Below are 215,655 nucleotides of genomic sequence, written 5' to 3'. Positions count from 1 at the left end.
ACGCACCCGGCCGTCGCGGACAGCAACACGGACCCGACCGAAGCCGACGCCTGATGCCGAAGCCCCGCAAGCCCACCGAACCCTCGCAGGTGTACCGCCACCTGCGCGCGGTGTTCGGCGACCCGTCCAAGCGCGGCACAGATGCCCGCCGCCGACGTGCCCGCGAGTTCGACGCCGACACCGTGCCGTACGGACGTGGCCGCGAGCCGAAGGGCCTCGCCGACATCGTCGGTTCGCTCGCCCAGGAGCTCGGCTGGACGGAACCCCTCGCCCGCTCCGAGCTGTTCGTGGACTGGCCGAGCGTCGTCGGCGAGGAGCTGGCGAAGCACTCCCGGCCGGTCACCATCGAGGACGGTGCACTGGTCATCCGGTGCGACTCGACGGCCTGGGCGACCCAGCTCAGACTCATGCGTGCGACGGTCACGACGACCATCGCGGAACGGCACCCCGAAGCCGGGGTCGAGTCGATCAGGGTTTCCGGCCCGGACGCCCCCACGTGGAAACGCGGCCCCAGGACGGTCCAGGGGCGCGGTCCTCGCGACACCTACGGTTGAGGCGACGAAATCATCCTGGAGTGCCAGAAAAGCCCGTCTGAGGGGCAGATGAGCCCTCGAAAGAGGGGGCTCTGCGGTAGACTGGGAGGTGCAGTGCGCGGGCGTTCCGCGCGCAGGCAGGAGCACGCTCGACATGGCAGCAGAATCTGAAGACGACCGGCAGAACCCGCTCGGCGCGGAGACCCCGCAGAGCGAACCGTCCTACGGCGCAGACCAGATTCAGGTGCTCGAGGGGCTCGAGGCCGTCCGCAAGCGCCCCGGTATGTACATCGGTTCGACCGGCCCGCGCGGTCTGCACCACCTGGTCCAGGAGATCGTCGACAACTCCGTCGACGAAGCCCTCGCCGGGTACTGCGACACCATCGACGTGAGCATCCGTGAAGACGGTGGCGTCCGCGTCGTCGACAACGGCCGTGGCATCCCGGTCGACGTCCACGCGGCCGAAGGGGTCTCGACCCTGCAGGTGGTCCTCACCGTCCTGCACGCCGGTGGCAAGTTCGGCGGTGGCGGCTACGCCGTCTCCGGTGGTCTGCACGGCGTCGGTTCGTCCGTGGTGAACGCGCTGAGCTCCGAGCTCGACGTCGAGGTCCGTAGGCAGGGCCACGTCTGGCGCCAGAGCTACACCGACGGTGTCCCCGTCGCGCCCGTCTCCAAGGACGAAGAGACGGACGAGACCGGCACGACGATCACGTTCTGGCCGAACGCCGAGATCTTCGAGTCCGTCGTCTTCGACTACGAGACCCTGCGGACGCGGTTCCAGCAGATGGCCTTCCTGAACAAGGGCCTGCGGATCAACCTGCGCGACGAGCGCACCCCGGAAGAAGGGGAAGAGGCGCGCAACGACACGTTCATGTACGAGCGTGGTCTCGCCGACTACGTCGAGTACATCAACGCGCAGAAGAAGGCCGACCTGGTCCACCCCGACGTCATCGGCTTCGAGGCCGAGGATCCGGAGCGCAAGATCGCGCTCGAGGTCGCGATGCAGTGGAACACCTCCTACCAGGAGAGCGTCCACACCTTCGCGAACACGATCAACACGCACGAGGGCGGAACCCACGAAGAGGGCTTCCGCGCCGCGCTCACGACCCTCGTCAACCGCTACGCGCGCGAGGCGAAGATCATCAAGGAGAAGGACGACAACCTCACAGGTGACGACATCCGCGAAGGGCTGACCGCCGTCATCTCCGTCAAGCTCGGCGAGCCGCAGTTCGAGGGGCAGACGAAGACCAAGCTCGGCAACACCGAGGCGAAGTCGTTCGTGCAGCGTGTCGTCGGCACCGAGCTGACCCACTGGTTCGAGAGCAACCCGACGCAGGCGCGCGACGTCGTCCGCAAGGCGATCCAGGCGTCGCAGGCACGTCTGGCCGCCCGCAAGGCGCGCGAGACCACTCGCCGCAAGGGGCTGCTCGAGTCGGGCGGCATGCCCGGCAAGCTCAAGGACTGCCAGTCGAAGGACCCGACGGTGTCGGAGATCTTCATGGTCGAGGGTGACTCCGCCGGCGGTTCCGCCGTGCAGGGCCGCAACCCGATGACGCAGGCGATCCTGCCCCTGCGCGGCAAGATCCTGAACGTCGAGAAGGCCCGGCTCGACCGCGCCCTCGCGAACCAGGAGATCCAGTCGATGATCACGGCGTTCGGTGCCGGCATCGGTGAGGACTTCGACCCGGACAAGGCCCGGTACCACAAGATCGTGCTGATGGCCGATGCCGACGTCGACGGTCAGCACATCACCACGCTGCTGCTCACGCTGCTGTTCCGCTACATGCGTCCGCTCATCGAGCACGGCTACGTGTACCTCGCGCAGCCGCCGCTCTACCGCCTGAAGTGGTCGAACTCGGCGCACGAGTACGTCTTCAGCGACCGGGAGCGCGACGCACTGATGCAGGCCGGCCTCGCAGCCGGCAAGCGCATCCCGAAGGACAACGGGATCCAGCGCTACAAGGGCCTCGGCGAGATGGACTACAAGGAGCTCTGGGACACCACGATGAACCCGGACACCCGCACGCTCCTGCAGGTCACGCTGGAGGACGCGGCTGCTGTGGACAGCGTCTTCTCGACGCTGATGGGTGAAGACGTCGACGCACGTCGCCAGTTCATCCAGCAGAACGCCAAGGACGTCCGCTTCCTCGACATCTAACGGCCAGGAGGCGCGGCGTGAGCCGCGTCGACCAGTCCTGACCACCTGTGGTCGCGCCCGGCGCGACCAACGGAACCACAGCCTCCAGGCTGTCCAGAAAGGGAACGAAGCCACATGGCTGACGACAACGAGAACGGCGCCGACGAGCAGCCCGAGATCGTCCACGGCGACAGCGGGGACATCGTCGTCTCCGGTGACCGCATCTCGCAGGTCGACCTGCAGCTCGAGATGCAGCGCTCGTACCTCGACTACGCGATGTCGGTCATCGTCGGTCGTGCCCTGCCGGAGGTCCGCGACGGCCTCAAGCCGGTGCACCGCCGTGTGATCTACGCGATGTTCGACGGCGGCTACCGCCCGGACCGTGCGTTCTCGAAGTGCTCCCGCGTCGTCGGTGACGTCATGGGCCAGTTCCACCCGCACGGTGACTCGGCGATCTACGACGCCCTCGTCCGCCTGGTGCAGCCGTGGTCGCTCCGGTACCCGCTCGCGCTGGGCCAGGGCAACTTCGGTTCGCCGGGCAACGACGGCGCCGCCGCCCCGCGGTACACCGAGACGAAGATGGCGCCGCTCGCGCTCGAGATGGTCCGCGACATCGACGAGGACACCGTCGACTTCCAGGACAACTACGACGGCCGCACCCAGGAGCCGGCGATCCTGCCGGCCCGCTTCCCGAACCTGCTCGTCAACGGCTCGGTCGGCATCGCGGTCGGCATGGCCACGAACATCCCGCCGCACAACCTGCGCGAGGTCGCCGAGGGTGCCAAGTGGGCGCTCGACAACCCCGACGCCACCCGCGAAGAGCTGCTCGCCGCGCTCATGCAGCGCATCAAGGGCCCGGACTTCCCGACCGGTGCGCAGGTGCTCGGCACCAAGGGCATCCAGGACGCCTACCGCACCGGCCGTGGCTCGATCACGATGCGTGCCGTGGTCTCGGTGGAGGAGATCCAGGGTCGCACCTGCCTCGTCGTCACCGAGCTGCCGTACCAGGTCAACCCGGACAACCTGGCGATCAAGATCGCCGAGCTCGTCAAGGACGGCAAGCTCGCCGGTGTCGCCGACATCCGTGACGAGACCTCCGGTCGCACCGGGCAGCGCCTGGTCATCGTGCTGAAGCGCGACGCCGTCGCCAAGGTCGTGCTGAACAACCTGTACAAGCACACCCAGCTGCAGGAGAACTTCGGCGCGAACATGCTCGCGATCGTCGACGGGGTGCCCCGCACCCTGCCGCTCGACGGCTTCATCTCGGCGTGGGTCGCGCACCAGGTCGACGTCATCGTCCGCCGCACGCAGTTCCGTCTGCGCGAGGCCGAGAAGCGCGCCCACATCCTGCGCGGCTACCTGGCTGCGCTCGACGCCCTCGACGAGGTCATCGCGCTCATCCGTCGCTCGCCCGACGTCGAAGAGGCCCGCACCGGCCTGATGGACCTGCTGTCCGTCGACGAGATCCAGGCGCGCGCGATCCTCGAACTGCAGCTCCGTCGTCTCGCCGCCCTCGAGCGTCAGAAGATCCACGATGAGGCCGAAGAGCTCGAGCGCAAGATCGCCGACTTCCAGGACATCCTCGGGTCGGAGAGCCGTCAGCGCTCGATCATCCGCGACGAGCTGAGCGAGATCGTCGACCGCTTCGGCGACGACCGGCGTACCGAGATCATGTTCGGCTACGACGGCGACATGTCGATGGAAGACCTGATCCCCGAAGAGGAGATGGTCGTCACCATCACCCGCGGTGGCTACGTCAAGCGCACGCGCAGCGACCAGTACCGCTCGCAGCACCGCGGCGGCCGAGGTGTCCGTGGGGCCCAGCTCCGAGCCGACGACATCGTCGAGCACTTCTTCGTCACGACGACGCACCACTGGCTCCTGTTCCTCACCGACCAGGGCCGGGTCTACCGCGCCAAGGCGTACGAGCTGCAGGAAGCCGGCCGTGACGCGAAGGGCCAGCACGTCGCGAACCTCCTCGCGATGCAGCCCGACGAGCAGATCCAGCAGGTACTCGACATCCGCGACTACGAGGTCGCGCAGTACCTCGTGCTCGCGACCGAGCACGGCCTGGTGAAGAAGACCGCGCTCACCGAGTACGACACGAACCGCACCGGCGGCATCATCGCGATCAACCTGCGCGACGGCGACAAGCTCCGCCAGGCGCTGCTCGTCGACGAGCACGACGATCTGCTCCTGGTGTCCCGCCAGGGCATGTCGCTCCGGTTCACGGCGACGAACGACACCCTGCGTCCGATGGGTCGCTCGACCTCGGGTGTGAAGGGCATGTCCTTCCGTGACGGCGACTCGCTGCTCGCAGCCCGGGTCGTCTCGGACGACGGCTTCGTCTGGGTGATGACCGAGGGCGGCTACGCCAAACGCACCGCGGTCGACCAGTACCGCGTGCAGGGCCGTGGTGGTCTGGGCATCAAGGTCGCGAAGTTGGCGGTCGACCGGGGCGATCTCGTGGGCGCTCTCATCGTCGGCGAGGACGACGAGGTGCTCGTCGTGCTGCAATCGGGCAAGGTGGTAAGGTCTGCCGTGGCCGAGGTCCCTGCCAAGGGCCGTGACACGATGGGCGTCGTCTTCGCGAGGTTCGCGGAGAACGACCGGATCATCGCGGTGGCCCGGAACACCGAGCGGAACCTGGACGACCAGGACGACGCCGAGATCGAGCCCGCGGGCCCGGTGGAGACGGTCAGCCCTGCCGAAGCGGCCCCGGATTCCACTGATCCCATCGACACCGAGCCCGTCGCAGACGAGGCCGGAGAGGACCAGTCAACCAATGAGTAGTGTCGCCGAGAAGCTCCAGAAGAAGGCGAAGCGTCCCGTCGGCACCCGCCAGGTGCGGTTGCGACTGGTCTACGTCGACTTCTGGTCGATGGTGAAGCTGAGCTTCCTCATCGCCCTGGCCGGCAGCATCGTGATCGTGGTCGCCACGGCACTGGTGTGGGTCATCCTGAACCAGACGGGTGTGTTCACCCAGGTCGACGCCCTGTTGAAGGACGTCACCGGCCAGAACAGTTACTCGATCATGGACCAGTTCTCGCTGGGCCAGGTCCTCGGGTTCTCCATCGTCGTGGGCATCCTCAACGTGGTCGTCGGCACCGTCCTCGGCGCCATCGTGAGCGTGCTCTACAACCTCAGTGTGCGGATCACGGGCGGTCTGCTCGTGGGCTTCACGAACAACTGACACACCCGGGCCGGTTGGGCCCACTGCTCGATTTCGTTCCGGCGGGATCGTACGGTAGGCTTTCATCCGGTCTGAGGGGCTATAGCTCAGGCGGTTAGAGCGCTTCGCTGATAACGAAGAGGTCCAAGGTTCAAGTCCTTGTAGCCCCACCAGTTCTCCGGAACACCACGACAACTCCATCCCGTCGCCGATCACCTCGGTGGCACTCGGGGCCTTAGCTCAGTTGGTAGAGCGCCTGCTTTGCAAGCAGGATGTCGGGAGTTCGATTCTCCCAGGCTCCACTCACGTCAGCCCCTGGTTGACGACTTCGTCGTCTCCCCAGGGGCTTCGTTCTGTGCTCGTGCGCGTCGCTCCGCGATGGCTGGATCCGCCATGCGATGTCGTCTTCTTCGAGTGGTCACGACATCCCGCATGCGCGCTGGCGAGGTTGCGTGCACTGTCGGCCGGCAAGCGCGTCGGCGACGGGTTGCGACCTCTCGGTGGCCACCGCGGCAGGTTGCGCGATCAGTGACGGACGGGAGGCGCGGGGCCAGGCCGGTGCGGGCCTCCAGGTCGGTGGGTGGGCGCCTTCAGGGAATGCGTGCGCGGGTGCACGAATGCCAGGCCCGGGAACGACGAAGGGCCCCGGCGACAGCCGGGGCCCTTCGTACGAACCGGGAGGTCAGGCGGCGGGCTTCTCCGCCGTGTCGGCGTCGTCGGCGACCCAGAGGTCGTCGTCGGCGCGGAGCGTCTGGTACGCGGCGTACGCAGCACCGGCGACGGCGACGACGCCGACGATGATGAGTGCGACTCCGCCGAAGCCGAGACCCTTCTTCTGCTGCGACGGGACGTACTTCGCCGCGGCCTTCTTCGCGCCCTTGCTCTTCTTCTGCGCGTTCTTCACGATCTTCTTGACCCGGGGGTCCTTCGCGAGATCGGTCACGCTCAGCACCGAACCAGCGGTCGAGACGAGTCCGGGGACCACCTCGGACTGGAACTTGTGCGAAGCGCTCTGCGCTGCCGAGGTGGCAGCGTGCACGCCGGTGGCGAACGCGGGACGGATCCCGTTGTCGATCGCGTTCTGCACGCGGGGTGCGATGTCCTTGCGAGCTGCGTCCGCGGCGTTCGACCGGGCCTCGGCCAGGATCGCGTTCGCGTGCTCGAGGACCTTGCGCTGCTCGCCGAGGAGCGAGGCGGTCTGGCCCTTGAGCTTCTTGATCTGCTTCCGACGCTTTCGCGGGATCTCGATCGTCGTCATCTGGTACCTCCATCGGATCGGCGTGCCCCCATCCTGCCACCACACTGCCTGACAGGTCACGGAACCGCAGCTGTGCAATCCGTCCGCGGTCAGGAGTACATGCGAGAATCGGAACATGTCTCTGCACACCGCTGTCGCAACGATCCACACCAACAAGGGCGACATCCGCGTCAACCTGTTCGGCAACCACGCACCGAAGACCGTCAAGAACTTCGTCGACCTCGCCACGGGCCAGCAGGAGTGGACCCACCCCGGCACGGGCAAGGTCTCGACCGACAAGCTCTACGACGGCGTGATCTTCCACCGCATCATCAAGGACTTCATGATCCAGGGCGGCGACCCGCTCGGCCAGGGCATCGGTGGCCCCGGTTACCGCTTCGACGACGAGATCTCCCCGGAGCTCACGTTCCAGAACCCCTACATCTTCGCCATGGCGAACGCCGGCATCCAGGGCGGCCGCGGCACCAACGGCTCGCAGTTCTTCATCACCACGGTGGCAACGCCGTGGCTGCAGGGCAAGCACACCATCTTCGGTGAGGTCGCCGACGACGAGTCCCGCGCGGTCGTCGACGCGATCGAGGGTGTTCCGACCGACGGTCGTGACAAGCCCGTCGAGGACGTCGTCATCCAGAGCATCGACGTCGAAGGCGTCTGACCTTCACGTGACCGACCAGGCGTACAACCCGAACAACACCTGCTACCGGCATCCGGACCGGCAGAGCTTCGTCCTCTGCCAGCGCTGCGGGCGGACGATCTGCCCGGAGTGCCAGACGCCGGCAGCGGTCGGGGTGCACTGCCCGGAGTGCGTGCGTGAACAGCGTGCACAGTTCGCAGCGAACCGCCGAGCGTCCGGAGCCCCCAGTGGGTTCACGGTCGCTCGGCGGCGCTTCGCCATGCTCGACCAGAAGGTCACGGTCGTCATCATCGCGACCTCGGTCGCCATCTGGCTGCTCGACCAGGTGAGCGGTGGGTTCTTCTCGAGCCTGTTCGCCTACAACTCGCTGTTGTTCCCGACCCAGCCCTGGCGCGTGGTGACGGTCCTGTTCGTGCACTCGGGCATCTTCCACATCCTGTTCAACATGTGGGCGCTGTGGATCTTCGGTCGGATGCTCGAGAACATGCTCGGTGCCTGGCGGTTCCTGGCGCTGTACTTCATCACCGGGATCTTCGGGTCGATGCTCGTGACCTTCCTCGCTCCGGGCACCTGGGTCGTCGGAGCGTCCGGTGCCATCTTCGGTCTCTTCGCCGCGTTCTTCGTGCTGCAGCGCAGCCTGGGGAACAACGCCGTGCAACTCCTCGTGATCATCGGGCTGAACCTGGTGATCGGGTTCCTGCCCGGGACCAACATCTCGTGGCAGGCGCACGTCGGCGGGATCATCGGTGGCTTCGTGATGGGCTTCGTCTTCGCGCAGACGCGGAACATCCGGAAGCGTCCGTTGCAGATCGCGTTGATCGTCGCTGCGGCGGTGCTCGGCCTCGCCCTCACTGCAGTCGGGTACGCCGTCACGGTCGGCTGACACGGCCGCAGCACCACCCTCGAACGCCCCGTCGCACTGCGGCGGGGCGTTCGTCGTTCCCGGGGCACCCGCTCCTGCTCATCCACGGCTCTCCACAGCGCCGCCGGGAGTTATCCACAGGTGTGGAGAACGCATCGAGTTACACCAGTGTGATTATCCCCACTGTGGACTCACCTGTGGATAACTCCGGGGTGCGGGTGTGGATGACCGTGTGGAGAGTGTGGAAAAGTGTGGAGAACGGCCCGATCGTCGAGGATCTGCGTTCCACTGGTGCTCGACGTTGTGGAGAACGACGACGCCCGCCGCACCTTACGGTGCGACGGGCGTCGAGAGAACGGGAGGCTCGGGGTCAGCGCCACCGGGTGGTCATGAGGAAGCCGACGAACATGATGCCGAAGCCGATCACGATGTTCCACGAGCCGAGGCTCGGAACCGGCAGCGTGGCGTTCGAGATGTAGAAGACGATCACCCACACCAGACCGATGAGCATGAAGCCGAACATGACCGGCTTGAACCACACCGGGTTCGGGGCGTCCCCCGCGGTGTCGACCGCGTCAGCTCGGGTCGTCCGGGCGGGCTTGGTGCGGTCCTTGTCCTTGGCCATGGCCGGTATCCTACCGTGACCACGTGTGTGGATCGGCCCGCGGACCGCCGCACACATCCCCCACGAATACGGTGAACCGCCATGACCAGGATCCTCGTCGTCGACAACTACGACAGCTTCGTCTACACGCTCAACGGGTACGTGCAGCAGCTCGGCGCCGAGACCGACGTCGTGCGCAACGATGCCTTCCCCGAGTCGGAGATCGCCGACCGCATCGCCGAGTACGACGGCGTGCTCCTGTCACCGGGCCCGGGAACGCCGGCGGCTGCGGGCGTCTCGATCCCCACGGTGCACGCGGCCATCGCAGCCGAGACCCCGCTGCTGGGAGTCTGCCTGGGGCACCAGGCCATCGCTGAGGCCCTCGGTGCCACGGTCACACACGCCGAGGAGCTCATGCACGGCAAGACCTCCGAGGTCGACCACGACGACAGCCCGCTCTTCGCCGGCGTCCCCCACCCCTTCACGGCGACGCGGTACCACTCGCTCGCCATCGTCGACGGCACCGTCCCCGACGAGCTCACCGTGACCGCGCGCACCGAGGGTGGGGTCATCATGGGCGTCCAGCACCGTGAGCACCCCGTGTTCGGCGTGCAGTTCCACCCGGAGTCGGTCCTGACCGAGGGCGGCTACCGCATGGTCGGCAACTGGCTCGAGACCACCGGCCTGATCGGAGCCGCTGAGCGCGCCGCTGACCTCGGGCCACTCATCGCCACGCACCGCGCCTGACGCACCCGTCTGCCGTGCGTGGACCCGGAGATCACGCTCGGGGCTGTGGCGTCCGACCGGTCGTGCGCACGACGGACGGATCAGCGTCCGTCGTCACCGTCAGCGTCCGTCGTCACCGTCACCGCCGCGGTCGCCGTTGTCGCCGCTCGGGGTCGGGTTCTTCGCCGGTTCGTTCGGCGCCGCGCAGTAGGCCAAGGTGACGGTGCTGCCCTGGGCGATGTCGCCCTGTGGGGTGCTCTGCTGGGTGACCAGGCCGCCGGTGCACGAGTTCGACGGTGCCGGAGCGACCGTCAGTCCGAGTTGCTCCAGGGACGCCTTGGATTCGGTGTACGGCTGGTTCGTCACGTTCGGCAGCTGCACCTTGCCGTTCGAGACCGTGAGGTTCACCGCGGAGCCCTTGGTCTGGATCGAGCCTGACGCTGGATCGGAGCTCATCACGGTGCCGGAGGGGACATCGGGCGAGTACCCGGACGTGATGGCGCCGAGTGTGAAGCCCGCGCTGTCCAACGCCTGCTGTGCTGCTGCCTGTGACTGGCCGCTCAGCTCGGGGACGGCAACGGGCTCCGGACCCGAGGACACGATGACGTTCACGCTCTGGCTGCGTCCGACGTTGATCCCTGAGCCGGGGTCGGTGCGGATGACCGTCCCCTTGTCGACGTCGTCGGAGTTCTCCTCGACCTGGACCGCCTTCAGGTCGCGCTTCTCCAACGCGGCGGCGGCGGCGTCGTAGGACAACCCGGCGACGTTCGGCACCGAGACCGAGGACGACACCGGTGGCTTGCCCGGCTGCAGGTTCGCCACGAAGAAGACGACCCCGACCACGACGGCGACCGTCAGCAGGACGCCGACCCAGATCCACGCGACGGGCGGGCGGTTCTGCGTGCGCTGCGGACGGTGTTCGGCGGTGTCGTCGTCGAGCTCACGGAAGGCCGACGCGGCGTTCGAGGTCATGCGCGGATCGACCCCGAACAACACCGTCGAGGCGTCGTTCGCGGCGTTCTGCTGCAGCTTCTTCGTCGATGCCGGGACGTGCCCGGCGGCGGCCTGTTGCAGATCGGAGCGGAACTCGGCGGCGTTCTGGAACCGGCGGGTGCGGTCCTTGACGAGGGCGTGGAGTGTGACCGCGTCGAGCGCCGGGGAGATCGCGGGGGTGATGGTGGACGGCGCGACGGGCTGCTCACTGACGTGCTGGTACGCGACCGCGACCGGGGTGTCACCGAGGAACGGCGCGCGACCGGTGAGGAGCTCGAAGAGCACGACGCCGGTCGAGTACAGGTCGGTACGGGCGTCCACGGTCTCGCCGCGGGCCTGCTCCGGTGAGAAGTACGACGCGGTACCGAGGATCGACGTGGTCTGCGCGACCGTGGCCGAGGTGTCGGTGATGGCTCGCGCGATGCCGAAGTCCATGACCTTGACCTGGCCGCTGTGCGTGACCATCACGTTGGCCGGTTTGATGTCGCGGTGCACGACGCCCGCCCGGTGCGAGTACTCGAGCGCCGTGAGGATGCCCTCGGTGATGCGGACGGCCTCGTCGGGGGCGACGGCACCCTCGGCGATGATGTCGGAGAGCGGCCGACCCTCGACGTACTCCATCACGATGAAGGGGACCTGCACCTCGGCACCCGACGGCTCGGACACCGTCTCTTCGCCGGCGTCGTACACGCGCACGACGGTCGGGTGTGCCATGCGCGCAGCGGCCTGGGCTTCCTGGCGGAACCGCGTGCGGAAGACCGGGTCGTTCGCGAGGCTCGGCTTGAGGAGCTTCACCGCGACCTTCCGGCCGAGGCGGGTGTCGTTGCCGAGGTGCACGGTCGCCATGCCGCCCCGACCGATGACGTCACCGATCTCGTAGCGATTCGCGAGGAGCGTGATCCCCGCGGTCACACCTTCTGGCACGTACTCCTCCGTCTGTCGGTCCGGGCTAGTGTACGGCAGCCCCACCTGGTGGGAGGCTGGTCACCGCGCGCTCGACCGAACCGTTACCGAACGGTGTCGACAGTCCCCGTCCGGGGGGCGTTCAGTTCGGGTCCTGCGGACCCTGGCTCGGGTTGTTGCCCTCGGTCGGGTCGGTGGTCGGCTCTTCGGTGGCCTCCCACGTGGCGCTCGTGGTGGACGAGCTCGGCGAGGTCAGGTCGCCGCACTTCGCCGTGTACGAGAGCGAGATCGTGCCGGGTTCGGCGCCGGTGACCTCGATCGAGGTCGTGGTCACGGTGCCGGTCGACTGGTTCTTCGCGTCGGTGCCGTTGTTGATCGTGTAGGTGTACCCGCTCAGCGAGTGACCCGCCGGGCACGCCGTGAAGGCGTTCCACGAGAACGTCACCTTGCCGTCCGCCGAGACGGTCCCGGCGGTCGGGGCATCGGGCGCGGTCGTGACCGTCGGCACCGCGGTGTACGCCTTGATGGTCACGAGCGTGCCGGGTTCGAGGTTCCCGGTGGGGTCGAGCGACTGCACCGTGCCGACCTGACCGGCGTCGGCAGCCGGGTCGCCGTCGACGATCGTCGCCTCGAGTCCGAGCTGCTGCAGGCGCGCTTGGGCGTCCGTCGCCTTCACGCCGGTGTAGTCCGCCAGGGACACCGTCACTCGGCTCGGTGAAGGGGTCGCGGTCGGCGTCGGGGTCTGGCTGCGGGTCGGCTTCGGCGAGCTCGAGCTCTTCGTCGGAGCCGGCTCGGGGTCACCTGCACCGTTCAGCGCGACGGCTCCGATGACGGCTGCGACGGCGAGCAGGACGACGACACCGACGACCCACCAGATCCAGGCGCGCTTCTTCTTCGGCTCCTCGGGCTCCTCACCGACGGGGGACCCCGGGGTCCCTGGTCCGCCGACCATCGCGCCGGCCTGGGTACCGAGGAGTGCGGTGGCTGCGTCGTTCCCCTGGCCCTGCGGCGGGTTGAACGCGACGGTGCCGTTCTGCGCGATCGCGGGGACGGCCACGGTGGCAGCGGCGACGTCACCTCGACGCAGCGCCTGTGCGGCACGGGCGAGGTTGGCGGCCGTCGCAGGACGGTCGGCGGGCTTCTTCGCGATGCACGAGATGACCAGGGCCGAGACGGGCTCCGGGATGTCCCCGGGCAGCGGCGGTGGCTGCTCGTTGATGTGTGCCATCGCGATCGCGACCTGCGACTCGCCCGTGAACGGACGACGACCCGCCAGGGCCTCGTACGCGACGATGCCGAGCGAGTAGATGTCGGTCGACGGCGAGGCGGGGTGGCCGCTCGCCTGCTCGGGCGACAGGTACTGCACCGTGCCCATCACCTGACCGGTCGCGGTGAGGGGGACCTGGTCGGCGATGCGGGCGATGCCGAAGTCGGTGATCTTGACGCGACCATCGGGCGTGATGAGCAGGTTGCCGGGCTTGATGTCGCGGTGCACCAGGCCGACCGCGTGTGCGGCCTGCAGGGCGTTCGCGGTCTGCGCGACGATGTCCAGCACCTTGTCGACCGGGAGCGTGTGCTCGCGCTCGATCATGGTCGACAGGGCCTCGCCGGGGACGAGCTCCATCACGAGGTAGGCGCTGCCGTCCTCTTCGCCGTAGTCGAAGACGTTGGCGATGCCCTCGTGGTTGACGAGGGCAGCGTGCCGGGCCTCGGCGCGGAAGCGCTCGAGGAAACCGGGGTCACCGAGGTACTCGTCCTTGAGGATCTTGAGTGCGACGGTTCGGCCGATGACGAGGTCGGTCGCCTGCCACACCTCGCCCATGCCGCCGATGGCGACCCGGGAGGAGAGCTGGTACCGCCCACCGAAGGTGAGTCCGCTGGTGGGTCTCATTTGTTCAGCACCGCCTCCATGACTTTCTTCGCGACCGGGGCCGCGACCGTGTTGCCGACTCCGGACTGCCCGAGCCCGCCGCCGTTGCCGACGACGACCGCCACGGCGACCTCCGGGTCCTTGGCGGGGGCGAACCCCGTGAACCAGAGCGTGTAGGGATCGCCGGTGCCACCTTCGGCCGTGCCGGTCTTGCCGGCGACGTCGACACCGTCGATCTTGGCATTGGTACCGGTCCCCGCGCTCACGACGCTCTGCATGGCCTCGGTGAGGTCAGCGGACTCGGAGGGCGACAGCGGATCACTGTACTGCCTCGGGGAGAAGGACTCGACCGTCTTCAGGTCGCTCGTGGTGATCGAGTCGATGAGTGAGGGCTGCATGACCTTGCCGTCGTTCGCGATGCCGGCCGACACCATCGCCATCTGCAGCGGGGAGACCCGGACGCTGGCCTGGCCGAAGGCGCTCAGCATGAGCTGGGCCGTCGAGTCGACGTCGGGGTACTGGCTCGCGGTGGCAGCCATCGGGATCTCGATCGCGTCGCCGAAGCCGTACTTGTCGGCCATGCTCTTGATCGCGTCGTACCCGAGCTTCTGGCCGAGTTCGGCGAAGGGGATGTTGCACGAGTACTGGATGGCCGTGCGGAGCTTGACCTTGTCGCCGCCGCCGCACGTGCCGCCCTCGGCGTTGTTGATGTACGAGCTCGTCCCGGGCAGCTGCAGTCGCGACGGGTTCGGGAACGTGGAGTCGAGGTTGTACTTGCCACCCTCGAGTGCCGCAGAGGCCACCACGAGCTTGAACACCGACCCGGGTGTGTACAGGTCACCGCCGATGGCGCGGTTCTGCAGCGGGGCTGTGTCGGCGCCGAGCAGGGCGTCGTACTGCCGCTTGACCTCGGCCGTGTCGTGCGAGGTGAGCGAGTTCGGGTCGTAGCTCGGCTTCGAGACCATCGCGAGGATCTTGCCGGTCTTCGGTTGGATCGCGACGACGGCACCGCTGTTGGTGCCGAGGGCGTCGTACGCGGCCTGCTGCACGTCGGGGTCGATGGTCAGGTTGACGTTGTCGCCCTGGACGTCCTGGCCGGTGAGGATCGAGTTGAGGTTCTGGAAGAACGAGGCGTCCGAGTTGCCCGAGAGCACGGTGTTCTCCGCGCTCTCGATGCCGGTGTTGCCCTGCCCGATCGTGAAGTACCCGGTCACCGCCGAGTACAGGTCGCCGTTCGTGTACTTCCGCTGGTACTGGTACTGATCGTCCACCGGCGTCGACTCGGCGATCGGGCTGCCGTCCACGAGGATCGCGCCACGCTTGGTCGAGTAACTGTCCAAGATGGTTCGGGAGTTCCGGGAGTCGGCACGCAACGAGTCCGCCGCGAAGAACTGGATCGACGTCGTCGACACGAAGAGGGCGACGAACATGAGCACGATGACGGTCGAGACACCGCGGAGCTGTCGGTTCATCGACGACGCTCCTTCCTGGTCCGCCCGCTCGCGGCGGGGAGCGCGCCCTGCTGGACACGCTGTTCGGCGGGGATCGAGTCGGTCAGGCGCAGCAGCATCGCGGCGATGATCCAGTTGGCGATGAGCGACGAACCACCGGCGGCCATGAACGGCGTCGTCAGGCCCGTCACGGGGATGATCCGGGTGATGCCGCCGACGACCACGAACACCTGCAGGGCGATGATGAAGCCGAAGCCGACACCGAGCAGCTTGCCGAAGTCGTCCTGCGCCATGAACCCGACGCGGATGCCACGCGATGCGAACACGATGAAGAGGGCGAGGATCGCGAAGACGCCGATCAGGCCGAGCTCTTCACCGAGCGACGCGACGATGTAGTCGGCGTTGGCGACCGGCGTGATGTACGGCCTGCCCTGCCCGAGCCCGGTTCCGGTGATCCCGCCGTTCGCGAAGCCGAACAGGCCCTGCACGAGCTGGTAGCTCGCCTGGGTGTCGCGGCTGAAGACCTCTTGGTTGAACGGGTCGAGCCACTGTTCGAAGCGGCCGCGCACGTACTCCAGGACACTCTGTGCGACGAGGGCACCACCGATGAACAGCGTGAGACCGATCGCGACCCAGCTGATCCGTGCCGTGGCGACGTAGATCATCACGAGGAACAGGCCGAAGTAGAGCAGGGCGGTGCCGAGGTCGCGCTGGAACACGAGGACGGCCATCGCGGCGCCCCACATCACCAGGATCGGGCCGAGGTCGCGGGCGCGCGGGAACGTCATGCCGAGGAACTTCTTGCCGACGATCGACAGCGAATCCCGGGCGGTGACGAGGTACCCGGCGAAGAACAGCGCCATGGTGATCTTCGCGAGTTCACCGGGCTGGAACGAGAACGGGCCGATCCTGATCCAGACCCGCGCGCCACCGATGTTCGTGCCGATGCCCGGCAGCATCGGCAGGAGCAGCAGGACGATCGTCAGCGCCATGAAGATGTACCGGTACCGCTGCAGGAACCGGTGGTTGCGGACGGCGACGAGCGTGATGATCGCCAGGACCATCGCGAGCATCGTCCAGACGATCTGCTTCACGCCGATGGCGTCCCAGCCCGACAGGCCGTTGTGGACGTCGATGCGGTAGATCTCGGCGATGCCGATGCCGTTCAGGACGAGCGCGATCGGCAGGATGAACGGGTCGGCGTTCTTCGCCACGACGCGCAGCACCACGTGCATGACGAGCGCGAGGCCGAGGATGCCACCGCCGACCCAGAGCACCGACTGGTCGAACAGTCGGCCCTTGGTGCCGAGCTGCACGAGCACCATCGCACCCGCGCAGATGCCGCAGGCGATGACGAGCAGGAAGAGCTCGAGGTTCCGCGCGCGGGCGGGCTCCCGGAGCTTGATCGTGATCGCCTGGGTGAAGGACTGGGCGGCCGTGGCGTTGCTCATCGCGGGCTCCGCGTCGGGCTCGGCGACGTTGATCGCGTCGGCGAGGGCGACGGTGACGAGCTGGCGTCGCCGTCCCCACCGGTGCCGGCCTGGTCCTCGCCGGTCGCGGCGGCCTTGCGCAGACGGTCGACGATGTCACGGGCGTCGGTGAGGGACTGTGCGTTGATCGTCGAGCGGACGTTCTCGCGGGTGTAGTCCGGCAGCGACGAGACTGCGATGTCGGTGTCCTCGTACACGTCCGACAAGGCCAACGGCCCGATCGACTGCTGCACGCCCTTGTAGATCGCGACGGTGCCGCGGTCGGTGCCGACGTAGTAGTGGTCCTGCGTGATCCGCCAGCCGACGAACACCGCGCCGACGAGCACGGCGACCGCGACCACGAGCGCGACGGTCCAGGACACCCGACGGCGGATGCGGCGTCGGCGGTCCTCGGCGATGAGCTCGGCGAAGAAGTGGTCGGACTCGGGCTCGAAGTGCGAGTCCTCGGGCGCGGTGGTGACCTTGAGCGGGTGCAGCAGGATCGTGGGGAGGCGGATCGGCTTGCGGCCGGTCGACGCCTCGAAGGTGAGCGGTGCCGCAGCGGAGCCGACCGTGGTGGCCGCGTCGTCGTCGTCCTCGGGTTCGGTGTCCGTGACGTCCATCACCACGACGGTGACGTTGTCGGGGGCGCCGTGGTCGAGCGTCTCCTTCACCAGGCGCTGCGTGACCTGGTTGGCGTCCATGTTCGAGGCCAGGGCGTGGCGGATGCGCTCTTCGGCCAGGTACGAGGACAGGCCGTCGGAGCAGAGCAACCAGCGGTCGCCCGGCTGGATGTCCATGATCGCCGTGTCGACCTCGGGTGCGGCGTCGACGTCACCCAGCACGCGCATCAGCACGGAGCGACGCGGGTGGACCGCGGCTTCCTCCGGCGTGATCCGGCCGCTGTCGACGAGCCGCTGGACGAAGGTGTGGTCGGACGTGATCTGCTGCAGCTCGCCGTCGCGGTGACGGTAGATGCGGGAGTCGCCGATGTGCGCGATCGCGATCTGCTCGCCGACGCGGATCATCGCGGACACCGTGGTGCCCATGCCGGTGAGCTCCTGGTGCTCGAACACGGTCTCGGTGATCAGCTGGTTCGCCGCGATGAGTGCCGACTGCAGCGCGAACTCGGCGTCGTGTGCCGACGGGAACTCGCGGTCGACCTCGCGGATGCGTCGGATCGCGATCGCCGAGGCGACGTCACCGCCGGCGTGGCCGCCCATGCCGTCCGCCACCGCGAACAGGTGCGCCCCGGCGTAGCCGGAGTCCTGGTTGTTCGCGCGGATGCGCCCCACGTGGGACACAGCGGCGCTCAGCGTGCGAGCGGTCATGCCGGGTTACCGCCGCAGCTCGAACGTCGTCGTCCCGATCGTGATGGGCGTGCCCTCTGCCACGAGGACGGGAGCGCTCACCTTCTGACCGTTGACGAAGGTGCCGTTCGTGGACTCGAGGTCGGTGAGGAGCCAGCCGTCGGCGCGGAGGTCGAGGCGGGCGTGGTTGGTCGAGGTGTAGTCGTCACGGATCACGACGTTCGACTCGCTCGAACGCCCGATCGTGATCGGGCCGCCGCCCAGGGGCATCTCCATGCCCTCGCGCGCACCCTCGGTGATGACCAGGCGGGACGCGGCCGGCGAGGCGGGACGCTGCGCACCACCGGGTTGGCCGATCACGTCGGTGAACGCACCGCTCGAGGCGGGGCCGGGGGCCGCCGCAGCAGGGACGGTGGGGGTGCTCGGTCCGGACGGCGCCGACTTGGGATCGGTCGGGATCGTGCGGACGCGCTGGCCGAAGAGATCGCTGCGCAGGGCGAACACGATCACGAAGACGAACAGCCAGAGCACCGCGAGGAAGGCGAAGCGCAGGACGAGCAGGGTCAGGCCTGTGGTCATCGAGCACCTCCGTCGTTCTCCGGGATCACCCGGAACACCATACGGGTACGACCGATCTCGATGGTGGAGTCCGGCTCGACGATCGCCTGCTGGAAGTGCTGACCGTTCAGCTTCGAGCCGTTCGTGGAGCCGAGATCGGTGGCCTGGGCGTGCTTGCCGTCCCACAGCAACTCGACGTGCTTCCGGCTCGTCCCGGTGTCCGCGATGGTGATGTCGGCGTCGCTGCCGCGCCCGATCACCGTGCGCCCGCGGTGCAGACGGTGTCGCTGCGAGCCGATGTCGAGCACCGGGATCCAGGCCACATCGCGCTGCACGGTGGTGGAGTCGACCTGCAGGATCCCCGTCGAGAGCGTGCCGTCCTGCTGGAGTCGGATGGTGACGGGGCCGGAGAACGAGTAGTTCTGCGCGACGGCGTGTTGGTGCACCATCTGGGTCAGTTCGTCGATGAGCGGGCGACCGACGTCGTTCATGCGCGTGAAGTCCGGCGGTGCCAGACGCACGGTGAACTCGTTCGGCACGAGGATGCGCTCGCGGGAGACCACTGCGGCCTTCGTGTCGAGCTCGCGCCGCAGGGCGCTCGAGATCTCGACGGGCTGCACCCCGGAGCGGAAGGTCTTCGCGAACGCGCCGTTGACGGCGCGTTCCAACCCTCGCTCGAAGTTGTCCAGCAGGCCCATGCGTCTCCCGTGTCGTCGGTCGTCAACCACTGCATGTTAGTGGTTGGCGTTGACACCCGTCTGTGCGTGGTAGTGTTTCGGGGCTGGCGCGAGTGGCGGAATTGGTAGACGCGCACGGTTCAGGTCCGTGTGCTGGAAACGGCGTGGGGGTTCAAGTCCCCCCTCGCGCACCAGGCGAAAACAGGAAAGGCCCCGGAGGAATCCGGGGCCTTTCCTGTTTCTTCGGAGTCGTCCGCGGTTCCCGGCTGTCAGGCCCCATCGGCGTCCGTCGTGTGGTCGGCATTCGGCCTGGAGGCACGGCTCGGCCCCGACACGCCGGTTCCGTCGAACCCGTGGTCGGCTCTCCGTGCCTGCTGCGAGGCGAAGAACGGGCGCGCGCTGGGCAGGAAGAGCAGGACCGCGGCGACGACCGACAGCGCGATCGTCAGGACCGCGAGTTCGCCACCGGTGAGGCTCAGGAGCGCGCGGAAGGCCGCGACGACGACGAGCACGATGCGCGCGACCCGGGACCCCGCGGCCATCCGGAACACCGCCCACGTCACCAGGGCCCAGAGCACCAGCGCGACGATCCCGGCGAGGACCGGTGCCTGGCCGACCGCCGCGTCCGTCGCGAAGAACCGGAGCACGGTGGCGGCGACGCAGGCTGCCACCCACACCAGCCACAGCACGAAGGACACGGTGACCACCTGCGGTCGGTCCGGTCGTCGGAGGATGAACGTCCTGGTCATGCTGCACCGTCCTCTGCCGCTCCCTGGTGCGGCACGTCGAGCGTACCGAGCGGACGGAGTCCTGCCGAGGTGGCCCGCTACCGTGACCGGGTGACCGACGAACGCGCGACCGCTCCCCGTCCCGGTGTCGACGTGCCCGACGACCGCGGCCGCATCGGACTCGACGCCGTGGGCCGTGCCCTCGACCGCAACCCCGACGTCGTCGTGCGGGACGTCGAGGTGGTGTCGAACGGCTGGCACGTGCTCCGCCGCACGACCCTCGACGTCCGGCGCCGTGACGGTCGGTGGGACCGGCAGCAGCGCGAGACCTACGACCGCGGCAACGGTGCGACGGTCCTGCCGTACGACGCCGAGCGCGGCACCGTCCTGCTCACGCGGCAGTTCCGGTGGCCGGCGTACGTGAACGGACATCCGGACGGCATGTTGGTCGAGGCCGCGGCGGGACTGCTCGACGAGGACGACCCCGAGACCGCGGTGCGGCGTGAAGCGGCCGAGGAGCTCGGCATCCGGCTCGGTGCGCTCGAGCACCTGGGCGACGTGTTCATGAGCCCCGGTTCGGTCACCGAGCGGGTCCACTTCTACCTCGGCGCGTACACCCCGGCTGACCGTGTCGAGGCCGGTGGCGGCGTGGAGGACGAGGGCGAGGACATCGAGGTGCTCGAGGTGCAGCTCGACGAGGCGCTCGCGATGGTGGCGGACGGTCGGATCGCCGACGGCAAGACGATCATGCTGCTGCAGTGGGTGGCGCTGCGGCGGGCGTCACCCCGACAGGGCTGACCCGTCCAGGCCCACCGCTCGCGCGATCGTCGTGCGGACCAGCCCCTCGCGGGTCGGGCGGTCGAGGTAGTCGACCAGGGCGTACCCGTTAGTGGCGTCGACGAGCGCGAAGAGCAGGCGTCCGACGCCGTCCGGGTCGTCGGTGTGCAGCACGCCCGCGCGCACACCCTCGACGACGACCGTGGTCGCGAGGAGCTGCCAGTCGTCCATGACGTCCCGCGCCGCGGTCGCCAGTGCCGCGTTCGTGCGGCCGATGCTCCACGCATCGGCCCACAGGGTGGCGACGTCGTCGCGGGCGGGATCGGCGATGCAGCCGAGCAGGGTGCGGAGGCGGGAGACGGGGTCGGGCGCAGCGGCGACGACCGCGCGGACCTCGGCGACCTCGGCGACCGCGACGGTGCGGAACGTCTCGCCGACCAGGTCCTCCATGCTCGGGCGGTAGTGGGCGACGAGCGAGGGCGCGACCCCGATCACGGCGGCGACCCCGCGGAGCGTCACCGCCGCGAGGCCCTCGGCGCGCGCCAGGTCGACGGAGGCCGCCGTGATCTGGTCTTCGCGTTCGGCCGGGCTCAGGCGCCGGCGGGCCGGTGTCGACGGCATCGTCCCACCGTATCCGCGCGTCACGCGCCCTCGACCACGAAGGCTGCCCAGAGGTCGGCCCGGGTCGAGAAGACGGAGAGGTCACGGTCGAGGAGCCTTCCCGCGTGCTCCACCCGGGCGCGGGCGGTGTGCCGGTGGATGCCGAGGACCCGTGCGGCCCGGTCGTACTCGCAGTTCTCCTGCAGCCAGGTCCGGACGGTGCCCGTGAGCTCGGTGCCGGCCGTGCGGTCGTGGTCGAGCAGCGGGGCGAGGAACGCGCGGGCGACGGCACCGGCGTCCACGTCGACGTGGGCGAGGTGGGCGAGGACGCCCTCGCGCGCGAGGTCGCCGAACTCGGTGGTGCCCGGGCGTCCTTCACGGCGTCGGTCGAGTGCCTGCACTGCCTCGGTGCGGGCGCGTCCGAACGACCGGTACGCAGTGCCGTCGGACAGGCCGGCGCGCAGGTCGAAGCGGTCGACGAGTTCAGCGACGATCCCGGTGTCGTCCGCGTTCACGCAGAGGAACAGGGCGTCGTCGACCGCGAAGAACAGGTGCCCCGGCCGGTCCTGCACCCACAGTTCGAGCAGGTCGACCACGGTGTCGAGGTCGTGGTCGAGGACGTCGACAGCGGCGATCCGGACGGGTTCGGCGGGCAGCGGCCCCCACACCTCGCGTGACGTCGCCTGCACCACCTCGGGTTCGCCGACGGACAGCATCGTGAGGAGTCCGGTGCGCAGGAGTCCCCGGGCGCGGGCGAGTTCACGGTTCTGCTGCAGGGCGAGGCCGGCCAGGGCGATGACGGCCGTGACGACCTCGCGTCCGGCCCGGTCGAGGGCTCCGCCGTTCGCGATCGCGAGCACGCCGCTCAGGTGCCCGCCGCTGCCGAGCGTCTGCAGGGTGTACCCGCCACCACCGTCCGTGGCGACCGGCAGGCTCGCCCGCTGGCCGGAGCGCAGCAGCCGTAGCGCCTCGGTCCGCAGGAGGTCGAGGTCGGCAGCGGGCAGCCCGTCAGCGGGGTGTCCGCGGTCGAGCCGACCGGAGACGTCGAACAGGCCGACCCACCCGTCGAGCTGCCGGGACAGCTCGGCGATGGTCGCGCCGAGTCCGTCGGGTCGCATCGCGGCGAGCGAGATGGCCCGCTGCGCGGCGAGGGCCCAGGCACCGCGTGCGTTGGCGTCCCGCGCGACCGCTTCGGCGTTGGCCTGCGCGACCGCGATGAAGGAGGTCTCGTAGGGCACCTCGAACAGCGGCAGTCCGTGCCGGGTGCAGGCGGCGACCAGGGCGTCGGGGGTGCCGGCGCGGACCACCTCGGTGCCGAAGCCGAGCGCCACGACACCACCGTCCACGAGCCGCCGGACGTAGGCCTCGGCGACGTCGTCGCGCACCTCGGCCTCGGCGCCGAACTGCGTGCCGGTCGTGAGCAGCCCCTGACCCTCGGAGAGGAACGGCGTCGGGTCCTCGAGGTCCGAGCTGTGCAGCCAGGACAGCGGGGCATCGAGGGCGTGCTCGTCCGCGTCGTTGAGTGGGCGCAGGTGGAGTTCACCCCGGTGCAGCAGGGAGCGCAGCGTTGCGGGCATGCCGTCACCCTATCCACCGGGTCGATCTGCCGGGGGGACGGTGTACGCCGTGGACAGTGGGAGTGCGCGCTGCTGGCTCCTACCATCGCCGCATGTCCTCCACCGCAGCGTCCGCGACCCGAGCGACCACCGGCGGCCCGTCGCTGCCCCAGGAACGACGGCTCGTCACCGCCGTCCCCGGCCCGCGATCGCAGGAGTTGCTCGCCCGGAAGGCCGTCGCCGTCGCGGCCGGGGTCGGCGTCGCCGTGCCCATCGCCGTCGTCGCGGCCGGTGGCGGCGTCGTGGTCGACGCCGACGGCAACTCGTTCGTCGACCTCGGGTCCGGGATCGCCGTGACGTCGGTCGGCAACGCCCACCCCGGCGTGGTCGCTGCGGTCACCGAGCAGGTGGCTGCCTTCACGCACACGTGCTTCACCATCGCTGCCTACGACGGGTACGTCGCCGTCGCCGAGGCACTCAACCGTCTGACCCCCGGCGACCACGAGAAGCGGACGGCGCTGTTCAACTCCGGGGCCGAGGCCGTCGAGAACGCCGTCAAGATCGCCCGGAAGCACACCGGTCGGCAGGCCGTCGTCGTCTTCGACCACGCCTACCACGGCCGCACGAACCTGACGATGGCGTTGACCGCGAAGAACCAGCCCTACAAGAACGGCTTCGGTCCGTTCGCACCCGAGGTCTACCGCGTCCCGATGTCGTACCCGTTCCACGACGGGCTGTCGGGACCCGAGGCGGCGAAGCGTGCGATCAGCCAGATCGAGAAGCAGGTCGGGGCTGCGAACACCGCCGCGGTCCTGATCGAACCGATCCAGGGCGAGGGCGGCTTCGTCGTCCCGGCGCCGGGGTTCCTCACCGCACTGTCCGAGTGGGCCACCGCCAACGGCGTCGTGTTCATCGCCGACGAGGTCCAGACCGGGTTCGCCCGCACCGGCGCGATGTTCGCCAGCGAGCACGAGGGGATCGTGCCCGACGTCGTCACGACCGCGAAGGGCATGGCCGGCGGACTCCCGTTGTCCGGTGTGACCGGGCGTGCGGCGATCATGGACTCCGCCCACGTCGGCGGCCTCGGCGGGACGTACGGCGGCAACCCGATCGCCTGCGCCGCAGCCCTCGCGGCCATCGACGCGTTCGAACACGACGGACTCGTCGAGCGCGCCGGGGCGATCGGCACGGTCCTGCTCGACGCCCTGCGCGGCGCCCAGGCCGACGACCCCCGCATCGGCGACGTCCGCGGCCGCGGTGCGATGGTCGCGATGGAGCTCGTCGACCCCGTGACCGGTGATCCTGACCCCGGGCTCACCGGACGGGTGGTGCAGTACGCGTTCGAGCACGGGGTCATCGCCCTCACGGCCGGCACGTACGGCAACGTCGTGCGCTTCCTGCCGCCGCTGTCGATCGACGACGACCTGCTCCGCGACGGCCTGGCCGTCGTCCTCGACGGGCTGGCCGCGTCGTGAGCGCGACGATCCCCGCAGCAGCCTGGCCCAGCGTCCCCGACGCCACCGGACCAGCCGCCGAACAGGCGGTGCTCGACCGCGTCCCCACGGGCCTCCTGGTCGACGGCGTCTGGCAGCCGGCGGCCGACGGCGGGACCTTCGCCGTCGTCGACCCTGCGACCGGCGAAACACTGCTGCACATCGCCGACGCCTCGCCCGAGGACGGCCGGAAGGCGCTCGACGCCGCCGTCGCCGCACGGCACGGCTGGGCGACCACGTCCCCGCGGCAGCGCGCCGAGGTGCTGCGCCGCGCGTTCGACCTGCTGCAGGGGCGACGCGAGGAGTTCGCGCTCCTGATGACGCTGGAGATGGGCAAGCCCCTGGCCGAGGCCCGCGGCGAGGTCGCCTACGGCGGCGAGTTCCTCCGCTGGTTCTCGGAGGAAGCGGTCCGGATCGGCGGTTCGTACGGCACCAACCCCGAGGGGACCGGCCGCGCCACCGTCTCGCACAAGCCCGTCGGACCCGCGTTCCTGATCACACCGTGGAACTTCCCGTTGGCGATGGCGACCCGCAAGATCGCACCGGCGCTCGCCGCCGGCTGCACCGTCGTCGTGAAGCCGGCCGAACTGACGCCGTTGACCACCCTGCTGTTCGCCGACCTGCTCGTCGAGGCCGGTGTGCCCGCCGGCGTGGTCAACGTCGTCCCGACCACCCGGGCCGCCGACGTCTCCGCGCCCGTGATCGCCGACCGCCGCCTGCGGAAGCTGTCCTTCACCGGTTCCACGCCGGTCGGACGCACGCTGCTCGGTCAGGCGGCTCAGAACGTGCTCCGGACGAGCATGGAGCTCGGGGGCAACGCCCCGTTCCTGGTGTTCGCCGACGCCGACCTCGACCTCGCGGTGGAGGGCGCGCTCGCCGCGAAGTTCCGGAACACCGGCCAGGCCTGCACGGCCGCGAACCGGTTCCTGGTGCACGCGGACGTCGTGGACGAATTCACCCGGCGGGTCACCGAGCGCGTCGAGGCCATGCGGGTCGGTCGAGGCACCGAGGACGGCGTCGCGATCGGACCGCTCATCGACGCCCGTGCCGTCGACAAGGCCCATCGACTGGTGACCGACGCGGTCCAGCGAGGGGCGACGCTCCGCACCGGCGGGCACGCTGTCGACGGACCCGGCACCTTCTACGAGCCGACCGTCCTGACCGACGTGCAGCCCGGCAGCGCGATCCTCGACGACGAGATCTTCGGACCGGTGCTCGCCATCCGCACGTTCCGCACCGAGGACGAGGCCGTGGCCGCCGCGAACGACACCGAGTACGGTCTGGTCGGCTACGCGTTCACCGAGGACCCGGCACGCGGGCAGCGCCTGATGGAGCGGCTCGAGACCGGCATGCTGGGGCTGAACACCGGGGTCGTGTCGAACGCCTCGGCACCGTTCGGCGGCGTCAAGCAGTCCGGCCTCGGTCGCGAGGGCGGCGGCGAGGGCATCGCCGAGTACCTCGAGACCATGTACACGCTGACCCCGGACCCGTTCCGGCACACCGACAGCACCACGACCGCACAAGGAGCAGCTCGATGATCGAGAAGGACGTCGTCGTCATCGGAGCCGGTGTCGCCGGTCTCACCGCCGCGAACCGCCTGCGGGCCGCCGGCCTGCGGGTCGCCGTGCTCGAGGCCCGCGACCGCGTGGGGGGCCGCACCTGGACGAACGACATCGACGGGGTGACCCTGGAGATCGGTGGGCAGTGGGTCTCGCCCGACCAGACCGCACTGCTCGAGACCCTCGACGAGCTCGGCCTGCAGACGTACGACCGGTACCGCGAGGGCTCCAGCGTCTACATCGACGCCGACGGCACCCGAACCGAGTACACCGGGGACATCTTCCCCCTGCCCGAGGCCACGGCGAACGAGATCGAACGCCTCGTCGCCGTCGTCGACGAGTACGTCGCGAAGGTCGACCCGGCCCGCCCCTGGGAGACCCCGGACGCGGCCGCCCTCGACGAGGTCTCCTTCCGCGCCTGGCTGCACGACCTGAGCCCGGACCGGGTCGCGACCGACAACGTCGAGCTGTTCATCGCCGGCGCGATGCTCACGAAGCCCGCGCACGCGTTCTCGGCGCTGCAGGCCCTGCTGATGGCGGCGTCCGCCGGGAGCTTCACCAACCTGGTCGACGCCGACTTCATCCTGGACAAGCGGGTCGTCGGCGGCATGCAGCAGGTGTCCGAGCGGCTCGCTGAGCGCCTCGGCGACGACGTGCACCTGAACGCTCCGGTCCGGACGCTGCGCTGGGGCGACGACGGGGTCGTCGCGCTCGCCGACGGCGGGATCGAGGTGCACGCCCGACAGGCACTCGTCGCGGTCCCGCCGCCCCTGTACTCGCGGATCTCGTACGAGCCGCCGCTGCCCCGACGTCAGCACCAGCTCCACCAGCACCTGTCGATGGGCTTCGTGATCAAGGTGCACGCCGTCTACGACCGCCCCTTCTGGCGTGCGGCGGGCCTGTCCGGCACCGCGTTCAGCCCGTACGAGGTCGTGCACGAGGCGTACGACAACACCTCGCACGGTTCCGAGCAGGGCACCCTGGTCGGGTTCGTCTCCGACCAGCACGCCGACGACCTGTTCGCGCTGTCGACCGGGGAACGGCGGGCCCGGGTGCTCGCCTCGCTGGCGCACTACTACGGCGACGAGGCCCTGCGACCGGTCGTCTACTACGAGAGCGACTGGGGCACCGAGGAGTGGACGCGCGGCGCCTACGCGGCGAGCTTCGACCTGGGCGGGCTCGTCCGCTACGGCGCCGACCAGCGTGCCGCGGTCGGTCCGATCCGGTTCGCCTCGAGCGACCTGGCCGGGCAGGGCTACCAGCACGTCGACGGCGCCGTGCGCATCGGTCGCGAGGTCGCCGAGGAGATCCTGGCGGTCGTTCCGCAGGCAGCTTCGACACCGTAACCGTCTCGACCGGTCACGGATTCGTGCCGCATCCAGCCGCTGACGTGTCCAGGCGCTGACGTGTCCAGGCGCTGACGCGTACCGTCCGGGCCATGAGTGACGCAGCGAACGGGTCCAACGACCCCACGAAGGACCAGGAGCAGTACACCGAGGACCTGCCGGACGGGTCGCCCACGGGCGACGCGACGGAGGACCCCGCGCAGGACAGCGACACGGACTCCGGCGGCGAGCCCGCCGACCCGCAGCAGTAGCGGCGGCGGTCGCGCGGCAGCGCTGTGGCGTGGCGGCGTGAGACGCCGGCGTGTTCGCTCGACGCCTCCATGCCATCGAGACGCCGCCGGATCCGGCGGCGTCTCGCGCGTTCCGCGGCGTCGAAGCGTGACGACGGCGTCTTCCGATGGCGAGGCGGGAGCGGCGACCGACGGACGGACGGGAGGCGCGGTGCCAGCTGGCACCGCGCCTCCCGTCCGTCGTGGCCCCGGCGGCAACACACCGGCGTCTTGGTCAGACGCCGTCACGTCATCGAGACGCCGCCTGATTCGGCGGCGTCTCGCGAAGACGCCGGCGTCTTCGCGTCGGTCAGCCGATGCGGATCAGCTTCTTGTTCACGAACTCGTCGGCCCCCAGGGGGCCGAGCTCACGGCCGAAGCCACTGCCCTTGACGCCACCGAACGGCAGCTCCGGGCTGTCCGCGCCGACGATGTTCACGTAGACCATGCCGGCCTCGATCCGGTCGGCGACCCGGAGTGCCTGGTCGGCGTCGGTGGTGAACAGGTACGAACCGAGGCCGTACGGGGTGTCGTTGGCCAGGGCGATCGCCTCGTCCTCGTCGGCGACGCGGTACACGGCGGCGACGGGACCGAAGAACTCCTCGCGGTAGGCGTCGTTGTCCGGCGTGACGTCGGTCAGGATCGTCGGCAGGAAGGCGTTGCCTTGGCGATCGCCGCCCGTCACGACGGTCGCACCCTGCTCGACCGCGGCGGCGAGCTGCTCCTGCAGCCGGTCGGCCGCGGCCGGGGACGACAACGGGCCGAGTTCGGCACCGGGCACGCTCGGATCCGTCGGTTCGACCGCCGACATCGCCGCGGTGAACTTCGACAGGAAGTCGTCGTACAGGCCGTCGACCACCAGGAACCGCTTCGGGGCGTTGCAGACCTGGCCGTTGCCCTCGAGCCGAGTGGTGACGGCGGACTCGACGACGGCGTCCAGGTCGTCGGTGGACAGCACGATGAAGGGGTCGGAGCCGCCGAGTTCGAGCACCACCTTCGTCAGGTTCCGGCCGGCGATCTCGGCGACCGCGGCACCGGCGCGCGCCGAACCCGTGAGCGAGACGCCCTGCACGCGCGGGTCGGCGATGACGTCGGCGACCTGGTCGTTCGTCGCGAACACGTTCGTGTAGGCACCGGCCGGGAAGCCGGCGTCGTGGAAGATCCGCTCGATGGCCAGGGCGGACTCCGGGCACTGCGGTGCGTGCTTCAGCAGGACGGTGTTGCCGATGACCAGGTTCGGTCCGGCGAACCGGGCGATCTGGTAGGCGGGGAAGTTCCACGGCATGATGCCGAGCACGACGCCGATGGAGGCCTTGCGGATGAACGCGGACCCCTCGGACCCGTCCGCCAGGGTGATCGGCTGGTCGGCCAGGAACGCCTCGGCGTGGTCCGCGTAGTAGTCGTAGATGTCGGCGCAGAAGTCGACCTCGCCCTCGGCCTGGTCGATCGGCTTCGCCATCTCGCGCACGATCGTGGCGGCGAGCTCGGCGTGCCGCTCCCGGTACAGGTCCGCGACCCGGTGGAGCAGGGCTGCACGGTCGGCGACCGTCGTCGTCCGCGACCACTCGGTGTGCGTGCGGTCGGCGGCTGCGACGGCGTCGTGCAGCTCGGCGTCCGTGATGGTCGGGTAGGTCTCGAGGGTCGTGCCCGTGGAGGGGTCGGTGACGGCGTACATGGCGTCCTCTCGTGGTGGCGGTCAGGCCTGGTCGGTCAGCTGCTTGTTCACACCGGTGACGGGCTGGTTCTCGTCGAAGCCTTTCGGTGCGACCCGGAAGCCCTTCGTGATGACGAGCAGGTAGACGAACCCGATCGCCGCCCACACTCCTCCTGCGATCAGGGCGTCGGCATGGAGCTGCGACCAGAGCACCCCGGTCAGGAGCATCGCGACCCCCGGCAGCACGATGTAGCGCCAGCGGTCGCCCGCCGTGTGACGACGTCCGTTCCGGACCGCGAAGTGCACGATCACGGTGGCGTTGACGAAGGTGAACGCGATGAGGGCGCCGAAGTTGATGTAGGCCGCGATCGTGTCGAGCGAGAAACTCATCGCGAGCAGGGTGACCGCGCCGACGAAGACGACGTTGAACACCGGGGTGTGCGTGCGGGGGTGCACGTAGCCGAAGACCCGCTTCGGCAGCACGTTGTTCCGCCCCATCACCATGAGCATGCGGGCGACGCTGGCGTGCGAGGCGAGACCCGAGGCGAGCGCGGCGACGAAGCCGGCCGACACGAGGACCGCCTGGAACACCGGGCCGCCGACGAGCAGGCCGATCTGGGGGAGCGGGTCGTCGGTGAACTCGCCGAAGGGTGCGTTGGTGGGGAAGCGGAGCTGGGCGAAGTAGGCGGAGACCAGGAAGATCGCGCCGCCGAGCAGGACGGTCAGCATGATCGCCTTCGGCATGATGCGGATCGACTTCGCCTCTTCCGTGTACATCGTCACGGCGTCGAAGCCGATGAACGAGAAGCACACCACCGTCGCCCCGGTGAGCAGCGCCGACATCGTCACGCCGTCGTGCACGAAGGGTTCGGCGCTGACGATCGTGCCCGCACCAGCGCCCTGGGAGAGCTCGATGACGGTGAAGACCACGAACGCGATCATCGCCAGGACCGCACCGACGAGCAGCACCATGTTGAGGTTCGACGTGCCGCGCATCGACAGGCAGATCACCGTCGTCACGAAGACCGAGTAGACGACGACGGTCACCCACGGCGGCAGCCCCGGGAACACCTGCTCCAGGTAGAGACGGATGATCAGGGCGTTCACCATCGGCAGCAGCAGGTAGTCGAGCAGCGAGGTCCAGCCGACCATGAAGCCGAGGTTCGGGTGCATCGACTCCCGGACGTACGTGTACGCCGAACCGGCGGCGGGGTAGACGCGCACCATCTTCCCGTAGCTGATCGCGGTGAGCGCCATGATGACCAGGGCGATGAGGTACGCGCTCGGCACCGCCCCGTCGGTCTGCTCGGAGACGATGCCGAAGGTGTCGAACACGACCGTCGGGGTCATGTAGCCGAGACCGAGTCCGACGATCGCCCAGAGCCCGAGGCTCCGCTTCAGCGACCCGCCGCGCACCGGTGCTGCCGGCGCGGTGACCGCGATCGGTGATGCCATGTGACTTCCCTGCTCTTCGGGGCCGGGCAGCGTCGCCCGATCAGTTCGGAGCACCATACCGACGGGTCGGCAGTGGGCGGACCGGCCGCGGTGTACAGGTCATCGGCACCCGCTGTACACCGCGGCAGTGGTTCGGGCCGCCGGTTGCTGCTGCGTGATGCAGTGCAGCCCACCACCCCGCGCGAAGACCTCGCGGGCGTCGATCGAGCGGATGCGTCGGCCCGGGTACGCCTCGGCGAGGATGCCCCTGGCGCGGTCGTCAGCGACCGGGTCGCCGAACGCGCAGGCGATCACGGCGTCGTTCACCACGACGTGGTTCACGTAGTTCCAGTCCACCGGTCCACCGTCGTCGGACAGCGTCGACGGAGCCGGCAGCTCGATGATCGTCGCGTCGGTCGCCCGCTCGAGCGCTCGCCGGATCTGGGGCATGACCAGGTGGTCCGGGTGGCCGGCATCCGGCTGGGCGTGCAGCAGGACCGTGCCCGGGTCGGCGAAGGTCGCCACCATGTCGACGTGGCCCCGGGTGCCGAGGCCGTCGTAGTCGCGCGTCAGACCGCGTGGCAGCCAGACGACCCGCGTGGCGCCGATCGTGCGCGCCAGCTCCAGCTCGACGCGCTCCCGGTCGGCGTACGGGTTCCGGCGCGGGTCGAGCTGCACCGTCTCCGTCACGAGCACGGTGCCGGCGCCGTCGACGTGGATCGCCCCGCCCTCGTTGACGAGCAACGACGGGATCCGCGTGGCTCCCGCAGCACGGGCGACGGTCGCGGCGACCTCGGCGTCACGCGTCCAGGTCGACCACGGGTTCGCACCCCAGCCGTTGAACACCCAGTCGACTGCGCCGAGTCGCCCGGAGTCGTCGTCGATGACGAACGTCGGACCGATGTCGCGCATCCAGAAGTCGTCGAGAGGCGTCTCGAGCACGTCCACGCCGGACGACAGCAGGCGACCGGCATCCGCGCGTGCGACCGGGTCCACGACGACCGTCACCGGCTGGTGCTCGCTGATCGTGTTGGCCGTGGTCGCCCAGGCCAGGCGCGCGGCCTCGGCGCTCGCCGCGTCGTCGCCGAGCGTCAGGCCGGGGCGTGGGAACGCCATCCAGGTGCGTTCCTGCGGAGCCGTCTCGGGAGGCATCAACCACGTCATGCGCGCGCCCCGCGCCGGGCGGTGGCCGGTTCCACGGCCAGGGCCGCGTCGATCGCGTCGCGTGCGCCGTACGCGTGGCGTTCCTCGTCGACGGGGTCGACGAGTCCGGCGTACAGGTCGGGGCGCCGGGTCAGGTAGAAGGGGAACAGCCGGAGCCACTCCGTCCGGGCGTCGAGGTCGAGGTCGGCGACGAGCACCACGCTCGTGTCACGGGGAGCCTCGACGAGCACGCGGCCGAACGGGTCCGAGATGAAGGACGAGCCGTAGAACGTGATGTCGCCCTCGTCGCCCCACCGGTTCGGCACGACCATGAACTGCCCGGCGGTGATGCCGTTCGCCACGATCACCCGCTGCCAGATCGGCGCGGTGTCGAAGTCGGGGAACGTCGGTTCGGAGCCGATCGCCGTCGGGTACACGAGCACCTCGGACCCGGCGAGCCCGTAGGCGCGGGCGACCTCGGGGAACCACTCGTCCCAGCACGTCGGCAGCCCGACCCGGGCGCCGAGGCCGGCCGGTTCGTGGACGGGGAACGGGTCGGCGTCGGCGCCGGGGCGGAACCAGGTGTCCTCGTGGTAGCCGGCGCTGATCGGGATGTGGGTCTTCCGGGTCCGGCCGACCAGGGCGCCGTCGGGGGCGACGAGGACCGCCGTGTTGTACCCGCGCGGGTCGTCGGGATGGTCGTCGTCGTCCGGCTGCTCGTACAGGGAGGCGTGCACGAACACCCCGTGGTCGATCGCCTGGGCACGGGCGAAGGTGACGGTCGGGCCGTCCTGCAGCGACTCGGCGAGGTCCTTCGGGGTCCCGCTCGCCGGGGTGTCGCCCGGGTAGCGGCGCAGCGTCAGTTCGGGCAGGAACACCGCGGTGGCGCCGTTCGCTGCGGCGGTCGCGATGCCGTCGGCGAGCTGGGCCAGGTGCTCGTCCGGGTCGGGGAGCCACCGCACCTGCACGAGGGCGACGCGGAGGGACCGGCGGGGTGCGCCGGTGTCGGCGTGCAGCGGCGACGGGAGCGAGGGTGCGGTGACGACGTCCATGCCGCCATTGTTGATCATGCGATCAACGAGCGCAAGGTCTTCACGCCGGTCGCCGTCCACGCCGCGGGTCCTCCTTGATGAGCCGCCGTGACGGACTGCGGGCGGCCGCGAGCGCGGGGTGGTCCAGATCGAGACCGGCAAGCAGGGCGAGCAGTCGTTGAGCCGGTGCCGGACGTCTGGCCGCAGCAGGTTGTCGTGGTGAGCGACACGGTTCCGGAGTCGACGGAGCGTCTCGAGTTGGAGCCCGGTCGTCTCCTGGCTGAGTCGTTCGATGACGCACCGGGATGGCGCTCAGGGCGTGGACAGCGGGTCGGCGAGCGAGAGCGGCGCGACCTCGGTGCCGAGCAACCGCCCGGCCGCCCGCAGCCCGGACAGCAGCGCACCGTGCACCGTCGCCGGGTCGTCGCTCCAGGTGGCCTCGCCGGCGAGCTGCACCCGGCCGGACGGGGTGCCGAGCAGGTCGTGGTCATCGGGTGATGCCCCGACGTGCAGGTACGAGTACGAGCCCCGCGAGAACGGGTCCTCGGCCCACCGGGTGATCCGGAACGCCTCGGGCCGGGGGACGGACGCGCCGAACATCTTCCGCAGCGCCGCCACCCCCTCGTCGACGACCACGGCGTCCGGCAGGGTCTCGAGCCGACGGGCTCCGGCACCACCGACCAGGGCGGCGAGCACCGGCGCACCGGTCACCCGGGACATGTCGTACCAGGAGTGCCAGTCGACCCCGGCGGACCCCTGCTGCCGGACCACCCACGAGTCGCCCCAGAACCGTGAGGGGAACCGCAGGAACACCTTGTCGTAGGCGCCCATCCCGAGTCGGCCGAGCGCTCCGGTCACCGGTGCGGACAGGGGCGGGGTGAAGACCACGTCGCCGGCCCGCAGCACCCCGAGCGGCACCGTGACGACGACCTGCCGGGCGGCCACGGTGGTGCCGTCGGCGAGCCCCACGGTCACCGAGTCGCCGACCTGGGTCACCGACCGAACGACCGACGACAGTCGCACGTCGAGACCCTCGGCCAGCGCGCGGGCGTACTGGGCGTAGCCGCCGGGGAACACCACCTCGTCACCGGGGACGTGCTCCTCGTCGAGGCCGTGCGCGTCGAGGACGGTCACGGGGGCACCGCAGAGGTCCTCGGAGCGGTGGGCCGTGTACTCGCGGACCCGTGCGGCCCGGTCGCCCTGCCACCGCAGCGACCGGAGCACGGTGTCGACGGCGGCCGCGTAGGTCGAGGGCGGTGGAGCATGTGCGACGACGGCGCCGAGGGCCGAGTCGACGGTGTGCAGGTCCGCGACGAACGCCGACGTGTCCTCGGCGGAGAGTGCAGCGCCGGACGGGTCGTGCCAGGCGATCGGCCGGCCGTCGAACTGGAAGCTGCCGACCGTGAACTCCACGGTGTCGAAGCCGAACGCCGACGCCAGGGCCCAGAGCGGGTTGCCGTCGACCCCGTGGATCCACGAGGCGCCGAGGTCGACCGGAACCCCGAGCGACGAGTCGGTCCAGGTGCGTCCACCGATCCGGTCGCGGGCCTCGAGCACGACGACCCGCTGCCCGCCGAGTGCGAGCGCCCGGGCGGCGGCGAGCCCGGCGACCCCCGCCCCGACGACCACGACGTCGGCGTCGAGACCAGCAGCCATCAGTGTCCTCCGGTCAGCGGTGCCATGAGCCGGGCGGCCAGACTCGGCCGCCCGGTCAGCGCTTCTTCGCGGTCGGCCAGGTCGGTCGCGACGAGTCCTGCGTTCGCCCCGAGGAACCGCAGCGGCTCGGGCTCCCAGTCGGGCGATCGGTGGTTCACCCACGGCAGTGCGGTCAGTGCCGTCGACTCCCCGCGCACGAGGTCGGCGAGGGTCCGTCCGGCCAGGTTCGCCGTCGACAGGCCGTCACCGACGTACCCGCCGGCGCTGCCGACGTGGCCGTCCCAGGTCACCGAGGCGCACCAGTCGCGCGGGACCCCGAGCGGTCCGCCCCACATGTGGGTGACCGGGGCGTCCGCGACGACGGGGAACAGGTCGACCAGCGCCCTCCGCAGGTGCTCGAACACGCGCGGCACCCGGTCGTACCCGGGCGTGATCGCGGAACCCCAGTGGTAGCGGGCTCCGCGGCCACCGAACGCCAGCCGGTCGTCGGCCGTGCGCTGCCCGTACACGAGCAGGTGCCGGTAGTCGGAGAACGTCTGCCCGTGCTCGAGCCCGATGCGCTCCCACGCGGACGCCGGCAGCGGGGCCGTCGCGATCATCAGCGAGTACAGCGGCAGGATCCGCCGCTTCGTCTGCTCCAGCTGGGCGCCGTACCCCTCGACCGCGATCACCACGGCGCCCGCCGTGACGGTCCCGCGCGACGTGATCACACGCCCGCGATCCCAGGACGAGACGGGCGTGTGCTCCGCGATCCGGACGCCACGGGCCTCCAGGGCGGCCGCGAGGCCACGCACCAACGCGGCGGGCTGCACGCGCGCGCAGTCCGGGGTCCACGCGACACCCGCCGATCCGGCGGCGTCGCCCGCTCGAGCCGGTCGCCACGTCATGTCGTCGCCCCATGCCGCGGAGGACGCGACCTCGTCGTGGGCGGCGCGTTCCTGCACGGCGGAGCGTGCGTACAGGACGGTCCCGCCCTTCACGTAGTCGCAGTCGACCTCGGCTTCGGACGCGGCGCGGCCGACCTCGTCGACGGTGTCGCGCATGGCGGCCCGCAGCGCGAGCGCGGCGTCGCGCCCGTGCTCCTCGGCGATCGTGGAGGCGGACCGCGGGAACAGCGCCGAGCACCAGCCGCCGTTCCGACCGGACGCGCCGAAGCCGGCGATCTCGCGTTCGAGGACGACGATCTGGAGGCGCGGGTCGGCCCGGTGCAGGTACCACGCGGTCCAGAGACCCGTCAGTCCACCGCCCACGATCACGACGTCGGCCGTGGTGTCGCCGTCGAGCGGCGGCCGGGGCGTCAGGTCGTCGCGTCCGGTGGACGCGAGCTGGTCGAGCCAGAACGAGACGCCCCGGTAGCCGCCCACGGTCAGATCTTCGTCCAGGCCTCGGACAGGACGCTCCGCAGGATCGACGTCATCTCGCGGAACTCCGGCTGCCCGATCGTCAGCGGCGGTGCGAGCTGCACGACGGGGTCACCGCGGTCGTCGGCCCGGCAGTACAGCCCCGCGTCGAACAGCGCCTTCGACAGGAACCCGCGCAGCAGCCGCTCGGACTCGTCGTCGTCGAAGGTCGTCTTGGTGGCCTTGTCCTTGACGAGCTCGATGCCGTAGAAGTAGCCGTCACCCCGGATGTCGCCGACGATCGGCAGGTCGAGCAGGGTGTCGAGCTCGGCGCGGAAGAGCGGGGCGTTCTGCTGCACGTTGGCGAGCAGCCCCTCTTCCTCGAAGATGTCGAGGTTCTCCATCGCGACGGCGGCCGACACCGGGTGCCCGCCGAACGTGTAGCCGTGGTAGAAGGTCGTGTCCCCCTTGGAGAACGGCTCGAACAGCCGGTCGCTGATGATCGTCGCGCCGATCGGGGAGTACCCGGAGGTCATCGCCTTGGCGCACGTGATCATGTCCGGCACGAAGCCGTAGGTGTCGCAGGCGAACATCGTGCCGATCCGGCCGAAGGCGCAGATGACCTCGTCGGAGACGAGCAGCACGTCGTACTCGTCGCAGATCTCGCGCACCCGCTGGAAGTACCCGGGCGGCGGGGTGAAGCAGCCGCCGGAGTTCTGCACCGGCTCGAGGAACACCGCGGCGACGGTGTCGGGGCCCTCGAACTCGATCATCTCGCGGATCCGTTCCGCCGCCCAGGAGCCGAACTGCTCCTCGGTACCCCCGGGGAAGCCCATCTCTTCGGCGCGGTACGAGTTCGTGTTCGGCACCCGGAAGCCACCGGGGGTGAGGGGCTCGAACATCTCCTTCATCGCCGGGATGCCGGTGATCGCCAGGGCGCCCTGCGGGGTGCCGTGGTACGCGACCGCGCGGGAGATCACCTTGTGCTTCATGGGCTTGCCCTGGAGCTTCCAGTAGTACTTCGCGAGCTTGAAGGCGGTCTCCACCGCCTCACCGCCACCCGTGGAGTAGAAGACCTTGTTGAGGTCACCGGGGGCGTGCTCGGCCAGCCGGTCGGCGAGCTCGATCGCCGCGGGGTGCGCGTACGACCAGATCGGGAAGAAGCTCAGCGTCTCCGCCTGCTTCGCGGCCATCTCGGCCAGGCGCTTCCGCCCGTGCCCGGCGGCGACGACGAACAGGCCGGACAGCCCGTCGATGTACTCCTTGCCGTGGCTGTCGTAGACGTGGTGGCCCTCGCCGCGCACCATGATCGGCACGTCGGCGCCGGCCTGGTTCGCGCCGTGCCGGGCGAAGTGCATCCACAGGTGGTCCCGGGACTTCCGCTGCAGGTCGGCGTCGTCGACCGGTGCGAACGGGTCGTAGGAGCCGAGGCGGGTGGGCTGTTCGATGGTCATCGCGTTCCCCAGTCGTAGAGCTGTTTGCGGAGTTGCAGGTAGACGAAGGTCTCGGTGCCGGCGACGCCCGGGATGGCCCGGATGGTGCCGTTGAGCAGTTCGATCAGGTCGTCGTCGTCCTCGCACACGACCTCGACCATCAGGTCGAAGCTGCCGGCGGTCATCACGAGGTAGTCGACCGCCGGCAGCTGTTCCAGGGCATCGGCGACGGTTCGGGTGTCGCCGCTGACCCGGATGCCGATCATCGCCTGCCGGTGGAAGCCGAGCTGCATCGGGTCGGTGACCGCGACGATCTGCATGACGCCGGTCTCGGTCAGCTTCTGCACGCGCTGCCGGACCGCCGCTTCACTGAGACCGACGGCCTTGCCGATCTCGCCGTACGGGCGGCGCCCGTCCGCCTGGAGTTGTTCGATGATCCGCTTCGAGGTGTCGTCGATGGGTCCCGGACGTCGTGGTGCTGCCGCCATGCCGGACAGCATGGCAGCGAGGTTCGGGGCGCGCAAGGGATTCCGTTGTGAACACCGTGTTTCGCGACGATTTCCGTTGTTACGGTTCTCCACAACCTCCGGATCCTTCTTCCGCGCCGCCGGAATCCGTGTCAGTATCACCGCCATGCTGGACGCACAGAGCACGGCGACGGCGGACACCGACACCCGGGTCCTGCGGAACTTCGTCGGGGGCGCCTCCGTCGAGTCGACCGCCGACACCACGTTCGACCTGGTCGACCCGACCGACGAGCACGTCTACGGCACGTCCCCGGTGTCCACCCCCGCCGACGTCGACGCCGCCTTCGGTGCGGCCGCGACCGCGTTCGAGACGTGGCGCCGCACCACCCCGGGGGAACGGCAGCTCGCCCTGTTCCGGATCGCCGACGCGATGGAGCAGCGGGCGTCGGAGTTCGCCGACCTCGAGTCGCTCGACACCGGGAAGCCCCGCGCCACCCTGGTCGAGGACGAGATCCTGCTGTCCGTCGACCAGATCCGCTTCTTCGCCGGGGCCGCCAGGAACCTCGAGGGTCGGAGCGCGGGCGAGTACCTGGCCGACCACACCTCGTTCGTCCGGCGCGAGCCCATCGGCGTCGTCGCCCAGGTCACCCCGTGGAACTACCCGCTCAACATGGCGGTGTGGAAGTTCGCGCCGGCGCTCGCCGCGGGCAACACCACCGTGCTCAAGCCGAGCGACACGACACCCCTGTCGACCCTGCTGCTCGCCGAGGTCGCCGCCGAGTTCCTGCCGCCGGGGGTCCTGAACGTCGTGGTGGGGGACCGCACCACCGGCGCCGCGATGGTCGACCACCCCACCCCGCAGCTCGTGTCCATCACCGGGTCCGTCCGCGCCGGCATCGAGGTCGCCCGCGCCGCCGCCGGTGACCTCAAGCGCACCCACCTGGAGCTCGGCGGCAAGGCACCCGTGATCGTGTTCGACGACGCCGACATCCCCTCGGCGGTGGCCGGGATCGTCGCCGCCGGGTTCTTCAACGCCGGACAGGACTGCACCGCCGCCACCCGGCTGCTCGTGCAACAGGGCATCCACGACGAGTTCGTCGCGGCGCTCGCCGAAGAAGCACGGCGCAACGCAAGAACCGGATCAGACGGTTATTTCGGGCCCGTCAACAACGCGAACCAGCTCGCGCACGTGCGGTCGTTCCTGGACACGCTGCCGGACCACGCGACGATCGAGCTCGGCGGCGCACGACAGGGCGACCGCGGGTACTTCCACGAGGCCACGATCGTCGCCGGCCTGCGCCAGGACGACCGGGCCGTGCAGCAGGAGATCTTCGGCCCGGTGCAGACCGTGCAGCGGTTCTCGACGGAACAGCAGGCGCTGACGTGGGCGAACGGCGTCGAGTACGGCCTGGCCAGCTCGGTGTGGACGACCGACCACGCGCGTGCGATGCGCTTCGCCCGTGACCTGGACTCCGGTTGCGTGTGGATCAACACGCACATCCCGATCGTCGCCGAGATGCCGCACGGTGGGTTCAAGCACAGCGGGTACGGCAAGGACCTGTCCCAGTACGGCTTCGACGACTACACCCGCATCAAGCACGTCATGTCCTACATCGGCTGAGGCCGACCACCCCCTGGAGGCACCATGGCAATGACCGGAACGTTCGCCGAATCGGGAGCCGATCTCCGGCTCGACCAGATCACGAAGTCCTTCCCCGGCCACACCGCCGTGGACAGTCTCGACCTGACGGTGCCCGCCGGCTCGTTCTTCGCGTTGCTCGGCCCGTCGGGCTGCGGCAAGACGACGACCCTGCGGCTCGTCGCCGGGCTCGAGGAACCCACGAGCGGCACCATCACCATCGGCGGCCAGGACGTCACCGACACGAAGCCGTACCAGCGGCCCGTCAACACGGTGTTCCAGAACTACGCGCTGTTCCCGCACATGAGCGTGCTCGACAACGTGGCGTTCGGGCTGAAGCGGCGCCGGATCCCGGACCCGATGGCGAAGGCGAAGGAGGCGCTGCGGCTCGTCGAACTCGAGGGGTCGGCGTCGAAGCGGCCCGCCCAGCTCTCCGGCGGCATGCAGCAGCGCGTCGCCCTGGCCCGCGCGATCGTGAACCGGCCGGCCCTGCTGCTGCTCGACGAGCCCCTCGGCGCCCTCGACCTGAAGCTCCGCCACCAGATGCAGCTCGAGCTGAAGACGATCCAGGCCGAGGTCGGACTCACGTTCCTGCACGTCACCCACGACCAGGAAGAGGCGATGACGATGGCCGACACGGTCGCCGTCATGAACGGCGGTCGGATCGAGCAGATGGGCAGCCCGCAGGACCTGTACGAGCTGCCGCGCACGGCGTTCGTCGCGAACTTCCTGGGCCAGTCGAACCTGCTCGAGGGCGAGGTCCGCGGCACCGACGCCGGCCTGCTCGTCGTCGCCACCGCGGCCGGGTCCATCGCCGTGCCGGCCGACCGGGCCGTCGCCACGACCGGTCGCGTCGTCGTGGGCGTCCGGCCCGAGAAGCTCAAGATCCGCACCGCCGAACCGACCCCCGAGGCCGGACGGAACATCCTCGGCCCCGGTCGGGTCGTGGACGTCTCGTTCTCCGGCGTCAGCACCCAGTACCTGGTCGACGTGCCGGGCGCCGGGCGCGTCTCGGTGTTCGCGCAGAACTCGAAGGGCGGGCCGCGGATCGCGACCGGCACCGAGGTCTGGCTCACGTGGGGCGTCGACCACGGTTTCGGCCTGGAGGCGCACCCCACGTCCGACGCGACCGTCACCACCCAGGACGACACGGGCCTCCAGGCCGTCCCCGCCACGGCAGGATCGCTCGCGTGACCGGCGCGGTACCCGGTCCGGACCTGCTGCGCGGGCTGACGTCGGCCCGCGTGAGCCGACGCGGCCTGCTGGCCGGCGGCGGGGCCGCCGCGCTGGCCGCCCTGCTCACCGGCTGCAGCATCAAGGGCTCCGCCGCCGCCGGCGCCGAGGACACCGTCGACTGGGCGGCGTTCTGGAAGGACGCGAAGGCGACCGGTACCCTGAACTTCGCGAACTGGCCGCTGTACATCGACTCCGACCACGGCAAGTCCGAGTCGCTGGCGCTGTTCGAGCAGGAGACCGGCATCGCGGTCGACTACCAGGCGGTGATCCAGGACAACGCGACCTTCTACGCGACCGTCTCCCCGATCCTGCGGGCACACGGCGCGACCGGCTACGACCTCGTCGTCATGACGAACGGGTTCGAGCTGACCCAGATGATCAAGAACGGGTTCGTGTGCGAGCTCGACCACTCGCGGCTGCCGAACTTCGCCGCGAACGCCTCGGACTCCGTCAAGGACCCCATCTACGACCCGGGCAACAAGCACTCCGTCGTCTGGCAGACCGGGTTCACCGGACTCGCCTACAACCCGAAGTACACCGGGCGGAAGATCACCTCGCTCAAGGACCTGCAGGACCCGGCGTTCAGGGGCCGCATCGGGCTGATGAGCGACAACACCGAACTCGGGTCACTCGGACTGCTCGCGCTCGGCATCGACCCGGAGACCTCGACGCCCGCCGACTGGCGGAAGGCCCAGGCCTGGCTGCGCGAACTGCGGCCGAGCGTCACCGGCTTCTACGACCAGAGCTACATCAACCGCTTGGAGAACGGCGACACCTGGATCACCCAGGCGTGGTCGGGCGACGTGTTCCAGGCGCAGCAGTCCGGGTTCCCCGACCTGGAGTTCGTCACGCCGGAAGAGGGGCAGATGACCTGGCACGACAACATGCTCATCCCACGGCAGGCCGCGAACCCGGTGTCGGCGCTCGAGTGGATGAACTTCTACTACACGCCGAAGGTCGCCGGGATCGTCGAGGACTGGGTCAACTACGTCTGCCCGGTGCCCGCGGCCGAGGACTACGTGCGGGACGAACTCGACGACGCCACCGTGGCGGACAGCCCGCTCGTGTTCCCCTCTGAGGACGTGCTGGAGCAGTCGCACGAGTTCCGGGTGTTCGAGAACTACGACGAGTACTCGGAGTGGAACGGCATCTTCAACGCGGTGGTGCAGTCATGAGCGCGGTCGGGGTGGCGCCGGGGCTCGCTCCCGGTGGTCCCGGTGGTTCCGCCGGCCCCGCGCCGGTGCGGCGGGGACGCCGTCGGAGCACGCCGTTCTTCCTGGCGCTCGTCGGCACCGCGTACCTCTGCGTGTTCTTCGTCATCCCGCTGGTGTCCGGGCTGATCGTCTCGCTCATGACCGGCAACCCGGACGACGGCTACACGTTCACCTGGAACTTCGGGATCTACGGTTCACTGTTCATCGATCCGCAGGTGCCCTACCTGACGTTCCTGCTCCGGTCGCTCTGGTACGGCGCCGCCGCCACGATCGCCTGCATCGTCGTCGGGTACCCGGTGGCGTACTTCATCGCGTTCCGGGTGTCGCCGCGGTGGAAGAACCCGCTGCTCATGCTCGTCTTCATCAGCTTCCTGGTGTCGTTCATCATCCGCACCGACATGTGGGCGTTCGTGCTCGCGTCGCAGGGGCCGGTCGTCACCTTCTTGCAGGGGATCGGGCTCGCCGGCAAGGACTTCCACATCCTCGGCACCGGGGGCGCGGTGATCTTCGGCGACGCCTACAACGACCTGGCCTTCATGGTGCTGCCGATCTACGCCGCGCTCGAGCGCATCGACCCCCGGCTCGGCGAGGCCGCGAACGACCTGTACGCCGGCAAGTTCCGGGCGTTCTGGCACACCACGCTGCCGCTGTCCCGCTCGGGCATCTTCGCCGGGGTGCTGCTCGTCTTCATCGACAGCGTCGGTGACCCGGTGAACTCCGCCCTGCTCGGCGGCACGAACACGTACACGATCGGTCAGGCGATCCAGGACGCCTACTCCGGCAACCAGCAGTACAACGTCGCCGCAGCCCTGTCGACCGTGCTCATGGTCGTGCTCGGCATCATCCTGTTCATCTACGCCCGCGTCTCCGGCACCGACGACCTCGAGGACCTCGTATGACCGCCGTCGCACCGTCCCGTTCCGCCGCCGCTCCGGCCTCGCCCGTGACCGGTTCCGTCGCCGGCCGTCCGCGTCGTCACGGGGTGAACCGTCGTGGGCCATGGCTCGCCATCGTGTACTGGGTGACGATCGCGATCACCCTGGTGCCGATCGTCTACATGATCGTGTACTCGTTCAACGACGCCCCCACCAACCGACTGTCGTTCGCCTGGAACGGTTTCACGACCTACTGGTACGCGAACCTGGTGAACGTGTCCGGGCTCGGGGCGGCGTTCGTCACCTCGGTGCTCGTCGCGTTCCTCGCCGCGATCATCTCCGTCGCGATCGGGCTGCCCCTCGCGCTGGCGCTGGAGCGGTACCGGTTCCCGGGTCGCGGTGCCGTGAACACTGTCGTGTTCGCCGACATCGCGGCCCCCTCGATCGTCGTCGGTTCCGCGTCGCTCTCCTTCTTCCTGTCGGTGGGGCTCGGCACCGGGTTCCTGACCGTGCTCATCACGCACGTGGCGTTCGACGTCGCCTACGTCGTCGTCGTGCTGCGGGCCCGGATCGCGGGCACCTCGCGCGCACTCGAGGAGGCCGCGGGTGACCTCGGGGCGACGCCGTTCCAGGCGTTCCGGCTCGTCACCCTGCCGCTGTTGGCGCCGGGCATGCTCGCCGCGGGGCTGCTCGCGCTCGCGATGTCGATCGACGACTACGTGATCACCTCGTTCGTCGCCGGGCCCGCGGTCACCTTCCCGCTGTTCGTCTACGGGGCTGCGAAGGCCGGGATGCCGCCGCAGGTGCTGTGCTTCGGGACGCTCGTGTTCGCGGTGGGGTTGCTCGTCGCGCTGCTGAACGGGGCGCTGAACCGGCGGTTGGCGCGGACGCGGGGGTAGGGCACCGCGCGCTGGCAGGGATTGTCGAGGTGCGCACGGTGCTCGGCCCCGTTGGTGTTCGACCGGCGGATGCGGGCTCAAACTCCGGTGTCGACGAGTTGTGGGCCCAACGGTCGGCGCCGAGCCTGCAGGACCGGTGCGGTCGTCGCCACCACCATGATGACGAGTCCGACGGCGACCACGAACGGCACGGGACGAAGCGGGTCCGTCCAACTCGTCAGGGCCGCTGGGATGGTCGCGATCGCGAGTGGTACTGCGATGAGCGCCGCGGTGACGACCACCGCGACGGCTTCCAGTACCGCAGCGACGAGCCCCGTCCGGAAGGTCCCGCCAGCGGCGACGAGCAGGGCAACGTCCCGTCGTCGGCCCATCGTCGTCATCACCACGGTGGCAGCACCGGTGAAGAGGACGATCAGGACCGGGCCGCCGAAGATGGCGAGGCCGCCCAGGTAGTACGCGGGCGAGTCCCAGACGCCCGCCAGGCCGGTGAGTGAGCCCAGCAGCATCGCCACCGCGAGCAGTGCGATCGCCGAGTGGCTCCGCGCGACGTGGTACCTCAGCGACTCGCGCGCGAGGAACCACGCCGCCGGAGCCCCGGGGAGCGCTGAGGCCCACGCCGACACCAGCGATCGGCAGGACCAGGGTGCGACCGTGATCACGAACCCCATCGCGGGCACGAGGAAGAGCATCGTGACGCCCCGTGCGCCGAGCAGCGTCAGCACGTACATCGTGACGGTGACGCCTCCGAGCACCCAGGCGGTGATCTTCCGGCCGCGGCTGGGACGGGCGGGCTCGGATTCGGACTCACGGACGGCGTCCAGGGCGGGGGTCGTCGACGCCGAACGTGCAGCCCCGAGTGCGCTGAGGAGCACCACGAGCTCGAACACCACGAAGGCGGTGACTGCCTCGAGCACGCCGAGGCGCGGATCGAGGGCTGGCGCGCCGGGGTTCCGGAGGGGCGCCGAGAGGAAGGCCATCAGGCTCCGGAGTGTGAGAGGCATCAGCGTCAGGGCGGTTCCGAACGCGACGAGGGACAACGTGACCGCCTGTGCGAGCACGACCCGGCGGATCAGCGCAGGCCCGAGACCGCCGAACTGCCACAGCGCGTACGTCCGGCGCTGGACGCGGATCGCGAACGTCACGAGCACGTTGAGTGCGCCGATGACCACGATGGCGTTCATCGCTCCGAAGACCATCGCGTGGTTGCGCAGGCCGGCTGCGTCGACGGTGTCGGTGATCGCAGCGGCGGTCGAGACGTCACCCGCGCAGACGAGCGCGACGACGGCGGTCAAGACCATGACGACGAACGTCGAGGTCCAGAGCCGCCAAGCCCGGACGACCTCGGCGAGGACGAGACGTGTGATCACCGGGACACCGCCTCGAGGATCTCCGGCACCGAGGGAGTGACGAGCTCCCGGTGCAGGCGCCCGTCGCGCAGGACGAGCACGCGGTCGCCGAGTGCCGCGGCCTCGAGGTCGTGCGTGACCATCACGACCGAACGCGACCCCGTGGCCGCCGCACGCAGGAGTTCGAGCACGCGTGCTCCGGACTCGGTGTCCAGGGCGCCGGTCGGTTCGTCGGCGAACACGACGTCCGGCTGGGTGACGATGGTGCGGGCGATCGCCACGCGCTGCTGCTGACCGCCGGAGAGCTGGCCGGGGCGGTTCTGGGTGACCGCGCCGAGACCGACCGCTTCGAGGGCGTTCCGGACGACCACGCGATCGACCGACCCGGTCACGAGCCGGAGCGGCAGCGCCACGTTCTCGAAAGCGGTCAGGGCGGGGATGAGGTTGTACGACTGGAACACGAACCCCAGGTGGTCGCGTCGGAAGGCAGCCAGCGAGTCGCCCCGGAGGGTCGCGAGGTCGGTGCCGTCGATCCGGACGGTGCCACTGGTCGGCGAGTCCAGCCCGGACAGACACTGCAGGAGCGTCGACTTGCCGGAGCCGCTCGGACCGACGACGGTGACGAACTCGCCGCGGCCGACGTTCACGGAGACGTCTTCGAGGACGGTCGCGTCATGGCCTGCTGCGCTGCGGAACCGCCGCGTCAGCGCTGATGTCTCAAGGAGGGGAGTCATCACACCAATATATGACATATGTTACGAGCGTGAGTCGGCCACGGCCGGCGGCGGACGCGCCACAGGGCAGACGCGTAGGTTCCAGCCATGAGTGCAGAGCTGACGCTCGGCGCCGAGGAAGAGCTGCACCTCATCGACCTCGAGTCCGGCCGACTTTCCGCGAAGGCCCCGCGCCTTCTGCCCAAACTGCCCACGGATCGCTTCGGCGCGGAACTGCAGCGCACGACGATCGAGACGAACACCCCGGTGGTGCGGACCCTCGACGACCTGCGGCGGGTGATCGTCGACCTGCGCACTGAGCTCAGCGCCGCGATCGCCCCGGCCGGGGTCACCATCGCCGCCGTCGGCACCGCGCCGAGGTCGGAGTACGCCGACTTCGAGCTGAGCGCCGGCGGTCGGTACGGCCGGATGCAGGAGCAGTACCGGATGCTCGTCGACGAACAGCTCATCTGCGGGCTGCAGGTGCACGTCGGGGTGAGCGACCGCGACCTGGCGGTGCTGATCGCCCAGCGGGTGGCCCCGGTGCTCCCGGCGCTGCTGGCCCTGAGTGCGTCGAGTCCGTTCTGGAACGGGCAGGACACCGGGTACGCCTCGTTCCGGAGCATCATCTGGCAGCGGTGGCCGTCGGCCGGCAGCTTCGGACCGGTCGCGGACGCCGCCGAGTACGACCGGGTGCTCGACGACCTGATCGCCTCGGGCGTGATCGCCGACAAGAAGATGGCCTACTTCGACGTGCGGCCGTCGTCGCACGCGCCGACGCTCGAACTCCGGGTCTGCGACGCGACCCCGGTGGTGGACGACGCCGTGCTCATCGCCGGACTCTTCCGCGCCGCCGTGCGCAAGGCCGAGAAGTCGGTCGTGTCCGGCGCCGAGTGGCACCCGCGCAGCGAACCCCTGCACCGTGCGGCGATGTGGCAGGCCGCCCGCTCCGGGTTGAGCGGCGAACTCGTCGGCCTCGGACAGCACCCCGAACGCCTGCCCGCCGAGGTCGCGGTGCGCCAGCTCGTGTCCCGCCTGCGGCCGGAGCTCGAGGAGCTCGGCGACTGGGGGACGGTGACGGAGCTGCTCGAGGCGACCCTGGCCCGCGGCAACTCCACCGACCGGCAGCGCACCGCGTACGCCGAGCGGGGGGAGATGGACGACGTCGTCGCCCTGGTGGTGGAGGACACCGCGGGGCTCCCGTCCGGACGCGACGAGGACCCGGTGGTCCCGATCCCCGGGTACCGCGTCCGCGCCGGCGACGAGGCGGTCGGCCCCGGGGCACGCCCCCGTCCGGCGTTCCGTGACCTGGCGGCCTTCTTCAGCGGCTGGGACGCCCAGACCGCGATCGAGCGGTGCACTGCGCGCGACGTCTGGACCCGCGAGCACCACGTCGGCTTCGTTGTCGACGGCGGTGCGCAGGAGTTCGGCTGCGACCTGGTTCCCCGGACGATCAGCGCGTACGAGTGGTCGCAGCTCGAGCGTGGCCTGGGGCAGCGGGCCCGTGCGATCGAGCTGTTCCTGCGTGACGCGTACGGCGACCGGCGGATCGTGGCCGACGGCGTGCTGGACGCGGACCACTTCGTCGGTGCCAAGGGCTGGGACCCGGACGCCACCCGGCTCCCGACGTCCGCGGTCCGTGCGCCGGTGCTCGGGTTCGACCTGGTGCGCAACGAGTTCGGCGGCTGGCGGGTGCTCGAGGACAACGTCCGCTCGCCCTCGGGCGTCGCGTACGGCATCGCCCTGCGCGAGCTGATGGACGACGTCGTGCCGGATGCCCCGCGGCCGGTGCACCTGCGCGACCCGCACGGCGTGACCGACCGGCTCCGCCGGACCCTCTGCGCGAACACCACCGCGGTGACGGGCGCGACCGACCCGGTGATCGCACTCGTCAGCGACGGCCCCGCCGCCGGCGCGTGGTTCGAACACCGCAGCCTGGCCCGCGGGGCCGGGTTGCGCCTCCTGTCCGGATCCGACCTGGACGTTCGTGACGGACGCGTGGTCGACGCGACGACGGGCGACGTGCTCGACGGGCTGTACCTGCGGATCGACCGCGACGTCACCGCACTGACCTCGGAGCAGGCTCCCGACCTCGGTGCCCGGATCCTCGACGCGGCGGAGGCAGGACGCGTCTACCTGGCGAACGCGCCGGGCAACGCGCTGGTCGACGACAAGGCGATGTACGTCACCGTGCCGGACCTGATCTGGTACTACCTGGACGAGAAACCCCTGCTGGCATCGGTGCCGACGTACCGCACGAGCATCGAGGTCGAACGGCTGTCGGTCCTGGACCGCGTCGGGGAACTCGTCACGAAGCCGGTCGACGGCGAGGGCGGGCGCGGGGTCCTGATCGGACCGAGCGCGAGCGCCCCCGAGGTGGCCGAGCGACGACGCGAGATCGCCGCGGACCCCGCCGGGTGGGTGGGGCAGGAGGTGGTGCAGCTGTCCTCGCACCCGACGATCGGACCCGCCGGTCTCGACCCGCGGCACGTGGACCTGCGGGCCTTCGTCTACGCGACGGGGACCGGACCGGACGACGTGCACCTGGCCGACGTCGCCCTGACGCGCGTCGCGCCCGAGGGCAGCATGGTCGTCAACTCGTCGCAGGGCGGTGGCGTGAAGGACACGTGGATCGTGGGGAACGCCCCGGCGGACACCGGACCCGCGCCGGCGGACACCGACCCCGCGCCGGCGGACACCGAGGGAGAGCGCTGATGTGTGGACTCTCGGGCGAGATCCGGTTCGACGGTCGCGGTGTGCGGGATGAGCGACTTCGCGACCTTCTACCGGGACACCGAACCCTGGATCGCGGCCGCTGCCGCCACGAAGTACGGCCAGAGGCTGGCGCGGGCGCTGACGCTCGGTCTGGTGCGAGGTTCCGTACTCCGTGCGGTGCACGTGCCCTCGCACCGAGTACGGAACCTCGCACGGGCCGTGGGACCCCTCGCACCGTGCGAGCCGCGGTGCGCCGTCACCGGGTGCAACGATGCGCCGGCGGCGCTCGCCGCGGGCGGAGAATGGTGGGATGACGACGACTGCGCCGACCTCGACCGCGCTGACCCGACCCGGAGAGGTCCTCGTGACCTCGGCAGCGGACGTCGAGCTGGTCATCCACCGTGCCACGAACCACTACGCCTCCGGTGTCGTCGCGGACACCGCCGGGTGGGCGGACGGCGATCGTCGGCGGATCGAGGACCTCGGGTTCCGTGGCGGTGACCCGCGCGGCGAGGCGCTCCGGACCCTCGACCTGACGATCGCCGACGACGGCACCCCGACACGGGTGCTCGACGCGCCCGCGATGGCCGCGCTGAACAGCCACCACGCCCGGTTCGCCGAGCGGCGCGGCGACGTCGTCCGGTACCAGACCGACGTGTCGGTGTGGACGGGGATCCCCGCGCAGCCCACTGCGCAGGACTGGGAGGACGTCCGGGCGCTGCTCGGGTCGGGCGGGATGCTCGGCGTGGGCGCGGCTGCCGTCCTGCCCGAGGGGTGGGAGCTCGTCGAGGGCGCCGGCGGCGTGCAGCTCACCGGTGAGGCGATCGAGGGTGCGCCGGATCGCGAAGCCGTCGTGCTCACGCCCGACGACGTGCCGGAGATGACCGCCCTGGTGGAGCGGACGAAGCCGGGGCCGTTCCTGCCGCGCACGATCGAGCTCGGCACGTACCTGGGCATCCGGCGGGACGGTCGGCTCGTCGCGATGGCGGGGGAGCGGTTGCACCCGCCGGGGTGGACCGAGATCAGCGCGGTGTGCACGGACGAGGCGTACCGGGGGCAGGGGTTCGGGCGTCGGTTGGTGCTCGCCGTCGCGCACGGGATCCGGGAGCGCGGCGAGACTCCTCTGATGCACGCGGCCGCCGGGAACACCGGGGCGATCGGGCTGTACCAGCACCTGGGGTTCCGACTGCGGGACCGTGGGGCGCCGCGGTTCGTGCGGGTGCCGGACGGGAGCGATCGACCGGCCGGGAGTGGCAGTTCGGGGGGTTGACTGCCCCGAGTGACGATCCGCACACTGTCCTGGTCGCCGGGGGACCTCGGCGCGTCATGACAGGAGAACCATCATCGTGAGGACGTCGTCGTGGACCGCAGGTGCGGTCACCCTCGGTATCGCGCTGGCCGCGGTCGTCGTCTCGACCGGCCCGGATTCGCCGGCGGTCGCAGCGCCGGCGTGCCAGGGGGACCGTGTCACCCTCGAGCAGCTCGCGAGCGGGTGCGCCGTGGCCACGCCGACGATCGTGCTGCCCGACGGCCGGCAGTTCGTCGTGCCGGAACCGGGCACGACGGTCACCGCGTTGCCGGTGGCCGCGTCGGGTGTGGACGACGGCGGGGACGTGTCGATCACGAACACCGGCCGTGCGGGTGTCGCGGTGCGCGTCGATGACGCGTGGTCCGGGTCGGCGGCCGCCGTCCGGCAGGAACGCCAGGCGCTGCGCGACAGGGTGGCCGCCGCTGTCGTGTCGCGCGGAGCGGCCACCACGTCGGCCACGAAGGCGGCCACGAGCTGCACCGACACCTCGTACACCCGGCTCGGGTTCCGCTGGGCGGGCCCGGTGAACTGGAGCTACAACCCGAACAACCAGAAGGTCACCGGTCCGTCGGCGATCGGGGCCGGAGCCGACGCCTGGACCGGGCCGGTCTCGTCGTGCGGACGGACGATCACGTCGACCGCCGACCAGAAGCACCTCGGGGTGCTCAAGCAGGCGATGGGCGTCACCGCGACCGGTGGCTGCGGAGCCGCGAACGCGTCGAGCGTGGTCGGGTGGGGGTCGCTGCCGAAGGGCACCCTCGGCGTGACCTGCGTGTGGTCGCGCTCCGGCACGGCCGTCGAGACGGACCAGCGGTACTCGACGTCGGTCAACTGGTCCGCCGCCGCGACCTGCTCCGGGGCACGGTTCGACCTGCGAGGCGTCGCCACGCACGAGTGGGGTCACGCCTACGGGCTGGGGCACACGGCCGCGAACAGCGGCCTGGTGATGAAGCCGTCGGTGTCGACGTGCGAGACGAGTCAGCGCGGCCTCGGCCTCGGTGACCTCCTGGGGATCGACGCGATCTACTGATCGGAGCGAGTTCGTGGATTCTCTAGGATCGATCCATGTCCACGACCATGCCCGGCTTCGGGACGGAGCGCATCACGCAGCTCGGTCTGCGTGACCGCGTCTACGACCGGGTGCTCGAGGTCCTGATGGGCCACGACGTCGAACCGGGCATGCGACTGTCGATCGACGGACTGGCACGCTCCCTCGGGGTCTCGCCGACCCCGGTGCGCGAAGCCCTGGTGCAACTCGAACGCACCGGCCTCGTCACCCGACAGGCGAACAAGGGCTACCGCGTCTCCCCGCCCCTGGCCGGCGACCAGCTCGAGGCCCTGTTCGACGCCCGGCTCATCGTGGAGAGCGGCGCCGTCGAGCTCGCGGCCCGCGGCGACGTCGACGGCCTGCGCGAGCGACTGGCGGCAGCGCTCGACGAGCAGGCTGCGGTGGCCGCCGAGGTCGCGTCCGTCGGTGCTGCGCACGCCCCGGAAGCGCTGATGGCCCGTTTCTTCCGGAGCGACTGGCAGTTCCACCAGCTGATCTTCGACGCGACGCGGAACCCGTTCCTCGAGGAGATGTCCGAGATCATCACGACGCGCGTGCACCGCATGCGGCAGATCGTCGAGGGCGGCGGGGACGACACGGATCGTGCGGTTCGGGAGCACCGGGCCATCCTGGAGGCGCTGGCTGCGGACCCGACGTCGGCCGTCGCCGCGATGCGGCTCCACATCGACGCCGTCCGGTTGCGTTCGCGCGCGGACGCTTCGCACACGAGCTGAGGCGAGGGGTTGCGTTCCGGCGACGTGGGAGTATCTTTCCTATAGGAAAGAGGTTCATCGCTGAACCACCACGACATGCAAGGGAGCATTCCGTGACCACTCCACAGGACTGGGTCGACCAGGATTGGGACCCCACCACCTGGACGTCGAAGACCTGGCCGATCGCCGCGTGCCTGCACGGGTTCGCGCAGGTCACCCGCGACGGGACGGCCTTCCACGATGCCCCCGCCGAGGTGTGGGACGAGGTGTTCGCGCAGATCGAGGCCGTCGGCTTCTCGCTCGCCGAACTCGCCGACAGCCACATCCGGCCCGCAGACCTCGAAGCCTCCCGCCGCGACGAGCTGTTCGCCGTCGCGAAGTCGCACGGCATCGGGATCCCGTCCGTGCACCTGCAGCGCAAGAGCGTCATCCAGCCCGGGCACGAGGACGAGAACCTGGCCTACGCCCACCGCACCATCGACGCGGCGGCCGAGTGGGGCATGCAGGTCTTCTCGACGGGGCTGCACCAGCCGTTCACCGACGCCCAGAAGCGCGCGCTGTGGTTCTGGACGGCGCCGGGACCGAAGGACCCGGACGACCCCGAGGTCTGGGCCGCGGCGGTCAAGCGCCTGCGGGAGCTCGGCGAGCACGCTGCCTCGGTGGGGCTGCCGATGGCGCTCGAACTGTACGAGGACACGTACCTCGGCACCGCCGACAGCGCGGTCCGCCTGGTCGAGGAGATCGGGCTCGACAACGTCGGGCTGAACGCGGACGTCGCGAACCTCATCCGTCTGCACCGACCCGTCGAGGACTGGCGGGAGCTCTTCGCGAAGACGATGCCGCACACCAACTACCTGCACGTGAAGAACTACACGCGTGACGAGGCCGGCGACGGCAGCTGGGCGACGAGTGCGCCGAGCACCATGGAGACGGGCCTCATCAACTACCGCCAGGTCCTGCGCGACGCCGTCGCCGACGGGTTCCGCGGGATCGTCATGACCGAGCAGTACGGCGGGGACAGCCTCGGCGTCTGCGCCACCAACCAGCAGTACATCCGATCCGTCCTCGCGACCACGAAGCTCGACGCGGCGGCGGCAACCAGCACCGAAGGAGCAACGCGATGAGCACCCTCGACATCGCCGTCGTCGGGTCCGGCTACATGGGCGGTGGGATCGCCCAGGTCCTCGCCCTCGCCGGCCACACCGTCCGGATCGCCGACGTCTCGGCCGAGATCGCCCAGCAGAACCTGGAGCGGCTGCTCGGCGAGACCGCCCAGTTCGTCGCCGACGGGCTGTTCCCCGAGGACGCAGTCGAACGGGTCCGCGCACACCTGAGCGCCGCCGAGTCGATCGAGGCCGCCGTCGCCGACGCGGACTTCATCGAGGAGGCCGTGCCCGAGAAGCTCGAGATCAAGCACGCCACGCTGCGCCGCATCAGCGAGGCCGCCCGCCCGGACGCCGTGATCGGCTCGAACACCTCGACGATCCTGATCGAGTCGCTGGCCGAGGCGGTCGTGGGCCCGGAGCGGTTCCTCGGTGTGCACTTCTCGAACCCGGCGCCGTTCATCCCCGGCGTCGAGCTCATCCCGCACCCGACCACGAACGAGCACGCGATCGAGGTCGGCGAGACCGTCGTGGCCGCGACCGGCAAGCAGTCGGCGCGGGTGAAGGACTCCACGGGGTTCGTCCTGAACCGCTTGCAGTACGCGCTGTTCGAGGAGGCCACGAAGATCGCCGACGAGGGCATCGCGAGCCCCGACGACATCGACACCATCGTGCGGACCACGTTCGGGTTCCGCCTGCCGTTCTTCGGCCCGTTCGCGATCGCCGACATGGCCGGGCTCGACGTGTACGCGTTCTGCTTCGAGTCGCTGCAGACCCGCTGGCCCGAACGCTTCGCCACCCCGCCGTCGCTGCAGCAGCACGTCGACGCCGGCGAACTCGGCACGAAGTCCGGCGCCGGGTACCTCGAGGTCCCCGCCGACCGCACGCCCGAGCTCGTCGCCTACCGGAACAAGGCGTACGTCGCGATGCAGAAGCTGCTGGACGACCTCGGCCCGGCGCCGATCCACTGAGCCCCGGAGCACGAACGATGAGCACACAGAACCCTCAGGGCCCCCAGGACCGCACCGTCGTCCTCACCGGGGCCGCCTCACCGCGGGGCATCGGCCGCGCCACCGCCCACCACCTGGCCGAGGCCGGGTGGGACGTCGGGATCATCGACCTCGACCAGACGGCGAGCGAGCAGGTCGCCGACGAGATCCGCGAGCAGCACGGCGTGCGGGCCGTCGGCGTCGGTGCGAACGTCGCCGACGAGTCCGCCGTGCGTGCCGCCTTCGACAGGATCGAGGCGGAGCTCCAGCCGATCACCGCACTGGTGAACCTGGCCGGGGTCTCGTCCGCGCACGCCTACCTCGACCTGCCCGAGGGGGAGTGGCACCGGGTGCTGTCGATCAACCTCGACGGCGTGCACTTCGCCAGCCTGCGGGCGGCGGAGTCGATGGTGCGATCCGGCTACGGGCGCATCGTGAACCTGTCGTCGGTCTCCGCCCAGCGCGGCGGCGGCACCTTCAGCAAGACCCCGTACACGGTGGCGAAGGCCGGCGTGATCGGGCTGACCCGTGGCCTGGCGCGCGAGCTCGGCCCGCGCGGCGTCACGGTCAACGCGATCGCCCCCGGCCCGATCGACACCGACATCATGGGCGGCACCCTGTCCGAGGAACGGAAGGCCGAGATGGCCGCCGACGGCGTGCTGCCGCGCATCGGCACGCCGCGGGACATCGCCGCGGCCGTCGCGTACCTGATCAGCGAGGACGCCGGGTTCGTCACGGGCCAGACACTCAACGTCGACGGCGGCCTGTACATGCACTAGGGCCAGCCGCCCACGGAACGCGCGCCGACCGTGCGACGCGATCCGTGCCTCCCGTCCGACAGGCCGACAGGCCGACAGGCCACCAGGCCTGACCCCGGACGCCACGAACGACCGCACCGTGCTCGCAAAGGAGCGAACCCGTGTCACTACCCCCTGCCCCCGCGCTCGGGTCGACGAACGACCCCGGCCTGCAGTCCGCCATCGGCAAGGCGACGAAGCACCTCATGCCGATGCTCGTCATCCTGTACTTCGTCGCGTTCCTCGACCGCACGAACGTCGGCTTCGCCGAAGAGGCCCTGCGCGTCGACCGCGGCATCTCCGACGCCGCCTTCGCCCTGGGCGCCGGCATCTTCTTCATCGGCTACGCGATCTTCGAGATCCCGTCGAACCTGCTGCTCAAGCGGTTCGGTGCGCGCTTCTGGCTCGCGCGCATCGCCGTCACGTGGGGCATCGTCGCCGCACTGTTCGCCTTCACGACGAACGACACGATGTTCATCATCCTGCGGTTCATCCTCGGCGTGACCGAGGCCGGGTTGTTCCCGGGCGTGATCATGTACCTGTCCGAGTGGTTCCCGAACAAGGTGCGCGTGCGCATGTTCGCGATCTTCTACCTGGCGCAGCCGTTCTCGCAGATGATCGGAGCCCCGCTGTCCGGCGGCCTCATCAGCATCGGTGACCAGGTGACGCCGTTCCACGGCTGGCAGGTCATGTTCGCCGGCGAGGGCATCCTCGCGGTGCTGGCGGGCATCGCGGCCCTGGTGTTCCTGACGAACAGTCCGCAGCAGGCGAAGTGGCTCGAACCGGGCGAGAAGGCGTCGCTCACCGCGGCCATGGAGCGCGAGGACACCGCCCGCAGCGAGGACGGCCCGAAGGGCATCTGGCGCGCGATGGCGAGCGGGCGCGTCTGGTACTTCACGATCATCTACTTCTGCCTGCAGGTCGCCGTGTACGGCACGACGTTCTACCTGCCGCAGCAGGTGTCCTCGCTGCTCGGGCAGGACGTCGGCTGGCAGGTCGGTCTGGTGTCCGCGATCCCGTGGCTCGTCGGGCTCGTCGCCTGTTACCTGATCGGGTCACGGGCGGACTCCGTCGGACGTCGACGTCGCTGGGGCACCCTGTTCTACGTCACGACCGGCCTGTCGATCCTCGGTTCGGCGTGGGCGGGTGCGAACGGGCAGCCCGTGCTCGGCATCCTGTTCATCACCCTGGCCGTCGCGAGCTTCCTGGCCGTCGGCCCGATCACCTGGGCGTACCCGACGGCGTTCCTGACCGGTGCCGCAGCCGCCGCGGGCATCGGCCTGATCAACTCGCTCGGCAACCTGGGCGGGTTCGTCGCCCCGATCATGCGCACCGCGATCAACGAGGTGGTGCCGACCGACAGCGGTGCGTTCGGCATCGTCTCGCTCGGCGTCCTGGCGTTCGTCGCCGCGGTGATGATCTTCTGCACCAAGTTCTTCCGCGGGGCCAAGGCCGACGAACTGCTCGACACCTCGCACGTCCGCACCACCGACCCGAAGGGCAGCAAGCGATGACCAGACTGTTCAACGACCCGGCGGACTTCGCCGACGAGGCGACCGACGGCTTCGTCGCCGCGAACGAGCGGTGGGTGCGCAGGGTGCACGGCGGGGTCGCCCGTTCCACCACGAGCCCCGACGGCACGGTCGCGGTCGTGATCGGCGGGGGCTCGGGCCACTACCCCGCGTTCGGCGGACTGGTCGGACACGGACTGGCCGCCGGTGCCGCGATGGGCAACCTGTTCGCCAGCCCCAGCGCCCAGCAGGTCACCGGTGTCGCGAAGGCCGCGGAGCACGGTGGCGGTGTGCTGCTCAGCTACGGCAACTACGCCGGTGACGTCCTGAACTTCGACGCCGCGGCGCGCACGCTCGAGGCCGACGGCATCCCGGTCCGGACGGTCCGCGTCACCGACGACGTGACGAGCGCCCCGGCCGACGACCGCGCGAAGCGCCGCGGCATCGCGGGTGACCTCTGCGTGTTCAAGATCGCCGGCGCCGCCGCCGAGCGCGGGGACGACCTCGACACGGTCACCGCCGTCGCCGAGCGGGCGAACGACCGGACGCGCAGCTTCGGCGTCGCGTTCTCCGGGTGCTCGCTGCCGGGTGCCGAGGAACCCCTGTTCACGGTGCCCGAGGGGCGGATGGCGGTCGGCATGGGCATCCACGGCGAGCGGGGCATCGACGAGACGGACGTCCCCACCGCGGACGGGCTGGCCGAGCTGCTGGTGTCCCGGCTGCTCGACGAACTGCCCGACGGCGTGACGCTCGAGAACCAGCGGGTGGTGCCGATCCTGAACGGTCTGGGCTCGGTCAAGTACGAGGAGCTCTTCGTCGTCTACCGCTCGGTGCAGCGGCGCCTGACGGACGCCGGCGTCGTCATCGTGGAGCCCGAGGTCGGCGAACTCGTCACGAGCTTCGACATGGCCGGGGTCTCCCTGACGCTGTTCTGGCTCGACGACGAGCTCGAGGAACTCTGGGCAGCACCCGCGGACACCCCCGCCTACCGCAAGGGCGGTGCGGTCGCCGGACAGCGCGTCGACCCGTCCACCGTGGTGGCGGACGCCGAGGGCGTCGGCATCGGCCCGGCGACCGACGAGTCCCGCGCGGTCGCCGAGCAGGTCGCCGCCGGGTTCGCCGCGGTCCGCGCCGTCCTCGACGAGCACGCCGACGAACTCGGCCGCATCGACGCCGTGGCCGGCGACGGCGACCACGGCATCGGGATGCAGCGTGGATCGCACGCCGCCGACGCCGCAGCTGCCGACGCGGTCACCCGCGGTGCCGGTGCCGGCACCGTCCTGCTGGTCGCCGCGGACGCCTGGTCCGACAAGGCCGGCGGCACGTCCGGTGCGATCTGGGGCGCCGCCCTGGAGGCACTGGGTCGCGTGGTCGGGGACGACTCGCGTCCGTCCGGTGCCACCGTCGCGCAGGGGGTCCGCGCGGCCACCGAGGCCGTGCTCGCGTTCGGTGCCACCGTCGGTGACAAGACGATGGTGGACGCCCTGGTTCCGTTCGACGAGGTGCTCCGCACCCGGCTCGACGCCGGGGCGGCGCTCGCCGAGGCCTGGGGCGACGCCGTCCGTGCCGCCCGTCAGGCAGCGGACGCGACGGAGTCCCTCGCGCCGAAGATGGGCCGGGCGCGAACGCACGCCGACCAGGCCGTCGGCACCGCGGACCCCGGCGCGCTGTCCTTCGCCCTCGTCGTGGAGACGGTCGCCCCGTGATCACCGTCGGGGTGTCGCTGAAGACGTACTTCTCGCACGCCCGGACGCTGTCGTGGGCGGCTGAGGTCGCGGACATCGCCCGGCGACACCCCGCGGTGTGCTCGGGTGCTGCGTCGCTCTTCGTGGCGCCGACGTTCCCGGCGCTCGTCCCGGTGCGTGACCTGCTCGCCGGCACCGGTGTGCAGCTCGCCGCGCAGGACCTGTCGTGGGCCGATGCGGGCGCGTTCACCGGAGAAGTCTCCGGCGCCGAACTGCGGGAGATCGGTGTCGACCTGGTCGAGATCGGGCACGCCGAACGGCGCTCGCTGTTCCACGAGGACGACGCGACGATCGCGGGGAAGGTGCACGCGGCCTACCGCAACCACCTGCGTCCGCTGGTCTGCGTCGGGGAGCCGGACCGGGCCTCCGATCCGACGCAGGCCGTGGCGGCGGTGACCGCGCAGCTCGACCGGGCCGTCTCGACCGCCGTCGCGGACGGTCTCGCCCAACCCCTGACCGTCGCCTACGAACCGGTGTGGGCGATCGGCGCACCGGCACCCGCACCGGACGACCACATCGTCGCGGTGCTCGACGGGATCGAGCAGCACCTCGCCACCCGGCCCGAGCTGCACGGCAGCACCGTCCTCTACGGGGGCAGTGCCGGACCGGGCCTGCTCACCCGGGGGCAGGGCCGGATCGGCGGGCTGTTCCTCGGACGGTTCGCCCACGACCCCGCCGCGATCCGGGCGATCCTCGACGAGGTCGCGTCGCTCAGCTGAGCTGGTCGCGGACCGGGCGCGGGGCGCGACCGAGCAGCTCGCCGAGCAGCGGATCGGTGCCGGCGAACAGGCCCCGCTCGGCGGCCTGGTACATGCCGAGCAGGAACCCGACCATGTGCGGGTCCTGTCCCGCGGCCAGCGCACGGGCACGCCACTCGTCCTCGCCCAGGGCCTCGAACCCGATCGTCCGACCGGACACCTCGGACGCCTGCCGAGCCAGGTCGGCGAAGGTCGGCGCGTCCGGAGCGGTGAGCGTCACCGGCCCGTCGAACGGCTGGTCGGCGAGCAGGATCGCGGCGGCTGCCTCGGCGGCGTCCTCGCGGGCGGTCCACGACACCGGGCCGTCGACGGGGACGGACACCGTGCCGGTCTCCTGCCACGGGCCCGTCATCCAGGCGGCGCTGTGCGCGTAGAAGCCGTTCCGAAGGCTCGTCCACGGCAGCCCCGAGTCGCAGAGCAGGTCCTCGGTGGCGGCGTGGTGCGCTGCCGGTACGAAGGGCGAACCGTGCGCGGCGCCCTGGTGGCTCGTGTACAGGACCCGGCCGACGCCGGCGTCCACGGCTGCGTCGACGGCGGCACGGTGCAGCGCGACGGCGTCGGCGGCCGGGTCGCTCGACGAGACGAGCAGGAGCTGGTCGGCGCCCGCGAAGGCCGCCGGCAGGGTCTCCGGCTCGGCGTAGTCGCCTCGGCGGACCTCGACGCCACGGTCGGCGAACCGCTGGGCGCGGGCGGGGTCGCGGGCCACCACCGCCAGGTCGGACGGCGCGAGGTGCTCGAGCAGGTGGTCGGCGGTGGCGCCGTTGAGGGCTCCGGTGGCCCCGGTGATGACGATCATGACTTCTCCGTATCGGTGGAAACAGCGTGTTGGTATCGCTGGTAACACAGTGATAGCACACATCCGTTATCGTTGTTCCGTGGTCGAGCAGGGAAGTCAGCGTGACGAGACGCGTTCGCGCATCGTCGAGGTCGCCGGCTCCATGCTGCGCGAACGCGGTGCCGCGGCGGTGACCACGCGGGCGGTCGCGGACGGCGCAGGCGTCCAGGCACCGACCATCTACCGGCTGTTCGGTGACAAGGACGGCCTGCTCGAAGCGGTCGCCGAGCACGCGATGGCGACGTTCTCGGCGATGAAGGCCGACGCCGTCCGAGCTGCTCGTGACGAGGCGACCGACCCCGTCGAGGACCTGCGCACCGGGTGGTCGATGACGATCGGCTTCGGGCTGGCGAACCCCGACCTGTTCGTGCTGTTGAGCGACCCGGAGCGCGGTCGTCGGTCGGCAGCCGCCCGCGCCGGCACCGCGCTGCTCGCCGAACGCATCCGGCGGGTGGCCGAGGCCGGACGACTGGCCGTGCCGGAGCGCCGCGCGGTCGAGCTCGTGCACGCGGCCGGTACCGGTGCGGTGCTCGCGATCCTGGCCGCTCCGGCGGACGAGCGGGACCCGTCACTCGCCGATGACGTCCTGGAGGCCGTGCTCGGGAGGATCCTCGTGCCGAGCGGGGCGACGACGGACGACGGCGGCGCGGCCCCGGGTGGTCAGGGCCGGGGGCGTGACGCCGTGACGAGCGCCGCGATCACACTCCGTGCCGCAGCGTCCCGGCTCGATCGACTGTCGGCAGCCGAGCGGACGATGCTCGCGGAGTGGCTCGACCGGATCGCCGCGGACTAGTCCTCGCGGGTGCCCGCCAGCCCGTGGTCGTGTGCGTAGACGACGAGCTGCACCCGGTCCCGCAGCGACAACTTGCCGAGGATGCTCGAGATCTGGGTCTTCACCGTCGACTCGGTGACGTACTCCTTGGTGGCGATCTCGGCGTTCGACAGGCCGCGGGACGCCCACCCGAACACGACGCGCTCCCGCTCGGTCAGGGTCGCGAACTCGGGCGGCTGCGGTGCCGGGGCCCGCGCGACGTCGGTGCCGAACAGCTGCGCGAGGTCGTTCGGTGCGATGACCGAGCTGCCCTCGTGCACGGCCCGCACCGCGGCGAACAGGAACGGCGGCGTGGTGTCCTTGAGCAGGAACCCGCTGGCGCCGAGCCGGATCGCGGTCGCCGCCGCCGGGTCGAGCCCGAAGGTGGTGAGCACGACGACGCGGGGCAGCGGGCCCGGGACGGCGCCGGAGTGGAGCTGCCGGACGGTCTCCACGCCGTCCATGCCGGCCATCCGCATGTCGAGCAGCACCACGTCGGGGCGCACCTCGGGGATGAGTGCGAGCGCTTCGGCGCCGTCGGAGGCCTCACCGACCACGCGCATGTCGTCCTGGGCGTCCAGCACCACCCGGAGTCCGGCGCGGAACAGCGCCTGGTCGTCGGTGAGCAGGATCCTGATCGGTTCGGTCATCGGACGGGTCCCCCTTGGACGTCGAACGGGATGCGGGCGCGTGCCGTGAACACGTCGTCCAGCACGGCGGCGTCGAACGACCCACCGAGGGCGCCGAGGCGCGAGTCCATGCCGTCGATCCCGCGGCCCGAGCCCGCGGTGCTGCCGTCGCCGGCGACGTTCTCGACCTCGAGCACCAGGTCGGCGTTCCGCCAGGTCTCCCGCACGACGACCGGGTTGCCGGGGGCACCGTGGCGCAGGGCGTTCGTGAGCATCTCCTGCAGCACACGGCGGGCGGCGGTGCCGGTGTCCGGGCGCAGGGCCAGCGGGACCCCGCGCACCGTGCGGTCGACGTCGACCCCGGCGTCGCGGATGCCCTGCACGATCTCCTCGAGTGAGCCCGGGCCGGTCGCCTCGGCAGAGCCGTCGATGTGCCCGAGGACCTGTCGGACCTCGACCAGGGAGCTCCGGGCGGTGCTCGCGATGGTGGCACTGACCGCTCGGATGCGCGCCTCGTCGTCGAGGAACGGCACCGAGTCCGCCTGCGCGATGATGACCGCGAGCGAGTGGCCGACGACATCGTGCACGTCGCGGGCGATGTCGGCGCGGATGCGTTCGGACTCGGCGACGTCGATGGCGCGGGTGGCGGTGGCCTCGGCCTCGGTGGCGACGGCCTCGGCACGTGATGCTGCGGCCTCGGCGTCGGCACGGCGCTCCGACTCGCGGTCGCGGGAGCGGAAGGCCCGGACGGCGACCCCGCCCGCCCAGACCCCGAGCAGCGCGGTCACCGGGGCGGCCATCGCCAGGAAGGCCTGGTCGCGCGGGCCGTTGATGAGCACGAGGAACCGGAAGCCCGTCGACGCCAGGTAGACCGTCGCACCCGCTCCGGCGACGACCGCGAGCACGCCGGAGACGACGACCTCGGTGCGGGTGCCCACGACGGCGGCGGTGCCGATCACGACGAACAGCGCGAGGTCCACCAGCGACGGGCGCTCGCCGCCGCCGACCTGGATCACCCCGAGGACGACGACCATCGCCATCGCGGCGGACGGGGAGACGCGACGCAGGGCGATCGCCACCGAGGCCGACAGCACCGCGGCGAGGCTCGCGTGCTCGAGCTCGAGGTCGATGGGCAGCAGGAAGACGAACGCCGCCAGGACCGCCCAGGCCACGTCGATGACGATCGACCGGGTGGCGAGCGGCCGGAGGAACCTGCCCCGTTCGGTCACGAGAGCGATCCTCCCATGCCGCACCGCGGTGTCACGCGGGCGGGGTCATGGCCATGAGTGCGATGACGGTGGCGACCACGATCGCCGCGCAGAGCAGCAGGGTGGCGATCGTGTGCTTGGTCGAGGTCTGCATGTTCCCAGCCTGCGCAACCGGACGGCCGAGGGCATCGGGCGGTCGACCGAAGGGCCTCGTCCTGCCGGGTGAAGCCGGCGGTGGACCCGGAGCCGTGGGACCGGCGCATCCGGGACACCCTCTGCGTGATCCGGCCACCTTGGACGGCCGCTCAGTGCCCCCGGCGAACCATCGGCGGTGCAATCGCTCGATCGACACGAAGGAGCACGATTTGTACTTCCACAAGCAGGAACTCCAGTTCAAGGCAACGCCCGACAAGCCCGACGCGATCTACGCCCGCAAGCTGCAGGAGGTGCTCGGTGGCCAGTACGGAGAGATCTCCGTCGCGCTGCAGTACCAGTTCCAGGCGTGGAACATGCACATCCCCGGCAAGTACCGCGACATGGTGTTCGGCATCGGCGCCGAGGAGATGGGCCACGTCGAGATGCTCGCGACGATGATCGCGCAGCTGCTCGAGAAGTCCCCGCTCGGGATCACCGAGGACGCGCTGCAGGACGACCCGACGGTCGCCGCGATCGTCGGCGGCACGGACGTCCAGCACGCGATCGTCGCCGGTGCGGGCGCCCGTCCGGTGGACAGCAACGGCAACCCCTGGCAGGGCTCGTACATCACCGCCAGCGGCAACCTGCTGGCCGACTTCACGGCGAACGAGAACGCCGAGATGCAGGGTCGTGTGCAGGCCGCCCGGCTATACCACATGACCGACGACCACGGCGTGCGGGACCTGCTGTCCTTCCTCATCGCCCGCGACACCATGCACCAGAACATGTGGGCGACCGCCGCGGCCGAGCTGCGCGAGAAGGGCGTCGAGGGCTTCCCGGTGCCGAGCAACTTCCCGCAGTCGAAGGAGAACCAGGAGGTCAACTACCAGTACCTCAACTTCTCCGACGGTGCCGAGGCGAAGAACGGCCCGTGGGCGAGCGGCCCCTCGTTCGACGGCAAGGGCGAGTACTCGTACCACGACGGCCCGACGACCTCGGTCCCGATGCCCCCGCCCACGCACCCCGACGTCCGGCTCTACGGCACCACCGAGCTGCCGAACGTCGTCGAGAAGACGGCCGGCCTGGTGCAGGACAAGCTGAACAAGGAGTAGTCCCGACGGTCGCCCACGCGACCGACGGAACGACGGGAGGCCCGGCGCACGACGTGCACCGGGCCTCCTGTCCGTCACATGGTCACCGCACCGAGGGGGCGGACCCGCCCACGGTCATCAGTGCCCCCGTCTCGGGTTCTTCGTCGCGTGGTGCCTCGAAGATGCCCGAGTAGGAGCGGACCGCGCTCCACCCCGCGATCAGCAGGGCCGTGCCGAGGACCGCCGCGACCCACGGGGCCAGGAGCGACTGCTCGAAGAGCCGGGGCGCGGCGACCCAGGTCAGGAACGTGCCGGTCAGGCTGCCGGTGGCCCCGAGGAGCACGGCGGTGCGCCGGTCCAGGCTCGTCAGCGCGAGCGCCGCGGTGACGACGAGGACCGCGACCACAGCGTTCAGCAGGACGGACGTCATCGCTCAGCTCCTCACTCGGCGGCGGCGCCGGAACCGACCGCGAGCTGCTCGGACGCGCCACCGACGGTGACGGCGATCTTGCGCGGCTTCGCGGACTCCTTGACGGGGATCGTGACGCTCAGCACGCCGTTGTCGTACCCGGCGGTGATGCGCTCGGCGTCCAGGCCGTCGCCGAGCGTCAGCTGCCGGACAAACGTGCCGGGCTGGCGCTCACGCGTGAGCCACTGCGAGCCCTCGGGCGCGCCCAGGGTGCGCTCGGCGCGGATGGTCAGGACGGAGCCGTCCACGTCGATGTCGACGGAGCCCGGGTCGATGCCGGGCAGGTCGACGTCGAGGACGTAGTGGTCCCCGGTGCGGTACAGGTCCATCGGCATCGAGCGCGGGCCGGCGGCGGTGCCGAGGAGCGAACCCGCGAGGCGGTCGAGCTCGCGGAACGGGTCGAAGTTCATCGTCATCGAAATCAACTCCTTCGTGGTTCTCGTTGAGTCCCCTCGACTCAACTGCCACCGTTTTAGCACTCGACCCTGGTGAGTGCCAAAAGATCGCTCAGAGGACGCCGAGAACTCAGCCGAGCAGTGGCGCCAGGAACGGGTCGATGACCGCCCACGTCGCCCCGGGGGCCTCGAGATGGGGCAGGTGCCCGGCCGCCGGGACCTCGGCGAACACCGCACCCGGCACGGCCGCCGCCACCGCGCGACCGTACGCCGGGGTCACGACCGCGTCGCTCGCACCGAAGACCACGAGCGTCGGCACCCGTACGGCCCCGAGCCGCCGGAGCAGGGTCGGGTCGCTCATCGACCGGCCGGCGACGACCGCCATGGTCTGCCCGTTCGACCGCTGCACCGCCTGTTGTTCCTCGGTGACCGACGCCGGGTCCTGGTACCCCCGCTCGGGATCGTGCCAGGCGACCTCGGCCAGCCCGCGGGCATCGAGGGCGAAGAAGTCGGCGATCGGTTCGCCCTCGACCACCGCACCCACGCCGTCGATGTCGACGACGGCACCGACGACCCCGGCGAACCGGTCGTCGGCAGCTGCCTGCACGGCCATCTCGAGGGTGATCCAGCCGCCGATCGACGACCCCACGAGCACGACGTCCTGCTCCCCGGCGGCGAGGAGCTGCTCGAGGTACGCGGCCGCCAGGGCCGGGACGGAGTCGATCCCGTCCGGGCGCGGGGTGCCGTCCCACCCGGGGTGCGTGGGGGCGACGACGTGGAAGGCGGGCGCGAGGTGCGCGACGATCGGTGCGACGGTCATGGGGCCACCGCCGCCGTGCAGGACGAGCGCGGTGCGGGTGCGGGTGTCGGTCATGAATGCTCCGTATCAACATGTTTATGTACGAGTGTTGATACCGTAGCACCATGCCGACCGACCTCGAAGCCCTGGGCCACGCCGTCAAGCGGGCGCAGTACCGCAACCACCGCACGATGGACGCCGCCCTGCGCGACCTCGGCGTGACGCTCGTGCAGTGGGACGCCCTGCGCGCGATCGACCGGATGCCCCGCGCATCCGGGCACGACCTCGCCGTCGCGACGTTCCAGAGCGACCAGGCGTTCGGCACCCTCGCGAACCGGATGCTCGGCCGTGGGCTCATCACCCGGACCGCCGGCCGGGGCCGCCGGATCGAGCACACCGTCACCGAGGACGGTCGGCGGGTGCTCGAGGAGGGACACCGCATCGCCGAGGGGGTGCTCGACGGCCTGTTCGCACCGCTCGACGAGCCGCGACGGGCGGCACTCCTGCAGCTCCTGACGACCCTGACCGACGGTCCCGAACCGTTCGGCGCGCAAAACGTACACAGTGCGAATGGTTCGTTGAACTGACCGTTCACTTCGTGAAAGAGTTCAGGCGTCCGCAGGGGACACACGGCAAGCAAGAAGGGCGGGACACGACATGCACAGCACGTACTCCGGGATGCCTCGGACGGCACGGATCGGTGGCAGCCACACGCGCGTCGGTCTCACCGACCCGGCGATCATCGACGCGTACGTCGAGCGTCGCATCCAGGACCCCTCGCTGCTCGCCGGTCGTTCCGAGCCGTCCTACGCGGACTTCTTCACCACGCCTGCCGTTTAGCAAGGAGCGCATGACCCCATGCCGTTGACCGTCGTCCGTCGAGAGCACGTCCACCTCTACGCCCGCGAGCCCGAGTCCCGGGTCGCGAAGACAGCCGTCGACGCGCTGCTCCGTCTGCAGCACGCCGAGGACCAGCAGATCGAGTCCGCCCGCATCGAGAGCGGCCTGTCGAAGAACGAGTTCCTCGCCGTCCGGTACATGCTCCAGGCGCACCGGGACGGCCGGGCGATGGGCCCGAAGGACCTCGCCGTCATGCTCGCCGTCTCGAACGCCTCGGTCACCAAGATCGTCGACGGGCTCGTGCAGAAGGGGCTGCTGTCGCGCACGGCGCACCCCACGGACCGTCGTGCGCAGGTGCTCGCCCCGACCGACAAGGCCGCCGAGAAGATCGACGCCTCGTACGCGCGCTTCCACGCGGCCGTCGTCGAGGTGCTCGAGCAACTCCCCGACGCGGACAACGCCGTCCTCGCCGACTCGCTCACGAAGATCGTCGACGCGCTCGCCGCGGGCACGCCCGCGCCGGTCGACGAGTACACGGTCGACGACCAGGACTGACGCGAGCACGCCGGGCTGACGCGGCCCGGCGGGTGTGACGCGACCGGCGAGACGGACGGGAGGCCCGTGGTGCGCCCGCCACGGGCCTCCAGACCGGACGGTGGCGAGAAAACCTTCCAGCGGTAAGTTGGGTGCATGACCCACCCCGCGGACGACGCCGACGCGGCCCAGCCGCGCCGCGGCGGGTACCGCAAGGGCGCCGAGCGACGCACGCAGATCCTCGACGAGATGATCCGCATGGTCGCGGAGCAGGGGGTCGACGCATCGTCGCTGCGCTCGGTGGCCGAGGCCCTCGGGATCACGCACGCGGCACTCCGCCACTACTTCCCGAGTCGCGACGAACTGCTGCTCGCCGTCTACCGGGAGCACGAGGTCCGCGAGCAGGGCGCGCCCGACCGGATGAAGTCGGCGATCGGCGACATGCGCGAGAGCGCGTCGCGCAACCGGGCCGTGCCGGGGCTGGTGCAGCTGTACACGACCCTCGCGGCCGACGCCGTGCAGGAGGGCCACCCGGCCACGCGCGACTTCATGCGCGAACGCTTCGCCCGCCTGCGGGCCGAACTCGCCGCACTGATCGAGGCGGACCAGGCGAGCGGCCGGATCCGCGCCGACCTGGACCCGGTCGACCTGGCGAGCCTGAGCATCGCGGCATCCGACGGGCTGCAGGTCCAGTGGCTGCTCGACCCGGACGCCGTCGACGGCGAGCGGGTGCTGCGGCTGCTCGAGCAACTCGTCCCGCCGGTGCGCTGAGCGGCCAGGGGTACGCCCAGACCGCCGGTGGCACAGCGACCGGCCGGTAGAAGGGCAGCATGACCACTTCCACGCGCACCCCGCTCGGCGTCACGCTCGTCGACGGGGGCGCCAACGTCGCCCTGTTCTCGAGCACCGCCGAGCGGGTCGAGTTCTGCACCTTCGACGAGGACGGCACCGAGCACCGCACCGAGCTCCGCAACCGCACCGGCTACACCTTCCACGACGTCGTGCCCGGCGTGACCGTCGGCACCCGCTACGGCTTCCGCGTGCACGGTGCGTGGGACCCGGCGAACGGCCTGCGCCACAACGGCGCGAAGCTCCTGCTCGATCCCTACGCCACCGCCGTCGACGGCACCTACGAGTGGGGCCAGGCCCTGTTCGGCCACGACATGGACGACCCCGAGCAGCTCGACGACACCGACTCGGCCAGTGCGATGCCCAAGTCGGTCGTCGCCGACCGGTCCTTCGACTGGGACGGTGACGCCCTGCTGCGGACCCCGCTCGCCGACACCGTCGTGTACGAGGTGCACGTGAAGGGCTTCACGAAGCAGCACCCCGACGTCCCCGAGGAGATCCGCGGCACCTACGCCGGCATGGCCCACCCCGCGGCGATCAAGCACCTGACGGACCTGGGCGTCACCGCGGTCGAGCTGCTGCCGACGCACCAGTTCGTGCAGGACTCGACGCTCCTCGACAAGGGCCTCCGCAACTACTGGGGCTACAACAGCATCGGCTTCTTCGCGCCGCACGACGAGTACTCGTCCTCGGGCACCGGCGGGCAGCAGGTCGCCGAGTTCAAGGAGATGGTGAAGGCCCTGCACGCCGCGGGGCTCGAGGTCATCATGGACGTCGTCTACAACCACACCGCCGAGGGCAACCACATGGGCCCGACGCTGTCGTTCAAGGGGATCGACAACCAGTCGTACTACCGGCTGGTCGAGGGTGACGAGGCGAACTACTTCGACACCACCGGCACCGGCAACAGCCTGAACGTCGGGCACCCGGCGGCCCTCGGACTCATCATGGACTCGCTCCGCTACTGGGTCGAGGAGATGCACGTCGACGGCTTCCGGTTCGACCTGGCCACGACGCTCACCCGCCGGGACGGCGAGGCCGAGAAGCACTCCGCGTTCCTCGACATCATCCACCAGGACCCCGTGCTGCGCGAGGTCAAGATGATCGCCGAGCCGTGGGACACCGCCGGCTACCAGGTCGGCGGGTTCCCGGCCGACTGGTCCGAGTGGAACGGCAAGTACCGCGACGACCTGCGTGCCTTCTGGCGCGGCGACGAGGGCGCGCTCGGCGACGCCGTGCAGCGGGTCCTGGGCAGCCCCGACGTCTACGAGGGCTCACGGCGCTCCCCGCTGTGCTCGATCGACTTCGTGACCGCCCACGACGGTTTCACCCTGGCCGACCTGACGATGTACGCCGACAAGCACAACGAGGCGAACGGCGAGGACAACAACGACGGCGAGAGCGACAACACCTCGTTCAACGGCGGCATCGAGGGCCCGACCGACGACGGTGCGGTGAACGACTACCGCGACCGGCAGCGCCGCAACTTCCTCGGCACCCTGCTGCTCTCCGCCGGCGTGCCGATGATCCTGGGTGGCGACGAGCTCGCCCGGTCACAGGGCGGCAACAACAACGCGTACTGCCAGGACGACGAGATCTCGTGGTTCGACTGGGCCGCCGCCGACCAGGACCTGCTCGCCTTCACGACGGCGGCCATCGCGTTCCGTCGGCAGCACCAGGCGCTGCGTCCGGAGTGGTTCCGCACCGCGCCGGGGGACTCGGAGTCGACGGTGACCGTGCTCCGTGCCGACGCCGCCGGGTTCGAGGACGGCGACTGGGCGGACGGCGGCAACCGGGCCGTGACGCTCGTGCTGCACCAGGGCGACGACACCGTGGCCGTGCTGCTGAACGCGTCGGACACCACGGTGGAGTTCACGCTGCCGGAGCGTCCGGGTGGGGGCAGCTGGGCCCTCGGGTTGTCGAGCGACCCCGACCAGGCCGTGGTGGGCGACGCGGCGACGCTGCTCGTGCGCGACGCGTCCTTCACCGCGCTGGTCTGACGGGCGCGTTCGTTCGCGTTGGTGGCGTCGTGATCGTCGTGATCTCCGCTTGGTGAGCAGAAATGGTCGGGTCCCCACTCGGGACCCGACCATTGCTGCTCATGAAGTGGTGCCTTCAGAACTTCTGGTCGGTCTCCTTCGGGTGCCGGGTCTTGCCCGTCGCCTGGTCGTGGGTGGCCGCGTCCGGCGCGTCCATCGCCGGACCCACCCCGACCGGGACACCGGCCTCGGGGTGGTTCAGGTCGAACGCCGGCGACTCCGACCGGATCCGCGGTACCGACGTGAAGTTGTGCCGGGGCGGCGGGCAGCTGGTCGCCCACTCGAGTGACCGGCCGTAGCCCCACGGGTCGTTGACGAGCACCTTCTGGCCCTTCCGCATCGTCTGCACGATGTTCAGGAAGAACGGGATCATCGACGCCGCCGTCAGGACAGCACCGACCGTCGAGACCTGGTGCAGCCAGGTGATGTCGTCCTCCGGCAGGTAGCTCGCGTACCGGCGGGGCATGGCGATCACACCGAGCCAGTGCTGGATCAGGAACGTCATGTGGAACCCGATGAAGAGCATCCAGAACTGCACCTTGCCGAGTCGCTCGCCGAGCATCTTGCCGGTGAACTTCGGCCACCAGAAGAAGAACCCCGAGAACATCGCGAAGACGACGGTCCCGAAGACCACGTAGTGGAAGTGCGCCACGACGAAGTAGGTGTCGTGGACGTGGAAGTCGAGCGGCGGCGACGCCAGGATCACGCCGGTCAGCCCGCCGAACGTGAAGGTCACGAGGAACCCGATCGCCCACAGGATCGGCGTCTCGAAGGTCACCGACCCGCGCCACATCGTGCCCACCCAGTTGAAGATCTTCACGCCGGTGGGCACGGCGATCAGCATCGTCATGAGCGAGAACCACGGCAGCAGGACGCCACCCGTCGCGAACATGTGGTGCGCCCACACCGACACGGACAGCGCCGCGATCGAGATCGTGGCGTACACGAGCGTCTTGTAGCCGAAGATCGGCTTCCGGCTGAAGGCCGGGAACACCTCGGACACGATGCCGAAGAACGGCAGGGCGATCACGTAGACCTCGGGGTGGCCGAAGAACCAGAACAGGTGCTGCCACAGCAGGGGCCCACCGTTGGCCGGGTTGAAGATCTGCGCGTCGAAGACCCGGTCGAGCAGCAGGCCGAACAGCGCCACCGCCAGCACCGGGAACGCCATCAGCACGAGGATCGACGTGATCAGCACGTTCCACGTGAAGATCGGCATCCGGAACATCGTCATGCCCGGGGCACGCATGGTGATGACGGTCGTGATGAAGTTCACGGCGCCGAGGATCGTGCTGAAGCCGGTCATGCTCAGGCCGGCGACCCAGAGGTGCCCGCCGATGCCCGGTTCGAAGGTGGTGTCCGACAGCGGTGCGTAGGCCGTCCACCCGAACGCAGCGGCTCCACCCGGTGTCAGGAACCCGCCCATCGTCACCAGGCTGCCCATCGCGTAGAGCCAGTACGAGAACGCGTTGAGCCGGGGGAACGCGACGTCGGGGGCACCGATCTGCAGCGGCATGATCGCGTTCGCGAAACCGGAGAACAGCGGGGTCGCGAACAGCAGCAGCATGACGGTGCCGTGCATCGTGAGCAGCTGGTTGTACTCCTCGCGGGTCTCGAGCACGTCGAGTCCCGGGGTGAAGAGCTCCGTCCGCATCACCACCGCCATCACCCCGGCCAGGCAGAAGTACCCGAACGACGTCACCAGGTACAGGTTGCCGATCGTCTTGTGGTCGGTGGTGGTGTGCCAGTGCACGAATCGCGCGCCGAGCTTCACCGGACGTCCGGGGCCGACGTCCGCCGGGTGTTCGCCGAGGACGGGCGGGTTCTCGAGGTCGGTCACGGGGTGCTCCCATCGGATCGTTCGGAAAGCGCGAGGCTGATCCGACTGTGATGTGCGGTCGCGTTGATTCTGTCCAACGGGTGCGCAGAGTGTCCGAAGGAACGGGCGGAAGGCAGCGAGATGTGGATACGGGTCGTGTTGCCCCGCGAGGTCCGGGCCCGAAGCCTGCCGGGTGTGCTGCGCCGGGCGTGGGTCGCCGGCTTCTCCACACGCGTCCTGCCGGTGCGTCCGGCAGGATGTGACGACCCGGAGTGGACGCCTGTCGAGTTCCTGCTCGACGTCGAGTCCGCGAACACCGGCTGGGCCGAGGCGTTCGAGATCGAGTTCACGAGCGCGATGACGCCCCGGTGTCGACGAGCGATCCGGGGGCACGGTTGCCACCTGGAGCCCATCAGCCGACCGCACCGCTGAGGCCCGTGCTCGCCGGGTGGCCCCCGATCACCGAACCGGTGTCCGCACCGGGCCACAGGCCGGCCGCGACGCGGCCGGTCCGTGCGTGGAGGTTCGTCATCGCGGCAGCGAGTGCGACCTGCCCGAGATCACCGGTCGCCGCGTAGGCCGCACGTTGCCTCGACGCGCCGGTGCCACGCGCGAACAGGTCGGCCAGGCCGCGTTCGACGAGCTGGTCGTCGCCGTTCGCGACGAGCGCCGGCAGCACGTGGGCGAGCAGGAGCGTGACGACCTCGCGTGCGGGTGCGGCGCGGCCCGTCAACGGGTCGACCAGTTCACCGTCCAGGCCCTCGAGCGCTGCGCGCCAGTTCGCGAGCCGGACGGTGCAGGCGGGGGTGTCGCGCTCGAGCGACCCCGAACGCCACTCCTCGGCAGCGGTGTCGACCATCGCCCGGACGAGTCCTGCGATCGTCACGGTCACCCCGGGGTCCAGGGGGACGTCGGCGACGCGGACCTCGACGGTCGGGTGTGCGCGGGACAGGCGCGCGTCGAGGTAGAGCATCCCCTCGTCGAGCAGGGCGCCGGTGCGGAGCATGCCCTCGGTGACGGCGCGGTAGCGCTCCTCGGAGCCGAACCGCTCCATCGGCCCGGCCGACGGCCACTGGCTCCAGGCGATCGATCGGAAACTCGCATGACCGGTGTCCACCCCGGCGTGGAAGGGGGAGTTCGCGCTCAGGGCGATGAGGACCGGCGTCCACGTCCGGATCCGGTCGAGCACCGCGACGCCCTCGGCGGGGGAGTCGATCGCGACGTGGACGTGCAGGCCGCAGGTCAGCCCCTGCCGGGGGATGGACCCGTAACGCTCGAGCATCCGGTGGTACCGGGCGCCGTCGCTCACGTGCGGGGTCACCGGAGTCGGTGACGTCGCGAGCGGGGCCGCGTGCGCACCGAAGCCGTTCGCGACCTGTTCGACGAGTGCCCGGTTGTCGAGCACCTGCCCGCCGAGCGCGGCGAGCGAGGTGTGCGGGCGGGTGGTGACCTCGATCATCTCGCGCTGCATCTCGCCCACGACGCCGCCGGGGTCCGGCACCCGCGTCGCCCTCGCACCGGCCAGCACACCGTCGGCGACCGGCACGGGCACGCCCGTCGATCGGTCGATGAGGAGCAGCTCCTCCTCCACACCCATGGTTCTCATCACCCGAGTGAAGAAGCCCCCGACTTCGGGCCGTTCCAGATGGCCGACGAGCGCGGATCCGTTGGCCGAACCGCGCGGTCCGGTCCACGAAGCGCAGGGTCGAGCGATCACGCACCCTGGTGAGCAGCAATGGTCGGGTCCCCGTTCGGGACCCGACCATTGCTGTTCACGACGTGGTGCTCGCGGCGCTCCTAGGCGTTCGCGCCCGCGGTCAGCACGGCTGCCGCGGGGTCGAAGTCCTCGGGCAGCGGCGGGATCGCGTCCACGGCGGACGTGATGTCGACGGCGGAACCCGACTCGGCCGCGTCACGGATGCCAAGCAGCACGTCGAGCACGTGCAGCGCGACGGCGCCGGAGGCACGCTCGGGGCGGTCCTCGGCGATGGCGCGGGCGAGCTCGACGACACCGGTGCCACGACCCCAGGTGGAGCCGACCGCCTCGAGCGTCTCGGGCTCGTCCTGCCCGTAGCGCCAGAGCTGCGACGAGCCCTCGAAGGTGTTCGGGTCCGGCAGCGAGATCGTGCCGAGCGTGCCGTTGATCTCGACGAAGCCCATGCGCGGCAGGGCGTGCTGGAACGAGAACGTCGACTGGGCGGACTGCCCGCCGGCGAACTCGATCAGGGCCGCGTGGTGCGTCGGGACCTCGACCGGGAACGTCTCGCCGGCGCGGGGGCCGGACGCGATCGTGCGACGGTCGAGCGACTTCGACGAGACGGCCTGCACGCGCGATGCGGTGCCGAACGCGTGCACCAGGGTCGTCACGTAGTACGGGCCCATGTCGAACAGGGGTCCGGCACCGGTGGCGAACAGGAAGTCCGGGTTCGGGTGCCACGCCTCGGGTCCGGGGACGTGGAACAGCGTCGTCGCGGACAGCGGCTCGCCGATGTCACCGCGGGCGATGGCCCGGAGCGCCGTCTGGATGCCCGCGCCGAGCACGGTGTCCGGAGCGGTCGCGACGCGCAGGCCCTTGGCCTTCGCCGACTCGAGCACCGCGGCGGCCGACGCGTGGTCGGTCGCGATCGGCTTCTCGCTCCAGACGTGCTTGCCGGCGTCGATGATCTGCTGGTCGACCTCGGCGTGTGCGGCCGGGATCGTCAGGTTGATCACGATCGAGACGTCGTCACGGGCGAGGAGCTCCTCGACCGTGCCGGACGCGGCCACGCCGTAGGACGCCGCCTGCGCCGCAGCGCGGTCGAGCAGCACGTCGGCGACGAAGCGGACCTCGACATCGGCGAACTTGGTCAGGTTCTCCAGGTACTGGGTGGAGATGTTGCCGGCACCGATGATGCCGATCCCGACACGGCTCACTTGTCGTTGTCCTTGAGCCAGGTGAGGGACTCGGTGATGCCCTCGAAGACGTCGCCCGAGTAGGCGTCGAACTCGACGACGCGGATGGCCTGCGGCGCCGCGGCGAGGATGCCCGCCACGTCGACGTCGCCCTGGCCGGCCGGCGTCTGGTTCTCGAAGGCGCGCTGGAGCGACTCCGGCACGATGAGGGCGCTCTCGGACGAGGGCAGCGCAGTGAGGATGTCACCGTCGACCTTGCCGTCCTTGACGTGGATCGCGACGACGCGGTCGCCCAGGCCCTTGAGGACGGCGGGGGCGTCGGCGCCACCGACGGTCGCCCAGAAGGTGTCGACCTCGAGGACGGTCTCCGGCGACAGCTGCGACACGAACAGGTCGTAGACGGTGCGGCCGTCGACCTTGTTCGTGAACTCCCACTGGTGGTTGTGGTACCCGAACTGCAGGCCGCGGCCGGCGGCCTCGGCGGTCAGCTCGTTGACGCGCTCGGCGATCTTCGCGACGTCGTCGGCGGTCTGCCAGCGGTCGGTCGGGATGAAGGGGTCGATGACGGTGCGGATGCCGAGGCGCTCGGCGGCGTCCCAGATCGGCGCGGTGTCCTCGGCGTCGATCACGGCGACGTGGCCGGACGGAGCCTTGAGGCCGGTGGCCGCGAACGCACGCTCGAGGTCGGTGGCGCGCTCGACGAACGCGTAGGGCTCGACGTTCTCGTACCCGATCTCGGCGACCCGGGCGATGGCCTTGTCGAGGTCTTCGGCGATGGCGTCGCGCAGTGAGTACAGCTGCACAGAAGTGGTGGGCATTGCAGAGGCTCCTTCGATCCTGTCTGGGTGTCGCGGCCCGTCGAGGAGCGATGCTCCGCGGCGAGATCGATGACGACGCTACCCCAAAAACCACCCGGTGTGTAGTTTTTGCTGCCCCGTGTGACGCGGCCCGTCCACCCCGCGCGGCGCCGACCGTGACGCCCCTGCTGTTGCAGACAACACGTGTCGATGTATGCTCGCGTCGGAAAAACCTTGTCAGGCAAGGTTTTCATCGACTCAAGGAGGCGTCATGAGCACCACCGAACCCGGCAGCCCGGCACTGCTCGACCCGGAAGAGGGCATCACCCAACCCGTCAGCACGGTGAAGGTGGGCATCGGCTACCAGATCGCCCTGTTCCTCGGGCAGTTCGGCCTCTTCGTCGCGCTCATGGCGCCCGTCTACGTGAGCATGCAGCTCAAGGCGCAGGCCCTGGTCGGCGACGACGCCGCGAACGTCATCGGCTCGGTGCTGCCGATCGGCGCGTTCGGTGCACTCATCATGAACCCCCTGGCGGGCGCCCTGTCCGACCGCACCCGCACGCGCTGGGGCCGTCGTCGCCCCTGGCTGCTCAGCGGTGTCGTGGTCTTCGCGATCGCCCTCGCCTGGATCGCCTACTCGCCCGACGTCCTCAACCTGACGCTGGCCTGGCTGCTCGCCCAGCTCGCCGCGAACGCCACGCTCGCCACGCTGCTCGCGAGCTTCGCCGACAACGTGCCGCAGCTGCAGCGCGGCCGGTCCTCGAGCATCATCGCGCTCGCGCAGAACATCGCCGTGCTCGCCGGCACCTACCTGTCGGTCTTCTTCGTCGCGAACCTGCCCGTGCTGTTCATCGCGCCGGGCATCCTGGCGATCATCCTGGTCGCCGTGTACGCCGTCGTGGCCCGTGACGACCTGCCGACCTACAAGCTCAAGAAGTTCACGTTCCTGAACCTCATCGCGTCGTTCTGGACGAACCCGGTCAAGAACCCGGACTTCGCGTTCGCGTGGTGGTCGCGCTTCCTCATCATCTTCGCGACCTTCATGTTCACGACGTACCGCCTGCTCTACATGGAGCAGCACCTCGGCATCGAGAGCGCGAAGGAGGCGACCGCCGCCGTCGCCTTCGGCGTGCTGCTCTACACGATCGCGCTGCTGGTCAGTGCGGCGCTGTCCGGCTGGGCCTCGGACAAGCTCGGTCGCCGCAAGGTGTTCGTCGGTGGTTCCACGGCGATGTTCGCGGTGGGACTCATCGTGCTGGCGCACGCCGACACGGTCAACGGCTTCTACGTCGCCGAGGTCATCATGGGCTTCGCGTACGGCATCTACTCCGCGATCGACACCGCACTCGTCGTCGACGTGCTGCCGAACGCGGACCGTCCCGGCAAGGACCTCGGCGTCATCAACATCGCCAACGCCCTGCCGCAGTCGCTCGCGCCGGCCGTCGCCCTGTTCTTCCTGAAGATCGGGTCCGGGGACGCCGCTGACAACTACACGCTCATGTGCTGGGCCGCCGGCGCGATCGCCATCATCGGCGCACTCGTCGTGATCCCCATCAAGCGGGTGCGGTAGTCCACAGCGGACTGGAGGCCCGTGGCGACCCCGCCACGGGCCTCCAGTCCGTCGCAGGGACCGACCGCCGGGCCGGCGTCAGGGGGTGCCGGGGGAGGGCAGCTCCTGCCGGAGCGCCTCGGCGAGGCGGGAGGCGAACCGGCGGACCGCCGTCGCCTCGTCGACGCTCAGCGCGTCGATGGTCTCGATCAGCGGAGCGTGGATGTGCCCGTACGCACGCGCGAGGTCCTGCTCGGCGGAGCCGGTCGCCGTGATGATGACGCCGCGGCGGTCCTCGGGGTTCGCCCGCCGTTCCGCACGCCCGTCACGCACCAGGCGGTCGATGAGCTTCGTCATCCCCGCGGTGGAGAGCCGCAACGCCCGGGCGAGCTGTGTGGGGTTGACCGTCCGTCCATCGCGGCGCGCGAGCACCAGGTGTCGCAGGGCGAGGGCATCGATGGGGAGCATCCCCAGGGTGCGGAGCGCCTGCTCGTCGGCCTCGTGGACGCTGTCGCTCAGGGCCTGCAGGCTCGCGATCGCGGCGGCGCCCTCGGCGGTGCGCGGCTGCCGGTCGAACAGATCGGATCCGCGCTGCTGGTCGTCTTCGCTCATGGTCGCCCCTGCGTCCTGTCGTTTGGTGGACAAACCCCATGTTCCCCGACCTCCCTGGGAACCCAAACTGGGGAAGTAATCAGCCAGGCGAGACAACTGTTGCGGTCATGACGCCATCGATGTCCGGTGGCGGAGATCAGAAGGAGTGACCATGTCGAACACGGCAGGAAATCCCGCACGACACGACTCGGTCGTCCGTGCCACCTGGAACGAGACCAAGTCCGCACTCAAGACCACCGAGTTCTACGCCTGGCTCGTCGTGTCCATCGCGATCCTCGTTGCGTCGGCCGTCGTGGACAACGCAGACGAGGGCCACACCGGCTTCGGTGCCGACCAGGCCTGGCTGTACGTCGCGATCGTGACGGCCGCCTACGTCGTCAGCCGCGGCATCGCGAAGTCCGGCGTGCGCAAGCCCGACTGGAACGACGACGACCGACGCGACGTCAACGGTCGTTCGAACTGACGCCGAGCACCACGTGCACCCGGCTCCCGAGCCGGAGTGAGGCCGTCCCGATCGCATCGGGGCGGCCTTTCGTCACGTCCGCTCGTGTCGTCGCCGCACCGATACCGTGAACCCCATGCTCGACGCCACGCCCGCCTCGTTCGACACCCCCGCCGGCCGCATCGTCGGGACGGTCAACGGCGACGTGGTGCGGGTGCTCGGGATCCCGTACGCGCAGGCCGAACGGTTCGCCCCGCCGCAGCCGATGCCACCGTTCGCGGGCGAGCTGCACGCGTCCACCCCGTCGCCGGTCGCACCGCAGCCGCACGAGGAGTTCGTCGACCTGCTGCTCAACCCGATCCAGGGCATCGAGGTCGACGAGCACTGCCAGCGGCTCTCGATCACGCTGCCCGCCGACGTCCGTCCGGGCGAACAGCTGCCGGTGATGGTCTGGATCCACGGCGGCTCGTACGTCATCGGCGGCGGGGACCTGCCGATCTACGACGCCCGCGACCTGGTGACCGAGCAGCGCGTGATCGTGGTGTCGGTCACGTTCCGGCTCGGCGTGCTCGGGTTCCTCGGTGACGGCGAGACGATCCCGGCCAACCTCGGGCTCCTCGACCTGGTCGAGTCGCTCCGCTGGGTGCGCGCGAACATCGCTTCGTTCGGCGGCGACCCCGACCTGGTCACCGTCTTCGGGCAGTCGGCCGGCGGGGACGCGGCCGCGCACCTGATGATCAGTGCCGGCGCCGGAGGACTCTTCCGCCGCGCGATCATCCAGAGCGCTCCGCTCGGGCTGTCCCGCCGTCGGGCACGGATGAACCGCGCGATGGTCCGGGCGGTCGGCACCGTGCACGCCGACACCCCGCTCGAGGACCTGCTCGACCGTCAGGCGCTCGGCACCCGTGCCGCCGCGCCGTACGGGCTCGCCGCCGGCATGCCGTTCGGCACCCAGTACGGGTTCGCGCCGCTGCCCGCCGAGCGTGACCTCGACGCCGCGTGGAGCCGGGTCGCGCCCGAGGTCGACGTCCTGATCGGGTCCGGTTCGGACGAGGCCGGCATGTACGTGCCGCTCGTGCCGGGCCTGCGTCGGGTCACCCGGTCGCGGGTGCTGCGGTCGGCCCTGCGGTGGTGGGTCGTCCGTCCGCTGTCCGACGTCATCTACGGCCGCGATGCCCGACGGTTCACCGAACGGCACCGACGCGCCGGCGGGCGCGCGACCTCGTACCGACTGCACCGCGGTGTCACGAGCGCCCCGACCGGAGCCGTGCACATGAGTGACCTGCCGCTGCTGCTGGGTGGGCGCGAGGCCTGGGCCGGCACCCGGTTCGTCCCCGAACGCGACTGGCCAGAGGTCGAGCGCCGCGGCCGGGCCTTCCGCGCGATCTGGGCCGACTTCGCCCGCACCGGCGAGGTCCGGGCGCCCGACGACGAGACCCTGACGTTCGACCGCGGCTGACCCCGGAGCCGGCGATGGTGGCCGCGCCCCCTGAACTGGCGGTCGCGGGCTGCTGACCGGCCCCGCACAATCGTCAGCATGCCCACGACCGACGTCGACCTCCGCGCACGCATCGTCGCCGGGGCGATCAGTGCCTACCGAGCCGGGGACTTCCACCGCGTCGGGCCCGACGAGGTCGCCGAGCACGCCGGGGTCACGGCCGACGAGTTCCGTCGGGCGTACCCGATGTGGGAACTCCTGGTGGTCGCTGTCATGGACAAGTGGAACAACGGCAGCCGGCGCCAGCTCTGGCCCATCGCGGAGCGGGACGGCACGGTCGCCTACCTGCGAGCCCGGCTCGCTGCGGGCGTCGAGGACCCGGCCCTCGTGCGACTCCGGGTCGCCGTGCTCAGCGCCGCCTCGAACCCCGACCACCCCGCAGCCGGATGGTTCCGCAACCAGTACACGCGGGCGTTCGAGGACGTCACGCTCGCCCTGGTCCGTGACGTCGTCGCCGGCCGGGAGCCCCGCGGCGCATCGCCCCGGCACGCAGCCGAGCAGCTCATGGCGCTGTACGAGGGGCTCCAGCTCCAGTCCGTGATCCGCGACGACGGGGAACCGCTCAGCGCCTTCGACCGGGCGGTCGCCCGGATGCGCGTTGGCTGGGCAGCGGCACGCGTCGACGCCTGATCCGGGTCGGGCGAGCACGGCGGGTCCGTTGGCACCATGCGGGTCCGGGGCCTTGAGCGGCGAGCGGTCACGACTCCCCGCGCGTGCAGCGTCGCGCGGTCGCGTTGCGGCGTCTGGCGGTGTCGCAAGCAACGGTTTGTGACCGCTCGGCGGGCAGCCATCGGGGTGTCCTGACCGCGCGCCGGCGTGGACGTCCCGACGGCACGCCGGACGGCCGGGGAGGCCCGTGGCGGCGGCGACTCGCGCCTCCCGGCCCGCGGGGTGGTCGCGACACACCGCACGGGCTGCGTCGCGTGGTCACGTTCCGTCGCTTGCGGGCGGCGGGGCCGACGGTCCGTGACCGCTCGGCGTGCGGGCCGCGGGGGGTCGTGACCGGTCGGCGGGCTGGTGAGCGTCTGCACCACCCCGGTCCACGGCCTGGAGGCCCGGCGCGGCTGGCAGACGTCGGTGCACCCACCTGGCATGGTCGGCCCATGGAGTACACGGACTACGACACCCGGCTCGCCGCCTACGGCGTGATCACGGACGGTGACCGCGTGCTCCTGGCGAAGCTGCGCCACCCCGACGCGGGCACGTGGACGCTGCCGGGCGGCGGGGTCGAGTTCGACGAGACCGTCGAGCAGGCCGTCGTGCGCGAGATCCGTGAGGAGACCGGGTACGAGGCCCAGGCCGGTGCTCTGCTCGGGGTCCGGCACCACATCGTCCCCGCGGAACGCCGCATCCACGCCAACGGCCGGCCGATGAAGGCCGTGCAGGTGGTGTTCCGGGCGACCATCACCGGGGGAGCCCTGCGCCACGAGCTCGACGGCTCGACCGACGAGTCGCGGTGGATCCCCGTCGCCGAGCTCCCGCACCACCGCCACGGCCTGCTCGTGCCGATCGCCCTCGGCTGGGCGGGTGCCCTGTCCCGCTGACCGCTGGCGTCACTCCTCGATGACGCTGAGGACGTTGCCCGACGGGTCGCTGAACCAGGCGATGAGCGGCCCGCCCCTCCGGTTCACGCCCCGGTCGTCGGTCATCCCCTCGTACTGCAGGAACACGACGCCCTTCGCGGTGAGCTCGTCGACCGCGGCGTCGATGTCCGGCACCGGGAAGTTCAGTACGGTGAAGGCCGCGGGTTCGTGACCGGGGCCCTTCGGGTAGACGAGCACCTGGTGTCCGCCGCCGAGCTGCAGGAAGAGCATGCCGTGGTCCTCGGTGACCTCGACCCCCAGGACGTCCTCGTAGAACGCCTTCGCCTCGGGCACGTCGCGCACCGAGAACCCGCTGAACGCCTTCGTCGCATCGACCATGCGGCAAGTGAACCACCGCGGCCCGGCGTCGGTGCGCTCTGCGAGGATGAAGCCGTGAGCGACTCCGGCACGACCGTCGACCAGGCCGTCGAGCACGCCGTCGAACTGGCCCGTTCGAACCGCCGCACCGTGCTCGGGATCGCTGGAGCACCGGGCGCCGGCAAGTCCACGCTCGCCCGCCGCATCGTCACCGCAGTCGACGACCGCCTCGGTGCCGGTACGGCGGTGCAGGTCCCGATGGACGGCTTCCACCTGTCGAACGCGGCGCTCGACGCTCTCGGCCGGCACGACCGCAAGGGCGCGGCGGACACCTTCGACGCCGACGGGTACGTCGCGCTCGTCCGCCGACTCGTCACCGCCGACGAGGACGTGGTGTGGGCGCCGGACTTCGACCGTCGCGTGGACGAACCCGTCGCCGGCAGCATCGCGGTGCCCCGCGCAGCCCGACTCGTGGTGTCCGAGGGCAACTACCTGCTCGACGACACCGCACCGTGGTCGGCGCTGCCGGCGCTCTTCACCGAGACCTGGTTCTGCGCCGTCGCCGACGACGTGCGGCTCGACCGTCTGGTCGGCCGGCACATGCGGCACGGCCGCGACCACGACGCCGCCCGCGCGTGGGCGGTGGAGGTGGACGGCGTGAACGCCGCGAGGGTCGCGCCCACGGTGAGCCGGGCCTCCAGGACGGTGTGGACGTGACCAACGACGACAACCACGCGACACCGACACGAGGAGCGACCATGACCATCGCCATCACCGGCGCGACCGGCAACATCGGGGGCGCCGTGAGCGCGGCGCTCGCCGCGGACGCCGTGCCGTTCCGGATGCTCGTGCGCGACGCCTCGCGTGCGCCGGAGCTGCCCGGCACCGAGGTCGCCGTCGCGACCTTCGCCGATGCCGACGCGAGCCGGAACGCGCTGCAGGGCGTCGAGGTGCTGCTCATGGTCTCGGCGGCCGAGGCCCAGGACCGCCTCGACCAGCACCGGGCGTTCGTCGCCGCGGCGGCCGACGCGGGCGTGCGGCACGTCGTCTACACGTCCTTCCTCGGCGCGGCTCCCGACGCGACCTTCACGCTCGGACGCGACCACTGGGCGACGGAGCAGGCGATCCGCGAGAGCGGGATGGCGTTCACGTTCCTGCGCGACAGCTTCTACCTGGACTTCGTCGAGGACCTGGTCGGCGAGGACGGCGTGATCCGCGGCCCGGCCGGCGACGGCGCCATGGCCGCGGTGGCCCGTGCCGACGTCGCCCGCGTCGCGACCGCCGTGCTCCACGACCCGGACGCCCACCGCGACCAGACGTACGAGCTGACCGGCCCCGAGGCGATCACCCTCGCCCAGGCGGCGGCGATCGTGTCCGAGGTCCGCGGCCGCACGGTCAGCTACCACCCGGAGACGCTCGACGAGGCGTACGCATCACGTGCGCAGTGGAACCCGGAGCCGTGGCAGGCCGACGCCTGGGTGAGCACCTACACGGCCATCGCCGAGGGGGCGCTCGCGCACGTGTCCGGCGACGTCGAACGCATCACCGGGCGTGCGCCGATGTCCCTGCGCGAGGTGCTCGCCGCAGGCTGAGCCGCACGCGCGTGGCCGGCGCCGTGCTTCGTGGGCAGAAGGTGTCGGGTCGGCCGTGGGCACCCGACCGTTCCTGCTCACGAAGCGGTGCACGTGCCGATGTCCTCGGTCAGGACACCCGTCGCGCGGCGAACGTCCCGACGACACCGAGGGTGAGCACCGCGACGAGCACGACGAGCAGCGGTGCCGTCCAGGTCCCCGTCGCACCGTGCAGCGCACCGGCGACGAGCGGCCCGGCCGAGCCGAGCAGGTACCCGCCGCCCTGCACGAACGCGGACATCCTGCGGGCGTCGGCATCGCTCGAGACGATCCGCACGATCACGATGAAGATCACGGTGATGCCGCCACCCTGGGCAGCGCCACCGAGCACCGACCACAGCAACCAGAGCTGCGGGGCGAACAGCAGCCCGAGCGGCATCGCCAGCCACAGGGTGCCGACCAGGGCGATGATCGCCGCCGGACGCCACCGGGTCGCGAGCAGCGGGACACCGAGCGCCCCGACGACGGCCAGGATCTGGAACACCGACGAGCTCGCGCCCGACGACGCCTTCGAGAAGCCGATCTCGTCGTGCAGCAGCGTCGGGATCCACGCGGTCAGGGCGTAGTACGAGAACGCCTGACCGCCGAACGCCAGCGTCAGGCCCCAGGTGATGAGCCGTCGTGCCGGCCGGATGGGCTCGGCGGCGGCGACCCGTGCGGCCTCGGCGGCACGGGCGGTGTGGATCGCCCCGGTGTCGAGCACCTGGTCGATCGGGCCGGTGACGGGCAGCGGCTCGTCCCGCTCGGACGGGAGCGGGCGGCGCCAGGCCGCGCGAGCACCGACCGCGTAGGTCCAGGCAGCGACGGCGATGAGTGCGAAGACCGCCCAGATCGCGATGGCGACCGGCCAGCCCCACAGGGCTGCCAGGGGAGCGGTGCCGAGCGACGTGATCATCGACCCGACGTTGAGCGCCGACGTGTAGACGCCGGTGACCAGGCCGACGCGCTCCGGCGAGGTGTCCCGCCGGATGACCACCGGGATCACCACGTTGCCGATCGTGATGCCGATGCCGATGACGGCGGTGCCGATCAGCAGCGCCGCCGACGAGGGCATCGAGCGCAGGACGGTGCCGGCGAGCACGATGACGAGCGACAGGGACACCGCGCGCTCGGGGTCGGCCTTCGCGATGACCCAGCTGGCGAACGGCGTCGCGAGGGCGAAGCACAGCACCGGGATCGTCGTCAGCAGCCCGGCGATCGTCGCGGTCAGGCCGAGGTCGGCGCGGACGTCCCCGATGACCGGTGCGGTCGCGACGATCGGGCCGCGGAAGTTCAGTGCGATCAGGACGATGGCCGCCGGAAGCAGCCAGGCGGCCCCGCGGAGCCCCCGCCGGACGACGTCGCCGCTCATGCGGACGGTGTCGCGGACGGCAGCAGGATCGGCAGCAGGTCGAGCGGGGTGGCGGCGCGGGCGATGGTGCCCTCGGCCTCGTCGGGGGAGCCGTAGCCCCACTCGGCGAAGACGACCGGGACGCCGTGCACGGTGGCGCCCTCGACGTCGTGCTTCCGGTCGCCGATCAGCACCGGGCGGGTGATGTCGAAGCCGTGGGCCTCGAGTCGTCGCAGTGCCTCTTCGACGACGTCGGCCTTGCTCGACCGCACCTCGTCGTCGCTGGCACCCGTGATGATGTCGATGTCCCCGGTGAGCCCGTAGTGCTCGAGGATGTAGGTCGCCGGCGTCTCCGGCTTGCTCGTCGCCGTCGAGATCGGCAGCCCCGCCTGGTGCAGGGTGCGCAGCACGACGTCGATGTCCGGGAACATCTCGGAGTCGAGCGCCCCATGCGAGAAGTAGTGCTCGCGGTACACGGCGAGGGTGTGGTCGGCGAGCTCCTCGTCCATGCCCATCGCGACCCGGAACGTGTCCATGATCGGCGGACCGACGAACGACATCAGGGTGTCGTGGTCCGGCACCGGGACGCCGACGGTGCGGAAGGTGTGCGTCAGGCTCTCGAGGATGCCCGGCGCGGAGTCGCTGATGGTGCCGTCGAGGTCGAACAGGATGGCGGAGAACGGGCTGGTCATGTCCTGTCCACCCTAGCCGGGCCGTGGCGGCGACCATCCGGGATCCGTCGGCGGCGGGGCGGGGGTGCGCCGTGCCTCCAGGCCGGTCCGTCCGTTCGGAACCAGGTTCCGGACACAGAACCGTGGACAAGCGCGGTGTGGTGTCCGGAACCTGGTTCCGGGGGGGGCGGACGTGGTCCGCTCAGAACAGGCGGGTGTGCCCGCCCTCGATGCCGCGCATCGCGTCGTAGTCGAGCACGAGGACGCGGATGCCGCGGTCCTCGGCGAGGGTGCGTGCCTGCGGTGCCACCGTCTGCGCCGCCAGCACGCCCTGCACCGGACGCAGGTGCGGGTCGCGGTTCATGAGCTCGAGGTACCGGGTGAGCTGCTCGACCGCGTCGATGTTGGCGTTGCGCTTCATCTCGACGGCGACGCTCGCTCCCGCGTCGTCGCGGGCCAGGATGTCGACCGGCCCGATCGCCGTCATGTACTCGCGGCGGACCAGGGTGTGGCCCTCTCCGAGCAGCTCGATCTGCTCGGCCAGGAGTTGCTGCAGATGCGCCTCGACGCCGTCCTTCACCAGGCCCGGGTCGACGCCCAGGTCGTGGGTCTCGTCGGCGATGACCTCGTACAGGGAGACGATGAGCTTGTCCTGCGTCTTCTTCTGCGTGACCGTCCACACCTGCGTGATGCCGGCGCTTGACTGCTCGTCGTCCGGCTCGGTGATCTCGATCGAGCAGGGCGGGCTCATCCAGTTCAGCGGCTTGTAGCTGCCGCCGTCGGAGTGCACGAGCAGGGAGCCGTCCGCCTTGAGCATGAGCAGGCGGGTCGCGAGCGGCAGGTGGGCGGAGAGCCGGCCCGCGTAGTCGACGGAGCACCGGGCGATGACGAGACGCACCCCGGAAGCCTAACCGGCGTCGTGGCTCCGGGCCGACGGCACGTCGGTGCGGGCACCGCCACCGTCGACGTCGTCGCTGCTGTCGCGGGTGCTGGCAGCGTCGGTTGCGGTGGCAGCGGTGGCAGCGGTGGCAGCGGTGGCAGCGCTGGCAGCGCTGTCGGCCTGGAGGCGCGGCTCGCCTCCGCCGTCCACGTCGCCCGTGCTGCGGGTCGGGCGGGCGGCGGCGCCGGTCTCACGAGCGGCGCCCGACGCGAGTCCGGCCGCGATGATGAACACGAAGACGATCAGCAGCCCCCCGAGCAGGCCGATCTCCTCGCCGAGGAACCCGATCAGCGGCGGACCGGCCAGGAACGCGACGTAGCCGATCGTCGCGACGGCGCTGACCCTGGCGGCGGCGGTGCGGGGGTCATCGGCAGCGGCGGACATGCCCATCGGGAAACCGAGGCTGGCACCGAGACCCCAGAGCACGACGCCCACGATCGCGAGCGGCACGTTGTCGATGAAGATGAGCATGCCGAGGCCGACCACCGCGACGGCGGCGCTGATGCGCAGGATCGGCACGCGGCCGAACTTGTCGATCAGCGGGCTGCCGGCGACGCGGCCGGCGGTCATCGCGGCGAGGAACACCGTCAGCACGGCAGCCCCGCCGGCGTTGTCGAGCCCGTGGCCGTCGATCATCGCGAGGGGCAGCCAGTCGTTCGCGGACCCCTCGGCCAGCGCCATGCCGAGCACGATCACGCCGATGAGCAGGGTGGAGGGCTGTGCCCAGACCTGCCAGCGGGTGAGCGGGGTCGCGATCGGGCTGGTGTCGGTCGACACCGGCTGCTCGAAGCGGTGCTCGTCCTGGAACTTCGTGACGGCGACGAGCATGGCGGCGCTCGTGATGACGACGAGCACGATGAAGTGCCACGACACCGGGATCTCGAGCTTCTCGGCCAGCGCACCGAGGCCCGCGCCGGCGAGCGTGCCGAGGCTGAACGCGGCGTGGAACAGCGGCATGATGGTGCGCCCGCCGGCCTTCTCGGCGGCGGCGCCGGAGACGTTCATCGACACGTCGCACAGTCCGTTGCCGAAGCCGAACGCGATGAGCGCGATCCAGATGGCGGCGAAGCCCCACCCGAGCGTGACCGCGACTCCCGCGAAGACCATGCCGACCGCCAGGCACGCCGCAGCCACCTGCACGCCCCGGCGAGCACCGAGCTTGGCGACGATGTGGCCGGCGAAGGTCAGACCGCCGATGGAGCCGACGGCCATGCCGAGCACGAGCAGACCCATCTCGAACGTGCTCGCCCCGAGGGAGTCGCGGACGCTCGGGATCCGGCCCAGCCACGTCGCGATGTCCAGCCCGGACAGGGTGAACACCACGAACACCGCGATGATCCAGGCCTTGGTGGTCGGGACGGTTCGGGTGGACGGCGTCGTCATGGTGGTTCCCATCGTGCTGCGGCGCGCTCGGTGCTGCGCGTTCTGGTGCGTGTCTGTGCTGGTCTTGCGGCTGTCGAATCGATTCGACTGTTCGTTCCGGCTACGCTAACGGGCGATGGACGAACCGGCAACAGGACCCGGCGCGTCGCCTTCCCGTGGCGGCGTCACCCGCTCGTCGCGCCCGACGCTCGCGGCGGTCGCCCGTGCTGCCGGTGTCGCGCCGTCAACGGCGTCGCTCGCCTTCAGCGGTCTCGGCCCGGTGTCCGAGGACGCCAAGGCCCGCGTGCTCGCCGCCGCCGCCGACCTCGGTTACGGCGGCCCCGACCCCCGTGCCCGATCGCTGCGCCGCGGTCGTTCCGGCGTCATCGGCGTCGTGATGGACGAGCGCCTGAGCGATGCGTTCCGTGACCCGGTCAACGTCCTGACGCTCGACGGCATCGCCGAGGTCGCGGGCGCTGCTGGTGCCTCGTTGCTGCTCGTGCGGAGTCCGCTCGATGACGAGCAGGGCGCCGGCCCGCTGGTCGACGCCCCGATGGACGCCGTCGTGCTCGTCGGGTGCAACGTGCGGATCGACCCCGCCGTCGCGGTGCTGCGGCGTCGGCAGATCCCCGTCGTCGCAATCGAGGCGGACGAGATCGAGGGCGCTGTCCCCGTCCAGCTCGACAATCGCGATGCCTCATGCCGTGCTGCCGCCTACCTGCAGGACCTCGGGCACTCCGCCGTCACCGTCGTGACCCTGCCCCTCGACGCCGCACGCCGACGCGGCCCGATCGACGCTGCTCGCCAGGCCGAGGGCATCGCCTTCACTACGCTCGAACGACTGCGTGGTGTGCGAGAGGTCTACCCGGACGCCGTCGCGATCGAGACCGCCGGGAGTTCGGTGGAAGAGGGGCGTCTCGCCGGCACCGAGCTCTTCGCCCCGGACGGCCCCCGCCCCACCGCCGTCATCGCGCAGAGTGACCTGATCGCCGTCGGGGTGATCTCGGCCGCACTCGACGCCGGACTCCGTGTCCCCGAGGACGTCAGCGTCGTCGGCTTCGACGGCATCACGGTGGACGACAGCCTGCTCCACCGCACCCCGATCCGGCACCTGACCACCCTGGTGCAGCCGTTCGTGCAGAAGGGCCAAGCCGCAGCCCGTGCCGCCCTAGCCATGCTCGCGGGGGCGGAGCCGCAGCCGGCGTCGTTCACCTCGGAGTTGCGGGTGGGGGACACGACGGGGCCGCCGCCTTCGGCCTGAACCGAGTTCAATCGCGTCACCGACGATCGGAATGGATTCGCTACTTTGACGACGCCAGATGCCGAGGTGCTGGTGCTGGTGCTGGTGCTTACACGCTCGCGCTGGCCGGGCGGGGTGATGAAGCAGTGCCCGAGGCAGAGATTGACTTGCTAGCCGCGCTGGCTTGTATCCACAGGGCGAATCAAAGCGCGCCGAGAAGAAACCAATCCCTACGCTGAGCTAAGGTCACAACACAGCGTCGTGTTGCAGCTCGCACCGCGGACTTGGCGGGCAGGGGAGATTCATTGACGACCACCGACGAAGATGACATCTATACGTACGTGCAAGATCTGTTTCGGCCCGGGCTAGTAATCGTTGTCGGGTCGGGTGCATCTAGCGCGTACGGACTGCCCGGGATGGGAGCATTGGCGGCGCACCTACGCGCGACGGTACCGGCTCCGGTGAGTAGGATGTCCGACGATTCAGAACGTGAATGGGAGCGGATTGCAGCGCGTCTCGAATCTGGCAGCGATCTCGAATCCGCCCTTGCAGGTGGGACCTTACCCGATGAATTAGTCGACCTGATTGCCGCTCAAATAGCCGACTGCATCGGGGCGAGCGAAGGGGCTGCTCTGGCACAGATATTGAACTCTAGCCGCGAATCTGCTTTCGGCCGTATGCTTAAATTTGCCTTGAGAGTGGAACCCGCGCTGAACGTCGTCACCACCAACTACGATCGACTTATCGAAGTGCACGCTGCGCGCAGTAACCTGCCTATAGACACAATGCACTACGGTCACACGGTGGGGCGGCTCGATCCAGAACGCAGTCAGGATGAGCTCCTGTATCGTCGAACCGTTGCCGGACGCGGGGTCAAGTCTATTACTAGCCTCCGTCCACACGTTCGACTGTCGAAGCCACACGGAAGCCTCGACTGGTTCAGTCAAGGGAACGAACATTTCCGCAGTGATCTGCAGCTTGAGGGGTCTCGGCGTATTATCGCGCCAGGAGGCAACAAATACCGTCTCGGCTATGACGCGCCGTTTGATAGCCAACGCGAGCGTGCTAACAGTGCAATCGACGCGGCAAAATCGCTTTTGTTTATTGGCTATGGTTTCAACGACGACCACTTGCAGACTCACCTGGCTCCTGTTCTTCCGCGCGTGCCTGTCGCAATAGTCAGTCGTGGCTTGACTCCCGCTGCTAGTAGGCACCTCAGTCTGACCTCGTCGGGTCTCGCGATTGAATCCGACGAACGAGGAGGGTGCAAGGTGACAAGAAGTGCGACGATGTCATATTTGGACGCTCCGCTTTGGAAGTTAGAAACTCTTGTAGAAAAGGTGCTCGGCCTATGACAAACGACTGGACTCTAGATTTTCTCGAAGACGAAGCGCTTGGGCGAGCATTTCGAATCGATACAGCAAGCGTTTGGGCCGAAGCTGTTGACCATGTGCGACTGACTCGGATTGCAGTAGGAAGCCTCATCGCCTTTCAGGGGCCGAGTGCTTCCGAGTTCTTGATCGGTGTCCTGGATCGAGTGACACGCGATCTCCAGGACGAAGCGCTCGTTGATGATGCTGACCAGGATGGGGTGATCCCAGTTGAGGTCCGGCAGCGCGATCTACTTCGGGTGGTTTTGCTCGGAACGTATCGAACCGTTGACGGGGCGAAGAAGAACACCTTCAAGCGTGGAGCTGACAGCTATCCAATGGTTGAATCGCTTTGCTGGGTCCTGGAGGGTGAGAATCTTCAGAAGCTCATGGGATTGCTCACGCAACAGTTGGAGCCGGAAAAGCAACTCCAACTTGGTACTTTTGTAGCGGATCGTTCCGCTAAGGCGGTCGCCGACGGGGATCGACTGTTCCAGCGGCATGCGGCACTTCTCGGTAGCACCGGATCTGGTAAGAGCTGGTCGGTCGCTCTGATTCTTGAGCGCGCGAATACTTTGCCCTTCCCGAACCTCATTGTCTTCGACATGCATGGCGAGTACGCACCGCTCACTGAAGGCGAGGAAGCGGTGGCGCTAGGGCTCCGGATCGCTGGCCCGGGTGATCTCGGTAAGGCAGGCGCGGAAGGTGACGGTGCATTGTTCTTGCCCTGGTGGCTGCTAAATCAGGAAGAGACTCAGGCTCTTTTGCTGGACAGATCTGAATTCAATGCTCCGAATCAGGCTGCAAGGTTGATTCACCACATTAGAGAACTTAAGCAGGAACGTCTAGTCGCCGCTAATAAGACTGAACTGGCTGCTCGCTTTACTGTTGACAGTCCTTTGCCCTTTTCGCTGGACGATCTCATCGATCGACTGGATCAAGACGACAAGGGTACGGTCCCAGGTGCCAATGCCAAGGACAAGGCGGGGCCCTTCAATGGGAAGCTTACTCGATTAGTGGAACGAATGCGGGCTCGCACCCAAGACCGCCGCTATGGGTTCATGTTTTCCCCTCCAGCCGAGGCGTCTGAATACGATTGGCTTAGCCAGCTGGCCAAAAAGCTTCTCGGTACCGGCCGTGGTATCAAGGTCATCGACTTCAGCGAGGTCCCGAGCGACGTGTTGCCGATCGTAGTAGGCGTTCTAGCACGGGTGCTGTATGAAATCCATTTCTGGACGGCTGAGGAAAAGCGGACTCCCGTAACCCTCGTTTGTGACGAAGCACACTTGTACTTGCCGGTTGGCCCTGCTGATATCGCTGCGCAACGAGCGCTGGATTCATTCGAGCGCATTGCGAAGGAGGGGCGCAAGTACGGAATATCACTCTTGGTTGTGAGTCAGCGACCATCAGATGTTAGTCACACCGTTCTCTCGCAGTGCAACAACTTCATCGTCTTGCGACTGACAAACGACCAGGACCAAGCTGTCATTCGCCGGTTGATGCCTGACAGCATGGAGGGGCTCACGGCGGCGCTTCCCCTCCTCGACGTCGGCGAGGCGCTCCTGCTCGGTGATGCGCTCGTGCTTCCTACGCGGATCAGGCTGGACCCGCCGAAGGTGAAGCCCATAAGTGCTACCAAAGACTTCTGGACAGATTGGGCGAACCTGGCAGTAGAAGATGATGACATTGAAGCGGCGGTGGAAGCGATGCGTAGACAGTCCCGTGGCTGATCAATCGGAGGGAGAATGCGGTGTTCGTGATCAGCTGTAGAGGCGAGGCGGACGTCACCTCTGATCTTTATCCGATTGCTTAGTCCGCGGTGCTTCGCTGATGCGCGTGCGCGAATGGGAACCGGCGACCGAATCCAGGGTGACCTGCCGCGAGCGTCCAGCGGCGAGCGGCGAGCGGCGAGCAGCGACGCCGCAGACACGAGTACGTGCTCCAACGCCTGGTCGAGCATCGATGCCAGCGTCGCCAGGGTGAAGGCGGCAGCGTGGACAGCGGTGTCGTGTTCCGATGACGTCACCTGCGCCGAGATCATCGATGTCGCCGGATCCGGCGCGATCGACGACGCGTTCCAGGGCGGCGCAGTCGGACACCCGCGGCACGGACACGTGCACGAACTCCACCTGACCGCTCCCGGATGTGCGGTGTTGATCGACGCGGAGGTCGTCATCGACGCCGTCGAGCAGGAGGTCACGCGCGTCCTCGGAACCGACGGAGCGCAGCAGCTGCGAAGCCAGCTCGAGCTGCTGACGCGCACCATCGGGACTCCGTGAGCTGACCGCCCAGGAGCATCAGGGCGGCCACCGGATCCTCGGAGTCGGAGCCACCTCGGTCCAGTACGTGAGCGCCTGCACGAGTACCTACACCGACGCCTCCAGGAGGATCGACAACGGGTTCTCCGGCGGCGGCACCGGAGTGCTCGGCCCTGTCAGTGCCTACGCACGCGACACACCTGCTGCTCGTGCGGATTACAAACTAGACGGTGATATACAGGAGGGCCTTGCTGCCCCGCGAACGGAGTTCTCCATGTCACGATTGCCCACCATCATCACCACCTCCACACTGACGGGTGCGTTGCTCGCAGGGGTGTTCGCCGGTCCAGCGCAGGCCGCTCCGGCCTCGCCGGACTGGACGGTTGACGGGATCACGATCACCGGGATTCCAGCCCTGTCCGCGAAGTCAGCGCCGACGAGGTCCGACGTGTTGGACTACGTCGCGACTCACCAGACTGCGGTCACCTCGGATGCCGAGTCGGGTGAGCTCATCGCAGTCGCACCCGTTGGCGCGGCGACCGGTCGCATCAGCGAACGCAACACGTGCAAGAGCGGGGATGCCTACTGGGCGGCTGCGGCGACCCCGTACACGAACAACTGCTTCTACGGTTCTGCCGGCAAGTGGACCTTCTCATCGAAGGGTACGAAGTCGTACCGCTTCCGGACCGGGAACTACTCTGCACGCGGCGCGTGGTTGATCGACGGAACGACGAAGTGGGGTGTCCGTCAGGCACCCGGGTCGGTGAACACCCTCACTGGTACCGCTTGGGTGAAGGGGGCTCAGATCTACTGAGCGCCAGTCGTTTCGCGGACGGCCCCGTTCCCCTGTCGGGGCTGGCGCCGCGTTGAACGAGGGGTGCGGTAGCGCTTGCGGACGACTCTTGAAGCTCTCAGCGCCGCCGCACCCCGATCCCCACCACAGCAACCAGGTTCACGGCACTCCCCACCAAGAATCCCGTGGTCCCGCCCGCGACACCGGCGACGGGCCCGAGCACCGCCATGAGCCCAGCCCCGACGACGAACCCGGCAACTGAGGCAAGGGCGACCTGACGTGAGCGTCCTGCGGCGAGCAGCAGCGCCGCCGGCACGAGTCCGACGGTGAACACCCACACCGCGACCACCAGGTACCGCAGGTCCGCGACGGCAGCTGCGCCCTCGGCGGGGTAGACGATCGGCAGGAACCACCCGGCGAGCAGGGCGACCAGACCGAAGACGACGGCGGAGGCAGCAGCGAACCCGACGACGAGCAGCAGGGCCCCGCGGGAGCGCAGCGATCCACCATCGGTCCGGTGCGCGAACGCCGGAACGAGTACCTGCCCCAACGCCTGCCCGAGCATCGACGCCGGCGTCGCCAAGGTGAACGCGGCCGCGTAGACACCGGCGTCGTGCGCCGACGACGTCACCTGCGCCGAGATCATCGTCAACTGCAGCAATCCGTTCGAGGTCACCACCGCCAGCACGTTCCACGCCGCGAACCCGAGCACCCCGGCGGCGGGTTCGTGCGAAGCCGGTGAGAAGCCGTTGCCCCGGGGCCAGCACGCGATCGCGAACACCGTGTACCCGATGGCCTGGGGCAGCAGCACGAAGGGCTCGAGCCGCGCGACACACGCCACCACGAGCAACCCGAGCGCCAGCACGCTCGTCACGGAGTCCCAGAGTGCGACCCGGGGTGCCCGGTCGTAGCCGAGCTGCGCGCCGCGGGCGTAGCAGTAGAGGCCGTAGCCGACGACGACCGCCGCACCGCCGAGCACCATCCCGGGCCCGTTGCCCCAGGCCAGCGCGATCGGCACGGTGACCGCCGCGAGCACCACGCTCGAGACCAGCATGGACACCCCGAGCAGCCGGTTCACCGCGGCGTCGGAGCGACGGCCCCGCAGCGCGATCGCCAGGAACCGTGACGCGGTGTTGCCCGCGGCGTTCGGCCAGAGCAGGGCGACGAACACCGAGAGCGACAGCAGCGCCGTGGTCTGCCCGAGGGTCTCCGTGCCGAACACCCGACCGACGACGACGGTCACGAGCAGCTTCGCGACGCCCTGCACTCCGATGCCGACCGTGGCGAGCACGGCCGACGAAGCCACCGAAGACGACGGAGCCGCAGAAGCAGCAGGCTCGCTCACCGCGCCAACGCCTGTTCCACCCAGCCGCGCCGGTGAGCCCGCACACCGAGCGTCACCGCCCGGACCCCGATGTACCCGAGGGCGAAGGCCGCCCACAACCCCGCGAGCGTCCCGCCGGCCCACCACAGCAGCGGCAGGTACACGACGAGGTTCAGGCCTCCGGCGATGGCCAGGTACCGTGCGTCCCCGGCGCCGATCAGCACCCCGTCGAGCACGAAGACGTACCCGGCGACGGGCATCCCGACGGCGATGAGCACCAGCACGACGGGCAGGGCGTCCCGCACCGCCTGGGAGTCCGAGAACACCGGCCCGAGCACTCCGCTCACGGCCAGGGTCAGCACCCCGAGCAGCACACCGCCGGCGATCCCGAGCAGCACGAGCCGTCGCGTCACCAGTCGCACCCGCTCCGGGTCCCGCCCGCCGAGCCCGTGCCCGACCAGTGCCTGCCCGGCGATCGCCAGGGCATCGAGCGCGAACGCCAGCGTCGAGAAGACGGTCAGCCCGACCTGCGTCGTCGCCAGCCCGGTGGTCCCCAGCCCGGCAGCGGCCCCGACGGTCGCGAGCATCGCGATCCGCAGCGACGCGGTCCGCAGGAACAGCCAGGCGCCCGACCGCAGTGCACGGGCGACGCCCGAGGCGCCGGGTCGCAGCGGCGCCCCCGACGACCGCGCGGCCCGCACCGCGATGCGCACGTACACGACGGCCATCGCCCACTGCACGATGACGGTGCCGGCGGCGGATCCCTCGACACCCCAGCCGGCGCCGTAGATCAGGACCGCGTTGAGCAGACCGTTCGCGACGAACCCGATGGTCGCGACGACGAGCGGGGTCTTCGTGTCCTGCAGCCCACGCAGCAGTCCGGTCGAGGCGGTCACGACCAGGATGCCGGGCAGCCCGATCAGCGAGATGGTCAGGTACGCGGTCGCCGCGGCCGACACCTCGGCCGAGGCGCCGAACAGGTCGACGAGCGGTCCGGCGAGCGGCCACCCGACCAGCGCCAGCAGCACCCCCAGCACGAGTGCGAGCCACATCCCGTCGATGCCAGCGTGCACGGCTCCGCGTCGGTCGCCACCACCGAGCGCGCGCGCCACGGCCGGGGTCGTCGAGTACGCCAGGAACACCAGCAGCCCGGTCACCGTCGACAGCACGGCGCTCGCGAGCCCGACGGCCGCCAGCGGCGTCGCACCGAGGTGCCCGACGAGCGCGGTGTCGGTCAGCAGGAACAGCGGCTCGACCACGAGTGCGCCGAGCGCCGGCACCGCCAGCCGCACGATGTCGCGGTCGACCGCGCGCCGCTCAGCGGTCACCGCAGGTCGCGTCGGTCGTTGCACCGACCCATTCTGTCGGCGATGCCGACCCGTCGTGGTCGCCAGGCGGGGTGGGCACGACCCCGTGACGGACTGGAGGCTCGTGACGGCGCCGCCACGGGCCTCCAGTCCGGTGGTCCCACGTCGTCAGGCCGGACGCGCGTTCCGGCCGACCACTTGCGTCAGTCGGCGCGCGGTTCCGCGGGGACGGCGCCGTTGGCGGCGTGCGCGGGGTCGGAGACCTCGGTCGACGGCTCGTCGGTGCCACGGGCCCGGCCGATGACGTCCATCACGTGGTAGACGACGATCGCTGCGATGGTGCCGACGATGATGCCGCCGAAGCTCGCCTGGCCGAAGCGGAACGTGAAGTCGGCGATGCCGATGATCAGGGCGATGCCGGCCGTCAGCTGGTTCTTCGGCTTCGAGAAGTCGACGCGGTTCTCGACCCAGATCCGGATGCCGATGACGCCGATCAGGCCGTAGAGCGCGGTGGTGGCGCCGCCGAGCACGCCGGCCGGAACCGAGGAGATGACCACGCCGATCTTCGGCGACAGGCCGAGCAGGACGGCCGCGATGGCGGCGACCCAGTAGGCGGCGGTGGAGAAGACGCGGGTGGCGGCCATCACGCCGATGTTCTCGCCGTAGGTGGTGGTGGCGGAGCCGCCGCCGACGCCCGCGAGCACGGTCGAGATGCCGTCGGCGAAGAGCGCGCGACCGGTGAGCGGCGTGAGGTCACGGCCGGTCAGCTGTCCGACGCCCTTGACGTGCCCGACGTTCTCGGCGACCAGCGCCAGGACGACCGGCACGAACGCCAGGTAGATCGCGAGCTGCGACGGGTCGAACGCGGGCGCGGTGAAGTCCGGCAGACCGATCCACTTCGCCTCACCGACCTTCGAGAAGTCGACCTGGCCGCCGATGAGCGCGGCCACGTACCCGACGAGCACACCGATGACGATCGACAGCCGGCCGATCAGGCCCTTGAACAGGACGGTGACCAGGATGATCGCCGCGAGGGTGATGAGTGCGATGACCGGGGACGCCGTGAAGTTGTCGCGGGCGGCCGGTGCCAGGTTGAAACCGATCAGGGCGACGATCGCGCCGGAGACCACCGGGGGCATCAGGCGGTCGATCCAGCCGGCGCCGGCCAGGTGCACGACGAGGCCGACGATCGCGAGCAGCGCGCCGACGACGATGATGCCGGACAGGGCGAGCGGGATGCCGCCGATCTCGGTGGCAGCGCCGATCGGGGCGATGAACGCGAACGACGACCCGAGGTAGCTCGGCAGGCGGTTGCCCGTGATGAGCAGGAACAGGATCGTGCCGATGCCGCTGAACAGCAGCGTCGTCGACGGCGGGAACCCGGTGATCAGCGGCACCAGGAACGTGGCGCCGAACATCGCGACGACGTGCTGCACGCCGAGGCCGATCGTCCGGGGCCAGGTGAGTCGTTCGTCCGGTGTCACGATCGTCGTCGCGGAGACGGTCTTGCCGTCCCCGTGCAGCTTCCACGGAAGTCCCATGCGATGACCGTACCGGCAGCCGTGCGCCGGTGACGACCCGGATCGGCCTGCCCCATGGGGACGGTGGCTATCGTGGACGACATGACCGACGTCGCACGTGCCTCCGGCATCCACACTGACGAACTCGACCCCGCGGTGCGCCCCCAGGACGACCTGTACCGCCACGTGAACGGGACCTGGATCGAGGCGACGCCGATCCCCGACGACAAGGCCCGGTACGGCTCGTTCACGGTGCTGGCCGAAGCCGCCGAGATCGCCGTGCGCGACATCATCGAGCGCTCGCAGCAGGCCGCCCCCGGCACCGAGGAGCGCAAGGTCGGCGACCTCTTCACCTCGTTCACCGACGAAGCGCGGCTCGAGGAGCTCGGCACCGCACCGATCGAGCACCTGCTCGCCGAGATCACCGAGATCCAGTCCGTGCGCGAGGTCATCGCCGCCGTCGGCCGCTTCGAGCGCCTCGGCCTGCCGAGCTTCCTGCAGCTCTTCGTCGACAACGACCCGGGCGACCCCGAGTCCTACGTCGTGTTCCTGGAGCAGTCCGGCCTCGGGCTGCCCGACGAGTCGTACTACCGCGAAGAGCGCTTCGCCGACATCCGCGAGAAGTACCGCGAGTTCGTCGCGGCGATGTTCCCACTCGCCGGCCTCGACGACGGCGGTGCCCGTACCGAGCACGTCATCGCGCTCGAGACGGCGCTCGCCGCCCAGCACTGGGACAACGTCACCACGCGTGACAGCCAGAAGACCTACAACAAGCTGCCCTGGGCCGAGGTCGCGGCGCTCGCGAAGGGCGTCGACCTGCAGATCTGGTGGCAGGCCATCGAGGCACCGGCCGGCGCCTTCGAGACCGTCGTGGTCCGTGAGCCCTCGTTCATCACCGGCCTGGCCGACCTGCTGAACGACCAGCCGCTCGAGGTCTGGAAGGACTGGCTGCGCTGGCAGGTCATCCGTGGCTCCGCCGCGTACCTGACGAGCGCGTTCTCGGCCACGAACTTCTCGTTCTACGGCACCGCACTCACCGGTGCGCCCAAGCAGCGCGAGCGCTGGAAGCGCGGCGTCTCGCTGGTCGAGGGCGCGATGGGCGAGGCCGTCGGCCGCATCTACGTGCAGGAGCACTTCGACGAGACCTCGAAGGCCGAGATGGACGACCTCGTCGCCAACCTGGTCGAGGCGTACCGGCAGAGCATCACCGCGCTCGACTGGATGACCGACGAGACCCGCGCCCGTGCGCTCGACAAGCTCGACAAGTTCACGCCGAAGATCGGATACCCGGTGAAGTGGCGCGACTACTCGGCGCTGCCCGTCCGTGCCGACGACCTGGTCGCGAACGTCCGCGCGGTCGCCTCGTTCCAGGTCGACCGCGAGCTCGGCAAGATCGGCAAGCCGATCGACCGCGACGAGTGGTTCATGACCCCGCAGACGATCAACGCGTACTACAACCCCGGCTTCAACGAGATCGTGTTCCCGGCCGCGATCCTGCAGTTCCCGTTCTTCGACGCGAACCGCGACGCCGCCGCGAACTACGGCGCGATCGGTGCCGTCATCGGGCACGAGATCGGCCACGGCTTCGACGACCAGGGCTCGCAGTACGACGGCGACGGCAAGCTCGAGAACTGGTGGACCGAGGCAGACCGTGCCGCGTTCGAGGAGCGCACGAAGGCCCTCATCGCCCAGTACGACGCCCTGGTGCCGACCGAGGTGCCCGACGGGCACGTGAACGGCGCCCTGACGATCGGCGAGAACATCGGTGACCTCGGTGGCCTGTCGATCGCGTGGAAGGCGTACCTGCTCTCGCTCGACGGCCAGGAGCCCCCGGTCGTCGACGGCCTCACCGGTGCCGAACGCTTCTTCCTGAGCTGGGCACAGGCCTGGCGCATGGCGATCCGCCCGGAAGAAGCGGCTCGTCTGCTGTCGATCGACCCGCACTCGCCCAACGAGTTCCGCTGCAACCAGGTCGTGCGGAACATCGACGTCTGGTACGACACCTTCGGCGTGACCGAGCAGGACGCGATGTACCTCGACCCCGCCGAGCGCGTCGCCATCTGGTGATGACGGAGCCGGACGCGGCCCGGTCGTCGCGCCGCCGGCGACCGGACGACCGCCCAGCAGGTGGCGGCCGCGGTCGCGGGCGGCACAGCGGCCGGTCCGACGACCGCTTCACCGCCACCACCGAGGCCCTCGGTGCCCTCGCGCTCGAGGGTGCCGGGGTCAGCGCCTCGGTGATCGACACCTCGAGCGGCAAGGCCCTGCTCGCGATCGACGACACCCTGGTGCAGCCGGTCGCGAGCCTGGGCCGTGTCCTGCTGCTCATCGAGGTCGCCGCCCAGCTCGAGGACGGCCGCCTGCACGGTGACCGCCTGCAGCGCATGGCCCGCGACACCGCGACCGGTGCCGGCCTGTGGCAGTTCCTGCAGGAGCCCACGATGCAGGTGCCCGACCTGGCGACGCTGGTCGGGGCCAACGCCGACGCCTGGGCCATGAACGCACTGCTGTCGACCGTGGGGATCGACGCCGTCCGTGAGCGCGCGGAGTCCCTGGGCATCGAGCGCACCGCGTTGATCGACCGCGTGCGGGACCGCCGCGGACCGGACGACGCCCCCGACGCCTCCGTCGCACCGACCGGGGAGCTGTCGTGGGTGATGCGCGGACTGGCGCTCGGCGAGGTCGTCGACGAAGCGGTGTCGAACCGGGTGCTCGGCTGGCTGTCCCTGGCGAGTGACCTGAACCTGGTCGCCGGCTCCTTCGGGCTCGACCCCCTGGCGCACCGGGCGCTCGACCACGGGCTGCAGGTCGTCGCGGTCACCGGGTCGAGCACCGGCGTGCGGGCCGAGGCGGGGATCCTGCGGGGGCCCGGGTCGTCGGTCAGCTACGCGGTGACGGTGACGTTCGACGACGCCTCGTTGCAGCGGCGGTTGGCCGTCGTCGAGGCGCTGCGGACCATGGGCACCGAGGTGCTCGAGGCCGTGCACGCCCCGGCTCGTCGCTGAGGGCGCTCGCCGCCGCCCGTGCCGAGTCTCGGCCCGGCGGACAGATCGCTGGCGGAGCGACGGCGAAACTGTCCGCGGGGCCGAGTCTCGGGGAGCGTGCTGCCCCTCCGGCACCGGACGCCGCATCCGGTTCGGTCGGCGTCCAGGGACCACGGGCACACTCCGAGACAAGCAACCCGAGCAGCGGAGGTCGGACATGACGGGCAAGCACGAACAGGCACGAGGCGACGAGGGTCGCGCGGACGGGGTCGAACCCCGCGCCGGAGCCTTCACGGACAGCGAGATCCCGGGCGAGGAGCCCGTCGAGTCGACGGAGCCCGTCGGCGAGTTCGTCTCGAGCGACATCCCCGGCGAGACTCGTCCGACCGGAGCCGGACCCGACGGCGAGTACGTCGACTCGGAGATCCCCGGAGAGGCCGAGCCGGCCCAGAACGGCGAGGTCGGGGAGTACACCGACACCGACAAGGCCTGACGGTCAGTCGATGAGCTCCGCCGCCACCAGGCGGCGGAGCGTCTCCACGCCCGCAGGCGGGCAGCGGTCCGCGTCGGCCGAGGTGACCCACTCCACCTCGTCCACCTCGGCCGAGGCGACGGGCGTGGCGGAGTCCAGCGGGCCTCCCGGCCGGACCAGGAACAGCGTCATCGCGACCATGGTCCCCGGCTCCTGCCCGTGAGCGGGCTCGAGCACGACACCGAACGGGTCGACGTCGGCGGCGGTGAGCCGCAGGCCGGTCTCCTCGTGCGCCTCGCGCACGGCGGCCTCGACGTCGGTCTCGTGCGGCTCCGCCTTGCCGCCGGGCAGGTAGAGCACGTCGCGCGCCCTGGCGCGCACCATCAGGACACGTCGGTCACGCACCAGCAGCAGCGCACTCACGCGCAGCGTGGGTGGTTGAGGAGCGGCCTGGAGGCTCAGCTCGCGTCCGCCTGGTCGTCGCGATCCGAGGCGGTCGGGTCCAGTGCCGTGCGGTCGGCGAGCGGGACGACGGGCGACGGCAGCTCCGGCTCGGCCGCGGGCCGGACGCCGTACAGGGAGTCGATCGCCCCGACGAACTCCTCGCCGCGACCGGCGCGACCGAGCTCACGGGCGCGGACCGAGGGCCGGTGCAGCAGGACGCCGACCAGGTGCCGGAGTGCCCGCTCGGTGTGCTCGACGGACTCGCCGTCGGCGTCCGCGCGGCGCTTGGCCCGCTCGATCTCGTCGTCGAGGATGTCGAACACGTGCTTGCGGAACGCCACGAGCGCCGGGGTCGTCGACTGCTCCATCGCCTGGGCGCGGAACCGGGACACGGCGTCGTCGACCATCGCGCGGGCCTCGGACTCGGCGTTCAGCTCGGAGATCGGGGCGTGGATGCTGATCGTCTCGAGGTCGAGCAGCTCGACGCCGTCGACTCCGGCGGCTGCGGGGTCGACGTTGCGGGGGAGCCCGAGGTCGATGACGATCCGACGGACCCCGTCGTCGAGGTCGGCCGGTGCGACGACCGGGACCTCGCTCGAGGTGCAGGTGATCAGGACGTCGCTCTCGCCGATGGCCTGGCGCAGGTCGCGGGCGGCGACGAGGTCGTGCTTGGCGGCGAACCAGGGCGCCCGGCCCGAGGGCGAGAACACCTGGATGTTCGTGGCGCCGCGGTCACGCAGGGCGGCGATGGTGGTGGCCGCGTAGCTGCCGGTGCCGACGAGCAGCACGCGGGTGCGGGCCCAGTCGGTGACCCGTGACGAGGCGAGTTCGAGGCCGAGGCGCACGAGCGACCGGCCGGCGGCGCCGATGCGGGTGCGGGTCTTGACGCCGCGCGAGGTGTGCGCGGCCTCTTGGAACAGGCGCTCGAGGTCCGAGGTGGTGGTGCCGTTCGACCGCGCGTCCTCGAGCGAGCGACGGACCTGGCCGGAGATCTCGGTCTCGCCGACGACGACGGACTCGAGACCGCTCGACACGGCGAACAGGTGCTGCACGACGTCCTTGCCGTCCAGCACGTTGACGGAGTCGAGGACCTCGGTGGCGTCCAGGTCGCTCGCGGCGGCCACGGCCTGCACGGTGGCGGAGACGGCGGAGTCGCTCTCGTCGCCTGCGATGTCGAGGTACGCCTCGAAGCGGTTGCAGGTGGCGAGCACCACGGCACCGTCCAGGACGCCGGCATCCGTGACGAGTCGGCTGGCTGCCGCGGGTGCACCGATGCTCAGTCGCTCCAGGAGATCGAAGCTGGCGTTGCGATGCGACGCCGTGAGACAGATGAGCACGTAGTCAATGGTAACGCGCTCGATGGGAGAATCATCCGGTGACCGAAGCGACGACCACATCCCTCCCCGACTCCCACCCCCTGGCATCAGGGCGGACGAGTGGTTCCCGCCTGGTACGGGCCCTGCGGGGTGACCGTCCGGAGACGCTCCCGGTGTGGTTCATGCGCCAGGCCGGACGGTCCCTGCCGGAGTACCGGGAGCTCCGGGTCGGCACAGCCATGCTCGACGCGTGCCTCGACCCGGAGATGGCGTCGGAGATCACCCTGCAGCCGGTGCGCCGGCACGGGGTCGACGCGGGCATCTTCTTCAGCGACATCGTCGTGCCGATCAAGCTCGCCGGCGTGGACGTCGAGATCGTCCCCGGTCGTGGCCCGGTGCTCTCGTCGCCGATCCGCACCCCCGCCGACGTCGACGCCCTCGAACAGCTCGACCCCGCGGCCCTCGCCCCCATCGAGCAGGCCGTCCGACGCACGGTCGAGCAGCTCGGTGACACCCCGCTGATCGGCTTCGCGGGGGCGCCGTTCACCCTCGCCGCCTACCTGGTCGAGGGTGGCCCGTCCAAGGACCACATCCGCGCCCGCACGCTCATGCACGCCGACCCCGAGACCTGGTCGCGGCTGCTCGCCTGGGCCGCCGAGGTGTCCGGGGTGTTCCTCCGGGCACAGGTGCTCGCCGGGGCCTCGGCCGCGCAGCTCTTCGACTCGTGGGTCGGGTCGCTCTCCCGCGCCGACTACGTCCGGTCCGTCGCACCGCACTCCGCCCAGGCGATGTCGCACGTCGCCGAGCTCGGGGTGCCGCGCATCCACTTCGGCGTCGGCAGCGGCGAGGTCCTGGCCGACATGACGACCTTCGGCACGGACTCCGTGGGCGTCGACGCGGTCGGGGTCGACTGGCGCCTGCCGCTCGACCAGGCCGTCCAGCGCGTCGGCACCGGGGTCAGCGTGCAGGGCAACATCGACCCGGCGATGCTCTCGGCGCCGTGGGGTGTCCTCGAAGCGCACGTCCGCGACGTCGTCCGTCGGGGCGGTGCCGCACGGGCCCACGTCGTGAACCTCGGCCACGGCGTCCCGCCCGAGACCGACCCGGACGTCCTGACCCGGGTGGTCGAGCTGGTCCACTCGCTCGGCGACGGCCGCGCGGACGGCGGCGCAGCGCAGGACGGAGCCGGCGCGTGACCGACGTCGTCGTGGTCGGCGGTGGGGTCGCCGGGCTCGTCACCGCCCGTGACCTCGCCAAGGGCGGCGCCCACGTGGTGCTCGTCGAGTCCTCGGGCGAGCTCGGCGGCATGATCCGTCGGCACACCGTCGGCGGGATCGACCTGGACATGGCGGCCGACTCGTTCGCCACCCGCACGGACGCCGTCGGCCGCCTGGCGATCGAGCTCGGGCTCGGCAACGACGTCGTCGCCCCCGACCCCCGCGGTGCCTGGCTGATGACCCGCGACGGCCGGACCTCCCCGATCCCGGCGACCGGGCTCCTCGGCATCCCGAGCACCCCGATGGCCGCGGACGTGCTGGCCGTGGTCGGGCAGAAGGGCGGCCTGCGCGCCCAGATGGACTCGCTGCTGCCGGCACCGGTGGGCGCCAAGGCCTCCTCGCTCGGCGAACTCGTCCGTCGGCGCATGGGGGAGCGGGTGCTCGACGACCTCGTGGTGCCGATCGCCGGTGGCGTGCACTCCACCCACCCCGACCAGCTCGACCCCGATCGGGTGGCTCCGGGCCTGCGCGCCGCACTGCTGCGCGAGGGCTCACTCGCCCGGGCTGTCCTGTCGCTGCGGGCACGCGCGGCCGCCGGCACCCCGGTGCAGGGGATCCGCGGTGGGACGGTGCGCCTGGTGGACGAGCTCGTCGCCGACATGGAGACCTACGGGGTGGACGTCCGGCTGCACACCCGGGCGACCCGCATCGAGGCGCACGCGGTCGAGATCGTCAGCGCCGACGGCACGACCGAACGGCTGCCCGCCCAGCACACCCTGTCCTCCGTCGCCGACCCGGAGCGCACCGCCACCCCCGATAGGACGGGCATCCAGCTCGTCACGCTCGTCGTCGACCAGCCGGAGCTCGACGCCGCCCCGCGTGGCACCGGGATGCTCGTGCACCCGGACGCCCAGGCGGTGTCGGCGAAGGCCCTCACGCACGCGACGGTGAAGTGGCCGTGGCTGGCCGACGCGGCGGACGGACGCCACGTCCTGCGGCTCAGCTACGCGACCACCGCGACGGACCCTGCGGGCGTCGCCACGAGCCTCCCGGTCGACCCGACCGACCCCGTCGGCAGCCGCGCGCTGCAGGACGCGTCCACGCTGCTCGGTGTGCCGATCACGGCCGATCGCGTCAGCGGCGCCGGACGCGTCGGCTGGTACGGGCCGGACCTGACCGCGGCCGGGCTGGCCGAGGGCGTCGTCGGGATCGGTGAGGCCTCCACCGGACGCGGCCTGGCGGGGATCATCGCCGCTGCTCGGAAGGCAGCCGACGAGATCCTCGGTTCCTGAGCGGACCGCGCAGCCCCTGAGGGCTACTGTTGGTCAGACCGCCGGACGTATTCCGTTCGGTGCATGACCACCGCACAACCAATGCACGGAGGAATCGCACATGCGCGGAAAGCTCCTGTTCGTCGCCGGCGCCGCACTCGGGTACGTCCTGGGATCGCGAGCCGGACGGGCGCGGTACGAGCAGATCAAGACCGTCAGCGGCAAGGTCTGGAACAGCAACGGCGTCCAGAAGGGCGTGCACGTCGCCGAGGACTTCATCGCCGACAAGACGCCGGACGTCGCCGAGTTCATCGGTGAGACGACCAAGAAGGCCGTCCGCAAGGTCGGCCAGAAGAAGGACACCACCACCTCATGACCGACACCCGCGATCGCAAGTCGCGTTCGCTGTTCGGCCTGGTCGGTGACGTCCCGAAGCTCGTCAAGGGCCTGGTCAAGGGCGAGATCGACCTGCTCAAGGCCGAGATGCTCGCGAAGGCGAAGATCTTCGGCCTCGCAGCCGGTCTGCTGGTCGGTGCCCTCGTCGTCGTGCTCTACGCGATCGGCGTCCTGCTGACCGCAGCCGTGATGGGCCTCGCGACCGTGATGCCGGCGTGGCTGGCCGCACTGGTGGTGGCCGTGGTGATGCTGATCATCGCCGCGATCCTCGGCCTGATCGGCTGGAAGCGGCTGAAGAAGGGCCTGCCGGTCACGCCGAAGCGCACGATCGCGAGCGTCAAGGACGACATCAACGCGGTCAAGGGCCTCGGCAAGAAGCCGACCCCGCCGACCCAGTACGGCAGCCGCACCCCGGACGTCGACGGCCGACCCTGAGGCCCGACATCCGCACCACCGACGGAGGAACCGTGACCGACCCGCACGACGATCTCGCTGCTCGCGTCGCCGCGACCCGCGCCCAGCTGTTCGACACCCTCGACGCGATCGAGGACAAGCTCAACGTCCCGAAGCAGATCGGGATCGCGGCGTCGAAGTTCAAGCGCGGCCTCGACGAGAAGCCGGTGCCCTACCTGGCCGGTCTCGCAGCCGGTGTGGCGGTGGTCGGGGGTATCGTCGTGATGGTGCTCCGACGGCGGTAGACCGCCCGAGCGCGGTCCACCGGATGCGGGGCGGCCAACACCCTGGCAACCGATAGGACAATGGATCCATGAGCTCCGACGCGCCCGCGCACGCGAACGACCACCCCCACACCGAACCCGCCGAGACCGGTCTCCCGGACTCCGGGATCGACCCGAACCTGCTGACGGCCTACGCCCTCTGGGCAGTGTTCCGCCGGCCCCTCGGTCCGGTCCACCGCGTCGGAGACGACGCCGTGGCCGAACTCGACACCGTGATCGCCAGCGCCGCCGAGCGCGGGGTGACGATCCGTGGCTTCTACGACGTCTCGGCCTTCCGTGCCGACGCCGACGTCATGGTCTGGCTGCACGGTGACGACGCGCAGGTCATCCAGGCCGTGCTGCGCGAGATCCGTCGCACCGGCCTCTTCCAGGACGCCGAGCCGGTCTGGCACGTGATGGCCATGCACCGCGAGGCCGAGTTCAACAAGCGGCACACCCCCGCGTTCCTGCGTGGCAAGGACCCCGAGGCGTGGATCACGGTGTACCCGTTCGTCCGCTCCTACGAGTGGTACCTGCTGCCGGAAGAGGAGCGTTCGAAGATGCTCCGCGACCACGGCATCGCCGGTGCGAAGTACCGCCGCGTGCTCACGAACACCATCGCGACCTTCGCCCTGAGCGACTACGAGTGGATCCTGCCGCTCGAGAGCCCGGACCTCGTCGACCTGGTCGACCTGATGCGCGATCTCCGCTACACCGAAGCGCGCATGCACGTGCGCGAAGAGGTCCCCTTCTTCACGGGTCGTCGCGTGACGACCGCCGAACTCCCGGAGGTGCTGTCATGACCGACACCAGCATGATCACGAACGGCCAGGTCCTCGCCGCCACCCCCGCGGCGGCATCCGGTCCCGAGCACGTCGAGACCCCGACCGCCTACGACGCGATCCTGCTCGCCGGCTTCGGTGGCCCCGAGGGCCAGGACGACGTCATCCCCTTCCTGCGCAACGTCACGCGTGGCCGCGGGATCCCGGACGAGCGTCTGGAAGAGGTGGCGCACCACTACCGCCACTTCGGCGGCGTGAGCCCGATCAACGCGCAGAACCGTGCGCTCAAGGCAGCGCTCGAGGCCGAGCTGGCGTCGCGCGGCATCGACATGCCGGTCCTCTGGGGCAACCGCAACTGGGAGCCCTACCTGGAAGAAGCGTTCACCGAGGCGGCTGACAAGGGCTACACCAAGCTGGTCGCCATCGCCACGAGCGCGTACTCGTCGTTCTCGAGCTGCCGGCAGTACCGCGAGGACTACGCCCGCGTGCTGAACGAGACCGGCCTGATCGACACGATCCAGATCGACAAGGTCCGCCAGTTCTTCGACCACCCGGGCTTCGTCCGCCCGTTCATCGACGGCGTCCGCGACGGCATGGCCCGCGCGATCGCCGAGAACGAGGGCCTCGACGTCGCGACCGAGCTGCAGGTGCTCTTCTCGACGCACTCGATCCCCTCGGCCGACGCCGCCCGCTCCGGCCCCGACTACCGCGGGTTCGACGAGCACGGCGCGTACGAGGCGCAGCACCTGGCCGTCGGCGAGGTCGTCCTCGACCAGGCCTGGGCCGAGCTCCTCGAGCAGCCCGAGCACGCCCACCTGCAGGGCACGTCGAAGCCCGCCTGGAAGCTCGTCTACCAGTCGCGCTCCGGCCCCCCGACGCAGCCGTGGCTCGAGCCCGACATCAACGACTACATGAACGAGGACCTCAAGGGTGGCCCGACGCGTGCCGTGCTGATCGTCCCGCTCGGTTTCGTCAGCGACCACATGGAGGTCATGTGGGACCTCGACGAGGAAGCCACCGAGACCGCCGGTGAGCTCGGCTTCTGGTCGCTCCGTACGCAGACCCCCGGCATCGACCCGGCCTACGTGTCCGGGCTCGTCGACCTGGTGCTCGAGCGGGTCAACGGCACCCCGAAGGCCGAGCGTCCGCACATGACCGACATCGGTCCCTGGTACGACGTGTGCCGTCCTGGGTGCTGCGAGAACGTGCGAGCGGGGTTCAAGCCCGCCGCCGCGGGCGTCGCCCCGTGACCGATGCACCCGTGAGCGACCCCGACACGACGTCGCCCGACGGCCCGACCCCGATCCGGCTCGGCACGCGTGCCAGCCGGCTCGCGGTCGCGCAGTCGCAGGACGTCGCCGACCGTCTGGCGAAGGCCGCCGGTCGGCCCGTCGAGCTCGTCACCGTCACGAGCGAGGGCGACACGAACCGTGCTTCCCTGGCGTCGCTCGGCGGCACCGGCGTCTTCGCCAGCGCCCTGCGTGAAGCGCTCGTCGCCGGCGAGGTCGACGTGCTCGTGCACTCTCTGAAGGACCTGCCGACCGCGCCGTACCCGGGCCTGACGATCGGTGCCGTGCCGAAGCGTGCGGACGCCCGTGACGTCCTCGTCGCACGGAACGGCGCCACCGTCGACACCCTGCCCGAGGGCGCGAAGGTCGGCACCGGTTCGCCCCGCCGTGCCGCGCAGCTCCGTGCGACGCGTCCGGACCTCGACGTCGTCGACATCCGCGGCAACATCGACACCCGCCTCGGTCGGGTGGACGACGACCTCGACGCCGTGGTGCTCGCCGCCGCCGGCCTGGGTCGCATCGACCGTCTGTCGGCCGCGACGGAGCTGCTCGACCTCGGCTTCTGGCCGAGTGCTCCCGGTCAGGGTGCGCTCGCGGTCGAGATCCGTTCGGACGAGACCGACCGTGGGCTGCTCGCCGCACTCCGCAAGATCGAGCACGCCCAGACCCGCCTGACGGTCACGGCCGAGCGCGAGGTCCTCGCCAAGCTCGAGGCCGGCTGCTCCGCCCCGATCGGTGCGACGGCCGTCGTGGACGCCGAGCTCCTGCTCGTGTCCGCGACCGTCTACCGCCCCGACGGCACCGAGTACCGCACCGCATCGCACGCGGCCGTGCTCGACGGGTCGGCGCAGGACCGTCTCGACGAAGCCCTCGAGGTCGGCGGCCGGGTGGCGACCGAGCTGCTCGAGAACGGTGCTGCGGACCTGGCCGACCTCGCGACCACCGTCGCCGAGGACACCACGGACGGCCCGCACACCGCGGGCCCCGGCCTCGCGACGCCGGCCGAGTAGGCGGTCACCACGGAACCCTCCACCACCGCGACGGACGAGGCGCGACCCCCGGTCGTCCTCGTCCCGCGTGGCGGTGCGTGGGGGGACCGGGTCGCCGCAGCGGCCAGGGCCCGTGGGCTCGCCCCCGTCGTCGTCCCCCTCATCACGGAGGCTCCGCCGTCCGACCCCACCGCGCTCGACGCTGCGGTCCGCCGTCTGGTCGCCTCCGGTGCGGCCGGGAGGAACTGGTCACCGACCCTCGTCGGTGACCGAACCCCTGTGGCTGGTTACGCATGGGTGGTGGTGACCAGTGCGACGGCCGTGACGGTCCTGTCGGAACGCGTGGCGGGCCTCCCGGCCGGGGTGCGCGTCGCCGCGGTCGGCGAGCCGACCGCCCGTGCCGCGCGCGCGGCGGGCTGGGACGTCGAGCTCGTGCCGACCGAGACGTCCGCAGCCGGTCTGGTCGAGGCGTTCCCCGACACCGACGGCACCGTGCTGTTCCCCCGTTCCGAGATCGCGGCACCGACGTTCGTCGACGGCCTCCGTGCCCGCGGCATCGACGTGGACGACGTGGTCGCGTACCGTACCGTGGGGACCGGCGACGAGCCGATCACCCTCGAGACGGCGCCCGCTGCGGTGCTCGTGACGAGTGGCAGCGTCGCCCGCGAGATCGCCCGCCGGATGACCCCGCTCGACCCACGCACCATCGTGGCCTGCATCGGCCCCGGGACCGCGACCGACGCGCGCGCGGCCGGACTGCCCGTGCACGCCGTCGGACGGTCCCGGTCCGCAGAAGCCCTGCTCGACGCCGTCGTCGAGGCACTGAACCCAACCACCCCCCACCAGGAAGGTCACCCGTGACTGGACGCTTCCCCCAGGTCCGCCCCCGTCGGCTCCGCGCCGCCCCCGCGATGCGACGACTCGTGGCCGAGACCCGGCTCCACCCCGCCGAGCTCGTGCTGCCGATGTTCATCCGCGAAGGCGCGACCGACGCGGTGGACATCTCGAGCATGCCGGGCGTGCAGCAGCACTCCCTCGACTCGTTCCGTCGCGCGCTCGTCGGGGCGGCAGAGCAGGGCGTCGGCGGGGTGAACCTGTTCGGCGTCCCGACCACGAAGGACGCCGAGGGCTCGGGCGCCACCGACCCGGACGGCATCCTCAATGTGGCGATCCGCGTCGCTCGGCAGGAGGTGGGGGCTGCCCTCGTGGTGCAGTCCGACCTGTGCCTCGACGAGTTCACCGACCACGGACACTGCGGTGTGCTGGGCGCCGACGGCTCCGTCGACAACGACGCCACCCTGCTGCGCTACCGCGACATGGCGGTCGCTCAGGCCGAGGCCGGCGCCGAGCTCGTCTGCATGAGCGGCATGATGGACGGCCAGATCGCCGCCGCACGTGACGCGCTCGACGGTGCCGGGCACAGCGGCACCGCGCTGCTCGCCTACGCCGCCAAGTACGCCTCGGCGTTCTACGGTCCCTTCCGCGAGGCCGTTTCGTCGTCGCTCGTCGGCGACCGCCGGACGTACCAGATCGATGCCGCGAACGGTCGGCAGGGACTCCGCGAGGTCGAGCTCGACGTCGACGAGGGCGCCGACATCGTGATGGTGAAGCCCGCGATGAGCTACCTCGACGTGCTCGCCGAGACCGCGGCCACCTCGCCGGTCCCGGTCTGGGCGTACCAGATCTCCGGCGAGTACGCGATGATCACCGCAGCAGCGCAGAACGGGTGGATCGACCGCGACGCCGCCGCGATGGAGTCGCTCGTCGGCATCAAGCGCGCCGGTGCCGACGCGATCCTGACCTACTTCGCCGTCGACATCGCGCGGAAGCTCAACGAGGAAGCGGGCCTCCGCACCTCGGGCAGCACCGCGGACGTCGCCGGCATCGCCTCGACCGGGAAGGCCCCCGAATGACCACGAACGACCAGCTCTTCGGCCGAGCCAAGAACGCGATCCCCGGGGGCGTGAACTCACCGGTCCGCGCCTACGGGTCGGTCGGCGGCACCCCGCGGTTCCTGGTGTCCGCCAAGGGCGCCTACGTCACCGACGCGGAGGGTCGCGAGTACGTCGACCTCGTCGCGTCGTGGGGCCCCGCGATCCTCGGGCACGCCCACCCCGGCACGGTCGAGGCCGTGCAGCAGGCCGCCGCGCGCGGACTGTCGTTCGGGGCATCGACCCCGGGTGAGACCGAGCTGGCCGAACTCGTGAAGCAGCGGGTGTCGGTGGACGGCGACGGCCCCATCGAGAAGCTCCGCATGGTGTCGACCGGCACCGAGGCCACGATGACCGCGATCCGGCTGGCCCGCGGCTACACCGGTCGCGATCTGCTCGTGAAGTTCGCCGGGCACTACCACGGGCACTCGGACTCCCTGCTGGCCGAGGCCGGCTCGGGCGTCGCGACCCTGGCCATGCCGGGAAGTGCGGGCATCACCGCCGAGACCGCCGCGCAGACCCTCGTGCTGCCGTACAACGACCTCGACGCCGTCCGCCGGGCGTTCGACGAGCACTCCGAGCGCATCGCCGCCATCATCGTCGAGTCCGCCGCCGCGAACATGGGCGTCCTGGCACCGGAGCGCGGCTTCAACCGTGCCCTGGCGCAGATCACCCGGTCGCACGGGGCGCTGCTCATCGTCGACGAGGTCCTGACCGGCTTCCGAGTCGGTGCTGCCGGCTGGTGGGGCCTCGAGGCGTCCAAGGTCGTGCCGGACGGCGCCGGGTGGAAGCCCGACCTCATCACGTTCGGCAAGGTCATCGGCGGTGGCATGCCCCTCGCCGCACTCGGCGGTCGGCGTGACGTCATGGACTTCCTCGCCCCGCTCGGGCCGGTGTACCAGGCGGGCACCCTGTCGGGGAACCCGTTGGCCGTCGCCGCCGGCATCGCCACTCTGCGCGCCGCGACGCCGTCCGTGTACGAGTCGCTGAACCGCACGGCTGCGGTCATCTCCGCGGCCACGTCGGACGCCCTGTCGGCCGAGGGCGTCGCCCACACCGTGCAGCGCGCCGGCAACCTGTTCTCGTTCGCGTTCACCGAGCAGGCACCGCGGAACTACGACGACGTGCGGGCGCAGGACGTGTTCCGCTACGCGCCGTTCTTCCACGCGATGCTCGACGCCGGGGTGACCCTGCCGCCGAGCGTGTTCGAGGCCTGGTTCGTGACGGCCGCCCACGACGACCGAGCGGTCGGACGGATCCTCGACGCCCTGCCCGCGGCCGCGAAGGCTGCTGCCGCCGCGACCGCGTGACGGGCGTCGGGGCTCAGGAGCAGTCGGCCTTGGTGAAGGTCGTGTCCACGGTCTTCGACGAGCCCTCGAACGCGTAGGTGTACCGCATGTCGACGTCCTCGTCGAGGAGCTTCTTCGTCTCGCTGGTCGAGCAGAGGTTCGGCCCGACGGCGTCGCGGATGACCCCCTCGTTGATCGAGGCCGGGTCGACGTCCGCCGACACCGTGTAGTCGTAGTGGATCGCGGCGCCCTCGGCCTCGATCCCGGTCCACGTCGTGACGGAGTCGACCTGCTTGGGCAGGTCGCTCTGCTCGCGGATCTGCTCGACGGCCTTCGAGACCTTCTCTTCGGTGGAGTCGCTGAAGGCCGCGTTGAGGCCCTGGCGGACGAGGAACGCCACCACCACGGCCACGACGACGCCGAGCACCGAGATCAGGACGCGCTTGCCGCGGGACGACGACTTGGGCGGGGGTGCGTAGGGCGCGGCGCCGGCCGGGGCCTGGTACGGCTGGCCGGCGGGCTGCTGCGGGTACGGCTGGCCGGCGGGCTGCTGCGGGTACTGCTGGCCTGCGGGCTGCTGCGGGTACTGCTGGCCGTTCGGCTGGCCGGCGTTGGGCTGCCCGTCGTTCGGTTGCGGCTCGGACCCCGGGTAGGGCGGCGGCGTGTTCGTCATGGTTCCCCCTGGTGACGGTCCGCGGCGTGACACCGTGGTGCGGTGCCGGGTCCCTCCCCGACACGGGCCGCGGACACTGAACGGCCATTCAAGCACGCGTCAGGCGGATCGGCGCGCGGCCCAGCGCCCTTCCGACCGCAGGATCGCGAGCGGGAAGTCGAACGCGTGCGACACCGCCGACGACGTGATGACCTGGTCCGAGGTGCCCTGGGCCACGACGGCACCGTCGCGGAGCAGCATCGCGTGCGACGTCGAGGCCGGCAGGTCCTCCAGGTGGTGGGTGACCATGACGCTGCCCAGCTCGGGGTGTCGGTGCCGCAGCGCATCGACGGTCTCCAGCAGGTGCTCTCGTGCGGCGACGTCGAGGCCGGTCGCCGGCTCGTCGAGCAGCAGCAGCTGGGGTTCGGACATCAGGGCACGGGCGATGAGGGCGCGTCCCCGCTCGCCCTGCGACAGCACCGGCCAGCGGGCGTCCCGTCGTGCCGTGAGCCCGACGTCGGCGATGTGCTGCTCGGCCAGCGCGACCTGCTCGGCCGAGGGCTCCCACCGCATCATGAGGTCCGTCGTGCCGGTCAGCCCGGTGAGCACCGTCTCGAGCACCGTGAGCGGCGAGAGCATCCGGTGTCGGGGGTCGACGTGGCCGATGTGCTCCCGGAGTTCGCGGACGTCGACGCGTCCGAGGCGGCGACCGAGCACCTCGACCGTGCCGGCGGTGGGGTGCCCGGTCGCACCGAGGACGGCCAGCAACGTGGACTTGCCGGCACCGTTGGGGCCGAGCAGTGCCCAGTGCTCCCCGCGCCGGACGGTCAGGTCGACGTCGTGCAGCAGGTCGCGGCCGGAGCGCGTGACCCGGACCCCGGTGGCGTGGATCAGGACGTCGTCGTGCGCGTCGGTCATGACCCCATCGTGCCCCATCGCGCCGTGACGTCGTCCACGTGCGCCCGTGCGACGTCGACGAACCGGCGGGCCGCTGCCCGGGCGGCACCGACGTCTCCGCTGCCGGCCGCTGTGTCGAGCGCCAGCCAGAGCGCTTCTGCGTCCCACTGCCGGAACGTGGGGGCCTCGGGCAGCGCGTAGGCGAGCCGTGCCATCGCGAGGCGCAGTGCCTGCCGCGTCCAGCGGTTGCCGGACTGCTCGGCCAGGAACCGGGTGACGGCGAACGCGCTCTCCGTGTACCGGTGGTCGCGCACCTGGCCGTCCGCGCGCGCCCGTTCGACGAGCCGGCGGAACTCCTCGAGGTCGGATCCGCGCAGCCCGGGCAGCACGTGGACGGCACCGTGGGCGAAGACCCCGGTGAGCAGCTCCATGGTGTCCCGCCAGGTCGCGAGCGACGGTTCGACGATGCGGTGGCGTCCCCGGTCGCTCTCGGCGAGGCCCACGTCGTGCAGCCAGCGCAGCCCGTGGAGGACCTGCTCGGGTCCGGCGCCGGTCCGTGCCACGAGTTCCTCGAGCGCGTGGGTGGACCCGACCCCCAGCGCCCCGGAGCGGACGTCGCGGAGCAGGGCGCGGTCGACCGGGCCGACACGGTGTTCGGTGGTGTCGTCCGCCGGGCGGCTCGTCTGCGGGATCCCGACGTTCCGCCGGTGGACCTCGAACAGCCCGTCGATGACCTCTGCCGCGGTGGTCGCGACTGCCGGGTCGCCGGTGTCCACGGCGCGGTCGGTGGTCACGAACCAGGCGTGCACGTCGTGGACCGACCAGAGCTGGGTGGGGACGCGTGCCCACCGCATCCGCTCGAACGCGCGCAGACCCAGGTTGCGCACCAGGGTGTTCGGGGAGTGCTCGAACCAGAACTGGCAGGCGGCGGAGAACGCCGTCGGGTACTCCGGCAACCGGAGGGCAGCGGTGGTGCGGGCCCGTGCGACCCGGCGGTCGAGCTCGGCGCGCAGTTCGGGGGTGAGCGCCGGGATCGTGGCACGGAGGGCCGGACCGATGAGCGCGACCCAGAAGTCCAGTGCGTCGGACAGGTCGGCGTCGGAGAGTTCCTCGTACTGCCACGTGCCGTCCGGCTTGTGGACCAGGATGCCGAGGTCCTCGAGCCGGGCCGCTGCCGATCGGACCTCACCGAGCGAGGTGCCCCACTCCCAGCTCAGTGCGTCGAGGTCGACGGACACCGGTCCGCGGTAGCCGGTCCGGACGTGGGCGAGCAGGGACACGTAGGCGTCGTCGTGCGCGGCCGCCCAGGGGTCGGCGTCACCCCACTCGCCGACGACCATGGTCAGCCGCGGTCGGCGCGGACCGCCTCGATGTGCTGTTCGAAGTTGCGGGTGAGGGCTCGTCCGGCCTCGGCAGCGCCTTCGCCGTCGCGCTCGGTGAGCGCTTCGCGCAGGATCGAGAAGAACGCCTCGGAACCGTACTGCTCGAACGCCGGCGTGGGGTTGAGCGTGAAGCGGACCCGCTCCATGGCGCCGACGGCCGCGTTCTGCACCAGGGGGTTCCCGGAGTGCTCGACGGCGAACTCGATGATCTCGGTGAGGGCGCCGCTGAACCCGTAGTCCCGCACCTTGCGCATGCGGTCGGCCTTGTCGAGCAGCGCGGTGAGGGCCTCGACGTCCTCGTCGCTGTACTCCGGGACGCCCCAGCGCAGGCTGAGCTCGAAGAACCCGGCGGTCGCGCGGGTCGCGATGACCCAGTCCTCGAAGGTCGGGGTGGCGACGCGGGTGTACCGGTTCGCCTCCATCTCGACCAGGCCGATGTCGACGAGCTTCGCGATGGCCTCGCGGATCGGGGTGCGACTCACACCCAGCCACTGGACCAGCTCGTCGTCGTTCAGGCGCTCGCCGTGCTGGAGCGTGCCGTCCCGCAAGGCCGCGAGCATCTTGTCGTAGACGACGTCGCGCAGGAGCTTCCGGGGAGAGCTCTCCACGGTGGACTTGGGGACCGGCATGTCATCTCCTCGAGGACGAAATCGACACTCGAAATCCTAGCGTGCCAATATGCAAACGTTTGCTAAAAGTCACGCCGATCGGTGACCGCGATTCAGCCCGCGACGGTGACGACCGTTCGCCCGTGCACCCGTCCCGCGACGACCTCGGCCCCCACCGCGATGGCCTGCTCGGGCGTGACCGTGCGGGTGACGTCGGCCAGGAGCGCGGCGTCGAGGTCGGTCGCGAGCCGATCCCACGCCCGACGTCGGAGCTCGAGCGGGGCGTCGACGGAATTGATCCCGAGCAGCGACACCGACCGCAGGATGAACGGCAGCACGGTCGTCGGCAGCACGGAGTCCTGCGCCAGCCCGCACGCCGTCACGGCACCGCCCCACCGGGTCGATGCCAGGACGTTCGCCAGGGTGGCCCCGCCGACGCTGTCCACCCCTCCGGCCCAGGTGGCGCGCTGCATCGGCTTGCCCGGCTCGGAAAGGGTGCCACGGTCGATCACCTCGGTCGCCCCGAGTCGGCGGAGCGAGTCCGTGTTGGCTGCGCGACCGGTCGACGCCGTCACCCGGTACCCGCGGGCCGCGAGAAGTGCGATCGCCACGGTGCCGACCCCGCCGGACGCCCCCGTCACCAGCACCGGCCCGTCCCCCGGCGCGACGAAGCGCTCGAGCGCCAGCACACTGAGCATCGCCGTGAACCCCGCGGTGCCGATGGCCGCCGCGAACGAGTCGTCGATCGCCTCGGGCAGCACGACGAGCGACCCGGACTGCACCACGGCCTGCGTCGCCCAGCCCCCGTGCCGGGTCTCACCCAGGCCGGCGCCGTTCAGCACCACCCGGTCACCGATCGCGACTTCGTGCACGCCCGGTCCGAGCCCCGACACCGTGCCGACCACGTCGATCCCCGGCACGAGTGGGTCGAGCCGGGCGACGCCGGGGTTCCTCGCGAGGGCTAGGCCGTCCTTGTAGTTGACGCTCGAGTACGTGACGTCGACGAGGGCCTCGCCCTCGGCCGGATCCGGCAGGTCGACGTCGGTGACGGTGGGCGGGGCTGCACTGGACACGAGAACGGCGCGGGTCATGCGCCGGACGCTACCCCGGGCCTCCCGGCGGGCTGCCCGTTCTTTCCCAGAACGCGTGCGATGCCTGGTGGATTCGGGCGTACCGGGGCGGACCGACCGACCAGGTACGCCCGATTCGACCCGGTACGCCCGATTCGACCAGGTACGCCCGATTCGACCCGGTACGCCCGATTCGACCCGGCGCAGTGTCGGCGGCTCCCGGCGGGCTGCCCGTTCTTTCCCAGAACGCGCGCGATGGCTGGTGGATTCGGGCGTACCGGGGCAGACCAACCGACCAGGTACGCCCGATTCGACCACGTACGCCCGATTCGACCCGGCGCAGTGTCGGCGGCCCCGGCGGCCTGCCCGTTCTTTCCCAGAACGCGTGCGATGCCTGGTGGATTCGGGCGTACCGGGGCGGACCGACCGATCAGGTACGCCCGATTCGACCAGGTACGCCCGAAACAGCCCAGCGGCCCCAGCCCCAGCCCCGCCCCAGCCCACTCAGCCGAACATGATGGCGGCCTCGTCGAACCGCGCCTGCGGCACCGTCTTGAGCTCGCCGAGCGCCTCCTCGAACGAGACGTGCTCGATCTCGGTGCCCCGCAGCGCCACCATCCGGCCCCAGCGCTCCTCGACGACCGAGTCGATCGCCGCCAGCCCGAGCCGGGTCGACAGCACCCGGTCGTACGCGGTCGGCGTGCCACCGCGCTGGATGTGCCCCAGGGTCGTGGCACGCGTCTCGATGCCCGTCATCTCCTCGATGAGCGGCGCGAGGCGCTCGCCGATGCCGCCCAGCCGCGGGCGCCCGAAGGCGTCGAGCCCCCGCTCGGTGTGCGCCGTGTCCTCGTGGTCGGGGACGAAGCCCTCGGCCACCACCACGAGCGGTGCGCGCCCGCGGTCGTAGGCGGCCCGCACCCACTTCGCGATCTGGTCCATGCTCGTCTTCTGCTCGGGGATGAGGATCGCGTGCGCGCCCGCGGCCATGCCGGAGTGCAGCGCGATCCAGCCCACGTGCCGGCCCATCACCTCGGCGACCATGCAGCGCGAGTGCGACTCGCCGGTGGTGCGCAGGCGGTCCATGGCCTCGGTCGCGATGGCGACGGCGGTGTCGAAGCCGAACGTGTAGTCGGTCGCGCCCAGGTCGTTGTCGACCGTCTTCGGCACGCCCACGATCTTCAGGCCGGCGTCGGTCAGGCGCTTCGCGGCGGCAAGGGTGCCCTCGCCGCCGATCGCGACGATCGCGTCGATTCCGTGCCGCTGCAGGGTCGCGGAGATGTTCTCGACCCCGCCGTTGGGGCCCTCGAACGGGTTCGTGCGGCTGGTGCCGAGGATCGTGCCGCCCTGCTTCGCGATGCCCTGGATGTCCTTGCGGCCGAGCGGGACGATGTCGCCGTCGACCACCCCGCGCCACCCGTCGCGGAAGCCGACGAAGTCGTGTCCGTAGATGGCGATGCCCTTCAGGACGATCGCGCGGATGACCGCGTTCAGGCCGGGGCAGTCGCCTCCGGAGGTGAGGATGCCGATGCGCATGGGAGCTCCGTCGTCGGGTGGTGGGGATCAGTGCCCATCATGACTGACGGTGGTTCCGCATTACCATCCCCGTGTGTCCCTGCTCGCTTCCGCTTCGCCGCCTGCGGCCGCTGGTGCGTCCGGTGACGCGTCTCGCGTCGACACGGTGTACCGGCCTGGAGGCGCGGTGGACGTCGCGTCGACCCTGCGGCCCCTGCAGCGCGGCTCCGGCGACCCGGCCTTCCAGGTGGTCGGCGGGGTCGTGTGGCTCGCGCTGCGCACACCCTCCGGTCCCGCTTCCGTGGCGATCCGGCGGACCGGCGACACCATCGCGGTGTCGGCGTGGGGCAGCGGAGCCCCGTGGGCGGTCGAGCACGCCCCCGATCTGCTCGGACGCGGCGACGACTGGTCGTCGTTCGACGTCTCCGGCAACGAGTTCCTGGCCGCGGCACGACACCGGCAGCCCGGGCTCCGGCTGCTCCGCACGAACACCGTGGTCGCGATGCTCGTGCCGGCGATCATGGAGCAGAAGGTGACCTCGCGGCAGGCGTGGGGCGCGTGGCGGTACCTGCTCCGTCGGCACGGCACACCGGCGCCCGGTCCGGCACCCGCGGGCATGATGGTGCCGCCGGACGCTCCGACGTGGGCACGGATCCCGAGCTGGGAGTGGCACCGCGCAGGCATCGAACCCGGGCGCTCGGCCACCGTGATGCGCGCAGTGAAGGTCGCGCCCGCACTCGAACGGACCCTGGCGCACGGGCGCGGTGGCGAGGTCGTGTCCACGAAGCTGCAGTCGATCCCCGGGGTCGGTCGGTGGACCGCCGCCGAGACGGCGCAGCGCTCCCACGGCGACCCGGACTCGCCGAGCGTGGGGGACTTCCACGTGCCGGCGCTCGTCGGGTGGGCACTCACGGGTGCGCCGGTCGACGACGACGGGATGCTCGAACTGCTCGAACCCTGGCGCGGGCACCGGGAGCGTGTCGTGCGGTTGATCGGCGGCTCCGGGTTCCGGAAGCCCGCGTTCGGGCCGCGGATCACGATCCAGGACCACCGGGGCCACTGAGCGCGAGCGACGCTTCCTCAACGTCCGTTCGTGCTGGTCCGCCTACCGTGACGCGCGGCCCGGGCATTCCTGGCACGGACAGGACGCGGAGAGGACGCGATGACGACCACCACGGACGAAGACGAGCACGACAAGGTCCCCGGCGTCCCCCCGGAGATCCCCGAGGACACGGGGTCGGCCGAGACGGCTCGCGTCACGAAGCGGCACGTCACCCGGGTCGCGTTCGTCGCGGCCCTCGGCGGGCTGCTCTACGGCTACGACACCGGCGTCATCTCCGGCACGCTCATCGAGATCGGCAAGGAGTTCTCGATCGGGTCCGCCGTCAAGGAGTTCATCACGGCGTCGATCCTGGTCGGCGCGATCCTCGGCGCACTCGTCACCGGTCCGATCTCGGCGAAGATCGGTCGCCGGCGGACCATCCTGCTCATCGCGGGGGTCTTCGGCCTGGGTGTGCTCTTCGCCGCGGTGTCGCCGAGTCCGGTGTTCCTGATCCTCAGCCGGCTGTTCCTCGGTCTGGCGGTGGGTGGTTCGACCCAGACGATCCCCACGTACATCGCCGAGATCGCCCCGGGCCCGCGCCGCGGCAGCCTGGTCACGGTGTTCAACTGCGCGATCGGCGTCGGCATCCTGTCCGCCGCCATCGTCGGGGTGGCTCTGAACGGCGTCGTGTCCTGGCGCTTCATGATCGGGGTCGCCGCCGCCCCCGCCATCGTGCTGCTGCTCGGGATGCTCCGCCTGCCCGAGAGTCCGCGCTGGTTCGTGTCGCAGGACCGCATCGGTCCGGCTCGACGGGTGCTGCGCTGGCTTCGCCCGGACCACGATGCCGCGGAGGACGAGCTCGACGACATCCGCAAGCTCGACGCTGCGGAACCGAGCGCCGGTTCCGGGCAGTGGGCCCAGCTGCGCAAGCCGTGGGTCCGGCCGGCCCTGATCGCGGGGCTCATCGTCGCCGCGTTCACGCAGCTGACCGGCCTCGAGATGATGATCTACTACACGCCGACGATCCTCACCGATGCCGGGTTCCCGCACGTCTACTCCCTGTGGGCGAACGTCGGTGTGGGGGTCGTCTACCTCGTGATGACGTTCGTCGGGTCGCGGTTGGTGGACCGGATCGGGCGTCGACGGCTGACCCTCGTGATGCTGCCGGGTGCCGCGGTGAGCATCGGCCTGTTCGGTGTGCTCTTCTACGTGCAGGACGGCAAGCCCTCACCGGTGCTCACGCTCGTGCTGATCCTGGCGTTCATGTTCTTCCAGGCCGGTGGCATCCAGGTCGTCGGGTGGCTCGTCGGTTCCGAGATGTACCCGCTGCGGATCCGGGCCGCCGCGACGAGCCTGCACGCGATGGTCCTCTGGGGCGCCAACCTGCTGGTGACCTCGACCGCGCTGACCCTGACCGGCTGGATCAGCCTGGGCGGCACGATGCTCGTCTACGCCGCGCTCAACGTGCTCGGGTGGGTCCTGGTGTTCCTGCGGGTGCCGGAGACGAAGGGCAAGTCCCTGGAACAGATCGAGCAGTCCCTGCGGGACGAGACGTTCCTGCCGCACCGGGGCGGACGCGAGCGTCGCGCGGTGGACCGGACCGCCTGACGGACGGGAGGCCCGTGGCCGCGTGCGCCACGGGCCTCCCGTCCGTCAGGTGGCGGCTCCCGTGCGCGTCACGGGTGGCGGGTGCCCGCACCCGCCAGCACGGCGCGGTAGCCCTCGCGGAACGTCGGGTACTGCGGCACCCATCCCGTCGACCGGAGCAACGCGTTCGACAAGCGCTTGTCGCCGCCGGCCTGCCGCGCGTCACCGTCGCCCGTGGACGGCTCGGCGACGTGGAGTTCGTCGGCCAGGAACCGCAGAACGTCGTCCAGCCGGCTCGGCTCGTCGTCGGTGCCCAGGTAGAGCGGTGCCGGGTCGGGCAGGGCCGCCAGGTGCACGAGCGCTGCGGCGGCGTCGTCGCGGTGGATGCGGTTCGTGTGCGGTGAGGTCCCCGGCGCCAGCCGTGCGGCACCGGATCGGACCTGGTCGATGAGCCGCTCGCGGCCCGGACCGTAGACGCCTGACAGCCGGACCAGCACAGCGCCGGGAGCGCGCTCGCGCAGCAGGACCTCGGCTTCGACCAGGACCTCGGCGGTCGGGGTCGCCCCCCGCGCCGGGGTCTCCTCGGTGACCTCGCTGCCGTCCGAGACGTCGTACACGGCGGTCGAGGACACGACGAGCACCCGGGGGTCGGCGTCCGAGGCGTCGATGCCGTCGAGCACGTTGCGCAGGCCGTCGACGTAGGTGGCGCGGTACTCGTCGACGTCGCGGCTGCCCGCGGCGAAAGCCACGACGACGACGCTCGTGTCGGCGGGGATCTCGGGGACCTCGTGTCGCAGGTCGACGCTCCGGCCGGTGATCGGCGCGGGGATCAACTCGGCGCGGCGGCGGAGTCCGATCACGTGGTGGCCCTGGTCGGCGAAGCGCAGGCCGGCTTCGGTCCCGAGGTCGCCGCATCCGGCGATGACGACTGTCGTGGAGTTCTGCACGGCTCGACCTTGGCATGCGCCGATGACCACCTCCGGGGAGCTGGGCGTCGACACCACTAGGTTCGTCCTGTGATCGTCTGGTTGAACGGAACCCACGGGGCGGGGAAGACGACGACGAGCCGACTGCTCCAGCCGCTGTTGCCCGGCTCGCGGATCCTCGACGCCGAGAAGGTCGGCGAGGTGCTGATGGACGTCACGCCGGGGCTGCCGGCCAGCGACAACTTCCAGCACTGGGACCCGTGGCGGCCGCTCGTGGTCGAGACCGCTCGCCGGGTGCACGACTACGTGGGCGGGCCGCTCATCATGCCGATGACGGTCCTGGTCGAGGCCTACTGGCGTGAGATCGCGGCGGGGCTTGCCTCCCATGGGATCCCGGTCCGGCACTTCGTGCTGCACGTCGACGGGCCGACGCTCCGCGACCGGATCCAGAACGACCCGATCCTGGGGCCGTCGACGTTCCGGTTCGCGTACGTCGACGCCTACGCCGAGGCGGCGCGCGGCTGGCTGCACGCCGAGGCCGAGGTCATCGACGCGACCGAGGTCCCCGCCAGCGAGGTGGCCCGGGCCGTCGCGGACGCGGTGACCTCAGAGCGCTGACAGTACGACTCTGTCCGCCGCACGCAGCCCCGGGGTTCGCCACCGCCCGGATCATGCCGGAGACTGGTGCGGGTCGCTCACGAAGCCACCCGCCCCACCACCAGCAAGGAAGGCTCCGCATGCCCGAGCTCCCCGTCGTGTTCGAAGTCGGCTCGATGATCGCCCTGGTCGCGATCCTGCTCGCCGACCTGCTCATCGTCGCGCGTCGCCCGCACGTGCCGACGCTGCGTGAATCCGGCATCTGGGTGGGCATCTACGTCGGGCTGGCGCTGATCTTCGCGGTGCTCATGCTGGTCTTCGCCGGTGGCGACTCCGCCGGGCAGTTCCTGGCGGGCTGGCTGACCGAGTACAGCCTGAGCATCGACAACCTGTTCGTGTTCGTCATCATCATGGCGCGCTTCTCGGTGCCGAAGAAGATCCAACAAGAGGTGCTGCTGCTCGGCATCATCATCGCGCTCGTGCTCCGCGGGATCTTCATCCTGGTCGGCGCGCAGCTCATCGAGAACTTCTCGTGGATCTTCTACATCTTCGGCGCCTGGCTGATCTGGACGGCGATCCAGCAGCTCCGCGGCGAGGACGAGGACGAGCAGAAGGACACCTTCATCGTCCGGCTGCTGCGCCGCCGGGTCCGTCTCACCGACACGTACGACGGCATGAAGTTCCGCACCCACCACGACGGTGTCCGGCACTTCACGCCGCTGCTCATCGTGCTCATCGCGATCGGCACCACCGACCTGCTGTTCGCGCTCGACTCGATCCCGGCGATCTTCGGCATCACCGAGAGCCCCTTCATCGTGTTCACCGCGAACGTCTTCGCGCTGATGGGCCTGCGCCAGCTCTACTTCCTGCTGGGCGGACTGCTCGAGCGTCTGGTCTACCTGAAGTACGGCATCGCCGTGATCCTGGCCTTCATCGGCGTGAAGCTCGTGCTGCACGCGCTGCACGACAACGAGCTGCCGTTCCTGAACGGCGGCCACCACATCGAGTGGGCGCCGGAGATCAACACGTGGGTGTCCCTGCTGGTGATCGTCGCCGCGATGGCCGTGTCGACGCTGGCGAGCCTCATCCGGATGCGCGGGGAGACCCCCGCCGCCGACGCCGTGACCGCGGACGACACAGCGGCGGACGACGCAGCGATCGACGACGACCGGGCCGACCATGACCGAGCCGACCAGGACCGCGCCCGCACGTCCGACTGAGACCCGTTTGAACGATCCGCCCGGCTGCCTCGTCGTTGAGGGTATGGCACTCCGCAAACGAACCAAGGTCATCATCGGGATCTCCGCCGGCGTCGTCGTCGTGGCGGCAGCAGCCGTCATCGCCGGCCCGGTCATCTACGCGAACACCGTCAACGGCCAGGCCGCCGCAGCACCCTCGCTGTCGGCGTCCTCGTCCGGCACCCTCGATGCGAAGGACGCCGACGGCACCTGGACCAGCAAGAGCAGCTCGTACGCCGGGTACCGGGTGCACGAGGTCCTGCAGGGGAATGATGTGGACGTGGTCGGGCGCACTGAGGACGTCAAGGGCACCGCCGTCGTCGACGGCGGTTCCCTCACCCAGGCGACCGTCACCGTCCAGGTCGGCAAGATCCGCACCCCCGAAGCCGCCCGCGACGAGTACTTCCGCTCCACCGCGCTGCAGACCGACGAGTACCCCACGGCGACGTTCGAGCTCACGAAGCCCGTCGACGTCACGAAGGCGCTCGACGGCTCCACGCAGGACGTCACCCTGACCGGCACGATGGACCTGCACGGCGTCGAGAAGCCGGTCACGGCCGACGCGCAGGTCGCGGTCGGTGATGGTGGCACCGTCCAGGTCGCCGGCACGGTGCCGATCACCTTCGCCGACTACGGCGTGAAGGCCCCGTCGCTCGGCTTCGTCACCGTGGACGGGAAGGGTTCCGTCGAGTTCTCCCTCGACCTCGGGAAGTGACCGTGACGAGTCGTTCCGCGGACGAGCTGCTCGCGACGCTGTACCGCGAGCACGGTGATGCGCTCACGCGGTACGTCCGGCACCTCACGCGGGACGGCTCGAGCGTCGAGGACGTCGTGCAGGAGACGATGGTCCGCGCCTGGCAGCGTCCGGCCGTGCTCGAACGGGCACCCGACAGCGCGCGGGCGTGGCTCTTCACGGTGGCGCGCAACCTGGTGGTCGACGACGCACGGTCGGCGCGCAACCGCCGCGAGCACGGCACCGAGCACCAGGTCGAACGGATCGAGTCGGACAGCACGGACGCCGTGCTGGACCGGATCGTGGTCGCCGACGCACTCGCGTCGCTGACCCCGGACCACCGCCGCGTGGTGGTGGACGCGTACTGGCTCGGGCACACGGTGCCGGAGATCGCACGACGACACGACATCCCGGAGGGCACCGCCAAGTCGCGGTTGCACTACGGGCTGCGAGCCCTCCGGCTCGCACTGCAGGAACGAGGAGTGACCCGATGAGCGACGACAAGGCAGCCCACGACGAGTACGTGGAGTGGGATGCCGCCTACGTCCTGGGGTCGCTCCCGTCCAGTGAACGGCTGGAGTACGAACGGCACCTCGAGACGTGCGACCGCTGTGCGGCCGCCGTCGCCGAGCTGGTCGGTCTGCCGGGTCTGCTCGGAAAGCTGCCGGCCGACCAGGCGATCGAGATCGCAGAACCCGACGGGAGGCCCGACACCCGTTCCGAGAGCGACCTCGCCTCCGTCGCACACCGCGTCCGACACCGTCGCCGCCGTCGCCGGGTCTGGGCCGCCGCCACCGCGGGACTCGCGGTGGTCGCCGCCGTCCTGGGCGGGCTCGCGGTCGGCGCCGCGGGGGAGCGCACCACGGTGCAGGCCGGTGCCGCTCCGACGGCAGCTGCCACCGCGGACCGCTACGACATGACCGGCGTGCAGGGACTCGACGTCCAGCTCGCCATCAGCGGCGAGCAGTGGGGCACCCGCTTCGACTGGGGGTGCTCGTACGGCGGCAAGGAGTGGTCGCCGGACGGGTCGATCCTCTACGACCTCGTCGTCGTCCGGACCGACGGCACGACCCAGACGGTGGGGTCGTGGACGGCCGCCGGCGCGGACGCACGAGGGCTGTCGGCGTCGACGGACATCCCGCGGGACGAGATCAAGAGCGTGCAGGTCCGGCTGCGCGGTGAGCGCGGCGCGCTCGCCGTCGTCACGCTCTAGCCGACGTCGGCCTCGTCCGGTGCGTCGTCGGGGCCGATGGCGTCCTGGACGCGCGCACTGACGGACCGCAGCGTCTCGGCGTCGGTCCCCACGGGCCTCCAGAACAGGTCCTCGAGCGCACCGGTGTGCGCGCGGATGCCGGCGAGCACCGCGCGACGGCCGTCCGCGGTCATCACCACCCAGCTGCCGCGGGCGTCGCTCGGGCAGTCCGCCCGCTCGACCAGGCCGCGGGAGACCATCCGCGTCACCTGGTGACTGACGCGCGACTTCTCCCAGCCGATGCCCGCGGCGATGTCCCGGACGCGCAGACGGTGGTCGGGGTCGCGGTGCAGGCCGATCAGGATCTCGAACTCGGGGACGGAGATGCCGGCGCCCGCCTGGACGGCCTGGTCGAGCGCCCGGTCGAGTCGTCGCCAGACGTCGTGGTACGCGTCCCAGGTGGCCCAGTCGTGGCCACCGTTGCCCTCCGTCGACATGCCGACCAGCGTATCCACCGGGCGGACGGTCGGACCGCGCAGCGACCCCTTTCATCCGCTCGGATGACTCCTGGTCGACGCACGGCGTGCTCCGAGGTCGCGTCGGACGTGCGGCATACGATCGGGGGATGCCGAGTGCTCGCCTCCAGGACACCACCGATGACGCCGTCGCGCTCGTGCGCCGGTGGCTGGCGGCGTCCGCCGGGGTGAAGCCCGACCCTGGTGCGGCCCGTCTGGCCGAGGTCCTGCGCGACGAGCAGGGCCTCGACTTCACCCGGGGTTTCGTGGACAAGGTCATCCGCCCCGAGGACCCCCGGGTGGCGGCACGGAACCTCGAGCAGCTGAGCCGTGACGTCCCCGACTTCCTCGCCTGGTACCTGCGCGGGGCGGTGACGCTCGGCGGTGGGTTCGCCACCATGGCGCCGTGGGCCGTGATCCCGACCGCGCGCCGGATCCTGCGCCGGATGACCGGGCACCTGGTCATCGACGCGAGCACGAGCAAGCTCGGCCCGGCCCTCGCCAGGGTCCGCGGTCCGGGTACGCGACTGAACGTGAACCTGCTCGGCGAAGCCGTCCTCGGCAGCGCCGAGAGCGACCGACGCCTGCAGGGCACGATGGACCTGCTCGCCCGCGACGACGTCGACCACGTGTCGATCAAGGTGAGCTCCGTCGTGCCGCAGACGTCGCCGTGGGCCTTCGACCAGACGGTCGAGCGCGTCGTCGACCGGCTCGTCCCGCTCTACCGCCTGGCCGTGGCGCCGACGGCTTCCGGACGCCCGGCCAAGTTCATCAACCTCGACATCGAGGAGTACCGCGACCTCGACGTCACCCTCGCCGTGTTCCGGGCGCTGCTCGACCGCGACGAGTTCGCCGACCTGCAGGCCGGCATCGTGCTGCAGGCCTACCTGCCCGACGCCGCGGGAGCGCTCGAGACGCTGACCGAGTGGGCGCAGGAACGCCGGGCGCGCGGCGGTGCCCCGATCACGGTGCGGCTCGTCAAGGGCGCGAACCTCGCCATGGAGCACGTCGACGCGATCCTGCACGGGTGGCCCCTCGCCACCTGGGGCAGCAAGCGCGAGACCGACACCGCCTACCTCCGGATGCTCGACACCGCACTGACGCCCGAGCGCACCGACGCCGTGCGGATCGGGGTCGCCGGGCACAACCTGTTCGACCTCGCCACCGCGTGGGTGCTCGCGCAGCGCCGCGGGGTCACCGACGCCGTCGACGTCGAGATGCTGCTCGGCATGGCGTCCGCCCACGCCCAGGCCGTCCGGGCCGACGTCGGGCAGATCCTGCTCTACACGCCCGTGGTGCAACCGGACGAGTTCGACTCGGCCATCGCGTACCTCGCCCGTCGCCTGCAGGAGACCGCGAGCCCCGAGAACTTCATCGCCGCCGCAGCCGACATCGATCACGACGCCAGCGTGTTCGAGCGGGAGCACGGCCGGTTCCTGGCGTCCGTCGCCGCACTCGACGAGCCCGTCCCCGCCAGCCACCGCACGCAGGACCGCCACCGTGCCCTCGGCGAACCGGTCCTGCGCGACGCGTTCCGCAACGCCCCCGACACCGACCCGTCCGTCGCCGCGAACCGGTCCTGGGCGCTCGACGTCCTGCGCCGGGTGCCGCGCTCGCAGCTCGGCGCGCAGACCGTCCGCGGTGCGAAGGTCGCCGACCGGTCCAAGCTCGAGCGGATCATGGCGCGGACCGCCCAGGCCGGCGTGAACTGGGGGCGGCAGGACCCGTCCGACCGTGCCGAGCTCCTCGACCTCATCGGGCACGAACTCGAGACCCGCCGAGCCGACCTGATCGAGGTGATGGCCGCCGAGACCGGCAAGACCTTCGCCGAGGCCGACACCGAGGTGACCGAGGCCGTCGACGCCGCCCACTACTACGCCGAGAGCGCCCGCCGTCTCGGTGACATCGAGGGCGCGCAGTACGTGCCGCCGCGGCTGACCGTCGTCGTACCGCCGTGGAGTTCCCCCGTCGCGATCCCCGCCGGTGGCGTGCTGGCGGCGCTCGCCGCGGGCAGCGGTGTCGTGCTCAAGCCCGCGCCCGAGGCCAAGCGCTCCGGTGCCGTGCTCGCCGACGTGCTCTGGGACGCCGGGGTGCCGCACTCGCTGCTGCAGCTCGTCGACCTGGCCGAGGACGAACTCGGCCGCGACCTCATCGGCCACCCCACGGTCGACCGCATCATCCTGACCGGCTCGTCCGACACCGCCCGCTCGTTCCGCTGGTGGCGAGCCGGGCTGCCGCTCACCGCCGAGACGAGCGGCAAGAACGCCATCGTCGTCACGCCGAGCGCCGACCTCGACCTGGCGGTGCAGGACATCGTGCAGTCCGCCTTCGGGCACGCCGGACAGCAGTGCTCGGCGGCGTCCCTCGTGATCCTGGTCGGGTCGGTGGGTGAGAGCGAGCGCTTCCAACGGCAGCTCGTCGACGCCACCCGCACGCTCCGGGTCGCGTGGCCCGACGACCCCACGGCGCAGGTCGGCCCGCTCATCGCCGAACCGCAGGGCAAGCTCCGCCAGGGTCTGACCGAGCTCGGGCCGGGGGAGTCCTGGCTCGTGCAGCCCGAGGCGGTCGACGACTCCGGCCGGCTCTGGTCGCCGGGCATCCGAGACGGCGTCCGCCCCGGCAGTGACTTCCACCAGACCGAGTACTCCGGCCCGGTGCTCGGCATCATGCGCGCCGAGACCCTCGACCAGGCGATCGCCATCCAGAACGGCACCGACTTCGGGCTGACGGCGGGCATCCACTCGCTCGACGTCGACGAGGTGTCCGAGTGGCTGGCCCGGGTCCGCGCCGGCAACCTGTCCGTCAACCGCGGCATCACCGGTGCCGTCGTGGGGCGCCAGCCGTTCGGCGGCTGGAAGGGTTCCTCGGTCGGTACCGGCACCAAGGCCGGCGGCCCCATGTACGTCGCGACGCTCGGCCGGTGGCTGCCCACGTCCCGCACCGTGCACAAGAGCATCCAGCTGCACGGCCTGCCCCCGCGCGTCACCGCGGTGATCGAGGCCGCACGGAGCGGGCTGTCGTTCGAGGAGTTCGACCGTGTCCGCGCCGGGGCCCTGAGCGACGTACGCGCACGAGAGACGCTCTTCCGGTCGCATGACCTGTCCGGGCTCGTGGTGCAGCGGAACGTGCTGCGCCACCGACCACAGTCCGTCATCGTGCGCCAGGCCGAGGACGCCTCGACCGTGGACCTCGTCCGGACGCTCGTCGCCGCGACCTCGGCACGTGCGCACATCCTGCTCAGCACGGCTCGGCCGCTGCCCGGCCCGCTCACGCAGCTGCTCGCATCGAACCGGTCCCCGCTCGACGTCGTCGACCACCTGGTCGAGTCCGACCAGGAGTTCCACGCCCGCGCGTCGTCGGGGGCGGTGTTCCAAGCTGACTGGTCCAGTGGCCAGGACGACCAGCCCGTCGACGCGCTCGAGGCCGTGTTGTCCCAGGGGCAGGACCGGCCGGCCCACACGGCGTTCGGTGGTCCCGGTGCCCGGATCCGGTTGCTCGGTGGTGACCCCCTCGCCCTCGAAGAAGCCCTGGGTGCGAGCATCGACGTCGCGATCCACGGCGGCCCCGTGGTCGAGGCCGGCGTGATCGAGATGCTGCCGTACCTGCGCGAGCAGTCGGTGTCGATCACCGCGCACCGGTTCGGCGACGTCGACAGCGACTTCTCCGAGCTGCGCGTCTAGGCACTTCCGCTTCGTGCGTTCCGCTTCGTGCGTTCCGCTTCGTGAGCAGAAGAGGTCGGGTACCCGAACGGGACCCGACCTCTTCTGCTCACGAAGTGACTCGAGGATCAGTCCTCGGCGTCACCCGCGTCTTCGTCCTCGACGCCGGTCTCGTCCATGCGGTCCCGCAGGTGGTCTGCCATCACGCCGGCACCTTCACCCGCGTGGTCGTGGTCGACCTGCTCGATCAGGCCCTGCAGCTTCTCGTGGTTCGTCGCATCGGTGGCACCGTCCATGACGGGCTCGGTCTGCTCGTTGTCGCTCATGCTCCGGACGCTACGCCGCGGTTGCTGCGGAACGGTAGTGGAGTTCGACCGCCCCGCCGTCGAACTGCGTGGTGCCGACGAGCTCGAACACCGGGGTCGGTGCGGCGACCGGCAGCAGGCGTGCTCCGCCGCCGAGCGCGACCGGCATCACGGTGACCCGCAGCTCGTCGAGGATGCCCGCCTGCTGGTACTGCGCCGCGAGCAGTCCGCCGCCGACGACCCAGACGTCGCGCCCGTCGGCCTCGCGCTCGAGATCGGCCTGGTGGTCACCGACGTCGCCGGAGACGAAGCGCACATCGGCGCCGTCGGGCACCGGCAGGTCTCGGGTCGTGAACACCCACGTCGCCAGGTCCGGGTACGCCCACGTGTCGTCGTGCTCGAGCAGCCACTCGTACGTCGTCGACCCCATCGCGATCGCCCCGACGCCGGCGAAGAACCGGTCGTGGTGCTCCTGGAACGGCTCGAAACCGAACTGCAGCAGCCAGTCGAGGTCGTCGTCGGGCGCAGCGACGAAGCCGTCCAGCGAGGACGCGACGGAGTAGATCGTGCTCATGCCGGGGACGCTACCGAGCACCCCCGACAGGAATCAGCGACGACGGCCACGACCGCCGCGACCGACGACCGCTGCCTCGGCGACCGCGAGCAGCGCTGCGATCCCGAGCTGGCCGAGCGCGAACCGGCGTCGACGGGGATCGGCGACGGCCAACGGCACCATCGTCGCACCGTGCAGGGCGTCCACGACCGCGCTCAGGGTGTGCGCGTTGCCGGACCCCGCCCGCGCGACGAGGGTGGCCTGTGCGACCTGCCGGACCCCGAGCACGCCGTGCAGCACCGCCTGGTCGTACCCTCGGGCTGCACGGCTCAGGTGCCACAGGCCGAGACCGGCCCGGGCCAACTCGACGACGGCTGCCCCGTTCACGGCAGACGACCGGCGGCTCATCGTCGGCGTCCCGCGACGAGTGCAGCGGCCCCGGCGGCACCGAGCACGGCCCCGATGATGCCGTTGCCGACCCGGCGGTGCTCCACCCACCAGGTCTGCGGCGACCACGCGTGCGCTGACTCGTCGAAGACTCCGTGCGCACCGTGGTCGCCCGGCACCGGCTCGTACAGGTTGTCCCGCATCTCGAGGCCGTCCTTGTCGGGTGCCTGCTGCCCGTCCACCAGGGTCTTGGCGGCGTACCAGTCGGCGAAGCGCCCGCTGATCCGGTTGCCGAGGATCGTGTAGACGGTGGACTCGCCCACCCAGGTGCGGCTCCGCGGCCGTTCGGCCACGGCGGCGATGGCCCGGGCACCGACCTCGGGCTGGTAGATCGGGGCGACCGGCTGCGGGTGGTGCGGCAGCTTCGACTTCACCCACTGGAACTGGATCGTGTTGAGCGCCGGCATGTCCACGCGGGACACCTTGACCTTGCTGCCCTGTTCGCGCAGTTCGGAGACGACGGACTCGGTGAACCCGACGATCGCGTGCTTCGCACCGCAGTACGCGGCCTGCAGGGGGATCCCGCGGAACCCGAGCGCCGAACCGACCTGGATCACGTGCCCACGACCGCGGGGGACCATCCGCGACAGCGCCGACCGGGTGCCGTTCACGAAGCCGAGGTAGGTGACGTGCAGCGCCCGCTCGAAGTCCTCCGGTGCGGTGTCGAGGAACTTCCCGAACACCCCGACCATCACGCCGTTCACCCACAGGTCGATCGGTCCGAGCTCCCGCTCGACCCGGTCGGCCGCGGCCTCGACGGCGTCGCGGTCGGAGACGTCGGCGACCAGGGCCAGCCCGCGTCGCCCGGCGGCCTCGACCTCGGCGACCGCTGCGTCGACGCCCTCTTGCCCGCGGGCCAGGACGGCCACGTCCCACCCCCGTGCGGCGAGCTCCCGGACCGTCGCCCGTCCCAGTCCTGCGGATCCACCCGTCACCACTGCCACTCGAGTCATGGCTCCCTTGTACCTGCGGCCGACCGTGCACCACTCAGCCGCTGTCCCCCGAAGTTGCCGTTCCGAACGACGCACGCACCGATCGGACATCATGGCCAGGCGGAGACCCGAGACCCCGATACCGACGACCCCGCAGAGGAGGCGCCGCCCGGTTGGGAGCTCAACACACCGACCCGGCAGCTCGAGGTCTGGCTGTACCCGGTCCTCGCCCTGCTCCTCGCCGCCGCGCACGTCGCCCTCGGCATCGCCTTCGGTGGTGCGTTGGCGCTCGTCGTCGGGGTGTCCGCCGCGGTGGTGACGACCGTCGGTGCCGTTGCCCTGTTCGTGACGGGTCGGCACGCGTACGACGAGCAGAACCGCGACGCCTCGTGGCGGTGCCACGTCACGCGTGTGCTCGTCGGCGCATCGGCCGCCACCGTCGTCGCCCTGACGACCACCCTGGTCGGGTCCCGGATCGGCATCTTGGTCGGGGTGGGCGCTGCGGTGATGCTGTACACGACCGCACGCGCGGTACCCCGGCTCGACCACATCGTGGCCGCGTGGGCGGCAGCGGTCGTCGCCGTCGCGTGCGCGGCACTCGCCGTCACCGGACTCACGGTGGAGAGCGTGCCGGAGTCCCTGCGGGCCGCCTGGATCGCCGGTGGCGTCACGGCACTGTTCTCGGCGCTGCTGGCCGTCCACCAGTTCCGGGCAGCGGCCCGGGCCCGCGAGACCAACCGGAGTCCCGCCCTCAGCGCCCCCGACCGAACCGCGTCGTGACCCCCGGCGAGTAGAGCACCGAGTCCGGCTCGAGCTCGGTCAGCCCGAAGGGCAACCCGGCGGCCCCGACCAGGTCGTCCCGCAGCGACACCACCGAGGCCCGGTGCAACGGCCACGACTCGTGCTCGTTCGGCCAGAACCGCGTCCGCCCCGCCCGGTGCACGTGCATGCCCCACCGCGCCGTCAGGAACGTCTCGAGCGGCCCCGGCTCGTCGAGTACTTCGCCCACGCGCACGTCGAGCATCGACCGCAGGTGGGTGCCGTGCCGACGCATCGCGTACCCCACGCGGCCGTCACCGCTGCGCGACTCCGCGACCGCCCACCGGTACGGCAGGCCGGTCGCGACGCGTGCACCGATGGTCGGCAGGAGCTTGCCGGCGTCGAGCGACAGGAACACCACCCCGCGCTGCCCCTGCTCGTCGACCGTGTAGACGCGGACGTTCAGCTCGACGAAGTCGCCGATGCTCCCGGTCGAGAACGGCGGGAACCGGGTGTCCTCGAACCGGAACGCGATGAGGCCCACCCAGGTGGTCACCCCGTCGTCGGTGCCGTCGAGTGCCATCGTGTCGGGCCGGGTGCCGGCCGGCAGCAACGGGGCCACCGCCGACACGTCGACGCGCCAGTGCACGAAGACGACGTCGAGCCAGTCCTGCGAGATCCAGGGGCGGCCCGGCAGGGCGGGGGCGACGGCCTGGAGGCTCGGAGCGCTCTGGGCGGGTCGGGTGTCGGTCACGATGTGGTCGCCTCCGGTTCGATGTGGGCTGCGACGGGTGCGTCGTCCCACCCCTGCTGCGGGGTGTCGCAGGTGCCGCGGAACACGTACTGCGAGGGACGCTTCCGCTCGCTCGACGTCCAGTCGATGGCCGGCCGTCGTCGTTCCGGGGGCAGGTACCCGATCCGGTAGACGGCCATCAGCTCGAGCGACTCGGGGACGCGGAGCAGTCCCTCGATCTCCTCCCACGCGCCGGGGGTCTCCATCGGGAAGGACACGAACTGGATCCCCAGGCCGAGCTCGGTCGTCGCGAGCCAGATGTTCTCCATCGCCGCGCCCATGCTGAACACCGAGTAGAAGCCGGACAGCTCCTCCTTCCGGTACTCGTGGCGGTCGAGCATCACGCCGAGCAGCAGCGGCGACCCGGCGACGAGCTTCCGGTTCTCCTCACCCAGGGTCTGCGGCACCCGGAGCGTGTTCATGAGCAGCTGCCCGCGCTTCGTGAACACCTGCTTCGTGAACGGCCGCAGCGGCCCGGGGAGCTTGTCGAACAGCATGCCGTCGCGTCGCTCGTCCATCTCGGCCTTCGAGAACCGGAAGTACGGCTTGTACCGCTCGAAGAACGTGCCCTCGGCCATCGTGCGGGTCATCGAGCTGCCGCTGATCTCGGCGACGCGGTCGATCGTCCGGCGTTCCTCGATCAGCACGAAGCGCCACGGCTGGCTGTTGAGCTGCGACGGCGCCCGGCCGGCGAGCTCCATGAGCAGCCGCTGGTGCTCGTCCGACACCGGATCGGGCAGGAACGGCCCGTTCGTCGTGCGTCGTCGTCGGATGGCCTCGAACAGCTCCACTGCTCACCTCTCTGATCGCCTGCGTGCGAGCACGGCCCCCAGGTAGGACGGTGCGGCGGCGACCGCGACCCTCCAGTGTGCTCCGGAGCGCGGGTTCGTGCGTGGAGCGACCGCCAGGGGCACGAGTGCCGGCAGCAGGAACAGTGCGGTGCGGTCGCGCGTCCACACGGGGGTGGTCGCGGCGACGCCGGTCAGGGTGGCGGTGACGACGAACAGGCCGTGGTGCACGACGCGGAGCTTCTTCGTGCGGATCAGCCGCACGGCGACCGCGGTGCCCCACAGGCAGTTCGCGACGTAGGCGACGCTCGCAGCGGTGACCAGCTGCCGGGCCGGGCGCGATCCCGTGGGTGCCGAGCCGCGCCTCCAGACCGTCTTCCGTCCCATGCGTGGGACGTTACGCGGTCTCTCGACTGACGAGCTTGGAGAGCACGATCGCGGAGCGGGTGTGGTCGACCTGGGGTGCGAGGCGGACCTTGTCGAGCGCCTCTTCGAGCGCGGACAGGTCCTTCGAGCGCATGTGCACGACGGCGTCGGCGCTGCCGGTGACCGTGCCGGCGTCGATGACCTCGGGGACGGTGTCGAGCAGGGCACGCAGCTCGTCGGGCGAGACGGTGCCGCGGCAGTAGAGCTCGACCCAGGCCTCGGTCCCGCGGTCTTCGACGGCGGGGTCGACCTTGATCGTGAAGCCCTGGATGACGCCGTCACCGACCAGCCGGTCGACGCGGCGCTTGACGGCCGAGGCCGAGAGTCCGACCACCGACCCGATGTCGCCGTAGCCGGCGCGGGCGTTGTCCCGGAGCTGATCCAGGATGCGGTGGTCGAGCGTATCCATTTGTCCCTATCGTACGCGGACTTGTTGCGAGCCCGGTGGGTCTCGCGCACGAAACGTGCGTCACCCGAACGGGTGCCACGGTCCCGCAGGCGGGGGACTGCACTCGTCGGACGGTTCATGCCAGACTTCGGAGTGGCGTCGACCTGGTCCGCTGCGGTGAGTGAGCCTGCATCTCACCGGAGCTCTTCCCCTCGTTCCGTTTCGGTTCCTGGCAGGCTCGGGCCCCGGTCCCTTCCAGGAGGACTGATGTCGAACACCGCACCCGCCCCCGAGTCCGTCGCCACCCCGGCCCGTGTCGCCACCAAGCGCACGATCCTGATGTGCAAGCCGGACTTCTACACCGTGAGCTACCGGATCAACCCGTGGATGCACCCGGAGGAGCCGACCGACACGTCGAAGGCCGTCGAGCAGTGGGAGTCGCTCGTCGCGGTCTACGAGCAGCTCGGCTTCGACATCTCGTACATCGACCCCATCGACGGCCTGCCGGACATGGTCTACGCGGCCAACGGCGGCTTCGTCCTCGACGGCATCGCGTACGGCGCGAAGTTCCAGTACCCGGAGCGCCAGCCCGAGGGCCCCGCCTACATGGACTGGTTCCGCCAGGCGGGCCTGACCGTCGCCGAGCCGGAGCAGACCAACGAGGGCGAGGGTGACTTCCTGCTCATCGGGGACACCATCTTCGCCGGCACCGGGTTCCGGTCGGACAGCACCTCGCACGACGAGCTCGCGAAGATCTACGGCCGCGAGGTCGTCACGCTCAAGCTCATCAACCCGAGCTTCTACCACCTCGACACCGCCATCGCCGTGCTCGACCCCGAGCCCTCCGTCGACGGGACGAGCAACATCGCCTACCTGGAGAGTGCCTTCGACGAGCCGTCGCTGGCGATCCTGCGCGAGCGCTTCCCGGACGCGATCATCGCGACCGAAGAAGACGCCGCGATCCTCGGCCTGAACTCGTACTCCGACGGGTACAACGTCGTGATCGCCGCCCGGGCGACCACGTTCGCGTCGCAGCTGAAGGAGAAGGGCTACAACCCGATCGGCGTCGACCTCTCCGAGCTGCTGCTCGGCGGTGGCGGCGTGAAGTGCTGCACCCTCGACCTGCACCCGGTCGGCACCGGCACCTCGGTCGCGCGTTCGCTCGGGGTCAGCTGATGTCGGCGGCAGCGTCGCTCGGGGTCAACACCGCGGCGGCGCTCGCCGTCGAGGACCGCGCCCTCGCGCACAACTACAGCCCGCTGCCCGTCGTCATCGCGTCGGGTGCCGGAGCGACCGTCACCGACGTCGACGGCAAGCAGTACCTGGACGGCCTCGCCGCGTACTCGGCGGTGAACTTCGGCCACGGCAACCCGCGGCTGCTCGACGCCGCACGGGCGCAGCTCGACCGTGTGACGCTCACGAGCCGCGCCTTCGTGAACGACCAGCTCGGGCCGTTCGCGGCAGCACTGGCGGCGTTGACGGAGACCGAGATGGTCCTGCCGATGAACACCGGTGCCGAGGCCGTCGAGTCCGCGATCAAGGTGTCCCGCGCCTGGGGCTACCGCGTCAAGGGCGTGCCGGCCGAGCGGGCGACGATCATCGTGGCGTCCGGCAACTTCCACGGCCGCACGACGACGATCATCTCGTTCTCCGACGACCCCTCGGCCCATGATGACTTCGGGCCGTACACACCGGGGTTCCGCACGGTGCCGTACGGCGACGCTGCGGCTCTGCGCGAGGCGATGGACGAGACCGTCGTCGCCGTGTTGCTCGAGCCGATCCAGGGCGAGGGCGGCGTGGTCATCCCGCCGGAGTCCTACCTTCCTGACGTCCGCGCGGTCTGCGACGAGTTCGGTGCGCTGTTCATCGCCGACGAGATCCAGTCCGGTCTCGGTCGCACGGGGCACACGCTCGCGGTGCAGCGCGTCGGGGTCCGCCCCGACCTCATCACACTCGGCAAGGCCCTCGGCGGCGGCATCGTGCCGGTGTCGGCGGTCGTCGGTTCGGCTGCCGTCCTCGGGGTCCTGCGCCCCGGCGAACACGGGTCGACCTTCGGGGGCAACCCGCTCGCCGCAGCCGTCGGCGCCGAGGTCGTGGCGATGCTCGGAGAGGGCACGTTCCAGCAGCGGGCCCTCGACGGCGAACCGCTGTTGCGCGGCCTGCTCGACGACCTGCTCGGCAAGGGTGTCGTCTCGCACCGGGTCGCCGGACTCTGGGCGGGGATCGACATCGACCCCGCGCTCGGCACCGGCAAGGAGATCTCGAAGGACCTCGCCGACCGCGGGCTCCTGGTGAAGGACACCCACGGGTCGACGATCCGCTTCGCGCCGCCCCTGGTCGTCACCGACGACGAGGTGCGCTTCGCGATCGGAACCCTGGCCGACGTCCTGACGGCGCGCGCCTGATCTGATCCGCAAGACACCGGTGTTCGCGCGTTGAACCCCCGCATCCCGCGGTGCGGAGCGCGAACACCGGTGTCTCGCGAGCGCCGCCGCGGCTCACACCGCCCAGCGGGCCGCCAGCTCGTCCATCAGGGCATCGAGCCGCTCGTCGACGACCTGCTCCTCGGGGTGCGCCTCGTACCAGGCGATGACCTCGCGCACACCCTGCCGGTAGGTCGTGCGCGGCCGGTACCACGGCACGAGCGACCGGACCTTGCTGTTGTCGAACACCGAGCTGTTCGCCTTGTCGCCGAGCAGCGCCGCGCCCCACTCCGCGTCCGCGGCGGCGATGGCATCCGCCGGCACGTGCACGATCCGCAGGTCCTCGACTCCGGCCGCCGCCGCGATCTCGTGCGCGATGGCGTTCCAGGTCGGCGCCTCGTCGCTCGTGATCGTGAAGGGCTCACCGATCGCCTCGGCCCGGTCGAGCAGTCCGGTGAACCCGACCGCGAAGTCACGGCTGTGGGTCAGGGTCCACAGCGAGGTGCCGTCGCCGGTGATGATGATCGGCTTGCCGGCGCGCATCCGAGCGACAGCGGTCCACCCGCCGGTCAGCGGCAGCTTCGTCTCGTCGTAGGTGTGCGACGGCCGCACGATCGTCACCGGGAAGTCCTGCTCCCGGTACGCCTCCATCAGCAGTTCCTCGCACGCGATCTTGTCGCGCGAGTACTGCCAGTACGGGTTCTTCAGCGGTGTCGACTCCGTGATCGGCAGGTGCGTCGCCGGCGTCTGGTACGCCGAGGCCGAGCTGATGAACACGTACTGCCGCGTCCGCCCCGCGAAGAAGTCGACGTCGGCCTGCACCTGGTCCGGCGTGAAGGCGATCCAGTTCACGACCACGTCGAAGCGCTGGTCGCCGAGTGCGTCCGCCAGTGCGCTGCGGTCCGACACGTCGGCCTGGAGGCGCGTCACACTCTCCGGGATCGGCCTGCCCCCGGTGGTCCCCCGGTTGAGCACGGTCACGTCGAACCCCTGCTCGACGGCTTCCCGGACGCAGGCGGCGCTGATGACGCCGCTCCCGCCGATGAACAACACGCTCGCTCCGGTCATGGATGCTCCCTCGCTTCCGGCGACACCGCTCTGTGCCGCAACCCTTTCGATCCTGCCCCTCAGATGCTGGGTCGGGCATCGAGCACCGTGCCGAGCATCGTCACGTCCTGTGCCCAAGCCGCGGCGCCGGGGTGGATCCATCCGAGCAGTTCGATCGCGTAGTCGTGGTCCTGGCGAGTCAGCGCATCCGCTGGGCCGTGTGGGAACGCGCGGTGGAGTGCTGGTGTCCACGAGGCCGTCAGGTAGCGAGACTCGAACAGGTACCGCCAGAACCCGAAGCTCAGTTCGGCGACGACTCGCCCGTGCACCTCTGCTCGTTTCCCCCCTCGCGTGGCACGCCTTCGCGCGACGACCAGATCGTTCTTGCCTTGTGCGTCGAGGGGAACGACGTCGAGCCAGGATGAGCCCGGGCGACGAGCAGTTGCCCAAGCGCGGAGCTGCAGGTCTGCAGCGTTCCGCAGGCCACATCGCCGGGGTTTCGTCTTGGGCTTTCGCATCTGACACTTCAGCGTACAGGAGTCCGCTTGCTGGCCGAGTGCTCCTGGGGGCGGCGCGACTACCGTCACGGTTCGGGTCGCACCGACGCGCCCCACGACAGGAGTGACACGCACATGGAGTACCGCTACCTCGGCAACTCGGGCCTCAAGGTCTCCGAGATCACCTACGGCAACTGGCTCACCCACGCCTCCCAGGTCGAGAACGACGCGGCGATCGCCTGCGTCAAGGCCGCCCTCGAGGTCGGCATCTCGACGTTCGACACCGCCGACGTCTACGCCAACACCGGCGCGGAGACGGTCCTCGGCGAAGCGCTCAAGGGGGAGCGGCGCCAGTCCCTCGAGATCGCCACGAAGGTCTTCGGGCCGACGGGTCCGAAGGGCCACAACGACACCGGGCTGTCCCGCAAGCACATCCTCGAGTCGATCGACGGCTCGCTGCAGCGGCTGCAGACGGACTACGTCGACCTGTACCAGGCGCACCGCTACGACCACGAGACCCCGCTCGAAGAGACGATGCAGGCCTTCGCGGACATCGTGCGCCAGGGCAAGGTCCTGTACGTCGGCGTCAGCGAGTGGACCGCGGACCAGCTGCGTGCGGGTGCTGCGCTCGCGAAGGACCTCGGCTTCCAGCTCATCTCGAACCAGCCGCAGTACTCGGCGCTCTGGCGGGTCATCGAGGACGAGGTCGTCCCCACCTCGAAGGAACTCGGCATCTCGCAGATCGTCTGGTCCCCGATTGCCCAGGGTGTGCTCACCGGCAAGTACAAGCCGGGCCAGCCGCTGCCCGAGGGTTCCCGCGCGACCGACGACAAGGGTGGCGCGGACATGATCAAGCGGTTCATGCGCGACGAGGTGCTGTCCTCGGTGCAGGAGCTGCAGCCGGTCGCCGACGAGCTCAACCTGTCGATGGCGCAGCTCGCGGTCGCCTGGGTCCTGCAGAACGAGAACGTCGCGTCGGCGATCATCGGGGCCTCGCGTCCGGAGCAGGTGCACGACAACGCGGGCGCTGCCGGCGTCACGATCCCGGCGGAGCTCATGTCGCGGATCGACGATGCCCTGGGCGCCGTGGTCGAGCGCGACCCCGCGAAGACGAACGACAGCAGCCCGAAGACCCGCGAGGCCTAGCCGAAGAAGCCGACGTGCGGAGGCGACCCGTGCCTCCAGGCCGTCGTCGACCCGGCGCGGACGCGAGCCGCACAACGAAAGTCACCCGGAGCTGCGCTGCTGCGTGGTTTCGGGTGACTTTGGTTGTGCACGGCGATCGGCGCCACACCGCTCAGACAACGGAAAAGGCCCCCTGCCGAAGCAGGGGGCCTTCACCGGTGGCTGGACACGGCATCGATCCGTGGACCTTTCGATTTTCAGTCGAACGCTCTACCAACTGAGCTATCCAGCCGTGGCGACCCTGACGGGACTTGAACCCGCGACCTCCGCCGTGACAGGGCGGCACGCTAACCAGCTGCGCTACAGGGCCATGTTGTGTTGTGGGTACTGCGTGTTGTGGGTACTGCGTGTTGTGTCTTGCTGTGGTGTTGTTCAGTACTACTTGCTCGCTCACTCAAGGAGTGACCCCAACGGGATTCGAACCCGTGCTGCCGCCGTGAAAGGGCGGTGTCCTAGGCCACTAAACGATAGGGCCGCAAGCAGTGCATCGCGCTACCGATGGACAAGCATACGGATGCCCCCCGGGTTTCACAAATCCGACCCCGCCAACCGTGCATCCCCGGCGTGTCGCGCCGTCAGCGCACGGGTCTCCGATGCTGTCGGTGCGAGCATCGTCGGCGGCCGCACCCCTCGTCCGAGGGGCTGTCGAGCCTGCGACCCGTGTTGTTACTGTTGCACTTGTTAACAGTGTTACGTGCGTGAGCCTTGCCGCGCTGTTACGAAATCGAGATACATGTCGACCTCCACTCCCTTCTCCCTCCGCACCCGCAGCCGCCTGATCGCCGCCGCGGTCGCCGTCGCGCTCACGGCCGGTACGCTCGCGGCTCTCGCCCCGACGTCGTCCGCCAGCGCTGCGAGCTACCCCAGCTGGGACGAGGTGGAGCAGGCGAGGTCGTCGACCAGCGCCCAGCAGGCCAAGGTCAGCGAGATCAAGTCGCTCATCTCGTCGCTGAAGAGCGAGGCGGCTGCCAAGCAGAAGGCCGCGCAGGCCGCGGGCGAGGCGTACCAGGCCGCGCAGAGCAAGTACGACGAGGCGACGCTCAAGCAGAAGTCGCTGCAGTCCCAGGCCGACGAGGCCGAACAGACCGCCGCGCGGTCCGAAGCGCAGGCCGGTCAGCTCGCCGCGCAGCTCGGTCGGGCCAGCGCCAACGACGTGACGACCGACATCCTCACGCACCCGTCCGATTCCGGCGACCTGCTCTACGAGCTCGGCGCGATGTCGAAGCTCAGCGAGCAGTCCGAGGGCATCTACGCGCAGGCCTCGCAGGACCGCGGTGTGGCCCAGGGCCTCGCCGACAAGGCCGACCGCGCCAAGCAGGCCCTTGGGGACCTCGCCGACGCAGCACAGTCGAAGATGCAGCAGGCCCAGGGTGCCGCCGACGCCGCACAGACCGCGGTGGACGCCCAGAACGACAACGAGTCCCGGCTCGAGGCGCAGCTGACCGCGCTCACCTCGAAGCAGCGCGGCGTCGAGGCCGACTACCGCAAGGGCGTCGCCGCCGAGAAGGCACGCCAGGCCCGGCTCGCCGCAGCCGCCGCGAAGGCAGCAGCCAAGGCCGCGGCGACCAGCCAGGGCGGCACCGGTGGCGGCAGCGCCAACCCGGCGGGCTGGGTTCGTCCCGCCGGCGGGTACCAGACCAGTCCCTACGGCTACCGCGTCGACCCCTACACGCACGTCAGCGCCCTGCACGCCGGCGTCGACCTGGCCCCGGCCTGCTACGCCCCGATCTACGCGGCACACGACGGCACCGTCACCTTCGCCGGCAACGGTGGCGGGTACGGCAACGAGGTCATCCTCGACAACGGCGGGGGCATCTCCACCGCCTACGGCCACGTCGTCGACGGCGGGATCATGGTCACCGCCGGCCAGCACGTCACCGCGGGGCAGCAGATCGCCAAGATCGGCTCGACCGGCTGGTCGACCGGGTGCCACCTCCACTTTGAGACCCGGATCAACGGCGCTGCCGTCGACCCGGTCCCCTTCATGGCAGCGCGGGGGATCTCGGTATGAGCATCAGCGCCACCAGAACGAGTCGTTCCACGTCATGACCACCTCCGCTCGCTCGTTCTCCTGCGGGATCGCGACCATCGCCGTGCTCGGTATCGGCCTGTCGGTCGTCATCGCCGGACCGGCCCAGGCCGCGCCGTCGGGTCCGTCCTGGGACGACGTCAAGGCCGCCAAGTCCGACGCGGCCGACGCCCAGCAGACGGTCGACGAGCTGAGCGACCGGCTCGGCACGCTGCAGGACGCCGCCGACCAGGCCGGTGTCGCCGAGCAGCAGGCCGGGCAGGCGTACGCCCTGGCGGCGTCGCAGCAGCAGGAGGCCGAGGACACCCTCGCCGACCTGTCCGCGCAGTCGAAGCGTGCGAAGGGCCGGGCGGACGACTCGGCCAGCCAGGTCGCCGGGCTCGTGGTCGAGCTGTCCCGCACGGGCGGCGGTGACCTGTCGACGACGATGCTCATGGACTCGTCGGACTCGAAGGACCTGCTCTACCGCGTCGGCACGATGTCGCACCTGTCCGAGCGCTCCGCGACCGTCCTGGCCGAGGCACGCGCCGACCAGAAGACCGTCGAGTCCCTGGCGGCCCAGCAGTCCGCTGCCGAGAAGGCCCTGAGCAAGGCGACCGAGGCGACGAAGACCACCTTCGCGACGGCCAACGACGTGGCCGCAGGCGCCCAGGCCCGGGTGCAGAAGGAACAGGACCAGCAGGCCGAGGTGCTGCGCCAGCTCGCGTACCTGAAGGGCACGAGCGTCGCGACCGAGACCGCGTACTGGAGCGCGCAGCAGGCGAAGGCCGCCGCGGCCGCCATCGCCAAGCAGACGGGCGACGCCGGCACCGGGAACGCCACCGGCGGGGGCACGAGCGGGGGCAACACCGGCAACACCGGCAGCACCGGCGGCACCGGCAGCACCGGCGGCGGGACCTCCACCCCGGCCGTCCCGAGCACGCCGTCCAAGCCGAGCACCCCGTCGAACACCGGCACCCCCGCGAAGCCGAGCACCCCGAGCAAGCCGAGCACCCCCAGCACGCCGAGCAAGCCGGCACCCGCCCCGGCACCTGCTCCCGCGCCAGCCCCTGCCCCCGCACCGGCCCCGAGCAGCCCATCGAAGGCCGCCGGCGCGATCTCCTACGCCCGCGGTCAGCTCGGCAAGGCGTACGTCCTCGGCGGCGCCGGCCCGAACACCTGGGACTGCTCCGGCCTCGTGATGATGGCCTACAGCTCGCAGGGCATCGCGACCGGCGGCCACAACGTCGTCTGGCAGTACAACTACTTCAAGTCGATCGGCCGCCTCGTCCCGCTGTCCCAGCGCCAGCCCGGCGACATCCTGTTCTACTCGTCGAACGGCACGGCGTCGGGGGCGTACCACGACTCGATCGTGACGAGCTACGGCACGATGGTCGAGGCCGCGCGCCCTGGCGTCGGCGTCGTCGAGCGCGCGATCTGGCTGCCGAACCAGCTCATGCCGTACGTCGCCCGCCCGAGCGGTTCCCTGTAGCCCGCTCTCGGTGTGCCCGTTCTTTCCCAGAGCGGCTGCGGTAGCAAGCGAGATCGGGCGTACCTGCACGGATCAAAGCACCAGGTACGCCCGTTTCCATCAGGTACGCCATCACCAGGTGCGCCCCGCACACCACAGAACGGCGCCCGCCCTCCGGATGGAGAGCGGGCGCCGTTCGTCGTCAGGGGATCGTCAGTGCGAGCCGGGCACGTACGCGGCCTGACCGGCCTGCACGATGCGCTCGGCCTCGGCGGCGTCGCCCCAGCCCTCGGCCTTGACCCACTTGTTCGGCTCGAGGTCCTTGTAGCGCTCGAAGAAGTGCGCGATCTCGGCCTTCGTCTGCTCCGGCACGTCCGAGATGTCCTGGATGTGTGCCCAGCGCGGGTCCTTGGCGGGGACGACGAGGACCTTCTCGTCGTTGCCGGCCTCGTCGCTCATCTTGAAGACGCCGACGGGGCGGACCTTGACGCCGACGCCGGGGAACGTCGGGAACTCGAGCAGCAGCAGCGCGTCCACGGGGTCACCGTCGTCGGCCAGGGTCTTCTCGAAGAACCCGTAGTCGGTGGGGTAGACGAACGAGGTGAACAGCACGCGGTCGAGGTAGACGCGACCGGTCTCGTGGTCCACCTCGTACTTGTTGCGGCTGCCCTTGGGGATCTCGACGACGACGTCGTACGCGGCCATGTTGCGCTCCTGTGTCTGCTTCGGGGACTGTCGTGTGTTGCGAAAGCGCGGCTAACGTTACCGGGTGAACTCTCCGCGTCTCCGGCTCGACCCCGCCGTCGCCGAGACCCGCCTGGCGGTCCGAGACCTGCTCGCCGCAGCCGTCGACGACGGTGTGGTCGCCGCAGGCGACCTGGTCCTCGTCGCACTGAGCGGTGGACCGGACTCCCTCGCCCTGGCGGCGGCCACCGCGTTCGAAGCGGGCAAGCAGGGTCTCCGGGCCGGGGCAGTGGTCGTCGACCACGCGCTCCAGGCGGGTTCCGAGGCGGTCGCGAGCCGCGCCTCCCGGCAGGCATCCGAGCTGGGACTCGACCCGGTGACGGTCCGCAGGGTCACGGTCGGCTCCGACGGTGGTCCGGAAGGCGCCGCCCGGGAGGCCCGCCACGCGTCGATCGCCGAGGTCGCGGCCGCCACCGGGTCACCCCTGGTGCTGCTGGGCCACACCCTGGACGACCAAGCCGAGACCGTGCTGCTCGGCCTGCTGCGCGGCAGCGGGCCGGACAGCCTGTCCGGCATGCAACCGCTCGCCCGACGCGACGGCGGTCCGGCGTACGGCCGGCCGCTCCTGTCGGTCCGGCGCCACACGACCCGGCAGGCGTGCGCCGCAGCGGGGCTGGCGCCGTGGCACGACCCGCAGAACGACGACCCCGCGTACGCACGGGTGCGCGTGCGGAACACCCTGCTCCCGGTGCTCGAACGGGAGCTCGGTGCCGGGGTGCCCGAGGCCCTGGCCCGCACGGCCGACCAGCTGCGCGAGGACTCCGCCGCCCTCGACCACTTCGCCGAGGAGATTGCCGAGGACATCGCCGAGCACTCCGAGGCGGGCATCTCGCTGTCGGTGCGGGCGCTCGGGGCGAACCCGCCGGCGCTCCGGCAGCGACTCGTGCGCCTGGCGGTGGAGAGCGAGTTCGGGGTGACGCTGTCGCGCCTGCAGACGCTCGAGGTCTGCCGGCTGGTCACGGACTGGAGCGGACAGGGCCCGATCGACCTGCCGGGCGTCCGTGCCACGCGGACCGGCGACCGCATCGAGTTCAGCGCCGGTTAGGCTGGCGTGGTGGAACTCTCCGACGTCCAGGCAGACCTGTCCGAAGTGCTCTTCACCCCCGAGCAGATCGACGAGAAGCTCGCCGAGCTCGCGGCGGTCGTCGACACCGACTACGCGGGCCGCGACCCGCTGCTCGTCGGGGTGCTCAAGGGTGCCGTCATGGTGATGGCGGACTTCTCGCGCCACCTCAAGATGCAGGCGCGGATGGACTGGATGGCGGTGTCGTCGTACGGCTCCGGCACGAAGTCGTCCGGTGTGGTGCGGATCCTCAAGGACCTGGACACCGACCTGCACGGCCGTGACGTCCTGATCGTCGAGGACATCATCGACTCCGGTCTGACCCTGTCGTGGCTCAAGCAGAACCTGCAGTCCCGCGGTGCCGCGAGCGTCGAGATCGTCGCTCTGCTGCGCAAGCCCGAGGCCGCCAAGGTCGAGGTCGACGTGAAGTACGTCGGCTTCGACATCCCCGACGCCTTCGTGGTCGGCTACGGCCTGGACTACGACGAGCGCTACCGCAACCTGCGCGGCGTCGGCGTCCTCGCTCCGCACGTCTACTCCTGACGGGCGGCCCGCCGCGCTCGGGTAGCACTCGGCCGACTCTGGCCCGGGGGTGAGTTCGCCCGCAGAGGACACCCATTCTCGCCACAGAATCGCGGCCGTATGCTGACCTGCACGCAACTTCGGCAGAGAAAGGTGTCGGGCACTCGCGCCCGGATCACATGAACTTCAAGCGCATCTTCCGCGGCCCGTACCTCTACGTGCTGATCGCGCTGGCGGGCATCTTCATCGGCTGGAGCGTCATCAGCCAGGGCAGCACGCAAGAGATCGACACCCAGAAGGGTCTCGAGCAGCTCTCCGATGACAAGGTCTCGTCCGCGACCATCAACTCCACCGAGCAGCGGGTCGACCTCGTCCTGAAGGACGGCGACAAGCAGGAGCAGTTCTACTACTCCACCCCGCGCGGCGAAGAGGTCGTACAGGCGGTCAACGACGCCAACCTGCCCGACGGCTACAACGACCGCGTCGCCCAGGGCAACTGGTTCCTGTCGCTGCTCGGCATCCTGCTGCCGTTCCTGATCATCGGTGCCCTGTTCTGGTTCCTGCTCTCGAGCGCCCAGGGCGGCGGCTCGAAGGTCATGCAGTTCGGCAAGTCGAAGGCCAAGATCAACAACAAGGAGAACCCGCAGGTGTCGTTCGCCGACGTCGCGGGTGCCGACGAGGCGATCGAGGAACTGCACGAGATCAAGGAGTTCCTCAAGGAGCCCGCGAAGTTCCAGGCCGTCGGGGCGAAGATCCCGAAGGGCGTGCTGCTCTACGGCCCTCCCGGAACCGGCAAGACCCTGCTCGCCCGCGCCGTCGCGGGTGAAGCCGGCGTGCCGTTCTACTCGATCTCCGGTTCGGACTTCGTCGAGATGTTCGTCGGTGTCGGTGCGAGCCGTGTCCGCGACCTCTTCGAGCAGGCCAAGGCGAACTCGCCGGCCATCGTCTTCATCGACGAGATCGACGCCGTCGGTCGTCACCGTGGTGCCGGCATCGGCGGTGGCAACGACGAGCGCGAGCAGACGCTGAACCAGCTCCTCGTCGAGATGGACGGCTTCGACGGCAAGACGAACGTCATCCTCATCGCCGCGACGAACCGTCCCGACGTGCTCGACCCCGCGCTCCTGCGCCCCGGCCGTTTCGACCGCCAGATCGGCGTCGACGCCCCGGGTCTCGCCGGCCGCAAGCAGATCCTCGAGGTGCACGCGAAGGGCAAGCCGCTCGCCGCGAGCGTCGACCTCGAGCTGCTCGCCCGCAAGACGCCGGGCTTCACCGGCGCCGACCTGGCGAACGTCCTGAACGAGGCGGCCCTGCTGACCGCCCGCTCGAACGCGCAGCTCATCGACAACCGTGCCCTCGACGAGGCCGTCGACCGCGTGATGGCCGGCCCGCAGCGCCGGACCCGGATCATGTCCGACCAGGAACGCCTGATCACCGCGTACCACGAGGGCGGCCACGCCCTGGCGGCAGCGGCGATGCGGCACACCGACCCGGTCACGAAGATCACGATCCTGCCCCGCGGCCGTGCCCTCGGCTACACGATGGTGCTCCCGCTCGAGGACAAGTACTCGGTCACCCGCAACGAGCTCCTCGACCAGCTCACCTACGCCATGGGTGGTCGCGTCGCGGAGGAGATCGTGTTCCACGACCCGACCACGGGCGCCTCGAACGACATCGAGAAGGCCACCGGCACCGCCCGCAAGATGGTCACCGAGTACGGCATGAGCCAGGCCGTCGGGTCCGTCAAGCTCGGTTCCGGCTCGAGTGAGCCGTTCGTGGGCCGTGACATGAGCGGTGGCACCGGTCGCGACTACTCGGAGACCATCGCCCAGACGGTCGACGCCGAGACCCGAGCCCTGCTCGAGGCCGCGCACGACGAGGCCTACCAGGTGCTCAACGACAACCGCGACATCCTCGACCGCCTGGCCGGCGAGCTCCTCGAGAAGGAGACGCTCGACGCCCCGGAGCTCGTGGAGATCTTCAAGGACGTCCGCAAGCTGCCGGAGCGCCCGCAGTGGCTCTCCAGCGACAAGCGCCCGGTCAGCAACCTTCCCGCGATCGACGTGCCCGGCAAGGCCGCCTCGACCGCAGCGGACCCGTCGGACTCCGAGTCGACCTCGAAGACCCGTCGTCGCCCGTTCGGCAACCCGGGTATCGCCCCCGCGTAGGCCGGCATGACCGAGCTGCCGACGCGACGAGAGCGTCGACTCGCCGAGGTGAGTCGTGCCCGCGCCGCCGCCGCCGAACCGGCGACGGTCGCGATCGACCTCCGTGCACCCCAGCCGGTGCCGGAGGTCGTGACCGGCCGTCGCCGTGACCGTGGTGGTCCGGCCGAGGAGCGCACCCGGGTGCTCGGCATCCTCAACGTCACCCCCGACTCGTTCAGCGACGGTGGACTGCACCAGGCCTACGACGCCGCCGTGCAGCACGCACGTGACCTCGTCGCCGCCGGTGCGGACGTCATCGACGTCGGTGGTGAGTCCACCCGGCCCGGTTCCGAGCGCGTGCCCGTGCCGGTCGAGCAGGAACGTGTGCTGCCGATCGTGCAGCAGCTCGTGGCCGAGGGGATCCCGGTCAGCGTCGACACCATGAACGCCGCGACGGCCGAGCGCGCGGTCGACCTCGGCGCCGCCATCGTCAACGACGTCTCCGGCGGCCTCGCCGATCCGGACATGGCCCGGGTCGTGGCGTCGACGGGCGTCGGCTTCGTCGTCATGCACTGGCGCGGCCACAGCGACCGGATGTACCGCAACGCCGAGTACACCCACGCGGTCGAAGAGGTCCGGCGCGAGGTCGAGCTCCGGGTCGCCGAACTCATCGTGCTCGGCGTCCGGCAGGAGCAGGTCGTCATCGACCCGGGTCTCGGCTTCGCCAAGCACGGGGTGCAGAACTGGCAGATCCTGGCCGGCTACGAGCGCTTCGCCTCGATCGGCCTGCCGGTGCTCGTCGCCGCCTCACGCAAGCGGTTCCTCGACGGTGTCGGGAGCCCCGAGGGCGCTCCGCCCAGGGAGCGCGACCTCGCCACCGCCGCCATCAGCCTGCTCGCCGCCGAACGCGGCGCGTGGGGTGTGCGCGTGCACGACCCGGCACCGACCCGTGCCGTGCTCGACGTCTGGGACGCCTGGAGGGCAGCTCGATCGTGAACGACACCATCCGACTCACCGGGGTCCGCGCCCGCGGACACCACGGCGTCTTCGACCACGAGCGCGAGGACGGCCAGGACTTCGTCGTCGACGTCGCCGTGGAGCTCGACGCCCGTGCCGCCTCGGGCAGCGACGACCTCGACGCCACCGTGCACTACGGCGTCCTCGCCGAGCAGGTCGTCGCCGAGATCGAACGCGACCCGGTCGACCTGATCGAGACGCTGGCCGAGCGCATCGCCGCGGCCGTGCTCACCCACCGTGCCGCGCTGGCGACCGAGGTCACGGTGCACAAGCCGCAGGCCCCGATCACCGTGCCGTTCACCGACGTCTCGATCACCATCCGACGCACCCGCGGCGCCACGGTGCCGGACGAGGAAGAAGAATGACCCACCGGGTCGTCGTCGCCCTCGGAGCGAACCTCGGCGACCGGGGGAGCACGCTCCGCGCCGCCGCCACCGCGATCGCCGCCCTGCCCGGGGTCGAGCCGGTGGCCTCGAGCCGCGAGGTCGAGTCGGTCGCCGTGACCCTCGACGGCCTCGACACGTCGAAGCCCCGCTACCGGAACGCCGTCGTGGTTGTCGACACCGAACTCGAGCCACAGGCCTTCCTCGACGCCCTGCACGGCATCGAGGACGCCCACGGCCGCACGCGCGAGGTCCGGTGGGGCGACCGCACCCTCGACCTCGACGTCGTCGCGGTGGACGACCTGCGGATCGCCACGGACACCCTGGTCGTGCCGCACCCCCGGGCGGCGGAGCGCGCGTTCGTGCTCGCCCCGTGGCTCGACGCCGACCCCGAGGCCGTCCTGCCCGGTGCCGGACCGGTGGCCGACCTGCTCGCCGTCGTGGGGGACGACACCGAGCGCGTCGACGAGCCGCGCCTGTTCGCGGAGCCGGCACGGGCCTCCCGGCCGGCGGGGAGCGCGACCAGCGCATGAAGCCCACCCGCGCCTCCACGCTGCTCAGCATCGCCGTCGTGACGGTGGTCGCCGGTTTCGCGCTCGACGCCGTCCTGGCGTCGCGCCAACTGCCGACGTTCCTGTTCTCGATCCCGCTCGGCATCACGCTCGCCTTCATCGGTGTCGCCGTCGTGCTCATGGCGCGCCCGGTGCGCCGGCATGCGCGCGACGGCGCCGGACGCCAGCGGCCGGTCGACCCGCTCTACGCGACGCGGGTCGTCGTGCTCGCGAAGGCGTCCAGCATCTGCGGCACGCTGCTGGGCGGGTTCGCCCTCGGCCTCGTGCTGTACCTGCTCACCCGTTCCGCGACGCCTTCGCTAGGCTCGACCCTGCCGAACGTGATCGCCGTCGGGGGCGGGATCGTCCTGACGATCTGCGCACTCGTGGCGGAGCGGATGTGCATCGCACCCCCGGGTGACGACGACGACCGTGACGATCCCCGCAACGGTTCGACGACGGCGAACTGACCGAGCAACCCCAGGAGGCCCGCGATGCCGCGTGAACGACTCGACGAGCCCGGCCTCGGCCTCGGTGGGATCGCCTGGCAGCGGGTGTCCGCGAAGCTCGTGTGGACCGAACTCATCGCCACGCTCGTGATCGGTGTCGTGCTCACCGCGGGCTGCGTGCTCATCGGGATCGTCACCGACGGCTTCGGTTCCGGAGCCGGCACCGTGTGGCTCACCATCGGCATCGTGGTCGCGGTCGTCACGGCGATCACCGCTGCGCTCACACCCCGACGGGTCCGGGCCATCGGCTACGCGCTCCGCGACGACGACCTGGTCGTGCGCCGCGGCCTCATGTGGCAGCGGTTCACGGCGGTCCCGTACGGCCGGATGCAGCTCGTCGACGTCGCCCGCGGGCCGCTCGACCGGGCGCTCGGCATGAGCGAGCTGAAGTTCGTCACCGCCGCCGCCGCGACGAACGTCCGGATCCCGGGTGTCCCGGCAGCGGACGCCGACGAGCTGCGCGACCGCCTCGTCGAGCTCGCCGAGTCCCGTCGCGCCGGACTGTAGGGGTCGTCCGTGACCTTCCGACCGGGCACCCCGCCACCCGCTCCGCCCGCGCCGCCCACCCGGGGCAACGCGGCCGCCGCGGCACCCCTGACCGACGGCGAGTGGCACCGCCTGCACCCGCTCACCCCGCTGCTCAAGGGCGGGATCTTCCTCATCGTCATCCTCGGTTACGTGCTGAACAGCCTGCGTGACCGGCTCGTCGAGTTCTTCATCCCGGGCGAGCAGCAGGAGGACGGTGACCCGGTCCGGTACGTGTACGAGCACGGCGTCGTCGGCTGGGTCCTGCTCGGCATCGTGGTGCTGCTCGTGGTGCTGATCGGGTTGTTCTACCTGTCCTGGCGCATGCACGAGTTCCGCGTCACCGGCGAGATCGTCGAGGTGCGCTCGGGCGTGCTGTTCCGGAACCACCGGAAGGCCCGGCTCGACCGGATCCAGGGCATCAACATCCAGCGGCCGCTCGTGCCCCGGGTGTTCGGCACCGCCAAGCTCGAGATCGCGCAGGCCGGCAACGACGCCAACGTGCAGCTCGCCTACCTCGGGGCCCGTGCCGCCGACGACCTGCGGCAGCGGATCCTGGTGCTGGCGTCCGGCGCGAAGGACGACGACGGCCACGGTGGTCCGTCGCGGCAGTCGCACGGAGCACTGCAGGACCGCGTCGACGAGATGTTCTCGCCCGAGCTCGACCCGGCAGCCGTGCACGCCACCCGCATCGTCAAGGTGCGCCCCGGTCGCCTCATCGCGTCGATGCTGCTGTCCGGCACGACGCTGTTCCTCGTGCTCGTCATCACCGCGATGATCGTCAGCGTCGCCGTCACCGGCGAGTACGGCCTGCTGTTCGGGCTGTTCCCCGCCGTGCTCGGTGCCGGTGGCTACTACGTCCGCAAGTTCTCCCGCTCGTTGCAGTACACGATCGCCGAGACCCGCGACGGCATCCGGATCGGTTTCGGGCTGGTCTCGACGTCGAACGAGACGCTGCCGCCCGGCCGCATCCACGCCGTCAGCGTCGCCCAGCCGCTGCTGTGGCGTCCGTTCGGCTGGTGGGACATCCGCATCAACCGTGCGACGAGCGCCGGCAACGGGGCGTCGAGCAACCAGCAGGTGTCCTCGATCGTGCTGCCCGTCGGCACCACGGCGGACGTCCGCGAGGTCCTCGACATCATCCTGCCGGGGCTCGTCGGCACCGTCGTCGCCGGCCCGGAAGCCTCGCAGGAAGCGCTGCGCGAGGGTGCGGCCGAAGCCGTGGACGTCGTCGACGACAGCCTCACCACCTCGGGCGACCGCGGCGGGTTCGTGCACTCCCCACGACGTGGCGCCTGGCTCCGTCCGTTCGCGTTCCGGCGCAACGGCTACCGGTTCGTGCAGGGTGCGGTGCTGCTGCGGCTCGGTGCCGTGTGGCGCTCGCTCGTCATCGTGCCGCTGCCCCGGGTGCAGAGCGTCAAGGTCGAGCAGGGTCCGCTCGAGCGTGCCCTGCGGCTCGCAGCCGTCCACGTCCACACCGTGGCCGGACCGGTCTCGGCCCGCGTCGGCGCGCTCGACGCGCGTGACGCGCAGCGCCTGTGGTCGGAGACGACGCAGCGTGCCGTCCAGGCCGCAGCGGTCGACACGACCCACCGCTGGCGCGAACGGGAGGCCCGTCCCGCGACGGCCACGCACGCTGCGGCCGACACCGTGCCCGGGTCCGGAATCCCTGCCGGACCGACGGCGGACCACCGGTCCGGCGCCGTCCCTGCCGGGTGGGCCGACGTCCCCCCGACCGGAGCCGCACGATGAGGGCCGGGCGTCTCGGGGTCGGCATCGTCGGCGCCGGACGGGTCGGACCCGTCCTCGGAGCGGCCCTGGCGAACGCGGAGCACGCCGTCGTCGGGGTGACCGCCGTGTCCGACGAGAGCCGTGACCGCGCCGAGGCCATGCTGCCGGGCGCCCCGGTGCTCGCGACGCCGGACCTGGTGGAGCGGAGCGAACTCGTGCTGCTCGCGGTGCCGGACGACCAGCTCGCCTCGCTCGTGCAGGGTCTGGCGGACGCCGGGATCTGGCAGCCGGGGCAGCTCGTCGTGCACACCAGCCCGGACCACGGCGTCGGGATCCTCGCCCCGGCGATGGCTGCCGGTGCGATCCCGTTGGCGATCCACCCCGCGATGGCCTTCACGGGCACGAGCGTCGACCTGTCCCGGCTGCGCGACGCGTACTGCGCGGTGACCGCACCGGCGCCCGTCCTGCCGATCGCGCAGGCGCTCGTGGTCGAGATGGGCGCCGAACCGTTCGTCGTGGCCGAGGGCGACCGGCCCGCCTACGCCGATGCGGTGGGGGCCGCCGTGAGCTTCTCGACCGCGATCGTGGACCAGTCGGCGGGCACCCTGTCCGGCATCGGCGTCGAACACCCGGGTCGTGTCCTCGGTGCGCTCGTCCGCTCCGCCGTCGACAACGCGCTCACCGCCGCCGACGGGCAGTCGACGCTCTAGCGGTTCGGGGGCGGGCCGCGGCGCGGGGAGGAAGTCGGGGCCGGGCGCTCGAGAGGTCGCGACTCCCCGCTCAGTTCCGCCCGAGTGGTCACGACCTGTCGGCTGCGCGTGCTCAAGTCGACAGATTGTGACCGGCGGGCGTGGTGCGGGCGGGGTGTTGTGACCGCGGTCTCGGCTCCGGCGGGCTCGGCAACTCCGGCTGGTCAAGACTCCCCGCTCAGGTCCGCCGAATGGTCACGACCTGTCGGCTGCGCGTGCTCAAGCCGACAGATTGTGACCGGTGGGCCTGACGCATGCGGAGAGTTGTGACCCCAGTCTCGGCTCCTGTTCCGGCGGGCTCGGCAACTCCGGCTGGTCAAGACTCCCCGCGCAGTTCCGCCGAATGGTCACGACCTGTCGGCTGCGCGTGCTCAAGCCGACAGATTGTGACCGGCGGGCGTGGTGCGGGCGGGGTGTTGTGACCGCGGTCTCGGCTCCGGCAGCCCGGCAGCCCGTAGCTCTGCAGCCCGTAGCTCTGCAGCCCGGGGTGGTCGGGACCCACCGCTCAATTCAGCCGAGGGGGCGGGAACTGTGGGCCGGGCGGCCACGGTTCGGGGGCGGGACCGCGGCGCGGGTAGCATTTCCCCCGACCCCCACGACCATCGGAGCCGCACCCGCATGACCGACGAGACCGTCACCCCCGACACCGCGATCGCCGCCGCCGCCGCACTGGCCGAGCAGGAGACCAGCGAGCAGCGACAGGTCCGGCTCGACAAGCGGGCGAAGCTGCTGGAGTCGGGCATCGAGGCGTACCCCGCCGAGCTCCCCATCACCACGACGATCCCGGCCGTGCGCGAGCAGTACGCGCACCTGGAGACCGGCGAGGAGACCCAGGACGTCGTGGGCATCGCTGGTCGTGTGGTGTTCTCGCGCAACACCGGCAAGCTCTGCTTCGCGTCCCTGCAGTCGGGCGACGGCTCGCGCATCCAGGCGATGGTCTCCCTGGCCGAGGTGGGAGACGAGTCCCTCGCCCGCTGGAAGGAGTTCGTCGACCTGGGCGACCACGTGTTCGTGCACGGGCGGGTGATCTCCTCGCGCCGCGGCGAGCTGTCCATCATGGTCGACGACTGGGCGATCGCGGCGAAGGCGATCCTGCCGCTGCCGAACCTGCACAACGAGCTCAACGAGGAGACGCGGGTCCGCCAGCGCTACCTCGACCTCATCGTCCGCGACGAGGCCCGCGCCACCGTGCGTGCCCGCGCTGCCGTGATGGCCTCGCTCCGCCAGACCTTCACCGCGCACGAGTACCTCGAGGTCGAGACCCCGATGCTGCAGACCCAGCACGGCGGCGCCTCGGCCCGACCGTTCGTGACGCACTCGAACGCCTTCGACACCGAGCTGTTCCTGCGCATCGCACCCGAGCTGTTCCTGAAGCGTGCCGTCGTCGGTGGCATCGACCGGGTGTTCGAGATCAACCGCAACTTCCGCAACGAGGGCGCCGACTCGTCGCACTCGCCCGAGTTCGCGATGGTCGAGGCGTACCAGGCGTACGGCAACTACGAGCAGATGGCCGACCTGACGCAGGAGCTCGTGCAGAACGCCACCCGCGCGGTCACCGGTGGTGCGCTCGAGGTCACCCTGCCCGACGGCAGCACCTACGACCTGGGTGGCGAGTGGCCCCGCATCGACATGTACGGCTCGCTGTCCGAGGCCGCGGGGCGCGAGATCACCCCGGAGACCCCGCTGTCCGAGCTGCAGGCGCTCGCCGAGGCCGAGGGCGTCGAGGTCGCCCACGCCACGCACGGCAAGTACGTCGAGGAGCTCTGGGAGCACTTCGTCATCGACTCGCTCGACCGCCCGACCTTCGTGATGAACTTCCCGGTCGACACCTCGCCGCTCACCCGGCAGCACCGCACGCGTCCCGGCGTCGTCGAGAAGTGGGACCTGTACGTCCGCGGCTTCGAGCTCGGCACGGCGTACTCCGAGCTCGTCGACCCGGTCGTGCAGCGGGAGCGGTTCGTCGAGCAGGCGAAGCTCGCGGCCGGCGGTGACCTCGAGGCGATGCGCGTCGACGAGGACTTCCTGCGGGCCCTGGAGCACGCGATGCCCCCGTCGGGCGGCATGGGCATGGGGATCGACCGCCTGCTCATGGCCATCACGGGCCTGGGCATCCGCGAGACGATCCTGTTCCCGCTGGTCAAATAACTCCCGGTCCACCGGGGTACGATGCTCGGGTGCCTGAAGGAGTCGTAAGCGGGATCGTCTTCGCCCTGACGCCGACCATCGTCGTCGGCCTGATCTTCTGGTTCGTGATGCGCGCGATCATGCGTGCCGACCGGACCGAGCGTGCCGCGTACGCCAAGGTCGAGGCCGAGGAGCGCGCCCGCTTCGAGCGTGAGCACGGTCGCCCCGCGCCGACGTCGGCCGAGTAGCCACAGCCACAGCCGCAGCACCTTGCTCCCCGCGCGCTGCACGGCGCGCACGTCCTTTCGCTGACTTCACCCGGCGTTCACCGCGCGGTGTGACGCTGTCGCGCATGCCGACCTTCCCGGAACCCGTCGAGGACCTCGAGGACCTCGAGGACCTCGACGTGGAGGACGCCTTCGGGCACCCGGTGGCGGGCACGGCCGGCCTGCCCGACGGCGCCGACGGAACCGACCGCGAAGCCGACGGCGGACCCCTCGACGACGAGGGCGACGTCGACGACCTCGACGTCTGAGCGCCGACGGACCGTCACGCACCGTTCACCTCGCCGACGCGTGCCGGGGTGAGCATCGTCCGCATGGCAACCACCGCACATCCCTTCACGGGCCGCAGCCTCGTCGGTGACATCGAGAGCGAGTACGACGAGTTCGACCGAGACGCCGACCTCGAGGTCTCCAAGCGCCGGGACGGGTGGCTCGAACCCTCCTGGTGACCCCCACCCATTCGGTATTCGGGGTACGACGACCAGATCGCACTGATCCGGTCGGACGTACCCCTTTTGCATGTCCGGAGTACGCAGTCGCCTGGGGTACACGATCGGAAACGCTGGTGAAACACGCCTGCAACGCCGGAAACACGGCGTTAGCCGCTTGATCCAGGGCCGAATGGGGGACCAAACTGTCGGTGGGCTGTACCCCGCGGGGGACGCTTTCGATGACGAAGCACGGAGAACCCTGAGAATCGCTCCGAACGATTTGTGGGGTACACCTCCGGGCCGCTTTACTCATCAGCACCCCCCGGCAACGCCCCACGAAGCCATCACCGTCGAACGCAGGGAGAAACACCATGACGATCGCAACGGCTGCACCCAGCACCACCCGCCGCACCGCCACCAAGAAGGCATCGGCATCGAAGACCGCGACCGCCGAGTCCGCCACCACCTCCCTCGACACCGAGGTCGAGGCCGACGAGCAGCTCGCGGGTGTCCGCGGCGCCTCGGTCGACCAGGTCGGCGACTACCTCCGTCACATCGGCCGTCTCTCGCTCCTCACCGCCGAGGAAGAAGCGCAGATCGCACGCCGCATCGAGGTCGGGCTCTTCGCCGAAGAGAAGCTCGCCACCGAGAAGGGTCTCGCGAAGACCCTGCAGCGTGAACTCCGCTGGCTCGTCCGTGACGGTGAGCGCGCCAAGGAGCGCATGATCACCTCGAACCTCCGCCTCGTCGTGAGCATCGCCAAGCGGTACTCGCAGCGCGGCCTGCCCTTCATGGATGTCATCCAGGAAGGCAACCTCGGCCTGGTCCGTGCGGTCGAGAAGTTCGACTTCACGCAGGGCTACAAGTTCTCGACCTACGCCACCTGGTGGATCCGCCAGGCCATCTCGCGTGGTCTCGCCGACAAGGCACGCACGATCCGCATCCCGGTGCACACCGTCGAGCTCATCAACAAGATCTCGCGCACCGAGCGTGACCTGACCGTCGACCTCGGCCGTGCGCCGATGCCGGAGGAAGTCGCCGCCGAGCTGAGCATGAGCGTCGAGGAGCTCGTCGACCTCAAGGGCCGCTCGCACGAGCCGGTCTCGATCCACACCGTGGTCGGCGACTCCGACGACAGCGAACTCGGTGACTTCATCGAGGACGAGGACGCCGCGAGCCCGAACGAGCTCACCGAGACGACGCTGCTGCACCGCGACATCCGCTCCATCGTCGCCGAGCTGCCCAGCGACGAGGCGAACGTCATCCGCATGCGCTACGGCCTGGACGACGACAAGCCGATGACCCTCGACGAGATCTCGAAGATCGTGCACACGACGCGCCAGGCCGTCAGCCGCGTGGAGTCGCGCGCCAAGCTGCGTCTGTTCGCCAAGGCGGTCTCGCAGGACATGCAGCTGTACCTGACCAACTAGGTCAGCGGACTTCGGCCGGTACGTTCACCCGTGCCGGCGCGGGGAAACCGGGTCGTTCTGTGGGAAGACGATCCGGTGGGGTGATGGGACGGCCCGCTCGAGCACTGCTCGAGCGGGCCATTCACGTCCCCGGGGCCCGGGCCGGTCCCAGGGCCAGGGCCAGGGCCAGCACCGACGCGGCGTCAGTCGTCGATCTCGCGCCGGAGCTTCTGCCGCAGGTCGCTCGGGATGAGCTCGACCAACTGGTCTGGCCGCACCGGCAGGTCGAGCAGGCTGAGCTTCACCCGCCCGGTACGCCCGTGCCGCTCGGCGTCGAGGCGCACCACACTGCCGGCGTCCTTGCGGAGCCGCATGTCGATCTGCGCCCCGGTGGCCACCTCGCCGACCACGAGCCCGTCGACCTCGAGCGCTGCGCTCCTGGTGCCCTCGGCGATGTCGAACCGGTAGCGCTCCCGCGCGGCGAGCACCACGGATCGGTCGATCCCGGCCATCGGCGCGACCGGCGTCACCACGGAGCCGGACAGTGCGGGGGAGAGCACGGGCCCACCGGCGGCGTAGTTGTACGCGGTCGAGCCGGCGGGGGTTGAGGCGACGATGGCGTCGGCCCGGTAGTACCCGTACCCGAGGCCCCCGACGCTGAGGTCGGCCGAGACCTGCCCGGCGCCGGGCCGCCGCACGATGGTCAGGTCGTTGAACGCCAGGTAGTCGGTGCGGGCACCGCCCCAGGACAACCTGGCCTCGAGCGCGTGGTGCGGCTCGAGCTGGTACTCGCCGGCGGACAGTCGTTCGAGCGCGCTCTCGAGCTCGGGCGGCTCGATCTCGACCAGGAACCCGACGTTGCCGTAGTTCACCCCGAGGACGGGCACCGGGCGCTTCGCCACGAGCCGCATCGCGCCGAGCATGGTGCCGTCGCCGCCGAGGGCCACGACCAGGTCGACGCGGTCGGTGAAGTCGTCGTCGTCGACCACGTCGACCCCGCCGCCGATGCGCTGGGCGTCCGCGCGGCGGGCGAGCAGCTCGCCCTGGCCGGACGCGTTCCAGCGCTGCAGGGTCGTCACGGACTCCTGCACGTTCTTGGTCGGGTGGACGACGAGGCCGACGACGGGCTGCTCCATGACCGGATCGTACCGAGCGGACCTCCGATGCGGGCGGGTCGTCCGCAGAGGCATGAGATATTCTGAATACATGCAGACCGCTCAGCTCTCCGTCGCCCTCCCTTCCGTCCGGCACGGCCGCGAGATCGTGCTGCTCGCCGACCTCGAATCCCACGAGTCCGGCTTCGGCTTCGTCGACGCCGAACACCTGCTGTTGGCCGCCGTCACGCTCTGCGCCGGCATGCCCCGTTTTCGGCCCGTCCTCGACGCTCACCGGATCACCCCCGACGCCGTCCGCTCCGGCATCCGCGCCTTCGTCGGCGCCCACACCACCTGCCCCGGAGAACACGACCGCGTCGCGTGCACGCCCGCTGCGATGCGCGTGCTCGCCCGCGCCGCGACGACCGCCGGGCGTTCGGAGCGCATCCGACCGCCGCACGTCGTCCTCGCCGTGCTCGACTCGGTCGACGATCCGCTCGCCGGATCGGCGCACGACGTCCTCGACGCCCTCGGCGTCGACGCGCGCCGTTTCCGACGTGACCTGCGTCGCGCGGTGCGGCGCGCCTGACCCAGCGCGACCGGCAAGCGGACTGGAGGCCCGTGGCGGGATCGCCACGGGCCTCCAGTCCGTCTCGTCGTTCGCTCACTGCGCACAAGACGCACCCTGGTCACGCCCACGGCGAACAGGGGCAGCCCCCGGGGGGAGCGCTGGTTACTCTCGAAGTACTTGGCCGGACTCACACGAGACCGGCACAGCGTCGGCTCCGCTCATCAGGGGCCAAGGGAGAGCACATGTTCGAGAGATTCACCGACCGGGCCCGTCGTGTTGTCGTCCTCGCTCAAGAAGAAGCGAAGATGCTCAACCACAACTACATCGGCACCGAGCACATCCTCCTCGGCCTCATCCACGAGGGCGAGGGCGTCGCCGCCAAGGCGCTGGAGTCGCTGGGCATCTCGCTCGATGCCGTGCGCGAGCAGGTCCAGGACATCATCGGGCAGGGCCAGCAGCAGCCGACCGGGCACATCCCGTTCACGCCGCGCGCCAAGAAGGTGCTCGAGCTGTCCCTGCGCGAGGCGCTGCAGCTCGGCCACAACTACATCGGCACGGAGCACATCCTGCTCGGCCTGATCCGCGAGGGCGAGGGTGTCGCAGCCCAGGTCCTCGTGAAGCTCGGCGCCGACCTGAACCGGGTGCGCCAGCAGGTCATCCAGCTCCTGTCCGGCTACCAGGGCAAGGAAGCGGTCGCCGTCGGCGGCGAGCAGCAGCAGAACGCGCAGCAGGGTTCGCAGGTCCTCGACCAGTTCGGTCGGAACCTCACCCAGGCCGCGCGCGACGGCAAGCTCGACCCCGTCATCGGGCGCGAGAAGGAGATGGAGCGGGTCATGCAGATCCTCTCCCGCCGCTCCAAGAACAACCCCGTCCTGATCGGTGAGCCCGGCGTCGGCAAGACCGCCGTCGTCGAGGGCCTCGCCCAGGCGATCGTCAAGGGCGACGTGCCCGAGACGCTGAAGGACAAGCAGCTCTACTCGCTCGACCTCGGGTCGCTCATCGCCGGGTCCCGCTACCGCGGTGACTTCGAGGAGCGCCTGAAGAAGGTCACGAAGGAGATCCGCACCCGCGGCGACATCATCGTCTTCATCGACGAGATCCACACGCTCGTCGGTGCCGGTGCAGCCGAGGGCGCGATCGACGCGGCCTCGATCCTCAAGCCGCTCCTCGCCCGCGGTGAGCTCCAGACCATCGGTGCCACCACGCTCGACGAGTACCGCAAGCACTTCGAGAAGGACGCCGCACTCGAGCGTCGCTTCCAGCCGGTGCAGGTCAACGAGCCGTCGCTGCCCCACGCGATCAACATCCTCAAGGGCCTGCGCGACAAGTACGAGGCGTTCCACAAGGTGTCCATCACCGACGGTGCGATCGTCGCCGCGGCGAACCTGGCGGACCGTTACGTGCAGGACCGCTTCCTGCCGGACAAGGCCATCGACCTGATCGACGAGGCCGGCGCTCGCCTGCGTCTGTCGATCCTGTCGGCGCCGCCGGAGCTCCGCGAGTTCGACGAGAAGATCTCGACGGTCCGCGGGTCGAAGGAAGCCGCCATCGAGGAGCAGGACTTCGAGAAGGCCGCGAGCCTGCGCGACGAGGAGAAGAAGCTCCTCGGCGAGCGTCTCCGCCTCGAGAAGCAGTGGCGTGCGGGTGACGTCGCCGCGTCCGGCACCGTCGACGAGGGCATCATCGCCGAGGTCCTGGCCCAGGCCACGGGCATCCCGGTGTTCAAGCTCACCGAAGAGGAGACCTCGCGTCTCGTCTTCATGGAGAAGGCACTGCACGAGCGCGTCATCGGTCAGGAAGAGGCCATCTCGGCCCTGTCCAAGACCATCCGTCGTACCCGTGCCGGCCTGAAGGACCCGAACCGTCCCTCCGGCTCGTTCATCTTCGCCGGCCCCACGGGCGTCGGGAAGACCGAGCTCGCCAAGGCCCTCGCCGAGTTCCTGTTCGACGACGAGGGTGCGCTGATCTCCCTCGACATGTCGGAGTTCGGTGAGAAGCACACCGTGTCCCGCCTGTTCGGTGCCCCTCCCGGGTTCGTCGGGTTCGAGGAGGGCGGCCAGCTCACCGAGAAGGTGCGCCGCAAGCCGTTCTCCGTGGTCCTGTTCGACGAGATCGAGAAGGCCCACCCGGACATCTTCAACTCGCTGCTGCAGGTGCTCGAGGAAGGCCGTCTGACCGATGGTCAGGGCCGCGTGGTCGACTTCAAGAACACCGTCATCATCATGACCACGAACCTCGGTTCGCAGGGCATCGCCGGTGGCCCGGTGGGCTTCCAGGTCGAGGGTGACTCGGCCGTCGGCTACGACCGCATGCGCGGCAAGGTCAACGAGGAGCTCAAGAAGCACTTCAAGCCCGAGTTCCTGAACCGTGTCGACGACACGATCGTGTTCCCGCAGCTGTCGCAGCCCGAGCTGCTGCAGATCGTGGACCTGTTCGTGAAGCGTCTGGCCGACCGCCTGCTCGACCGCGACATGACCGTCGAGCTCACGCTGCCGGCCAAGGAGCAGCTCATCAAGGTCGGGTTCGACCCGTCCCTCGGTGCTCGGCCCCTGCGTCGCGCGATGCAGCACGAGGTCGAGGACCAGCTGTCCGAGCACATCCTGCAGGGTGAGCTCAACGCCGGCGACCACGTGAAGGTCGACTTCGTCGACGGTGCGTTCCACTTCGAGACCGGGCGTCAGCCGGGCCGTGAAGAGGTCCTCGCCGGTGCAGCCGCGGTCGAGGCCGCGACCGACACGCCCCAGGGTGAGATCGAGTCCTAGGACCTGACACTCCGCGGACAGGAGGCTCGGTGCCAGCTGGCACCGGGCCTCCTGTCCGTTCTCGGGTCGCGTTCAGATCCCGCATCGCCGATCTGCGCGTCCTTGCGGGCACGGACCCCCGTCCGGGGGTACTGTGATGGTCACGCGCGAGACGTTCCCCCCAACTCCTCGCGCGTCGCGCTCGATCGGTTCCCCCCAACGGATCGAGACGCAGCCGGCCCCGGTCTGTTCGCAGACCGGGGCCGTTGCACGTCCGGGGTGGAGCCGCGTCAGGAGGCGTCGGGCAGCTGTCCGGCGAAGTCGCGGACTGCGCGCTCCCAGCGCTCCGGGTCCTCGTTCCACTCGAGCGTGTGCGGTGCCGTGCGGAACGTGACCGTGGTGGCGCCCTGCTGTGCCCCGACGGCGACGACGTCGTCGGCCGCGACCAGGGCGTCGGCCTCGGAGTGGATCAGCAGCGTCGGCGTCGACGAGGCCTGCCAGGTGGTCGTCGTCACGGGAGTCGGGGCCCCGGCGAGCCGTGACAGCACGTTCGTGGTCGCGATGCGTGCGGCGACCGTGCCGACGAACGCGGGCAGGCGCGCCCCGCGGACGGCCCCGCGGAGTGCCGAGGCGACGTCGAGCAGGGGCGAGACGGCCACGAGTCCGTCGACGTCGACGCGTGCGGCGGCGACGGAGCAGGCGAGCGCGCCGGCGGACCAGCCCTGCAGCACGACGCGCTGGGCACCGCGGGCTCGGGCGGCGCGGACGGCGGCGACGATGCGATCCGCTGCCCCGGCGTCGAGGGAGCGGAGCGGCAGGTCGGTGGTGTCGACGACCTCGGACGAGGCGCCGAGCGAACGCCAGACCCCGACCCCGCGCAGGACCTGGCGCGGCCCGAGGGACTGCCCGTGCACGTGGACCACGTGGGTCGTGGCGGCCTCGGGCTCGGTGCCGGGCACGTCGTCCGGTCCGTCGTACCGCAGGGCGCCCCAGCCCCAGTCACCGGTCGGCACGGTGCCGTTGACGCTGCGGCGGACGGTGTCGCCGTCGCTGCCGGCCCCGGTCGCGGCGACGATCGGGCCGACCTGCACCCGGGTGTCGTCTCGCTGCAGGTCGTAGGTGCCCGGCAGGCGGGTGTCGCGGGTGGCGGTCAGCTCGACCTCGGTGTCCGTGGCGCTGCGGACCGTGGCGGTCGCCGCGTACGGCGTCGGGAACAGCAGCCGCCGTGCGACGAAGGCGCCGAGTCCGAGCGTGCCGACCGCCCCCGCCGCGGTGCCGAGTGCCGTGATGCGTGCGCCGGTCATGTGATCTCCCTGAGTCGTGCCGTGGTGAGCGTCGCAGCGGCCGGCACTGCCTGCCCGGCCTCGCGCGCGCGGTCTTCGATCTCGACGGAGAGCCGGTGCTGCCGACTCCGCCACTGGCGACGCTGCCACACGATCGTGAAGTAGAGCCCGGTGTTGCCCGATGCCGTCTCGAGCCGCCGGAGTTCCGGTTCGAGCGCCCGGAACCGGCGTCGGGCGGCCCGCCAGTCGCGGAACTCCCGTGCGGCGTCGGGCAGCACGCCGCCGGCCGCGCCGATGGCGAGCAGGACCATCGAGCCGAGGAACACCGGGGTGTAGAGCTTCGACAGGACCCCGACCGCTCCGTCGGCGCCGGCGACGTGCACGGCGTCGAGGGCGATCGCGATGCCGGCGAGCAGCACGAGGCCGGCGGCGCCGACGACGAAGAGCCAGTACAGGCGGCCGAGTCCGTCGTCGCTCCGGAACCCGCGCAGCACGGCGACGGCTGACCGGGCGATCACGATGGCGATGTAGGTCATCTCGACCGCCGAGTACAGCGCGGTCGGCACCTGGTCCCCGTAGACCACCATGAACTGCGCCGTCGGGGTCGGTGCGTCGATCAGGCCGAACAGCACGACGAGGGCGATGAGCACGAGCACGCAGCCGATGATGCGGCTGGCGCGCAGGAGTCTGGCCGAGCGTGCTGCGGCCTCGACCGACTGCGCGAGGGCGAACATCCCGCACACCATCAGGCAGCGGCCGATCAGGTCGGCGATGTTCGGCACGTGCGTCACACCGGCGAGGAACGTCGTGACGTCGGGCTGGTTGATCGTGAGCCCGACGGCGACGCAGCTGCAGCAGGCCATCAGCCAGGTGACGCTGGCCGACTGGGTGCGCACCAGGATCAGCCGGACGACCAGCGCCGCCAGGATCAGCCAGACCGGGATCGACCCCCAGACGTGCAGCGTCACCGCGTCACCGGAAGATCCCGGGCTGGCCCTCGGGGTCGAGCAGGCCGATCCGCAGCGCGAGCTGATCGGCGACGAGTTCGACGGCCTGCTCGTGCGGGGTGTCGAGCGAGCGGGTGAACGCCGTCCGGCCGGTGAGCAGCCCCGTGTACGCCTGGTGGTCGCAGCCGGTGTCGTCCATGAACACGTGGGCGAGCTCGTGCAGCACGCAGGCCACCCTGGAGCGCTCGGACAGGCCGGGGCGGGTCTCGAGCAGGGCGTGGTCGATGCGCTGGATGAGCCGCGCGGACAGGTCGCCCGGCAGCTCGGTGGTGCGCACGTGGATCGGCTTGCCGAGTGCCGCCTCGGCCCGCGCGGTCAGCTCCGGCAGGGACAGGCGGCGGGGGAGTCCGAGGCGCTGCACGCGGCGACGGGCCTCGGTCTGCCGACGCAGGGCGCCGAACCGGTCGCGGTACCCGCTCACGATGTGCCGCCCGACTCGTCCAGGCGACGCAGGTGGTCGGTGAACTCGCGGATCTCGTCCGCCGAGGCGAACTCGCCCAGACGCCGGGTGGCGAACGCCACGACCTCGCGCTTGCGGAGTTCGAGCACGAGCTCCAGCTGCGCCTGCACCCGCTCCGGCACGTCCGTGTTGCCGGCCGCGTCGGTCAGGTACTCGGCCGGGACGCCGAAGTAGGTCGCCAGGGCCGCCAGGAGTCGCTGGTCACGGACGGCCGGACCGTTGCCGCCGAGCATGTAGCCCCAGCGCGGGCGGCTCATCGACGCGCCCTGCGCCTCGATCTCGGCGGCGATCTCCTTGTACGGGGGCCGGTGGCCGGAGTTGGCCTCGACGACGTCCATCAGGAGCTGCAGTTTGCGCGACAGTTCCCGACGGTGCGCGTCGTCGTCGTTGTACTCGATCACGTGTCCCCACTCTCACATCTGTCTCAGACATGATAAAACTGACCCAGCGCGTCGGCCGGTGTCACCACTCTGCCAGGCTCGCGCTCGCTCGTCAGGTCGGCATTTCGATGGGGGGATGCCGAACGGGGGACGAACGAACGGGAGGCGCGGTGCCGACTGGCACCGCGCCTCCCGTCCGTCGTGTGGTGCGGACTACGCCTGCACGTCGCCGCGCCAGCCCGGCTGGGTCGGCGCGTTCTCGACGCGCTCCTTGTAGTTCTGCAGGTCCTTCTTGACGGCGTGGCCGCCGACGCCCACGGCGGAGCCGAGCTTCTCGAGGATGCCGGAGGGCTCCCAGTCGATCTGCACGGTCACGCGCGTCTCGGTGTCGGAGAGCTTGTGGAAGGTGACCACACCGGCGTGCTCGGTCTCGCCGTCTTTCACGGTCCAGGCGACACGCTCGTCGGGGTGCTGCTCCGTGATGAGGGCGCGGAACTGGCGCTCCTGGCCGGCGACCTTGACGGTCCAGTCGGTGGTCTTGTCGTCCACCTGGACGATCTTCTCGACCTCGTCGAGGAAGTGCGGGAACTCCTCGAAACGGGTCCACTGGTCGTAGGCCGGGCGGACGGGGACGTTGACGTCGACGGTTTCGATGATCTGAGGCATGCACCGGACGGTAGGCCGATCGACCTGGGCGGCACTCAGCAGCGCTGTCCCCCTGCGGTACCGTCCGGGCGTCGTCGCGGAGGGCGTGCGCGTCCGGCGTCGCGCAGTAGTGTGGGGCGGATGACAGAGCACGGGAAGCACGCGTTCCACGAGCGCGACGACCACGGGATCCTCGTGCGTCCGGCGCTCGCCTCGGACGTCCCGCACATCCAGCGGCTCATCGCCCCCTACGTCGACCGGCGCATCCTGCTCGGCAAGGAGAACGTCGCTCTGTACGGCTCGATCCAGCAGTTCCGGATCGCCGAAGGGCCCGACGGCACCCCCATCGGGTGCGGCGCGCTCGCCGTCTTCTGGGACGACATCGCCGAGGTGCGCACGCTCGCCCTGGACGAGCAGTGGATCCACAAGCGCGTCGGGCACCGGATGCTCGAAGCGCTCGAGCACGACGCCCGTGAACTCGGGGTCGCCCGGATCTTCTGCCTGACCTTCGAGGTCGACTTCTTCGCGAAGCACGGGTACCTGGAGATCGGCGAGAGCGTCGTCCCGCCGGATGTCTACGCCGAACTGGTCCGCTCGTCGGACGAAGGGGTCGCGGAGTTCCTCGACCTCGCCCGGGTCAAGCCGAACACCCTCGGCAACACCCGCATGCTGAAGAACCTCTGACGCTTTCTCGTGCCGACCGGCGGGGTGGCCGTGTGCGGCCCGCGCCGTTGTCTACCCTGTGCGCATGTCGTCGTTGCGTCACCCCGTCGGGCCCGAGAAGCCGGTCGTCTACTGGCGTCGCCGTGCGCTCGTGCTCGGGGCGCTGCTGGTCGTCGTCCTGGTCGTGGTGCTCATCGTCGCCGGGCGGGGGAGCGGGGCCACGTCGGCGGCGCCGAGCGCGTCGGCCTCTGCTGATGCCGGTGCGTCGTCGGACGGCTCTGCGGCCGGTCCTGGGTTCTCGCGGTCCGCTGCGCCGAAGCCGTCGGCTTCCGCCTCGGCTTCTGCGTCGAAGCCCGCTGCTGCCGACGGCTCGACCTGCACGAAGGACCAGATCGTCCTGACCCCGGTGCTCGACAAGTCGGCCTACGGCCCCACCGAGGACCCGAAGATCGCGATGTCGATCAAGAACTCCGGCACGAACTCCTGCCACCTGGACCTCGGATCGGCGCAGCAGGTGCTGACGATCAGCTCCGGCCAGGAGCAGTACTGGTCGTCGAAGGACTGCCAGACCGGCGGGACGAACCAGGACGTCACGATCAAGGCCGGTCAGACGCTCACGACCCCGGCGATCGCCTGGGACCGGACCCGCTCGTCCACGTCGACGTGCGACTCGTCACGGCCGGCGGTCACCGCCGGGGGAGCGAGCTACCACCTGCAGGTCGCCGTCGGGAACCTCGAGTCGAAGACCTCGGTGCAGTTCATCCTGCAGTAACCGGGTTCTCGGTTCTGATCCGCTCCGGCTGCGCTGTGCCTGGCAGGGGTGCCGGGAACAGCAACAGGCCCCGTCGTCCGAAGACGACGGGGCCGGTTCAAGCTGATGTGATCAGCCGAGGACGGTGATGTTCTCCGCCTGCGGGCCCTTGCGGCCCTCGGTGATGTCGAACTCCACCTTCTGGTTCTCCTCGAGCGACTTGTAGCCGTTGCCAGCAATCGCAGAGAAGTGCGCGAAGACGTCAGCGCTGCCGTCGTCCGGGGCGATGAAGCCGAAGCCCTTTTCGTTGTTGAACCACTTGACGGTACCGGTAGATGCCATGATGGCGTTTCCTTAGCTTTCTTGCTTCCGCCAAGGTGCAGATGCACCGACGGAGACCCCGACGTACGTCGACGGGGGTGATGCGCCACGCGGGCAGGTGCCGGCGGGACGGGTTCGGGGTCAGGCCTGTCGGCCAGTGACCCTGGGGCCCGGGTTGAGGGGCAAACCACCTCGCCCGGACGTTGAGCGCCGCCGAAGCGGTCCCATCAGGCTAGCGTGCTCTGGGCCGACTGGCTACCCGTGCGTCACGGAACGACGAAAATCTGGTGGAATTGAGCTGATGGCAGACAAGGAACAGCGCTTCCGGAGCGAACAACTCGAGGAAGCCCTCGCGAAGCAGGACGTCGCTGCGGTGGCGTTCGCGCTCCGCCACGACATCGTGATCGTCCCCCGACTCGTCACCGGCAAGAAGGACATGCAGGTACGGGTGTTCGGCCGTGAGGGGTCGGACAAGCGCATCCTGCTGCTGTTCTCGTCGGCGGACGCCTACACGGCGATGGTGCCGGACGAGAAGATCCGGCAGGTCATGGTCTACGACGGGCCGCGGCTCGAGGAGTTCCTGGCCGCCCACCTCGACATGCTCGAGGGCGTGTTCTTCGACATCGCCGGCCCGCACACCATGCAGGCCGCGCCGGCCGACCTGCTGGCCGCTTTGCGCGCGTAGCGCCTCAGAACGCGCGGTCGAGTTCGCGTTCGCGCGGGGACTGCGTCATCGAGAACGCCACACGCAGGGCCTCGCGCAGGTGCCCGGAGTCCGAGCCGAGCACCGTCGTGAACCCGAGGCGGGTGGCCTCGTTCACGCGCTGCTTCGTGCCCGTGGCCGGACGGATCTCGCCGGCGAGGCTGATCTCACCGACGGCTGCAAGGGTGTGCGGGTACGGGCGGTCACGTGCAGCGCTCGCGAGGGCCAGCGCGATCGCCAGGTCGGCACCGGGCTCCGTGAGCTTCATGCCGCCCACCGTGGACACGTAGACGTCGGCGTCGGACAGCTTGAGGCCGGCACGGCGTTCGAGCACCGCGAGCAGCATCGCGACACGCGAGGCATCGACACCGTTCACGACCCGGCGTGGCTGCGGCGCCGAGCTCGGGACGATGAGGGCCTGCACCTCGACCGGCAGCGCGCGACGCCCCTCGAGTGCGACGGTGACGCAGGTGCCGGACACCGGGGTGGCGTTCTTCGACATGAAGAGGCCGCTGGGGTCTGGGACCTCGTGGATGCCGTCGCCACCCATGTCGAAGCACCCGACCTCGTCGGTGGGGCCGAAGCGGTTCTTGAGCGCCCGGACGAAGCGCAGTGCGGTCTGCCGGTCGCCCTCGAAGTGGCAGACGACGTCGACCAGGTGCTCCAGGAGCCGCGGGCCGGCGATCGTGCCGTCCTTCGTGACGTGACCGACGATGAGGACGGGCAGGGCGCGGTCCTTCGCGATGCGGATCAGGGTCGAGGCGACCTCGCGCACCTGGGACGTGCCACCCGCGATGCCGTCGATCGAGCTCGACGAGATGGTCTGCACGGAGTCGGCGATGAGCAGGTCGGGCTGCACCTGGTCGATCTGGCCGATGATGACGCCGAGGTCCACCTCGCTCGCCAGGTACAGGTCGTCGTGCATCGCCCCGGTGCGTTCGGCACGGAGTCGGACCTGGTCGACGGACTCTTCTGCGCTGACGTAGAGGACGCGCTTGCCCGAGGCTGCGGCTCGCGAAGCGACCTCGAGCAGCAGGGTCGACTTGCCGACACCCGGCTCGCCGCTCAGCAGGACCGCCGCACCCGGCACCACCCCGCCGCCGAGCACACGGTCGAACTCGCCGATGCCGGTCTGCCAGCGCTGCACGGAAGTGCCGCGGGCTTCGGTGATCGGTCGCGCGGCCCGGGCGCCGGTGACGGCGACCGCTGACGTACCCCGGGTGCTCGCCGACGCCGCCGAGCTGTCTTCGACGGTGCCCCAGGTCTGGCACTCACCGCACCGGCCGACCCACTTGATGCTGGTCCAGCCGCACTCGGTGCAACGGTAGAGGGACTGCGGGCGCGCCATGTCGTCGAGGCTAGGCCGTACGGCCGACATCACCGGCGTGGTCGCCCGACTCGTCCGTCTGGTCTCGTTCGTCGGGCAGCGCGATCGACCCGGTCATCCGGTGGCGCAGGCGCTCGACCGGCCCCGGACCCTGGCGGGAGGCGTGGTCGAGTGCCTCGGCACCGTCGGTGTCCTGCTCGGCGCGGGCGTTCGCCACCGCCCCGGCTTCGCGACCGAGGTTCTCGGCCTCGCGCACGGACAGGTAGTGCCGGATCGCCGCCACCGTGTCGACCCGGGCGTCGACCGCGGGCTCGAACGCGCTCGCCCAGATCTCGTAGCCGCGGTCGTTCGGGTGGAACAGGTCGCCGTAGCTGTTGAAGAAGGTACGGCGGAGCCCGACCCGCTTGGTGATGGTGTGCAGCGGCGCCACCGTCAGCCCGAACTCGTCGGCCACCCGGTGCACGATCTCGTTCGCCACCGCCACCTTGCGCTCCCGGTCCGGCACGAACATGCACGGCAGTTCGGCCACCACGGCGTGCGAGGGGACCGCACCGTAGATCGCCCGGATGTTCCGCTCGAACTTGTCCGGGTCGAAGTCGGCGATGTCGTTCGCCCCGATCGACACCGTGCAGATGTCGGGCGCGTAGTGCCGGAGCTTCGGCAGCTGATCACGCTTCGCGCCCCACGTGGTCGAACCGGACACGCTGAGGTTCACCACCCGGACCGACATGTGGGAACGGTGCCGGATGCGCCGCGCGAGCAGCCCCACGTAGCCACGCCCGGGTGCGGTCGCACCGACGCCTTGCGCTGCCGAGTCACCGATCGCCACGTAGAGCAGCTGCCCCTCGTGTTGCTGTCGTTCGCGCCACCAGTCGGCGTGGATCGGGAGCATGTCGACGACCCGTTGCGCCGCTGCCCGTTGGCCCTTCACGCCGGCGCGGGCACCGACGGCTGCGGCACCGACGACGCCGAGGCTGCCGACGACGGAGGTGAGGAGTGCGATGAGCGAGCGGGTTCTCATGCCGTGGACGGTACGCCCGCCGGTCTTGCCGGAGACGAGGAGGACCTGTGGGTGTGGGGAGAGCCCTGCAGGTGACGGCCTGTGGAGGGAGAGCCGACCCGCGGTGTCATCACGGGCCTCCCGGATCGTGTAAACTCTTTCCCGGTACCGTGTCCGAGCGGCCGAAGGATCATGTCTCGAAAACATGTGTGGGGGCAACTCCACCGTGGGTTCAAATCCCACCGGTACCGCCACAGAAAACCCCCGTTCACGCGGGGGTTTTCTTCTTTTGAGGAGCGTCTTTGGTGCGTCTCTGGTGCACTCTCCTGTGTGCGCGAATCCGCGCCGTGGCTGCCTCCTCGTTGGCAGCGGGGTAAGCCACGGCGCGTCGGATCCGGTGTGCCAGGCCCACTCGCCTGTTCCTCGAGTGTGCGCTGCGAAGCGCAAGCCTTCACGTCGGTCCCCACTAGGCCTCGCCACCGTGTTGCGCCGCTGAAGCTCTAGATCAGCGCACAGATGTGTGGCGAAGGCCTGAGGGGGACCCTAGAGCCACAGGCGCACAGCCAGCCGCGACTGTGGCGCTGGGGTATACCCCAAAACGGCAGCGGGGTGTGGTCTATCGGTGGCAGGACCGAGCAGACGTGATGCGCACCTCCGGGGGCCGCGCGGCTACTATCCGTGCTCTACACGGCCGAAGCTGCTGGCTTCAAAAACTAACGCTCGCGCACAGCACGAGGGGCCACCGAGAGACACTGCCTGCGGCCCCTCGTGCCGTGCTCGCGCCGCTGGTCACCTGAAATCAGTAGCTACTAACTTACTGCCACGTTCGCTATCGGAGCAATAAACTGGGTGGCCTGGCGCACCTGACAACACGGTGCGAGGCGAGGACCAGACCTTGCACCATGCGGTCCATAAGGGAACATGAAATATGGCTACCTCGCTCAGCGCTCAGCACGAGGCTGGTCTTCGACACCTGGTGTTACTCGAGCAGGCGGACGCACACCATGTGGCTGCTGCCGCTGCAACGGGTACCAATCTGTTCAGAGGACTGCCCTTGTCACATGTCTACGGCTACCACCACATCGCCGATGATCTCGTGGCCCTCGGTCTGGCTCGGACAGCCCTTGGTGGCTACACCCCCACGGATGCCGGGCGACGTGCGCTGGCGAACATCGACGCAGCAGCAGAAGCCGCCGCGCGCCGGACACCCGACAGTGATCCGGTGGCCGTCATCGGCGTCGCGCGAGAGCCGGTGTTCTACTCAGCGGTCCTGACACAGCTCATCGACCTACCCGACGTGCTGATTGTCGACCCGTACCTCGGCGCAGACGACGTGCGCGTGCTCGCGCGCATCACGTCGGTGTCTCGTGTGCTGACCGGCCCCCGGCCAGTCAAAGACCGCAACGAGAAGAGCCCCGAGTCTCGACTCCAACACCTGGCCCTCGCAGTGGGCACGCGCCCGGATCTGAAGGTACGACTGACGACGACAATCCATGACCGCTACATGCTGCCCAGCGAGGGGGCCGGCCTTATGCTCGGGGCGTCCCTCGGCGGCTCCAAGGTGACCACCGCTATCGAGTTGTCCGAAGACGCCACCGCCGACCACCGCGGCACGTTCGACACAATCTGGGCAGACGCCGAGCCGGTCGAGCCGATCATCATCCCTGGCTAGATGGTTGCTCGTCGAGTACAACGCCGACGCTGCCGCGGCGCTCGACAAAGCCCGTGTGCCCTGCCCCTGACATCGCCCGGCGAAAGCACCCGAAGCACGTCCACCACCAGCAACCACCCGCCGCTCCGCCACACGCAACGACAGGCGACTCCTCGGCGTTCGAGATGACAGACTGGCTCCGCCCGCGTCTGTGTGTCGTTGGCACCAACGCGCACGCACGACGGGAAGGGGGACGCGTGACTCGCTTCGCCTACGAAGATCTGTATCCACACCAGTTCGAAGAGCTGGTCGTGCTCATCTGCCAGGAGCTGCTCGGTATCGCCGTTCAGGGCTTCGCGGATGGCGCTGATGGCGGCCGGGACGCCCGGTTCGAGGGCACTGCTCAATTAATGCCGAGCACCTCCAGCCCGTGGGAAGGGCGGGTAGTCATTCAGGCAAAGCACACGAATGGTCTGAACCGCTCCTTCAACGAAACCGACTTCTTCAGCCAGCAAAGCAACACGAGTGTGCTGGCCCTTGAGCTCCCGAAAGTCAAGAAGCTGAAGGACAAGGGCGATCTTGACCACTACATGCTGTTTGCCAACCGTCGGTTGACTGCCGGAGTCGAGTCCGAGATTAGATCTGCAATATCAAGTGCTTGCGGAATTCCTAGCACCTCGATCTACATTTGTGGTCTCGAGCAGCTGGAACTGTGGCTCCGTCGATTCAAAGAAATTGTCGAAACCGCGGGGCTTGACCCAGTCGACTCACCTTTGATCATAAGTCCGGACGAATTGGCGGAAATTGTGGTCTCTTTTGCCTCCCAGCGCGACCTCATCACGGCAACAATCGACGACGCCCCAGTTGAGCGTACTTCTTTGGTCAAGAAGAATCGACTCAATGGCATGACCGCCGAATACGCAGCCGAGCTTCGCCGCCTGGTGCTGGTAGATGAACGCCAGATTCGAAGCTTTCTTGCAGCCCCTGAGAACGTCGAACTTTTAGAGCTATACGAAGCTACCGTCGACGAGATTCAACTCAAGATAATCGCAAAGCGCAAGGATTACCAAAGTTTCGACGACGTCCTCAATTATCTACTCGATCTCCTCTATTCCCGCGACGCCGTTCTCAGGCAACGCAGTCACAAGCGGTTGACACGGTCTCTGCTCTTTTACATGTACTGGAATTGCGACATAGGGCAGGTGGCTGAGAATGTTGAAGCCATCTAAACACGCACACCCAGACCAGACGGTTTTGAACATCTCCCTGATACTTCTCGAGAAGCTGCGCGCAGAGCGAGTTTCGTCGTATGTGGATCTCGTTGCGGCAGCAGGGAAGAAGGTGAACAGCGGGGACGTTCTTTTTATGCCGGCTGTCAACTTTCTTTTTATACTCGGGCTCGTCGAGTACAGATCGAAAACCGACTCCTTTGAGTATGTAGGTCCAAATGAAGCTCTCTAAGCTCTATAGCAATCACCACGACCTGTTCGCTCCAATTGTCTTCTCGAGTGGACTCAATGTTGTTCTGGCCGAAATCAAGCTTCCCGAGAATCAGAACAAGAACACGCACAACTTAGGCAAGACGACACTGGGGCAAGTAATCGACTTCTGCCTCCTCGCACGCCGCGACCGCGAAATGTTCCTGTTTAGGAACCCGGATCTATTCTCCTCGTTCATTTTCTTTCTCGAAATCGAACTAAGGCCCGGCTACTACGTAACAGTTCGACGCGCAGTAGCGGAGCCGAGTAAGGCAGCCTTCAAAAGGCACACGACACGTGATGCTGATATGGCCGACCTCGACGAGGAAGGCTGGGATCATTGGCGTGTTCCCTTTGAACGGTCGCGTACCCTTCTCGATGGCATGCTTAACCTTGAAGCTGTCAAACCGTGGAACTTTCGAAAAGGTCTCGGATATCTCATACGGTCACAACGCGACTACCGGGACGTTTTCCAGCTGGGCCACTTCGCCTCCGCGCACGCCGATTGGAAGCCTTACATTGCTCACATTCTCGGATTCAATTCCGCGCTTCTGAGTGAGTATTATTTGGCGGAGAGCGAAGTAGAGGAGCTTCGGAGCGCAGAAAAAGTTGTGCAACGCGAACTGGGAGGTTCCGTGGAGGACCTCAGCAAGATCGAGGGCTTGCTGTTGCTACGTCAGAGTGACGCTGAGAAACAACAAAAACTCCTTGACTCTCTTGACTTTCGTGAACAAGACCGAAACGCCACCAAACGCTTGATAGATGAGCTAGACGAGCAAATCGCGGAACTCAATGCGGAACGTTATTCGCTCGGCTTCAATCGCAGACGGCTCCTCACCGCCCTCGAAGCCGATGCCATCCTATTCGATGTAGACAATGCTGCACGAATCTTCGCTGAGGCTGGCGTCCTCTTCTCTGGGCAGATTAGAAAGGACTTCACACAGCTAGTCAACTTCAATCGCGCCATCACCGACGAGCGAAATCAATATCTCCGCGAGGAGCTGGAGCAAGTCAACGAGTCACTCGAAGAGATCAACGGACGGCTCGAGGGCCTCGGTGCAGAACGTGCATCGTCTTTGGAGTTTCTTGGTGACACGGACGTTTTCAGAAAGTACAAGACGGTTTCTGATCAAATGATTGAGCTCCGGGCCGATATAGTGTCTCTGACTCGTCAGCGTGAGCACATTCATCGCCTACAGGAGCTCCGCGGCAAGATTCGGGAGACCTCTGAACGGCTCACACACCTCGGTTCCGCGTGGGAACGGGAAGTGGAGGCTACAAACGCCGCGGACGCCTCCGGTCTCTTCACCGTCGTTCGTCTTCTTTTCGATGAGATAGTGTCTGACGTCATCAGCCAAGGGGCGCTTCTGACAGTGAGCCTGAACTCAGAGTTGCATCCTGAGTTCAGAGCGGAGATTCTAAATTCCTTAGGAACTGCCACTAGTGCGGACCGTGGAAACACCTATAAGAAGCTCCTTTGTATCGCCTTCGATCTCGCAGTGTTGCGGGCGCATCAGCACATGGGATACCCCGAGTTTGTCTTTCATGATGGCGCATTCGAGACCTTGGATCCTAGAACAAAGGGTAACCTCCTTGCAGTGATGAGGCAGTACAGCGCGATCGGTATCCAACAGATCGTGACGCTCATAGACGCTGATCTTCCGCCTGCGGGCGAGGATGGCACTATCTTTACCGAAGAGGAGATTATTCTCCGTCTGCACGACGTTGACGAGTCTGGGCGTCTCTTCAAGATGGCGTCGTGGTAGTTTAGAAAAGTGACGCGGGAGACGCGATCTGATCATAAGTGATGGCGGCACATTTTTCTAAGATGTAATGACTCGATGCGGCTTGGTATCCGGTACCTGACGTCCTAACGGTGCAACCGGCTGGGCGCAATTATCCTGCGCGAGCGCAGGTAGATGGGCAGCCCGCTCAAATTATCTTCTCCGCAGGCTGCTTGCGGACACATATGCTGGCCCGTTGTTTCTAATCAAGGATGCCCTCCTCCACCGCCACACGTCATCCTCGGGCGGCTCTCGAAGAGCTAGGGCTTGATCATCGATCCGGGTGTTGACTGCCTCAGAGGTCTGAGCGGGCACTGGTAGCCGTCGTGGTCGAGGGAAGGGCTCCGACCCATCGGCTAGCGGTCCCGTTGTTGTGCACTCAGGGTGACCGTCCCGATCGTCGCCTCCATATGGACACGACGAACTGGGGTACTTGCACGCCCGCGCTCCTGAGCAGCCAAGCTGCCGCAGGCCTGCGGTCGAAGGCGGGGCCAGATTCGACGGCGCTCATTCAGGCTCGTCGTACGCTCGTGCGAAGTGCCGAGCACGCGCTCCCGACGAGTTCGGCGTCCCCTTCGACTACGCGGCGCACAGCTGGAGGGATGGCTGCGATCGCAAGGGTGGCACCCAGCTGCAGGACGCCTCGTATCCGCTGGACGACAGCCGTGTGTGGGCGTTCATGACTGCGGTCCGGCACGCCGAAGGCTTCGAAGTCTGGTGACCACGGACCACAGGGACCGACAACCACATACCGCTCAGGGGTGACTCAACCACCACCCTCAAGTCGGGATATCCTCCGAGTCCGTCGCTACTAGGGGCGCTCGCCGCATCCTGCCGTAGAATCAGTCCACAGGACGCCCGGCCAAGGTTCGATCTGACAGTTGTTCCCTTCAGGCCGGGCGTTCCTTGCGTCCGCCCGTGTAGGTTCCGCGTGAAGATGGCGGAATCCGTGGCAGATGGCAGCGACATCGAAGCTGTGCCAAGTAGCGCGGACGCCGACCAGCCCAAACTCCCTGAGTTACTGTCACCGCATGTACGAGAAGCGACAGGCGCCCACCTTTCCCCTCAACGACCAGACACTCGTGTTCGACGTCGATCGACAGCGCCAAGTGGCCTACCTCGACGGCCGGCTCCCGCTTCCCCTGGCATCGACGATCGAGCTGTACGACGAAGCGACGAACTCCCACGGCACAGCTACCGTCGTTGGCGTCCGCCTCCTGAACGGCACCGCGGACGTTCCCAACCAGCTCTGCCTCGATGTGACCGTCGAAGATCGTTGGTGGGCTCGCTTCGATGAGCGAGCAGCGCGCGAAGCTCAGGACTGACGATGGGGCTGACGCCGAACATCAGCGGGTCGGTCACCACGGGCTCCGCCGATGGCGACAACGCGTTGCTGTTTGCCCTGGCGTGGGGAGAGCGGCTCAGCGCGGAACTTCCCAAGGCAATAGAGGCCAGCCGGCAGTTCGCCGAAGCCGTCCGCTACTACGACCGCGGCGACGAATGGGGACTCGGGGACGACTCGTTGGCTGAGGGCTTCCGAGCCATGTGGACGGCGAACGCCTCCGTCGTGTGGACGGCGTCTCAGGTGGAGCGATGGTTAGTCCGGCTCGCACGGGAAGCTGGTGATCCCGAGCCTGATCCGGTTCCGGACCTGAAATCCCTACGAGACGCCCTCGAACACCTTGATGAAGCGGTGTTCGACGACAACGACTACGCACACGCCGACCGCAGCGACCCTCGCAAGAAGACGGTGACTCGAGCTCTGCACCGCCTCGGGCCGCTCGCGATCGCTTCATGCAGTCCAGACGGCCCCCTGTTCAACCTGGTTGACACGGACCGGCTCCGATCCCTGGGCAGCCAGCTCTCGAATCGGCTGTCTTCGATGCTCGACGAACTGGCTGAGGACTACGCCGTTCAGGAAGCGATCGACCGAATGAGCGGGAAATGAAGGCGCCCTCGGCGGACAGCAGTGCATGGGGAGCCGATCCAACCCCGGGCGCGCAGGGCCCCCTCGAACTGTCCGCCGACGACGTGCAGAGGATCAGCCGAACGCTGCTCCTACTCGTTGCGAAGTTCGAACAAATCACGTTCGAGACGGCGGCTTCCCCGCCGCCGCCGGGAAGCGACGCGTTCCGGCTGTGGCGAGGTCGATCGCCCGAGCACGCTCAGGACGGCATGATCACGATGCAGTTCGCGAACCTCTCCGCGTTCGACCATATCCGAGCCTTTGTATCGCTCATCCGGACACCCACGGTCCGGTCAACTGCACTCGCGACAGTCGCCCGCGGTGCCCACGAGTCGCTCGCCCGCACCTGGTATCTACTCGGTGGATCGGATGACGACGGCTTCCTGCACCGAGCGATCTCACTGCTGCGGTCTGACCTTCGTATCCCCGAAAACCGCAATGAACCCCTTCGGACACGCAACGGCGACGCCGTCAGCCCCGCGGAGAAGCGGCAAGAGCTTTCGAATGAGCTCAAGGGATTTGACCTGCCCGTACCTGCCAAGATCGAGCTGACGGCGCTCGTTGCGACGATGCTCGATGAGGCGTTCGAGGACGGAGAAGGGCGGGACGTGTACTCCGGGCTGTCCGCCGTGGCCCACGGGCACCGGCACGGCCTCAACAACTTCGTCATCACTGATGCAGGCCGCGAAGTCGCGGGGCTTGCCGCACCACGGGCAGCCGTAGCACACTTCGCGGCGACGCTAATGGGCGCAATGCACTCGTGCGCTTGGCGCTTCATCGCGTTCTACGGGACACAGCCGCGTCACGCAGACCTATTCGGAACAGCATGGCAGCGGGCGTACCGGTCGCTCGAGCCTGTCACGTCGAGCATCTGGCCGTCTCAGCAGCCCTGATCTCAATTGTATTCATCGACAACGGTGAACGCCGCGTCATTCCCGTCCGTTGGGAACTCAGCTGCATCGCACGCGAAGTCCCAGGAGTCCGTGGTGTCCACGAGCGATGGCACTCTCCGGGGATCATCTGCCTTGCACGTCAGCTTCGTGCCGTCGCTTAACGTGATCGTCGACACCGGGCTGAACTTGATCCCGTTGCTGTTCAGGATCGTGAATCCGAGGGTCAGCTCTGTGCCGAACGATGTGGTGTTGAGGACGGCGGAATCGACTGTGTAGTAGCCGGTGTCGGTGTTGTCCGTGATGTCGTTGATCGTCGCCGTGTTCGTGACCTCGAGTGGGTCCGCGTCCTGCTGGGCGCATCCGACGAGAGCAGCACTGAGGCACACCGTGACGGTCAGCGCAGCAGCACCCCGGCTTACCCGTACGTGAGAACGAATCATGGGTCGAGACTGACAGACGGAAGGCTCATCCGCTGCGTCAGAGCAGAACGAATCGATGGAAAGCGTCAACTACCGCGGACGCCGACCATGGTGCGTCGTGTCATGTCGTGCGTGACCATCTGGTGGTCGGTCATGAACGCGCGGAAGCTACGGCCTACTACAGCGGCAAGTTCGACATCCAGTAGTCCATGCTCTTCGCCAGCTCTTGAGCCCTCCACCACTCCGCCCCGGTCGCCTTCTTGAACAGGATCACGCGCGACAGGAGATCTCGGATGGCGTTGGCAACCTGCAGGTCTGGGCCGTGTCCTATGGTCTTCCAGTGGACGTCTGCCTCGTCCGCCATTCGCTTGAGTTCAGCCGCTGCCCTCGGCTTGGCCTCGCTGGCTGCTAGCGCGAGCGCGGGGCCTAGCGCGCCAAGCTGGTTTCTCATTTCGCCGTGGTCTGAGTCGCTAAGTGCCATTCCCTCACCTTGCCGATTACGGACTCGACTGGCGGTGCGACACGTGGCGCGGCGTCGAGCCGCTACCACCGGCCACGCTGCACAGCGGCGATCGCGGCGGCCTCAACCCAGATCTCGGCTACACGTCAGCATCGCGAAGCAGCTGCCGCACAGCGGTGGGGAGTCGCCGATTCTCGGAGAGCAGATCGACCAGCGCTACCGGGAGTTGTGACGCCACACCAGGGTTGAGAGCGATCTCCTGACCGATGGCTTCGCCGGCCCGCTGCATGGACTCTTCCCCGTCCGGCGCGACCGTGAACGTCGCCTCGACGAGTGGTGTCGCTGGCCCAATGGTCAGCTCCGCTAGGTGCGGATACTGCGGCAGGTACCCCATGAGCAGGATCGGCGAGAACTCCCCCGGCTCGAACTCATCCGGGTGCCACTCGTGGTCCTGCGGAATGTATGGCTCGACCCAGGTCTTCGATCGCCGCTCGAGCCCCACGGACCAACCGAGGCGCTCGTACCAGCTCACGAGGTCGCCTCCAATCTGCGCGAAGACACGGCTGTACCCGAGCATCTTGAACGTCTTGACGGCCCGTTCCACCAGCGCCGTTCCCACGCCTCCACCACGAGCGTCAGGAACAACGGCGACGTGTGTCAGGACCGCTACCTGGCCATCGACCCGGCCGAACCCATTGGCGATGTTCGGGGCACCGAAGGCGTAGCCCAGGAACCGCCCGTCGGCATCTCGCGCAACGACGATCGGCGCCTTGATTTCTCGCCAGTACGGGATGGTCTCAGCGATCATCGCCGGGGTTGACCCGTCCTTCGTTCCGAACGTCGCGAGAGACAGCTCCGAGATCTCTGCCGCGTCCCCTGGTCCTGCAGCTCGCAGGCGGATGCCACCCGTGTCCATGTCGCGGCTGTCAGTCGACTTCGCGGGCGAGCTCTTCGAGCAGCGCCCGCGCGTCGAGCATCGCGAGCAGCCCGTCTTCGGGCGAAGGCGCGCCCCAAAACTCCCTCGCCCGCGCCTTGCGATCGCTCTGCTCGACCTTGTCCGCGAGGGGCTGCCGCAGACCAGCCACCTTTTCCGCAGCGGCCTGGAGCAGACCGGGCTCCGAGCCGAACCGACCCCACTGCACGAGCACCTGCTCACGGCGTTGCTCCGGCTCGGACGACATCTCACACGCGCTCACCGCGAGATGCGCGAGGAGTGCAGCTGGTGAGGTATCCGCATCATTCACAGGGCGAGCCTAGCCACCGACCAGGGACGTCGATCGCGCAGGCCGACGACTGCTGTGCGCCACCTAAGTTCCGTAGCCCCACGGGGCGCCACCCAAGTTCCGTGGCCCAATAGACCGCAAACGTCACCCAAGTTCCGTAGCCCCGTAGAGCCGCAGACCGCCAGCGTCACCCAGGTTCCGCAGTAACGACGAGAGGCCGCGAAGTGTGGGTCGCGGTTCACTCAGCGCGCAGCCCCGGCAGGCATGGCTAGGCCGGCTCATCGTCGTCTGCCACGTCGAGCACTTGGGCGAGCTTAGAGGTATCGCTGAGCAAGGTCGTTCCGTACCGTTCGTCGACACCAGCCTGATGCAGGTGGTGAACCCACTGTTTCTCGGTGACCACTACGTCACAGTGCACCACCGCAACCGCGAGGGCTTCGATGTCATTCCAGTCGTTGCGCTCCCACTTTTGCTTCTGCCGGAATTTCGCGGCTCGCAGGACATTTGTTACGTTCCGCGTGGGCAGATCTCCCATGAAACTCATCACGTCGCTAGGCTGCATGCCGTAAATGAAACCGGCCCATGTCAGTCCCACTCGTTCGAGCGCTTCGACTACCGCGACCTTGATGTTCGCGAAGTCGGTCAAGCGGACAGCGAATTCAAGATCGTCCCCGGTTAGGTGCTTTCTTTCGAAACTTTCCGCGTGCGAGCTCTCGTAGGCGACGTATTGATCGGCAACCGCTCTCATCTTGACGTCGAGGCCCATGCTTCGAGCCATCTCGGGACCCGCCCGAAGCACCCCGTGCTCGACAGCTCGATCGAAGGCGTGCTCCAGGGCCGCGCGCAAGTCCCCGCTCCTGAAAGGGTGTCCCTCGGGTAGCGGGCTGAGGTCGAGTGGCGGCAGGCTCAACGAGCTCGCCATGTGGGAGATCCCCACTCCGAAGACCTCGGGCCGGCGAGGGAATGCGGGTCGCCCGAAGCGCTGATTGAGTACACGATCGATCTCGCCGGGTAAGAGTGCATTCGGTCGGGCCATTGTGCTTTGTTGTGACAGCTCGAACATAAAATCGGCCAACCGGGTTCTTGAAGGTGCGTTTCCCCGCTTCCCTGTCTCCTCGTAGCGGTAAAGATCGAGAGGGAAGGACGCTGCGTCAGAGCTGGACGCTGCTCGCGCAGCGTCGAGCGCTGCGCGATACTGGGTGCCCGACTCGTGATTCGTCGCCGCCCGCGCGAGGTCGATCCACTTGTTCTGGTCCAAGTAGACGCGAATCATTCGCCGTGCCTTTCGTTCAACTGTCTGCAGTGCAGTGGTTCGAGAGCATCGCTGCCACGGATCTCAGGTGCACGCTGGTTAGAGCTCTCGGAGACTATCCGTCGGTGCTGCCGGGTACAGGTTGCGGCGTGTGCAATGCTTCGGGCAAACCTCTCGAATTGGAGCAGCATGGCCCAGAAGATCACGACCACACTCGTCGACGACCTCACCGGTGAGACGATCGAAGACGGCTCGGGAAAGACTGTGCAGTTCGGCTTTGACGGAACTGACTACGAAATCGACCTGACCGACGAGAACGCCGACAAGCTCCGCGAGGCGTACGCGGACTACGTCGCGGCAGCTCGGAAGACCAGCGGTCGATCGACTCGTACCCGGACAAGCTCCTCCGGACGCACGGACCCTGACGAGCTGGCGAAGATCCGCGAGTGGGCGGCTGCGAACGGTCACGAGGTCGCAGCGCGCGGACGCATCAGCCAGGCCGTGCGCGACGCGTACGCCGCGGCTCAGTGAACGCCGCCTGGTGACACTCGAGCCTCCGCAGAAGCGCCGCACGACGCAGCACATCGGTGCCGCTGGGGAGCTACTGGTGCAGTACCAGCTGCTCAAGCTCGGCATCGACAGCGCACGTCTGACGACCGATGCGGGAATCGACCTCGTCGTCTACGCGCCAGCGACAGGCGCGGCGACCACGATGCAGGTCAAGACCGTGGAGCGCAGCACGCCCGCCGGCGGGCGGGGTCGGCTGGCGATCGGCTGGAACTTCCCGCACGACACCCCAGCGCAGCTGCTCGCCTTCACCTCCCTGGAGGTGGACTGCGTGTGGCTGTTCACCACGGCGGAGGCTCGTCAGGTCGCGCAGCAGCACACCGCTGGCGGGGTGCGACGGCTCTACTGGTACACCGACCACTCGACCCCGCAGCGGGAAGGCGTGCCGCTGCGGCAGGGCGACATGGAGCGGTACTTGCTAAGCGAGCGCGCTCCGAGGCTGTTCCCCAGCTAGGCCGGCCGCCGCACGACCATATCGTGGCCGTCGCAGTCCTGGCAGTCGCACATGGGCCACCCAAACCGGTCCCAGAACCTCTCCGACCCCATGGCCGGTCCCAGGTAGATCTCCTCGTCGCGGTGGTCCGCGGCGAGCGCATCGACGAGTGCTGTGCCGATGTGGTCTTTGGAGCCGCGCAGGTCTGCGCGGACCTCGACGTTGGAGATCAGCAGCGCTGGGACTGCTCTGTCGCCTGAGTGGCTTAGGTAGTTGCGTACGAGCAGTAGTCGGGCGATCTCTTCGTCGTCGCGGCGGTACGAACGCCACTCGTTCTCATTCGGGGACAGGTCGTCGGTCATCTCCCGCCACCGGAAGACTGTGAACCTCGGGTCGTCGGCGAAGTCCGGTCGACGGCGGCCGTGGCGGGTGACGATCTCCGGTTGTTCCCACGTGACGAGTTCGCTCATGCCGTGGAGTCTCCCAGGGGTTCTGCTGCGACAGGACCGATCGCAGCGTCGATGTCGTCTTCGTGGTCGGGTGTGCGCCAGTCGGTTCGTTCCCAACCGCCGTCGTGGCTCCAGTGCAGCGCACCGCGACGGGAGAGGGTGCTGGCGATCCACAGATGCGTGATCGGGGCGGGCAGGTCGGGGTCGGGCAGCGGTGCCGGTGGACGGCGCTCGTGCTCGGGTCCGAGCAGCATCTCCCAGAACTCCTCGTCGACGTCGGGTCCGATGGGCTTCGGCAGAGTTGGGGCATCGGGGCGCCAGTTGAGGGCACCGCTGACAGCCCAAGCGCTGCCGAGTGTCGCCCAGATGAGCGCGTGCCGTTCCGGTCCGCCGTAACGCTGCAGCTTCTCGGCGACGTCGACCTCGCGATCGAGAACACGGGAGATCCAGTCGGTGACGGTGACGGGGTCCTGCCAACTGCTCCACCCCTTGGTGCCGAACCCGATCAGTCCAGGCCGGTCTGGGTAGGCGGCGAGGTAGGCGACACCGAGCTCAGCGAGCTCGTCGAGCCGGTGGGCGTGGTCGGGGCCAGCAGCCCAGGTGTCCGCTGGGACCGTACCGTCGGTGAACTCGGATGGTGGAAGCTCCTGCAGGATCTCGGGGACGCGTTGCCGGATGCGCTTGAGGTTGCTGCCGTGGTGAAGGGCGACGTACCAGCCGGGGGCATCCGGGGCGATGGTGATCGTCTCGCCCTGCCGGTCAAGGGCATCGCTGAGGCGTCGGTGGGGGACGTCGTTGTCGCTGACGACCTCGAGGGGCGCGTAGGACCCGTCCGTGAGGTAAATCAGCCCATCGGGTTGACCTGGTGCGGTGCCGTCGTCGCTGCGTTCGACGAGGGTGTCGAGGTGGTGCGCGACGATCGCCCTCGCCATCCGCTCGAGCGGACGTTCCTCGGGCCGTTTGCTGCTCATGGGTCCAGCATCCGCCGAAGCTGCGTTCGGCGGCTCGGTGAGCCGCGACGGGGCGTGGCGGTGTCGCTCCTGCTGGGTAGGGTCCTGACGTGCCTGACTACTCCCCCGATGATCTCCGCCGGCTCGACGCGCTCGGCCGGATCATCGACGCTTCTGATGCGCGGACCCCGATCCCGCAGGCTCAGCCGCGGGACGTGCTCGGGGATCAGCCGACACGGGCGGCCATGGATGATCTGCGGGGGCGGGTTCGAGAGCTTGAGTGCGCCGGTCATCTCGCCGTCGATTGGCGTCTGAGCGGTGGCTGGATCGCTCGTCCGACGGCACAGGGCCGAGATGCCTGGACGGCGTTGGAGGCTGCCCGCGGCAACGTGCGCGCTCGACGCCGACGGATGCGGGACGAGTACCTGGTGTGGGTCGTTGACCAGGACGACGCCGGCGCTTCGCCGACGTCGGACGCCTTCCTGGCGACGGGCGCGACCTACTTGGGAATGTCGTACACGCAGGAGGATCTCGAGCAGACCGGGAAGTGGTTGCACGAGGGGCGTTTCATCAAGGGTCCGATAGCAAGCCAGCGCCCCGATCCGCTGCGGCCGTCACCTACCGCCAAGGGCCGGTGGATCGTCGAGGAGGGCAGATCAGTGAACGAGCCAGCGAACGGTGAGACGGCCGGCGGGTCGACGTACAACAACCACTTCCACGCACCTGCGAACGTGGCGCAGAACAGCCATGACGTGCACCAGACGATCAACATCGGATGGCAGGACCAGGCCCGCGAGCTCGTCGACGAGATCTCGCGCCGGCTCGACGACGTCGAGAGCGAGCAGGCTCGCACCGAGCTCGCCGCAACCGTCGCGGAACTCCGAGCAGAGGTCGATGGGCAGGCTCGTCCGCACGCGGTCCGCGGGATCGTGACGAAGCTAGGCCTGGCGATCACCACGGCGATGGCCGGTGAGCTCGGGTCCGAGCTCACGCAGCACGCCTTCCAGCTGCTCGGTGCGCTACCCGCGTAGGTGAAACTCGAACGGCTCGTCGCCGGCAACCGCCGCGGCGTACTTGTCGAGGTCCTCCGCTGAGAGCGCGGGGCTCGTCCGAATGCTTGCCTCCCGCACCGTCTCGGGCATTCGTGTCGGTAGGCGCAAGAAGTCGATGGATCAGGAGCGCGACTGGAGGCATCTTCCCGTTGAGGTTGAAGCTCAGCGAGTCCGCCGGCATAGATGAGCAAGAGGTAGCGCCGCTGTGCGTATCGGCGCGAGCGAGAACAGCCGGCCGCCTTTCAGGGTGGTCGCCTGTTTCGTCTAGGAGAGTGGCGGCAGGGCGTGGCTCGTACGCGTCGCGGCAGGCCCGGCTGCTGTGACAGCGTGAGGAGGCCTCGTGACCGTTTGCCGATCTTCGCGGGCTCACCGGGACCAGCGCGGTCGTCTTCCCCACGCGGGGGCCGGTGGCGCCAGTCTGATCGCCTCCCACGAGACGTAGCGCGGGCGTCGGTCGGGCTCGTCCAGCAAGGTTCGGTCAGACTCGCGGGACGACGACCACATCACACCTGGTCGTTGCGAAGCCGTTGTTCTACTCGCCCGTGGACGATGTCCGTGTAGCCGGACCGCTCGATCTCTCGTCGGATGAGGAGTCTGATGGACATGCCCGCATCATGCTGACGCTCCCACCAGTCGAGCACGGAGGTGTCGACCTTCGGGATTGAGATCCGCTTGCGCTCGGACGTGCCGTCCGCGGCTTCCATCTTCGCCATCATGTCCTGTTCCGATTGGGGCTCACCTCTCAGTCTCCTGTTCCGGCTGGCAGACGTCGAACCGACGGGCCGGACTGATCCTGTTTCGGTCTGGCGTCTCGGGCGGAGAGAGCCACGGCGGAGGGCGTTGCCGCCGAGATCGATCAGGGTCGTTCGTCGTGTTCAACGGCGTATGCCGCTTACGCCGGCCAGCGGTCAGACCCACCGGCGACTTCCTAGGACAGGACTGTGGGCCAAGCGAGCGTTCCCTCGGCCTCGAGGCGGTTCAGTTGCTCGATCAAGCGTTCTCGAGGGATTGAGTAAAGCGTTGGCTCCTGAATTGCCGAGCCTATGCGGTGAACCACCTCGTAGCCGCGCTTCTCCACGGGAGCAAGGAACATCGCGACACCAGACGGAAGCTCGAAGTACCACGTGTCGTACATTTGCGCCGGACCGAGGTGGCCGCGTCGCAGCGAAAGCCACCCTCGAGGCACCAGCACTTCGTCGAGCGCGGTGTCCAACCCGAGTTCGTAGTCGTCGTCGTCCAATTCAGCATCGGTTCCGTCTTCGAAGTCCATTGGTAGTCCGTTCCAGATATCGCTGTCGTCATTATAGAAACCGAGCACAGAGGGGTCGCCGGCTACTTGGAAGCGCTTCGCGGTCTCCCGCTCAATCGCAGACGTCGTCGATACCCAGGCGTCGAAGAGCGGGCCCGTACGCCTCGATCTGTGACAAGAAGACGAGTTCAACCCAGTCGGTGATGTTTCCCTTCTCATCGTCGGTCAGTTGCTCCCAAGACCCGAAAGTGGCTCTGCCGGATCGCCTTAGATGCCCTGTGACTACTCGAGCGGTTTCTTGGACGTGGACTTGACGAAAATCGTTCTCTCCTGAGCTGAGCGGTGCGCTCACAAGGCATCCCTGCTCTCGATGAGGTCCAGGACCGCGGAGACCGCGCCGCCCGCCAGCAACCACTGAGCAGGGGTCGTAGCGACCGCTGCCCGTAACGAGTCTTGAGGGGTCGCCATGAACGCCGCGTCACTCTGCCAACCAGCTCCGTCAGCCTCGAGGGACTCAAAAACCTCTGGAAGGTCGCGGATCGTCTTCATCGGCGGATTGCGAGGGTCGAACTGCCAATCGGGGAAGCGCAGCTGTCCATTCATCTTGATAGGAATCAGGTGTCGACTTGCGACTCGGCGGACAAGCTCCTCGTCATCGATCTGGAGGAAGGCTTTCGTCTCCTCCACGGAGAGGGTGGCGCAGACGGAGTTGAGCCACGTCCTCACGATCTTCAGGTGGAGTTCGCCCCGGCCGATCAAGCTTGCTTCTTGATCGATTGGCATCCCCAAGCTGGACGCCACACCAGCGAGGAGGCGCTCCCGGTCGTCGGCGGACAGTGACGGATCGTTTGGCTGCATCGAACGCAGGTGCTGCGTCAGCTCCTCGACAAGCCAGTCGCCGTCGACCTCGAGCCGAGCGACGGCCTGCGCGAAACGTCCGATCGTCTCACTCGTAGGCCGGCGAGAAGGAGCGGCTGGTGGCTGCGGTGGACCATACATGGGCCGCAGCTTGCACCCTCGAACCGGGTGCTGTCCAGTGCGTCAAGGGCGGCTCTCATCGGGGGTTTTTGCGGGATTGCTCGTATACGAGAGAAAGGCGGCCAGGAGCCTTGAAGAGACGTTCGGGCGATCATCCGCGAGACGCACTTGTCGGCTCGCGAGGGCGGCCAAACCCACGGTGCTGTCGGTGCCGCGGCAGGCTCTCGGTCGACCAGATAGCTGCGATAACTGTGATTCTCGTCGGCTTGGATCCGACCCCTTGAAGTGACATGGGGCTGAGCTGTCGCAGCGGTGGACGGGGACTCGTGTCGTCCGCCAGCTAGCTTGTTCGACTGCCACTCAGCGTGTCTGAACTGCGAGGGTGGACACGGTGTTCGGCAGGGAAGTGCTCGAGCGGGGCGCGCGCAGTGATCTGGACCCCGCGCTGGCGTCCTCCGACGGGTAGCGCCGCAAGCCTGCGTGTTGCATTTGGCGGCCCGTCATCGGGCAGATTCGCGGGGCAGTCTTGCGGCCATCCCCAGGTCAAACAGGACGCGCCGCTCGCCTTGAGGACCGCAGACGGCGCTCTTTGCTCATTGCTAGACACAGGCGCATGCTCGCCGTCGTTGTTGGTGCCTCATTCGTCTGGTGGGAGCTGCGGGCACCCGAACCGTTGGTTCCGCTGACCGTGTTCCATTCCCGGAGCTTCACGATGGCCAGCATTTTTGCCTTCGTCACCGGTGCTGAGATGTTCGCCGCCGTACTCTACCTACCCCTGTTTCAACAGACCGTCCAGGGAGCCTCCGCCAGCGCAGCCGGCTTGCTCCTGCTTCCGATGATGGTCCCGGTCATCATCGTGTCCCAGGTGGCAGGGCGAGTGATGACCCGCACCGGGAAGTACAAGCTCTTCCCCATCATCGGAGCGATCTCGCTGATCATCGGCGCGGCCCTGCTCGCCACCATGACCACGAACACACCGATGGCCGTCACGGCGTTCTTCATGATCTTCATGGGCATAGGCTCCGGCCGGACGCAGCAGATGACCACCACGATCGCGCAGAACAGTGTCGAGCAACGTGACATTGGCACCGCTTCGGGCGTCGTCACGCTCCTGCGCACTCTCGGCGGGTCAATCGCCGTCGCCGTTTTCGGCAGCATCTACACCACAAACACCAGCGGCCTCACCGGCACCGCCCTAAACACCGGCACTGCTGCGAGCACGCACCTCATCTTCATCATCGTCACGGCAGCCTCCGCACTCGAGCTCGGTGCCGCGATCGCCGTGCGCGAGGTCCCCTCCGCGGACGCTCAGCGGCGGCACAAGTTGCATCAACCATCGAAAGCTCGGCAGGAGCAGCAGTAACAAGAGAACAGCTGTGACATTCACCGTCCGGTCCGGGGCTGCTACCCGGCTCCACTTAGACGCTCGCGCAGAGGTGCATCAGCGATCGTTGCGACGTCGCCTGGTAGGGGATCCTCTACCGGAACGACCAAGAGCGGCAGCGAAAGGGCTGCCCAGGCCGATCCGAGACAGCCAGACCTGCAGCAGTCCCGCCGGGGCGGACTCACTGAGCGGGACGTTCAACTCCCCCGACCGCTAGTCTGCGGTCGGACCTTTCGGCCGTTTGCGTGCAATTCTCGCCATGTGCCGGCTCCTACCGAGGCGCCTCGGTAGCCATCACCTGGTCGCTCGAGTGACCCCGACTGCAGAGGGCACATCATCCAGGATCGCCCGCGTGTCAGTCACGATGTGTGAGACGAGGTCTGCGGGGCCGAGTGTGAAGGCCGCGCGGGCGGCGAACTTCGTGTAGTCGGCGGCCAGGACGACCTCGTCCGTTGCTTGCACCAAAGCGCGACGAACCTCTACCTCGGCGGGATCGAAGTATGAGATGCCTTGGGTGCCGGAGTAACCTGCGCACCCGAGAACGAGCGTGTCGAGATGAACGTTCTGGCGGATGTCCAGGATGTTGCCGTTGACAAGGCTCAATTCCTCCGTGAGTACTCCGCCGAGCAGAATTGCCCGGCATGCTGAGCTGCGGAAGGCTGAGGCGACCGGGATCGAGTAAGTGACGATGACGAGGTCGTCTCGTTGAGCCAGCACCTCGGCAACGGCCAGGCAGGTGGTCCCGATGTCGATACCGACGGTCTGTCCGCCAGGGATACGGAGTGACACCGCGTCCGCGATGGCCCGCTTCTCGGTTTCTCGCTCGCCGGCTCGCCGTTCGAATACCGGCGCCCGTACGGCTCGGGCGCCTCCATGGATCCGGTCGACCTTGCCAGCAGCAGCGAGTGCTGCGAGGTCACGACGGATCGTCATTTCGGCGACCTCGAACTGGGAGGCAAGCGTCCCAACGTCGGCGGTCTCGCCGGCCACAATCCGACGCAGGATCTCCGCCTGTCGTTGTTCCCGGCTGCCGGTCGCCTGCGAGTGCATTTCTCAACTCTACCGGCCTGTTCGGTCGAACATCCGATGAGCAAGGGATCGGGTTGACACCAGGGGGGGCGGAGCGTACCGTCGCCGCCAGACGTGTTCGAACGAACATCAACGGAGAGATCAATGACGATTCCCATCAAGCGCACCATTGAGCGTGTTCCCGGCGGCATGATGCTGGTTCCGCTCGTCCTCGGCGCCATCATCAACACCGCAGCCCCCGGTACGGGAACCTTCTTCGGCTCCTTCACCGGTGCGCTCTTCACCGGCCTCACCCCGCTGCTCGCGGTGTTCTACATGTGCCTCGGCTCCACCCTCGACATCAAGACCACGCCGTACATCGCCAAGAAGGGCGGCGTGCTGCTGGCGTCGAAGATCGCCTTCGCCGTCGTCGTCGGCGTCATCGCCGCGCACGTGCTCGGTCAGGGTCCCGTGTCGGGCGGTATCTTCGCCGGTTTGTCTGCCCTCGCGTTGGTTGCTTCGCTCAGCGACACGAACGGTGGCCTGTACATGTCGCTAATGGGGCAGTTCGGCCGGAACAAAGACGTGGGCGCGTACAGCGTCATGTCCCTTGAAAGCGGTCCGTTCCTGACGATGCTGATCCTCGGCGTCGCCGGCTTGTCCGCGTTCCCGTGGCAGACGCTTGTCGGAGCGATCCTTCCGCTGCTGCTCGGTATGGCCCTCGGCAACCTGGATCCGGCGATGCGGAAGTTCCTCGCCCCGCTGGTGCCGGCGATGGTTCCTTTCCTCGGCCTCACCCTCGGTCTGACCCTCAACCTGACGGCGGTCTGGACCGCCGGCTTGCTGGGCCTCGCTCTCGGTGTCGGTGTCGTCGTCATCGGTGGAGCGTGGATGCTACTCATCGACAAGCTGACCAAGGGCAACGGAGTCGCCGGTCTCGCCGCAGCCTCAACCGCTGGTAACGCAGCGGTTGTCCCGGCAATCGTCGCCGCAGCTAACCCGGCGTACGAGTCGTCTGCGGAATCGGCAACGATCCTGGTCGCCGCCTCCGTCGTGGTCACTGCCGTTCTCTGCCCCATCGTCACCTCCCTCTGGTACCGGTACCGCGTCGCCAACGACCCCCGTGAAGCCGAAGCCGCAGCCGCAGAGCGCCGTGAGGTGGAAGCGTCCGTTCGCGTTGACGGCGCAAGCCGCCGACCAGCTGTATGACGCACGACCCCAGACCCATCCCCACGACGTTCAGCACCACGGAGACATCATGAAAGCAGTAGTCAAGACCGCTCCCGCTCGCGGAGCCGAGTTCCACAGCGACTGGGCCGAAGCCGAATGCCGCGCCGATGAGGTACGCATCCAGATCGCAGCAGCATCCGTCTGCGGCACGGACCGCGAACTGTTTGAATACACCGACTCCGCAAAGGCGTTCGGGTTGGCATTCCCGGTCGTGCTCGGACACGAGCTCTCCGGCACCGTGATCGAGACCGGCAAGGATGTCCGATCGGTCATGGTCGGCGACCGTGTTGCCCTCGAGTCGCACCTCATGTGCGGGCACTGCTTCCCCTGCCGAACCGGCAACGCCCACAACTGCGAGAACTTGACCATCCTCGGTATGCACTTCGACGGCGCATTCGCTGAGCGAGTCGTCGTTCCGGAACGGATCTGCTTCAAGCTCCCCGAAGCGCTCCCGCTGGAAAGCGGTGCACTGTTGGAGCCCGCCGGTGTCGCCATGCACGCCGTGCAGCGGGCCGCACAGACCGTACCCGGACAGCGGGTCCTCATCAGCGGGTCCGGACCGGTCGGCATGGTCCTCAGCCGCCTCGTCACGCTCATGGGCGCTTCGGACGTCGTCGTCATCGAGCCGAACCCGTACCGCCGGCAGCTCGCAGCGGACCTCGGCGCTCACACGCTGACGCCCGACGACGACATCGTCGCGTTCTGTCGCGACCGCTCCGGCGACCACGGCGGCTTCGACGTGGCGTTCGAGGTGTCGGGAGCAGCGTCCGCGCTGCCGACACTGTTCGATGCCACCCGCCGTGAAGGCACCATCGTGACGGTCGGGCATCCCGGCCGCCCCATTCCCATCGACATCGCCCAGTACATCAACAAGAAGGGCATCACCCTGCGGGGCGTCTTCGGACGTCGACTCTGGGACACCTGGGAATCCATCGCCACCCTCGTCAGCAGCGGCCAACTCGACCTCGGCGCTCTCGTCACCAACCGGCTCCCGCTCGAAGAGTTCGAGCACGCCATCGACCTACTCACTCAGGACTCCTGCAAGGTCCTGCTGATCCCGGAAAGCAACTGATGACGAACACCTTCTTCCGTGCCCGATACCTGATCAGCTCCTACCTGCCGCTGGAGCAGGCGGCTGCAGTGCTCGCTGGCGAACAGTCATCCGGAACCTTCACCCGCGTCCGAGACGAAAGCGCCGAACTCAAGGCCCGCCACGGCGCTCGCGTCGTCGGCCTCACCCCCGTGGAGCCGCCACTCGAGCAGCTTCCCGGGGCGCTGAACCCCAACCGTCGCAGCACACCTGACGCGGCGCTGCTCGACATCGACTTCCCCGTGGAGAACATCGGGACCTCGCTTCCAAGCCTGCTGAATACGGTCGCCGGTAACCTCTACGAGCTGCGTGAGTTCGCGGCCGTGAAGCTGCTCGACCTGGAAATCCCGCAACCGGTCCTCGACCGGTATCCCGGACCCTCTGCAGGGATCGCCGGCACCAGCCGACTCGTCAGCCCGGATCACCGCGGCGCCGTCGTCGGCACCATCGTCAAGCCCTCCGTCGGCCTTCCGCTGGACAAGCTCGGCAAGCTCGTCGAAGAACTGGCACTCGCGGGGCTCGACTTCATCAAGGACGACGAGCTGAACGCAGACCCCTCGTACGCGCCGCTCGCCGACCGCATCGCGACCGTCATGCCAGCGATCCACCGGGCCGCTGAGATCACTGGCAAGAAGACGATGTACGCCTTCAACATCAGCGACGACATCGACGTCATGCTGCACAACGTGGAACTCGTGCAAGCAGCTGGCGGGACCTCAGTGATGGTCACGGTCCCAACCGTTGGCCTGCCTGGCCTTCGCGCCGTCCGCGCCGCCACCGACCTTCCTATCCACGGACACCGTGCCGGCTTCGAAGGGTTCGGACGTTCCAACGCGCTCGGCATGGACTACACGGTGTTCCAGAAACTTGCCCGGCTCGCCGGGGCGGACCACCTGCACGTCGGCGGTGTCAACTCGAAGTTCTTCGAATCCAACGATTCCGTCCTGGCGAGCATCCGCGCAATCCAGGCACCCCTCGGCACCACGACCCCCGCGCTTCCCGTCCTCTCCTCCGGCCAGTCCGCCGCGACCGCCCAAGCGACATACGAACTCGTCGGCTCCGACCAACTGATGGTGCTCGCCGGCGGTGGGATCACCGGACACCCGGACGGCCCGGCGGCCGGTGTCGCGAGCATGCGGAGCGCGTGGAACGCCGTAGCGGACGGGCGAGCAGTGAGCGACGCCGCCGCGGAGGATCAGCCGCTGCAGTCCGCTCTTGCCGCGTTCGGGGCTCGATGATGAGCAGGCCCCTCACCTGGTTCGGGGACGACTTCACCGGCTCCGCGGACGTGCTCCTGCAGTACGCCCGCGCCGGCCTCTCCGGCCTGCTGTTCCTGCGCACCCCGACGCCTGACGAACTCGCCGAAGCGGCCGCCACCCACCGGACCGTCGGCATCGCAGGTGTCACACGTGCACTGCACCCTGAGCAGATTGCACCGGTCGTGGAGGAAGCGTTCGCGCTGCTCGAGAGCATCGACCCGCGCGTCGTACAGTACAAAATCTGCTCCACCGCCGACTCCTCGCCGGAGTTCGGCAACATCAAGCCCGCCGTCGACGCCGGCCGGCGCCGCTTCGGTTCCGGCCCCGTTGGCATCCTCGTCGCGCAGCCGGACCTTGGGCGATACACGGTGTTCGCAAACCACTTCGGACGCGACGCGAACGGCATCCACCGTCTCGACCGCGTGAACGCGATGGCGAACCACGCCGTTACGCCCATGCACGAGGCCGATCTCCGCCTTCACTTCGCCGAGCAACTCGGTACCAACGTTGGCGGGGTGCCCATCACAGAACTCCGCGCGGGTCGAGGAGCTGACGCCATCTCCCTGCTCGCAGCGACCGGCGTGAACGCGTTCGTCCTGGACAGCCTGGAAACCACAGACCTCGAATCTGCCGCTGCGGCGCTGCTCACCACATCACCGAGCAAGCTCTTCACCGTCGGCTCGGGCGGCCTTGCCACCGGGCTTGCCGCAGCGCTCGGTGAGACGGGAGCCGGATGGGCCGGCCATAACCTCACCGGCCCGGCGCCAGCCCGCTGCCTCGTTGTCTCTGGGTCCGCGTCACGGCGAACGACGGAGCAGATCGACGAAGCCGTCGCGAACGGGTGGACGGCGATCGCGCTTGACCCGACAGACGTGACACCTGACGCGATCGACCGGGTGGCAACAGCCGCCGCGGCGGCGTTCGAATCAACACCGGGCGTGATCGTCTACACCGCCCACCAGCGACTCCTGCGCGCAACCGGGCCCGTCGACTCGGCATCCGTCGGGCACGCGCTGGCAGCCGTCATCCGCGACGTCAAGCGACACGTCGACGTTCCCCGAATCTTCGTCGCAGGCGGGGACACATCAGGGTTCGTGCTCACCGGTTTGAAGGCGGCGACGCTAACGGCAATCGGGACCGTCGGTACGGACCTTCTCCTCGGGTCGGTCACCTCCGACGACCCCGACCTCGGCTCGTTCGAAGTCGTCCTCAAGGGCGGTCAACTCGGCGCCCTGGACGTTTTCCAAGAAGCACTCGAAGTGGGCACCACCCCGATCGGAGCGCACGTATGAACACCGGAGACCAGACAATGCAGATCCGAGAACACCAGCAAATCCAATGGGACGACGACCTCGCCCACGCGGAGGCAGCGATCCCCATCATCGGGCGCCTGTACCGGGAACGAGGGGTCGTGGTCTCGCTCTTCGGCCGACCACTCCTCGGCCAGTCACCCATCGGCATCCTCAAGGCGCACCGCTACAGCCGCCACATCGATGAAGAGCCCCCATCGATCACCGAAACCCTCAGCGTGCTCACCGCTTTGGACTGGGTCAACACCCCCGGAGTCTCCGTCGACATCGGCCAGCTCCTGCGACAGCACCGCACATCCCCGGTAGAGGAAACCATCGCTGACCGGCTCCGCCGCGAACTCGCCGCCCTCAGTGAAGCCGCATCGAACCCGTCGGAGCCCCGCGATGTCGTCCTCTACGGCTTCGGGCGCATTGGACGCATGCTCGCCCGGATCCTCGTCGAACGAGCTGGCGGAGCCTCAGCCCTGACGCTCCGCGCGATCGTTGTGAAACGACGGGGTGAGAACGACCTCGCTAAGCGCGCCAGCCTTCTTCGCCGCGATTCGATCCACGGCCCGTTCGAGGGCTCTATCACGATCGACACCGTCAACAACACGATCCTCGCCAACGGCACCCTTATCCAGGTCATCTACTCGGATGCGCCCGATGAGGTCGACTACACCGCGTACGGCCTCAACGACGCGATCATCGTCGACAACACCGGCAAGTGGCGCGATGAAGCTGGCCTCTCCCGTCACCTCGCTGCCCGCGGCGCTTCCAGAGTCCTGCTGACCGCCCCCGGCAAAGGCGCGCTCCCGAATATCGTGCACGGTGTCAACGACGACCTCATCGCGGACCAGCCCATCATCACGGCGGCCTCCTGTACGACGAACGCGATCGTGCCGGTCTTGAAGGTCATCGAGGACGCGTACGGCATCAGCAACGGGCACGTCGAAACGGTCCACTCGTTCACCAACGACCAGAACCTCGTCGACAACTTCCACCCGGCAGAACGCCGAGGCCGGGCCGCCGGACTGAACATGGTCATCACCGAAACCGGTGCGGCCAAGGCCGCCGAGAAAGCGCTCCCGAATCTCGCTGGGAAGCTGAGCGGAAGCGCCGTCCGGGTCCCGACCCCGAACGTGTCCCTGGCGATCCTGAGCCTGACGCTCGACCAGCCAGTCACGGCAGAAGACGTGAACGCCCTCTTGCGAAGCGTGTCACTGGAAGGGCCGCTCCGACGCCAGATCGACTACATCGAATCCCCGGAAGTCGTCTCCACCGACTTCCTCGGATCCCGCCGCGCGGGAATCGTCGACGGCCTCGCAACGATCGCCACCGGCGGAACCAACATCGTCCTTTACGTCTGGTACGACAACGAATCCGGATACAGCCGCCAAGTGCACCGCGTCCTCACCGCGATGGCCGGGCAACATGAGGTGCGCCTGCCAGGCGCAGCCGCGCGCATCTTGGAGGCTGCCCAGTGAACGTGGCAGTGCCCCAACCCGGCGCACTGACGACTGAGACCGGCGCTCTGTTCCTCCAGCCCGACCGCAACCTGGCGCTCGAGCTCGTGCGTGCGACGGAGGCCGCTGCGATCCGTGCGCAGCCGTGGGTCGGTCGTGGTGAGAAGAACCTCGCCGACGGTGCCGCGGTCGACGCGATGCGCAAGTTCCTCGGCACGGTCAACTTCGACGGCGTCGTCGTCATCGGTGAGGGCGAGAAGGACAACGCCCCGATGCTCTACAACGGCGAGCACGTCGGCAACGGTCACGGGCCGGCCTGCGACATCGCGGTCGACCCGATCGACGGCACCTCGCTCACCGCCGCCGGCCGCCAGAACGCCATCTCCGTCATGGCCGTCTCCGACCGCGGCTCGATGTACGACCCGTCTGCCGTGTTCTACATGGACAAGATCGCCGCCGGCCCCGAGGGTCGCGGGGTCCTGGACCTCGAGAAGCCGATCGGCGAGAACATCCGCGCGCTGGCGAAGGCCAAGGGCAAGGACCTCGAGGACATGGTCGTCGCCGTCCTCGACCGCCCGCGCCACGACGAGCTCATCCGCCAGATCCGCGCGACCGGTGCCGGTACCCGACTGCTGCTCGACGGTGACGTCGCCGGCGGCATCGCCGCCGCCCTGCCCGGCTCGACGATCGACATGTGCGTCGGGGTCGGCGGCACGCCCGAGGGCATCATCACCGCGTGCGCGATCAAGGCGCTCGATGGCGTGATCCTCGGCAAGCTCCAGCCGAAGGACGACGAGGAGCGTGAGCGCGCCATCGCGGCCGGTCACGACCTCGACAAGGTGCTCGACCAGGACGACCTCGTCACGGGGGACAACACGTTCTTCGTCGCGACCGGTGTCACCGACGGTGTCCTGGTCGGCGGTGTCCGTCGTTCGCGCGGCGTCATCCACACCGACTCGCTCGTGCTCCGGTCCCGCTCGAACACGATCCGTCGTATCCAGGCGGACCACCGCGCCGAGAAGTGGTTCTGACACAGACTGCCGGATCGAATCGCCCCTGATCCGGCTAGGGCCAGCCCGGAACGGCTCCTCGAAGTCGCTACGGAACTCAACGGACGACCCCGCGAAACGCTCTGACCACCACGCGAGCGTGCCCAGCCGAGGAGCTGGGGGAGGTGGTCTTGGTGTCGGTCGTGGATGGGGTGTGGCGCATCGAGCACAGCCCGCGAACGCAGGATCACCCGAACCTGCAGCAGTCCCGAACATGTTTGACTTTGGTTCTCATCTCCGGCCGAGCTGATCTTTCGGCGACGGGCGCACAGCCCGTGACTTCCGCATCACGCGTATCGCTCGATGAGTTTCGAGTGCCTGGATTCGATCATTTGCACGAGCGTGACGGCCCTTTCCCAGTAGGGCGTGTAATGATTGGGGTCTGCGTTGATCTGCACGGCATGTGCTGCCTCGGTAGGGGTGAGCTGGTCCCAGTACGGGGTGACGAGCAGCTGCTTGTAGAACAGATGGGCACTGGCGACAGGGTCCAGCCTGGTGCCTCGTGAACCCCAGATGTCGCGTTGTTGAAACAGGCCGATGGAGTCGGGTCCTGCTTCGTCACCATGTTCCAAGTTCAGCAGGGACGACTCGCCCATCGCGGTCATGACGGCTATTTCAATGCCGCGCTGTGGGACGTGGTCGGATCGTCCGGCGGCGATGATCGCGGCCGCGTTCTCAATCTGCGCTTTCGAGTACTCCGGTGCGGGGGGCGCCGTTGGGGAGCTGGCAGCCGGACGGGTCTCGACGTGGATGGCGGCGATTGCGACGAGCGCGCCAATGACGGTGAGCAGCAGGGCGACGAGGAGCGCAACAGCTGTGCGGTCCAGACGCCGCTGATTCCGCTGACGTTTCGAGCGCCGCTCGTTCCTGGTCAATTGATGCATGGCACGTCAGCGAATCGTGTGCCCGCGGTCGGCGTTGCATCAGGGGTCGCCGGCTTTGCCGTTGCTTGTGGCGCCGAAGGCATCGAGGGTTTCGCCGCGTCTGTCGCACGCACGCTCTTGCCGTCGGTTCCGAGGACCAGTGTCACGGCCGTGACGTTTTTCGACTCGACAGAGGCGGCCCCAGGGACGGTATTCGCGAGTGCCTTGGCGGCGGCTTCTGAGCCTGACGGGTACTGCACGAGGGTTTGATTTGTGGTGGTCGGGGCGGTACTCGGTTCCGCCATCCCGAAGCCGCGAGCGGTGAGGGCCGTGGTTGCGGCCGCAGCTGCTCCAGCCGTCCCCGAACCATTCACCACCACGGCGTGCACGGTCGATGGGTTTGCTGGCTTGGCTTTCTGGTACTGCTCGGGCTGCCCAACGATGCTCTCAATGAACGCCGGCATCGCAGCCTGATCGACTTCCACGATGGACAGCGCACTGCCGTTGACGGTGATGGTCGGTGTGCCGGAGACAGGGATCGTCGCGGATCGGATCGCGGTGGGGCGAAGGTGTCGCAGCTGCGTGGCGAGCTGGGCGATGTCGAGATCGTCGTCGGTTTCGATAGAGGAGCTCACAGCGGTGAGTACCGTGTTGAGCTTGACCGGGTTGAGCAGCGTTCCTGCGGACAGGATGCGCTTGGCTTCTACGGTGAGGAAGTACTGCTGGCGGACCTGCCGATCGAGGTCGCCGCGCAATAGACCGTGCCGTTGCCGCACGAAGGACAGCGCCTGACTGGCATTCAGCGTCGACTTACCGGCGGGCAGGTCGACGCCAGAGTAGGGGTCCTTTGTCGCCTGGTTCAGGCAGACCTGTACCGGGCCGAGCGCTTTGACGATGTCGTAGAAACCCAGCAGGGAGACCCGAACGTAGTGGTCGATCGTGAGGCCGGTCAGTTCCTGCACGGTGCTGATCAGGAGCTTGGCGCCGCCAGCAGACCCGCCGTCCTGGCTGCCCCACGCGAACGCGGCGTTGAGCTTGCTTTTCCCGTGGCCGGGGATGTCGACGTAGGAGTCCCGCGGCATGGAGATCATGGACGCGGATCGTCCATCAGCGCTGACGTGCAGCACGATCATGGTGTCCGTGTTCATTGACCCACCGTCGTCCTCGGTGCCGAGCTCACGCATCTGTTCCGCTGACGCACCCTGAGGTCGGTGATCGTCGCCGACGAGGAGGATGTTCTGCGCGGTGCCGTCGACGTCTTCGTGCTTCTTGTTCGCGGTCTTCGGGATGGCGTCGACGTGAGTCACGTTGCCGGTGAACTGCGTGTAGCTCCACGCGGCGTACCCGAGTGGGACGAGCACGGTGAGCGCTGCCGTTGCACCAATGAGCGGGAGCAGGCGTCGACGACGTCGAACCCGGCGGGCGTGCCGGGCGACATCAGCGGCCGCGTCGACGTCCTCGGGTGGATATGACGCGAAGTCGTGGGGGTCCTGCATGTGGCGGTCCTTCCGTTCTCCGAACGGGACCACCCTGGGTTGCTGGCGTCAGGGAAACGTTGCAAGAGCGTGTCAACTCCGTCACGGCGCCTGAATCAGCTCAGTCGTCCGCCTGCTACAGCGCCGGAAGGGTTCGCGGCAGCGTGAGGAGGAACGTGGTCGGTGCCGTCGATTCCAGGACGAGATTGCCGCCGAGGAGCTGTGCTGCCTCCCGTGCGATTGCGAGCCCGATACCGGTGCTGTCCTGGTCGCGTCGGCCCGCGTCGAGCATTGTGAAGCGGTCGAATACCCGGTCAGTGTCTGCTGACGCGATACCGGTACCCGTATCGATAACACGAACCTGCACCTCGTCGCCCACGGTCGCAACGATGGAGATCGGAGGTGTTCCGTGCCGAACTGCGTTCGTGATGAGGTTCGAGACGATCTTCCGGAGAAGCGACGGATCCGTCTGCAACACCGTTCCGGGTGGGCATTCGACCGTGACGTCTTCCGTGGGGGCTGAGAGATCGACGACGTCCTGTAGAAGCTCACCGAGGTCGACCGGTGACGAGTCCACGCGGCGCACCCCGGCGTCTATCCTCGACAGTTCCAAGACCTCGTTGACCAGTGCGCTAAGCCGGTCGGTCCCGCGGCGGGTGATTCCGATCGCGACGTCCCGGTCCTCCGGGTCGGCGTCGGCGAAGTCGTCGAGGATCTCGGATACCGCCATCATCGAGGTCAGCGGCGTGCGCAGCTCGTGGGCGACATCGCTGACCAGGCGGCGGGCGTGCCCTTCTCGTCGGCGGAGCTCGTCAATGCTCGCGTTCAGGGATGTTGCTGAGTCGTGGAGCGCGCGGGCGACATCATCGACGTCGCGGAATCGGGACCGGAGCGCTGGCTCGGCCGCACTGTCCTGGCCGAGGTGTCGTGCTCGTTCCGCCAGGCGTCGGATCGGCCGAGTCAGGAGCGTACCCAGCCAGATGGCGATGACGACGGCGAGGAGCACGGCGCCGAGACCGATCAGCGCAGCGACACTGACGAGGTGTTGCACCTGGGCGCGTTCCGGAGCGAGGGAGAACGCTGTGACGATCGCGACCCGTGCGCCGGGGTCCCTGGGCAGGGTGGAGGTGACGGTGCCAATGTAGAACGTCGGACCGCGCGGTTCGTTGATGCGGAGGAACCGCACCGCGCCGGAAGGGTCCGACCAGCCGTCGCTGATGGCGGCTGGGATGTCTTGTCTGGTGAGGGCGCCGTATGCGCGTTTCGACGTCAGGTCGATGATGCTCGTTCTGCCGGGGAGGTTCTGCGACCGGTACTCGAGCGTGATGCTGTCGTCCTGGGCGCTGATCTGCTTGATCAACGTGTCGGTGGTGTCCCGGAACTGGTCGAGGAGCACGTTCTGACGTGCTTCGAAGATGTTGGCGCGTGCTGCGAGCACGAGCGCCGTTGCCGTCATGGTGGACACCAACGCTGTGCTGAGCACGAGCACCAAGACCAGCACCGCCCGCAAACTCAGCAGCTTCCGCGGACGGGTCATCGGAGGCGGTACCCGAACCCGCGGAGCGTCTCGAGTGACGGCTCGTGCAGGTCCGCCTCCGCGAGCCGGGCGCGTAGACGCTGCATCGCCGTGTCGACGACTCGGGGTGTGTTCGGCGGGTTCTCTCGCCAGACTTCGTCGATGAGGTGCTCGCGGCTGAGGGCCTGCCCGTGATTGCGAGCCAGCTCGGCGAGGAGCCGGAACTCCGTTGCTGACAGCGTCAGCGCCGTCCCCTTCACTCGTGCTTCGGCGGCGGCTTCGTCAATCTCGAGATCACTGATCGTGACGACGGGCTCACGAGCGGTGCGCTCAGTCGTGCTGCTGCGGCGCAGGACGGCCCGGAGGCGAGCTTCGAGGACTGGTGCGCTGACCGGTTTGACGATGTAGTCGTCCGCACCGGCTTCGAGCCCGCCGACGACGTCGACGTCTTCATCGCGTGCGGTGAGCATCACGGTGGGAAATCCCCAACGCGTTCGGATTGCTCGGCACAGGGAGAATCCGTCCCCGTCGGGCAACATTACGTCGATCACGCCGACGTCCGGAGCAACCGTTCCGGCGAGGGACAGTGCGCTCTCGACCGAGGCTGCGGTGACGACCTGATGGCCGCGGCGCTTGAGTGCTGCGGTGAATCCGAGCCGGATCTCGGGGTCGTCGTCGACGAGCAGGATCCGCATGGGTCTTCCCCTCACCGGCCCCGCGCGAGGGCCGCTTTGATCTCCGCGGCGTACAGCTTACCGCCGGCGTCTCCGGGATGGATGCCGTCGCTGGCGATGAGCTCCGGGTGCGAGCGGGCCTCGGAACGCCAGTCAGCGACATGCACGTTGGTGTGTGTGCTTGCAACCTGGTCGATGGCGGCATTGACGGTGGACTCCCACGAGACCGGGGCGGACACGTCCACCAGAACCACCTGTCGGTCACCGGCTGCCACAATTGCAGCGTCTAGGTCGGACTCGCCGCCGACGCCGTTCACGCCCAACCCGATTACCACGACCTGTGCGTTCGGGTGCGCTTTCAGGTGCGAGCGGACCAGCTCCGGTGCTGTGGTCAGTTGACGGCTCTCAACCGCGTCGACGGTGATCCCGGGGAAGGTCTGCTCGAGTTCGTACTTCGACGCGAGCATCACGGAGTCACCGATCGCGACCATGTCCCCGCCGGCAGCATGCTCTTCCCCATCGGTCTGTTGCGGTTGCGTGGACGTCGACGGCCCGGAACCGGACGAGGGCTGATCGGTCTGGCCGATCGCGTTCTCGACGGTGGTCTGGGTTGGGGCGGTCCGTGCGACGTGCACCGTCGACCCGGCCAGCGCGACGACGACGATCGCAGCGCATCCAAGCGCCTTCGGGCGGCGCAGCAGCGCACGGAACCCCACATGGCGCACCTCCGACTCGACCCACCGGTAGCTCACTGCTGCGAGGACGAGGGTCGCCGCGACGGCGGTGAGTCTGCCAGTGACGTTGCCTGATGCCGCCGATCCGGGGAGGGCCGCGTCGGCCAACACGATCAGCGGGAGGTGCCACAGGTAGGCGCCGTACGAGCGGCGCCCCAACCACCCGAGCGGGCCGGCATCAAGCCACGTCCCGACGCGTTCGGACCCGCGGACAGCGGCAAGGATCATCACCGCGCCAAGGAGTGCGCCGAAAATCGTGGTCACTGGTCGGTGCGTCGGTACTGCTGCGAACGGGGCGGCGGCGAGGACGACGAACGCCAGCAGCGCCACCGCGCCCAGCACCGTCCACGCGGTCGCAACCAGCGCCGTCGGTGTAGCAGCTGACGTGCTCTTTTCGCACATCACCGCCAGAGCGCTGCCCAGCAGCAGACCGAACGCATGCGCCGGAGTCGCGAGGTAGGCCGCGTCGAGGTGCCCGGCCGCACCGAGAACGACCGGAACGACCGCGGCGAGGACGATGGCGACCCACATCCACCGTCCGGCCATCGTGCGATGGCGCCGAAGGGTGAGCAGAAGCATGACCGGCCAGACGAGGTAGAACTGCTCCTCGATCGCCAGTGACCAGAAGTTGTCAAACAGCCCGGTGCGACTGTGCGCGAAGTAGTCGCTCCCGGCGAGGAGCTGCTGCCAGTTGCTCGAGAACGTCGCAACACCCACCAGTTGTGCCGGCACTCCGACCAGGACGTCACCACCCAGCATCGCGGCGGCTGTCGTTGCCATCGCCACGACAACGACCGCTGCCGGCACCAGTCGCCGAGCTCGCCGACGGAAGAACAGCCCCAAGCGAATCTCGCCGGTGCGCTGGTACTCGCGAAGGAGCAGCGTCGTAATGAGGAAACCGCTGATCACGAAAAACAGATCCACCCCCGCGTACCCACCAGGCAGCACTGCGGGTGCGACGTGGAAGACGATCACCGCGACCAAGCCGACGGCACGCAGAGCATCGAACGCTGGGAAACGCTGCCACTGCTCGGAGCCTGCTGCTGTCAGGCCAGGGCGGTGTTCCTGCAGATCTCTGCTGGTCATCGGTGCTCCTTCTCCGCCCTCCAGTCGGGCGGCTCGGAACAGACCATCCAGCTGCTACGTCACGGAATCGTCAGGGCTCTGTCACAGCTCGCGCGAAGCAACTGCGATGGGATCGAGGGGCCGGCGTTGCGCGACGGACGTCGAGGGCGAAGACCTCGCCGCGGCGGACGTCCAACTGTCATGACCCCCGACCGCATCGCGGTAGCGCGCCAGATGCGCACAGAGGGTGCGACACGGGACACGATCGCCACCACTCTGCAGGTCGGCGCCTCGTCAATCCGACGCGTCTTAGACAAGACGCCTACGTCCCCGGCAACGCAGCGGGCCTGAAGCTCCGCTAACGAGAACTCGCGATTGCGCCCGGACGCTCGGCGTCAGTGCCTCGACTGTCTCGGCCGCTGCGCATGGTTGCCGTCTGTCGCTGCGGCGTCCTTCGGTGACTTGACAGTCGAAGCTCTGCGTTGCTCTCTATCCTGTGCAATATGACAGCTTTTCCTGGTCACTTGCGATGGCCCCTCCCACGCCTGACCGTCACCGCGGTCGTCCACAACGGGGAGGGGCGGCATGAATGACTGGATCCTGGTCGCTATCGGCCTCGTCCTGACCGTCGGTACCGGCTTGTTTGTCGCGTCCGAGTTCTCACTGGTTAACCTCGACCGGGGTGACCTCGAAGCCCGGCAGGGGCGTGGTGAGAAGCGTCTCGGGCCGACGATCAAGGCGCTCCGGATCACGTCGACGCACTTGTCCGGTGCGCAGCTCGGCATCACGTTGACAACGCTGCTGACCGGGTACACGTTCGAGCCCGCCATCAGTTCACTGCTCAGCGGTCCCCTCGGAGCGGTTGGCGTCCCGGCCGGCGTGGTTCCGGTGGCGGGCAGCATCGCCGGCGTGGTCCTGGCAACGTTGTTCTCCATGATCATCGGCGAACTCGTGCCGAAGAACTTCGCCCTCGCGTTGCCGCTGGCGACCGCGAAGGTCGTCGTTCCGTTCCAGGCGGCGTTCACGGCGGTGTTCAAGCCGCTGATCTTGCTGTTCAACAACACCGCGAACACTGCGATCCGCGCCATGGGCGTCGAACCGAAGGAAGAGATCTCCGGTGCCCGTTCCGCCGAGGAGCTCTCCTCGTTGGTTCGCCGTTCGGCGCTCGAGGGGCAACTTGACCAGGATCACGCGACGCTTCTCGGCCGGACCCTGCTGTTCTCTCAACATGACGCGTCTGGAGTCATGACACCGCGCGTTCGGATGACGACCATCGCATCGACCGGCTCAGCCGCGGACGTCGTGCAAACGGCCCTGTCGTCGGGGTTCTCCCGTTTCCCTGTCGTCGGGGGTGACAGCGACGACATCGTGGGCGTCGTGCACGTCAAAAGCGCCTTTGCTGTCCCCATCCGTGACCGCGAAACCGTCGTGGCGACGGAACTGATGTCGGAGGCACGATTCGTTCCTGAGACTATGGGGACGGACAGCCTGCTCGGGTTCCTTCGGAAGGGCGGGCTGCAAATCGCGATCGTGAGCGACGAGTTCGGCGGCACCGCAGGGCTGGTGACGTTGGAGGACGTCGTCGAGGAACTCGTCGGCGAACTTGAGGACGAACACGACCGCGCACGCGCCGGCATCGTCCGTCAGGCCGGCACGATCCTCTTCGATGGGGGCCTCCGTCCAGACGAACTGGCCGATCGGGCGCAGATCCGCGTTCCCGAAGACGGCGACTACGAAACGGTCGCTGGGTTCGTCATCGACCGTCTCGACCGGTTGCCCGAGGTCGGCGACGAGGTGCGAATCGACACGGGAACGCTCCGAGTGGAACGCGTCGCCAGCGGTCGCCTGGAACGGCTGCGCTTCACCCCGACACCGGGTCCGGACGACCTGGTCGCCGCACCAGCGAGCGAACATGACCGCGTTGTCGCGTCACTGAAGGAAGGCTTGATTCATGAGTGAGTACGCCCCCGGCATCATTTGGCTCGTCGTGCTCCTGGTCGTCAATGGCTTCTTCGTCGGCGCTGAGTTCGCCGTCATCAGCGCCAGGCGTTCCCAGATTGAACCCCGCGCCGAAGCCGGCAGCAAAGCGGCGAAAACGACGCTGTGGGCAATGGAACACGCAACGCTGATGCTTGCGACGAGCCAGCTCGGCATCACCGTCTGCTCCCTCGTGATCCTCAACGTCTCCGAGCCAGCGATTCACCACCTGCTGGAAATACCGCTCGGCTTCACGACTCTCACGGCGGAGACGATCAGCATCATCGCGTTCGTTGTGGCGTTGATCCTCGTGACGTTCCTGCACGTCGTCGTTGGGGAGATGATCCCGAAAAATCTTGCGTTCTCCGTGCCGGACCGCGCAGCGCTGCTCCTGGCACCGCCGCTAGTGTTCGTCGCCCGCATCTTCAAACCGGTTATCTGGTCCTTGAACGGCATCGCGAACAGCGCCTTGCGATTGTTCCGTGTTACGCCGAAGGACGAAGCAACGAGTTCCTACACGCTCGATGAGGTCGCGACGATCGTCGAGCAGTCCACTCGGGAGGGCACCCTCGCAGACACATCCGGCACGTTGACAGCGGCGTTCGAGTTCACCACCCGAAAGGTGCGACACGTCGAGGTGCCGCTGGCCGAGATGGTGCAGCTCAGCCCCGGCGCCACCCCGGCCGACGTGCAGAAGGCGGTCGCGACCCGCGGCTACTCCCGGTACGTCCTCGCCGACGGTGAAGGCAGCCCAACGGGGTACCTGCACTTGAAGGACGTGATGGACCTCACCGGCCACGATGCATTCATTGCTCCGGTGCCGGAGAAGCGGATCCGTCGCCTCGGCGCGGTGTCCCGTCATGCTGACCTGGAGGATGCACTGGCGGCGATGCGTCGTGTCGGCGCCCACGTCGCACGCTCCGTGGAAACGGATGGGACGACGACGGGCGTGCTGTTCCTGGAGGACATCATCGAGGAGCTCGTCGGCGAGGTCGACGACGCTACGACCGTCTAACCCGCCCCTCCAATGCAGATGGCCCGTCTCCTGCAGAAGACGGGCCATCTGTCGCGTGGCGAGTTACTTGAAGACGTCCTTGACGTCCTCGCCGACCTTCTTCGCCGATGCGGCGGTCTGGTCCTTCTGGCCCTCAGCCTTGAGGCTGTCGTCGTCCTGGTGCTCGCCAATGGCTTCCTTGCCCTTGCCGCTGATGTCCTGTGCGGCGTTCTTGATCTTGTCGTCGAGTCCCATGGCCGTTCCCTTCGTCACTTACACACGCCTTCTGCGTGCCTCAAAGTACCGACGCCTTACCCGGCGGTTCCCAGGAGTGCAACTGGGGGCCGCCGGTCATTCGGGGACAGTGTCGTCGTCCTGGGTGCTGAGGTACAGGCGGTGACTGGTGATAATCATGGACAGCCAGCCCGCGCCGATGACCCACCCGACCGCGACGTCAGTGAACCAGTGCGCGCCAAGCAACACCCGAGATAACCCCACCGTCAACGTTGCGCCGGCGGCAGCACTGATTACTGCGACCTGCGGGCCGTTCCGCTCCTGCCGAAGCGCCAGCAGGTAGGCGAGCACACCGAGGATCGTCGTCGTGTTCAGGGTGTGCCCGGACGGGAACGACGGTGACCTCTCGAACGGAGGGATCGCGTCGCGGCGGTGCGGACGGTTGCGCTTGATGAGGTCCTTGCCGAGCAGGGTCATCGAGAGCGAACCGGCGCCCGCTGCGACGAGGAGGGCCACCGGGCTCGCGCGACGGTCTCGCAGGGCGAACACGACGGCGGCTCCGACGGTAAGAGCCGGCATCGCGACCGGTCCAAACACGTGGGCGATCGCGGCCGCAGCACCGTTGATGACTGGGGAGCGCATCGCTTTCGCCCGCGCCAGCGCCGGCCGGTCCAGACTGGCGATGCCGTCCCGACCCGTTACGCCGTCGTAGATCCAGGCCGCCCCGGCGGTCGCAGCGACGGCGATACCCCCACCAACGGTGAGGGTCGCGACGAGGGCCCGCCTGGCACCGACCCGCTGCGCGACGCTCTGGTGTCCCGACGCCAGCCGTCGCCCGGTGCGGGAGCGCCACTGGGTGACGTCCCGTCGGCCGATCTGCCGGTCGTGCCGCGGGTTGGTCGGAGACGCGATGCCAGAGTCGGTCATGTGGCCAGTGTGGCCCGCTCCAGGCGACACCTGTCAGGAAAGAGACGGACGAGGAGCGGGGCTTTGACCAACTCGTGGACCCGCGCTTGATGTCACGAAGTGCGCCTGGCGCCAGCGCCGCGCAGATCTCGGACTACCGCCCCGAGCGAGGCATCCGAGGGGCAGGTCAGCAGAACGGGTACGGACGGCAAGCATGGCGGTCATCGGCTACACACGGAGTGTCTGCAGTACCTCCGAACGGGCGACGTCCTGCTGGTCTACTCCACGGACCGCCTCGGACGGTCCATGACGGACGTCGTCACGATCGTCACCGAGCTGTCAGAACGCGGGGTCGAGTTCCGGTCCCTGACCGAGCCCTTCGACACCACGACCGCAGGAGGAGAGCTGTTCTTCCACATCTGCGCCGCCTTCGCGCAGATGAATGGACGCATCATCTCCGACCGCACGCGCGCCGGCTTGGCCGCGGCGGCTGCTCGAGGACGCCGCGGCGGACGTCCAACTGTCATGACCCCCGACCCCATCGCGGTAGCGCGCCAGATGCGCACAGAGGATGCGACATGGGACACGATCGCCACCACTCTGCAGGGCGGCGCCTCGTCAATCCGACGCGCCTTAGACAAGACGCCTACGCCCCCGGCAACGCAGCGGGGCTAGCTCCAGCACCGAGAACTCGCGATTGCGCCCCGACGCCCGGCGTCAGTAGCTCGACTGTCTCGGCCACCATCGTATGTCGAGACCGGCCATGGTCGGCCGGGGTTGTCGCTTGGTTATCGTGATCGTGCTGCGCGAGGCGGCAGCAGTTCGATGCACTCGCCGCGAAGCGGGGTGAGGATCGCCTCCGCCAGGTCCTCGAGCTGGTTCATCTGGTCGGCGCCCAGCAGCCCGAAGACACGCTCGCGAACTTGCGCGACGTAGCCAGGCTCGACCTCGTTGATTAGCGTGGCTCCGGACTCGGTCAAGCGCGCCAGGGTCCGCCGCGCGTCGGCCGGGTCGGTGCTGCGCAGCAGGAGCCCGCGACGTTCCAGCCGGCCGACGATGCGTGACAGGTGGGAAGGGGTGACGCTCGCCGTCGCAGCGAGCCGGCTCATGTGGATTTCGCGATCCTCGCTCGTCGAGAGACAGCGCAGGACACCGAACTCCGCGTGGCTGAGATCGGCGACGCCCTCGAGCCAGGTGTCGAGTTCCGCGGGAAGCCACATCATCACACCGACCAGCAGGGCCCAGGTGCGGTCTTCCTGAGGGGAAAGGCGGTCGTCTGTCACGTGCCCAGTCTAAGTTACTTGCCACGGAAATGAAACAGCACTAACGTTCCTTTCCGCGGCAAGCATTCGCTGCCGTGCCTTCCCACAGAGAGAACCAAGTCCATGCGCGCTGCCCGCTTCCACTCCTACGGATCCCCCGATGTCCTCGTGATCGAGGACGCTCCCGAGCCCCACGCCGGCGAAGGCGCTGTCCGCATCGTGGTCCAGGCCGCGAGCGTCAACCCAATCGATGTCCTCCTGCGCGCCGGCCAGCTCGCTGAGTTCCTGCCCCTGAACCTGCCCGCCGTTCCCGGCCGTGACGCCGTCGGCGTGGTCGACGAGGTCGGTGCCGGCGTGACCGACACCAAGGTCGGCGACGTCGTCTTCGGCCTCGGCGGTGTCAGCGACACCACAGCCGAGTTCGCCGTCCTCACCGCATGGAGCCACGTCCCCGAGCAGTGGAGCACCGCGCAGGCCGCCGCAGCAGGCCTCGCCGGCGCCACCGCCGCCGCAGCAGTCCAGGAACTCGGTGACCTCAACGGTGCGACACTCCTGATCGAGGGCGCATCCGGCGCCGTCGGAACCGCCGTCGCAGCGTTCGCGCTGGCTGCCGGCGCCACCGTCATCGGAACCGGCCGCGAGAGCAGCCACGCAGCCCTCCAGGCCATTGGCGTCATCCCGACCACGTACGGCGATGGCCTCGCCAGCCGCGTCGCCGCGCTCGCACCGCACGGCGTCGACGCCGCAGTGCACTCCGCCCCTTCGAACTCGCTGGGCGACCTCGTCGCAATCGTCGGCAACGCTTCTCGCGTCGTGACCGTCGTCGACCACCAGGGCGCCACGCAGTACGGCACCCTGCAGGCGAATGCCCGCAACGAGTCCGGCCTCCTCCGACAGGGCGCGGACCTCGGAGCCGCTGGCGGCTGGACGCCGCGCGTCGACCGCGAGTTCGGCCTGGCTGACATCGCTGCCGCGCACACCGCCGCTGAGAGCGGCAGCGGCAAGGTCGTCGTCACCCTGTCCTGACGTAACTCCGAACGGCCACGTGTCCCGACGCGTGCACGCCAGAGAAGTCGTCTCCACTCGATGGGTGGCCGCGCGGCCGTCCGGCACCACTACCCACCGAACCACTCGTAATCGCGCGTCCTGCGCGCCAGCAAAAACGAAAGAGAGACATCATGTCCACTGTCGAACAGGCGAACATCGGGGTCATCGGCCTTGCGGTGATGGGTTCGAACCTGGCGCGGAACCTCGCGTCACGTGAGGGGAACACCGTCGCCGTCTACAACCGCACCTACGCCCGGACCGAGGACCTCATGCAGGAGCACGGGGACATGGGCTTCATCGCGTCCAAGGACATCGACGGGTTCGTGGCGTCGCTGTCGAAGCCGCGGACCGCGATCATCATGGTCCAGGCCGGGAAGGGCACGGACGCCGTCATCTCGCAGCTCGCGGAGCGGTTCGAACCGGGCGACATCATCGTCGACGGCGGCAACGCGAACTTCCACGACACCATCCGGCGCGAGCACGACCTGCGTGAGAAGGGCATCAACTTCGTCGGCACCGGCATCTCCGGCGGCGAAGAGGGCGCACTGCACGGGCCGTCGATCATGCCCGGCGGGTCGGACGAGGCCTGGGAGACCCTCGGGCCGATCCTGACGTCGATCGCGGCCGTCGCCGAGGGTGAGCCGTGCGTGGTCCACGTCGGCACCGACGGCGCCGGGCACTTCGTGAAGATGGTGCACAACGGCATCGAGTACGCCGACATGCAGCTCATCGCCGAGTCCTACGACCTGCTCCGTCGCGTCGGCGGCTACAGCGTCGAGGACCTCGTGAAGGTGTTCGACGAGTGGAACAAGGGCGACCTGGAGTCGTACCTGATCGAGATCACCGGCGAGATCCTGAAGCAGCAGGACGCCGACACCGGCAAGCCGCTCGTGGACGTCATCCGGGATGCCGCCGGATCGAAGGGCACCGGCGTCTGGACCGTGCAGAACGCGGTCGGGCTCGGTGTCCCGGTCTCCGGCATCGGCGAGGCCGTGTTCGCCCGAGCGGTGTCCTCGCGGGCGTCCCAGCGCGCGGCGGTCCAGAAGTCCGTGACGAAGCGGCCGGACATCGCCCAGGTGCCGGACACGTTCGCCGACGACGTCCGCGCCGCGCTCTACGCGTCGAAGGTCGTCGCGTACGCGCAGGGCTTCGACCTCATCATCGCCGGAGCCAAGGAGTACGGCTGGGACATCAACCTCGGCGACATGGCCAAGATCTGGCGTGGCGGCTGCATCATCCGCGCACAGTTCCTCAACCGCATCGTCGAGGCGTATGACGAGAACCCGGAGCTCGAGTCGCTCCTGGTGGACCCGTACTTCGCGAACGCCGTCGCCGAAGGCGAAGCCGCGTGGCGTCGCATCGTGGGCATCGCGGCTGCGTCGGGTGTCCCGGCCCCCGGGTTCTCCTCCGCGCTGTCCTACTTCGACTCGCTGGCCTCCGAGCGCCTGCCCGCCGCACTGATCCAGGGCCAGCGCGACTTCTTCGGCGCACACACGTACCAGCGCATCGACAAGGAGGGCACGTTCCACACGCTGTGGTCCGAGGACGGCCGCCGCGAGGTCGAGCAGGAGCCCTCCACGCATTAGAACGCGGCACAGGAAGGGTGCGCAGGGGGCGCACGCTGAACGCGACCCTTCCCGGGCGGCTGATCGTCACCAGACTTGCCTTGCAAGTAAGACGTGTACCGCCCGACACTGCCTCGGAAGACGTCGGCTGTCGGACAGCTCGGAGTTCTCACACCCTGGTCAGATTCAAGACCGATCCGACCCGTCTCGGTAGCCAACCGGCTATTGAGGCGGCGGAAGGGGCGGGGGCGTTAGATCATGCGGCGCATCATGCGTTCGGCGGTACGGAGCCCGAACCGCTTCGGGAAGACTCGGGATGACAGCATCGCGAGGATGGTGTTCGCGGTGCCGTCGACCACGGAGGGGGCTGCGCCGGCCATGGCGCGCCAGGCGGTGTCGACAACCTGCTCGGGTCGGCGCTTGTTCGTCGACGGGTTGGATCCCATACCCGTGTCCGTGTCTCCCGGCGAGACGGCGAAGATCCGCAGCCCGAATCGTCGGTTCTCCTCGGACAGTGCCTCGGTGAGGTTGATCACGTAGGACTTCGTGGCCGAGTACGCCGCGAAGTGCGGCATGGGTTGGTAGCCGGCGGCGCTGCCGATGTTGATGATCGTGCCCGTCCCCTGTGCACGCATCCGGATGATGGCGGCCTGGGTGAGGAGTGTGAGGGCCGTGACGTTGAGGTCGATGGCTTGCCGCAGGGCTGCCTCATCGGTGTCCGTGAGGTCGCCCTCGGGTGCGACGCCGGCTGAGTTCACGAGGTGGTCGAGTCGCGGGAGGCCGGACTCGAGGGCGGTGACGAGAGTCGCGACGTCCGTGGGCTTCGTGAGGTCAGCGACGTGGGCCACCGCGTCCACGCTGTAGCGGGCGCTGATCTCGTCTGCCAGGGCGCGGAGGGCGGTGCCGGACCGAGCGACGAGCACGAGGTCGTGTCCTTCTCGTGCGTAGCGATGGGCGAACTGTTCGCCGATGCCGGAGCTGGCCCCGGTGACGACAGCGAGGGGGCGGGAGGAGTCGTTCATGTCAGTCCGTTCGGATCGGGCGGATACTGCATCCGCTCGGATATCCTATCCGTTCGGATCTCCTGTCCGTCTAGGATTGAGGCATGGATGTTGTCCGTCGAGACGTGGCGCGGAACCGCGAACGCATCGAGGAGGCCGCCCGGCAGCTCATCGTGGACGGGGAGCTCCCCGGGCTCAACGCGGTCGCCCGCGCGGCCGATGTCGGTGTGGCGACCGTCTACCGGCACTTCGCGACGGTCGGTGAGTTGGAGGAGGCGCTGGTCTGGGAGCGCTTCGAAGCCCTCGGGGTCATCCTTCGGGATGCTGAGCCTGGGCAGCTCGAGCACGTCCTGACGACGCACTTCACGCTGCTCGTCGAAGATCCGCTCTTCGAGCGGGTCACCGCTCGCCCGGTGCCGGCGTCTGCCCGGACGGCCGAGCTGCGGGACTCCCTCATAGCGAGTCTCAAGGTGCTACTGGACCGGGCCCGGGACGAGGGTGCGATCCGGAAGGACGTCGGAGCGGGCGAGGTCCTGATGCTGCTCTGCGGCATCGCACATTCGACCCGCAGCTCCCCGGCGTCCCTTCATCCCTCGAAGGAATCGCTTGTCCTTCGTGTGGTGCTCGATGGACTGAGGGGACCAGCGCGGGTTACCGCTGGAGCCGATCGATGAGGCAGTGTGCTGTCCGTGAACGATCGGCTAGCGGGACGGCTGGGGCGGCTTAAGCACGTCGGTGGCTGTGGATACGATCAGCCGCATGTCTTACTGCACTGCGCCCGTACGGGGTCACCGGTCCTCAGCAGCCGCAGCTGCATGCCCGTCCTGCGGCCGTCGCGGACGGTACAGCTACTCGCCGCCACGCCCTTACCCTCCCTTCCCTGCTCCAGCCGTTCCAGTGCGGAGCAGCGCCGGCATCAGTCGCGGCAGCGGCGGCGGGGGAGGGGGCCGGCGTACTGCTCGGCCGTCTTGGCAGCCGAGTACGTCTTCCGTCTCGTACACGGCACAGGAAGTGCGCGATCTGGAGCCAGTCCGTGCAGCAGTTGCGACTCGCACGCAGGTTCATGACGTGTTTCTCTGCCACGCGTGGCCGGATCGGCAGGCGGACGCGAAGGACCTCTACGACTTGCTCAGCGGCGAGGAGGTGTCGGTCTGGTTCAGCGAGGTCACACTGAAGCTCGGCACCGACATGCGGGTAGCCATCGACAAGGGGCTTGCGACCTCGCGCATCGGAATCGTGCTCGTGACGCCGGCGATGCTCGACAAGCTTCGTACCGACCGCAGCGTAGCAAGCAGCGAACTCAGCGCACTGCTGCGCCGGAGCCTGTTGGTGCCCGTGCTGCATGGGGTGTCCTTCGAGGAGTTGGACCAGGTGAGCCCGATGCTCGCTTCCCGTGGTGGGTTGAGTACGAAGGAAGACCCATTGGCGGTCATCGCGGAGAAGATCGCCGAGCTTGTCGGTGAGCTTAACGGCGAAGAAGCGGACGAACTTAGCTCGGCATCAGTCGGCTAACAGCCCTGCGTTCCACCCACGTCCGTCCTCTGGATAGCAGAAGGCCCCGACCACATTACGGTGGGGGCCTTCTGATGTGTCGGACCTGGCATGAGGATCGTCAGCCGGTGCTCTGTCGCCGTGGTTGGCGTGCGAGTCGTCTCGCATGTAGTCGTTCAGAAGCCGCCAGCGGGGCGCACCTGGTAGTGCTCCTCGAGTGCGGTGACCTCGTCCGCAGTGAGGTCGATGTCGACGGCTGCGGCAGCGTCGTCGAGGTGGTGTGGCTTTGTGGCGCCGATGATGGGTGCGCTCACGACCGGGTTGTTGAGGACCCATGCCATCGCGATCTGCGCCATCGGGACGTTCCGTGCTTCGGCGATGTGCTGCACGGCGTCGATGACGGGCCGGTCGCGCTCGGTGTCGGCGAAGAAGCTGTTGCCGACCGGGTCGTCGGAGGATCGCTTGGTCTGTTCACCGGCGGGGCGGGCGACGCGGCCCTTGGCGAGGGGGCTGTAGGGGATGCTGCCGACGCCCTGGTCGGCGAGGAGACCGAACATCTCACGCTCTTCTTCCCGGTACAGCAGGGAGTACTGGTCCTGCATGGACACGAACCGGGTCCATCCGTGCAGGTCCGCGGCGTGCTGCATGTTGGCGAACTGCCACGTCCACATCGCGGATGCGCCGATGTAGCGGGCCTTACCGGCCTTGACGACGTCGTGGAGCGCTTCCATCGTCTCCTCGATCGGGGTCTCCGGGTCGAAGCGGTGAATCTGGTACAGGTCGACGTAGTCGGTGCCGAGCCGGGTCAGGGACGCGTCGATCTGCTGCATGATCGCCTTCCGCGACAGGCCGGCGACGTGCAGGCCCGGCCCGTTGCCTGGCTTGTCGGAGAAGTGCGCCTTGGTTGCCAGGACGATCTCGTCCCGGTTGGCGAACTGGCGGATCGCTTCACCGACAATGCGTTCGGAATCGCCGTAGGAGTAGACGTTGGCGGTGTCCCAGAAGGTGATGCCGAGGTCGAGTGCCTGCCGGAAGTAGGGCAGCGCGTCGTCCTTGGGGAGGGACCACTGCAGGTGGCCGCTGGCGGGATCGCCGAAGCTCATGCAGCCGAGCGCGATGCTGCTGACCTTCAGTCCGGAGTTGCCGAGACGGGTGTACTTCACGGGTGGGTCCTTTCGATGGGCACGACGAGGCGACTCATGGTTCGGTCGTTCGGGGTTCCTTCACGCTCGCGGCGTCCTTCGTCGCAGCCCAGTGCGCAAGGAGTTGCAGGCTGTCGTCGGAGGGCGATCCCGAAACTGCGATGTAGGTAATCAGGGCGAGCCCGCTTCGAGAGCTGACGTCCAGTGACTCGAACGTCAGGTCGAGGTCTCCGACGATCGGGTGGTGCACGAGCTTCTCCCCCGCACGGTGCTCCCGCACGGTGTGACTGGCCCAGAGCGTGCGGAACGCCTCGCTTGCCAGTGACAGCTCCCCGACAAGGGCAGCGAGTGCACGGTCCGCCGGGGCACGGGCCGCCTCAGTGCGGAGCACCGCGACGCTCTGCTCAGCGACGCTGTCCCAGTCGCGGTAGAAGACGCGCGAGCGAGGGTCGAGGAAGATGTACCGGCCGAAGTTCACCGGCCGGCTCGGAGTACCGAACAGGTCGAGGTAGAACGCACGCCCCAGCGGGTTCGACGCGACCACGTCGAGCGTGGTGTTCTGCACGACCACCGGCATGCCCGTCATGCCGTCCACAATCTGCTGCACCCCCGCACTCACGCTGCCCGGTTGTGATCGCTGCGCAGAGCGCCGCGGCCGAAGGTGGGTCGGCACGTTGGCGGCTCGAACAAGGTCAACGAGGTGAGCCGCTTCCACGTCGTCGAGGAGCAGAGCACGAGCGACACCGTCGAGGACGCTGTCAGAGACGCCGGTCGCGTTGCCCCGTTCAAGGCGTGTGTAGTACTCGGTGCTGATCCCGGCGACGAGGGCCACTTCCTCACGGCGCAGCCCAGCAACTCGGCGGCGTCCGCCGAAGTCCGGCAGGCCAATCTGCTCCGGCAGGAGCCCGGCCCGCCGCGATGTAAGGAAATCGCGAATCTCCGCCTGAATGTCCACGCCCCGACGGTACGTCACCGGATTGCCGGCAGGGGGTCCCTGTCAGTGACCGTGTAGCCGGAGTCTGTTTCCGGACGTGACGGCGTCGTTCACTTGCGGTGTTCCCGATCGAAAGGCACACCCATGACTGACTCCACAGTTTGGTTCATCACCGGCGCAGCACGCGGGA

General features: G+C 69.3%; 212 protein-coding genes and 7 tRNA genes. 123 read left to right on the top strand and 96 right to left on the bottom strand.

Features of this window, described 5'->3' with window-relative positions; translation table 11 throughout:
• Positions 1–53 precede the first annotated feature (53 nt).
• From DEJ27_RS09380 to DEJ27_RS09355, 6 genes are all read left to right on the top strand, one after another.
• Positions 54–554, top strand: a complete 501-nt coding sequence (locus DEJ27_RS09380) for a DUF721 domain-containing protein (RefSeq protein WP_027466919.1) — start codon at positions 54–56, stop codon at positions 552–554.
• A 133-nt stretch (positions 555–687) separates the two neighbouring features.
• Positions 688–2,691 carry a DNA topoisomerase (ATP-hydrolyzing) subunit B gene (gyrB, locus tag DEJ27_RS09375; RefSeq protein ID WP_110861890.1) on the top strand — a complete coding sequence of 668 codons (2,004 nt, stop codon included), beginning with the start codon at positions 688–690 and terminating at the stop codon, positions 2,689–2,691.
• A 114-nt stretch (positions 2,692–2,805) separates the two neighbouring features.
• Positions 2,806–5,463, top strand: a complete 2,658-nt coding sequence (gene gyrA, locus DEJ27_RS09370; protein WP_110861892.1) for a DNA gyrase subunit A — start codon at positions 2,806–2,808, stop codon at positions 5,461–5,463.
• Positions 5,456–5,863, top strand: a complete 408-nt coding sequence (locus tag DEJ27_RS09365) for a DUF3566 domain-containing protein (RefSeq protein ID WP_027466922.1) — start codon at positions 5,456–5,458, stop codon at positions 5,861–5,863. The genes gyrA and DEJ27_RS09365 overlap by 8 nt, the downstream gene beginning before the upstream one ends.
• A gap of 75 nt (positions 5,864–5,938) precedes the next feature.
• Positions 5,939–6,015 (top strand) — tRNA-Ile (locus tag DEJ27_RS09360).
• Between the two features lie 56 nt (positions 6,016–6,071).
• Positions 6,072–6,144: transfer RNA gene (locus DEJ27_RS09355), tRNA-Ala, on the top strand.
• A 380-nt stretch (positions 6,145–6,524) separates the two neighbouring features.
• Here the strand turns inward: DEJ27_RS09355 and DEJ27_RS09350 are convergent.
• On the bottom strand, positions 6,525–7,100 hold the full coding sequence (locus tag DEJ27_RS09350) for a hypothetical protein (RefSeq protein WP_111090811.1): 576 nt from the start codon (positions 7,098–7,100) through the stop codon (positions 6,525–6,527).
• A 115-nt stretch (positions 7,101–7,215) separates the two neighbouring features.
• Between DEJ27_RS09350 and DEJ27_RS09345 the strand changes: the two genes are divergently transcribed.
• Together DEJ27_RS09345 and DEJ27_RS09340 are read left to right on the top strand one after the other, a co-directional pair.
• On the top strand, positions 7,216–7,755 hold the full coding sequence (locus DEJ27_RS09345) for a peptidylprolyl isomerase (RefSeq protein WP_027466924.1): 540 nt from the start codon (positions 7,216–7,218) through the stop codon (positions 7,753–7,755).
• Positions 7,756–7,762: 7 nt separating this feature from the next.
• On the top strand, positions 7,763–8,617 hold the full coding sequence (locus DEJ27_RS09340) for a rhomboid family intramembrane serine protease (RefSeq protein ID WP_110861897.1): 855 nt from the start codon (positions 7,763–7,765) through the stop codon (positions 8,615–8,617).
• A gap of 349 nt (positions 8,618–8,966) precedes the next feature.
• Here DEJ27_RS09340 and DEJ27_RS09335 read toward each other — a convergent pair whose 3' ends face one another.
• On the bottom strand, positions 8,967–9,221 hold the full coding sequence (locus DEJ27_RS09335) for a cell division protein CrgA (protein WP_110861899.1): 255 nt from the start codon (positions 9,219–9,221) through the stop codon (positions 8,967–8,969).
• A gap of 81 nt (positions 9,222–9,302) precedes the next feature.
• Between DEJ27_RS09335 and DEJ27_RS09330 the strand changes: the two genes are divergently transcribed.
• Positions 9,303–9,947 carry an aminodeoxychorismate/anthranilate synthase component II gene (locus tag DEJ27_RS09330; protein ID WP_110861901.1) on the top strand — a complete coding sequence of 215 codons (645 nt, stop codon included), beginning with the start codon at positions 9,303–9,305 and terminating at the stop codon, positions 9,945–9,947.
• A gap of 99 nt (positions 9,948–10,046) precedes the next feature.
• Here DEJ27_RS09330 and pknB read toward each other — a convergent pair whose 3' ends face one another.
• The 7 genes from pknB to DEJ27_RS09295 form a co-directional block, all read right to left on the bottom strand.
• Positions 10,047–11,843 carry a Stk1 family PASTA domain-containing Ser/Thr kinase gene (pknB, locus tag DEJ27_RS09325; protein ID WP_258369917.1) on the bottom strand — a complete coding sequence of 599 codons (1,797 nt, stop codon included), beginning with the start codon at positions 11,841–11,843 and terminating at the stop codon, positions 10,047–10,049.
• A gap of 121 nt (positions 11,844–11,964) precedes the next feature.
• The gene (locus DEJ27_RS09320; protein WP_110861905.1) at positions 11,965–13,713 is read right to left on the bottom strand and encodes a serine/threonine-protein kinase; all 1,749 of its coding nucleotides are present in this window, start codon (positions 13,711–13,713) and stop codon (positions 11,965–11,967) included.
• Positions 13,710–15,164, bottom strand: a complete 1,455-nt coding sequence (locus DEJ27_RS09315) for a penicillin-binding protein 2 (RefSeq protein WP_110861907.1) — start codon at positions 15,162–15,164, stop codon at positions 13,710–13,712. The genes DEJ27_RS09320 and DEJ27_RS09315 overlap by 4 nt, the downstream gene beginning before the upstream one ends.
• Positions 15,161–16,594 carry an FtsW/RodA/SpoVE family cell cycle protein gene (locus tag DEJ27_RS09310; RefSeq protein WP_110861909.1) on the bottom strand — a complete coding sequence of 478 codons (1,434 nt, stop codon included), beginning with the start codon at positions 16,592–16,594 and terminating at the stop codon, positions 15,161–15,163. The genes DEJ27_RS09315 and DEJ27_RS09310 overlap by 4 nt, the downstream gene beginning before the upstream one ends.
• Positions 16,591–17,943: a Stp1/IreP family PP2C-type Ser/Thr phosphatase gene (locus tag DEJ27_RS09305; protein WP_111090810.1), complete on the bottom strand. Its 1,353-nt coding sequence runs from the start codon at positions 17,941–17,943 to the stop codon at positions 16,591–16,593. Before DEJ27_RS09305 ends, DEJ27_RS09310 begins: the two co-directional genes overlap by 4 nt.
• Before the next feature lie 6 nt (positions 17,944–17,949).
• Positions 17,950–18,501: an FHA domain-containing protein gene (locus DEJ27_RS09300; RefSeq protein ID WP_110861913.1), complete on the bottom strand. Its 552-nt coding sequence runs from the start codon at positions 18,499–18,501 to the stop codon at positions 17,950–17,952.
• Complete coding sequence (locus DEJ27_RS09295) at positions 18,498–19,178, bottom strand: DUF3662 and FHA domain-containing protein (RefSeq protein ID WP_110861915.1); 681 nt, start codon at positions 19,176–19,178, stop codon at positions 18,498–18,500. The genes DEJ27_RS09300 and DEJ27_RS09295 overlap by 4 nt, the downstream gene beginning before the upstream one ends.
• A gap of 86 nt (positions 19,179–19,264) precedes the next feature.
• Between DEJ27_RS09295 and DEJ27_RS09290 the strand changes: the two genes are divergently transcribed.
• Positions 19,265–19,351, top strand: a tRNA-Leu gene (locus DEJ27_RS09290).
• Positions 19,352–19,426: 75 nt separating this feature from the next.
• Here the strand turns inward: DEJ27_RS09290 and DEJ27_RS09285 are convergent.
• Positions 19,427–19,906: a hypothetical protein gene (locus DEJ27_RS09285; protein ID WP_110861917.1), complete on the bottom strand. Its 480-nt coding sequence runs from the start codon at positions 19,904–19,906 to the stop codon at positions 19,427–19,429.
• Positions 19,907–19,996: 90 nt separating this feature from the next.
• Here DEJ27_RS09285 and DEJ27_RS09280 point away from each other — a divergent pair, with 90 nt between their 5' ends.
• Positions 19,997–20,683 carry an NUDIX domain-containing protein gene (locus DEJ27_RS09280; protein WP_110862064.1) on the top strand — a complete coding sequence of 229 codons (687 nt, stop codon included), beginning with the start codon at positions 19,997–19,999 and terminating at the stop codon, positions 20,681–20,683.
• On the opposite strand, the gene DEJ27_RS09275 is transcribed toward DEJ27_RS09280, so the two are convergent.
• Both DEJ27_RS09275 and DEJ27_RS09270 read right to left on the bottom strand, forming a co-directional pair.
• On the bottom strand, positions 20,666–21,283 hold the full coding sequence (locus DEJ27_RS09275) for a TetR family transcriptional regulator (RefSeq protein ID WP_110861918.1): 618 nt from the start codon (positions 21,281–21,283) through the stop codon (positions 20,666–20,668). The genes DEJ27_RS09280 and DEJ27_RS09275 overlap by 18 nt on opposite strands.
• Before the next feature lie 20 nt (positions 21,284–21,303).
• Positions 21,304–22,839 (bottom strand): PucR family transcriptional regulator, encoded by a 1,536-nt coding sequence (locus DEJ27_RS09270; protein WP_110861920.1) that lies wholly within the window; start codon positions 22,837–22,839, stop codon positions 21,304–21,306.
• 92 nt (positions 22,840–22,931) lie between these two features.
• Between DEJ27_RS09270 and gabT the strand changes: the two genes are divergently transcribed.
• From gabT to DEJ27_RS17740, 4 genes are all read left to right on the top strand, one after another.
• A complete protein-coding gene (gabT, locus tag DEJ27_RS09265; RefSeq protein ID WP_111090809.1) occupies positions 22,932–24,293 on the top strand; it encodes a 4-aminobutyrate--2-oxoglutarate transaminase in 1,362 nt (453 codons plus the stop codon).
• A 68-nt stretch (positions 24,294–24,361) separates the two neighbouring features.
• Positions 24,362–25,849 (top strand): NAD-dependent succinate-semialdehyde dehydrogenase, encoded by a 1,488-nt coding sequence (locus DEJ27_RS09260; protein WP_111090823.1) that lies wholly within the window; start codon positions 24,362–24,364, stop codon positions 25,847–25,849.
• On the top strand, positions 25,846–27,216 hold the full coding sequence (locus DEJ27_RS09255) for an NAD(P)/FAD-dependent oxidoreductase (RefSeq protein ID WP_110861924.1): 1,371 nt from the start codon (positions 25,846–25,848) through the stop codon (positions 27,214–27,216). Before DEJ27_RS09260 ends, DEJ27_RS09255 begins: the two co-directional genes overlap by 4 nt.
• A 92-nt stretch (positions 27,217–27,308) precedes the next feature.
• Positions 27,309–27,467, top strand: coding sequence for a hypothetical protein (locus DEJ27_RS17740; protein WP_181430130.1), 159 nt, complete (start codon positions 27,309–27,311; stop codon positions 27,465–27,467).
• A 328-nt stretch (positions 27,468–27,795) separates the two neighbouring features.
• Here DEJ27_RS17740 and DEJ27_RS09250 read toward each other — a convergent pair whose 3' ends face one another.
• From DEJ27_RS09250 to DEJ27_RS09215, 8 genes are all read right to left on the bottom strand, one after another.
• Positions 27,796–29,160 (bottom strand): NAD-dependent succinate-semialdehyde dehydrogenase, encoded by a 1,365-nt coding sequence (locus DEJ27_RS09250; RefSeq protein WP_111090808.1) that lies wholly within the window; start codon positions 29,158–29,160, stop codon positions 27,796–27,798.
• A 21-nt stretch (positions 29,161–29,181) separates the two neighbouring features.
• The gene (locus tag DEJ27_RS09245) at positions 29,182–30,594 is read right to left on the bottom strand and encodes an APC family permease (protein ID WP_111090807.1); all 1,413 of its coding nucleotides are present in this window, start codon (positions 30,592–30,594) and stop codon (positions 29,182–29,184) included.
• A gap of 99 nt (positions 30,595–30,693) precedes the next feature.
• Entirely contained in the window at positions 30,694–31,737 is a 1,044-nt protein-coding gene (locus DEJ27_RS09240; RefSeq protein ID WP_111090806.1) for an agmatine/peptidylarginine deiminase, read from the bottom strand.
• Complete coding sequence (locus tag DEJ27_RS09235) at positions 31,734–32,768, bottom strand: nitrilase-related carbon-nitrogen hydrolase (RefSeq protein ID WP_111090822.1); 1,035 nt, start codon at positions 32,766–32,768, stop codon at positions 31,734–31,736. Before DEJ27_RS09235 ends, DEJ27_RS09240 begins: the two co-directional genes overlap by 4 nt.
• A 291-nt stretch (positions 32,769–33,059) precedes the next feature.
• Complete coding sequence (locus tag DEJ27_RS09230; RefSeq protein ID WP_110861932.1) at positions 33,060–34,403, bottom strand: NAD(P)/FAD-dependent oxidoreductase; 1,344 nt, start codon at positions 34,401–34,403, stop codon at positions 33,060–33,062.
• Positions 34,403–35,767 carry an FAD-binding oxidoreductase gene (locus DEJ27_RS09225; protein WP_110861934.1) on the bottom strand — a complete coding sequence of 455 codons (1,365 nt, stop codon included), beginning with the start codon at positions 35,765–35,767 and terminating at the stop codon, positions 34,403–34,405. Before DEJ27_RS09225 ends, DEJ27_RS09230 begins: the two co-directional genes overlap by 1 nt.
• Before the next feature lie 2 nt (positions 35,768–35,769).
• On the bottom strand, positions 35,770–37,197 hold the full coding sequence (locus tag DEJ27_RS09220) for an aspartate aminotransferase family protein (protein ID WP_110861936.1): 1,428 nt from the start codon (positions 37,195–37,197) through the stop codon (positions 35,770–35,772).
• Positions 37,194–37,676, bottom strand: coding sequence for an Lrp/AsnC family transcriptional regulator (locus DEJ27_RS09215; RefSeq protein ID WP_035809531.1), 483 nt, complete (start codon positions 37,674–37,676; stop codon positions 37,194–37,196). The genes DEJ27_RS09220 and DEJ27_RS09215 overlap by 4 nt, the downstream gene beginning before the upstream one ends.
• 133 nt (positions 37,677–37,809) lie before the next feature.
• On the opposite strand from DEJ27_RS09215, the gene DEJ27_RS09210 reads away from it, so the two are divergent.
• From DEJ27_RS09210 to DEJ27_RS09190, 5 genes are read left to right on the top strand one after another with little or no spacing between them, the layout of a single operon-like run.
• Positions 37,810–39,264, top strand: a complete 1,455-nt coding sequence (locus DEJ27_RS09210) for an aminobutyraldehyde dehydrogenase (protein WP_111090805.1) — start codon at positions 37,810–37,812, stop codon at positions 39,262–39,264.
• Between the two features lie 30 nt (positions 39,265–39,294).
• Complete coding sequence (locus DEJ27_RS09205; RefSeq protein ID WP_375231880.1) at positions 39,295–40,476, top strand: ABC transporter ATP-binding protein; 1,182 nt, start codon at positions 39,295–39,297, stop codon at positions 40,474–40,476.
• The gene (locus tag DEJ27_RS09200) at positions 40,473–41,693 is read left to right on the top strand and encodes a PotD/PotF family extracellular solute-binding protein (RefSeq protein ID WP_220035385.1); all 1,221 of its coding nucleotides are present in this window, start codon (positions 40,473–40,475) and stop codon (positions 41,691–41,693) included. The genes DEJ27_RS09205 and DEJ27_RS09200 overlap by 4 nt, the downstream gene beginning before the upstream one ends.
• Entirely contained in the window at positions 41,690–42,631 is a 942-nt protein-coding gene (locus tag DEJ27_RS09195) for an ABC transporter permease (RefSeq protein ID WP_111090804.1), read from the top strand. Before DEJ27_RS09200 ends, DEJ27_RS09195 begins: the two co-directional genes overlap by 4 nt.
• A complete protein-coding gene (locus DEJ27_RS09190) occupies positions 42,628–43,506 on the top strand; it encodes an ABC transporter permease (RefSeq protein ID WP_110861945.1) in 879 nt (292 codons plus the stop codon). Before DEJ27_RS09195 ends, DEJ27_RS09190 begins: the two co-directional genes overlap by 4 nt.
• A gap of 77 nt (positions 43,507–43,583) precedes the next feature.
• Here the strand turns inward: DEJ27_RS09190 and DEJ27_RS09185 are convergent, their stop codons facing one another.
• Positions 43,584–44,873 carry a hypothetical protein gene (locus DEJ27_RS09185; RefSeq protein WP_111090803.1) on the bottom strand — a complete coding sequence of 430 codons (1,290 nt, stop codon included), beginning with the start codon at positions 44,871–44,873 and terminating at the stop codon, positions 43,584–43,586.
• Positions 44,870–45,586 carry an ABC transporter ATP-binding protein gene (locus tag DEJ27_RS09180; protein WP_110861949.1) on the bottom strand — a complete coding sequence of 239 codons (717 nt, stop codon included), beginning with the start codon at positions 45,584–45,586 and terminating at the stop codon, positions 44,870–44,872. Before DEJ27_RS09180 ends, DEJ27_RS09185 begins: the two co-directional genes overlap by 4 nt.
• Before the next feature lie 87 nt (positions 45,587–45,673).
• Between DEJ27_RS09180 and DEJ27_RS09175 the strand changes: the two genes are divergently transcribed.
• The 10 genes from DEJ27_RS09175 to DEJ27_RS09130 all read left to right on the top strand — a co-directional run bounded on the left by DEJ27_RS09175 (position 45,674) and on the right by DEJ27_RS09130 (position 58,214).
• The gene (locus DEJ27_RS09175) at positions 45,674–48,280 is read left to right on the top strand and encodes a carboxylate--amine ligase/circularly permuted type 2 ATP-grasp protein (RefSeq protein ID WP_258370331.1); all 2,607 of its coding nucleotides are present in this window, start codon (positions 45,674–45,676) and stop codon (positions 48,278–48,280) included.
• A gap of 310 nt (positions 48,281–48,590) precedes the next feature.
• Positions 48,591–49,550: a GNAT family N-acetyltransferase gene (locus DEJ27_RS09170; protein ID WP_111090802.1), complete on the top strand. Its 960-nt coding sequence runs from the start codon at positions 48,591–48,593 to the stop codon at positions 49,548–49,550.
• Positions 49,551–49,626: 76 nt separating this feature from the next.
• Positions 49,627–50,619 carry a matrixin family metalloprotease gene (locus tag DEJ27_RS09165; RefSeq protein ID WP_111090801.1) on the top strand — a complete coding sequence of 331 codons (993 nt, stop codon included), beginning with the start codon at positions 49,627–49,629 and terminating at the stop codon, positions 50,617–50,619.
• 35 nt (positions 50,620–50,654) lie between these two features.
• Positions 50,655–51,371: a GntR family transcriptional regulator gene (locus DEJ27_RS09160; RefSeq protein ID WP_111090800.1), complete on the top strand. Its 717-nt coding sequence runs from the start codon at positions 50,655–50,657 to the stop codon at positions 51,369–51,371.
• Between the two features lie 92 nt (positions 51,372–51,463).
• Positions 51,464–52,474: a sugar phosphate isomerase/epimerase gene (locus DEJ27_RS09155; protein WP_111090799.1), complete on the top strand. Its 1,011-nt coding sequence runs from the start codon at positions 51,464–51,466 to the stop codon at positions 52,472–52,474.
• Positions 52,471–53,424: a 3-hydroxyacyl-CoA dehydrogenase family protein gene (locus tag DEJ27_RS09150; protein ID WP_110861959.1), complete on the top strand. Its 954-nt coding sequence runs from the start codon at positions 52,471–52,473 to the stop codon at positions 53,422–53,424. Before DEJ27_RS09155 ends, DEJ27_RS09150 begins: the two co-directional genes overlap by 4 nt.
• A 17-nt stretch (positions 53,425–53,441) precedes the next feature.
• Entirely contained in the window at positions 53,442–54,221 is a 780-nt protein-coding gene (locus tag DEJ27_RS09145) for an SDR family NAD(P)-dependent oxidoreductase (RefSeq protein ID WP_111090798.1), read from the top strand.
• Positions 54,222–54,361: 140 nt separating this feature from the next.
• A complete protein-coding gene (locus DEJ27_RS09140) occupies positions 54,362–55,753 on the top strand; it encodes an MFS transporter (protein WP_110861963.1) in 1,392 nt (463 codons plus the stop codon).
• Positions 55,750–57,456, top strand: a complete 1,707-nt coding sequence (locus DEJ27_RS09135; protein ID WP_110861965.1) for a dihydroxyacetone kinase family protein — start codon at positions 55,750–55,752, stop codon at positions 57,454–57,456. The genes DEJ27_RS09140 and DEJ27_RS09135 overlap by 4 nt, the downstream gene beginning before the upstream one ends.
• Positions 57,453–58,214, top strand: a complete 762-nt coding sequence (locus DEJ27_RS09130; RefSeq protein WP_110861967.1) for a triose-phosphate isomerase family protein — start codon at positions 57,453–57,455, stop codon at positions 58,212–58,214. Before DEJ27_RS09135 ends, DEJ27_RS09130 begins: the two co-directional genes overlap by 4 nt.
• Here DEJ27_RS09130 and DEJ27_RS09125 read toward each other — a convergent pair.
• Positions 58,207–59,049, bottom strand: a complete 843-nt coding sequence (locus DEJ27_RS09125) for an NAD(P)H-binding protein (protein ID WP_111090797.1) — start codon at positions 59,047–59,049, stop codon at positions 58,207–58,209. The two genes, DEJ27_RS09130 and DEJ27_RS09125, sit on opposite strands and share 8 nt — an antisense overlap.
• Positions 59,050–59,128: 79 nt before the next feature.
• Here DEJ27_RS09125 and DEJ27_RS09120 point away from each other — a divergent pair, with 79 nt between their 5' ends.
• Positions 59,129–59,881, top strand: coding sequence for a TetR/AcrR family transcriptional regulator (locus DEJ27_RS09120; protein WP_258370330.1), 753 nt, complete (start codon positions 59,129–59,131; stop codon positions 59,879–59,881).
• Here DEJ27_RS09120 and DEJ27_RS09115 read toward each other — a convergent pair.
• The gene (locus DEJ27_RS09115) at positions 59,878–60,549 is read right to left on the bottom strand and encodes a response regulator transcription factor (RefSeq protein WP_110861974.1); all 672 of its coding nucleotides are present in this window, start codon (positions 60,547–60,549) and stop codon (positions 59,878–59,880) included. The genes DEJ27_RS09120 and DEJ27_RS09115 overlap by 4 nt on opposite strands.
• Positions 60,546–61,757 (bottom strand): sensor histidine kinase, encoded by a 1,212-nt coding sequence (locus tag DEJ27_RS09110; RefSeq protein ID WP_258369922.1) that lies wholly within the window; start codon positions 61,755–61,757, stop codon positions 60,546–60,548. The genes DEJ27_RS09115 and DEJ27_RS09110 overlap by 4 nt, the downstream gene beginning before the upstream one ends.
• Positions 61,758–62,101: 344 nt before the next feature.
• On the opposite strand from DEJ27_RS09110, the gene DEJ27_RS09105 reads away from it, so the two are divergent.
• On the top strand, positions 62,102–62,983 hold the full coding sequence (locus DEJ27_RS09105) for a manganese catalase family protein (protein WP_071404423.1): 882 nt from the start codon (positions 62,102–62,104) through the stop codon (positions 62,981–62,983).
• An 82-nt stretch (positions 62,984–63,065) separates the two neighbouring features.
• Here the strand turns inward: DEJ27_RS09105 and DEJ27_RS09100 are convergent, their stop codons facing one another.
• The 3 genes from DEJ27_RS09100 to DEJ27_RS09090 all read right to left on the bottom strand — a co-directional run bounded on the left by DEJ27_RS09100 (position 63,066) and on the right by DEJ27_RS09090 (position 64,700).
• The gene (locus DEJ27_RS09100) at positions 63,066–63,392 is read right to left on the bottom strand and encodes a hypothetical protein (RefSeq protein WP_110861976.1); all 327 of its coding nucleotides are present in this window, start codon (positions 63,390–63,392) and stop codon (positions 63,066–63,068) included.
• 11 nt (positions 63,393–63,403) lie between these two features.
• A complete protein-coding gene (locus tag DEJ27_RS09095; protein ID WP_027466972.1) occupies positions 63,404–63,847 on the bottom strand; it encodes an Hsp20/alpha crystallin family protein in 444 nt (147 codons plus the stop codon).
• A 109-nt stretch (positions 63,848–63,956) separates the two neighbouring features.
• Positions 63,957–64,700, bottom strand: a complete 744-nt coding sequence (locus DEJ27_RS09090) for an alpha/beta fold hydrolase (protein ID WP_111090796.1) — start codon at positions 64,698–64,700, stop codon at positions 63,957–63,959.
• Positions 64,701–64,750: 50 nt separating this feature from the next.
• Here DEJ27_RS09090 and DEJ27_RS09085 point away from each other — a divergent pair, with 50 nt between their 5' ends.
• From DEJ27_RS09085 to glgX, 5 genes are all read left to right on the top strand, one after another.
• Positions 64,751–65,212 (top strand): MarR family winged helix-turn-helix transcriptional regulator, encoded by a 462-nt coding sequence (locus tag DEJ27_RS09085; protein WP_110861980.1) that lies wholly within the window; start codon positions 64,751–64,753, stop codon positions 65,210–65,212.
• Positions 65,213–65,282: 70 nt separating this feature from the next.
• Complete coding sequence (locus tag DEJ27_RS09080; protein ID WP_071404431.1) at positions 65,283–65,465, top strand: hypothetical protein; 183 nt, start codon at positions 65,283–65,285, stop codon at positions 65,463–65,465.
• Between the two features lie 18 nt (positions 65,466–65,483).
• Positions 65,484–66,020, top strand: coding sequence for a MarR family winged helix-turn-helix transcriptional regulator (locus DEJ27_RS09075; RefSeq protein WP_111090795.1), 537 nt, complete (start codon positions 65,484–65,486; stop codon positions 66,018–66,020).
• Between the two features lie 135 nt (positions 66,021–66,155).
• Complete coding sequence (locus DEJ27_RS09070; RefSeq protein WP_071248778.1) at positions 66,156–66,770, top strand: TetR/AcrR family transcriptional regulator; 615 nt, start codon at positions 66,156–66,158, stop codon at positions 66,768–66,770.
• A 59-nt stretch (positions 66,771–66,829) separates the two neighbouring features.
• Positions 66,830–68,848, top strand: a complete 2,019-nt coding sequence (glgX, locus tag DEJ27_RS09065) for a glycogen debranching protein GlgX (RefSeq protein ID WP_111090794.1) — start codon at positions 66,830–66,832, stop codon at positions 68,846–68,848.
• A 115-nt stretch (positions 68,849–68,963) separates the two neighbouring features.
• Here glgX and ctaD read toward each other — a convergent pair whose 3' ends face one another.
• Entirely contained in the window at positions 68,964–70,661 is a 1,698-nt protein-coding gene (ctaD, locus tag DEJ27_RS09060; protein ID WP_258370332.1) for a cytochrome c oxidase subunit I, read from the bottom strand.
• A gap of 201 nt (positions 70,662–70,862) precedes the next feature.
• Between ctaD and DEJ27_RS09055 the strand changes: the two genes are divergently transcribed.
• Positions 70,863–71,138: a hypothetical protein gene (locus tag DEJ27_RS09055; RefSeq protein ID WP_181430129.1), complete on the top strand. Its 276-nt coding sequence runs from the start codon at positions 70,863–70,865 to the stop codon at positions 71,136–71,138.
• Here the strand turns inward: DEJ27_RS09055 and DEJ27_RS09050 are convergent.
• From DEJ27_RS09050 to DEJ27_RS09040, 3 genes are all read right to left on the bottom strand, one after another.
• Positions 71,119–72,312 (bottom strand): glutamate--cysteine ligase, encoded by a 1,194-nt coding sequence (locus DEJ27_RS09050; protein WP_181420132.1) that lies wholly within the window; start codon positions 72,310–72,312, stop codon positions 71,119–71,121. The genes DEJ27_RS09055 and DEJ27_RS09050 overlap by 20 nt on opposite strands.
• 191 nt (positions 72,313–72,503) lie before the next feature.
• Positions 72,504–73,619, bottom strand: coding sequence for a Gfo/Idh/MocA family protein (locus DEJ27_RS09045; protein ID WP_110861990.1), 1,116 nt, complete (start codon positions 73,617–73,619; stop codon positions 72,504–72,506).
• On the bottom strand, positions 73,616–74,416 hold the full coding sequence (locus tag DEJ27_RS09040; RefSeq protein WP_181430128.1) for a sugar phosphate isomerase/epimerase: 801 nt from the start codon (positions 74,414–74,416) through the stop codon (positions 73,616–73,618). Before DEJ27_RS09040 ends, DEJ27_RS09045 begins: the two co-directional genes overlap by 4 nt.
• 250 nt (positions 74,417–74,666) lie before the next feature.
• Between DEJ27_RS09040 and DEJ27_RS09035 the strand changes: the two genes are divergently transcribed.
• Positions 74,667–75,965 carry an MFS transporter gene (locus DEJ27_RS09035; RefSeq protein WP_110861994.1) on the top strand — a complete coding sequence of 433 codons (1,299 nt, stop codon included), beginning with the start codon at positions 74,667–74,669 and terminating at the stop codon, positions 75,963–75,965.
• 78 nt (positions 75,966–76,043) lie between these two features.
• On the opposite strand, the gene DEJ27_RS09030 is transcribed toward DEJ27_RS09035, so the two are convergent.
• Positions 76,044–76,556, bottom strand: a complete 513-nt coding sequence (locus tag DEJ27_RS09030) for a MarR family winged helix-turn-helix transcriptional regulator (RefSeq protein WP_110861996.1) — start codon at positions 76,554–76,556, stop codon at positions 76,044–76,046.
• Between the two features lie 151 nt (positions 76,557–76,707).
• On the opposite strand from DEJ27_RS09030, the gene DEJ27_RS09025 reads away from it, so the two are divergent.
• The 4 genes from DEJ27_RS09025 to DEJ27_RS09010 all read left to right on the top strand — a co-directional run bounded on the left by DEJ27_RS09025 (position 76,708) and on the right by DEJ27_RS09010 (position 80,040).
• Entirely contained in the window at positions 76,708–77,019 is a 312-nt protein-coding gene (locus DEJ27_RS09025) for a hypothetical protein (protein ID WP_110863626.1), read from the top strand.
• Between the two features lie 115 nt (positions 77,020–77,134).
• Positions 77,135–78,457 carry a carboxylesterase family protein gene (locus tag DEJ27_RS09020; protein WP_111090790.1) on the top strand — a complete coding sequence of 441 codons (1,323 nt, stop codon included), beginning with the start codon at positions 77,135–77,137 and terminating at the stop codon, positions 78,455–78,457.
• 78 nt (positions 78,458–78,535) lie between these two features.
• Positions 78,536–79,126: a TetR/AcrR family transcriptional regulator gene (locus tag DEJ27_RS09015; protein WP_110862002.1), complete on the top strand. Its 591-nt coding sequence runs from the start codon at positions 78,536–78,538 to the stop codon at positions 79,124–79,126.
• 473 nt (positions 79,127–79,599) lie between these two features.
• Entirely contained in the window at positions 79,600–80,040 is a 441-nt protein-coding gene (locus DEJ27_RS09010) for an NUDIX hydrolase (RefSeq protein ID WP_027466986.1), read from the top strand.
• Positions 80,041–80,049: 9 nt separating this feature from the next.
• Here the strand turns inward: DEJ27_RS09010 and DEJ27_RS09005 are convergent, their stop codons facing one another.
• The gene (locus DEJ27_RS09005) at positions 80,050–80,418 is read right to left on the bottom strand and encodes a VOC family protein (protein ID WP_111090819.1); all 369 of its coding nucleotides are present in this window, start codon (positions 80,416–80,418) and stop codon (positions 80,050–80,052) included.
• Between the two features lie 54 nt (positions 80,419–80,472).
• Between DEJ27_RS09005 and DEJ27_RS09000 the strand changes: the two genes are divergently transcribed.
• Together DEJ27_RS09000 and DEJ27_RS08995 are read left to right on the top strand one after the other, a co-directional pair.
• Entirely contained in the window at positions 80,473–81,114 is a 642-nt protein-coding gene (locus DEJ27_RS09000; protein ID WP_111090789.1) for a nucleoside/nucleotide kinase family protein, read from the top strand.
• Positions 81,115–81,155: 41 nt separating this feature from the next.
• Positions 81,156–81,989 carry an SDR family oxidoreductase gene (locus DEJ27_RS08995; protein WP_111090818.1) on the top strand — a complete coding sequence of 278 codons (834 nt, stop codon included), beginning with the start codon at positions 81,156–81,158 and terminating at the stop codon, positions 81,987–81,989.
• 109 nt (positions 81,990–82,098) lie between these two features.
• Here the strand turns inward: DEJ27_RS08995 and DEJ27_RS08990 are convergent, their stop codons facing one another.
• The 4 genes from DEJ27_RS08990 to DEJ27_RS08975 all read right to left on the bottom strand — a co-directional run bounded on the left by DEJ27_RS08990 (position 82,099) and on the right by DEJ27_RS08975 (position 86,352).
• A complete protein-coding gene (locus DEJ27_RS08990) occupies positions 82,099–83,379 on the bottom strand; it encodes a CynX/NimT family MFS transporter (protein ID WP_111090788.1) in 1,281 nt (426 codons plus the stop codon).
• A complete protein-coding gene (locus tag DEJ27_RS08985) occupies positions 83,376–84,050 on the bottom strand; it encodes an HAD hydrolase-like protein (RefSeq protein WP_111090787.1) in 675 nt (224 codons plus the stop codon). The genes DEJ27_RS08990 and DEJ27_RS08985 overlap by 4 nt, the downstream gene beginning before the upstream one ends.
• A 181-nt stretch (positions 84,051–84,231) precedes the next feature.
• Positions 84,232–84,927, bottom strand: a complete 696-nt coding sequence (gene nucS, locus DEJ27_RS08980) for an endonuclease NucS (RefSeq protein ID WP_111090786.1) — start codon at positions 84,925–84,927, stop codon at positions 84,232–84,234.
• A 9-nt stretch (positions 84,928–84,936) separates the two neighbouring features.
• Positions 84,937–86,352, bottom strand: a complete 1,416-nt coding sequence (locus DEJ27_RS08975) for an MFS transporter (protein WP_258370328.1) — start codon at positions 86,350–86,352, stop codon at positions 84,937–84,939.
• A gap of 115 nt (positions 86,353–86,467) precedes the next feature.
• On the opposite strand from DEJ27_RS08975, the gene DEJ27_RS08970 reads away from it, so the two are divergent.
• The 5 genes from DEJ27_RS08970 (at position 86,468) to DEJ27_RS08950 (ending at position 92,013) form a co-directional block, all read left to right on the top strand.
• Positions 86,468–87,592, top strand: a complete 1,125-nt coding sequence (locus tag DEJ27_RS08970; RefSeq protein WP_111090785.1) for a substrate-binding domain-containing protein — start codon at positions 86,468–86,470, stop codon at positions 87,590–87,592.
• A 449-nt stretch (positions 87,593–88,041) separates the two neighbouring features.
• Positions 88,042–88,926, top strand: coding sequence for an SIR2 family protein (locus DEJ27_RS08965; protein WP_181430127.1), 885 nt, complete (start codon positions 88,042–88,044; stop codon positions 88,924–88,926).
• Complete coding sequence (locus tag DEJ27_RS08960) at positions 88,923–90,671, top strand: ATP-binding protein (RefSeq protein WP_111090783.1); 1,749 nt, start codon at positions 88,923–88,925, stop codon at positions 90,669–90,671. The genes DEJ27_RS08965 and DEJ27_RS08960 overlap by 4 nt, the downstream gene beginning before the upstream one ends.
• A gap of 273 nt (positions 90,672–90,944) precedes the next feature.
• Positions 90,945–91,220 carry a hypothetical protein gene (locus DEJ27_RS08955; protein ID WP_146238587.1) on the top strand — a complete coding sequence of 92 codons (276 nt, stop codon included), beginning with the start codon at positions 90,945–90,947 and terminating at the stop codon, positions 91,218–91,220.
• A gap of 67 nt (positions 91,221–91,287) precedes the next feature.
• Complete coding sequence (locus DEJ27_RS08950; protein ID WP_146238588.1) at positions 91,288–92,013, top strand: hypothetical protein; 726 nt, start codon at positions 91,288–91,290, stop codon at positions 92,011–92,013.
• A gap of 97 nt (positions 92,014–92,110) precedes the next feature.
• On the opposite strand, the gene DEJ27_RS08945 is transcribed toward DEJ27_RS08950, so the two are convergent.
• The 3 genes from DEJ27_RS08945 to DEJ27_RS08935 all read right to left on the bottom strand — a co-directional run bounded on the left by DEJ27_RS08945 (position 92,111) and on the right by DEJ27_RS08935 (position 96,164).
• Positions 92,111–93,337, bottom strand: a complete 1,227-nt coding sequence (locus DEJ27_RS08945) for a lipopolysaccharide biosynthesis protein (RefSeq protein WP_146238589.1) — start codon at positions 93,335–93,337, stop codon at positions 92,111–92,113.
• A complete protein-coding gene (locus tag DEJ27_RS08940) occupies positions 93,334–94,644 on the bottom strand; it encodes an MATE family efflux transporter (protein WP_110862026.1) in 1,311 nt (436 codons plus the stop codon). The genes DEJ27_RS08945 and DEJ27_RS08940 overlap by 4 nt, the downstream gene beginning before the upstream one ends.
• Positions 94,645–94,826: 182 nt before the next feature.
• A complete protein-coding gene (locus tag DEJ27_RS08935) occupies positions 94,827–96,164 on the bottom strand; it encodes a uracil-xanthine permease family protein (RefSeq protein WP_110862028.1) in 1,338 nt (445 codons plus the stop codon).
• Between the two features lie 81 nt (positions 96,165–96,245).
• Here DEJ27_RS08935 and DEJ27_RS08930 point away from each other — a divergent pair, with 81 nt between their 5' ends.
• The 3 genes from DEJ27_RS08930 to DEJ27_RS08920 all read left to right on the top strand — a co-directional run bounded on the left by DEJ27_RS08930 (position 96,246) and on the right by DEJ27_RS08920 (position 99,620).
• Positions 96,246–98,210 carry a M13 family metallopeptidase gene (locus tag DEJ27_RS08930; protein ID WP_111090817.1) on the top strand — a complete coding sequence of 655 codons (1,965 nt, stop codon included), beginning with the start codon at positions 96,246–96,248 and terminating at the stop codon, positions 98,208–98,210.
• The gene (locus tag DEJ27_RS08925) at positions 98,210–99,148 is read left to right on the top strand and encodes a serine hydrolase (RefSeq protein ID WP_110862031.1); all 939 of its coding nucleotides are present in this window, start codon (positions 98,210–98,212) and stop codon (positions 99,146–99,148) included. The genes DEJ27_RS08930 and DEJ27_RS08925 overlap by 1 nt, the downstream gene beginning before the upstream one ends.
• 196 nt (positions 99,149–99,344) lie before the next feature.
• Positions 99,345–99,620 carry a hypothetical protein gene (locus tag DEJ27_RS08920; RefSeq protein WP_110862033.1) on the top strand — a complete coding sequence of 92 codons (276 nt, stop codon included), beginning with the start codon at positions 99,345–99,347 and terminating at the stop codon, positions 99,618–99,620.
• A gap of 3 nt (positions 99,621–99,623) precedes the next feature.
• On the opposite strand, the gene DEJ27_RS08915 is transcribed toward DEJ27_RS08920, so the two are convergent.
• Together DEJ27_RS08915 and DEJ27_RS08910 are read right to left on the bottom strand one after the other, a co-directional pair.
• The gene (locus DEJ27_RS08915; RefSeq protein WP_111090782.1) at positions 99,624–100,022 is read right to left on the bottom strand and encodes an NUDIX domain-containing protein; all 399 of its coding nucleotides are present in this window, start codon (positions 100,020–100,022) and stop codon (positions 99,624–99,626) included.
• A 35-nt stretch (positions 100,023–100,057) separates the two neighbouring features.
• Entirely contained in the window at positions 100,058–101,380 is a 1,323-nt protein-coding gene (locus DEJ27_RS08910) for a glutamyl-tRNA reductase (protein WP_027467024.1), read from the bottom strand.
• A gap of 38 nt (positions 101,381–101,418) precedes the next feature.
• Here DEJ27_RS08910 and hemE point away from each other — a divergent pair, with 38 nt between their 5' ends.
• The 11 genes from hemE (at position 101,419) to hemL (ending at position 111,260) form a co-directional block, all read left to right on the top strand.
• Entirely contained in the window at positions 101,419–102,555 is a 1,137-nt protein-coding gene (gene hemE / locus DEJ27_RS08905; protein WP_111090781.1) for a uroporphyrinogen decarboxylase, read from the top strand.
• Positions 102,552–103,868 (top strand): NAD(P)/FAD-dependent oxidoreductase, encoded by a 1,317-nt coding sequence (locus tag DEJ27_RS08900; RefSeq protein WP_258369926.1) that lies wholly within the window; start codon positions 102,552–102,554, stop codon positions 103,866–103,868. The genes hemE and DEJ27_RS08900 overlap by 4 nt, the downstream gene beginning before the upstream one ends.
• A gap of 100 nt (positions 103,869–103,968) precedes the next feature.
• Complete coding sequence (locus tag DEJ27_RS08895) at positions 103,969–104,223, top strand: hypothetical protein (protein WP_017887727.1); 255 nt, start codon at positions 103,969–103,971, stop codon at positions 104,221–104,223.
• Positions 104,220–104,678 (top strand): phage holin family protein, encoded by a 459-nt coding sequence (locus DEJ27_RS08890; RefSeq protein ID WP_110862040.1) that lies wholly within the window; start codon positions 104,220–104,222, stop codon positions 104,676–104,678. Before DEJ27_RS08895 ends, DEJ27_RS08890 begins: the two co-directional genes overlap by 4 nt.
• Positions 104,679–104,710: 32 nt before the next feature.
• Positions 104,711–104,941 (top strand): DUF3618 domain-containing protein, encoded by a 231-nt coding sequence (locus tag DEJ27_RS08885; RefSeq protein WP_027467026.1) that lies wholly within the window; start codon positions 104,711–104,713, stop codon positions 104,939–104,941.
• Between the two features lie 68 nt (positions 104,942–105,009).
• The gene (gene hemQ / locus DEJ27_RS08880; RefSeq protein WP_110862042.1) at positions 105,010–105,762 is read left to right on the top strand and encodes a hydrogen peroxide-dependent heme synthase; all 753 of its coding nucleotides are present in this window, start codon (positions 105,010–105,012) and stop codon (positions 105,760–105,762) included.
• On the top strand, positions 105,759–106,991 hold the full coding sequence (locus DEJ27_RS08875) for a ferrochelatase (RefSeq protein WP_111090780.1): 1,233 nt from the start codon (positions 105,759–105,761) through the stop codon (positions 106,989–106,991). The genes hemQ and DEJ27_RS08875 overlap by 4 nt, the downstream gene beginning before the upstream one ends.
• A gap of 11 nt (positions 106,992–107,002) precedes the next feature.
• Positions 107,003–108,040 carry a hydroxymethylbilane synthase gene (gene hemC / locus DEJ27_RS08870; RefSeq protein WP_111090779.1) on the top strand — a complete coding sequence of 346 codons (1,038 nt, stop codon included), beginning with the start codon at positions 107,003–107,005 and terminating at the stop codon, positions 108,038–108,040.
• A 258-nt stretch (positions 108,041–108,298) separates the two neighbouring features.
• Positions 108,299–108,880 (top strand): uroporphyrinogen-III synthase, encoded by a 582-nt coding sequence (locus tag DEJ27_RS08865; protein WP_258370323.1) that lies wholly within the window; start codon positions 108,299–108,301, stop codon positions 108,878–108,880.
• Entirely contained in the window at positions 108,877–109,932 is a 1,056-nt protein-coding gene (gene hemB, locus DEJ27_RS08860; RefSeq protein WP_258370322.1) for a porphobilinogen synthase, read from the top strand. Before DEJ27_RS08865 ends, hemB begins: the two co-directional genes overlap by 4 nt.
• Positions 109,929–111,260: a glutamate-1-semialdehyde 2,1-aminomutase gene (gene hemL, locus DEJ27_RS08855; RefSeq protein WP_111090776.1), complete on the top strand. Its 1,332-nt coding sequence runs from the start codon at positions 109,929–109,931 to the stop codon at positions 111,258–111,260. Before hemB ends, hemL begins: the two co-directional genes overlap by 4 nt.
• A 13-nt stretch (positions 111,261–111,273) precedes the next feature.
• Here hemL and DEJ27_RS17735 read toward each other — a convergent pair whose 3' ends face one another.
• The 6 genes from DEJ27_RS17735 to DEJ27_RS08820 all read right to left on the bottom strand — a co-directional run bounded on the left by DEJ27_RS17735 (position 111,274) and on the right by DEJ27_RS08820 (position 117,381).
• On the bottom strand, positions 111,274–111,912 hold the full coding sequence (locus DEJ27_RS17735; protein ID WP_181430126.1) for a hypothetical protein: 639 nt from the start codon (positions 111,910–111,912) through the stop codon (positions 111,274–111,276).
• Positions 111,913–112,011: 99 nt separating this feature from the next.
• Positions 112,012–112,809, bottom strand: a complete 798-nt coding sequence (locus tag DEJ27_RS08840; RefSeq protein ID WP_110862057.1) for an ABC transporter ATP-binding protein — start codon at positions 112,807–112,809, stop codon at positions 112,012–112,014.
• Complete coding sequence (locus DEJ27_RS08835; RefSeq protein ID WP_111090775.1) at positions 112,806–114,128, bottom strand: hypothetical protein; 1,323 nt, start codon at positions 114,126–114,128, stop codon at positions 112,806–112,808. Before DEJ27_RS08835 ends, DEJ27_RS08840 begins: the two co-directional genes overlap by 4 nt.
• Positions 114,129–114,130: 2 nt before the next feature.
• Positions 114,131–114,799 carry a GntR family transcriptional regulator gene (locus DEJ27_RS17930; protein WP_071404482.1) on the bottom strand — a complete coding sequence of 223 codons (669 nt, stop codon included), beginning with the start codon at positions 114,797–114,799 and terminating at the stop codon, positions 114,131–114,133.
• A 92-nt stretch (positions 114,800–114,891) separates the two neighbouring features.
• A complete protein-coding gene (locus tag DEJ27_RS08825) occupies positions 114,892–115,869 on the bottom strand; it encodes an acryloyl-CoA reductase (RefSeq protein WP_110862062.1) in 978 nt (325 codons plus the stop codon).
• Between the two features lie 483 nt (positions 115,870–116,352).
• Positions 116,353–117,381: a 6-phosphofructokinase gene (locus DEJ27_RS08820; RefSeq protein WP_111090774.1), complete on the bottom strand. Its 1,029-nt coding sequence runs from the start codon at positions 117,379–117,381 to the stop codon at positions 116,353–116,355.
• A 73-nt stretch (positions 117,382–117,454) separates the two neighbouring features.
• Between DEJ27_RS08820 and DEJ27_RS08815 the strand changes: the two genes are divergently transcribed.
• Together DEJ27_RS08815 and DEJ27_RS08810 are read left to right on the top strand one after the other, a co-directional pair.
• Positions 117,455–118,423, top strand: a complete 969-nt coding sequence (locus DEJ27_RS08815; RefSeq protein WP_181430125.1) for a DNA-3-methyladenine glycosylase — start codon at positions 117,455–117,457, stop codon at positions 118,421–118,423.
• A 99-nt stretch (positions 118,424–118,522) separates the two neighbouring features.
• Positions 118,523–120,010, top strand: coding sequence for a sugar porter family MFS transporter (locus DEJ27_RS08810; RefSeq protein WP_111090773.1), 1,488 nt, complete (start codon positions 118,523–118,525; stop codon positions 120,008–120,010).
• 68 nt (positions 120,011–120,078) lie between these two features.
• On the opposite strand, the gene DEJ27_RS08805 is transcribed toward DEJ27_RS08810, so the two are convergent.
• Entirely contained in the window at positions 120,079–120,936 is an 858-nt protein-coding gene (locus tag DEJ27_RS08805) for an NAD-dependent epimerase/dehydratase family protein (RefSeq protein WP_110862860.1), read from the bottom strand.
• A gap of 69 nt (positions 120,937–121,005) precedes the next feature.
• On the opposite strand from DEJ27_RS08805, the gene DEJ27_RS08800 reads away from it, so the two are divergent.
• The 5 genes from DEJ27_RS08800 (at position 121,006) to DEJ27_RS08780 (ending at position 124,696) form a co-directional block, all read left to right on the top strand.
• A complete protein-coding gene (locus DEJ27_RS08800; RefSeq protein ID WP_111090772.1) occupies positions 121,006–121,533 on the top strand; it encodes an AAA family ATPase in 528 nt (175 codons plus the stop codon).
• A 119-nt stretch (positions 121,534–121,652) separates the two neighbouring features.
• A complete protein-coding gene (locus tag DEJ27_RS08795) occupies positions 121,653–122,732 on the top strand; it encodes a TerC family protein (protein WP_111090771.1) in 1,080 nt (359 codons plus the stop codon).
• A 43-nt stretch (positions 122,733–122,775) separates the two neighbouring features.
• Positions 122,776–123,465 carry a YceI family protein gene (locus DEJ27_RS08790; protein ID WP_111090770.1) on the top strand — a complete coding sequence of 230 codons (690 nt, stop codon included), beginning with the start codon at positions 122,776–122,778 and terminating at the stop codon, positions 123,463–123,465.
• The gene (locus DEJ27_RS08785) at positions 123,462–123,977 is read left to right on the top strand and encodes a sigma-70 family RNA polymerase sigma factor (RefSeq protein WP_110862864.1); all 516 of its coding nucleotides are present in this window, start codon (positions 123,462–123,464) and stop codon (positions 123,975–123,977) included. Before DEJ27_RS08790 ends, DEJ27_RS08785 begins: the two co-directional genes overlap by 4 nt.
• Positions 123,974–124,696 carry a zf-HC2 domain-containing protein gene (locus DEJ27_RS08780; protein WP_111090769.1) on the top strand — a complete coding sequence of 241 codons (723 nt, stop codon included), beginning with the start codon at positions 123,974–123,976 and terminating at the stop codon, positions 124,694–124,696. Before DEJ27_RS08785 ends, DEJ27_RS08780 begins: the two co-directional genes overlap by 4 nt.
• On the opposite strand, the gene DEJ27_RS08775 is transcribed toward DEJ27_RS08780, so the two are convergent.
• Entirely contained in the window at positions 124,693–125,172 is a 480-nt protein-coding gene (locus tag DEJ27_RS08775) for a MarR family winged helix-turn-helix transcriptional regulator (RefSeq protein ID WP_146244679.1), read from the bottom strand. The genes DEJ27_RS08780 and DEJ27_RS08775 overlap by 4 nt on opposite strands.
• A gap of 128 nt (positions 125,173–125,300) precedes the next feature.
• On the opposite strand from DEJ27_RS08775, the gene DEJ27_RS08770 reads away from it, so the two are divergent.
• Complete coding sequence (locus tag DEJ27_RS08770) at positions 125,301–128,870, top strand: bifunctional proline dehydrogenase/L-glutamate gamma-semialdehyde dehydrogenase (protein WP_111090767.1); 3,570 nt, start codon at positions 125,301–125,303, stop codon at positions 128,868–128,870.
• Between the two features lie 107 nt (positions 128,871–128,977).
• On the opposite strand, the gene DEJ27_RS08765 is transcribed toward DEJ27_RS08770, so the two are convergent.
• Genes DEJ27_RS08765 through DEJ27_RS08750 form a run of 4 tightly spaced genes read right to left on the bottom strand, consistent with a single transcriptional unit; the run spans position 128,978 to position 131,107 of the window.
• Positions 128,978–129,175: a hypothetical protein gene (locus tag DEJ27_RS08765; protein WP_110862867.1), complete on the bottom strand. Its 198-nt coding sequence runs from the start codon at positions 129,173–129,175 to the stop codon at positions 128,978–128,980.
• Positions 129,176–129,185: 10 nt separating this feature from the next.
• Complete coding sequence (locus tag DEJ27_RS08760) at positions 129,186–129,728, bottom strand: dihydrofolate reductase family protein (RefSeq protein WP_111090766.1); 543 nt, start codon at positions 129,726–129,728, stop codon at positions 129,186–129,188.
• Between the two features lie 33 nt (positions 129,729–129,761).
• The gene (locus tag DEJ27_RS08755) at positions 129,762–130,094 is read right to left on the bottom strand and encodes a hypothetical protein (protein ID WP_111090765.1); all 333 of its coding nucleotides are present in this window, start codon (positions 130,092–130,094) and stop codon (positions 129,762–129,764) included.
• 17 nt (positions 130,095–130,111) lie between these two features.
• On the bottom strand, positions 130,112–131,107 hold the full coding sequence (locus DEJ27_RS08750; protein WP_027467045.1) for an SDR family oxidoreductase: 996 nt from the start codon (positions 131,105–131,107) through the stop codon (positions 130,112–130,114).
• A gap of 54 nt (positions 131,108–131,161) precedes the next feature.
• Between DEJ27_RS08750 and DEJ27_RS08745 the strand changes: the two genes are divergently transcribed.
• Complete coding sequence (locus DEJ27_RS08745) at positions 131,162–131,866, top strand: hypothetical protein (protein WP_111090764.1); 705 nt, start codon at positions 131,162–131,164, stop codon at positions 131,864–131,866.
• Here the strand turns inward: DEJ27_RS08745 and DEJ27_RS08740 are convergent.
• The 4 genes from DEJ27_RS08740 to DEJ27_RS08725 are packed head-to-tail and all read right to left on the bottom strand — an operon-like array spanning position 131,838 to position 134,261.
• A complete protein-coding gene (locus DEJ27_RS08740; protein ID WP_220032980.1) occupies positions 131,838–132,599 on the bottom strand; it encodes a YqjF family protein in 762 nt (253 codons plus the stop codon). The genes DEJ27_RS08745 and DEJ27_RS08740 overlap by 29 nt on opposite strands.
• Positions 132,596–133,429 (bottom strand): nitroreductase family protein, encoded by an 834-nt coding sequence (locus DEJ27_RS08735; protein ID WP_110862870.1) that lies wholly within the window; start codon positions 133,427–133,429, stop codon positions 132,596–132,598. The genes DEJ27_RS08740 and DEJ27_RS08735 overlap by 4 nt, the downstream gene beginning before the upstream one ends.
• 3 nt (positions 133,430–133,432) lie before the next feature.
• The gene (locus DEJ27_RS08730) at positions 133,433–133,813 is read right to left on the bottom strand and encodes a hypothetical protein (RefSeq protein WP_110862871.1); all 381 of its coding nucleotides are present in this window, start codon (positions 133,811–133,813) and stop codon (positions 133,433–133,435) included.
• Between the two features lie 10 nt (positions 133,814–133,823).
• Positions 133,824–134,261, bottom strand: coding sequence for an Lrp/AsnC family transcriptional regulator (locus DEJ27_RS08725; RefSeq protein ID WP_017887694.1), 438 nt, complete (start codon positions 134,259–134,261; stop codon positions 133,824–133,826).
• Between the two features lie 246 nt (positions 134,262–134,507).
• Between DEJ27_RS08725 and ddaH the strand changes: the two genes are divergently transcribed.
• Positions 134,508–135,416, top strand: a complete 909-nt coding sequence (gene ddaH, locus DEJ27_RS08720; protein WP_110862872.1) for a dimethylargininase — start codon at positions 134,508–134,510, stop codon at positions 135,414–135,416.
• Positions 135,416–136,645, top strand: a complete 1,230-nt coding sequence (gene rocD / locus DEJ27_RS08715; protein ID WP_111090763.1) for an ornithine--oxo-acid transaminase — start codon at positions 135,416–135,418, stop codon at positions 136,643–136,645. The genes ddaH and rocD overlap by 1 nt, the downstream gene beginning before the upstream one ends.
• Positions 136,646–136,738: 93 nt before the next feature.
• On the opposite strand, the gene DEJ27_RS08710 is transcribed toward rocD, so the two are convergent.
• On the bottom strand, positions 136,739–137,731 hold the full coding sequence (locus tag DEJ27_RS08710) for an NAD-dependent epimerase/dehydratase family protein (RefSeq protein ID WP_111090762.1): 993 nt from the start codon (positions 137,729–137,731) through the stop codon (positions 136,739–136,741).
• Between the two features lie 59 nt (positions 137,732–137,790).
• The gene (locus tag DEJ27_RS08705) at positions 137,791–138,039 is read right to left on the bottom strand and encodes a hypothetical protein (RefSeq protein WP_111090761.1); all 249 of its coding nucleotides are present in this window, start codon (positions 138,037–138,039) and stop codon (positions 137,791–137,793) included.
• Between the two features lie 303 nt (positions 138,040–138,342).
• On the opposite strand from DEJ27_RS08705, the gene DEJ27_RS08700 reads away from it, so the two are divergent.
• Positions 138,343–139,353, top strand: coding sequence for an aldo/keto reductase family protein (locus DEJ27_RS08700; protein ID WP_071404504.1), 1,011 nt, complete (start codon positions 138,343–138,345; stop codon positions 139,351–139,353).
• A gap of 198 nt (positions 139,354–139,551) precedes the next feature.
• Here the strand turns inward: DEJ27_RS08700 and DEJ27_RS08695 are convergent.
• From DEJ27_RS08695 to DEJ27_RS08685, 3 genes are all read right to left on the bottom strand, one after another.
• Positions 139,552–139,624, bottom strand: a tRNA-Phe gene (locus DEJ27_RS08695).
• A 1-nt stretch (position 139,625) separates the two neighbouring features.
• Positions 139,626–139,702: transfer RNA gene (locus tag DEJ27_RS08690), tRNA-Asp, on the bottom strand.
• A 92-nt stretch (positions 139,703–139,794) separates the two neighbouring features.
• Positions 139,795–139,867: transfer RNA gene (locus DEJ27_RS08685), tRNA-Glu, on the bottom strand.
• A gap of 258 nt (positions 139,868–140,125) precedes the next feature.
• Between DEJ27_RS08685 and DEJ27_RS08680 the strand changes: the two genes are divergently transcribed.
• Together DEJ27_RS08680 and DEJ27_RS08675 are read left to right on the top strand one after the other, a co-directional pair.
• Positions 140,126–141,403 (top strand): M23 family metallopeptidase, encoded by a 1,278-nt coding sequence (locus DEJ27_RS08680; protein WP_111090760.1) that lies wholly within the window; start codon positions 140,126–140,128, stop codon positions 141,401–141,403.
• A 34-nt stretch (positions 141,404–141,437) separates the two neighbouring features.
• Positions 141,438–142,892, top strand: a complete 1,455-nt coding sequence (locus tag DEJ27_RS08675; RefSeq protein WP_111090759.1) for an NlpC/P60 family protein — start codon at positions 141,438–141,440, stop codon at positions 142,890–142,892.
• 192 nt (positions 142,893–143,084) lie between these two features.
• Here the strand turns inward: DEJ27_RS08675 and DEJ27_RS08670 are convergent, their stop codons facing one another.
• On the bottom strand, positions 143,085–143,576 hold the full coding sequence (locus DEJ27_RS08670) for an inorganic diphosphatase (RefSeq protein ID WP_027467055.1): 492 nt from the start codon (positions 143,574–143,576) through the stop codon (positions 143,085–143,087).
• Positions 143,577–143,640: 64 nt separating this feature from the next.
• On the opposite strand from DEJ27_RS08670, the gene tilS reads away from it, so the two are divergent.
• The 15 genes from tilS (at position 143,641) to DEJ27_RS08600 (ending at position 157,081) form a co-directional block, all read left to right on the top strand.
• A complete protein-coding gene (gene tilS, locus DEJ27_RS08665; protein ID WP_111090758.1) occupies positions 143,641–144,660 on the top strand; it encodes a tRNA lysidine(34) synthetase TilS in 1,020 nt (339 codons plus the stop codon).
• 9 nt (positions 144,661–144,669) lie between these two features.
• Positions 144,670–145,221, top strand: coding sequence for a hypoxanthine phosphoribosyltransferase (hpt, locus tag DEJ27_RS08660; RefSeq protein ID WP_110858508.1), 552 nt, complete (start codon positions 144,670–144,672; stop codon positions 145,219–145,221).
• 158 nt (positions 145,222–145,379) lie between these two features.
• On the top strand, positions 145,380–147,368 hold the full coding sequence (ftsH, locus tag DEJ27_RS08655) for an ATP-dependent zinc metalloprotease FtsH (RefSeq protein WP_027467057.1): 1,989 nt from the start codon (positions 145,380–145,382) through the stop codon (positions 147,366–147,368).
• 6 nt (positions 147,369–147,374) lie between these two features.
• Positions 147,375–148,343 carry a dihydropteroate synthase gene (folP, locus tag DEJ27_RS08650; protein ID WP_181419928.1) on the top strand — a complete coding sequence of 323 codons (969 nt, stop codon included), beginning with the start codon at positions 147,375–147,377 and terminating at the stop codon, positions 148,341–148,343.
• Positions 148,340–148,729 (top strand): dihydroneopterin aldolase, encoded by a 390-nt coding sequence (folB, locus tag DEJ27_RS08645; RefSeq protein WP_027467059.1) that lies wholly within the window; start codon positions 148,340–148,342, stop codon positions 148,727–148,729. Before folP ends, folB begins: the two co-directional genes overlap by 4 nt.
• Positions 148,726–149,280, top strand: coding sequence for a 2-amino-4-hydroxy-6-hydroxymethyldihydropteridine diphosphokinase (gene folK, locus DEJ27_RS08640; RefSeq protein WP_111090757.1), 555 nt, complete (start codon positions 148,726–148,728; stop codon positions 149,278–149,280). Before folB ends, folK begins: the two co-directional genes overlap by 4 nt.
• A complete protein-coding gene (locus DEJ27_RS08635; protein WP_111090756.1) occupies positions 149,277–149,768 on the top strand; it encodes a DUF3180 domain-containing protein in 492 nt (163 codons plus the stop codon). Before folK ends, DEJ27_RS08635 begins: the two co-directional genes overlap by 4 nt.
• 24 nt (positions 149,769–149,792) lie before the next feature.
• Entirely contained in the window at positions 149,793–150,314 is a 522-nt protein-coding gene (locus DEJ27_RS08630; protein ID WP_111090755.1) for a PH domain-containing protein, read from the top strand.
• A gap of 9 nt (positions 150,315–150,323) precedes the next feature.
• Positions 150,324–152,084, top strand: coding sequence for a PH domain-containing protein (locus DEJ27_RS08625; protein WP_111090754.1), 1,761 nt, complete (start codon positions 150,324–150,326; stop codon positions 152,082–152,084).
• Positions 152,081–152,773, top strand: a complete 693-nt coding sequence (locus DEJ27_RS08620; protein ID WP_181430124.1) for a Rossmann-like and DUF2520 domain-containing protein — start codon at positions 152,081–152,083, stop codon at positions 152,771–152,773. The genes DEJ27_RS08625 and DEJ27_RS08620 overlap by 4 nt, the downstream gene beginning before the upstream one ends.
• Before the next feature lie 657 nt (positions 152,774–153,430).
• Positions 153,431–154,957, top strand: a complete 1,527-nt coding sequence (gene lysS / locus DEJ27_RS08615; RefSeq protein ID WP_110858514.1) for a lysine--tRNA ligase — start codon at positions 153,431–153,433, stop codon at positions 154,955–154,957.
• Positions 154,958–154,986: 29 nt separating this feature from the next.
• Entirely contained in the window at positions 154,987–155,184 is a 198-nt protein-coding gene (locus DEJ27_RS08610; protein WP_111090752.1) for a hypothetical protein, read from the top strand.
• A gap of 104 nt (positions 155,185–155,288) precedes the next feature.
• A complete protein-coding gene (locus DEJ27_RS17730) occupies positions 155,289–155,471 on the top strand; it encodes a hypothetical protein (RefSeq protein ID WP_181430123.1) in 183 nt (60 codons plus the stop codon).
• Between the two features lie 63 nt (positions 155,472–155,534).
• Positions 155,535–155,669, top strand: a complete 135-nt coding sequence (locus tag DEJ27_RS18035; RefSeq protein ID WP_258320880.1) for a hypothetical protein — start codon at positions 155,535–155,537, stop codon at positions 155,667–155,669.
• A gap of 353 nt (positions 155,670–156,022) precedes the next feature.
• Positions 156,023–157,081: a sigma-70 family RNA polymerase sigma factor gene (locus DEJ27_RS08600; protein WP_111090750.1), complete on the top strand. Its 1,059-nt coding sequence runs from the start codon at positions 156,023–156,025 to the stop codon at positions 157,079–157,081.
• A gap of 182 nt (positions 157,082–157,263) precedes the next feature.
• Here the strand turns inward: DEJ27_RS08600 and DEJ27_RS08595 are convergent, their stop codons facing one another.
• Complete coding sequence (locus DEJ27_RS08595) at positions 157,264–158,196, bottom strand: NAD(+)/NADH kinase (protein ID WP_110858517.1); 933 nt, start codon at positions 158,194–158,196, stop codon at positions 157,264–157,266.
• A gap of 70 nt (positions 158,197–158,266) precedes the next feature.
• On the opposite strand from DEJ27_RS08595, the gene DEJ27_RS08590 reads away from it, so the two are divergent.
• Complete coding sequence (locus DEJ27_RS08590; RefSeq protein WP_181419930.1) at positions 158,267–158,743, top strand: Clp protease N-terminal domain-containing protein; 477 nt, start codon at positions 158,267–158,269, stop codon at positions 158,741–158,743.
• 224 nt (positions 158,744–158,967) lie between these two features.
• Positions 158,968–161,487, top strand: coding sequence for an ATP-dependent Clp protease ATP-binding subunit (locus DEJ27_RS08585; protein ID WP_027467068.1), 2,520 nt, complete (start codon positions 158,968–158,970; stop codon positions 161,485–161,487).
• A 269-nt stretch (positions 161,488–161,756) separates the two neighbouring features.
• Here the strand turns inward: DEJ27_RS08585 and DEJ27_RS08580 are convergent, their stop codons facing one another.
• From DEJ27_RS08580 to DEJ27_RS08560, 5 genes are all read right to left on the bottom strand, one after another.
• Complete coding sequence (locus tag DEJ27_RS08580) at positions 161,757–162,770, bottom strand: hypothetical protein (protein ID WP_111090748.1); 1,014 nt, start codon at positions 162,768–162,770, stop codon at positions 161,757–161,759.
• Entirely contained in the window at positions 162,767–163,717 is a 951-nt protein-coding gene (locus DEJ27_RS17475) for a hypothetical protein (protein WP_146244677.1), read from the bottom strand. Before DEJ27_RS17475 ends, DEJ27_RS08580 begins: the two co-directional genes overlap by 4 nt.
• Before the next feature lie 4 nt (positions 163,718–163,721).
• On the bottom strand, positions 163,722–164,177 hold the full coding sequence (locus tag DEJ27_RS08570; RefSeq protein ID WP_110858521.1) for a hypothetical protein: 456 nt from the start codon (positions 164,175–164,177) through the stop codon (positions 163,722–163,724).
• Positions 164,174–164,617 carry a hypothetical protein gene (locus DEJ27_RS08565; protein ID WP_110858522.1) on the bottom strand — a complete coding sequence of 148 codons (444 nt, stop codon included), beginning with the start codon at positions 164,615–164,617 and terminating at the stop codon, positions 164,174–164,176. Before DEJ27_RS08565 ends, DEJ27_RS08570 begins: the two co-directional genes overlap by 4 nt.
• A gap of 192 nt (positions 164,618–164,809) precedes the next feature.
• Positions 164,810–165,262: an SRPBCC family protein gene (locus tag DEJ27_RS08560; RefSeq protein ID WP_110858523.1), complete on the bottom strand. Its 453-nt coding sequence runs from the start codon at positions 165,260–165,262 to the stop codon at positions 164,810–164,812.
• Between the two features lie 120 nt (positions 165,263–165,382).
• Between DEJ27_RS08560 and DEJ27_RS08555 the strand changes: the two genes are divergently transcribed.
• Both DEJ27_RS08555 and DEJ27_RS08550 read left to right on the top strand, forming a co-directional pair.
• Entirely contained in the window at positions 165,383–165,925 is a 543-nt protein-coding gene (locus DEJ27_RS08555) for an amino-acid N-acetyltransferase (RefSeq protein WP_181419931.1), read from the top strand.
• A gap of 64 nt (positions 165,926–165,989) precedes the next feature.
• Complete coding sequence (locus tag DEJ27_RS08550) at positions 165,990–166,676, top strand: hypothetical protein (protein WP_111090747.1); 687 nt, start codon at positions 165,990–165,992, stop codon at positions 166,674–166,676.
• A 111-nt stretch (positions 166,677–166,787) separates the two neighbouring features.
• On the opposite strand, the gene DEJ27_RS08545 is transcribed toward DEJ27_RS08550, so the two are convergent.
• A complete protein-coding gene (locus DEJ27_RS08545; RefSeq protein ID WP_017887662.1) occupies positions 166,788–166,997 on the bottom strand; it encodes a cold-shock protein in 210 nt (69 codons plus the stop codon).
• A 280-nt stretch (positions 166,998–167,277) separates the two neighbouring features.
• Between DEJ27_RS08545 and DEJ27_RS08540 the strand changes: the two genes are divergently transcribed.
• Positions 167,278–167,661: an SseB family protein gene (locus DEJ27_RS08540; protein WP_017887661.1), complete on the top strand. Its 384-nt coding sequence runs from the start codon at positions 167,278–167,280 to the stop codon at positions 167,659–167,661.
• Positions 167,662–167,665: 4 nt separating this feature from the next.
• Here DEJ27_RS08540 and radA read toward each other — a convergent pair whose 3' ends face one another.
• Positions 167,666–169,027, bottom strand: coding sequence for a DNA repair protein RadA (gene radA, locus DEJ27_RS08535; protein WP_027467076.1), 1,362 nt, complete (start codon positions 169,025–169,027; stop codon positions 167,666–167,668).
• 10 nt (positions 169,028–169,037) lie between these two features.
• The gene (locus DEJ27_RS08530; RefSeq protein WP_111090746.1) at positions 169,038–170,027 is read right to left on the bottom strand and encodes an SGNH/GDSL hydrolase family protein; all 990 of its coding nucleotides are present in this window, start codon (positions 170,025–170,027) and stop codon (positions 169,038–169,040) included.
• Positions 170,028–170,170: 143 nt separating this feature from the next.
• Here DEJ27_RS08530 and DEJ27_RS08525 point away from each other — a divergent pair.
• The 8 genes from DEJ27_RS08525 to DEJ27_RS08490 all read left to right on the top strand — a co-directional run bounded on the left by DEJ27_RS08525 (position 170,171) and on the right by DEJ27_RS08490 (position 177,778).
• Positions 170,171–170,260, top strand: a tRNA-Ser gene (locus DEJ27_RS08525).
• Positions 170,261–170,934: 674 nt separating this feature from the next.
• Entirely contained in the window at positions 170,935–171,678 is a 744-nt protein-coding gene (locus DEJ27_RS17470; protein WP_146244676.1) for a hypothetical protein, read from the top strand.
• Positions 171,679–171,914: 236 nt separating this feature from the next.
• Positions 171,915–172,886: an ABC-three component system protein gene (locus tag DEJ27_RS08515; RefSeq protein WP_111090744.1), complete on the top strand. Its 972-nt coding sequence runs from the start codon at positions 171,915–171,917 to the stop codon at positions 172,884–172,886.
• A complete protein-coding gene (locus DEJ27_RS18140) occupies positions 172,870–173,118 on the top strand; it encodes an ABC-three component system middle component 8 (RefSeq protein WP_111090743.1) in 249 nt (82 codons plus the stop codon). Before DEJ27_RS08515 ends, DEJ27_RS18140 begins: the two co-directional genes overlap by 17 nt.
• A complete protein-coding gene (locus tag DEJ27_RS08505) occupies positions 173,105–174,901 on the top strand; it encodes a DUF2326 domain-containing protein (protein WP_111090742.1) in 1,797 nt (598 codons plus the stop codon). The genes DEJ27_RS18140 and DEJ27_RS08505 overlap by 14 nt, the downstream gene beginning before the upstream one ends.
• Before the next feature lie 1,049 nt (positions 174,902–175,950).
• Positions 175,951–176,244, top strand: coding sequence for a hypothetical protein (locus DEJ27_RS08500; RefSeq protein WP_111090741.1), 294 nt, complete (start codon positions 175,951–175,953; stop codon positions 176,242–176,244).
• 2 nt (positions 176,245–176,246) lie between these two features.
• A complete protein-coding gene (locus DEJ27_RS08495; protein ID WP_111090740.1) occupies positions 176,247–176,867 on the top strand; it encodes a hypothetical protein in 621 nt (206 codons plus the stop codon).
• The gene (locus DEJ27_RS08490; RefSeq protein WP_111090739.1) at positions 176,864–177,778 is read left to right on the top strand and encodes a hypothetical protein; all 915 of its coding nucleotides are present in this window, start codon (positions 176,864–176,866) and stop codon (positions 177,776–177,778) included. Before DEJ27_RS08495 ends, DEJ27_RS08490 begins: the two co-directional genes overlap by 4 nt.
• A 2-nt stretch (positions 177,779–177,780) precedes the next feature.
• Here the strand turns inward: DEJ27_RS08490 and DEJ27_RS08485 are convergent, their stop codons facing one another.
• The 5 genes from DEJ27_RS08485 to DEJ27_RS08465 all read right to left on the bottom strand — a co-directional run bounded on the left by DEJ27_RS08485 (position 177,781) and on the right by DEJ27_RS08465 (position 181,153).
• Positions 177,781–178,218, bottom strand: coding sequence for a hypothetical protein (locus tag DEJ27_RS08485; RefSeq protein WP_146244675.1), 438 nt, complete (start codon positions 178,216–178,218; stop codon positions 177,781–177,783).
• Positions 178,219–178,375: 157 nt separating this feature from the next.
• On the bottom strand, positions 178,376–178,678 hold the full coding sequence (locus DEJ27_RS08480) for a hypothetical protein (protein WP_111090737.1): 303 nt from the start codon (positions 178,676–178,678) through the stop codon (positions 178,376–178,378).
• A gap of 118 nt (positions 178,679–178,796) precedes the next feature.
• Entirely contained in the window at positions 178,797–179,465 is a 669-nt protein-coding gene (locus DEJ27_RS08475) for a GNAT family N-acetyltransferase (RefSeq protein WP_181430122.1), read from the bottom strand.
• A 118-nt stretch (positions 179,466–179,583) separates the two neighbouring features.
• Positions 179,584–179,901 (bottom strand): hypothetical protein, encoded by a 318-nt coding sequence (locus tag DEJ27_RS08470; protein WP_146244674.1) that lies wholly within the window; start codon positions 179,899–179,901, stop codon positions 179,584–179,586.
• A 247-nt stretch (positions 179,902–180,148) separates the two neighbouring features.
• Positions 180,149–181,153 carry a hypothetical protein gene (locus DEJ27_RS08465; protein WP_146244673.1) on the bottom strand — a complete coding sequence of 335 codons (1,005 nt, stop codon included), beginning with the start codon at positions 181,151–181,153 and terminating at the stop codon, positions 180,149–180,151.
• Positions 181,154–181,288: 135 nt separating this feature from the next.
• On the opposite strand from DEJ27_RS08465, the gene DEJ27_RS08460 reads away from it, so the two are divergent.
• Both DEJ27_RS08460 and DEJ27_RS08455 read left to right on the top strand, forming a co-directional pair.
• Positions 181,289–181,663 carry an Lsr2 family protein gene (locus tag DEJ27_RS08460; RefSeq protein WP_375231894.1) on the top strand — a complete coding sequence of 125 codons (375 nt, stop codon included), beginning with the start codon at positions 181,289–181,291 and terminating at the stop codon, positions 181,661–181,663.
• A gap of 10 nt (positions 181,664–181,673) precedes the next feature.
• A complete protein-coding gene (locus DEJ27_RS08455; RefSeq protein WP_111090732.1) occupies positions 181,674–182,153 on the top strand; it encodes a hypothetical protein in 480 nt (159 codons plus the stop codon).
• Here the strand turns inward: DEJ27_RS08455 and DEJ27_RS08450 are convergent.
• Positions 182,150–182,602, bottom strand: a complete 453-nt coding sequence (locus tag DEJ27_RS08450; protein WP_111090731.1) for a hypothetical protein — start codon at positions 182,600–182,602, stop codon at positions 182,150–182,152. The two genes, DEJ27_RS08455 and DEJ27_RS08450, sit on opposite strands and share 4 nt — an antisense overlap.
• Positions 182,599–183,552 carry a hypothetical protein gene (locus DEJ27_RS08445; RefSeq protein ID WP_146244672.1) on the bottom strand — a complete coding sequence of 318 codons (954 nt, stop codon included), beginning with the start codon at positions 183,550–183,552 and terminating at the stop codon, positions 182,599–182,601. Before DEJ27_RS08445 ends, DEJ27_RS08450 begins: the two co-directional genes overlap by 4 nt.
• Positions 183,553–183,920: 368 nt before the next feature.
• Between DEJ27_RS08445 and DEJ27_RS17725 the strand changes: the two genes are divergently transcribed.
• Complete coding sequence (locus tag DEJ27_RS17725) at positions 183,921–184,562, top strand: hypothetical protein (protein ID WP_181430121.1); 642 nt, start codon at positions 183,921–183,923, stop codon at positions 184,560–184,562.
• A gap of 524 nt (positions 184,563–185,086) precedes the next feature.
• Here the strand turns inward: DEJ27_RS17725 and DEJ27_RS08435 are convergent.
• The 3 genes from DEJ27_RS08435 to DEJ27_RS08425 form a co-directional block, all read right to left on the bottom strand.
• Positions 185,087–185,299 carry a hypothetical protein gene (locus DEJ27_RS08435; RefSeq protein ID WP_111090728.1) on the bottom strand — a complete coding sequence of 71 codons (213 nt, stop codon included), beginning with the start codon at positions 185,297–185,299 and terminating at the stop codon, positions 185,087–185,089.
• A 212-nt stretch (positions 185,300–185,511) separates the two neighbouring features.
• Positions 185,512–185,853 (bottom strand): hypothetical protein, encoded by a 342-nt coding sequence (locus tag DEJ27_RS08430; RefSeq protein WP_111090727.1) that lies wholly within the window; start codon positions 185,851–185,853, stop codon positions 185,512–185,514.
• Positions 185,854–186,180: 327 nt separating this feature from the next.
• Positions 186,181–186,831, bottom strand: coding sequence for a hypothetical protein (locus DEJ27_RS08425; protein WP_111090726.1), 651 nt, complete (start codon positions 186,829–186,831; stop codon positions 186,181–186,183).
• A 505-nt stretch (positions 186,832–187,336) separates the two neighbouring features.
• Between DEJ27_RS08425 and DEJ27_RS08420 the strand changes: the two genes are divergently transcribed.
• On the top strand, positions 187,337–188,173 hold the full coding sequence (locus DEJ27_RS08420) for an MFS transporter (RefSeq protein WP_258370317.1): 837 nt from the start codon (positions 187,337–187,339) through the stop codon (positions 188,171–188,173).
• Between the two features lie 315 nt (positions 188,174–188,488).
• On the opposite strand, the gene DEJ27_RS08415 is transcribed toward DEJ27_RS08420, so the two are convergent.
• Complete coding sequence (locus DEJ27_RS08415; protein WP_111090724.1) at positions 188,489–189,244, bottom strand: DeoR/GlpR family DNA-binding transcription regulator; 756 nt, start codon at positions 189,242–189,244, stop codon at positions 188,489–188,491.
• 123 nt (positions 189,245–189,367) lie between these two features.
• Between DEJ27_RS08415 and DEJ27_RS08410 the strand changes: the two genes are divergently transcribed.
• From DEJ27_RS08410 to glpX, 6 genes are read left to right on the top strand one after another with little or no spacing between them, the layout of a single operon-like run.
• Positions 189,368–190,411, top strand: a complete 1,044-nt coding sequence (locus tag DEJ27_RS08410; RefSeq protein WP_111090723.1) for a 2-keto-3-deoxygluconate permease — start codon at positions 189,368–189,370, stop codon at positions 190,409–190,411.
• The gene (locus DEJ27_RS08405; RefSeq protein ID WP_258370316.1) at positions 190,326–191,504 is read left to right on the top strand and encodes a zinc-binding dehydrogenase; all 1,179 of its coding nucleotides are present in this window, start codon (positions 190,326–190,328) and stop codon (positions 191,502–191,504) included. Before DEJ27_RS08410 ends, DEJ27_RS08405 begins: the two co-directional genes overlap by 86 nt.
• Complete coding sequence (locus DEJ27_RS08400) at positions 191,504–192,760, top strand: RuBisCO large subunit C-terminal-like domain-containing protein (RefSeq protein ID WP_111090721.1); 1,257 nt, start codon at positions 191,504–191,506, stop codon at positions 192,758–192,760. Before DEJ27_RS08405 ends, DEJ27_RS08400 begins: the two co-directional genes overlap by 1 nt.
• Positions 192,760–194,073 (top strand): four-carbon acid sugar kinase family protein, encoded by a 1,314-nt coding sequence (locus tag DEJ27_RS08395; RefSeq protein WP_181430119.1) that lies wholly within the window; start codon positions 192,760–192,762, stop codon positions 194,071–194,073. Before DEJ27_RS08400 ends, DEJ27_RS08395 begins: the two co-directional genes overlap by 1 nt.
• A complete protein-coding gene (locus DEJ27_RS08390; RefSeq protein WP_375231893.1) occupies positions 194,070–195,557 on the top strand; it encodes a glyceraldehyde-3-phosphate dehydrogenase in 1,488 nt (495 codons plus the stop codon). The genes DEJ27_RS08395 and DEJ27_RS08390 overlap by 4 nt, the downstream gene beginning before the upstream one ends.
• A gap of 26 nt (positions 195,558–195,583) precedes the next feature.
• A complete protein-coding gene (gene glpX, locus DEJ27_RS08385) occupies positions 195,584–196,567 on the top strand; it encodes a class II fructose-bisphosphatase (RefSeq protein ID WP_111090814.1) in 984 nt (327 codons plus the stop codon).
• A gap of 305 nt (positions 196,568–196,872) precedes the next feature.
• On the opposite strand, the gene DEJ27_RS08380 is transcribed toward glpX, so the two are convergent.
• From DEJ27_RS08380 to DEJ27_RS08360, 5 genes are all read right to left on the bottom strand, one after another.
• Positions 196,873–197,469, bottom strand: a complete 597-nt coding sequence (locus DEJ27_RS08380; RefSeq protein ID WP_146244670.1) for a peptidase M23 — start codon at positions 197,467–197,469, stop codon at positions 196,873–196,875.
• Complete coding sequence (locus DEJ27_RS08375; RefSeq protein ID WP_111090718.1) at positions 197,457–198,944, bottom strand: LCP family protein; 1,488 nt, start codon at positions 198,942–198,944, stop codon at positions 197,457–197,459. Before DEJ27_RS08375 ends, DEJ27_RS08380 begins: the two co-directional genes overlap by 13 nt.
• Before the next feature lie 115 nt (positions 198,945–199,059).
• Positions 199,060–200,460 carry a cell wall metabolism sensor histidine kinase WalK gene (locus DEJ27_RS08370; RefSeq protein WP_111090717.1) on the bottom strand — a complete coding sequence of 467 codons (1,401 nt, stop codon included), beginning with the start codon at positions 200,458–200,460 and terminating at the stop codon, positions 199,060–199,062.
• Entirely contained in the window at positions 200,457–201,134 is a 678-nt protein-coding gene (locus tag DEJ27_RS08365) for a response regulator transcription factor (protein WP_111090716.1), read from the bottom strand. The genes DEJ27_RS08370 and DEJ27_RS08365 overlap by 4 nt, the downstream gene beginning before the upstream one ends.
• Before the next feature lie 11 nt (positions 201,135–201,145).
• Complete coding sequence (locus tag DEJ27_RS08360; RefSeq protein WP_111090715.1) at positions 201,146–202,933, bottom strand: acyltransferase family protein; 1,788 nt, start codon at positions 202,931–202,933, stop codon at positions 201,146–201,148.
• 564 nt (positions 202,934–203,497) lie between these two features.
• Between DEJ27_RS08360 and DEJ27_RS08355 the strand changes: the two genes are divergently transcribed.
• On the top strand, positions 203,498–204,871 hold the full coding sequence (locus DEJ27_RS08355) for a hemolysin family protein (RefSeq protein WP_111090714.1): 1,374 nt from the start codon (positions 203,498–203,500) through the stop codon (positions 204,869–204,871).
• On the top strand, positions 204,864–205,904 hold the full coding sequence (locus DEJ27_RS08350) for a hemolysin family protein (protein ID WP_111090713.1): 1,041 nt from the start codon (positions 204,864–204,866) through the stop codon (positions 205,902–205,904). The genes DEJ27_RS08355 and DEJ27_RS08350 overlap by 8 nt, the downstream gene beginning before the upstream one ends.
• 63 nt (positions 205,905–205,967) lie before the next feature.
• On the opposite strand, the gene DEJ27_RS08345 is transcribed toward DEJ27_RS08350, so the two are convergent.
• Both DEJ27_RS08345 and DEJ27_RS08340 read right to left on the bottom strand, forming a co-directional pair.
• Positions 205,968–206,138: a CsbD family protein gene (locus tag DEJ27_RS08345; RefSeq protein WP_111090712.1), complete on the bottom strand. Its 171-nt coding sequence runs from the start codon at positions 206,136–206,138 to the stop codon at positions 205,968–205,970.
• Between the two features lie 96 nt (positions 206,139–206,234).
• Positions 206,235–207,044 (bottom strand): phosphatase PAP2 family protein, encoded by an 810-nt coding sequence (locus DEJ27_RS08340; RefSeq protein WP_111090711.1) that lies wholly within the window; start codon positions 207,042–207,044, stop codon positions 206,235–206,237.
• A gap of 99 nt (positions 207,045–207,143) precedes the next feature.
• Here DEJ27_RS08340 and DEJ27_RS08335 point away from each other — a divergent pair, with 99 nt between their 5' ends.
• A complete protein-coding gene (locus DEJ27_RS08335) occupies positions 207,144–207,698 on the top strand; it encodes a recombinase family protein (protein WP_111090710.1) in 555 nt (184 codons plus the stop codon).
• Between the two features lie 113 nt (positions 207,699–207,811).
• On the opposite strand, the gene DEJ27_RS08330 is transcribed toward DEJ27_RS08335, so the two are convergent.
• Positions 207,812–208,306 (bottom strand): MarR family winged helix-turn-helix transcriptional regulator, encoded by a 495-nt coding sequence (locus DEJ27_RS08330; RefSeq protein WP_258370315.1) that lies wholly within the window; start codon positions 208,304–208,306, stop codon positions 207,812–207,814.
• A 102-nt stretch (positions 208,307–208,408) separates the two neighbouring features.
• On the opposite strand from DEJ27_RS08330, the gene DEJ27_RS08325 reads away from it, so the two are divergent.
• Together DEJ27_RS08325 and gndA are read left to right on the top strand one after the other, a co-directional pair.
• Positions 208,409–209,311 carry an alcohol dehydrogenase catalytic domain-containing protein gene (locus DEJ27_RS08325; RefSeq protein ID WP_111090709.1) on the top strand — a complete coding sequence of 301 codons (903 nt, stop codon included), beginning with the start codon at positions 208,409–208,411 and terminating at the stop codon, positions 209,309–209,311.
• A gap of 152 nt (positions 209,312–209,463) precedes the next feature.
• Complete coding sequence (gene gndA, locus DEJ27_RS08320; protein WP_111090708.1) at positions 209,464–210,918, top strand: NADP-dependent phosphogluconate dehydrogenase; 1,455 nt, start codon at positions 209,464–209,466, stop codon at positions 210,916–210,918.
• A 230-nt stretch (positions 210,919–211,148) separates the two neighbouring features.
• On the opposite strand, the gene DEJ27_RS08315 is transcribed toward gndA, so the two are convergent.
• Entirely contained in the window at positions 211,149–211,919 is a 771-nt protein-coding gene (locus DEJ27_RS08315; RefSeq protein ID WP_111090707.1) for an SDR family oxidoreductase, read from the bottom strand.
• An 83-nt stretch (positions 211,920–212,002) separates the two neighbouring features.
• Here DEJ27_RS08315 and DEJ27_RS08310 point away from each other — a divergent pair, with 83 nt between their 5' ends.
• Together DEJ27_RS08310 and DEJ27_RS08305 are read left to right on the top strand one after the other, a co-directional pair.
• Positions 212,003–212,572, top strand: coding sequence for a TetR/AcrR family transcriptional regulator (locus DEJ27_RS08310; RefSeq protein WP_111090706.1), 570 nt, complete (start codon positions 212,003–212,005; stop codon positions 212,570–212,572).
• Between the two features lie 337 nt (positions 212,573–212,909).
• Complete coding sequence (locus DEJ27_RS08305) at positions 212,910–213,410, top strand: toll/interleukin-1 receptor domain-containing protein (protein WP_220035383.1); 501 nt, start codon at positions 212,910–212,912, stop codon at positions 213,408–213,410.
• Between the two features lie 155 nt (positions 213,411–213,565).
• On the opposite strand, the gene DEJ27_RS08300 is transcribed toward DEJ27_RS08305, so the two are convergent.
• Together DEJ27_RS08300 and DEJ27_RS08295 are read right to left on the bottom strand one after the other, a co-directional pair.
• Positions 213,566–214,552: an aldo/keto reductase gene (locus tag DEJ27_RS08300; RefSeq protein WP_111090705.1), complete on the bottom strand. Its 987-nt coding sequence runs from the start codon at positions 214,550–214,552 to the stop codon at positions 213,566–213,568.
• Between the two features lie 34 nt (positions 214,553–214,586).
• Entirely contained in the window at positions 214,587–215,486 is a 900-nt protein-coding gene (locus DEJ27_RS08295) for a helix-turn-helix domain-containing protein (protein ID WP_111090704.1), read from the bottom strand.
• Between the last annotated feature and the right edge of the window lie 169 nt (positions 215,487–215,655).

The sequence above is a fragment of the Curtobacterium sp. MCPF17_018 genome (genome assembly GCF_003234135.1).
GTDB lineage: Bacteria > Actinomycetota > Actinomycetes > Actinomycetales > Microbacteriaceae > Curtobacterium > Curtobacterium flaccumfaciens.
Note: the sequence above shows the minus strand (reverse complement) of the source record. Positions and strands in the feature narration are given on the sequence as shown.

Bases quoted from the DNA above. Each gene is read 5' to 3' on its own strand.
- DEJ27_RS08580 (WP_111090748.1), bottom strand. From the start codon at position 162,770: ATGACCGGCGCACGCATCACGGCACTCGGCACCGCGGCGGGGGCGGTC.
- DEJ27_RS09315 (WP_110861907.1), bottom strand. From the start codon at position 15,164: ATGAACCGACAGCTCCGCGGTGTCTCGACCGTCATCGTGCTCATGTTC.
- DEJ27_RS08560 (WP_110858523.1), bottom strand. From the start codon at position 165,262: ATGCCTCAGATCATCGAAACCGTCGACGTCAACGTCCCCGTCCGCCCG.
- gndA (WP_111090708.1), top strand. From the start codon at position 209,464: ATGTCCACTGTCGAACAGGCGAACATCGGGGTCATCGGCCTTGCGGTG.
- DEJ27_RS08545 (WP_017887662.1), bottom strand. From the start codon at position 166,997: ATGGCATCTACCGGTACCGTCAAGTGGTTCAACAACGAAAAGGGCTTC.
- DEJ27_RS08970 (WP_111090785.1), top strand. From the start codon at position 86,468: ATGGACGAACCGGCAACAGGACCCGGCGCGTCGCCTTCCCGTGGCGGC.
- DEJ27_RS09030 (WP_110861996.1), bottom strand. From the start codon at position 76,556: ATGAGCGAAGACGACCAGCAGCGCGGATCCGATCTGTTCGACCGGCAG.
- DEJ27_RS08340 (WP_111090711.1), bottom strand. From the start codon at position 207,044: ATGACCGACTCTGGCATCGCGTCTCCGACCAACCCGCGGCACGACCGG.
- DEJ27_RS09240 (WP_111090806.1), bottom strand. From the start codon at position 31,737: ATGACGTGGTTGATGCCTCCCGAGACGGCTCCGCAGGAACGCACCTGG.
- gyrB (WP_110861890.1), top strand. From the start codon at position 688: ATGGCAGCAGAATCTGAAGACGACCGGCAGAACCCGCTCGGCGCGGAG.
- DEJ27_RS09190 (WP_110861945.1), top strand. From the start codon at position 42,628: ATGACCGCCGTCGCACCGTCCCGTTCCGCCGCCGCTCCGGCCTCGCCC.
- DEJ27_RS09215 (WP_035809531.1), bottom strand. From the start codon at position 37,676: ATGCTGTCCGGCATGGCGGCAGCACCACGACGTCCGGGACCCATCGAC.
- ftsH (WP_027467057.1), top strand. From the start codon at position 145,380: ATGAACTTCAAGCGCATCTTCCGCGGCCCGTACCTCTACGTGCTGATC.
- DEJ27_RS09205 (WP_375231880.1), top strand. From the start codon at position 39,295: ATGACCGGAACGTTCGCCGAATCGGGAGCCGATCTCCGGCTCGACCAG.
- DEJ27_RS08485 (WP_146244675.1), bottom strand. From the start codon at position 178,218: ATGATTCGTTCTCACGTACGGGTAAGCCGGGGTGCTGCTGCGCTGACC.
- DEJ27_RS08710 (WP_111090762.1), bottom strand. From the start codon at position 137,731: ATGACCGGAGCGAGCGTGTTGTTCATCGGCGGGAGCGGCGTCATCAGC.
- DEJ27_RS09085 (WP_110861980.1), top strand. From the start codon at position 64,751: ATGCCGACCGACCTCGAAGCCCTGGGCCACGCCGTCAAGCGGGCGCAG.
- DEJ27_RS08360 (WP_111090715.1), bottom strand. From the start codon at position 202,933: ATGACCAGCAGAGATCTGCAGGAACACCGCCCTGGCCTGACAGCAGCA.
- DEJ27_RS09245 (WP_111090807.1), bottom strand. From the start codon at position 30,594: ATGGCATCACCGATCGCGGTCACCGCGCCGGCAGCACCGGTGCGCGGC.
- DEJ27_RS08920 (WP_110862033.1), top strand. From the start codon at position 99,345: ATGACGGGCAAGCACGAACAGGCACGAGGCGACGAGGGTCGCGCGGAC.
- DEJ27_RS08630 (WP_111090755.1), top strand. From the start codon at position 149,793: ATGCCGCGTGAACGACTCGACGAGCCCGGCCTCGGCCTCGGTGGGATC.
- DEJ27_RS08680 (WP_111090760.1), top strand. From the start codon at position 140,126: ATGTCGACCTCCACTCCCTTCTCCCTCCGCACCCGCAGCCGCCTGATC.
- DEJ27_RS08345 (WP_111090712.1), bottom strand. From the start codon at position 206,138: ATGGGACTCGACGACAAGATCAAGAACGCCGCACAGGACATCAGCGGC.
- DEJ27_RS09095 (WP_027466972.1), bottom strand. From the start codon at position 63,847: ATGACGATGAACTTCGACCCGTTCCGCGAGCTCGACCGCCTCGCGGGT.
- DEJ27_RS08930 (WP_111090817.1), top strand. From the start codon at position 96,246: ATGACCGACGTCGCACGTGCCTCCGGCATCCACACTGACGAACTCGAC.
- DEJ27_RS08390 (WP_375231893.1), top strand. From the start codon at position 194,070: ATGAACACCGGAGACCAGACAATGCAGATCCGAGAACACCAGCAAATC.
- DEJ27_RS08770 (WP_111090767.1), top strand. From the start codon at position 125,301: ATGCCGAGTGCTCGCCTCCAGGACACCACCGATGACGCCGTCGCGCTC.
- DEJ27_RS09380 (WP_027466919.1), top strand. From the start codon at position 54: ATGCCGAAGCCCCGCAAGCCCACCGAACCCTCGCAGGTGTACCGCCAC.
- DEJ27_RS08725 (WP_017887694.1), bottom strand. From the start codon at position 134,261: ATGGATACGCTCGACCACCGCATCCTGGATCAGCTCCGGGACAACGCC.
- DEJ27_RS08540 (WP_017887661.1), top strand. From the start codon at position 167,278: ATGGCAGACAAGGAACAGCGCTTCCGGAGCGAACAACTCGAGGAAGCC.
- DEJ27_RS08985 (WP_111090787.1), bottom strand. From the start codon at position 84,050: ATGACCAGCCCGTTCTCCGCCATCCTGTTCGACCTCGACGGCACCATC.
- DEJ27_RS08425 (WP_111090726.1), bottom strand. From the start codon at position 186,831: ATGTATGGTCCACCGCAGCCACCAGCCGCTCCTTCTCGCCGGCCTACG.
- DEJ27_RS08310 (WP_111090706.1), top strand. From the start codon at position 212,003: ATGGATGTTGTCCGTCGAGACGTGGCGCGGAACCGCGAACGCATCGAG.
- folP (WP_181419928.1), top strand. From the start codon at position 147,375: ATGACCGAGCTGCCGACGCGACGAGAGCGTCGACTCGCCGAGGTGAGT.
- DEJ27_RS08460 (WP_375231894.1), top strand. From the start codon at position 181,289: ATGCTTCGGGCAAACCTCTCGAATTGGAGCAGCATGGCCCAGAAGATC.
- rocD (WP_111090763.1), top strand. From the start codon at position 135,416: ATGTCGGCGGCAGCGTCGCTCGGGGTCAACACCGCGGCGGCGCTCGCC.
- DEJ27_RS08530 (WP_111090746.1), bottom strand. From the start codon at position 170,027: ATGAGAACCCGCTCGCTCATCGCACTCCTCACCTCCGTCGTCGGCAGC.
- DEJ27_RS08670 (WP_027467055.1), bottom strand. From the start codon at position 143,576: ATGGCCGCGTACGACGTCGTCGTCGAGATCCCCAAGGGCAGCCGCAAC.
- DEJ27_RS08505 (WP_111090742.1), top strand. From the start codon at position 173,105: ATGAAGCTCTCTAAGCTCTATAGCAATCACCACGACCTGTTCGCTCCA.
- DEJ27_RS09070 (WP_071248778.1), top strand. From the start codon at position 66,156: ATGACCCACCCCGCGGACGACGCCGACGCGGCCCAGCCGCGCCGCGGC.
- DEJ27_RS08410 (WP_111090723.1), top strand. From the start codon at position 189,368: ATGACGATTCCCATCAAGCGCACCATTGAGCGTGTTCCCGGCGGCATG.
- glgX (WP_111090794.1), top strand. From the start codon at position 66,830: ATGACCACTTCCACGCGCACCCCGCTCGGCGTCACGCTCGTCGACGGG.
- DEJ27_RS09135 (WP_110861965.1), top strand. From the start codon at position 55,750: ATGACCAGACTGTTCAACGACCCGGCGGACTTCGCCGACGAGGCGACC.
- DEJ27_RS09010 (WP_027466986.1), top strand. From the start codon at position 79,600: ATGGAGTACACGGACTACGACACCCGGCTCGCCGCCTACGGCGTGATC.
- DEJ27_RS09345 (WP_027466924.1), top strand. From the start codon at position 7,216: ATGTCTCTGCACACCGCTGTCGCAACGATCCACACCAACAAGGGCGAC.
- DEJ27_RS09015 (WP_110862002.1), top strand. From the start codon at position 78,536: ATGCCCACGACCGACGTCGACCTCCGCGCACGCATCGTCGCCGGGGCG.
- DEJ27_RS08355 (WP_111090714.1), top strand. From the start codon at position 203,498: ATGAATGACTGGATCCTGGTCGCTATCGGCCTCGTCCTGACCGTCGGT.
- DEJ27_RS09115 (WP_110861974.1), bottom strand. From the start codon at position 60,549: ATGACCGAACCGATCAGGATCCTGCTCACCGACGACCAGGCGCTGTTC.
- lysS (WP_110858514.1), top strand. From the start codon at position 153,431: ATGACCGACGAGACCGTCACCCCCGACACCGCGATCGCCGCCGCCGCC.
- DEJ27_RS09285 (WP_110861917.1), bottom strand. From the start codon at position 19,906: ATGACCAGGACGTTCATCCTCCGACGACCGGACCGACCGCAGGTGGTC.
- DEJ27_RS08375 (WP_111090718.1), bottom strand. From the start codon at position 198,944: ATGCAGGACCCCCACGACTTCGCGTCATATCCACCCGAGGACGTCGAC.
- gabT (WP_111090809.1), top strand. From the start codon at position 22,932: ATGTCCTCCACCGCAGCGTCCGCGACCCGAGCGACCACCGGCGGCCCG.
- DEJ27_RS08750 (WP_027467045.1), bottom strand. From the start codon at position 131,107: ATGACTCGAGTGGCAGTGGTGACGGGTGGATCCGCAGGACTGGGACGG.
- DEJ27_RS18035 (WP_258320880.1), top strand. From the start codon at position 155,535: ATGGCAACCACCGCACATCCCTTCACGGGCCGCAGCCTCGTCGGTGAC.
- DEJ27_RS08555 (WP_181419931.1), top strand. From the start codon at position 165,383: ATGACAGAGCACGGGAAGCACGCGTTCCACGAGCGCGACGACCACGGG.
- DEJ27_RS08835 (WP_111090775.1), bottom strand. From the start codon at position 114,128: ATGGTCGTCGGCGAGTGGGGTGACGCCGACCCCTGGGCGGCCGCGCAC.
- DEJ27_RS08960 (WP_111090783.1), top strand. From the start codon at position 88,923: ATGACAAACGACTGGACTCTAGATTTTCTCGAAGACGAAGCGCTTGGG.
- DEJ27_RS08595 (WP_110858517.1), bottom strand. From the start codon at position 158,196: ATGGAGCAGCCCGTCGTCGGCCTCGTCGTCCACCCGACCAAGAACGTG.
- DEJ27_RS08700 (WP_071404504.1), top strand. From the start codon at position 138,343: ATGGAGTACCGCTACCTCGGCAACTCGGGCCTCAAGGTCTCCGAGATC.
- DEJ27_RS08760 (WP_111090766.1), bottom strand. From the start codon at position 129,728: ATGAGCACGATCTACTCCGTCGCGTCCTCGCTGGACGGCTTCGTCGCT.
- DEJ27_RS09145 (WP_111090798.1), top strand. From the start codon at position 53,442: ATGAGCACACAGAACCCTCAGGGCCCCCAGGACCGCACCGTCGTCCTC.
- DEJ27_RS08550 (WP_111090747.1), top strand. From the start codon at position 165,990: ATGTCGTCGTTGCGTCACCCCGTCGGGCCCGAGAAGCCGGTCGTCTAC.
- DEJ27_RS09125 (WP_111090797.1), bottom strand. From the start codon at position 59,049: ATGATCGTCATCACCGGGGCCACCGGAGCCCTCAACGGCGCCACCGCC.
- DEJ27_RS08430 (WP_111090727.1), bottom strand. From the start codon at position 185,853: ATGGACTTCGAAGACGGAACCGATGCTGAATTGGACGACGACGACTAC.
- DEJ27_RS08765 (WP_110862867.1), bottom strand. From the start codon at position 129,175: ATGAGCGACAACGAGCAGACCGAGCCCGTCATGGACGGTGCCACCGAT.
- radA (WP_027467076.1), bottom strand. From the start codon at position 169,027: ATGGCGCGCCCGCAGTCCCTCTACCGTTGCACCGAGTGCGGCTGGACC.
- DEJ27_RS08820 (WP_111090774.1), bottom strand. From the start codon at position 117,381: ATGCGCATCGGCATCCTCACCTCCGGAGGCGACTGCCCCGGCCTGAAC.
- DEJ27_RS08895 (WP_017887727.1), top strand. From the start codon at position 103,969: ATGCGCGGAAAGCTCCTGTTCGTCGCCGGCGCCGCACTCGGGTACGTC.
- DEJ27_RS08730 (WP_110862871.1), bottom strand. From the start codon at position 133,813: ATGGGACGGAAGACGGTCTGGAGGCGCGGCTCGGCACCCACGGGATCG.
- DEJ27_RS08965 (WP_181430127.1), top strand. From the start codon at position 88,042: ATGTCCGACGATTCAGAACGTGAATGGGAGCGGATTGCAGCGCGTCTC.
- DEJ27_RS09300 (WP_110861913.1), bottom strand. From the start codon at position 18,501: ATGACCACAGGCCTGACCCTGCTCGTCCTGCGCTTCGCCTTCCTCGCG.
- DEJ27_RS08635 (WP_111090756.1), top strand. From the start codon at position 149,277: ATGAAGCCCACCCGCGCCTCCACGCTGCTCAGCATCGCCGTCGTGACG.
- hemQ (WP_110862042.1), top strand. From the start codon at position 105,010: ATGAGCTCCGACGCGCCCGCGCACGCGAACGACCACCCCCACACCGAA.
- DEJ27_RS09250 (WP_111090808.1), bottom strand. From the start codon at position 29,160: ATGTACGCCGTCACCGACCCCTCCACGGGCACGACCCTCGAGACCTAC.
- DEJ27_RS17730 (WP_181430123.1), top strand. From the start codon at position 155,289: ATGCCGACCTTCCCGGAACCCGTCGAGGACCTCGAGGACCTCGAGGAC.
- DEJ27_RS09035 (WP_110861994.1), top strand. From the start codon at position 74,667: ATGAGCACCACCGAACCCGGCAGCCCGGCACTGCTCGACCCGGAAGAG.
- DEJ27_RS09180 (WP_110861949.1), bottom strand. From the start codon at position 45,586: ATGACTCCCCTCCTTGAGACATCAGCGCTGACGCGGCGGTTCCGCAGC.
- DEJ27_RS17740 (WP_181430130.1), top strand. From the start codon at position 27,309: ATGAGTGACGCAGCGAACGGGTCCAACGACCCCACGAAGGACCAGGAG.
- DEJ27_RS08975 (WP_258370328.1), bottom strand. From the start codon at position 86,352: ATGACGACGCCGTCCACCCGAACCGTCCCGACCACCAAGGCCTGGATC.
- DEJ27_RS08370 (WP_111090717.1), bottom strand. From the start codon at position 200,460: ATGACCCGTCCGCGGAAGCTGCTGAGTTTGCGGGCGGTGCTGGTCTTG.
- DEJ27_RS08935 (WP_110862028.1), bottom strand. From the start codon at position 96,164: ATGGGACTTCCGTGGAAGCTGCACGGGGACGGCAAGACCGTCTCCGCG.
- DEJ27_RS09320 (WP_110861905.1), bottom strand. From the start codon at position 13,713: ATGAGACCCACCAGCGGACTCACCTTCGGTGGGCGGTACCAGCTCTCC.
- DEJ27_RS09235 (WP_111090822.1), bottom strand. From the start codon at position 32,768: ATGGACGTCGTCACCGCACCCTCGCTCCCGTCGCCGCTGCACGCCGAC.
- DEJ27_RS09255 (WP_110861924.1), top strand. From the start codon at position 25,846: ATGATCGAGAAGGACGTCGTCGTCATCGGAGCCGGTGTCGCCGGTCTC.
- DEJ27_RS08995 (WP_111090818.1), top strand. From the start codon at position 81,156: ATGACCATCGCCATCACCGGCGCGACCGGCAACATCGGGGGCGCCGTG.
- DEJ27_RS09150 (WP_110861959.1), top strand. From the start codon at position 52,471: ATGAGCACCCTCGACATCGCCGTCGTCGGGTCCGGCTACATGGGCGGT.
- DEJ27_RS09275 (WP_110861918.1), bottom strand. From the start codon at position 21,283: ATGCCGTCGACACCGGCCCGCCGGCGCCTGAGCCCGGCCGAACGCGAA.
- DEJ27_RS08810 (WP_111090773.1), top strand. From the start codon at position 118,523: ATGACGACCACCACGGACGAAGACGAGCACGACAAGGTCCCCGGCGTC.
- DEJ27_RS08990 (WP_111090788.1), bottom strand. From the start codon at position 83,379: ATGAGCGGCGACGTCGTCCGGCGGGGGCTCCGCGGGGCCGCCTGGCTG.
- DEJ27_RS09080 (WP_071404431.1), top strand. From the start codon at position 65,283: ATGCACAGCACGTACTCCGGGATGCCTCGGACGGCACGGATCGGTGGC.
- DEJ27_RS08585 (WP_027467068.1), top strand. From the start codon at position 158,968: ATGTTCGAGAGATTCACCGACCGGGCCCGTCGTGTTGTCGTCCTCGCT.
- DEJ27_RS09100 (WP_110861976.1), bottom strand. From the start codon at position 63,392: ATGACGTCCGTCCTGCTGAACGCTGTGGTCGCGGTCCTCGTCGTCACC.
- DEJ27_RS08325 (WP_111090709.1), top strand. From the start codon at position 208,409: ATGCGCGCTGCCCGCTTCCACTCCTACGGATCCCCCGATGTCCTCGTG.
- DEJ27_RS08590 (WP_181419930.1), top strand. From the start codon at position 158,267: ATGCAGACCGCTCAGCTCTCCGTCGCCCTCCCTTCCGTCCGGCACGGC.
- DEJ27_RS09305 (WP_111090810.1), bottom strand. From the start codon at position 17,943: ATGACCGCTCGCACGCTGAGCGCCGCTGTGTCCCACGTGGGGCGCATC.
- DEJ27_RS08500 (WP_111090741.1), top strand. From the start codon at position 175,951: ATGTACGAGAAGCGACAGGCGCCCACCTTTCCCCTCAACGACCAGACA.
- DEJ27_RS09365 (WP_027466922.1), top strand. From the start codon at position 5,456: ATGAGTAGTGTCGCCGAGAAGCTCCAGAAGAAGGCGAAGCGTCCCGTC.
- DEJ27_RS09330 (WP_110861901.1), top strand. From the start codon at position 9,303: ATGACCAGGATCCTCGTCGTCGACAACTACGACAGCTTCGTCTACACG.
- DEJ27_RS08350 (WP_111090713.1), top strand. From the start codon at position 204,864: ATGAGTGAGTACGCCCCCGGCATCATTTGGCTCGTCGTGCTCCTGGTC.
- DEJ27_RS09005 (WP_111090819.1), bottom strand. From the start codon at position 80,418: ATGGTCGATGCGACGAAGGCGTTCAGCGGGTTCTCGGTGCGCGACGTG.
- DEJ27_RS09270 (WP_110861920.1), bottom strand. From the start codon at position 22,839: ATGCCCGCAACGCTGCGCTCCCTGCTGCACCGGGGTGAACTCCACCTG.
- DEJ27_RS08890 (WP_110862040.1), top strand. From the start codon at position 104,220: ATGACCGACACCCGCGATCGCAAGTCGCGTTCGCTGTTCGGCCTGGTC.
- DEJ27_RS08465 (WP_146244673.1), bottom strand. From the start codon at position 181,153: ATGATTCGCGTCTACTTGGACCAGAACAAGTGGATCGACCTCGCGCGG.
- DEJ27_RS09350 (WP_111090811.1), bottom strand. From the start codon at position 7,100: ATGACGACGATCGAGATCCCGCGAAAGCGTCGGAAGCAGATCAAGAAG.
- DEJ27_RS08775 (WP_146244679.1), bottom strand. From the start codon at position 125,172: ATGTCGACGGAGGGCAACGGTGGCCACGACTGGGCCACCTGGGACGCG.
- DEJ27_RS08475 (WP_181430122.1), bottom strand. From the start codon at position 179,465: ATGATCGCTGAGACCATCCCGTACTGGCGAGAAATCAAGGCGCCGATC.
- DEJ27_RS09335 (WP_110861899.1), bottom strand. From the start codon at position 9,221: ATGGCCAAGGACAAGGACCGCACCAAGCCCGCCCGGACGACCCGAGCT.
- DEJ27_RS09295 (WP_110861915.1), bottom strand. From the start codon at position 19,178: ATGGGCCTGCTGGACAACTTCGAGCGAGGGTTGGAACGCGCCGTCAAC.
- DEJ27_RS08925 (WP_110862031.1), top strand. From the start codon at position 98,210: ATGACGGAGCCGGACGCGGCCCGGTCGTCGCGCCGCCGGCGACCGGAC.
- DEJ27_RS09170 (WP_111090802.1), top strand. From the start codon at position 48,591: ATGACGACGACTGCGCCGACCTCGACCGCGCTGACCCGACCCGGAGAG.
- DEJ27_RS09175 (WP_258370331.1), top strand. From the start codon at position 45,674: ATGAGTGCAGAGCTGACGCTCGGCGCCGAGGAAGAGCTGCACCTCATC.
- DEJ27_RS08600 (WP_111090750.1), top strand. From the start codon at position 156,023: ATGACGATCGCAACGGCTGCACCCAGCACCACCCGCCGCACCGCCACC.
- DEJ27_RS09195 (WP_111090804.1), top strand. From the start codon at position 41,690: ATGAGCGCGGTCGGGGTGGCGCCGGGGCTCGCTCCCGGTGGTCCCGGT.
- DEJ27_RS08840 (WP_110862057.1), bottom strand. From the start codon at position 112,809: ATGACCGACGCGCACGACGACGTCCTGATCCACGCCACCGGGGTCCGG.
- DEJ27_RS09310 (WP_110861909.1), bottom strand. From the start codon at position 16,594: ATGAGCAACGCCACGGCCGCCCAGTCCTTCACCCAGGCGATCACGATC.
- DEJ27_RS09090 (WP_111090796.1), bottom strand. From the start codon at position 64,700: ATGACCGACACCCGCACCCGCACCGCGCTCGTCCTGCACGGCGGCGGT.
- DEJ27_RS17930 (WP_071404482.1), bottom strand. From the start codon at position 114,799: ATGCCGGTCCCCAAGTCCACCGTGGAGAGCTCTCCCCGGAAGCTCCTG.
- gyrA (WP_110861892.1), top strand. From the start codon at position 2,806: ATGGCTGACGACAACGAGAACGGCGCCGACGAGCAGCCCGAGATCGTC.
- DEJ27_RS08495 (WP_111090740.1), top strand. From the start codon at position 176,247: ATGGGGCTGACGCCGAACATCAGCGGGTCGGTCACCACGGGCTCCGCC.
- DEJ27_RS09075 (WP_111090795.1), top strand. From the start codon at position 65,484: ATGCCGTTGACCGTCGTCCGTCGAGAGCACGTCCACCTCTACGCCCGC.
- DEJ27_RS08875 (WP_111090780.1), top strand. From the start codon at position 105,759: ATGACCGACACCAGCATGATCACGAACGGCCAGGTCCTCGCCGCCACC.
- DEJ27_RS08490 (WP_111090739.1), top strand. From the start codon at position 176,864: ATGAAGGCGCCCTCGGCGGACAGCAGTGCATGGGGAGCCGATCCAACC.
- hemL (WP_111090776.1), top strand. From the start codon at position 109,929: ATGACCACGAACGACCAGCTCTTCGGCCGAGCCAAGAACGCGATCCCC.
- DEJ27_RS08480 (WP_111090737.1), bottom strand. From the start codon at position 178,678: ATGGCACTTAGCGACTCAGACCACGGCGAAATGAGAAACCAGCTTGGC.
- DEJ27_RS17735 (WP_181430126.1), bottom strand. From the start codon at position 111,912: ATGACGAACACGCCGCCGCCCTACCCGGGGTCCGAGCCGCAACCGAAC.
- DEJ27_RS08365 (WP_111090716.1), bottom strand. From the start codon at position 201,134: ATGCGGATCCTGCTCGTCGACGACGACCCCGAGATCCGGCTCGGATTC.
- DEJ27_RS09230 (WP_110861932.1), bottom strand. From the start codon at position 34,403: ATGGCTGCTGGTCTCGACGCCGACGTCGTGGTCGTCGGGGCGGGGGTC.
- DEJ27_RS08395 (WP_181430119.1), top strand. From the start codon at position 192,760: ATGAGCAGGCCCCTCACCTGGTTCGGGGACGACTTCACCGGCTCCGCG.
- DEJ27_RS08620 (WP_181430124.1), top strand. From the start codon at position 152,081: ATGAGGGCCGGGCGTCTCGGGGTCGGCATCGTCGGCGCCGGACGGGTC.
- DEJ27_RS08380 (WP_146244670.1), bottom strand. From the start codon at position 197,469: ATGCATCAATTGACCAGGAACGAGCGGCGCTCGAAACGTCAGCGGAAT.
- DEJ27_RS09220 (WP_110861936.1), bottom strand. From the start codon at position 37,197: ATGACCATCGAACAGCCCACCCGCCTCGGCTCCTACGACCCGTTCGCA.
- DEJ27_RS08780 (WP_111090769.1), top strand. From the start codon at position 123,974: ATGAGCGACGACAAGGCAGCCCACGACGAGTACGTGGAGTGGGATGCC.
- DEJ27_RS09025 (WP_110863626.1), top strand. From the start codon at position 76,708: ATGTCGAACACGGCAGGAAATCCCGCACGACACGACTCGGTCGTCCGT.
- DEJ27_RS18140 (WP_111090743.1), top strand. From the start codon at position 172,870: ATGTTGAAGCCATCTAAACACGCACACCCAGACCAGACGGTTTTGAAC.
- DEJ27_RS08675 (WP_111090759.1), top strand. From the start codon at position 141,438: ATGACCACCTCCGCTCGCTCGTTCTCCTGCGGGATCGCGACCATCGCC.
- DEJ27_RS08400 (WP_111090721.1), top strand. From the start codon at position 191,504: ATGACGAACACCTTCTTCCGTGCCCGATACCTGATCAGCTCCTACCTG.
- DEJ27_RS09020 (WP_111090790.1), top strand. From the start codon at position 77,135: ATGCTCGACGCCACGCCCGCCTCGTTCGACACCCCCGCCGGCCGCATC.
- DEJ27_RS17470 (WP_146244676.1), top strand. From the start codon at position 170,935: ATGGCTACCTCGCTCAGCGCTCAGCACGAGGCTGGTCTTCGACACCTG.
- folK (WP_111090757.1), top strand. From the start codon at position 148,726: ATGACCCACCGGGTCGTCGTCGCCCTCGGAGCGAACCTCGGCGACCGG.
- DEJ27_RS08795 (WP_111090771.1), top strand. From the start codon at position 121,653: ATGCCCGAGCTCCCCGTCGTGTTCGAAGTCGGCTCGATGATCGCCCTG.
- ddaH (WP_110862872.1), top strand. From the start codon at position 134,508: ATGTCGAACACCGCACCCGCCCCCGAGTCCGTCGCCACCCCGGCCCGT.
- DEJ27_RS08790 (WP_111090770.1), top strand. From the start codon at position 122,776: ATGGCACTCCGCAAACGAACCAAGGTCATCATCGGGATCTCCGCCGGC.
- DEJ27_RS08825 (WP_110862062.1), bottom strand. From the start codon at position 115,869: ATGACCCGCGCCGTTCTCGTGTCCAGTGCAGCCCCGCCCACCGTCACC.
- DEJ27_RS08435 (WP_111090728.1), bottom strand. From the start codon at position 185,299: ATGATGGCGAAGATGGAAGCCGCGGACGGCACGTCCGAGCGCAAGCGG.
- DEJ27_RS09050 (WP_181420132.1), bottom strand. From the start codon at position 72,312: ATGAGAACCATGGGTGTGGAGGAGGAGCTGCTCCTCATCGACCGATCG.
- DEJ27_RS08445 (WP_146244672.1), bottom strand. From the start codon at position 183,552: ATGAGCAGCAAACGGCCCGAGGAACGTCCGCTCGAGCGGATGGCGAGG.
- DEJ27_RS08315 (WP_111090707.1), bottom strand. From the start codon at position 211,919: ATGAACGACTCCTCCCGCCCCCTCGCTGTCGTCACCGGGGCCAGCTCC.
- DEJ27_RS09210 (WP_111090805.1), top strand. From the start codon at position 37,810: ATGCTGGACGCACAGAGCACGGCGACGGCGGACACCGACACCCGGGTC.
- DEJ27_RS09160 (WP_111090800.1), top strand. From the start codon at position 50,655: ATGTCCACGACCATGCCCGGCTTCGGGACGGAGCGCATCACGCAGCTC.
- DEJ27_RS08415 (WP_111090724.1), bottom strand. From the start codon at position 189,244: ATGCACTCGCAGGCGACCGGCAGCCGGGAACAACGACAGGCGGAGATC.
- DEJ27_RS08450 (WP_111090731.1), bottom strand. From the start codon at position 182,602: ATGAGCGAACTCGTCACGTGGGAACAACCGGAGATCGTCACCCGCCAC.
- DEJ27_RS09040 (WP_181430128.1), bottom strand. From the start codon at position 74,416: ATGCCCACCACTTCTGTGCAGCTGTACTCACTGCGCGACGCCATCGCC.